This window comes from Flaviflexus massiliensis, from assembly GCF_001375495.1.
In the GTDB taxonomy this organism is placed as follows: domain Bacteria; phylum Actinomycetota; class Actinomycetes; order Actinomycetales; family Actinomycetaceae; genus Flaviflexus; species Flaviflexus massiliensis.
Window position 1 is genome coordinate 57,672 of sequence record NZ_LN831057.1, and the last position, 230,686, is coordinate 288,357.

Below are 230,686 nucleotides of genomic sequence, written 5' to 3' on the forward strand. Positions count from 1 at the left end.
AAAAGATTGGCGACAAGCTCATTCTCGACGATGTCACCATGGCGTTCCTGCCCGGTGCCAAGATCGGTATGGTCGGTCCCAACGGTGCCGGTAAATCAACGATCCTCAAGATCATGGCTGGCCTCGACACACCGTCGAACGGTGAAGCACGCCTGGCCCCCGGATACACGGTCGGTATCCTTCTTCAGGAACCACCCCTGAATGAAGAGAAGACCGTTCTCGGTAATGTTCAGGAAGGCGTTGCCGACATCCTCGGCAAGGTCAACCGCTTCAACGAAATCGGCGAAGAAATGGGCAACCCCGACGCTGACTTCGACGCGCTCATGGAAGAAATGGGCAAGCTCCAGACCGAGATCGATGCCGCAAACGCATGGGATCTCGACTCGCAGCTCCAACAGGCCATGGATGCACTCCGGTGCCCTCCGGCCGATTCCCCGGTCACCCACCTTTCCGGTGGTGAGCGCCGCCGTGTCGCACTGTGCCGCCTGCTTCTCGAGCAGCCCGACCTGCTGCTCCTTGACGAGCCCACGAACCACTTGGATGCCGAGTCGGTTCTGTGGCTCGAGCAGCACCTGTCCAAGTACCCCGGCGCCGTCATTGCCGTGACGCACGATAGGTACTTCCTTGACCACGTGGCCGAATGGATCGCCGAAGTCGACCGCGGTCGCCTCTACCCGTACGAGGGGAACTACTCGACCTACCTGGAGAAGAAGCGTGAACGCCTCGAAATCCAGGGCAAGAAGGACGCCAAGCTTGCGAAGCGCCTGAAGGACGAGCTCGAATGGGTCCGTTCTTCCGCCAAGGGCCGCCAGGCCAAGTCCAAGGCGCGTCTCGATCGCTACGAGGAAATGGCCGCCGAAGCGGAGCAGACGAGGAAGCTGGACTTCGAAGAGATCCAGATCCCGCCCGGCCCCCGCCTCGGCAACGTTGTCATTGAAGCCAAGAACCTCAAGAAGGGCTTCGATGATCGAGTCCTCATCGAGGACCTGTCGTTCTCGCTCCCGCGTAACGGCATCGTCGGCGTCATTGGTCCCAACGGTGTTGGTAAGACCACGCTGTTCAAGACCATCGTTGGTCTCGAGCCGCTTGACGAGGGGGAGCTGAAGGTCGGCGAGACCGTCCAGATCTCCTACGTTGACCAGACCCGTGCCGGCATCGACCCCAACAAGACCCTGTGGGAGGTCGTGTCCGACGGACTCGACTACATCCAGGTCGGCAAGGTCGAAATGCCGTCACGAGCCTACGTGTCCGCCTTTGGTTTCAAGGGTGCGGATCAGCAGAAGCCGGCCGGAGTTCTCTCCGGTGGTGAACGCAACCGCCTCAACCTGGCACTTACGCTCAAGCAGGGCGGCAACCTCCTGCTCCTTGACGAACCGACGAACGACCTCGACGTCGAAACCCTCGGATCACTTGAGAATGCGCTTCTTGAGTTCCCCGGTTGCGCCGTTGTCGTCACGCACGACCGCTGGTTCCTTGACCGCGTCGCGACCCACATCCTCGCCTACGAAGGTACCGCCGAGAACCCCGCCAACTGGTACTGGTTCGAGGGTAACTTCGAATCCTACGAGAAGAACAAGGTGGAACGACTCGGTGCAGAGGCAGCTCGCCCCAGCTCCGTCACCTACCGGAAGCTGACCCGCGACTAAGACAACCGTTGTTTCGTGGCCACATAACGTAACTCGAAACAACATGTTGAGACAGAGAGGGCCGGTCGTCAATATTGACGACCGGCCCTTACTCTGTGTTTCTGTTATTTCTTGAACCGCTTGTGTCTTGAACCCCTGCTAAAGCCATCCACTATTCGATGGATGGTCCCCGGAGGAGGTTACTTGGTGGGCTCGGGTGCGCGGACCATGCCCTCCTGGGCCATCGTGGCAACGAGCTTGCCGTCCTGGAAGAACTTGGCGAGGGAGAGGCCGCGGCCGCCCTGGGCGGAGGGGCTGTGAAGTTCGGCCAGGATCCAATCGGACGGATCCACATCCCGGTGCCACCACGTGGTGTGGTCCAGGGTCGCGAGCGAAATCTTCGGAGTCGACCAGGACAGGTGATGGCTCAGCAAGATGGGTTCCAACATGAACTGGTCAGCACCGTACGCCAGGATCGCACGCTTCTGAGTCTGGGTGGCTGCTTTGGGAAGCGGGGTTCGCATCTTGAACCACACGTAGTTCGTTGAGCGAATCTCCTTGGCAGGGCGAAGATAAACCTGACCGTTAACGTGCCTCATGTCGAGCGAGTTCGTGGACGACATGAAGCGGGCGGCCGGATGATCGACGGAAGAGAATAGGTCAACGGATGACTGGAAGTTCTCTGGTCCTGGGACGTCCGGCATCTCATCAGCATGCTCGACCCCGTCCTGCTTCACCTGGAAGGAATCACGGGCGGAGAAAATGATCTCACCGTCCTGCATGGCGTGCACGAGGCGGGTGGAGAAAGACCTGCCATCGTTAATAATGTCAACCTTGAAATCGATTTCCTTTTTCACATCACCGGGGCGCAGGAATGCTGCGGTTTGGGAATGGACGAGCCGATCTTCTGAATTCTCAAACGTGTCGGCGGCTGCAATGACTGCCTGGGCGAGAACCTGGCCGCCGTAAACCCGTCCTGACAACTGGGCGAGGTTTGAGTGCCCGCGGTACAGGTTATCCCCGAGCCTTTCCAGGCGCAGGGTGTGCAAGAGGGAGGCGAGGGGCTCCGTTGAGCTCGTCGGAATATCGATGGCGTTGTCCATTTTTCTCCTTTTCCTCAGTACACACTAACCGAGAATGCTGAAAGTCAGCACGGGGGACAAGTGGATGGTCACATGGCTATTTGATGACTTGGAAACATCGTGGAAAAGGTTGGAGATAGTGAGCTGAATGTGCTGGATGTTGCATATTTTCTGGCAGAATGGGAAAGAATGCTCACAGCTGTTGCGAAAGGCCATCCATATGAGTGTCTCGCCCTCACGTTCAACCCTGACGGAACTTGCATCCGCCTACGGTGTGTCAACCCAGTTCTGGGGTTATGACGGGCGACAGCGCGACATTGCCGACAAGGTCCTCATCAAGGTCCTGGCCGCAATGGGAGTCGATGCGAGCACCGAGGAAGCCTCCAGCGCAGCGATCGTCGATCGTGAGCTGGACGAGTGGCGCAGAGTTCTCCCACCCTCCGTTGTGCACCGTCAGAACTCCGAGAAGACCATCTACGCACACGTGCCTGCCGGCACCCGCGTTAGCCTCACCGTCATCCTCGAAGAGAGCGGGAAAGAGTGGCCTCTGTCGCAGGTTGAGGACTGGACCGGTGACCGCCAGGTCGATGGTGAACAGATTGGCAGGGCTTCGTTCCTTGCGCCCGGGGATCTTCCCCTCGGCTGGCATACGCTCCGAGCAACCCTGGAAGACGGTTCCATCGCCGAGTGTGCGTTTGCGATGACACCAGACCGGCTGGACGAACCAAAGATTGCGACTTCCCGATCCTGGGGTGTTGCGGCCCAGCTCTATTCGGTTCGCTCCTCGAAATCCTGGGGCATTGGAGACTTCTCCGACCTCGCGGACCTCAACGCTGTGTTTGGTCATGAGGGGGCTGACTTCCTTCAAATCAACCCCGTGCACGCAGCCGAGCCCGTGGGCCACATGTCGCCCTCCCCGTACCTTCCCGTGACCCGGCGCTTCGTGAACCCCATCTATATTCGTCCCGAAGCGATCCAGGAAGCGGCCTACCTGACCGGGCCCCAACGCTCACTCCTGGACTGGGGAGGCGAAGAGAAACGAGCCTCCTCCCTCCGCAACGAATACCTTGACCGCGATGAGGTGTGGGAAACCAAGAGGCAGGCACTCGAAATCATCTTCGGTGTACCCCGGACCTTTGCTCGCCAGGCTGCCTTCGACAAGTACCGGTCGGAAGAGGGGCAGGGGCTCACGGACTTCGCACTGTGGTGTGCCCTGTGCGAAAAGTATCCGAAGGGATTCCCCGAGAACCTCCAAACCGTCCGCTCTGTCTACGTGGCGCGTGAACGCCGCGAGCTAGCCGACCGGATCGAGTTCTGGTCCTGGCTCCAGTGGGTTGCCGACGAACAGCTGCAACGGGCACAGGAGTCCGCGCTCGCGGCGGGAATGAACATCGGCATCTGCGCGGACCTTGCCGTTGGCGTGCACCCGCTCGGTGCCGACGTGTGGTCACTACCGAAGGCATTTGCTCGTGGAGTGACCGTGGGAGCTCCCGCCGACATGTACAACCAGCAGGGCCAGGACTGGTCCCAGCCGCCGTGGCGCCCCAATTATCTGGCCGAGTCCGCATACCAGCCTCTACGTGACATGATTCGGACCGTGCTCCGCCACGCGGGCATGCTCCGCGTCGACCACATTGCTGGCTTCTTTAGGCTCTGGTGGATCCCGAACGGGCATATGGCCTCCGAGGGTACGTACGTGAACTACGATCACGAGGCCATGATCGGCATCATGCTCCTTGAAGCGCACCGTGCCGGTGCGATCCTCGTGGGCGAGGATCTTGGGACCGTGGAACCATGGGTGCGTGACTTCCTTAAGGCCCGCGGCATCTACGGCACATCCGTGTTCTGGTTCGAGAAGGAAGAGGACGGGAAGCCGCTGCGTCCCGAGAACTATCGCCGCGAAGTACTCGCCTCCGTCAACACTCACGACCTGCCCCCTGCAGCCGGTTACATTGCCGGTGAGCACGTGGATCTGCGCGAGCGACTTGGGTTGCTCGAACAGGATGTCGAGACCGTGCGGGCCGAGGCCCGGGAAGAACTCAACCAGACTCTCGAGCGGCTACGGGAATACGACCTGGTGGGGGAGAACCCAACCGAGCGGGAAATTGTTGAGGCTCTCTATGCCTACATCGCCCAAGCCTCCTCCACGTTCGTCTCCGTTTCCCTTGTTGATGCAGTGGGTGAGAGGCGTGCCCAGAATCAGCCGGGTACGGATCAGGAGTATCCGAACTGGCGTGTTCCGCTTGCTGACGGGACCGAAGAGGTCGTTCTAGTGGGCGATATTCCGTCGCACGCTCGTGTCACTTCGCTACTCGATTCGTTTCGACACGCACTGGGTGACGATAACCGGCTACTCTAAGTGCAAGGAGGAATCATGGACAAAGTTGAGTCTCTGGTAGCTGCTCTGGGCGGCAAGGACAATATTTCCTCAGTCGAGGCTTGCATCACCCGCATCCGTGTCGTCGTTAATTCCACCGACCAGGTGTCGGAGCAGGATCTGAAAGACAGCGGCGCATACGACGTAGTCGTTCAGGCCAATAATGTTGTGCAGGTTGTTCTCGGCCCCGAAGCCGAAAATATTGCGGAGCGCATGGTTTGAACCTAAAATCCCCCATCACGGGGACCGTACTCAGCCTTGAGTCGGTCCCCGATCCCGTATTCTCCAGTTACATGCTCGGACCCGGACTTGCGATCTATCCAGAAGTACACGACGGTACCCTGACACTGCATTCACCCTCCCAGGGTAAAATAACGAGCGTCCGCAGGCACGCTGTCATCGTTAAAGGCTGCCTCGTGCACGCCGGTATCGATACCTACAACAGCGAAGCACTGACCGCTCTCGTGTCCGAAGGTGACGTGGCCGAGGTCGGCACCCCGCTTATTTCCGTCGACCTGGAAAAGCTCGGCGAGCTCTCGTCCATGGTCATCGTGACCTTCCCGCAGAAGGGTCTCCACTCGTGGAAGCAGACCGCTAAGCCAGGTACGCAAGTAAGCGTTGGAGAGGTTCTCGGCTCAATCGCCTGATCCTCACGCTCACGCGTACGGCCCCAGTAACGGATTGAGCAAACAACCAGCCAACAGAAATGGGCAAAAGAACTAGGTAACAGTCTTCGCGAAAGAAGCGGTGGAGGTCAGAACCCAAAGGTTCTGACCTCCACTCAATCGTTAGACCCTAGCGGGTCGGCACCAGGTCCGCCAGATATGGCCCTATGCGTGACGGGCCGCGTCGGTTGCCTGGGCCTTGAGTGCTCGCCTCGTGTAGTCGGCGTGTTCGACGATGATGCGGCGCAGGGACGGTGCCGCATCAGGGTTTGCCTCCAGCCAGCTGTTGAGACTTCCTTCAACATCGATGTTGCGACCGATGATGCTGGGGGTGAACATGCGGGTGGCGAGCTGCTGTGCCATCTCGTATGTCTGGGACTCCCACACTCCCGATAGGGATTCGAGGTAACGGGAGAAGAACGGTTCAAGAACCGCGGGATCCCCTGCCTGGAAGCCCAGCAGTGCGCTGCGCTGCTGCAGGTTTGGCAGGCCGCCACTGATCAGGGCAGAAAAGGCGGCCTCTTTTGATTCGAGGGTGGGCAGGGAGGCGCGTGCCCGCCATGCCGACTCCCGTCCGGTCGCCGTATTGTCCCGCTCGAGTTCGGCCTCAATGGAATCGGTGTTGATCCGGCCGGCTGAGGCCAGTCCCTGCAAGACTGTCCACCTGCCATCCGTATCCAGTTCGAAACCATTCGGCAGGTTCTCGCCCGTGAGCCAGGCTTCGAGGCGATCGAGCTGCGCCGGGGTTGTGGCGCGGCGGGCCGCTTCCAAAGCAACCTGGAACTGCACTTCCGAGCCGGGCTCGGCACGGTCGGCGATCGCGAAGAGCTCCTCCGCAACCGAGGCAACGAGCTCGTCACGGTGGTCGGGTGCGGAGTAGATGGTGGCTGCCATGACCGTGTTCATGAGCAGGACGCGAAGCACGGTCGGGTGGGTTTCTGTCTCAATCGCACGCAGGGAAAGGGCCGTGTAGTCCGTTGCGGCAAGTTCGCCGTCGCGGCACATGTCCCACGCAGCATCGAGCACGAGGGTGCGGGAGAGCTGATCCTCAAACGCGTCGATGTGGTTGATTGCGGTCTCGAGTGAACGGTCGTCGAGACGAATCTTTGTGTAGGCCAAGTCTCCGTCGTTCAGCAGAACGAGGTCGGCGATGTTTTCTCCGATGAGCTCCTCAACCGTGGTCGCATCTCCGGTGACGTCGAGTTCAACCCTGCGACGCAGGACGAGGCCACCATCAACCAAATCGTAGAGGCCGACTCCCATGCGGTGGGGGCGGACGTTGGCGGAGTTGCCGAGCTCTTGACGGATAACGAAACCGGTGATCGTGTCATTTTCGACCGTGAGCTCGGGGCGGGCGAGGGTGACACCGGATTCCTCCAGCCACAGCTGTGACCACTCGGACAGGTCGCGTCCCGAGGCTTCCTCGAGTTCGCCGAGGAGGTCGCTGAGCTCCGTATTGCCCCACGAGTGCTTCGTGAAGTAGTTGGACAACCCGGTCATGAACTCCTTGCGACCCACGTATGCCACGAGTTGCTTGAGAACCGAGGCGCCCTTGCCGTAGGTGATGCCATCAAAGTTGGCCCACACCTCTTCCAGGTCCGATACGTCGGTGACGATGGGGTGGGTGGAGGTGAGCTGGTCCGCGTTCATCGCCCACGACTTTTCCGAGGCCAGGAAGGTCTGCCAGGCCCGATCCCAGCGCGTTGCTTCATCGGCAGCGAGGTGAGACATGAACTCGGCAAAGGACTCGTTCAGCCACAGGTCGTTCCACCACCGCATGGTGACAAGGTCACCGAACCACATGTGGGCAAGTTCGTGGAGGATGGTAATGGCGCGGCGCTCGATCATGGCGCCGGTCGCGCGGGACCGGAACACGTACGATTCCGTGATGGTCACGGCACCGGCGTTCTCCATCGCCCCAGCATTGAATTCGGGAACGAAGATCTGGTCGTATTTGCGGAACGGGTAGGCGTGGCCGTACTCGTTCTCAAAGAAACCAAAACCGGCCTTTGTGATGTCGAGAACCTCGTCGGCATCGAGATGCTCGGCAAGGGAAGCACGGCAGTAAACACCGAGGGGGATGGTCCTCCCATCAACGCTCACCAGTTCGGATTCCGCACCCTCGTATGGGCCAGCAACGATCGCGGTCAGGTAGGAGGAGATTTTTTCGGTCGGGGAGAACACCCACAGTGCCGAGTCATCATCGACCTTTTCCGGCGTGGGCGTGGGGGAGTTGGAGAACACCTTCCAGTGCTTCGGGGCCGTCACCTCGAACACGTACTCGGCCTTGATGTCGGGCTGCTCAAAGACAGCGAACACGCGCCTCGCGTCAGCCACCTCGAACTGGGTGTAGAGGTAGGTTTCGTTGTCGACCGGGTCAACGAACTTGTGCATGCCTTCACCGGTGTTCATGAACGAACAGGTCGCATCGACAACAACCTCGTTCTGTTCTTTCAGGCCGGTGAGGTGAATGCGGGAATCGGCGTGAGCGGATACGTCGACGGGTTCACCGTTGAGGAGGATGGAGTTGACCGTGCCGATCAGGTCAAGAAATGTCTCATCTGAGGTGGCAGAAAAGTTGAGGGTGGTGATGGAGGAGAAGGTGGTCTCTCCCCTCAAGTCCAACTGCACCCGGTACGACTGTGCGTCGATGGCGGATGAGCGCGTGGTGGCCTCAGTGCGAGTGAGGTTCTCTCCTGGCATGAATGTCCTTTCAATCATGTGCACGGGTAGTGGCGTGCTCTCGTCTAACAGTACTTGCCCGGCCGGAAATACGCTGAGCGCTGAGCCGGAGTACTTGGTGGAAAACCCGATGTGCGGGACCATAGTGGCATGGCTGACAAAATTGAATTCTGGTTTGATCCCTCCTGCCCCTGGTGCTGGATGACGTCCCGTTGGATTGCTGACGAGATCGTCCCCAACCGCGACGTCGAGGTCACGTGGCACGTCCTGTCCCTCAACTACCTCAACAGGGGTAGGGATTTGGATGCTCGCTACGCGAAGATGATGGACGACGCTCTCCTGGGGGCCCAGGTCTCTGTCGGAGTGGGCGAAGTGTATGGACAGGAAGCCCTCGGTAACTTCTACACCGAGGTTGGTAACCGCTTCCACCCGGGCGGCCGCGTGAACGACAAGGATGCGATCATCGAAGCCCTCGAGGCACTCGAACTCGACACTAACCTCGTCGACCGTGCCGAGGCCGGCGAGTTTAATGAGGCCATGGAAGCGCAGCTCAAGGGAGCAACCGACCTTGTTGGCACCGACGTTGGTGTGCCCACCATTTCAGTCAACGGCCAGGCCTTCTTCGGTCCCGTTGTCACTCCCACGCCCCGCGGTGACGATGCTCTTCGCCTCTTCGATGGTGCGGTGCTGATGGCCAGCGTTCCCGGCTTCTACGAAATCAAGCGCTCCCGCGACAAGGGGCCCTCCTTCGAATGATCAGGAAACTTACCGCCCTCACGCTCGTCGGGCTCGGGGTACTCACTGCCTGCTCTGATTCTGAGGAGACTAGCGATAGCACCTCTCCGGAGAAGCTCGAGACCCGGGATCCCGAAACCGGCAGCAATACCGATAGCGGCAACACTGATGGCACGGATGACACCGGCACCGAGGAAACCATGGTCGTCGAAGGCGACACGGCAACATCCTCCGACGGCCGGTACTCCTTCACCCTTTCCGAAGGGTGGCAGGCATACCCGGCTCCGCTCGGTGACAACGTCAACATCTCTGTTCTCCTCGTAGCCAGCGTCAACAACGCCGAGTTCGTCCCGAACGTCGTGGGCACGTGGCTGGACGACGATGGCACGCTTCCCGAAACCTACGAGGACTGGGCCGGCCAAGCTGAAGAAGTACTCGGAGGCGAAGGTGTTGAGGTAAGCGAACCGGATCCCATCGAGATCGACGGTGAATCCGTTCGTGGCGTCCAGGTCACCCAGACCGTGGATGGTATCGACATCGTCCAGGTTGTCTACCTCCTGATTGCGGAGGATGGAGTCCAGGAGCTGGCATTCGCTACCGCAGCCGAGGACTTCGAGACCAACATTGAGGACGCGAAGGCGATGATGGAATCCATGACCGCCAACAACTAGACCCCAATGCCCCACTGAATGCAGTGGGGCAAGGGTTAGATAGAGGGTTGTGGGACGGTAGCTAAGTACCGTCCCACGGCCCTCTTCTTACTTTTTTCACTCCGTCCTAGGCTCGGTTGCCTGACATGCTCGTATCTTGTCTAAATGATTGGCCGGTGATTATTGACCAATTGGGTCGAGACAAGGCCCCAGGTCTCGAAGGGATCAAGCCTAGTTGGACTGAGTCCTTGATGAGCCCAGGTGAAAAGACTTAGGCCTCAAGGCGCTCAAGCCTTAAAGAACTCAAGCCTCGAAGGGATGAGCTAGAAAGATGTGGAGCGGCCCGATACGGGCCGCTCCTAGCGAGATGATCGGAAAACTACCTGGGGTAGCTGACCATGTCGCCTTAGTCTTGTTTGCTCTCGTTCATTTGGATGAACGGGCGGTGTTTATCTACCAGATGGTGACGCGTTCTTCCTCCGGGAGGTAGAGCTCATCGCCTTCCGCGACGTTGAATGCCTCCTGGAAAGCGGTGAGGTTCTTGGCGGCACCGTTGCATCGGAACTCGGCGGGGGAGTGCGGGTCAACGGACAGCATGACGATCGCAAACTCGTCGCGTGACTTCTCCTTCCAGATCCGAGCCCACGAGTAGAATACACGCTGGGTTGCCGTTACACCGTCAATGCTGGGAGCATCTGCCAGGCTTGCGTAACCCTGCCTCTTGAGTGCGATCTCGTAGGCCTTGAGGGCAATCGTGAGGCCACCGAGGTCACCAATGTTCTCGCCGATCGTGAGTGCACCGTTGACGCGATGTTCGGAGTCCTTGCCGAGCTGGGCGGGGATGTAGGCGTCGTACTGTTTGATGAGGGCGCCGGCACGCTTCTCAAACTCTGCACGGTCCTCGTCGGTCCACCAGTTGTTGAGGCGTCCGGTCTCGTCGTACTTGGAGCCCTGGTCGTCAAAGCCGTGGCCGATCTCGTGGCCAATAACCGCACCGATACCACCGTAGTTCCATGCGTCGTCAGCTTCCGGGTCGAAGAAGGGAGGCTGGAGGATCGCTGCGGGGAACACGATCTCGTTCCATACGGGGTTGTAGTAGGCGTTGACCATCTGGGGAGGCATGAACCATTCGTCGCGGTCCATGGGGGTGCCGAGCTTGGCAATCGAACGGTCCGTTTCGAACGAAGCAGAGTCGCGGACGTTGGCCACCAGGTCGGAGCCGATTGAGAGGGCCGAGTAGTCACGCCACTTGTTCGGGTATCCGATCTTGGGGATGAAGGTGGAGAGCTTCTTCAGTGCCTTCTTCTTCGTGTCCTCACCCATCCAGTTCAGGTTCTGGATCGAGATCCGGTAGGCCTCGAGGAGGTCAGCAACCAGCTGCTCCATCTTCGCCTTGTGGGTGGGTGGGAAGTGGCGTTCCACGTAGATCTTGCCGAGTGCTTCACCGAGAACACCGGACACGAGGGCAACGCCGCGCTTCCAGCGTTCCTTCTGTTCGGTGGTTCCCATGAGCGTGGTTCCGAAGAATTCGAAGCGCTTGTGGGAAATCTGCTCGGTGAGGTACGCACCGCGTGCCACTGCCACCTGGAATGTCAGGTATTCCTTCAGCACGTCGAGGTCGGTTTCTTCCCACAGTTTCGCGGCCCCACGCAGAGCATCCGGGGTCAGAACAATGACCTTGTCCAGGTGCTCGGTAGGAATGCCGACAGCGTCGCGTGCAGCATCCCAATCAAAACCGGGAGCGGAGGCAACAAAGTCGTTCCACGACATCGGGTTGTTGATCTTGTCCGTGTCACGGGTGGTGACAACATCGTCGTGGTGGGAGGCGAGAGCGGTCTCGAACTCAACAATGTGGTTGGCTGCCTCCTCGGGGTTGGCGAGAATCCCGGTCAGCTCAAGATATTCACGTACGAAGGTCTTGAACGCTGCCAGAGTCTCGGCGTGCTGTTCGCTACGGTAGTACGCCTCGTCCGGCAGGCTCAATCCCGACTGTCCCAGGAACAGGACGTAGGAGTCCGGGTCGTTGAGGTCAGCATCCACGTCAAGGTCGAACGGGACCTTCACACCCGTGCGGGTGAGGGTGCCGGCGGCGCTTGCGAGAGCGGCCTTGGTTTGGGCGAGAGAGATCTGCTCCAGATCCTCACGCAACGGATCCACACCCGCCTTATTCAGCACCTCGGTGTTCATGAACGACGAGAAGTAGTCAGCAATCTTCTGAGCATCCCCAGACGGTGAGCCCTCGGTCAGCTCGTCAATAATGTCCTTGACCCTCGCCTCGGACTGTTCATTCAGATCGTAGAACGACCCATCGCGAGGACGGTCTGCTGGGATCTCGTGGCTATCCAGCCAGGCACCATTGACCCAACGAAAGAGATCATCTTGGATTCGTACCGACTGCTTAGCGTTCGCGACAACGTCACGAAGAATAGAATCTGTCATTGCCCCAGTCTAAGCCGAACCACTCCGGCTCCGGCCGGTTACAAGCGCTACGCGAACAGGGACCAGGCAATATGGGCACCTCATGCCCTGATGAACCGAAGAACGCACATTTGAAGCCACAGGTGCAAGGGTCGGTTATCGGTCAGGCCAACGAGTCACGTCGTGATCCCTGGTTGATCGGGGTTGCCAGTAGGATCGGGCCATGGCTCAATACTTGCCGATATTCAACGGCGCAGCCGACGAGACAGAGCAGGCTAGTCTGAGCGAGCAGGACCAGATGGAGTTCCTTGTAGCCTGGGGCAAGTGGGCAGGAGAACATGAATCCAGTCTTCGCGACCCGGGAGCACCACTCTTTCGCAAGAAACGAGTGACGGCAGGAAGTGTTGAAGAGATTGAGGACGGCAGGGTCGCCTACGCGATTGTGGAGACCGATTCCCACGAGAGCGCGGTCAAGATTTTTGCCACCCATCCGCACCTGAGCCTCATGGCGGGCAACTCAATCGATGTTCTCGAGTGCCCCGAGGCCCCTCCGAACACCTAGGCAACTGCGATCACTGGAGCAATTGTGGGATAGAAGGTTTGGGTTACCTGTTGCTGTTCACGGAGATGCCGAGCGAGGCGGCGATGTGCAGGAGCATCGCAAACGGTGTGAGCCAGGGAAGCAGATCGATCAGCCAGGCAGAAACACCAACGAGGACACCGCCGGTCAGGAAGCTGATGAGCGGAGTCCCGTCGTACCCAGTAAAGGTCGCCAGGGTGCGCACAATGTGTCCTGACGTGCCGTCTGCGGTGATGGTCTTTGACCAGCGCTTGCCGCGTGCGAACTCGGCCAGCGCCCCACACAGGAGCCACGTGCCGGCGATGAGGATTGCGTCCTGATATCCGGCGGACTGGTGGGTGATGAGGAGTATGACAAGGCCTGTGGTGATGCCAGCAGCCACTGCAAGACCAACAGCGGGATGCTTCGGGCCCGTCCGCAGGTACAGAATACCGGCCAGCTGAACAACAAACCATCCCACGACCGTCAGTGCGGCAATGAGAAGCGCATGTGTCACGTTGCCGATCAGGATGATGCCGGCGATGAGGGTGATGAGAGCGATCCCGGTGAGAAGCAGGCCGCGGTTGCGGGCCTGGCGGATGCTTGCCCGGTAATCGGGGTTCGAAGAGTAGTCACTGGCGGTCATACGGACCACTGTAAAGCGCGAGTGTGGAGATAGCAGAATGGCGACCCTCTTGGGCCGCCATTCTCACACCGAGGGTGCGTGCGTGTCTCTTTCCGTCTTCTGGGAGGTTAGATCCAGATGGCGGGGTCGATCTGCGGCTCCATGACTGGCACTTCCCGGTTCTTGGCAGGAACTCCGACGGCGGTCACTCCTGCCGGGACGTCCTTCACCACGACCGCGTTTGCGCCGACCTGGGAGTCATCACCGAGAGTGATTGGTCCCAGGACCTTCGCTCCCGCACCGATCGTCACGCGGTTGCCGACCGTAGGATGGCGCTTGCCCTTGTTGAGGGAAACGCCACCCAGAGTCGTACCGTGGTAGATCATGACGTCCTCACCAACTTCGGCGGTTTCGCCGATGACAACTCCCATGCCGTGGTCGATGAACATCCGCCTTCCGAGTTTCGCTCCGGGGTGGATTTCGATGCCGGTGATGGCACGGGCTGCCTGCGAGAGTAGGCGGGCTGGCAACTTCAGTGCCTCGGACTTGTTCCACATGGCGTGCGAAACCCTGTGCGCCCACAGGGCGTGCACCCCGGGATAACCGAGTGCCACCTCAAGGTTGGAGCGTGCCGCAGGATCGTGCTTGCGTGCCGCCTCCAAGTCCTCCTTGAGGATCGTGCGAAGTGAGACACCACGTGGAATTGGCATTACTAGTCAACCAGGCCTTCGAAAAGCGGGGTGGACAGGTAGCGTTCACCGAACGAGGGGATGATAACAACAATGGTCTTCCCAGCGAACTCGTCGCGGGAGGCCACCTCACCGGCTGCCTTGAGAGCCGCACCGGAGGAAATGCCTACGAGTAGGCCTTCCTTCTTCGCGGCCTCGCGTGCCCACGTGAATGCGTCGTCCGACTTGATGTCGATGACCTCGTCGTAGATCTCCGTGTCGAGGATGCCGGGAACAAAGTTGGCTCCCAGGCCCTGGATCTTGTGGGGGCCGGGCTGGCCACCGGCGAGGATCGGGGACTCGGCCGGCTCCACGGCGAAGATCTTGATGTCAGGATTCTTTGAGCGCAGGAAACGTCCTGCACCCGTGATCGTGCCACCGGTACCGATACCGGAAACGAGAGCAGCAACTTCGCCGTCGGTGTCGTTCCAGATCTCCGGGCCGGTCGTGGCCTCGTGGATCGCGGGGTTAGCTTCGTTGGCGAACTGGGAAGCGAGGATCGAGCCGGGGCGTTCCTTGGCGACTTCTTCAGCCTTCGCAACCGCGCCCTTCATGCCATCCGCCGGCTCCGTCAGAATCAGTTCAGCACCGTAGGCGCGAAGGAGCGCGCGGCGTTCCTTGGACATGGAGGAGGGCATGGTGAGGACGACGTTGTAGCCGCGTGCCGCACCAACGAAGGCGAGGGCGATACCGGTGTTACCGGAGGTAGCTTCAACGATCGTGCCACCGGGCTGGAGTGCACCCGACTTTTCGGCAGCATCCACAATCGCGACACCGATACGGTCCTTGACGGAGTTGGCGGGGTTGTAGAACTCAAGCTTCGCAAGAACGGTTGCCTTTGCATCCGGGAACAGCTTGTTGATCCGAACCAGGGGAGTGTTGCCAGCTAGCTGGGTTGCGTCAGCGGCGATACGAGACATAAGAATTCCTTCAAAATTAGGCGTAAACGGGGTTAAAAAAGGTGCTGATGATGGTTTCGTGGAGAGTACCGAGCATGCGCCAAGCGCACCCTTGGGCTCGGTACTCTATCGACAGAACAGACAGCAGCGGAGGAACGGGCACATCATGATCGGGACCGCCTCCTGACAAAAGTAGTTAAAAACTCAAGTGCGTTGCTTGTTCATATAGTTTCATGAGCTACGCCACCGAGCAAGCCGCGTTCACTCACCGAGAGAATTGCTTGACCGTCCCAGCGAAGATTGGTTCCACCTCAACACCGAGCTCCGCGCTTGCGAGCGCAGCAAGCCGATCCTTCTCCTCGGTCGTGACTGTCATCGTCACCACCGAGGACCATTCGGTCCCCACATCCCAGCCCGCACCACGTAGCAGACTCTCGAGCCGGCCCGCCCTATCCATGGGGGAGGTGATGGACCAGCGAGCAACCTCCGTCAGGGTCCACAGCGTTGCCGTATCGATCGTTTGGGACACGGAATCGCCGTAGGCGCGCACGAGCCCGCCAGTGCCCAGCAGTATTCCGCCGAAGTACCGTACGACGACCGCCGATACGTTTGTTAGGCCTCGGCCCCGCAGAACATCGAGCATGGGCATGCCGGCCGTTCCCGATGGCTCCCCATCATCCGAAGAATGCTCACGGTCCTGTTCGCCATCGACCTGAACGATCCACGCCGAACAATGATGCCTCGCGTCGGGGAACTCCTGACGCAGGTCCGCAACCAGCTGCCGCGCCACGTCGGGATCGGAGGCGGGGGCGAGTTCGGTGATGAAGCGGGAGCGCGAAATCACAAGCTCTGTTCGTACGCTGTCTCGAATCGTCTGGACCATACCGCTATTCTAGTGGGTAGCGCATGACCGTCCCGACCGGCTACGTTCCAGAACTGTGACCGATAGCGCGGAATTTAGTGGTTGAGGTAACTAGGGTTTCGATGTGAACCTGCGTTAGGATGGTTTGTCGGACCGTTGTCCCTCCGGGTGATCCCCATCGCGCGAGGAAACTCCCGGTCGGTTCAGCACGAATAGAAGTATTGCCGGTACATCCGGTAAAGAGAGGTAAGCATGGCCAAGAAGTCGAAGATTGCGCGTGACAAGCAGCGCCGCGAAATGGTCGAGCGCTACGCAGAGCGTCGCGCACAGTTGAAGAAGGCTTCGGTGGACGAGAAGCTGACGCAGGAAGAACGCGATGAGGCTATGGCCGCACTGCACCGTCTCCCGCGCAACGCCTCCCCCGTCCGCCTGCGGAACCGTGACGCCATTGATGGTCGTCCCCGCGGTTACCTCGGTGACTTTGGACTCTCCCGTGTCCGCATGCGTCACATGGCGCTGCGCGGTGAGCTCCCCGGCGTCACCAAGTCTTCCTGGTAAACCCATCAGCGGCCTAGCCGCACGAAACAGAAAGGAGCGGCGCTATGGCAGTTCCCAAGCACAAGATGTCGCGTAGTAACACCCGTAATCGCCGGTCCCAGTGGAAGGCCCAGATGACCGAGCTCGTCACGGTCAAGGTCCAGGGTCGCGAGGTTCGTATTCCCCGCCGCCTGGCCAAGGCTTACCAGACTGGTGCAATCGACTAAACGATTAGTAGTGAGAAGCGGTACCGACAGTGTCGGTGCCGCTTCTCTATTCCCTAAATGGCTCCGGGCCGCCACTTCCGCACCGATTCCCGCCGTCCCGGTAGTAGCTGTAGCACATAAATCGATACGACTTGTCGATCAGATGAACCGACCACTTGAGCGGTGATGTTGTCCCGGGTCCAAGTGATGAGCCAGGACAGGAGATCAATATTGGGGTGATCACTGGGTGGGAAAGTGAACCGTGAGGACATTGCCGACCTTCGTGACCTGGTACTTTCAGTTCCACGGAAGAAAGAAGCGGGTGAGCGCTACAACAAAGTGGCCGCAGGCCAGCTGACAATGTCACCAACATTTTCCTGTGTTTAGTATTTGTTTAGCAGGACGCGAAGTAAAGGAGGGACGAGATGGATACTCAACGAGGAGACGAATCACGTCCCGAAACCGTGACCGTAGTTTGGGACCAGCGCGGCTGGCGGTACTTCTATGATGACGACCTTGAACAGTGGAGCCGCGAAGACGATATTGGCTCATGGGACTGGGACGAGCTCCAGGAATTCGCCGGACACACATATGAACATCCGCCACTCAAAGTGGGCGACAGTGTCGACACCGAATCGAAGCTCGAGAGCCTCCCAATAGGTGCCACCATCATGGCCCTCACTAATGCGCCATTGCACAACTGGAAGCGGGAAGAAGATGGATGGGTGTCGAACCAGTGCCAGTACAGCCCTGTCCCCTCATCAGATCTCTACCTGACAGAACTCAACTACGTCGACTGACCACTCTCCCCAGTAGCCGTGGCAATGACTGTCACTACTTCCCGAGTTGAACGGTGCGCAAGACCTTAGGGGCGTACTTTTTTGCCGCACTGAGCCTGTTTTCCAGATAAGTAATGAGTCACCTTTCACCCTGATTGCAACGACCACTTGGTTTCGGAACGGGAACGTGACACAGATATTTAATTAATTTCCTAACACTGCATGTTCACAAGAGCCAGGCTTTGGACGAAAATGGTTTCGTAAACCCATGCGGAACTCGGCACATTGTTGGATGTGCTCGAAAGGACATCATGCTTGGAGTGGTTATGCGCGGCGCGGGAAATCTCGTTGTCGAAGAGCGCGAGAATCCCGTCATTGAACAACCAACCGATGCAGTCATTCGCATCGTCGCTGCCTGCGTGTGTGGCTCCGACCTGTGGCCCTACCGCGGACACGATCATGCTGACGGTCTGCTCATGGGACACGAATACGTGGGCCAGGTGGAAGAGATCGGATCCGCCGTCACAACACTCAAACCTGGCGACTACGTTGTTGGCTCTTTCGTTATCTCGGATGGAACCTGCGAAATCTGTGAGGCCGGCTATCACTCGAAGTGCGTCAACGCCCAATTCGTGAGCGGAAACATTGGTGTCCAGGCCGAAAAGGCCCGCATCCCCTTCGCCGATGGCACACTCGTTGTGCTCCCCGGTGCTCCCGATGAGGACCTCATCCCGTCCCTCCTCGCGGCCTCCGACGTTCTTGGAACTGGCTGGTTCGCTGCGGATGTGGCGGGAAGCGGCCCTGGTAAGACCATCGCCGTGGTGGGCGATGGTGCAGTCGGACTGATGGGAGTTCTCGCCGCGAAGGCGCTTGGTGCGGAGCGCATCATCATCTTCTCCCGCCATGCCGACCGTCAGGAGCTCGCACGGCACTACGGAGCCACCAACATCATCGCCGAACGCGGCGATGAGGCTGCCGCGAAGGTTAAGGAACTGACGGGCGGGCTGGGTGCCCACGGCGTTGTTGAAGCCGTGGGCACCCAGGAGTCGATGATGCAGGCCATTGGGTCGGCACGTCCCGGTGGCACCATCGGCTTTGTTGGAGTGTCCCACGGGGTTAACCTGCCGGGAGGTAAGCTCTTCAGCTCCCTCGTCCACCTTCACGGCGGTCCTGCACCCGTGCGCAAATACCTTCCCGATCTGATAGACCGGATCATGAAGCGAGAGATCAATCCTGGGCTCGTTTTTGATCGGACACTTCCTCTGGCTGAGGCAGGGGAAGCCTACCGGCTCATGAGTGATCGCGAAGCGATCAAGGTGATGTTGCAGCCATGATGAGTGAAGAACTAAGGACTCTCCTGGAAACGGGAGAACCCCTCGATCCCGCGACCGACGCGGGGAAGGAGATGAACAGAAGCTCCTCCCAGGTCCGTGAGATCTGCTCCGTGATCAACCGTGAGTCCTCCGATGCGGATCGTATTCGCGAGCTCTTCAGCGAGCTGACGGGCAGGAGGTCCCGGAATCCTTCCGGCTCTTCCCTCCCTTCACCTCCGACTTTGGGCAGAACATCCAGGTAGGTGAGAACGTCTTCATTAACTTAGGATGCAGGTTCCAGGACCAGGGCGGAATTCGGATCGGGGACGACGCTCTCATCGGCCACAATGTTGTTCTTGCAACTCTTGACCACGATCTCGATCCTGACAGGCGGCCCATCATGCACCCGAAGCCAGTCTTTATAAGCAAGCAGGTGTGGATCGGGGCCGGGGCAATAATCCTCCCGGGTGTCACTGTTGGCGATGGCGCAGTCATTGGTGCAGGATCTATCGGGACGAAGGACGTTGCTGCTCGCGCCGTTGTTGTTGGTAATCCTGCTCGTCCGATTAAAGAAATCCCTGAGGGAGGGATTTCTTGAGGGAAGGGTAGCTCGGCGAAAAGTCTGTCCAAACCCAGAACTGTGCACATAGAACGACAGTTATGCAAGAGTGCGGTGTGAGGCGGCCAGTTCCAGATACTGGGGGACAGCGGTTTACGCAGGAATCTAATACGGCAGTGTCGAGCCATACGTCGGCGAATGTGAAAACCCCGGGCTCGTAATCGAGCCCGGGGTTTGGCGGAGCGGGTGACGAGAATCGAACTCGCACTATCTGCTTGGAAGGCAGAGGCTCTACCATTGAGCTACACCCGCACGGCTAGAAGAATATCAAGATTCTGGTACTAATTTCCAATTGGCTCATTTCCCTGTCTAAGATTGGGTCGTCCAGTGATGGACGGGGTGTGGCGCAGTTGGTAGCGCATCCGCTTTGGGAGCGGAGGGTCGCAGGTTCAAGTCCTGTCACCCCGACAGCAGGCCCTCAGGTCCTAAACCTGGGGGCCATTTCAATTCTCCGACTCTTGCGCCCCAAAAGACTGATATTTCGCCATTTTCTCGATCGAATCAGCTTTTCCTGTTGTCTGTACTGCAGAGTTTTCTGAGCAAAAATGATTCGTTTTTCAACGCGTTGATCAGTGTCGTGTGGTGCGATTTTTCTCGGCCGTGGAGCCTTCCAGTTTGAGAAGTTTGTAGCGGGCGACACCGATGTGAAGCCTGCGTGAGAGCACAGATTAGCGACCCAAACGTTCGTGACACTTCCCACAAAGCGACACCAGCATAGGGTAAACATCATCCGCTGCGGCGATGGCGCTAAGTCGTGTCAGCTGTGATCGAGTTGAGGGCAGCCTCAGAGGGGATGGTCGACCTTGGTGGGTTGAATGTGGGCTTTTGGCGTGTTTTTGGTAGTGGGATAGGCAACCGATGGCGGTAAGAGGTGTGAATCCGGGGCCGTAGTGTCGTAGAATATCCCGGTATGTCTGCACTAGATGCAGGTGAAACGTGAGGTGGCAACAGCCACACCGTCAATGACTGGAGTAACTTTCGTGAAGAGCAACGTTGAACAGCTCGAGCCGACCCGCGTCAAGATCACGCTGGATCTCGAATGGGCTGAGCTGAAGCCGGCCGTGGACACCGCGACCAAGCACATGAGCCAGCAGGTGAACATCCCCGGATTCCGCCGTGGCAAGGTCCCGACACGAGTTCTGGAGAACCACCTGGGGCGTGGCGCCATCATCGAGCACGCCGTCAACGATTCGCTGGACAGCTACTACCAGCAGGCTATTGCCGAGAACGAGCTTTCCCCGATCGGTCAGCCTTCCGTTGACATCACCCAGTGGCCGAACCTCGAAGGTCCCGCTGGTGGCACCCTTACGATCGTTATCGAGGTGGACACGCGCCCCGAGATCAACCTCCCCGAGCTTTCCGGCATCACCCTCACGACCGACAAGCCGGTTGTGACCGATGAGGACATCGAAGAGAGCCTGACGGAAATGAGGGAGCGTTTCGCCACCCTGAAGACCGTTGACCGCCCCGTTGAGCCTAAGGACTTCGTGTCGATCGACATGGAAGCCAAGATCGGTGACGAGGTTGTCGACTCCGTGTCCGGCATCTCCTACCAGCTTGGTTCCGGCCAGCTCCTCGAAGGCATCGACGAGGCCCTCGAAGGCCTCCAGGCCGAGGAGACCACCACCTTCAAGTCCACCCTCGCCGGTGGCGAGCACGAGGGTGAAGAGGCTGACGTGACCGTCACGGTTCAGTCCGTCAAGGAATCCGAGCTCCCCGAAGCTGACGACGACTTTGCTCAGCTCGCTTCCGAGTTCGACACCATCGAAGAGTTCAAGGAAGACCTGCGCACCACGGTCGAGAAGACCAAGCTCACCGAGACCGTGTACGCGGCCCGCGACCTCCTTCTTGAAGAGCTCAACAAGCAGCTTGACGTTCCGGTCCCCGCGGGCGTGATCGATCAGGAGATCAAGCGTCACCTCGAAGCTGAGGGCAAGGAAGAGGGCGACCCCCACGGTGAAGAAATCCGTGAGGACACCGAGAAGGCTTTCCGTGACCAGATGATCCTCGACGCCATTGTTGAGAAGCTTGAGGTCGAGATCGGCCAGGACGAGCTCCTCGAGTTCATGGTTCAGCAGGCACAGATGTACAACATCGAGCCCAACCAGTTCATCCAGGCTGCCGCTCAGACCAACCAGGTCTCCGCATTCGCATCCGAACTCACCCGCAACAAGGCCCTCATCCTCTCCCTCCGTGAAGTCACGGTCGTGGACCAGGATGGCGAGCCGATCGACGTGAAGTCCGTGATTGACGAGAACGAAGGCACCGCCGACGAAGAGGCAGCTGACGCTGCCGACGAAACCGTCACCGAAGAAACCGAAGAAGCAGTGACGGAAGAGGCTGCCGACAAGGCTCCCGAGGCCGAGGAAGAGAAGGTCGAGGAGAAGCCTGCTGCCAAGAAGGCTCCTGCCAAGAAGCCTGCCGCCAAGAAGGCTCCGGCCAAGAAGGCCGAGACCGAGGACGCCAAGGCTGAAGCAGAAGCTGACGCTGAGGAAAAGCCGGCAGCGAAGAAGGCTCCGGCCAAGAAGCCTGCCGCCAAGAAGGCTCCGGCCAAGAAGCCCGCTGCGAAGAAGGCTCCCGCCAAGAAGGCCGAGGCCGAGGGCGACGACAAGTAGTTCGAGTCCTTCGCACTCATTGCGCTGAGGAGGTCCGTGGGAGAGATTCCACGGACCTCCTTTTATATGCGCCATCAGCGAAACAAAGGCTAACGGGGGAAGGGGAGCGATGGAGGGTGCGTTAACCTCAAATGAACACAAAGGACTTTCTATTCAGGAGGCTGTCCATTGAGCACACTTCCCACGATGCAGGGCAACGGCGAGAATCTCGGCCTGAGCGACTCCATCTTTAACCGCCTTCTCAAGGAACGCATTATCTGGCTCGGCTCCGAAGTTCGCGACGACAACGCGAACTCCATCTGTGCGCAGATGCTGTTGCTCGCCGCAGAGGATCCCGAGAAGGACATTTACCTGTACATCAACTCGCCCGGTGGTTCGGTCACGGCCGGCATGGCCATCTACGACACCATGAAGTTTGTGCAGCCCGACGTAGCGACCGTTGCCATGGGTATGGCTGCCTCCATGGGCCAGTTCCTGCTGACCTCCGGCACCCCCGGCAAACGCTACATCACCCCGCACGCACGCGTCCTCATGCACCAGCCCTCGGGTGGTGCCGGTGGTACCGCTTCGGACATCCGCATCAACGCTGACCTCATCATGCAGATGAAGAGGCAGCTGTCGCAGATCACTGCCGACCAGACCGGCAAGTCCCTCGAGCAGATCATGGCTGACTCGGATCGCGACAAGTGGTTCACCGCTCAGGAAGCGAAGGACTACGGCTTTGTTGACCATGTCGTTGAGACGTCCGATCTCGTCTCCGGTGGCGGTGGTACCAAGTGAATCAGGAGTACATGTTGAATAGCTTCAATAGCCCCACGATGATGGCACCGCAGATGCCGCAAGCACGCTACGTGCTCCCCAGCTTTGAGGAGCGCACCCCGTACGGCTACAAGCGTCAGGACCCCTACGCAAAGCTCTTCGAAGACCGCATCATCTTCCTCGGCGTCCAGGTCGACGACACCTCGGCAGATGACATCATGGCTCAGCTCCTCGTCCTGGAATCCCAGGACCCGGATGCCATGATCACGATGTACATCAACTCGCCCGGTGGATCCTTCACGGCTCTCACCGCGATTTACGACACGATGCAGTACATCAAGCCCGAGGTTCAGACTGTGTGCCTCGGTCAGGCAGCATCCGCTGCAGCGGTCCTGCTTGCAGCCGGAGCCCCCGGTAAGCGCCTCGCACTGCCCAACGCCCGCGTCCTCATCCACCAGCCTGCGATGCAGGGGATGCAGGGACAGGCCTCGGACATCGAAATCGTTGCTAACGAGATAGACCGCATGAGGGACTGGCTCGAGCAGACCCTGGCCGACCACTCGGGCAAGACCAAGGAACAGGTGTCGCGCGACATTGACCGCGACAAGATCCTCACCGCTCAGCAGGCCAAGGAATACGGTCTCGTGGACGAGGTTCTCACCTCCCGCAAGCCCAAGCCGATCGAAGCCTAAGAACGCAGGTCGGGATTGATGCGCAAAGCATCAACAAACGCACAGAAACGGGAGTTGAGAAATCAGCTCCCGTTTCCGCGTGGTGCATTCGCACATGACGCCCAATATCGTTAGAGTTAAAGGCAGTTCAGGGAGGTAATCACATGGCTCGAACAGCTGACGCGGCTGATATGCTCAAATGCTCGTTTTGCCAAAAGTCCCAGCGCCAGGTCAAGAAACTGATCACCGGCTCTGGTGCATACATCTGCAACGAGTGCATCGAGCTATGCAATGAGATCATTGCCGAGGAGCTCGGCCAGGAAGAATCTGAATTCTCCCTCGAAGCCCTCCCGAAGCCACAAGAAATCTTTGAATTCCTCAACGAATACGTTGTCGGTCAGGAAGCCGCGAAGCGGACTCTATCGGTCGCCGTTTACAACCACTACAAGCGAATCCGGGCCGGCCAAGACGTACCCAAGAAGGGCGCTGAACCCGTCGAGATCGGCAAGTCCAATATTCTCCTGATCGGCCCCACCGGAACCGGCAAAACCTATCTCGCCCAGTCACTTGCTCGCATGCTTGACGTGCCCTTCGCCATTGCCGATGCCACCTCGCTCACCGAGGCAGGCTACGTGGGTGAGGATGTCGAAAACGTGCTTCTCAAGCTCATCCAGGTAGCTGACGGGGACACGGATCGTGCAGCCCAGGGCATCATCTACATCGACGAGATCGACAAGATTTCACGCAAGTCAGAAAACCCCTCGATCACTCGTGACGTGTCGGGTGAGGGTGTGCAGCAGGCTCTGCTGAAGATCATTGAAGGCACCGTTGCCTCCGTTCCGCCTCAGGGTGGTCGCAAGCATCCTCAACAGGAGTTCGTGCAGATCGACACCACGAACGTTCTCTTCATCGTTGCCGGTGCATTCGCTGGCATGGAAGAAATCGTGTCCTCCCGCTCGGGCCGTCGCTCCATCGGCTTCGGCTCCGAACTCTCCAGCCACGAAGGATCGGCCGAGCTCATCCGCGACGTCGAGCCGGATGATCTGCACAAGTTTGGACTCATTCCCGAGCTGGTTGGCCGCCTTCCCGTTATCGCCACCGTGGATGCTCTGGAGGTCGACGATCTCGTCCGCATCCTCACCGAGCCCCGCAACGCACTCATCAAGCAGTACCAGCGCATGTTTGAACTCGATGATGTGGAACTGGAGTTCACGGACGGCGTCCTGCGCGGTATCGCCCAGCGCGCCCTCGCACGTGGTACGGGTGCCCGCGGCCTGCGTTCCATTCTCGAAAGCGTGCTCGGTGAGCTCATGTTTGAGATCCCCTCGCGCTCCGACATCGAACGCGTCATCATAGATGAGAGCATGCTCGAGGGTGGTGAACCCACTCTCGTCTACAAGCGGTCCAAGAAGTCTGCATAGGAGAGAAGTGGAACAGTCACAAGAGATTCCCGAAGGCCTCGCGCGCGCACGCGCCAGCATCGATAACATCGATGCCGCCCTCATCCACATCCTCGCCGAACGCTTCCGGTGCACGAAAGAAGTGGGCAAGCTCAAAGCCGAACTAGGGCTCCCCGCCTCGGATCCGTCCCGTGAAGAACGCCAGGTCGCACGCCTGCGTGCTCTCGCTGAAGAATCCGGTCTCGATCCCGTGTTTGCGGAGAAGTTCCTCAAGTTCATCGTGACCGAGGTTATCCGCCACCACGAAGCATTCAAGGCGCAAGACAGTGAGAACTAGGTGGGACGGGGCTGAGCTGTGCCCTGTCGGTAAGTTCCCTAGCCTCAACCCTTAGCTACCCGCGCGTGCGGTACAATCTACGAAGCAAGAGCCTCGGTTGATCACAGACAGGATCATCCGAGGCTCTTCACTGCTTGCTTGGTTTCTTCAGGCGGGCTTAATTTCTCTGCTGCAGGGAGGCTCATTTATTCATCCTGAAGAGTTGGCTCTGCCTCACCATTCCGAGATCCTATTCCTGATGCTACTTCGTGGATGAGGATTCAGCCTGTTCGTATACTTCTTCCTTTAAGTAGGTGGGCAGTTCACGCGTGGGCCGCCATGAGAGGGCAGTGGAGGTGCGGGTGATGATCCAGACGATGATCCAGCCACCAGCGAGCAGCAGGTAGAGGGTGTCATCCTCCTGGAAGCCGGATGCGTAGATTCGTCCCAGCAGCACGATCGCTGCGGCGATGATGACGTGGAGGACGAGGGGGAGCAGGCTTGAGAGTTGGATCTTGGCGGTTGAGCGACCAAGGTTCCAGTACGAGAAACTGTTCCTTGCTGCCATCGCCTCACCGCTCTTTTGGCTCGTTACTATCGTCGTCACGATCAGGACAGCCCCCGCCACAAGTATTGCCCCGAGCACGGGAATGAGTGCCTGGGTCATGGTGGCACCGAGACTCGTTTGGGCAATGAGCTGGTAGTACCAGAACATGAGCATGCCGACCGCACCGATAGCGGCGGCGGTAATGCCGAGGCTGAGGCCCTCGGCTACGGCGAGGGCGACGAGACGTGGCCGGGTGCTGAGCTTGCCAGCGGTAGCTAGGCGGCGTGACTGAACGGGGTTGGCGATGATGAGGCCGGCAATGAGCATGATGATCGCGACCAGGACCGCTATGCGGAGCGTGGGGGAGGCGATGATGAGGGAGATGATCGCGGAGAGCCCAAAGACTGTGAGCCCCGGCCATTCCTCCCTCATGGTCCACCGCAGTCGTTCGCTTGTGCTCCAGCCCTGGGAAGCCAGGAGGGCATGGGTGGTGCGACGTTCCTGCCGGGCAAGGAAGCACAGGCCGAGGAGGAAGACGGAGGTGAGGAGGATGCAGACGGTAGCAACGCGATCCACCGTCTGGTTGGTGAGAGAAGCGGTCCAGGAGGCCACCCCGACAGTACCGTAGTCGCGCTGCACCCATCCGAGCACGCCCACGACCTGATCGCCTTGGGGAACATCGGTTCCAAAGGCGTACTGGGGTACCCAGATATTGACTTCCTGGGTGCTGGCGCTGATCACGACGTTCGCATCGAGCCCGTCGATCCTACGGATCTGTTGTGCGGTGTCGTTGATGATGGTGAGGGCTTCGTCATTGCTTAACCCTTCGAGCCCCGCAACCCGCACCCGGACGGTCGAAATAATGTCTTCCCGCGATGTCAGGTGCTTGGCACCCTCGAAAGACACGATTGCTGAGGGTGCCGGGGTTTCAATTCCGAGCCCGTGGCGGGACGTTTCGAAGGGCTCACCCTCGTAGGTGAGAGTGTTGGCACCGTACAGCCCGAGCGGGACGTAGCCGCCCTCGGGTTCAACCGTGCCGGGAGTGAAGGTGGAGACCTCGAAGGGCGCCGCGATGGTGCGGGCTTGGCCACCGACGGTGATCGTGGCGGTCGAGGGATTCCGGTAGGTCATTTCGTCACCCTGGTTATAGCCGCTCGGCATATCAATATCGCCCGGGTAGGAAGCAAAGGCACCGTAGATGCCGAACATGCTGGCGGAAAGTGCTGCCTGTCCGTCCACCGGTGACTCGACCTGGGTGAGGACCGGGGGATAGGCGTTGGTGGCAAGGTAGCTACCGAGTGAGTACTTTTCGACGAGCGGGGTGCCATCATCCGACACCTCACCCGGCCATGCAAGTCCATACGTGCCACCATTAAACGGGCGCATAACGTCGGCATAATCGATCGATGTTTCTCCGCGACCGGTGATCGTGGCGGTCAGGACAGTCGACGAGTAGGCATGGGTGTTACGGACGTAGCCGATCAGGGGATTCTCTCTCCCGTATGCCTGGAAAACGGCGGGACGATGATTGGGCTCCGTGCCAGGTAGGCCCTCCAGCTCCGCCATGACCCTCTCCCCATCGGCCCCAAACGCCTCCGATACCGTGAGTGGATCATTCTCGTCAGTCAGGGCATCGAAGTTTGCGAGAGGTTGGAGGAAGTCCCCAGCTTCGCCCAGGAGTGCCATTTCCCGCTCCGTATTCACGGCAGCGATTGATGTTGGGGCGGTGGGGCCCTGGCTCCACTGGAAAGTGAAACCATCCCCAACAACCTCGAGTTGGACGAAAAGGATGTGACGATCCATGGGCTCAAAGTCATTAATGAGGCCAATGCCCACCTCGTGAGCGTTACCCTCTTCGCCGTTCCAGTTCGTGGCATCAATCCGAAGATTGTTGGTCCGGTCGAAGAGCACCCCGTTCGCGTCGGTGATGCTCCAGTGAATCTCGTAGTCCTGGACCGGTTCCTCAGCGAAGTTGTGTTCCTTTTTGGTGATGTAGGTCCAGGGGACTGTGTTTGCTACTCGGCCAATGTAGGCAACGGGGGCGGCGACCTCAACGGAGTCGATCGCATCGATCTGCTCAAGCTGATCAAAACTAATGACGTTAGTTGTGTGAGAAGAATGGTTATCGTCGATGAGGGAGAAGCCGTTGGCGTCACGGCCGGGGGAGATCCTCTTAAAACCTGCCTCGTTCGTGACGAGAATATCGTAGGAACCGCGCCAATTCTCCTCCAGAATATTGCCCGCCTGGGAGACTCCCAGCCACCCCAGAACGGCTCCAGCGAGCACGAGAAGCCCGACCAGAGTAAAGACGACGACGTGGGTGACGCGGAGTCTGGGCTTGATCGTCACAGTTGGATCACCTGGTCGGCCTCGTCCTTCACCATGTCATCATGCGTTGCGACCAGCACCGCGGCACCCCGGTCAGCTGCCGCGCGGAGCTGGGCAATAACAAGTGCGGATGCTGCCTTGTCGAGTGACGAGGTTGGTTCATCCATCAGCACCATCGACGGATCCTTGGCAAGAGCCTGAGCCACACCGACGCGCTGCCGTTCACCACCGGAAATCCGACCACCACTCATGTTCTCAAAGTCGGACAGACCAGCACCGTCGAGTAATTCGAGGCAGCGTTCGGTCGTGCCACCGCCCACCTTCACGTTCGCAATGACACTGAGATCATCAAAAACGAGGGCGTCCTGCGAAGCGAAACCGATCTCTTCCTTGCGGATCTTCTGTAATTCTTTCTCGGACTTGCCGGCGATATCTAAGTCTCCGCAGTGCACGGTTCCCACATCGGGGATCCGCCTGCCAAAAGCAACCGTGATCGTGGTGGATTTACCACTTCCCGAACGACCCGCGAGGGCTACAAACTCGCCGTCTGCGACGTGGAGGGAAAAGCCGTCAAGAATGTGGATGGGTGATCCTGCTCTGCTGAACGTGACATCTATTCCTTCGAGAGACAGAATCCTGTGCGGTGAAGCCTTTCGCTGGTGTGATGGTCAACGGTTGTCGTGACACCCCGGAGGTCACTATCCACCAGGAACTTACCGAGAGGATGGCCGAGAGACTCATCGTGACCACGATGTCGAGTGTTTTTCGGAGACGATTGCACGCCGTCGCTGGAGTGCCATGCCCGATTCGTCCCCAACAGGCTAGTGTGTCCCTTTTTGAAATTCAACCGACGTTACCCCTCACCACTGGGTAGAACGCTTATCCATGCATTAAAAACTATCGGTGAGCTTTCATGACAAAAAGCACTGAAGTGTCGTTGTGCTAGCGGTGGCTGGATATGGGAGAGGGGAAGGATACTTGAAAGACGATGGGGGCGGCAATGTCATGCACTGCCGCCCCCATCGTTTCACCTTGATCTCTGTGAAGGAAGATTTCCTACTTGTTGTCGTAGATCCAATCGATTTCCTTCGAGAAGTCGGTGAGAACCTTGTGCCGCTTAACCTTGAGTGAAGGGGTCAGGTAGTCGTTGTCGACCGTGAAGTCTGTTGTGAGAACGTTGAACTTCCTGATCGATTCGGCGCGGGAGACGGCGTCGTTGGCACGGGTAACGGCACGGTCGAGGGCTGCGATCACCTGGGGATTGCGGGCGGCCTCATCAATGCTCATCGGCTCCAGCCCCTTGTTTGAGAGCCAGCCGGGAAGCATGTCCGCATCTAGCGTGATGAGTGCACCAATGAAGGGGCGGTTGTCACCAACGACGACGACCTGGGAGACAATGGGGTGACCCCGGAGCCTGTCCTCGAGAATCGCGGGGGCCACGTTCTTGCCGCCGGCAGTCACGATGATTTCCTTCTTGCGTCCCGTGATTGTCACGTAGCCTTCATCATCCATTGAACCGAGGTCACCGGTCCGGAACCAGCCATCTTCCGTGAACGCTGCCTTCGTGGCTTCCTCATTGTTGTAGTAACCGGGGGTCACGTGGTCGCCCTTGACGAGGATCTCACCGTCGTCATCAATCGATACCAGGCAGCCGGGGTAGGCGTGGCCAATGGTGCCAACCTTGAGGTGGCCGGGGCGGTTAACGGTCGTGGGTGCCGAGGTTTCGGTCAGGCCGTAGCCTTCGTAAATGGTGATGCCGGCACCGCGGAAGAAGTGCCCGAGGCGTTCACCGAGGGGACCGCCTCCAGAGATCGAATGCTTGAGCTCGCCACCGAGGAGTTCCTTCAGCGTGGAGTAGACCAGCTTGTCTCCAAGGGAGTGCTGCGCCTTGAGCCACGGGCTGGGACCCTGGGGGGTTTGGAGGGCACGGGAGTAGGCGATAGCGACCTTGGCGAAGCGGCGGAAAATGGGGCCCTTGACCTTGGAGGAGTTGGCCTTCGCATCGGCCGCGTTATACACCTTCTCGAACACGCGGGGGACCGCGAGAACGAAGGTGGGTTTGAACGACTGCATGTCTGCCACGAGGTTCTTGGTATCGGGGGAGTGCCCGATCACTGTCCCGGTCTCGAACGTGAGGATCGAGATGAAGCGAGCAAACACGTGAGCCATTGGCAGGAACAGCAGGGTGCGGGTGTTGTCTCCCGCCACGATCTCCTGCAGGTCCGGGTCTGCAGGACCGTTGTAGACCACGTGGAGGAGGTTCCGGTGCGTTAGCAGGGTTCCCTTGGGGCGCCCGGTCGTACCGGAGGTGTAGATGATCGTTGCGAGATCATCGGCCTTGATACCCCCGATGCGTTCGTCAATGATCCGGTCCGCTTCGGTAATGTCAAGCTCTTCACCCTTGGCAATGATCTTGTCGACCGCGTCCTCGTCAATGACGAAAACCTCGTTCAGACCATCAATGCTGTTGAGGAGCGGGGCGACCGTGTCGCGCAGCGCAGCATTCTCCACGATGATCGCCCGGCATCCCGAGTCCGACAGGATCCACTCGGCCTGGCTTCGCGATGAGGTCTCGTAGATGGGGATGCCGCAGGCACCCGCGTACCAGAGCGCGAAGTCGAACAGGTTCCATTCGTAGCGGGTGGGTGACATAATGGCGACGCGATCACCGGGCTGGATGCCGAGTGCAATGAAGCCGCGTGCGATTGCCCGGACCGTGTCCTCGAACTGGCGGTACGTGACCGGCACCCAGGCTTCACCGAGAGCGGTCTTCGTTTCGACAGCGACCTTATTGGGGTTCTGTTCGGTACGGTCGCGAAGCATCTTCGCGATGTTCTGGTCCTCGCGAACCTTGTGCTTGCCTTCGGTGTAACTCACCTGGCGGTCTTCTGTCGTCATCATGTCCCTTCCCTGACGGTGGCGTTGTTAGTTAGCTCTTGGCCGGTGCCGGATCCAGCTCGTACTCGGCTACGGCAATGCTGTCGCCTTCGCCGATTTCCAGCGGTCCACGTACATGAGCGGCCTGACGCAGGTCTGTGAGGACCGACTCAATCTGCTCATGAGCCGTCTTAGGGGCAATCATAGCTACTGAGGCGTAGCTTGTGCGCTGAGACACTTTATTCTCGCTCTTCACGCGGCGCAGGACCTGAAGTGCCTCTCCGGCGACGGTGAGGAGCTCCTCGCTCTGGTCAGCCGCCGCCTTTGCAAGCGGAGCAGAGGTCGGCCAGGTTGCCTTGTGGACGGAGCCCTTCGCGTACCAGGACCAGACCTCTTCAGCCGAGTAGGGGATAAAGGGGGCGAGGAGGCGCACAAAGGCATCCACGGACAGGGCGAGCGCTACACGTGCGGATTCCGTGTCCGCGAGCGAGAACAGGTCGTCACGGTTGTAGGCGCGGTCCTTGACGAGCTCAAGGTAGTCGTCGCAGAACGACCAGAAGGCCGACTCGGTGACCTCGAGTGCGCGGGTGTGATCGTAGTTGTTGAAAGCCTCGGTGGCCTGGTCAACAACGCGAGCAACCTGGGCCACCATGGCTCGGTCCACGGGGAGGGTGATCTTAGCCGGGTTGAACTCGACCGTATCTCCACCCATCGTGAGGGCGAACTTGGAGGCGTTGAGAAGTTTGATGGCGAGCCTGCGCCCGATCTTCATCTGGTTCTCTTCGAACGCAGCATCCGTACCCAGGCGAGCCGAGGCAGCCCAGTAGCGCACCCCGTCAGCCGAGTGCTTCTCGAGCAGACCCATGGGGGTGACGACGTTGCCCTTGGATTTCGACATCTTCTTGCGGTCCGGGTCGAGGATCCAGCCGGAGATCGCCGTGTTCTTCCACGGGTTCTCACCGAATTCGAGGTGGGCGCGGACCATGGAGGAGAAGAGCCACGTGCGGATAATGTCCTGACCCTGGGGGCGCAGGTCCATCGGGTACGTGGCCTTAAACAGTTCATCATCAGTCAGCCAGCCCGTGGCGATCTGGGGGCTGAGGGACGAGGTTGCCCACGTGTCCATGATGTCGACTTCACCAACGAAGCCGCCCGGCTTACCACGCTGCTCCTCCGTGTATCCCTCGGGAACATCCGAGGACGGGTCGATCGGGAGCACCGACTCGTCGGGGGTGAGGACCTGGAGGAAGTCGGTTTCACCGGTCTCGGTCACCTTGTACCAGACGGGGATGGGCACGCCGAAGAAGCGCTGGCGGGAGATGAGCCAGTCCGTGTTGAGGCCCTTGGTCCAGTTGTCGTACCTGACCCTCATGAAGTCCGGGTAGAAGTTCAGTTCCTTCCCGGCGTCCAGCAAGTTCTCCTGCAGTTCCTTCCCGTTCTTTTCCTGGAAGGGGCGTCCGCCGTTGCGGATGTACCACTGGCGGGAAGTCACGATCTCGAGGGGCTTGTCGCCCTTCTCGAAGAAGTTGGTCATGCGCTGGGTGTTGACGGGCTCGCCGATCATCTCACCGGTTTCAGCGAGCTTTTCGACAACTGCCTTGCGGGAGGAGAAGATCGTCTTCCCCGCCATCTCCTCATACAGGGCAATGCCTTCCTCCGAGGTAATCCACTCGGGGGTGTCAGCGAGGATGCGACCATCCTTGCCGAGGATTGAACGCAGCGGCAGGGAGAGTTCGCGCCACCACTGGACGTCGGTGAGGTCGCCGAAGGTACAGCACATGGCGATACCGGCACCCTTATCCTTCTCGGCAGCCGTGTGAGCGAGAACGGGAATCTCCACCCCGAACACGGGGGAGGTCACGGTCGTGCCGAACAGGTGCTGGTACCTCTCATCATCCGGGTGAGCGATGAGGGCCACGCAGGCGGGCAGGAGCTCGGGGCGGGTCGTCTCAATAACAACGTCGCCACTCTCACCGTGGAAGGTAAGCTTGTGGTAGGCACCGGGATATTCGCGGGCCTCGAGCTCGGCCTGAGCCACAGCGGTCTGGAACGTGACATCCCACAGGCCCGGGGCCTGAGCCTGGTATGCCTCGCCGCGTGCGAGGTTGCGGAGGAATCCGGCCTGGGCGACCTTCTGAGCCTTCGTTCCGATGGTCTGGTAGTTCTGCTTCCAGTCAATCGATAGACCGAGAGTGCGCCACAGGTTCTCAAACTGGCGCTCGTCCTGTTCGGCGAGCTGCCAGCACAGTTCAATAAAGTTGCGGCGTGAGATCGGCACCTGGTCCGCGTATTTGATCGACTTGCCATCCCCTCCATCGTGCGGGGGCACGAAGTCTTCCACGTAGGGGAGCGAGGGGTCGCAACGGACACCGTAGTAGTTTTGAACGCGTCGCTCGGTCGGCAGACCGTTGTCGTCCCAGCCCATGGGGTAGAAGACGTGCTTGCCCGTCATTCGCTGGTAGCGTGCCACCACGTCCGTGTGCGTGTAGGAGAAGACGTGACCGACGTGAAGGGAGCCGGAAACGGTGGGCGGGGGAGTGTCAATGGAGTACGTGTTTTCACGGGAGGTCAGTTCGTAGGCATACGTGCCATCTTCTTCCCATGTCTTCCCCCACTTGGTTTCCAAGCCATCCAGGCTCACCTTGTCGGGAGCGTTCACGGAAGCGACAATTGAAGCGTTCTCAGTCATGGCGCAATTGTTTCATATTTGCCCGCTTGGGAAGATTTTGGACCGCGATCAAATCGGTAATGTTGGTCCCATGGAATCCCCGCACAGTTCACTGCTCATGGTCGCCGTTCCCGGCATACCCCAAGCAACGATGAAAGATGACGTCCCCGCCCTCATCGCCCCGGCACTCAACTCGCTCGTGTGGCCCGATCTGCGCACCGGCATCACCCAGGGTGACATCGTCGTCATCTCCCGCAAGCTCGTCGCCATCTGCCAGGGCAGGCTCACGAAAGAGGGAACGGACGGTACCCTCAGCCAGGGCAACACCCCCGCCGGCATTGCCGTCCTCCCACCAGAAAACCCCAAACAGGCAGCCCGCGAAATCAGGAGGGGATTGGATGCGAGGTTTGGGGGCAGGCCCGGAGTCATCCTCACAGGAACTGCAGATGCAGCCGGTGTTGACAGCACGGTTGGTGACATCAACCTGCGTCAAAACCTCGTGGAAGCCGCCGAAATCCTCATGAACACCTACCCGAACCACCCGGTCGTGGCGGTACGCGGACTCGGCCACCTCCTCACCTACGAGGATCAGGACTAGCTGGCAAGAACAGTCCGAGAATCGCATGCCGATGACGGCCGAGGAAACTGGGAAACGAAGGGGCGCTGAAACAAGCATCCTGGGATGGGTGTGAGGATCAGCGAGAGGCAGGGCCGTGTGGGCTTGGGAAAGGCACCAATTATTCCCCATCGGACTGCGAACTGATCCTCCATCTCTCCATCACCCGCCCGTCTCGATACGTTTCTCGCTCGCGCACTACTTTCACCCTTGTTTTGTTGAGCTTCCATTCTTGTCAGCGAAGCCGCAATTCTTGGTGTTCTCCGTCACTGTTGACGAAACAAAATGCTTAATCAAATGACTCGTTCGGGAGAAAGTGTTGTGTTCTCCCGCGCCCCGAAGGTGGGCGAGGCGCACTTGAAAGTGGCCGATACCAGCAATTTAACGAATAATGTCATGAATTTGGAGGAAAAGCAAGACAGAACGGCCACAATAGTGGATGAATTCCAGACTAATTTCTAGGAATTAGGTCCTTTGGGTGTTGCTTAATTCTGTGTAACGTTAGGCAAGCCTAACCTAAAGGAAGGGCTCGGTCGGGTGGGCTCATGTGTGCACCTGCCGACATTACGCTGAATACTGGAGTATCAATGACAGCACGTCGTATTGGGGCCGGCCTCGCGGTTGCCGCACTGTCAATTGGCTTGAGCGCCTGCAGCTCGGATGATGATAACGAGGCGACACCGTCGGGGGAGGAACAATCCACCTCGAGCGCAAGCGAGGGTTCTGAATCTTCGAACGATGCCTTCCCCGTGACCATCGACCACGCCTTTGGTGAGACCGTGATCGAAGAGGAACCCGAACGGGTTGCCACGATTGCGTGGAACAACCACGAAGTTCCCCTCGCGCTCGGTGCCGTGCCCGTGGGTATGGAAAAGGTGACCTGGGGCGATGATGACAACAACGGCATGCTCCCCTGGGTTGAAGAGGCCTTGGCGGAACTTGGTGGAGAAGAACCGGTCCTGTTCGATGCGACCGACTCGATTCCCTTCGACAGCATCGCAGCCACCGAGCCCGACGTTATTCTCGCGGCCTACTCGGGATTGACGGAAGAGGACTACGAGATGCTGAGCCAGATCGCGCCAACCGTTGCCTACCCCGATCTTGCCTGGGGCACGAGACTTGAGGACACGATCCTGCTCAACGCCACAGCACTCGGCAAGGTTGACGAAGCCAACGCACTCATTGATGAGCTCCACGCGACCATCGAAGAAGCCCTGAACGAGCACGAATCGCTCGAGGGAACCAAGCCCGTCTTTGCCTTTATCGACAACTCCGACATGTCGAAGATTGGCGTCTACACGGAGCTGGATCCGCGCCAGGGCTTCCTCCTCGACAACGGATTCGGAACCGCCAAGATCCTTGAAGAACAGGCCGATGCGGAGACTTTCTACGTTGAGGTCTCTGCCGAAAACCCCGAAGCCTTCGACGATGTCGACATCCTCATCACGTATGGCTCGGATGATGATGCGGAGAACCAGGCGAGCCTGGAGGCCTGGCAGGCCGATCCGCTCCTGTCCCGCATCCCCGCCATCGCTAACGGCAACGTCGTCTTCCTCGGCAACGGCCCGATTGCTGCCGCAGCGAACTCATCCCCGCTGTCAGTTGCCTGGGGTATCGATGAGTACTTCGGTCTCCTCGAGGATGCCCTGAACTAGATCACCGCCAGCAACCCTCATTTCCTTCATGACAACTCTTGACGAGGCTCCCACCGGTGCGAAGCGCCGGTGGGGCCACCCAACGGTCCTCGCCCTCATCGTCGCTCTTCTCATCGTCGCCTGCCTTGCGTCGATCATGTTCGGGGTGCGCAGCATCGGGATTTCTGATGCTGTGGACGCTTTGCTGGGGAAGACTGACACGACGGAACAGGCGGCCGCCTACGCCCGGATCCCGCGCACCGTTCTCGGAATCGTCATTGGTGCAAGCTTGGCAATGTCCGGGGTGGCCATGCAGGCGGTAACACGCAACCCGCTTGCCGATCCTGGTATCTTCGGGATCCTTGCTGGAGCCTCACTTGCCGTCGTTACAGGAATGACCTTCTTCGGTGTGACGAACCCTGTCACGATCATGGTCCTCGCGGTCGTGGGGTCGGCATGCTCGGCAGTTTTTGTCTATGTTGTGGGGTCTTTGGGGCGCGGCGGGGCCACCCCTCTCAAGCTAGCGCTCGCGGGTGCCGCAACATCCGCTGCACTCACTGCCCTCGTCTCGGCCGTGCTCCTACCACGCATCGATGTCATGGATTCTTTCCGGCACTGGCAGATCGGTGGGATCAGCGGAGCGAACTGGGAACGCACGGGACTGGCTGCCCCCTTCCTCATCGCCGGCGCACTCATCTGTCTCTTGTGTGCCAGGGGCATGAACGCTCTGGCGCTGGGTGATGAATTGGCGACGGGACTGGGAGAGAACGTGTTGCGCACCCGGATCGTCTCCTCCCTCGGTGCGGTTATTCTTTGAGGGGTAGCAACCGCGCTCGCTGGCCCCATCGGTTTTGTTGGACTCATTGTTCCCCACCTGTGCCGCCTCATTGTCGGCACTGACCACCGCTGGCTCCTACCCATTTCCGCCCTGGCAGGTGCCGCGCTCCTCCTCATTGCCGACACGGTGGGCCGCGTTCTTGTCGATGGTAGTGAGATTGCCGTTGGCATCATCATGCCGTTCATCGGCGCCCCAATCTTCATCTGGATCGTGCGCAGGCAGAGGGTGCGTGAACTATGAGAGTCAAGAATCTGCGTCGCGACAGTATCGAGAAGCAGGAAGCGACTTTCTCTGAGGATGTACGGAATACGAGCAACGGTTCGTCCGTGCTGACTTCGCCTCAGTCACAGCCTGATGACACCTCAACGAATACGCCTTCCGATTCGGGTAACGCGAGTGATTCAGGGGACTTGACTGACACCTTGCGGAAGGCTCGTCGCTCACGCATTCGCCGCCGCAGCCTGGTCACCGTCGTGCTCGTCTTTCTGGTTGCTGGCATATATCTGGTGAACCTCATGTGGGGCGAGGTTGTCTACTCCCCGGCGGATGTGTCGGCAGTGATCCGTGGGGAGGACGTGCAGGGCGCTAGCTACAGCGTGGGCGTCTTGAGGCTCCCGAGAGCGACGATGGGCCTGCTCGCCGGCATCGCCTTCGGTGCCGCTGGCGTGACGTTCCAGACGATGCTGCGCAATCAGCTCGCATCCCCGGACATTATCGGCATCTCCTCCGGTGCTTCCGCGGCCGGCGTGATCGGGATTGTGATCTTTGGGATGGGGCAGACCCAGGTCTCGATTGTTGCCCTCATTGCTTCTCTCACAGTTGCGCTCCTTATCTACCTGCTTTCCTACCGCGGTGGTTTTGCTGGGACGAGGCTCATTCTCATCGGCATTGGCTTTGCCGCACTCCTGCAATCGGTTGTCACCTATGCGCTCTCGCAGGCGAGCTCGTGGGATTTGCCCACGGCAACGAGATGGCTGACCGGGTCGCTCAACGGGGCCACCTGGGAGCGAACGGGACCGCTTGCTGCCACCGCACTTGCCCTGCTCCCGATCATGCTTCTGTTCGGCCGCAACCTCAACGTTCTTCGCCTTGGCGATGAGACTGCGCGTGGCTTGGGAGTGAGGGTGAACCTGACACGGGTGGTCATGATCGTGTGCGCCGTCATCCTCATCGCCGTCGCCACCTCCGCCTGCGGTCCGATTGCCTTTGTTGCTTTTGTTTCGGGCCCGATTGCCGCCCGCATAGTCGGCCCCGGCGGTTCCCTCACCATCCCGGCCGCCCTCGTAGGTGCCCTTGTCGTGCTCGTGAGCGATCTTGTCAGCCAGTACTTCCTCGGAGTCCGCTATCCCGTGGGTGTTCTGACCGGTGCACTCGGTGCCCCATTTCTCATCTATCTACTTGCTCGCTCCAACCGGGGAGGAAACATATGAGCCTCGCACACACTCTGGAGGCGAAAGATATTTCGCTTGCCTATGGGGACAGGACAGTCATTGAGGGGATGGGGCTGACCATCCCGCAGGGGAAGATCACCTCGATCATCGGACCCAATGGGTGCGGCAAGTCCACGCTCCTGCGTGCCCTCTCGCGGCTCATGAAACCCGCCGCGGGAGAGGTACTCCTTGACGGCACTCCACTGACGTCACGCCATTCGAAGGAGCTCGCCCGGATCCTCGGCCTTCTCCCACAGTCTCCCGTGGCGCCCGAGGGAATAGTCGTGACCGACCTCGTGGGTCGTGGCCGCCACCCCCACCAGAACATGCTCGGCAGGTGGTCGGCACGCGACTACGAGGTCGTGGCGAACGCTCTGCGGTCCACGAAGACGGAGGACTTGGCGGAGCGGCCGGTCGATGAACTGTCGGGCGGTCAACGCCAGCGCGTCTGGATCGCGATGGCACTCGCCCAAGAAACCGACATCCTCATGCTCGACGAACCCACCACGTATCTCGATCTGGCCAATCAGCTCGAGATCCTCGACCTGCTCACCGATCTCAACCGTGCAGAGGGAACGACGATCGTCATGGTCCTGCACGACATTAATCTCGCTGCCAGGTACTCCGACTATCTGGTGGGGATGAAGGGCGGGGCCATCGCCTGCCACGGCACCCCCGATGAGGTTGTCACGCCCGACAACATGCTTGACGTGTTCGGCATCCGCTGCCAGGTACATCCCGATCCCGTTTCCCGCAGCCCTCTTGTTATGCCCATTGGCCGCCACCACTTCGAAAGGTAGGACTCATGGCAACCTATGTTCCCGTTCGCGCCATCGTCGACCAAGTCTTGGACCTGTCCGACAACTTTCGTCGCATTGTTTTCACCGGCCCCGAATTGTCCATTGTGGGACAGTACGAGTGCTTCGATCAGCGCATCAAACTCATTTTCCCAACAGGTAACACCCTGCCCGTCATCGCAGACGGGGATAACTGGTATCGGGACTAGCTCACCATCCCCGAAGGGGAGCGCGGGATCATGCGGACGTATTCGATGCGGCACATAGCTAGGACGGACGGTCAAACCCGCATCTCCGTCGACTTCGTGCTCCACGAGGCTGACGGTGTTAGTGGGCCCGCAGCCAACTGGGCCAAGGGTGCCACTCCAGGTGATGAGATCGTCCTCATCGCACCGAAGAACGGTGCCGCCTCCGGCGGCATCGAATTCAACCACGGCGATGCCGAACGCATCGTCCTCCTCGGTGACGAGACCGCCGCCCCCGCCATCGCCCGCATCCTTGAGGACCTTGCTGGACAGAATTCTGACACTCCCTGCACCGCCTATATCGAGGTGCCGACGGGGGATGATCAGCTCTTGATTGAGGGAGCTCCGCACCACGGCATCACGTGGCTGCCACGCGAGGGCGCACTGCGTGGTTCCATGCTCGCCCCGGCACTCGGCTGGGACGTGTCGGATGAGGCGCGGATTTCCGTTGCGAGCCCCGAGAACGCTGACGATGATCTCGTGTGGGAAACTCCCGCCTACTCGGGATCGGGGGAGCAGGTGAGTACCCAGGCCCCGACCGCCGGCACCTACTACTGGATTGCTGGCGAGAGCGGTGTCGTCAAGCAACTGCGACGCTTCCTCGTCAACGAGATCGGTGTTGATCGGAGCCAGGTTGCGTTCATGGGCTACTGGCGCGAAGGCGTAGCCATGAAGGGCTAGAAGAAGCATCCCGGACATACCAATCCGGGTGAAGCATTCCTTTCTTCCTTTTTCTTCCTTAATTTTCGGTCGATGCCGTCAAATGGTCAGACAAGCCGGTTGACGTGGTGTTACTTGCCTTCCTGAATCGCGTGGTCGCGATCGATGGCGGCGCGTACTCCGCGCACCACGGCAGGGCTGAATCCCGCATCCTCCATCGCAATCAATCCCGCGATCGTGGTTCCACCGGGCGAGCTCACGGTGTCACGCAGATTGTTGGGAGTGAGACCTTCCCCGGCTTTCGCGAGCACCATCTGAGCCGAACCAAGAACGGCTTGAGCCGCAATACGGACAGCCTGGGCCTTGGGAAGGCCCCCGGCAACACCGCCGCGGGCGAGAGCCTCAATGTATTCGAACGTCCATGCCGGACTGCAGCCAGCAAGGGCCGAGAAGACAGAGAAGTCCTTTTCGGCGATGTGGGCGACCTCCCCAACGGAATCGAACATGGCGAACACGGTGTCGAGCTGCGTTTCATCCACGTACTCGTTACCGCAAATCCCGCTCATGCCGGCCCCAATCGTGGAGTTCACGTTGGGCATGACGCGAACGATCGGTTGCCCTTCCGGTACCAGGGCCCCGAGCGTCTCAAGGGAGGTGCCCGCAGCGATAGAAACGACAAGTATTGACGTGTCCTCGAGTGACTCCCGGAGCGGGTTCATGACGGAGGCAATCATGTTGGGCTTGACCGCGATGACGAGGGTTCCGTCGGGACCAATCATGTCCACCAGTTCCTCGTTCGAGTTCGCGAAATCCACGCCCTCCGATTGGGCGAGTTTCTCGGCGTTGCGGGGGTCGCGAGCCGACACGAAGATCTCCGCGGGATCGTATCCCGTGCTGACAAGCCCCGAGACAATTGCTCGTGCCATGTTCCCAGATCCAAGAAAGCCAATCATGTTGCTAGCTTAACGGAGGACTTATGGGCAAACTGAACACATGAGCAAAAAAGTACTTGTTACAGGAGCATCGACAGGCATCGGAGCAGCGACGGTCCGCAGGGCACGCAGTGCTGGCTGGGAAGTGCTGGCCACGGCCCGGCGTGAAGAACGGCTAGTCGCTCTCTCGGAAGAAACCGGATGTGAGTGGGTCACTGCCGACCTCACGAAAGACGAGGATGTTGAAAGGCTTGCGCAGCGAGCCCGTGAATTCGGCATCGACGCACTCGTCAATAACGCGGGCGGCGCACGTGGCGTTGACCGGGTTGAAGACGGCAAGATCGAGGACTGGCAGGCCATGTACGACATGAATGTCCTCGGTACCCTCCGAATCACCCAGGCAGTCCTGCCGATCTTCCGTGAACGAGGCAAGGGTTCCTTCGTGTTCCTCACCTCGACCGCAGCCCACGACACGTACCCGGGTGGTGGCGGGTACACGGCAGCGAAGCATGCCGAGCGTATGCTTCCCAACACGATGAGGCTCGAACTCGTGGGCGAACCCATCCGGATCATCGAGATCGGCCCCGGCATGGTCAAGACCGAAGAGTTCTCCCTCAATCGCCTCGGCTCCGAGGAAGCGGCAGAGAATGTGTATGCCGGAGTGGACGAGCCCCTGGTCGGTGACGATATTGCCGAAGCGATCATGTGGACCCTCGAACTGCCCGATCACGTCAACATTGACTCGATGCTGATCCGTCCCGTCGCGCAGGCATCCAACACCGTCGTCGCCCGCAACAAGTAACAGCACAGAAACTGCAACGACGACGCACGTGACGAAGTAAGCCCTTTGAGATACGGCTTTCGCTTCGTAGCTGATCGATCGGTGGTGCTCCCGGATAACTTTTCCGGGAGCACCATTGCTTTGTCCAATATCGATTGCGTATCGATTGGGGGTGATGATCGTTCGCCGTTAGCGGGCAGGTCTTGCATGAAACGGTCGCGACTGACAGTGTCATGAGGGAGGATTTTATGGACAACTTTATTGCGCAGCTGACGGAACGAAGCGAGCCGATGCCGCTTCCGGAACCAACCGAACTGCAAAAGCTGCGAACCGCATTCTCGCGTTTCCCCACCGGTGTTTGCGTCGTTACCTTCGACGTCGATGGGGTGCGCCGCGGCATCACCGTTAACTCCTACACGTCCGTCTCATTTGAACCGGCGCTCCTGCTCGTCTCGATTCAGCGCCGCTCCTCCTCGCACGATCTGCTTCTCGACCGGCCCTTTGCGGTCAACATCCTGGGGTCCTCACAGGAGGATGTGGCGAAGCACTTTGCTGGTCGCCCGAATGAATCCCCACGGTGGCTTGAGGGCGACATCGCACCGCGACTGGCGGGCTCGCTTGCCTGGTTCGAATGCTTCCCGTGGGCCACCTACGACGGTGGCGACCACACCCTGGTCCTGGGTGAAATCCAGTCCTTTGGATCCCGGCGTGGCGACCCGCTCGGCTTCAACGGATCCAGATTCACCGAGATTTCAGAGACCGTGCTCGGTCGCGAACACCTCATCTAAGAAAGGGGACCAGTGACTGCACGCGACGGCGCCTCCTACGTGGAGAGCCTCAGAGCCATGAACCCGACCGTCTACCTCGACGGCAAGGTCGACTCCGTTGTTGACCACCCAGCATTCGCCGGGATCATTTCCTCCTATGCGGATCTGTATGACATGCAGGTGGGGGAGGACAAGGACCTTGTTACCTTCGACAACAACGGGACCCGCACACCCACCTCCTTCCTCGTCCCACAATCCGCAGATGATCTGGTGAAGCGCAGGATCGCGGCACAAACCTGGGCCGAATACTCGGCAGGCATGCTCGGACGCAGCGGCGACTATGTGAACGCAGGCCTGACGGCGCTCGCGGAAGCCTCCACCTGGTTCGAGGAAGCGGATCCCCAGTTTGGGAAAAACATTCGCGCTTACGTCAAGTGGGTTCGTGACAACGACCTGCTGCTGACCGCGACGGTGGGCTCCCCACAAACAAACCGGGCAGTCTCAGCCGCCGAGCAGGGCGGCGGGGATACGGCTCTGAAGATCGTTGCTCAAAACGATGATGGGATTGTTGTCTCGGGTGCTCGCATGGTGGCGACGAATGCCCCAATCACCCACGAAATCCTTGTCATGCCCCAAACGGTCCTTCGCGGTGGTGTGGATGACATGCCGTACTCTTTTGCCTTCGCGGTACCCTCCGATGTTGAAGGCCTCAAGCTACTCGGTAGGCGCATCCACCACCGGAGCGATAACGAGAAGGAAGAGCCCCTCGCCTCCCGTTTCGAAGAGATCGACACCGTCTGCATCTTCGATCATGTGCTCGTTCCCTGGGACAGGATTTTCCTGCTTGGCCACCCCGCCAAATCAAATTCGATGTTCACCGCCACTGGTGCCACTGCCCTCATGGCACACCAGTCCGTCACCCGCACCACGGTCAAAACAGAGTTCTATGCGGGACTGCTGATTGAGATGGCGAAGGCAATCGGGATTGACTCCTACGGGCACATCCAGGATGACATCGCTCAGGTACTCGGTGCCGTCCAATTTGGAAAGTCGGCACTGCGCGCTTCCGAAGCTGACGGATTCATCAACGAGTTCGGCTTCTACCAGCCCAACATGGCGCCGCTGACCGCAATCCGTAACTGGTATCCCCGCTTCTTCCCTCAGCTTGGTCACATGGTCAAGAAGTTCGGGGCCTCCGGGCTCACCGCGCTTCCGTACGATGGGGATGCGATGGGAGAAATGTCAGGTGATATCGACCGCTACCTGCAGGGACGCACTCTTGACGGGCACGACAGGGTCAACCTGTTCAACCTGGGGTTTGATGCGGCAGTCTCGTCCTTCGCCGGCCGACAAGGACTCTACGAATACTATTTCCACGGAGATCCGCTCCGCATGTCAGCCGCTTACGTTCAAGCCGCCGACACCAGCCACCCCCAGAAACTAGTGCAGGACCTCCTCGCTCACGCCCGCAACCATGAAGGTTCAGAACAAAGCCAATAGGAACCGCGGAGCTGAGTTCGATTTGATCGGCTTCTGAAATACCTACCGATGGATTTTCCTGCCGGGAGGCTGTTCAGACTGCGTGGCCAGGATGACGCTCAGCCGCCGTCGCGCATATGCCGTTCAGGCTGCATCAACAGGAAGTTCGCAACCCGCGGGTAGGACACTGCCGCGGCGTAGGTGGGAGCGCCAGGCCGCCTCGCGGTAGGAGTCAACGACGGACATGGTGGCCGCCCGCCACGACCTGCCCCTGGCCGATGCGAGGGTGCCGGCGGTGAGTGCCGCTGCCAGGTCGGGGCGGGGGGGGGGGGGGGTGAAACGGATAGCAAAAACTGCGGGGGCAGCAGGGGCGGAGGGGGAAGCGGTTTCCCCAACCTTGGCGGTGTCTGGGGCACCGCCCCGCGTCGCGGCCCACCACCGGGGGGCCCCAGGTCGGGGGGGGGGGGGGGGGGCGGGGTGGGAGTGGGCCCCATAACCGCCCCTCCCCCTGTCTTTTACCCCCATTAGGTGTTGAAAAAGAGGCGGGACTGGGGGGCCGCCCGCCACGACCTGCCCCTGGCCGATGCGAGGGTGCCGGCGGTGAGTGCCGCTGCCAGGTCGGGGCGGGTGAGGATCTGGTTGACACGATCAGCAAAGACTGCGGTGTCAGCAGGGTCGACGAGGAAGCCGTTCTCGCCATCCTTGATGATGTCTGGGATCCCGCCCGCGTTCGCGCCCACGACCGGGGTGCCCGAAGCCATTGCCTCGAAAGCGACGTTGCCAAGCGTGTCGGTCAGGGAAGGGAAGACAAATACGTCGGAGGAAGCAAATGCTGAGGCGAGCTCCTCACCGTGGAGGTAGCCGGTGAAGACGGTATTCGTGCCGGTGAATGCCTTCTTTAGTTCGTTCTCGTAGGGTCCCGATCCCACGAGTGCGAGACGGACGCCTGGCAGGCGGTCCATGAGGGGGCGGAGTGAGAGCAGGTTCTTTTCGGCCGAGAGCCTGCCGACGCAGAGCATGAGAGGGGCTTCGGGGTGACCGCCAGTCAGACGCTCCCTCATCTCACCCGAGTATTTGGTGGGCTGATACTTCTCGGTATCGACGGCCTTGGGCCACAGCCCGACGCGTTGGATGCCGAGGGCGCGTGCCTCCTCGACCATGGGCTGGGAGGGGCACAGGTTCACGTCGGCTCGGTTGTGGAGCTGGCGGATCCACGCCTGCGAGGGCTTTCTCAACACTGGCAGGCCAAAGTCCTGCGTGTACTGGGGAAGGGCCGTGTGATAGGAGGCGAGCAGGGGGAGCCGGCGGGTGCGTGCATGAACAATGCCCCAGGCTGCTGCCGCGACGGGATTGACGGCGTGGATGATGTCGGGCCGGAACTTGTTGAGCGAAGCACTCATGCCAAACGTTGGCATGCCCACTCGGACTTCGGGATACCAGGGCTTGAACGGTGCGGATGGGAGCCGGAAAACGGGGATCCCGCCATAGGTGTCGGGGCCGGGGCCGGGGGCAATCACGCACACGTCGTGGCCCAAATTAGTGAGCTCGGTGACCGTGTTCGTGAGCCGGGTGACGATGCCGTCGACTTTGGGGGCGAACACTTCGGTAAACATTGCAATGCGCACAATTCCAAGCTACGGAGCCGAGGTTGCGCCTAGCCCAAGGTTCAAGGTGAGTCCGGTGGCTATCAGGTTAAGAGACGGTAACTTCATTAGGCTGAACTTGGCAACAGATGTGAGATGAAAGTGCCGGAGGTCTTTGCATCCTGGGGTGAGTGCGAACTCGATCCAGGAGTTGCTGTGTTACAGAACTCTTGGGGAACTGGTGTTCGGGGATCTTTTTAGCTGTGGGTGTGGAACTCGTGATGTGAGTGAGAGGCTGGCTCAAGCTGGAATGTCGTGTGCTCAATGCTCACGGGGAAATGCTCCTTCACGCATGCCTGCAGGGAATCGAGGATCTGGGGCGCGTGATTGTCGTGGAAGCACGAATCATCAAGAATGACGTGGGCTGACAGGGTGGGGAAGCCGGTGGAGATCTCGGAGGCGTGCAGATCGTGTACAGAAAGCACGTGGGGGAGCCCGAGGATGTGCTCGCGCACCTCGTCCAAATCCAACCCCTTCGGGGTCGATTCGAGAAGGATGGAGCCGGATTCGCGAAGAATAATGAGGGCACGGGGGAGGATGAGGATGGCGATGAGCATGCCCGCAATCGCATCCGCCTGCACCCATCCCGTTGTCTGGACGACAATCGCGGAAATAATGACGGCTACGGAACCGAGAGCGTCGTTGATGACCTCGAGGAACGCCGCCCTCATGTTCAAATTCGAGCCGCGGCCGCCTGAGAGGGCGGCGAGGGAAATGAGGTTGCCGGCAAGGCCGATGATGCCGAAAATGAGCAGTCCCGTGCCCTCGATCTCAACCGGATTAGCGATGCGCCGGATGCCCTCAATGATCACAAAAACACCGACCGCGAAGAGGATGAGTGCCTGGAATCCGGCTGCGATCACTTCTGCCCGCCTCATGCCCCAGGTGCGCTGATTGTCGGCTGGGCGGAGGGTGAGCTGGGTGGCGATGAGTGCCATGAACAGTCCTGCCGTGTCGGTCAGCATGTGCCCGGCATCCGTCAACAGCGCGAGTGACCCGGTCCAGAATGCGCCAATGATCTCCGCAATGAGAATGGTTGCCGTGATGCCGAATGCAATGAGGAGCCGATTGCGGTTCGTGGACGCAGTGGCGTGGGAATGATCGTGACTCAAGTTCTTAACCTCCACCACGATCTTAGCGTATGTGCGAACTTAAAAAATATGCCCCACCTCACGATGGGAAAATGTTGCGAGCAAACCGATTCGTATCGGTTTCGTGCAACTATTCTCTGATGGTTGAGAACGGTGATGCGAACCAGTAGGTGAGATCTTCTGGTTGGGAGGTCAGGCTGGGATTTCCCGTTGCCACTGGCCGGTTGCCAGGTAGGGCCGATAGCCGAGCTGGTCGTTGATGGCGATCATCCAATCGTTTTCGCCGGCATTCCAGGTTTGGGCCGCCGTGCATTCGGGGAAGTGGCGCTCCAGCAACCTGAGGTTTTCGATTTTGACGAGGATGCCGAGGCGATGCCCGCGGTGCTCCTTGAGAACGAGGGTATCTTCCTGCATGGCCACCACCATGCCCGGGTACACGTCATACCGGGTGTAGCCAACCAGTTCCCCCGACTCCTCGTGGAGGGCCGCAGTGACGAGCTGGGTGATACCCGACTTCTCGAGGTTGGTTTCGCTCTTCCGGATCCGTTCGACATCGATGTTCGCCTCGAGATTGATGAGACCGGCGGTGGGAATGTCGGTGAGGAAGGCGTTGATGAGGGTGGCGTAGCTCTCGACGAGGTTTTCCGGCGTTTTCCCCATCCAGGACACGAGCCGATATCCCGCGGACCTCTGGTAGGCCTCGCGAGCAATCTCCACCAGTTCCGAATCCGGAACGGGCAGTTGCAGCCTCACGCACTGCTCCGAGTGATTGAGAACAAAGCCCTGCTTGGTGAGGAAGTCGGTGATGTGGGTGGGGGAGAGGGTGATGGTGGAGGTTTCGGCCTTGAGTTCCCCGCCGAGCGGATTGTCGGACCAGGCGCTCACCTTCGTTCTGCCCTCGGTTGTCAGGACTTTCTGAGCCGCCTCCCACAGGGGAAGGAGCGCCGCGACGTTGTCGGACGTGGCATTGAAGTCGACGTAGGCGCTGTCGAGGTTTTCTTTCATCGGAATATCGATCGAACAAGATCCGATGACGCGGTTGTTCCAGGCCTGTTCCGGAGTGAGGGAAACGAAGGCGAGACTGTCCCAGCTTTCCCACAGGGCCACACCATCGGCCGATCCAGCAACAAGCGGGAACCCGTATTCGGACGTGACGGACGTCGTGAGCTCGCCCTCGATGGCGAGCAGGTGGACGAAGGCGTAGGCGGCACTCGGCTGGGAATTCGTGGCCGCGAACTGTTCGGCCGTGGTGACGGTGAGGGAGTCGCCGGTGATTTCCTCAACGGTGGCGCGAATGCATTCTTCTCGGCGCCTGGCTGCCTCCGAGGGGACGGGGGAGGCGGGCTTCGATATTTGTACGATCGTGATCACCGTAACAGTGTGCCACAACGGGTGGGCACTTCCCCGGCGGGAAGCCGATTGGTGACGGGTTTCGATGGTGCAGAGTACCTGGTCTTGGGAGGGGCGATGCGTGTAAGCTACTGAGTGCTATGACCCGGCCCGCGAGGGATATCACCGGCGAGCATCCGGAAGAACGGCGCACGCCTACTAGAACCGGACGGTTGGACCCGACATCGTCTCCTCAATGAAGTGGCCGCACAGCGGCAAGCGGGGTGGTACCGCGGGTGAATCCAAACCGGTTCGCTCGTCCCGGCTCACGACGAGTAGGAGATGGCTGTCCATGACTAAGTCCGTACGTTACCCACTGCACCGCGACGGTGAGGTCGTAGCGTCCCCGAATTTCCCCCAGCTGGAAGAAACGATTCTTGACTACTGGAAGCAGGACGGCACCTTCCAGGCTTCTATCGATCAGCGGGATGCGGGTGAGAACGGCTCCAACGAGTTCGTGTTCTACGACGGCCCCCCGTTCGCAAACGGACTGCCCCACTACGGCCACCTCCTGACCGGTTACGTCAAGGACGTTGTTGGTCGCTTCCAAACCCAGATCGGACGCAGGGTCGAGCGCCGCTTCGGATGGGACACGCACGGACTGCCCGCAGAACTGGAAGCGCAGCGTCTCCTCGGTATTGAGACCAAGGAAGAGATCCTGGAGATGGGCATCGACAAGTTCAATGCCGAATGCCGGGCCTCCGTCCTTCGCTACACGAACGAGTGGGAAGACTACGTCACCCGCCAGGCCCGCTGGGTCGACTTCGAAAACGACTACAAGACCCTCGACACTCCCTTCATGGAGTCCGTCATCTGGGCATTCAAGACCCTGTATGACAAGGGACTGGCATACGAGGGCTACCGAGTACTTCCATACTGCTGGAACGACGAAACCCCGCTCTCCAACCACGAGTTGAAGATGGACGACGACGTCTACCAGGACCGCCAAGACCAGACCGTGACCGTCGGCGTGCGTCTCGAAACCGGCGAACTTGCCCTCATCTGGACCACCACCCCCTGGACCCTGCCCTCGAACCTCGCAATCGCTGCGGGCCCCGACATCGACTACGTCGTGGTCCGCCCGGTCGAGGGCGACCTCGCCGGCCAAAAGGTTGTCCTTGCTGATGCGCTCCTTGCCTCCCACGCGAAGGAACTCGGCGAAGAGCCCGAAGTCGTTGAGCGCTTCAAGGGTAGGGACCTGCTTGGCCGCCGCTACACCCCGATCTTCAACTACTTCGCAGACGGCAGCGAGAGCGGCCCCGGCCCGAATGCGTTCCAGATCCTCAACGCCGACTTCGTCACCGTTGAGGACGGCACCGGCCTCGTCCACCTGGCACCCGCCTTCGGTGAAGACGATATGAACGTGTGTAACGATGCCGGTATTAAGCCCGTCGTTCCCGTCAACGACCGCGGCGAATTCACCTCGGTCGTGCCGGACTATGAGGGCATGCAGGTGTTTGACGCCAACATGCCGATCATCCGGGACCTCCGTGACGGCACGGGACCGCTGGACGGACGTGGCGAGGATCGTCCCGTGCTCGTGCGCCACGCCTCCTACGTGCACTCGTATCCGCACTGCTGGCGCTGCCGCAAGCCCCTCATTTACAAGGCCGTCACGAGCTGGTTCATCCGTGTCACCGCGTTCCGTGACCGCATGGTCGAACTCAACCAGGACATTACCTGGGTTCCCGAGCACATCAAGGACGGGATCTTCGGCAACTGGCTCGCAGGGGCCCGCGACTGGTCCATCTCCCGCAACCGCTACTGGGGCAGCCCCATCCCCGTCTGGGTCTCGGACGACCCGACCTACCCCCGTACCGACGTGTACGGCTCACTCGCCGAGCTCGAGGCGGACTTTGGTAGGCTGCCGGTCGGTCCCCATGGGGAACCGAACCTGCACCGCCCCTACATTGATGACCTGACCCGCCCGAACCCGGATGACCCGACCGGCAAGTCCGTCATGCGACGCATCCCCGACATCCTCGATGTTTGGTTCGACTCCGGCTCCATGCCGTTCGCTCAGGTCCACTACCCGTTCGAAAACCAGGACTGGTTCGAAAACCACTACCCGGGCGACTTCATCGTCGAATACATCGGTCAGACCCGCGGCTGGTTCTACACCCTCCACGTGCTCGCCACCGCACTGTTCGACAAGCCCGCCTTCCGCACCTCCGTCAGCCATGGCATCGTCCTCGGCAACGACGGTCAGAAGATGAGCAAGTCGCTGAGGAACTACCCGGACGTGTACGAAATGTTCGACGAGGTCGGATCGGATGCGATGCGGTGGTTCCTCATGGCATCCCCGATCGTGCGCGGCGGCAACCTCATCGTCACCGAAGAGGGACTGCGGTCCACCGTCCGCCAGGTGCTCCTCCCGCTGTGGAACACGTACTACTTCTTCTCCCTCTACGCCGGCACCTGCAACCAGGGCGCCGGATACGAGGCGAAGATCGTGACCGACACGGCCGGCATGGATGTCATGGACCGGTACCTGCTGGCCTCCACGAAGGCGCTCGCGGACTCGGTCCGTGAGGACCTGCAGAACTTCGAGATTGCGTCCGCAACCGAACGGATCCGGCTCTTCCTTGATCTGCTCACCAACTGGTACGTGCGCACCTCCCGCGATCGTTTCTGGAACGAAGACACGGGCGCATTCGACACCCTCTACACGAGCCTCGAAACGCTTTCCAAGGTCATTGCACCGCTCGCACCGCTAGTCTCGGAAGAGATTTGGCGGGGACTTACGGGTGGTCGCTCGGTGCACCTGACCGACTGGCCGGAACTCCCGGACAGCTTTGCCGATGATGAGCTCGTGGAGGTCATGAACGAGGTTCGTCATGTCGTGTCCGCAGCCCACTCACTGCGCAAGGTCGAGAAGATCCGCGTGCGCCAGCCGCTCCGCAGCCTCGAATGCGTGACCGACCTCGACCTCGCACCCTTCACCGACCTCATTGCCTCCGAGGTCAACGTAAAGACCGCTCGCATCACCAAGGCCGCGGATTCCGGTCTCGAAGTGACCGAATCCCTCGCGGTTCAGCCCCGCGAACTCCCCGGCGATCTCCGCAAGCTCACCTCCGCACTGTTCAAGGCAGCAAAGTCTGGTGCCTGGCATCGGGATGGCGAGAACGTCGTCATGGAACTGGACGAACCCGTCACGCTCGCGCCCGGACAGTTCACCCTCACCACGGCAGTCAACGCTGCCGAGGGTGATGTGGCCACGGTCCTCGACTCCGGCTCCTTCGTTGTGCTCGACACCGAACTTGATGCGGAACTGGAGGCGGAAGGCTACGCCCGTGACCTCGTGCGTTCCATCCAGGACACCCGCAAGGCATCCGGCTTGCACGTGGCGGACAGGATCAAGCTGACCCTGACCGTCCCGTCCGAGAACCTCCCAGCCGTTGAGGCTAACCTTGACCTCATCAAGGCCGAGACCCTTGCCGTTGAAACAGAGATCACGGAAGGCGAGCTCGCCATCGTGACGGAGAAGATTGCTTGAGCAACGACAAGTTACCCACCACCCCCGATCCTGAAGACCGGGAAGAACTGAGCCTGACCGACATGCGAGCCATCGAGGCCGAGGAGCAGGCCGAGAAGGAGTACGCGGAAGCGGTCGAACAGATCGCCGCCTCCGGAATCCTTGGCGACTCCGAGCTCATTGCCGAAGTGGTGAACGAACCGGATCCGATCGTGGAACTGGCGGAGGAGAGCGGGATGGAGGAGAGGATGGCGCAGATTGCTGCCGACATCAACTCCCGAGCCCCAGAACACGATGTTCAGCCCTCCACGGCGCGCGTCGTTCACTGCCTCGACATCCTCGGCAACCCGCAGGACTCCTACCGGTCGATCCACATCACCGGAACCAACGGGAAAACCTCCACGTCCCGCATGATCGCCGCCCTCCTGGAAGAAAAGGGCATGAGGGTGGGACGTTACAGTTCCCCCCACATGCACACCATGAGGGAGCGCATCACGATCGATGGGCAAACCATCTCCCGAGCGGGATGGATTGACACGTGGGAACAGATCCAGCCCGCGGTCGAGATGGTCGACATGGCCTCGGTCGCCCAGGGCGGCCCCCGCATGTCCACCTTCGAGATCTACACGGTCATGGCCTACGCCGCCTTCGCGGACGCCCCCGTCGATGTTGCGGTCATCGAGGTGGGCATGGGCGGACTGTGGGATGCCACCAACGTCATCGACGCTGACGTTGCCGTAATCACCACGGTGGACGTGGACCATGCTCGCTACCTCGGAAACACGAGGGAAGAAGTGGCGACCGAAAAGGTCGGGATCATCAAGGATGGCGCCACCGTCATTTCCGCCATTCAGCACCCCGAAGTGCTCCCGATCCTGGCCGAGGCGGTCTCGCGCCACCGCGCTCACCTCGAACTTGAGGCACGCGACCTGCACCTGCTCGACCGCACACCCGGCGTGGGCGGGCAGATGATCTCTGTCCAAACCCCCGCCGCCACCTACCACGAGATCCCTTTCAATCTCCTTGGTCGCCACCAGGCCAGGAACGCAACCCTGGCGATTGGTGCCGTGGAGGCGTTCTTTGGGGGAGGTGCACTGGATGCGACCGTGCTCGAACACGCCCTCATGTCCGTCCAGTCCCCGGGCCGCCTCGAAGTGGTCCGCAACTCGCCCACCGTGGTGGCCGATGGTGGACACAACCCGGCAGGGGTCGAAGCTACTGTTGCTGCCATGAAGGAGACCTTTCACGGCCCCATCGTGGCAGTATTCGCTGCCATGGCGGACAAGGAGGTGGAGCAGATGCTGGGCGTTCTGGAACCCGTTCTCGATGCCATCGTCGTCACCCACCTCGACAATCCTCGCGCACTCCCGATCGAGGACCTGCGTGAAATCGCCGAAGATGTCTTCGGTGAGGAACGAGTGCGAGAAGAATACGATCTGCTCGAGGCCGTGGATGCGGCAGCAACGCTTGCCGAGCAGGTGAACCGGGAGGAGATGACCGCTCCCGCGGTCCTCACCATCGGTTCCATCGAGCTCGCGAGCCGGGTCCGCGAACTCTTCGGTCGAGCAGCGAGGAGCATCTAGTGGCACGATCAAATCCGCAGACCGCCCCCATCCCCAAAGGCTCCGCCCTTGCTCAGTTCACGCTGACGATGCTGATCCTCGAGGTCCTCGTCGTGCTGTTTGCTGGCGTGGCCGCCTTTGGGCTCAAGGTGGCAGGTGCCGGGGTGATCTGGACTGCGACCGGCATCGGCATGCTCATCTGCATCATTGCCGGCTACCTCATGCGGAAGAACCCTCAGGTCGGCCTCATCGCCGGCTCCATCGCCCAAGCCGTTGTCCTCGCCACGGAGATCTGGCTTCCTGAAGGACTGGTCGTTGGCATCACCTTCCTCATCCTGTGGGTCGCCGCCATCTACTGGGGGGCGAAGCTCGATCGGGAGCGTGCCGAACGCAGGTTTGAACAGGCCGAATGGGAACGCAACAACCTCGAAGCCGGAGAGGTATAAACAGTCATCCGGCGCGAGGCTTTCCGAACGAAGCAAAGAGCACGAAAGCCCCATCTCACCAATGTGTGAGGTAGGGCTTTCGGTCCAAGGAAGAGGCTGCGTGCCCGTTAGAATGTTGTCCATGGAACAAACACTCCTCCTTGTGAAGCCCGATGGTGTGCGCCGGAATCTCGTTGGCGAGGTACTGTCTCGAATTGAACGCAAAGGTTACGTGATCGCGAACCTCAAGATGGTGAACGTATCGACAGACCTCCTGGGCGAGCACTATGCAGAACACCGTGACAAGCCATTCTTCGCCTCACTCGTGCGGTACATGAGCACGGGTTCTGTGGTTGCCGCCGTCATCGAAGGCGAGCGCGTGATTGAAGGAGTCCGTTCTCTGTCCGGGTCAACCGAACCCACTCTTGCTGTTCCTGGCACGATCCGAGGCGACCTTGGTCGCGACTGGGGAAGCGGACAGATCGAGAACATCGTTCATTCCTCAGATTCGCCCGAATCCGCAGAGCGCGAGATCGCCCTCTGGTTCCCTGCCGATTAGAAGCTGGTCCACCCTCAATCACCCATCCAGATTCTGCTTCTTACCACCCCTGAGAAGCCGAACTCAAATTGCCCGCCGCACCCCGCAGCGGGCAATCCTTGCGCCGCCGCGTCACAGGTGTGCAAAGGCCAACAAGAGTTACGAGAAAGAGTGGCGCAGTGGTCGCTGAAGCCCGCTCTCCAGCGTATAGTGTGTGGTGGAACACCATGATCTGGCCGAAGGAGTCCCAGTGAAAAAGCTCATCAATGATCCACACAATGTCGTTATCGAATCAGTCCGCGGATTTGCTGGGGCCCACCCCGAGCACGTCCTCTTCCAAGAAGAACCCATGGTGGTTTCGCGCGCCGAAGTGAAGGACGAAGGCAAGGTCGGCCTCGTTTCGGGTGGTGGCTCCGGCCACGAACCCCTGCACGCAGGCTTTGTCGGCTACGGAATGCTGGATGCTGCCGTTCCCGGTGCTGTCTTTACCTCGCCTACCCCGGACCCGATTCTCGATGCTACGAAGATCGCTGACCGCGGTGCCGGGGTTCTCCACATCGTCAAGAACTACACCGGTGACGTCCTCAACTTCGAAACGGCAGCCGAACTTGCTGACGCCGAGGACATCAAGGTTGCCTCGGTCATCGTCAACGACGACGTAGCGGTCGAAGACTCCCTCTACACCGCAGGCCGTCGTGGCGTAGCAGGCACGATGCTCGTGGAGAAGATTGCCGGAGCGGCTGCCGAGCGCGGTGATGATCTTGAGGGCGTGACCGAGGTTGCTCAGCGCGTTATCGACAACGTGCGTTCCATGGGTGTTGCGCTCAGCGCCTGTACGGTACCTCACGCTGGTAAGCCCTCCTTCGAACTCGCAGAAAACGAAGTCGAGATCGGTATCGGCATTCACGGTGAGCCGGGCCGCCACCGGATCCCGATGGCAACGGCCGACGAGATCACCGACCAGCTTCTTGACCCGGTCGTCAAGGACCTGGGTCTTGCAGGTGGCGAGAAGGCTATCGTTCTCGTGAACGGCATGGGAGGCACCCCGCTGTCCGAGCTGTACATCATGTACGCACGCGTCGCGAAGCGGCTCGGTGAGCTGAATGTAGAAATTTCCCGCAGCCTCGTTGGCTCGTACATCACGAGCTTGGAGATGCAGGGAGCGTCTGTCACCCTGCTCAAGGCTGATGACGAAATGATTGAACTGTTCGACGCCCCCGTGAACACGGTGGCATACCGAAAGGGAATGTAAGCATGACACTTGGTAAAGATTGGGCAATCGCCTGGATCGAAGGCTGCGTGAAGACGGTCTCCGAGCACCGCGAAGAACTCATTGAGCTCGACCGCGCTATTGGGGACGGCGACCACGGAGAAAACCTTGATCGCGGCTTCACCGCAGTGAAATCCAAGCTGTCCAGTGCCGACGTGTCCAACTCCGGTGATGTCCTCAAGCTGGTCGCCACCACCCTCATGTCCACCGTCGGTGGCGCCTCCGGCCCGCTCCTTGGTACCGCATTCCTTCGCGCCGCCAAGGAAGTGACAGCAGAGAATCTTGGCCCGCGCGATCTTGTGGCGATGCTGGAAGCTGGCCTCGCCGGCATCCAGGCCCGAGGCAAGGCCGACGAGGGTGAGAAGACGATGGTGGATGCATGGGCTCCGGCCGTTCGTGCCGCCGAGAAGGCAGCAAAGGATGGTCTCGCACCCGAGGCAGTGCTCCGTGCAGCCGCTGATGCTGCGCAGGCAGGTGCGGTTGCCACCGGTCCGCTCAAGGCCACCAAGGGGCGTGCCTCCTACCTGGGTGAGCGCTCTATCGGTCACCGCGACCCGGGTGCGACCTCGAGCGCTTACCTTCTGGAAGAGGCGGCGAAGGCGGCAGAGAAGTGAGCATCTCCGTCGGTCTCGTACTTGTCTCTCACTCCGAGCTCATCGCTCGGGGACTGGGGGAGCTCGCGGGACAGATGGCAGCGGATGTCACGATCGTGCCCGCGGGCGGGCTTGATGATGGTGGGATCGGAACCTCGTACGAGAAGATCGAGTCCGCCATCCAGTCCCTCCGCTCTCAGGGCCTTGCTGCACTGGTGCTGACCGACCTTGGTTCGGCCACCATGACCGTGGAAGCTGTGCTTGAAACATTGGAGGACAAGGAAGTTGTCTTTGCGGACGCTCCCTTCCTCGAAGGTGCGATAGCGGCAGCGGTCTCCGCTCAGCAGGGTTCTGACCTGTGGGAGGCGGCCAGTGCCGCTCTTGGCTCCGCTTCGATCTACATCGACAAGCTCGACACGACCCCGGCTCCCGAATCGGGATCCGAGGACTCGAATGGATTCTTCAAGAGGGAAGCCGTCGTGGCCGACGAGGCGGGCCTCCATGCTCGCCCCGCCGCCCAAGTCGCCGCCATGGCAGGCGAATACGAAGGTGAGATCTTCATTAACGATGCGGAGGCGGACTCGATCATGTCGATCATGGCCCTCGGCATTAAGCAGGGGGAGACCGTCATTGTTTCCACCAAGGATCCCAAGTGCTGGGCAGGTGTCGACAAGATCGCTGACGCGATCACGGCAGGCCTCGACTAGAGGCAGCCGCGCGAACAGCGCAGAATAACCGCAACCAGTAGCTACGACAGAGCAAAATGAACCGTGTGGGGCGAGGAAACTCGCCCCACACCCATGTCTGCAGCCGCTGCACTAGCTAACCATGTCCGTGGAGGGTTATACCCGTCAAGGTGGTGAAAGAGGTGCGAGAAGGTGGCGTGAGAAGAGGGCTCTGCGGATGACCTGCACTGATTCGGGGGGAGAGTGCCCTAAACTAGCTTCGTGCATCTCAAACAGCTGACGCTCCGCGGTTTCAAGTCCTTTGCGACCGCGACAACGCTGACCTTCGAACCCGGTATCAACTGCGTTGTTGGTCCCAACGGTTCTGGTAAGTCCAACGTTGTTGATGCGCTCTCGTGGGTCATGGGTGAGCAGGGCGCGAAAACCCTGCGTGGCGGGTCCATGGCCGATGTCATCTTTGCCGGCACTGCTGACAGGCCGGCACTGGGCCGCGCCGAAGTGTCCCTCACGATCGATAACTCCGACGGTGCGCTCCCCATTTCCTACACGGAAGTGACGATCTCCCGTACCCTTTTCCGGTCCGGCGGATCCGAATACGCGATCAACGGTTCCCCCGTCAGGCTCCTTGATATTCAGGAGCTCCTGTCCGATACAGGCATGGGGAAGGAAATGCATGTCATCGTTGGGCAGGGCAGGCTCGACTCCGTCCTCCAAGCCACCCCCGAAGAACGACGCTCCTTCATTGAAGAAGCCGCCGGGGTCCTCAAGCACCGCCGCAGGAAAGAGAAAGCCCTGCGGAAAATGGAGTCGATGGAGACAAACCTCAACAGGCTTGCCGACCTCACGACCGAGCTGCGCAGGCAGCTTGGTCCCCTTGCACGGCAAGCGCAGGCCGCGCGCAATGCCCAGGTCATCCAAGCCGAACTTAGGGACGCTCAAGCCCGCCTCCTCGCAGACGACATTGCCCAGGTTCAGGCCCGCCTCAGCGCCGCTGAGGAAGATGAAGGGCGGATGCGTGCGCGGCGCGAAGAACTCGCAAGCAAGCGCAGTGAAGTGCGTGAAGAAGTTGCCCACCTTGAAGAAGAACGAGCCAAAGCAAACCCGATTATCGCCGACCTGACTGAATCGTGGCAGCGGCTCTCCACCCAGGCCGAACGCTTCTCCTCCCTCGTGAACCTTGCAGGGGAGCGCGCCCGCTCACTCTCGTCCCACCAGGAAACCCAGCGCAAGGAATCCCCCGAAGAGATCCGGTCGAGGGCCGCAACGGTCCGTGCCGAAGAAACAGAGCTCAAGCACAGGGCTGAAGAAACGGAACGCACCCTAACCGCCGCGATCACGAAGCGCGAGACGGCCGAGAACGAAGAAAAGGAACTCGATCGAGAGATCTCGTCCCTGTCCCGCACCATCGCCGACCGCAGGGAAGACGCGGCACGCCTCAGCGGCAGGATCGTGACCGCCACCAGCCGAGTCCAGTCACTGACGGAAGAGCGGGAACGAGTCGAGTCTGCACGGGATGCTGCAAAGATCCGTGAAGAGGACGCACGCACCAAGGTTGCCTCCGCAGAAGAGTCCATCGTCGCCCACGATGGTGGGAACGATGACCTGTCGAAGGAACACGAAAAGCTGTCCGAGCAGGTCGCAAGCGCAAAGGAAGGCCTGACAGCCGCCCGGAACGAACAGTCGGAAGCACGCGGGCGCCGAGACATCTCCAACACTCGAGCAGAAACCCTTGCGCTCTCACTCGAGCCCGAAGACGGCTCCACCCAAGTACTGGAAAACGTCCACGGAATCACCGGATGGCTCCGCACCCACCTCGAGGTGACCGACGGTTGGGAAGCCGCAGCCGAAGCGGCACTTGGAGACCTCGCAGAGGCACTGACTGCCGCTGATGTCGACTCCGCAATCTCAGCACTCCGCTACGTCCGAGAAGGCGAAGGCGGGCGGGTAGTCCTGGCCGTCGAAGGCAGGGAAACACAGGCTGATCGAGAGCTTCAGGAACAAGCTAAGCGAGCTCTCGAACAGGTAGGCGTCAGCACCGATGATGCGATACTTGCCACCGAAGCCGTTGGTGGCTGGAATGGGCTGGACGAGGTTCTAGCCGGAACAATTCTCGCGACAGACCTGACCTTGGCCGGTCGCCTGGTCACTGCTGGGGCACCACGCGTCGTCACTCGCGAAGGTGATGCGGTTGGTCCTGGAAGCGCTCGCGGTGGCTCGGTATCCGAAGCCTCGATTCTCGCCCGCCAGGCCGCAGCCCGCACCGCACGCAGCGAAGCCGACCAGGCGGCCCTCGACCTGGAAAAGGCCAATGCCGCTGTGGAGAAGGCCCAGGCTACTCTTGACGATATTGAAGGCAGGTACGCGGCGACGAGCTCCGAATTGCACACCCGCGATGCTCAGCTGGCGGCAGCCACCGCCCAACTCGGCGTGCTGCGCCAGTCACTGAGTGCGGCACGGGCCGAGGTGGAGCGTAATACGCAAAGGCTCGAACGCATCGGTGTTGAGCTTGCCCAGCGCCAAGAAGAACTCGCCGGCCTCGAGTCGGATCGAGAAGCCCAGGACGTTGCTCCAGAAGACCTGGAATCAAAGCTTGCCGCCGCGCAGGCACGCAAGACCACCCTGCACGAGACAACAGTGGCTGCCCGCTCGGAAGAAACCGAGGCGAGGCTCGCACTTCGGATCGCCCAAGAACGCTCCACGGTCATTGCCGGCAAGGCAGACTCCCTCGAACGACACGCTCGTACCGAAGAGGCACGCCTCGTGGAAGAGCAACGCAGAAAGGCTCGGAGGGCCCACCACGCGACCATTGCCCGGCAGGTCGCAACCTTGGCCTCCGAGACTCTGACCCGGGTTGAGGCGGCCCGTGATACGGCTGCGCGCTTGCGTAAAGAAGCGGAGCTAGGTCGATCGGATCGGGATGTTGCTCTCGCTCAAGCCCGGCAGCGCCTTGAAGAGGTGCAAGAAAAGCTCGCCGAGGTGGATGATGCGACAAACCGCAGAGACATCGCGAAGGCCGAGCAGCGGATCCTGCTCGAACAGCTCTCCGACAAGGCACGTGTCGAACTGGCCATGGGGGCCGAAGAACTCGTCAACGAGTTTGGTCCGCTTGTGCAGGTGCCGGGCGAGGATGGTCCCACACCCTACGTTCGTGACGAACAGCAGAAACGCTTTGAACAGTCACAGCGAAAGCTTGCACGCCTGGGCAAAATCAATCCGCTCGCGCTTGAGGAGCACGCTGCTCTCGAAGAGCGTCACACCTACCTGTCGAACCAGCTCGATGATCTGAGGAAGTCTAAGGCTGATCTCGTTCAGATCGTCAACGATATTGATGAGAAGGTTCAGTCAGTCCTCAGCACAGCCTACGAGGACGTTCAGAATGCCTTCGTCCAGGTTTTCGATACCCTCTTCCCGGGAGGGGAGGGACGGCTCGTGCTCACGGGCGATGATCCGCTCACCGCGGGCATCGAGATCGAGGCCAGGCCCCCAGGCAAGCGAGTCAAGCGGCTCTCGCTCCTGTCGGGTGGTGAGCGGTCTCTGACGGCGCTCGCGTTCCTCGTCGCCATCTTCAAGGCACGGCCCTCGCCGTTCTACGTTCTTGACGAGGTTGAAGCGGCTCTTGATGATGTGAACCTGGGGCGGATGCTCAACATGTTTCGAGACCTTCAGGACTCCTCCCAGCTCATCGTCATCACCCACCAAAAGCGGACCATGGAAATCGCGGACACGATCTACGGGGTTGCCATGAGGGAAAAGGGCGTCTCGACGGTGATCTCACAGAGGTTGAAGGAGCTCAGCCCAAGCACGTAACGGTTGAGTTATGTCTGAAATGTCGGCGTGACCCACTGCTCGAATTGATTTCCCAATACGCCCGGAAACATCCAGCGAGTGTGAGTTCACAGCTAGCTTAGATTACAATTCGGTCACTTGCCGTGTTCGAGCATGTCTTATTCGTGCAGGTCCAGCCATAATTAGAAGCGTGAGTATTGGAATGTTTCTTGCGCTTGTCGGGTTGGTCCTCCTCGTCATCTCTATTGTCATGTTGGTGCGCCGCGACCCCGATGCTGCGAATACGTGGGACGAAACGGTGGGTCTCGTGAGCGAGTCCTACAGCGCCCTGCGTAAAAGGGAACTCGGAAGTCTTGAAGACCAGATCGATGACGTGTCGCTCGGTGATTTCTTCTCCCACGCTGGGCACGAATCCTCACGCAAGACTTCATGACACGTATCGACGTTCCCTCTCAGCTACTCGACCGCGCACGGCAACTCGCCACTACGCGCACAATTCTTGGTATCGCCGGTGCACCCGGTGCTGGTAAATCCACCCTCGCTCACGCCATTCAGGAATCCTTGGGGGAGTCGTGTGTTGTGGTGGGCATGGATGGTTTCCACTACACAAATGATGAACTCGTCAGGTTGGGAAGGCGTGATCGGAAGGGAGCACCCGACACGTTTGACGCTCACGGATACATTTCACTTCTCCAGCGCATCCGCACCGAACCCAACGACATTTATGCGCCTGCCTACCAGCGTGGCATCGGAAACTCTATCGCCTCCGCCATCCGTATCCCCTCCACCGCCACCCTTGTCATCACCGAAGGCAACTACTTGCTCATGAACGAGGAACCGTGGGCTGGAGTGAAGGAGCTGCTCGATGAGTCCTGGTTTGTGGAAGTGAACGAGAACTTAAGGATTTCCCGTCTTATCGAACGCCACGTTGCCTCGGGCAAGGATCCTGACGCAGCAAAGGCCTGGTCACTTGGACCGGATCAAGCTAATGCGGAAATCATTGCAAAAACCCGTGACCGTGCCGACCGCATCGTCACCCTCGATTAGCAGACCTACACTTTTAGACCCACCCCAACGGCATCGATACTCGTGACGAAGCCAGTTGTACCCTCTCGGTTGATCCGCGGGCGAGCAAGGGACCTGCCGCGAGTCCTTCGGCCAAGTATGTGACATGGAGAGGCTTGTGAGGGACTGGGAATTGCGACAGCCACTCACAAGAACTAAGTACTAGTCTCTCTATTTGTTTTCTGCCGTGACACGGTCACGGGAAGCAATGAACGCATCAACGCAGGCGTCGATGTCGGCCTCACTGTGGGCGGCAGAGAGTTGAACACGAATCCGTGCCTCGCCTCGGGGGACCACGGGGAACGAGAATGCGGTGACGTAGACACCGAGCTTGAGCATGTCGTCAGCAATCTGACCTGCCAGCCTCGCACCGTCTTCGCCGGGGAACATGACGGCGATGATGGCGTGGGAGCCAGGGAGAAGATCGAATCCCGCCTCGGTCATTCGCTCCCTGAAATGCGTGGCGTTCTTTTCAAGTGTCTCGCGCAGATGACGCTTCCTTCAGAGCTTTCTCGAGCCCCACCATGTCCCGATTCGCGTACCGAAAACGTTGGGCTTTTGAGAGGCGGACGCCGTCGATGATGGAGGCGTGGTTGAGGGAATCGGAAATGACTGCGTCCTCGGCAGTGAGTAGCACTTCGAAAAGTGCCCCGTTCGCGTCAAAACAGGAGGGGAAGAGGATCGCTGCCTCCTTACCCACGAAGTCGGCAATCTCCTGTTCGAGGAGTGAGTGTGCCTCGTGAGTACCGCAAATAAAGCGGACGGAGGCGGCCCCGAATCCCATCTCGTCCAAACCTTCGTGTGCGGCGGCAATAATCTCAGGATTGTTGGCAAGACCGAGATAGTTGTTGGCACAGAAGTTAAGGGCAGGGCCCTTCGAGGTGGTGATGTGCGGGGCTTGTGGTGAGGTGAGGAGCCGTTCCCTCTTTGTCAGTCCGGCCTCTTCAATGTCTGCCAGTTCTCCAGCGAGCTGGTCCGTGAACGTCACCATGAGTTACTCCAATCGATCAATACTTTTCCTGCATGGCCAGACCCCGCAGCCTCGAATGCTTCCTGCCACCGCTCGGCAGGGAACCTGTGAGTGATGAGTGTGCGGAGTGCTTCTCGTAGCGGCTCGGAGGAGAGGAGAATGGTGGTGGCCGTGTACCAGGTGTCAAACATTTCCCGTCCGTACACGCCCGTGATGGTGAACATGCGGGTGATCACCCGATTCCAGTCAATCCTGTATGGGTGCGCGGGCAAGCCCAGCATTGCAATCTTCCCGCCGTGCGTCAGATTGTTGATGATCGAGTCCATGGCCCTCGGGCTTCCCGACATTTCAAATGCCACATCGAAGCCCTCCTTCATGCCCAAATCCCGCTGCAGATCGGCAATGTCCGTCGTGGTGGCATTGACCAGGACAACTGCCCCGTAGCCGTCGAAAGCCTTGCGTGCCAGGTCGAGTCGATCGTCGAAGACATCGGTGAGAACGACATGGCGGGCGCCTGCATGACGGGCGATGAGGGCGGACATGATCCCAATCGGGCCGGCCCCTGTGATGAACACATCCTCACCGGTGAGGGGATACTGAAAGGCCGTGTGGACCGCATTCCCAAAAGGATCGAAGATTGCACCCAGTTCGGGATCAATCTCCGGTGGTTGCACCCAGACGTTGTGGGCGGGAACGGTCACGTAGGTCGCGAAGGCACCGTCACGGTCGACTCCGATGGAGGAGGTGCGGATGCACATGTGGTGCCTCCCGCCGCGGCAGTTGCGGCACCTGCCGCAAATGACGTGACCCTCGACTGAAACACGATCGCCTATCCGGAGTACATCGGAACGATCGTCTCGTTCCACGCCGGGGCCAAGGTCGACGATTTCACCGAAGAACTCGTGGCCAATGACCTGACCGGGGGAGACATGGGCGGCCGCGAAATCGTCCCATTCCAGGATGTGGAGGTCGGTTCCGCACAACCCTGCATGAAGGACTTTGATCTTGACTTCGTCATGCCCTGGTGTGGGTTCAGCGACGTCACGTAACTCTAATCCGGGACCCTGTTTGGGCTTGACCAGAGCTTTCATTCCTACCTCCTTGTAGTGTGTAGCACCACACTAGCCCCAAGAGGAGACTGAACGCGTAGGAAACGGACAAACCCGCACGCCGCTCTGATCGCTGATCTGATCGCCGGTCAGACCAGCCTCTGGTAAAACTGGATTCCTCACTTGTTATGAATGTGGATTGCTCCTGGTCAAAGAGCGGCCTGGGTGTACTCGGGGTGGAAGATGGGGGAAACTGGTGTCATGCCAGAAACTCTCTATATTGTTCTAGCCGTCATCGTGGTGCTCGGCGTTGTCATCGGCCTGTATGCAGGATCGAAGAAGCGTAAGGGTGACCAGTACCGTCTCGACGAGACCACAACGCCCGTCATCACCGATGAGGAAGCCAGGGCCGATCAGGCCGTTGCCGAACCGGATGTGGTGTCCGATGAACCGGTGGTGGAAGATGCCCCGGTTCCCACCCTGGAAACCCCGGAATCCGTTCCCTCCCGCATGCAGCGCCTGCGCGCACGCCTTGCACGCTCCGGTTCCATGGGCAAGGCCCTCCTCTCCATCCTCTCCCGCGCAGACCTCTCGGAAGACGACTGGGACGAGATTGAAGAAACCCTCCTCGCAGCCGATGTTGGCCTGGAAGCCAGCGACGATCTCATGGAGAAGCTCCGCACCGAAACCAAGGTGCGTGGCACGACCGATACGAGCGTGGTGCGAGAGATCCTGCGCGAACAGCTCCTTGCCCTCGTTGATCCCTCGCTCGACCGAACCCTGGATACCACCCCAGGTGTTGGAGATGATGGTCAGCACCACCCCGCCACCGTTCTCGTCGTTGGCGTCAACGGGACCGGCAAGACGACGACCATCGGCAAGCTCTCCCGCGTACTCGTTGCCGAAGACAAGACCGTAGTCCTCGGTGCTGCGGACACCTTCCGTGCAGCAGCTGCAGAGCAGCTCGCCACCTGGGGCGAACGCGTCGGAGTTGACGTTGTTCGTTCGGACATTGAGGGAGCAGACCCCGCATCGGTTGCCTTCGAGGCCGTTGCTGAGGGACGTAAGCAGAACGCGGATGTTGTCGTTGTCGATACTGCAGGTCGCCTCCAAAACAAGGCCGGCCTCATGGATGAACTGGGCAAGATTAAGAGGGTCATGGAGAAGCAGGCCCCGGTCCGCGAAGTTCTCCTCGTTATCGATGCCACCACCGGTCAGAACGCCATGTCCCAGGCCAAGGTGTTCTCCGAAGTCGTGGGCATCACCGGCATCGTCCTCACCAAGCTTGACGGCACCGCCAAGGGCGGCATCGTCATCAACGTTCAGCGCACCCTCGGAGTTCCCGTCAAGTTCGTTGGACTTGGCGAAGGTGCAGATGATCTCGCACCGTTTGATCCGGAAGGATTCGTCGACGCCCTCCTCAACTAGCGAGGTAAACGAATTCACTGTCCGTGCAGGACGTGTAGTGAAGTGGCGGCCCTGACTTGGGCCGCCACTTTTCATGTAGTCGGCGTCGAGGGCATCAGGGCATCAAGAGCGTGCACGGAGTATGTGGCGTACTTCGTGTAGCGGGCGCATAGGGTTATTTGGAGTTGATTTTCCTCGTCGCTAGGGCCGATCAGAGCCTGCTGTAAAGGAAGATTGAGAGTCTTTTCTCTGAGGTAAAGAACGAGAACTTACCTATTGATTTTCGATAGATATCTATCGAAAATCAATAGATGAATCTTTTTGATCGTCGCCCTTCGCTTGCCTCAGTAGTCATGACGGAGGGATTCTTGGCGGCTCTGTTTCTGCTTGGAGTTGGAGCGATAGCGCTCCTGCCTAGCGTGTCGGCGGAAGTGGCCATCAGCCTTCCCGAATACGCGGATCTGCGTAACCCGTTACTTGCGGCTGCGATCGCCCTCGTACTTCTCGGTCTGATTGCCCTCGCCATGATCGCGCTGCTCGTTCAACGCATTTACTCCGGCAGTATGCTCATGCGCTCGTCACTGCTGTGGGTGGATGTTCTCGTTGTGACTGCCGTGTGGGCAGTCGCGCTCATCACCTCCGGATCGTTTGTTATCAGCAACGGTCAGGCTGGAAGCCCGTTCCTTTTGGTCGTTCAGGTCATCGGGTGCCTGACTCTCCTTGCTATTGCCAGCATCACCCTCGTTCTCCGCTCCCTGCTCAGTAACGCCATTGACATGCGGACCGAACTGGACGAGGTCGTGTGATGGCAATCAGGGTCACGATTGATCGAATGTTGGCTGAGCGTGGCATGAGCGTCGGGGAGTTCGCCGATGCTGTTGGCATCACCCCAGCCAATGTTGCCGTTCTGAAGAATGGCCGAGCAAAAGCCGTGCGCCTTTCAACCCTCGACGCGATCTGCCGAGTGCTCGACTGCCAGCCCGGTGACATCCTCCTCTACGAAGAATGACAGCGGTATTTTGCGACCAAGATTCGGGACTGGGTTTCAGGACTGGATTTCGGTACTCCAGACGAGGATTTATGGCAGGACGCTAAGCAGTGACATTTTCACAGGCTGTTCGTCATGGAGTGGCGATCGGGTACACATGCCCTAATCTAAAGGTGGTGCCGAAGCGGCCACGAATATTTGCGCCAAGGATGACGTGAAGGAAGGTTCACTATGGATATTGCAGTTGTTGGATCGAACATGGTTGATCTCATTACTTACATTGAGCGGATGCCAAAGATTGGGGAGACCCTCGAAGCGCCCGAGTTTGAGATGGGACCGGGTGGGAAGGGAGCGAACCAGGCCATTGCCGCTTCGCGACTTGGTGCCAAGGTGCGGATGGTGACCCGTGTTGGTAACGACATTTTTGCCGCGAACACGATTAAGAACTTCGAGAACAACGGGATCGACACAGAATGGGTGCTCGAAACCGAAGGCTCATCCGGAGTTGCACCAATCTTCGTTGACCAGGACTCCAACAACTCGATCGTCATCATCAAGGGTGCGAACGCACTGCTCACTCCAGAAGATGTGGCAAATGCGGCTGACGCTATTGCCGAATGTGAGCTCCTCGTGCTTCAACTCGAGGTTCCGCTTGAAACGGTCTATGCCGCGATTGATCTTGCCGTTGACAAGGGTGTGCCGGTTCTTCTTAACCCGGCTCCTGCCGATACTCGCCTCGATCCCGAATATGTCGCTAAGTGCACGTACTTCGTGCCCAATGAGACGGAGCTGTCGCTGCTTGCTGGCAAGGACCTTGTCGAACTCGATGAGATTCGTGAAGCGGGAAAGAAGATCCTTGCGGAATCAAATCTTGAGAACCTGATCGTCACCCTCGGATCCCGTGGCAGCCTGTGGCTGACCGAAACGGACGATGTCCTTGTCGAATCCCTCAAGGTTGACGCTGTTGACTCCACGGGTGCGGGCGATGCCTTCATTGGCTGCTTCGCCACCTGCATCGTCAAGGGTGACGATGTTCCCGCAGCCCTCAAAACTGCATCCCGCTACGCCGCGAACTCCGTCACGAAGCGCGGTACCCAGTACTCGTATGCCACGGCAGAAGAGTTCGAGGCCTGGAAGCCGTAGCAATTGGTAAGTGGCTGGTGAAAGGTAGCCGAGACATTGGTGAGATGGTGGGGTGGAGTGCAGACTCCGCCCCACAGCCACGCTTAACTATGGATCCGTTAGGTGAGGTGGGGCCCGTTTTCCTGACCATATTCAATACCCGGTAGAATGGTCGTTACCGTTCGGGTTGAGGCAGAGCCACGGGTGGATGGGTAGTGGTAGGACACCGGAAACGGCTACCCTTAACGAAGTCAAAGGAATAGGAAGACTGTGTTTGCATCACTTTCTGATCGGATAACCGGTTCTTTTAAGCAGCTGCGCGGCAAGGGCCGCCTCTCCGAGGCGGACGTTGACGGTACCATCCGGGAAATTAGGCGCGCCCTGCTCGAAGCGGACGTTGCCCTGCCGGTGGTCCGACAGTTCACTGCCGCGGTCCGTGAGAAGTCCGTTTCTGCTCTCGCCTCCCAAGCGCTGAACCCCGCCCAGCAGGTCATCAAGATCGTCAACGACGAACTGATCGAGATCCTCGGTGGCGACAGCCGCGAACTCAACTTTGCTTCCACCCCGCCCACGGTGATCATGTTGGCGGGTCTGCAGGGTGCCGGTAAGACCACCCTCGCGGGCAAGCTCGGCAAGTGGCTGAAAGAGAAGGACAATAAAGTTCTCCTCATCGCCTCCGACCTCCAGCGCCCCAACGCCGTCAACCAGCTCCAAATCGTTGGTGAGCGAGCGGGTGTGGACGTGTGGGCCCCCGAACCCGGCAACGGCGTGGGAGACCCCGTTCAGGTGGCACGTGACGGTGTTGCTCACGCACGCGCCAACTACTACAACATTGTCATCGTCGATACGGCAGGTCGCCTCGGAATCGACGAGGAGATGATGGAGCAGGCCCGCAACATCCGTGACGCGGTGAAGCCCGATGAGACTCTGTTCGTCCTGGATGCGATGATAGGTCAGGACGCCGTCCAAACCTCGATCGCCTTCCGTGACGGTGTCGGATTCACCGGTGTCGTCCTGTCGAAGCTCGATGGTGATGCTCGCGGTGGTGCCGCACTCTCTGTTCGTGGCGTGACCGGAGTTCCGGTGCTGTTTGCCTCCACGGGCGAGAAGCTTGACGACTTCGAGCGCTTCCATGCGGACCGCATGGCCTCCCGCATCCTCGACATGGGTGACGTCTTAACCCTCATCGAGCAGGCCCAGAAAGCCTACGACGAGGAAGAGGCCGAAGAGCTCGCGGAGAAGATGGCGGGCGGAACGTTCACGCTCGACGACTTCCTCGCCCAGCTGCAGCAGGTCCGGAAAATGGGCTCGATGAAGAAAATGCTGGGCATGATGCCCGGCATGGGCCAGTTCCGTGACCAGCTCGAAAACTTTGACGAACGCGAAGTGGACCGCGTCGAGGCCATGATCCGTTCCATGACGCCCCAGGAACGGAAGGATCCGAAGATCCTCAACGGTTCACGCCGGCTCCGCATCGCCAAGGGTTCCGGCACGACCGTGCAGGAAGTCAACTCGCTCATGGACCGGTTCGAGAAGGCCAAGATCATGATGCAGCAGATGTCGCGCGGTGGCGGAGCTCCCGGTATGGGTTCACTCCCGGGCATGGGTAAGCGAGCGAAGGCACGCCAGCCAGCCCAGAACAAGCGGGGCAAGTCTGCAAACAAGAAGGGCAGGTCCGGCAACCCCGCGAAGCGCGCCCAGCAGGAACGTGAGGCGGCTCAGCGGAAGGCCAACCAGCCCAAGGGCTCGGCCTTCGGTGTCCAGCAGGGCAAGGGAGATACTCCCGACCTCAATGAGCTCGCGAAGTTCCTCCGATGATTCACCTGACCGGCCCCATTCTGACAGGCACCGAGGTTCACCCGGAGGCCTGGGTTGTTGACGGCACGATCACTTATCAGAAGCCGGATGGACAGCCGTCACGGACAATTTCGGGCACGGTTCTGCCCGGCTTGGTTGACGTGCACTGCCACATCGGTTTGGGTTCAGATGTTTTCGTCGAACGAGAAGACGCGCTGAATCAGGCAAAGGCAGTGCTCGACTCCGGCGTCACGCTGGTCCGTGACCTCGGTACGCCCGGGGACATGACCTGGATCGATTCCGAAGTAAATGTTCCCCGCATCATTCACTGCGGCCGACACATTGCCCGCCCCAAGCGTTACCTGCGCGGTATTGCACGCGAGATCGAACCGAATGAACTACCCGAGGTTGTTGCCGAAGAAGCGCAGCGCTCAAACGGCTGGGTCAAGCTCGTAGGCGACTGGATTGATCGCAGCGGGGGAGCGGACTCCGACCTTACACCGCTGTGGCCGCGCGATGTTCTCATCGACGCGGTTGTTGCCGCGCACGAGAACGGCGCCAAAGTAGCGGTTCACACGTTCGCAACCGAAACGATTGACGATCTGCTTGCCGCAAATGTTGACGACATTGAGCACGGCACGGGCATGACACCCGATCAGATGAAAGAGGTCGCAAAGCGAGGAGTATATGTTACTCCCACCGCCAACCAGGTCGAGACCTTCATCGACATCGCAAACCAGGCCGGCACCAAGTATCCGGTGTACGGGGCGCGAATGAGGGACATGTACGAGAACCGGCGCGAGCACCAGGCGGCGATGGCTGATGCTGGAGTCAGCTTCCTTATGGGCTCCGACGCAGGTAGCACCCTGGGCTTTGGAACACTCCCAAGCGAGCTCCTCACCTGCATTGATGCCGGCATCCCCGCCTCCACCGTGATCGCCGCCGCCTCGTGGGAAGGACGGCAGAAGCTGGGCTTCGATGCGCTGTCCGAGGGCGGAGCCGCCGATCTCGTGGTGTACGACGATGATCCACGTAGCAACCCTCAGGTTCTCCTCAACCCGGTGGCTGTGTTGCTGGACGGTCAGCCGCGTGAGTGATGCCACGGATCGGTCTTGTTATTCCACTTGGGGAAAAGGCCCGAATCTGGCACAATTAAACGCTGTACCCGTCGCGTTTTTGGCCCCTCTCACCGACTCGTGGCGTGTCCCGGAGACCGGGAATCTTGGTCCCCACCTAGAATCCCGCAATCCATAACTCAGAACCAGGAGTGACCACACAAGTGGCAGTTAAGATTCGTTTGAAGCGCATGGGCAAGATCCACGCGCCGTTTTACCGTGTAGTCGTCGTCGATGCTCGCAAGAAGCGCGATGGTCGCGTTATTGAAGAGATCGGCAAGTACGATCCGCTTCAGGAGCCCTCGCTCATCGAGATCGACTCGGAGCGCGCACAGTACTGGCTCTCCGTGGGTGCACAGCCGTCGGACGCAGTCCGTCGTCAGCTCCACATCACCGGTGACTGGGCTAAGTTCCGTGGCAAGGGCAACACCGAAGGTGTTCTCGAAGTCAAGACCGTGACGGAAGAAGAGAAGGCAGAGGCACGCGCCGCCGCCATCGCCGCCGTCCAGAACGACGCCGAGAAGCAGCGTGCAGCCAAGGCTGAGGCCAAGGTCGCAACAGAGGCTGAGGGTGGAGCAGCAGAAGCTGACACCGAAGCAGAAGCTCCAGCAGAGGACGCCTAATGTTGGCGGATGTTCTCGAGCACCTCGTGCGTGGCATCGTTGATAATCCTGACGATGTGCGTGTCGACTCGAAGCGCGGTAGGCGCGGGGAGACCCTCGAGGTCCGAGTCAACCCTGACGACCTGGGGCGTGTGATTGGCCGTTCCGGCCGTACCGCACGCGCACTCCGTTCGGTTATGTCCGCCCTCGTGGCACGCGGCTCTGTCCGCGTTGACGTGGTCGAAACAGACCAGGCGTAGCATGGCGGCCCCCGGCATGCCGGTGGGAAGCTAAACAAACTGTAAGGTGCGGGCACGATTCTATTCGTGCCCGCACCTTCTTGTACCCTGGGAACGTGCAGTTACAAGTAGCGATTATCGGTGCAGCCCACGGTCTCAAGGGAGAAGTGCGGCTAGATGTGCGAACCGACCTCCCAGAAAAACGACTCCGGGTCGGCACCATCCTCGAGACCGAGCCAGCAGAGGCCGGCCCCCTCACGATTAAGCGCCACCGCACATACAAGGACTCGTGGTTTGTTGTATTCGAAGAAATCACGGACCGCACCGCGGCAGAGTCGCTGCGCGGGGTAGCTCTCGTCATCGAAACCGATGAGGAAGAAGACCCCGAGGACGATGCTTGGTACCGGCATGAACTCATCGGCCTCGAGGCCCTCGATCCCGATGGCTACACGCTGGGTGCAGTGACGGGCTTGGAGCACATGCCTGGGCACGATCTTCTCGTTGTCGAAGAACCGGATGGAAAAATCACCCGCGTTCCGTTTGTGGAAGCGATCGTGACCGAAGTTGATCCCGACGATAACTGCGTGGTCATCGACGCCCCTCCGGGACTGTTCTCCGAGGACGAGATGATCATTTCCGATGAGACTTCCGGGGAATCGAAGTAGCATGCGGTTCGATATTTTCTCCGTCTTCCCCTCCTACCTCAACTCTCTCCAGCTCTCCCTTGTCGGTAAGGCATCCGTGGCGGGCGCGATTGACGTCCAGGTGCACGACCTGCGGGACTGGACCACGGACAAGCACCGCACCGTTGATGACACCCCGGTGGGCGGCGGTGCCGGGATGGTCATGCGGGCCGACATCTGGGGCAAAGCCCTCGATACCGCTTTCGTTGAGGACGTCGGGGTGGAAAATCCCCGCCGCATTCTCGCGATTCCCACACCTGCGGGTCATCCTCTCACCCAGGAGATCTGCGTGGACCTGGCAGAGCGTTGCGATCAGATCGTCATTGCCTGCGGCAGGTACGAGGGTATCGACTCCCGTGTTGCCACCCACTACGACAGCCACGACGACATTGAGGTCTTCGAATACAGCCTCGGTGACTATGTGCTGAACGGCGGAGAGGTCGCGGCACTCGCACTCGTGGAGGCCGTGGCACGGCTCGTGCCCGGCGTCATTGGAAACCCCGAATCGCTCGTGGAAGAATCCCACGGCAGTGCCGGGCTACTCGAGTACCCGAACTATACGAGACCGCTCGATTGGCGGGGCGAATCCGTGCCCCCGATTCTCACCTCCGGCGACCACGGGAGGGTGGCCAGGTGGCGCAGGGACGAGGCGCTACGCAAGACTGCGCTGCGCAGGCCCGACATGATTGCTGCCCTCGATGCCTCGACACTCGACCGGCGCGACCGTGCCGTGCTCGGGCAATACGGGTGGTACTGGCCGAAGAACCCCGACGTTGGGGCGCACCCGGTCCGGCCCGTCACGGAACTGTCAGCCACCCCCGAGGTGGCTAGCCACTACAGCGAACTGGCCAGAAGAACGTTCCCGGATGCGTGCCCGCAAGACATGCTTGCCTCCGATATTGATGCGTTCATGGACGCGCACCTTGGCCGGGACATGTTTACCACCTACATGGAGTCAGCCGACTGGCTACTCATTGGGTTGAGGGACACGCGGGGCGCACTCATTGCCTACTCTCTCAGCTCCATCCCCGACGGGGATGGCGTGGCTGGTGAAGAGGACGGCGCGCCCGTTGATACGGTGCTCGCCGCGGGGCCGAGGAAGGGCCCCCTCATTGAACTGTCCAAGTTCTATCTCGACCGGCAGTGGCGCGGTTCGGGCCTGGCAGGGATGCTCATGACCGCCACCCTCGAGGAACTCTCCTCCCGGGTGCGCGAATGGGAACGGCCCTACCTCTGGCTTGGAACCAACACGGGAAACAAGCGCGCCCGGTCCCTCTACACCAAGCTTGGCTTCGAGAAAGTCGGCAACCGCCACTTCACCGTGGGTGAGCAGAATAACGACGACATCGTTATGGCCAGAACGCTAGATGTGACATACTAGAACGCGCTGATCACTCGCTGACACAGTACGCAAGTCCTGCCGCAGGGGGATGCGTATCGGCGAGAAATATTCATCTTCGGCAGCCTAGCTGCCCCGATAATCGCTTGTGACCTGCGCGCACGGGTGGGAATAGAAGAAAAATGCATCATCTCGATATTGTTGACAACAAGTCCCTCAAGACCGACGTCCCCGAATTCCGTGCGGGCGACACCGTTCGCGTTGACGTGAACATCATTGAAGGTAACCGCTCCCGTGTCCAGGCCTTCCAGGGAATCGTCCTGGCTCGCCGCGGTGAAGGCGTTCGCGAGACCTTCGTTGTTCGCAAGGTGTCCTTCGGTGTTGGCGTGGAACGTACCTTCCCGATCCACTCGCCCTCGGTTGAGTCCATCACCGTTGTCTCCCGTGGTCGCGTCCGTCGCGCCAAGCTCTACTACCTGCGTGATCGTCACGGCAAGGCTGCCAAGATCCGCGAGAAGCGCGTCGACGCTAAGTAAGTCCAAAGAGACGGCCCGCCGGGATATTCCGGCGGGCCGTCTCTGCTATGTGCCCTATGATAGGGACGTGTTAAGAAGCAGGAGAGTTCATGGCTGAGGACGAGATCGAGGAGATGCCGCCGAGCTATGTCCCTGGCTCCCAGGGCGGGGAGCAGCAGGCCGATGGTGAGCACGGACAAAAGGTGTCTCGCAAGAAGTCCGGCTGGAAGTCATACCTGCTGGAGATGACCGGCATCATCGCCTTCGCACTTGTCGTCTCCATCCTCATCAAAACCTTCCTCTTCCAAGCTTTCTACATTCCCTCCTCATCGATGATGAATACGCTCGAAATTGGGGACCGGATCATCGTCAACAAGTTGGCACACGATGAGGATGACATCAATCGTGGGGACGTCATCGTCTTCGTTGACCCCGGCGGTTGGCTTGCCAACCAGCTCGAGCAGGACCGCTCGGCCGTCATGGATTTCCTTTACGATGCTGGTGAAACAATTGGACTGCTTCCCAAGAACTCGGGCCAGCATCTCGTTAAGCGCGTTATTGGTGTCGGTGGCGACCAGGTGACCTGCTGTAGCGAAGGCGGGGAAATCATGGTGAATGGCGAACCGATCACTGAACCCTACGTTCGCCCCGGAACGATCCCCTCCGCCATGGAATTCGATGTCATCGTTCCTGAAGGCCACGTGTGGGTCATGGGTGACAACCGCTCCAATTCGGAAGACTCCCGCGCCCACATGGGATCCCCCGGTGGCGGATTCGTCCCGGTCGACAACATTGAGGGCCGCGTCGCCCTCATCATGTACCCGTTCTCCCGCTCCGGAGGGCTCGGCGACAACTCGGGTGTCTTCGAGAATGTCCTGGAGCCGTGATCCTCGCAACCTCCGAACTGGAGCAAATGTTCCTAGCCGAGCTCACGGCAGAACTCGGTAGACCAGCCACGATCGTTGGAATCGACGAGGTTGGACGTGGAGCACTAGCCGGCCCCGTCGCAGTAGGAGCCGTCCTCCTCACGACCGACACCGGGCCGGCACCAGAGGGTCTCGCCGACTCGAAGCTTCTGCGTCCCGCCAAGCGCGAACAGCTCGTGACCGAGATCCATCGTTGGACACCGGGAGTCGTTGGCTACGGCTCCGTCCAAGACATCAACGAGCATGGCATCATGGGCGGCCTGCGGGCTGCGGGGATGGCAGCGCTAGCGCAACTGCCCGTCACCCCCGACCTGGTCCTACTCGATGGGTCGGCAAACTGGCTGGCGGGACCCGACCTGTTTGCGGGCGACCTGCCCCCGGTCAAGACCATCATCAAGGGCGATCAGCAGTGCACGATCATCGCCGCGGCCTCGATTATCGCCAAGGTCGAACGTGACAGGGTCATGAGCGAGTTGGATGGCTCGGACAGCTATAGTTGGAAGTCGAATAAGGGCTATGCTTCGCCAGCCCACGTCGATGCTCTCACCCGCCTGGGTCCTCATCGACATCACCGTACGGCGTGGCATCTTCCAGGAGTAAGACATGAGTGAATTGGAAAGCTTTGAAGGAGACATGGAGCTCGCGCTCTACCGTGAGTATCGGGACGTGCTCGGACTCTTCCGCTTTGTAGTTGAAACGGAACGCCGGTTCTATCTGGCAAACGACGTCGACGTCAAGATTCGCTCCGCAAACAACGGTGAAGTCTTCTTCGACGTCGCACTGACTGACGCCTGGGTATGGGACATCTATCGCACCACTCGTTTTGTGCGTTCCGTCCGCATCGTCACCTTCAAGGACGTCAACGTTGAAGAACTCAACAAGTCCGACATCACGAAGGACCTCGGTCTCGACAAGACGTAACCCCACTCCTGACGATTCCTAACGTGTTTCCTCCGGTCCGTCCCCAAAAGGCGGGCCGGAGTTCTTGTCCGCGGCACGGCCTCCCCGGTCATCCGATATTCCCCGATGTGGGGAGGATGATCGAGGAAAGGTAAACACATGACGTTGACACTGACAGGGAAGAAAGCGGCACTGGGCGTGTGGACCCACCTGATCGAGCCCGGGGACCCACCGCCGGAACGAGTCCGACAAGCCCCCATCAAAGCACTAAAAGAACTCGTGACCGGAACCCTGGTCGATGACAGGGCTGAGCGTTGGCGGACCCGATACGAGGGGCTGAGCCCGGACATCCTATCCGGCACCTTCCCAATCAACGGTCACTTCCTTGTCCCGGGAGATGCTCATTGGCCCCTTGCCATGGGGGACCTGGGTGATGTGAGACCGCTCGGCCTGTGGGTTCTGGGGAACACCGAAGTGCTGACACTCCCCGCAGTCTCGATCGTCGGGGCACGCGCCGCCACAAACTACGGTACTTCGGTCGCAACGGATCTGGGCAGGGACCTGGCATCCACCCACGTTCTTGTGTCGGGCGGAGCCTATGGTATTGATGCTGCCGTGCACCGGGCGGCACTTGCTCACCATGGGCGGACGATTGTGGTGCTGGCCGGGGGAGCGGACCGCGTCTATCCGGCAGCACACCGCGAACTGTTTGATGCCGTGCTCATTTCCGGTGGCGCGATCGTATCGGAACAACCACCCGGAGCGGCCCCTGCTCGCCACAGGTTCCTTTCCCGCAACCGCATCATCGCAGCCCTCGGCCAAACCACCATCGTCATCGAGGCGGGTTACCGTTCCGGTGCCCTCTCGACCGCCCGGTGGGCGGCAGAGATCGGTCGGGACGTGGGTGCCGTGCCAGGCCCCGTCACCTCGGCTCTCAGCCAGGGAACAAACCAGCTCCTGCGTGATTATGGTGTCTGCATCACACGAGCAAACGACATTCGCGAGCTACTAGGTGGGATCGTCCCTGACTCTTTCCCAGTTGTTTCGGAGACGGCCTATGACCGGCTCTCTGAACGAGACAAGAGAGTGTGGAATGCTCTGGCCCCCAGCAGAGTCAGCTCAACTCCCGCCGTGGCACAGGAAGCCGGGCTGTCAGCACGTGAGGCGATGACTGCCCTCGAGTTCCTGAAGACCATGGGGCTTGCCCGCTCGATCGCCGGCCGGTGGATTAGAGTAAAGGCATGAGTTCCCTCGCTCTCATCTCGCTACTTGATGCCTACCGGCGCGAGCTTTCCGTACGCAGGGGGCTCTCCGACCACACCGTGTCCGGATACGTGTCGGATGCTCGCGGGCTCCTCACCTACCTGGGCTCCCTTGTAGGGACCGAGATTACCGAGGAGACCACGGTTGGCGACCTCGGTCTTGAAACACTCGAGCTTGACGATCTCAGATCCTGGCTTGGTAGCCAGCAGCGTACCGGTTCCTCACGCTCGTCACTGGCGCGTCGTTCCGCCGCCATCAAATCCTTTACCGCGTGGCTCGCTCAGTGTGGTGTGACGGAGAAAGACGCGGGACTGAGGCTTGCGAGCCCCGCACCCGACTCTCGTCTCCCACACGTGCTTTCTCAAGACGATGCGGCTCGTCTCCTCAACTATTCGAAAGATGTGGCCGAGAGCGGGGACAAATCGAAAATCAGGAACTGGGCGGCCTGCGAGATGCTTTATTCCTCGGCCCTCCGCATCAGCGAGCTGACGGGACTGAATACAGCAGATATTGATGGGGATACGGTCCGCGTTTTCGGCAAAGGACGGACCGAACGGATTGTTCCCCTCGGCATCCCCGCCCAAGAGGCGCTGGGTAAATACATGGAGGTCCGCCACCTCTTCCTGGTCGACCGGACCGACGCACTGTTTCTGGGGGATCGCGGAGGGCGCCTAGACCCGCGCACACTCCGCGGAATCCTCCACCGACTCAGCTCAGCGGCGGGTGTTGGAGATACTGCTCCGCACGACCTGCGGCACTCGGCGGCCACCCACATGCTCGAAGGTGGTTCCGACCTGAGAACGGTCCAAGAGTTCCTGGGCCACAGTTCACTGGGCACAACCCAGCGGTATACGCACGTCTCCCCGGATCGGCTCCGGAAAGCCTTCGGTCAGGCCCATCCGCGGGCCTAACTGATCGCTTCCTGATAAAGGACTATCGGTTGAGCACTAGCTGATGCGGAGGAGTCCGAGGCTCCGGGCCGCCTTGACGGCGTCCTTCCGGTTCTTGACAGCAAGTTTCCGGTAGATGGACTGCTGATGAGAACGGATCGTCGCTACAGAGAGAACCAGCGTGTCCGCGATTTCCTGAGCGGACATGGTGGATTCCAGGTAACCGAGGACCTCCTGCTCACGTCCCGAAAGTGGTGAGCTGAGGGTGACGGCACCCTCGATCCGAGCATCGTCACGAGCGATCTGGGCCAACACAAAATCACGATGCTTCGTGGGTTGCCCGATATGGGCAACGAGCAGATCTCGCACGTTCTTATCCATGTTGATAAACGGTGCGGCAACACCCTCCGGCTCGGCGAAATCGAGACAGCGTTCGAGAAGCTCGTGCGCGGTGTCCTTTTCACCTCTCTCCCAGGCGACGGTTGCGCGGATGAAGAAATTGCCTGCGGCCGTGTAGCTGACCAGGGTATTTGGTTCGATGTTGCTGAGGATCTTGAGAGCCTCGTCAGGATAACCAAGACGCCGCCACAGGCTTCCCACCATGACGTACGTCGTTATTCATCCCATGCCCGGACTTGATCGTTCCCAGATAGTTGACGGCCGCCGACTTGTCACCTATGGCCCGGTGAATGTGGGCGGCTGAGAGGGCTTTGTATGCGGGCCAGGGAACCCCGTGCGATTCGACATCGGAGACCTTCGTGAGCGCCTTGAAGGACTCGCCCCAAAGTTCGCTGTCATTGATGAAGCTGGCCGCGCATGCCATATAGATTCGGCCGAGGGCGGGGTTGGAGGAGACGGTGCCACCGTAGGAGTGGAGCTCCTGCCCGTACTTGACGGCGAGCTCCATGTCTCCCTGCCAGTAGGCGGCGATCTGGGCTGCCATGGCATCGACTCCGCCATCAAAATGATCGAATAATGTGGATGAAGAGGAGGCTTCGCCACTTGACGGCGGCATCCTGCTCAGCACCTGGCGTGTAGTCGTGAACTGTCCAGCAAACGACAGGGCGAAGGCAAGGTTCGCGGAAGCCCGGTTCGCGAGGGAATAGTCTCCATTGCCCCGGGCTGCACCCGCAACGGCAGACAGGAGCCGGACCGCTCGCTCAGGCTGGTGCCGTAGCCGTATCATCCTCCATCCGACCAGGAATGCTCGGTGAATTCCCTGCCTGTCCAATAGATCAATCTCACGCAAGCTCTCGTTCGCTGTGTTGACGTTGCTGACGAGCTCCTTCGTGTCATCTGAAATAATGAGTTTGACGAGCATCCCGGTCTCTTCCGAACGCTGCCTCCGGTCGTCATCGAGAAGTTCGAGGGCAGCGTCGGCTCTCGTGTGGAGTACCTTTCCGCCTGCATAGTCGCCAGCCATGTCTCGGCAGGCTGCCAGGATGTAAAGAATTGAGGGGGTGGATCTTTGCGGATTGGAGAGCTGGAAGCAGTAGTTCTCGAGCAAACTGCCCTGACCGCTCGTCACAAGTAGAATCCACACGTCCTCGATCGTTTCGAGAATGAAGTCGGGATCGCCCGAGCGGATCGCATGTATGATCGAAGGACCCGGATCAACTTCCCGCATCCACCGCGACGCAGCTTTGTTTGCCTCCTCGAATCGGCCCGGGCTCCGACGCTTGAGAATGGCCTGACAGGCCTCCGCAAAATACGAGTGCCAGCGGTAGTTAATCTCATCACCACTCACGAGGGGCTCGAGGAAGAGGCCCATGCGGCGGCATTCATCTGCAAGAGCCGGGGCATTCTCATTCTGCGTCAGGGTCGTGACCAGGTCTGAATCGAATCGGTTGACAGCGGTAGCAAGGAGAATGAATTCCTTGAGCTCGTCCCGCAATCCGGCTAGTACGTGATCTTCCAAGTACGCCGCGACGGTAATGCGGGCGGCCTCCGAGGTCAGCTCGTGCACGTCGGCATGCTGGTTGGAGGACAGGAGGAACAATTGCACGATAAGCGGCCACCCCCTGGTGTTCTCCCACAGTTCCGCACTGTAGCCTGGCGTGTTTGCAGTGGAGGAGGAAGACTTGTCGATGAGGTTAACGACCTCCTTCGTAAAGGGGAGAATCGCGCTGTCGAGAAACCGTGCCTGAGCTGCTGCCACCTGCTTCGTCATCCATGACGCAACAGAGTGCGTGCCCGAAATGACGATCCGCAACCTTCCACCCGAATGAATGGCGAGGGGGACCGCAACCTGCATCATCGCATCCTTGTTCGAGAAATGCGCATCGTCAATCACGATCGTCAAAGGACTCTCATTGCACAGTGCCTCGAGGATCGCATTCACACCCTCTTCAACGGTGCTATCACCGTTGAAGAGACGAGTCTGAACGTTACGTAGCTCGAGGTTGTCGGGTACGAGGCTGATGAGGGCCGCGAGGATTCCTGACAGTAGTTCACTCGGCTGCTCGTGATCCGCCAGCAGGATAAACCAGGCCGTCGGATCCTTCCGTTCCTGGGCCCACAGGGAGAGCGTGGTTGTCTTGCCGAAACCCGATGGGGGTTTTGAGGATCGTCAGGGGATAACGCGATACAACGTCTTCGATCTGACGGTAGAGAGATGGACGCGAAAGAGCGTCGGGATGCACCTCGGGGACGCGGAGCAGGAACCAGGGTGGGGGCCGCCAGCGCTGAATTGATGGTGCTGTCATAGCGGGGGTAAAACAATGTAAATCATCGACAAATTCATGCGAATCGAATTCTGTTCTATCTGACCAAGAAGAAAAGTTGCGGCTCGTCCGTTCGGATGTGGGCGCTATTTGTTGCGATTCGTGTTATTTGTTATAACTTTGTCCGATTTGAGCTATATATGAGAAGGTCAACCTCTACTTCGCCGCATTGAGGGCTTGAATGATACTTCAACGTCGACTCTATATTAATTGTATACCGATTTGTCACGTATTTGTGGGAAATAAATTCATGTTGACGACGTCGACATGAATTTATTCATTAATTGATGATGAATTTTGAGGAATTTCTTCCGAATTTTATGAATTCGTTATGAACGAGCTCCATCATCGCCATGTATCGATTGGAACCAGCACACCTGCTAGTAACTGACATCACTAGCAGGTATGCTGGGCTTTCGAACATCCTCATCGCGAGCGGAGGGGTGCTATGGGGCGGCAATGGTTCGGTCATGCATTGAGTGGCATATGGCTGGATTTGATAGCGAACCCTCCGTCTTGCGTGTGCTTCTCAAGGGGCGACACTCGGTTAGTGCATTGGGCACCACTCGTGTTTGACCGATTTGTCACAGGTGGCGTTCCCCGGGCTCAGCCCCGGGAATTCAGCATGCCTCTTGACCGCCACGTGGGAGACGAGGTGGGGGTGAGCGCGCACCGATGTTTCGGTGCTCGATACGGCCTCGACCAATCCAAGTAAACCGCAGGGCAACTTGCACATCTCCCGATGTCTTTGATTAGCCCACAACTCAATTCATAGCAGTGCCGCAGTGAAGGCATCCGAACAACACAACACATAAATCCCGAGACATAGAAGGGGAATGATATGTCACAGCTAGCGCAATCTGCGTTGGTGCGGGGCAGTAGAGACCGAAGTCTCTGGCGCCGCATTGTCGCCATATTGGCGGCATTATTCATGGTGGGGATGAGCACGGTTGCTCTACCCACGGTTGCAAACGCAAACCCAAACGTTGATGTCAAGATCGACAGTGTCCAGATTGGCGAGGGTTCCGGTGAAGGCGGCCAGCTCATCCTGGGCGATCAGGTAACGATCTCTGGAACCTGGGATGCATCTGGTGCTGACCCGCAGGCGGGCGAAACCTTCTATATCGGGCTTCCTCCCGAGCTTGGTTTCCTGTCCAACGTTTCGATCAACTTCATGGGTGAAACCCCCGATGGTGAGAGGGTTGCGTGGGCAACGTGCTTGACGGATGCTGACAGCGACATTGTTACCTGTACGCTGACCGATTACGTGACCCAGTTCCCTGAAGAAGTTCACGGTACTTTCGAGTTTGAAGTCAGGGTTGAACTGACCACGACGGAAGAGCAGCTCGTCTTTGACCTTAACGGCACGGATGGCCTTGTTGAGCTTCCGGGCGAGGGCGGCATCGGCGACGGCATCGAGATCTCTGAAGAGTGGACCAAGACCGGTCGGATGAATGAAAACAACTGGTCGATGACATGGCGTATTGAAGTGCCGGGGTCGCGCCTTGTAGAACAGGATGCCGTCACCATCAAGGACACGCTGTCTGACACGCACATCTTGTGCGAACCTGCTGGATTGCAGATCCACAAGGTCCGTGGTGATAATTACGACAACGTGACGAGCATTGGCTCAATCGACAAGACCGATGATGAGCAGGTCTTCAATATTGTTCTTGAGCCGGGCGAAGAAGGCTTCTCCGCCGATCACACGTACCGGATTGAATATCAGACCTGCACGCCCGACGGACGCATTGATGCCGTTGAAACTGAGTACCACAACACCGCTTACATCGAGATCTTTGGTCGCGATGGCGAGCGCGGAGTTGGTATCAACCCCATGATCTGGCACGGTCCGATTAATAAGTCTGGATCGGTCCTCGGTGGTGGCGATCGTAACGGCAAGATTGCGTGGACGGTTACCGTTCCCGGCAACAATCTTGTTGGCAAGGATGGTTTCAACCTGACGGAAACCCTGGGTGATGGACACGTCGTTGGTGCCGATACGATTTCGGGCATCACGATCGTGGAACAGTACGGGCCGAGTAATCAGCGCCGCGTCAACATCACCGATCAGCTTGACGCTAACGTGGTAAGTCAGGACTCCAAGAGCTTCGAGATCGACTACTCGATCAAGTCGAGCTCCGACTTTGAGTTCAAGGAATCTGACTACCGCTACCAGATCAGCTACTACACATACGTGGACCAGACTGAACTGCCCAACGGTGGTACCAAGTACTCCAACACGGTCAATGTTGATGGCGCCGTCAAGACGGGATCGTCAACGGTTCCCGGTCGTTCCGAGGGTAAGAACGGTCGGCTCAACGGCCACACTGTCGTCCTTGACGGAGTTGACCACTACCCGCAGACCACCATGACCTGGCAGGTCCGCATCCCCGGTGAAAAGATCGAGGATGCTGAGGGTTCGATGGTCCTGACCGACACGCTGACCGATGGTCACGAGGTGTGCCTGGCAGGAGACCCGTCGGGTGGTCTCAATGATCGTCTTGGCCTCTCGTTCCTCGCCGAAGACCAGATCAGTGGTGGCGGTCTCGATACCGTTAATCTGTCTGACTCCGTGACCACGACCGAAACCGAGGATGGGCTCAAATTCTCGATCCCGTACCCGACACTTGTGCAGCCAGATGGCACCGAGGCAGAGGGCTTTAGCCGTGAATACCAGTACGTACTGACCTACACAACCTGCACGACGTCCGGTGGTATGGATGCCCCAGGCACGACCTACGGCAACTCGATCAAGGGCGAATCAATCAGTTACTCCCGTGAAATTACCCAGTCGAACCGCGGCAGCGGTACCGGTTCCGGCGTGGCACGCGGTTCCTTCGAGATCTCGAAGCTCATCAACGAATCTGCACCGGGTGCAGAGTATGTTGCGGACGGACAGAACTTCACTGTTCACGTTCAAGAAATCGATCCGGCGGGCAATCTTGCGATTGAGTATGACCTTCAGGTCCCGCTCAACGGCGATCCGGTCGCGGGCCTCAACGCTCGCGGTACGGGATGGACGGCTGTTCTGACCGAGCCGACGTTCCCCAAGGTCAATGGTGTGGTCTTCGGTGACCCTGTCTTCTCCGAAAGCGAAGGCGTTGCAGTATCCGAAGATGGCAAGACCGCCACGGTTTCCCTTGCACCTCGCTCCAATGTTTCCGTTGAGCTCACGAACAACACCCAGCTGGGTTCGATTAGCCTCGAAAAGGCTGTCGACGCTCAGGATGACAGCATCATCCTGCCCGTACGCACCTACAGGGTGACCGCTCACGTCGACACCTCCGCCCTGGGTCACCAGGTTGGTGAATTCAAGGACGTGACAGTTGAGCTCACCCCTGGTGAGCCGGTGGTCATCGACAACCTGCCCATCGGTGCGACCGTCACGTTCTCCGAGTCGGGACTCGAAGACGACGACCACATCACGTGGGGCACCCCGACATTCAGCCCTTCCTCTCTCGTGGTTTCGGCTGACACCGTGAGCACCCCTGCGCAGATCAACGTTCTCAACACGGTGACCCGTACGGTTGGTACCTTCCAGATCGTCAAAACCGTTGATGGTGCGCAGGCAGACAACCCTGCAGTACCGCAGACGATCACGTTTAACGCTGAGTGGGACGAGGAAGGTACTCCCGGCAGTGCAGTTCTCGAGGTCCCGACCGACGGCACCCCCGTTGCTCTCGGCCACGACCTACTCATTGGCACCCGCGTCAAGTTGACCGAGGACATCCCCGCCGATGGTTCCGCCATTACCTGGGGTACCCCGACCTGGACCGCAAGCGGCGTGACTGTAGATGCGACGAACATGACCGTCTCGATCGTCCGCGGTGATGATGTCACCGTTGCGATTGAGAACCACGCCAACACGTCGATAGCTTCCCTTGAGCTGATCAAGGAAGTCACCGGCGAGGCAGCTGGCGAAGTTTCGGCAGCAACCGAATTCCCGGTCACCGCAAGCTGGACCGACGCCAACGGCGAGGAGCAGTCCGTCGATCTCATGATCAACGGTGAGCGCCCGACCCCGCTCGGTGTGGACCTGCCCGCAGGTACCGTTGTCACCCTGACCGAGGGCGACAGCCCCGAGTTCACGACCGTGGACTGGGGCGCTGTCACCATCGCTGGTGACCGCGTCACCGACAACGAAGATGGCTCGGCAGAGGTTGTTATCTCCGACCGGCAGGGCGACGTTTCTCTCGTCACCGTCACGAACGAAACCAACTGGGCTGCCAGCACCTTCACGATTGCGAAGGACCTCGCCGATACCCCGGGTGCACAGTTCGTTCCGGACGGCACCGTCTTCACGGTCCACGTCCAGGAATTCGACGCCGATGGTGTTGCAGCGGATGAGTACGACCTTGAGGTCCCCGTCAACGGTGATCCCGTCGAGTTCTCGAACTTCTTCGGACCCGGCTGGACTGCAGTCCTGACCGAACCGACCTTCCCCGAGGTTGATGGTGTGGTCTTCGGTACCCCGGTCTTCACCGGCGGCGAAGGCGTCACCCTGACCGACGACGGTGCTTCGGCAATCGTGGCCTACAGCCCCGGTGTCAACGCGACCGTTGGCCTCACCAACGAGGCACAGCTCGGTTCGATCAGCATCGTCAAGAACGTCGAAGGTGGAGCAGCCGAGCAGCTGCTCGCTGAGGAAGACGCGCGCACCTACCAGGTGACCGCATCGATCAACACCGATGCGCTCGGCGACAACGTTCCCGCCCAGGAAGATCGCGTGATCGAACTGACCGCAGGCGAACCGGTTGTCATCGACAACCTGCCCATCGGCGCAGTTGCCACGTTCTCCGAAGCTGAGCTCGTTGACGACGATCTCTACACGTGGGGCGAACCCACCTTCTCTCGGGAGTCTGTCACGGTTGAGGCTGGCCACGTTGATGAGCCGGCAACCGTCACCCTGACGAACACCGTGGAACGCACCGTTGGTACCTTCTCGATCTCGAAGCGCGTGACCGGTGAACAGGCCGATAACCCGGCCGTTCCCGAAACTGTCACAATCGAAGCTACCTGGGATGAAGAAGGCACCCCCGGCAGTGAAACCCTGACGGTTCCGACCGACGGCACTGCCGTACCGCTCGGGCACGACCTGCTGATCGGCACCGAGGTCACCTTGACCGAGGTTCCGCTCGAGGACGGTTCGTCGATCGCGTGGGCACAGCCCGCATGGACTGGCGACTCCGTCACGATCGACGGCTCGTCCGCAGTCGTTCAAGTTACTCGCAACGCTGACGCACACGTCACCGTAGAAAACCACGCAGCCACCTCGGTTGCTGGCATCAGCCTCATCAAGGCTGTCTCCGGTGAAGCGGCTGGCGAAGTTGCACCCGAGACGGAATTCCCCGTTACGCTCACCTGGACAGATGTTGATGGTGAAGAGCAGGTACGTGAGCTCGTCATCAACTCCGTCGAGCCCACCGAACTCGGTGAGGACCTGCGTGCAGGCACCGTTGTCACCGTGACTGAGGGTGAACGCCCCGGCTTCGCCACCGTCATCTGGGATGACATCGTCATCGGCGGTAATGGTGTCACCGATTTGGGTGACGGCAGCGCCGAGATCGTGGTCTCCGACCAGCAGGGCGATGTCACTCTTGTGACTGTTACGAACGAGGCAACCTGGGCACCGGGCACATTCTCGCTCGCGAAGAATGTTGAGGGCGTCCCGCTCGACAACCCTGAGGTTCCCGAGACCGTCACCGTCACCGCATCATGGATCGTGGCTGCCGAAGACGACGGGGAAGCGGGTGACGAGGATGCAGAGCCCGGTCTTGTCACCGTGACCAAGGACATCGAGATCCCGACCGATGGCACCCCCGTTGCCTTCGGTGAGGACCTGCCGCACGGCACCGAGGTCACCCTGACCGAGGCACCGCTCGCAGACAACGCTGCGTTCTCGTGGACCACTCCCACGTGGGCTGAGACCGATGGACTCGTTGTGCACGAAGATGGTTCGGCAACCCTGACCATCGCGGCAGCACAGAACCCGACCATCAACCTGACGAACACGGCGGAGGCCATCCTCGGCAACCTGGTGATCGTCAAGGACGTGACGGGTGATGGTGCAGGACTTGTTGACGGTTCGACCGTCTACCCGGTCACCGCAACCTGGACCGACCTCTTCGGTGAGGAACAGGTTGCTGACATCGAACTCGTTGCGGGCGAACCGTACGTGCTCGAGAATCTGCCGTTCGGCACCGAGGTGACGCTCGTCGAGGGTGACTTCGAGGTACCGGGCACGGTCACCTGGGAGGAAGCAACCTGGACCGCAGTGTCCGAGAACGTCTCCGTCTCGGCTGATGGTCGCGAGGCCATCATCACCGTGACTGACGAGGCCGGCGCTAATGCTTCGCTGACACTCGAGAACGAATTCCATGCCGTTCCCGAGAAGCCGGTGGCGAAGCCTACCGACAAGGGCCCGGACACCAACGGCAAGGGTGGACTTCCGTTCACCGGTGCCAGCGTTGGAGAATTCCTCCTCTGGGCGACGATCCTCGTCTCGGCCGGTGCACTCATCGTGTACCTGGTTCGCAGAAGGAACGCACTGAACTAGCAACAAGCTAGTCACTAGAACATCCAGTAACTGAAGGCGGCGCCGGCCGGGAGCAATCCCGATCCCGGCGCCGCTTCACATATCCCGGAACCCTCCCGGCATCTGCTCGCCGGCAAACCCGGATGCTTTCGTTGGGAACACAACTTGAAGAGCAGCACTTCATTCACGTGCACATCAATCACCTGCACTACATTCACATGCACGTCATTCGCCCGCAGGGTAGAGGCGGATCGTGACCTCACCAAGGAGGGAAAGTGGATCGTAGTAGCGGTCACCGCGCTTCGCGCCCCAGTGCAGGCAAGCGCCGATGAGGCAGTGCCCTTCCTCAATGGTCCCGATGACATCGCCCGTCTCGACCATGTCCCCGACACTGACGGAGGGAGTGACCGGCAAGTATGTTGTTCGAAGCCCTGTATCGTGCTCGATCGATACCACATTGTTGTCCACCACCTGCCCCGCAACAGCAACCCTCCCAGGGCCGGCCGCTCTGACTTCTTCACCGGGTCGCGATGCCAGGTCAACGCCCCGGTGCCCCGGTAGCCAGTTGTGTTCAAGATGATCAAAGGCGCGCAGCACCGTGTGGGAGGACGTTGGGTAGTCGAAAGTACCTGACGGACGAACGGACGAGTCGACATCACGACCACTATTTGCTCGGTTGCTCACCTGTTCGGGGTTACTCCCCACAGACTCCCACGTGAGCTCCGGATCCGTGGAGGCGAGCTCGAGGAAGAGATGAGGGACCTCCTCTGCGGTGCCTGAACTGTTTTCTACGGATGGAGTGGCGGAAGTGGCTCCAGTTCCAGAGTCCCGCACGTCGGTGACAATGAGTGGCAGGGGAGTGGCGCTCACGGATGGTATTGATTGTGGCGTGGCGCTTGCGGTGCCCATGATCAAACTTGCCCCCATGACGAGCGTTGTGAGCGCTGCGTAAGTTCGTGTTCCCATGAATGAATCCTCAACCGAATCGCTCACCCACCCTCCGTTCGGAAGGTGGTCCGTGAATGTGGTGAAAGTTTCGCTTTTGTGGACGAGGATCACAGGCTGGGAGCCCAGGGAACATGGTGGGATCACGGGGTTTTCAGTTATGATAGGTAGGCATTCGGTTTATCCGAATGACTTCGCGTGTCCGAACACACCGACGATTCCAGTCCGCAAGGTCCTTCGTCGCCGGGCACTAGGGACGGAACCAACCGGTTCACGTCAACAAACTGGAACCGCGCACAATGCGCAATGAAAGGCTACACATGGCAGTCGTAACCATGCGCCAGCTCCTCGAGAGCGGCGTCCACTTCGGGCACCAGACCCGTCGCTGGAACCCCAAGATGAAGCGCTTTATCCTCACCGAGCGCAACGGTATCTACATCATCGACCTTGAGAAGACGATCGAAGATATCGAACGTACCTACGACTTCGTGAAGGAAACCGTCGCACACGGCGGCACCATCCTCTTCGTGGGTACCAAGAAGCAGGCTCAGGAAGCAATCGTTGAGCAGGCAACCCGCGTTGGCATGCCCTACGTGACCGAGCGTTGGCTAGGCGGTATGCTCACCAACTTCCAGACCGTTCACAAGCGCCTGCAGCGCCTCAAGGAGCTTGAGCTCGTCGACTTCGACGACGTCGCCTCCTCCGGTCTGACCAAGAAGGAACTTCTCATGATGTCGCGTGAGAAGGAAAAGCTTGAGCGTACCCTCGGTGGTATCCGCAACATGAACAAGATTCCTTCCGCGATCTGGATCGTCGACACCAAGAAGGAACACCTCGCCGTGTCCGAGGCCAAGAAGCTCAACATCCCCGTTGTCGCTATTCTTGACACCAACTGTGACCCGGACGAAGTTGATTACCGTATCCCCGGTAACGATGACGCCATCCGTTCCGTATCCCTCCTGACCCGCGTCGTTGCCGACGCCGTCGCAGCTGGCAAGATCCAGCGCGCCGGTGGCGAAGCGACGACCGAAGAAGAGCCCATGCCCGAGTGGGAGCGCGAGATGCTCGCCAAGGCAGACGCTCACGACGCCCAGGTTGCAGCCGATGAGGCAGCAGCCGGTGCAGAAGTAGCTGAAGAGGCCGCTCCTGCTGACGCCGCCGAGGAGACCGTCCAGGCGGAAACCACCACCGAAGCCGATCAGGCCTGAGAGGTAACCATTCATGGCAAACTACACCGCCGCTGATATCAAGGCTCTGCGCGAGAAGACTGGCGCAGGCATGCTCGACGTGAAGAACGCACTTGCCGAAGCTGAGGGCGATTCCGCCCGCGCAGAGGAACTCCTTCGTCTGAAGGGCCTCAAGTCCATCGCCAAGCGCGAGGGCCGCACAGCATCCGCAGGTCTTGTTGTATCCGAAGTTGTTGACACCGACGGTGGCCAGACCGGCTACCTCGTCGAGCTCAACTCCGAGACCGACTTTGTTGCCAAGAACGACACCTTCATCACCTTCGCTAACGAAGTTCTCGCAGCTGTCGTTGCAGCTGATGCGAAGACCGTGGAAGAGGCTCTCGCAGCTCCTGCGGCTGAAGGCACCGTCCAGGATAAGCTCAACACCGTCCAGGCTGCCATCGGCGAGAAGCTCGAGATCGGTCACGTTGCTACCGTCACCGGTGAGCACGTTGCGGCCTACATGCACCGCACCGCCACGGACCTGCCCCCGCAGGTTGGCGTTCTCGTCGCTTCCGATGCGGCTGGCGCAAACGTCGCACACGATGTTGCTGTCCACATCGCAGCTCTCAACCCCACCTACCTCGACCGCGAATCCGTTCCGGCTGAGGTCGTGGAGAACGAACGTCGCGTCGCTGAAGAGGTCACCCGCGCAGAAGGCAAGCCCGAGCAAGCCATCGCCAAGATCGTGGAAGGCCGCCTCGGTGGCTTCTTTAAGCAGATCGTGCTCCTCGAGCAGGCCTACGCGCGTGACCCCAAGCAGTCGGTTTCGCAGATCCTTCAGGCTGAAGGCGCAACCGTGACCGCTTTCGCACGTGTCCGCGTCGGCAACGAGTAAACCCCAGTTGCTTACTCACGCATAAAACGGTAGGGAAGCCCCCGCGCAAGCGGGGGCTTCCTCGCATTCAGAATGCTTTGACCAAGAATCACGGTGAAATAGTGGCTCGTGGATAAGAGCCTATGCAGTCCAGTTTTATCTGAATGGATCTCCCGTTTCGTCAGAAACAATTGCATTATGTCAAACATTTTTGACACCAAATGTTAAGGATGGTTGACTTTAGTCGTGCCTAAGGAACGGGAGAGTGTCATGGCTGATCAGGATTTTGATGTTGCTGATGAACGAGAGCATCAGGTGATGGGAGTTGCGGCGCGATCGGCACTCAATACGAACTTCGTGACAGGAATTGTCCTCTCACTCGTGCTCTTGGCCCTGGGATGGATTGCATTTGCTCTCATCATGTTGGTGGTGGCAATCATCCCTCACCTTTTCTTCGTAGCGAGAGCAGGTCGGGACAAGGTTGACGTCCACGTCATTGCCCACCGCCAGCACAAGGACACGTGGCGGAAACTGTTTCTCGTTTTCTTTGCCTTCATTGTTCTTCTGGCAGGAATTGCTGCCTACTCGGCATCGACTGGTTTGCCTTTGATCCCTGGACTGTTCTCTGCCGAGATAACCCCGGTCATGGAATCGTTCTTGACGGGCTTTGCCGTCGGTGGCCTCATCGGTGGCCTGGGAGGGCTTATCGCTACCGTTCGGGCCACTAGAAAGGCCTCCGTAGAATTGGAAGCTGAATCAGATGGCGACTTCGGTGATGAATTCGAGTAGGTCTTGGTCTTCGTGCAACGCGGCAACGGGAGCATGCCATGAGTGATGCCATGCGGGGGAGGCGCCGGGAGCTGAAGCTCACCCAGGCTGAGCTTGCCAAGGATGTGGGCGTCTCCAGGCAAACAATTATTGCCATCGAGGGTGGCGACTATGCACCGAGCGTGTTCCTTGCTCTCGATATTGGAAAAAGGCTGGGCATGACGGTCGAGGAACTGTTCGGCAAGCACGACTGAAGAAATCCTCGGCAGTGGAATTTTCTCTGATTCTTGTGAATGAGAAAAGGAGTCAGCCCCGAGGATTACTCGGGGCTGACGCTACCATTGAGTGGTCTTGTTACTGGATTCGGTTGACACCGGGGGTGTCGATTCCGTCGCCATCCCAGTCACCGATGATGATCGAGTCGGTTGCCCGACCGTAGGCAATCACGGTGTCTGCTGGTCCGCCCTTGTGGGCGTTGTTGATGTGGAAGACATTCTTGCGGACAAGCGCGATCGTGTCGGTGCCATCCCCATCGAAATCTCCGGAGTAGGCGCGGTCACCAATACGACCGTAGTTGTACGAAGTGTCGGCATTGCCGCCACGGGGCGAGTTCACAACGTGGAAGGTGGAGCCACGGCGGACCGTGATCGTATCCGTGCCATCCCCGTTCCAATCACCCGTCAGTGCCTCGTCCATTTGCCTGCCGTAGTTGAACTGTTCATCGGCATTGCCACCCGTGACAGAGTTCTTTAGGTAGTAGGTGTTGCCGCGGCGCAGGCCAAGAGTGTCGCCACCGTTGCCGTCCCAGTTACCAACGAGAACTTCGTCGGTGGCCTTGCCGTAGTTGAACTGAACAGCGGCAGCCCCGCCGGCGAGGGAGTTGGAGAGGTAGAAGGTGTTACCACGACGGATCGCGAGCGTGTCCTTGCCGTCACCGTCCCAGTCACCTGCGAATACCTGGTCGCCACGCTTACCGTAGGCGAAGGCCACGTCGTGAGTGGTGGTGGACCAGGAGTTGGCGAGATAGAAAACGTTGCCCTTGAGCGGAGCGGGAGTTTCCGGCTCCTCCGGTTCTTCGGGCTCTTCAGCGATCACGGTGGAGGATGACACAGTCCAGTTTTTGACATAGAAGTCGGCAGGATCAATCACTTCGTTGGTGATGGCCCAGTCGATCATGAGATCGCGGATCGCTTTCTGCTCGTTGTAAATGACCGGAGCATCGACCACGTGTGGGTATCCGCTACCGCCGGACTGGCGGTAGTTGTTGAGCACCATAACAATCCGGGTGTCGTCCTCAACCGGGGTGCCATCGGGAAGTGTGAGGTTCTCGATGCGGGAGCCGAGATCCTTGGAAATGTTGATGTGGTAATTGACGCCGGACAGAATGTCGTAGGCATAGTCGGGGATGCCGCGGGGGACGTCGGGGTAGACGGCATTCGTGACCTCGTCCCAGTTGATCTCGGAATCTTCCTCGACCTGGGCGTAGTAGCGTGCACCGTACTCGAGGTAGTCACGCAGCTGCTTCCCGGTCAGTTCGACAGCCATGAGCGTGTTGTCGTAGATGTACAGTGCAGCCATGTCAGCCACCGTCACATCACCCTCGTTGAAGACCGCGGTGCGGGAGAACGGTGCCGCCACCGAGACGACGGGCAGGTCCGTATATTCGGTGCCAGCGAGGGCACGTTCAACCTCTTGGGTTTGGACGTGAGAAATGAAGTCCACGATCGCGGTGTCCTCGTAAACCGAGGTGATGGCCGGCATGGTTTCCGTTGCTTGAGCAACAACCTGCGCTACCCATGCGAGAGTCTCGTCGTACCAGGGCTGGATGACACCGAGGATCTCGTCATCAACCTCGTAGTCGACCGCGTTGAGTGCAACTGCAGTCGGCTTCTCCGTATCGGACCAGACAATCTCAGGATTGCCTTCGCTATCGAGTTGGAGTGGAATGTCGACCTGCGAAAGAAAACGAGCATGATAGCCCGGCTGAGTGAAGAGCACTTCCTCACCATCAGCATTTTCTAAATAAACTTCAACATTATTGAGCTGGTGCGAGTGACCGCCCACGATAATGTCCACACCGGAGGTGTGGTTGGCGATCGAGGTGGCCACGTCTTCTTCAAGATCGCCCGCAGTCCACTCGTAATCGACCCTGTCGAGGCCCGTATGTGCAAGGACGATGACAACATCGGCTCCGGCGGCTTCGACCTCGGGAATGTAGCGCTGGACCGCTTCAACCGGTGCCTGGAACTCGAGCGTGTCCTCAACAAGGAGGCGGTCCCAGATGCGGACACCGGGGGTGACAACACCGATGATGCCGATGTCGACCGTTTGACCGTCGGCCGTGGTCTTTTCCACCATGGTCCACGGCGTCAAGTAAGGGTCGGTCGTGCCCTTGTTCAGCACGTTCGCGCCCAGGATTGGCATCTCCAAATTGTCCTCGTACTGGGCCAGGTCCTCCAGCCCGTAGTTGAACTCGTGACTGCCAACAACCCCAGCATCGTAATCCAGGTGGTTGAAGAGAGCAGCAATCGGGTCGACCGTGCCATCGGCCCGGTTCGAGTGGTAGACGGAAGTGAGTTAGTTACCCTGGTTCGCATCTCCGTTGTCGAGAAGAAGAACCGATTCGGCACCCTTTTCATCCCGCACCTGCGAGATCGCGGTCGACAGGTGGTCCATACCCCGCGTATTAGCCGGGTTCGATGCCCCAAAATCAGCACCCGTGTAATAGTCGTATCCCACGGCAGTGCCGTGAGTATCGGTTGATGCCAGGAGGGTAAGGTTTCCGATCTCCTCGTCAGCCTCGGTCGTGTTCGTGGCCGAGGCGAGCGATGGTGCGAGGGCGACCGCGGCAACGATGCCGCCAGTCCATAATTTCCTAGACAGTCTCATGCGTAAAACTCCTTCGTTGAGACCAACTTATGAAGACAGTCTCACAGATGGTTGAGGTAAATGACAGACAGAAAAGACTTGTCCACAGCGGGTCCTGAGGTTTCTTTTGAAATGCTCACCGGTTAGCCACGGTCTCGTAGACAGTTATTCACCAAGCATTTTTGTGGATAGAACTGGCCCAAGAAGCCTGAATTATCGGGAGCCCTACGAGAGCGAAAATCTCGCATTCTGTCATTGGCCAATGTAGGTAGCAGACACCATTGGTCCGGTGAAGAATGGTCGTGCTATAGATAGGGAATGCGTTCACTAGCCATTCGCTCTGCCACCGTGCTCGATGCGGGAGAACTTGCGCGGGTCCACGGCCAATCCTGGGACGAGACCTATCGCGGACTACTTCCCGATTCACTCATCGATTCGAAGCAGGAACGAATGGTCGCGATCTACGAGAAGATCCTCTCTGAACCGGACAATGCTTCCTACTGGGTCGCAACGTGGGACGGTGAAATCGTTGGCCTAGCAAGTGCGGCAGCGCTCGGGCCGGGCGACGTTCGGCTCCTTGAAATCACTTCTCTCTACGTACTGAAATCCCATCAGCGCCAGGGAATTGGATCCATCCTGCTCAACCATGCGGTTGGCACGGCTCCCTGCCTCCTGTGGGTGCTAGAAGGCAACGAATCCGCGATCTCCTTCTACCAAAGCCAGGGCTTTGAACTGGATGGTGAAACTCAGTCACCTGAGATACTCGGCGGTGCCCGCGAACTACGCATGGTCCGATAACGATGAGCCCATCACGTGGAGGACGGGGAAGAGTGGAAACGGTCTGAGGCTCTCGATGGGGGAGGCGCTACTCCACTGAGATTTTCATTCTCGCGCTGACATGCTGGGAGCCGGCCCCGTTTTGTCGTTCATTTCCAGGTAGTTCAGTACGGTGCTTGTCCTGAATCTGCTGGCGAGAGGTGGGGGGACAAATGTTGCCCCCACACCGCACTCCCCGCACCCGCCCAGCACGTGATGCTGAAACCTACTTGCGAGCGGCAGGGATGTTGGTTTTGCTAGTTCCGCTTGTCCTGCTTTTCGACGGGGCCGAGTACGACATTGGCCCACGAGCCGTGCAGGGATTCCTGATCGGAGGGCTGGAAGAGCCCAGCCAGAACGTCACGGTAGAGGCGGGAGAGCTCATTCGAGTTCGAGTAGGAGGAGCCACCCGAGGACCGGATTGCCTGATCAACGGCGTAGAGCGATGCCTCGGCCGCGGCGTTCTTAGCGGCGGAAAGCTGCGGGTACCAGAGATCCCCACGGTCACGTCCGTCCTGGAGATCACGTGCCAGCAGGGTCACTTCGGCGGTTGCTGAGTTCATGCGCAGTGCCGCGCTCGCGAGCCGCCACTGAATATCAGGATCGTTGGCGTACACGTCCTGGTGGAGGACGGACTTGCGGGTCTTGACCTTGTCGGCCGCGACCTCGATGGCTCGGTTGCCGATACCGAGGTAGGTGGCTGCTAGGAACAGTTCGAAGTGGGCGAAGATGCCGAAAACAACGGGTTCCTTGCTTGGGCCGGGTGCCACTCTCTGGAGAACTTGGGAGGCGGGTGCGTGAGCGCCCTCGAGGCGGGTCGAGTTCGACTGCGTCCCCCTCATCCCTACCGTGTCCCAGTCATCGTTGATCGTAAACCCACCATCTTCCCTCCTGAGTAGAGCAAAGACGGAGTGCGGCCCGTCAGCACCGGAATCATCCCTGCCGAACGTCATGAGCTGCGTCCACACGGGGGAGAGGGAGGTGAAGATCTTGAGGCCGTGGAAGGAGTATCCGCTTTCCCCATCGGGCTTTGCCTCCGTAATGGAACCAAAGAGGACGAGGTCGTTTCCGGGCTCGGAAATACCGAAGGCAAAAACGTCACCGTTGACAGCGCCCTCGAGGATCTGCTTGCCCGACTCAACACCATTCTCGACCAGGTGCCGACCAAGACCCACGATGATCTGATGCATGTTGATCGAGAGTGCGGTCGCGGGAGCTGCCTGTGCGAGCCGAGTCTGTTCCTGGCAGATCTCCTCAATCGACAACCCTGCCCCGCCGTACTCTGTCGGAACGAAAGCTGTTAGATATCCAGCGTCCTTCAGCTCCTTGAGATCCTCGTCAGGAAACACATTGTCCCGATCGACCGCGGCGGCTCGGGAATGGATGCGGGAGAGCAGGTCGTCACTGAGAAACATGGGGAGATATTCCTTTCACTGAATACTCTTTTCAGACTATCGTCACCCCTCACAAAAGTTGAGCCGAACAAGCCTGAGGCGAACACGGGGAAACGAGAAAGGGAAAGGACGGGGAAAGGAAAGGACTGGAAGGGCATGTGGAAGGGGAAAGGGTAGAGGTCAGGGGGGATGGGGAAACACCGTGCGGTGCTTCCCCATCCCCCTTACCAGTCGCACTACGTGCTCATGGCAGTATGCGGTTACTTGTTGATGATCTCCATGGCAGCTCGGGCGATGGCGAGCTCCTCGTTGGTGGGTACCACGAGGACCTGGACGGAGGATTCGTCGGTGGAGATCTGACGGATCTCGTCGCCGCGGATCGCATTCTGTGACTCGTCGAGGGTGAGGCCAAAGCCCTTGAGGCGCTCGACGACCTCTGTGCGGAGCAGATCATCGTTCTCGCCAATGCCTGCGGTGAAGGCAATGACATCAAGCCCGCCCATGACAGCAGCGTAGGAGCCGATGTACTTGACGATTCGGTGCACGTAAATGTCGAGGCCTTCGCGTGCGTGAGCGTCCCCGCCCTCGGCGAGTGCCCAGACGGCCCTCATGTCGTTCTCCCCGGCCAGGCCCTTGAGACCTGACTGCTTGTTGAACAGGTTGTCGATCTCGTCGACATTCATGCCGCCCACGCGCCTGAGGTGGAAGATCGCTGCCGGGTCGATGTCGCCCGTGCGGGTGCCCATGACCAGGCCCTCGAGCGGGGTGAGACCCATGGACGTATCAACGGCCTTGCCGTTGACGACAGCGGAGACTGAGGCGCCATTGCCGAGGTGGAGCACGATCTGCTTGAGATCGGTGCGGCCCACGTATTCGGTGACAGATTCGGACACGAACTGGTGCGAGGTGCCGTGGGCACCGTAGCGCCGGATCCCGTACTTGTCGGCAACTTCCCGGTTGAGTGCGTAGCGGGCTGCTTCCTCCGGCAGGGTCTGGAAGAACGCAGTATCGAAGACGGCGACGTGGGGAACATCAAGCAGGTCCCGAGCCACATCAATGCCGCGCAGATTTGCCGGGTTGTGCAGGGGTGCGAGCGGGGAGAGTTCCTCCACGAGGTCGCGTACTTCCGGTGTGATGAGGACGGGGCTGTCGAAGTGGTTACCGCCCTGGACGACGCGGTGACCAACGGCCTTGATGCCGGCTTCGCTGAGTTTGGGGCCGATGGTATCGAACAGGTTGAGCACGTAGCGCAGTCCTTCACCGTGGTCGGCAAGCGGTTCGTCGAATTCGTGCTTCTCACCCCGGTAGGTGTGCTTGATGTGGCTGGAGCCTTCGCCGATCTGTTCGACAAGGCCAACAGCTAGTGCTTCGCCTGACTCCGGATCAACAAGCTGGTATTTGATGGAGGAGGAACCGGAGTTAATGACGAGGACGGTCATGAAGTACCTTTCGAACTAGTTTTGCGCTTGGACTGCGGTGATGGCGATCGTGTTGACAATGTCGTCCACGAGAGCGCCACGGGAAAGATCGTTAACGGGCTTGTTGAGACCCTGGAGGATCGGGCCGACAGCGACCACACCGGAGGAGCGCTGCACGGCCTTGTAGCCGATGTTGCCGGCATTGAGGGACGGGAAGATGAAAACGTTTGCCTTACCTGCGACCGGTGAGTCCGGCATCTTCTTCCTCGCCACGTGCGGATCGACGGCCGCATCGTACTGGATCGGGCCCTCAATGAGCAGATCCGGGTTCTTTGCCCGCGCCAGGTTCGTGGCCTCAATAACTGCCTCCACGTCAGCACCCGTTCCGGAAGCACCGGTCGAGTAGGAGAGGAGGGCAATGCGAGGGTCAACACCGAACTGAACGGCGGTCTGGGCCGAGGACACGGTGATGTCGGCAAGCTGCTGCGGAGTCGGGTTCGTATTGACTGCGCAGTCGCCGTACACGAGGACACGATCCGACATGAGCATGAGGAACACGGAGGACACGATCGAGGTGTCAGGCTTCGTCTTGATGATCTGGAACGAGGGCACAATCGTTTCAGCCGTCGTGTGTGCCGCACCGGACACCATGCCGTCAGCATCCCCCATGTGCACCATCATCGTCGCGAAGTAGGAGACATCCTTAAGCTTTTCAACGGCCTGCTCCTCGGTCATGCCCTTCTTCGCTCGCAGGCGAGCAAGCTCAGGAGCGTAGCGGGAAATGTAGGACTCGTCATCGGGATCAACGATCTGGGCTCCCGACAGGTCGTAACCCTTCTCCTTCGCGCGATTCAGGACTTCCTCTTCCTTGCCGACAAGCACAATGTCGGACACGTCGTTCGAGAGGATAATGGAGGCTGCCTGAAGCACGCGATCGTCACCCGATTCGGGCAGGACAACGCGTTTGCGATCAATGCGAGCACGCTCCATGAGGTCCGTCTGGAACATGAGGGGCGGGCGGATCGCGGGCTTCTCCTTAAAGACCTCAAGGATCGACTCGTCGATCTTGCCGGAGTAGACCTTGATCTCAGGATGATCGTCGTGAATCTCTGCCTCGAGGCCCTCTTGCGGATTGAGAACAAAAACGGAGGTGATGGGAACGTGGGCAGCAGACATTTCTGCAGCAGCGAGCTCAATGTAGCCAGCGGTACGCTCGACACTGCGACGGCTGCCGTCAACAACCATGCCGATCGTGGTTCCGAGGTTGGCTGCGGTGCGTCCCGAACGGCCAATAAGCCCCGGGTTCACCGGGTCGCCTTCCGTGTGTCCAACAAGGAGGACAGCGTCGTAGTCGGTGGAGAACTTCCGGTAGGCGCGAATGATGGCGTTCATCGCAGACGCCTCATCTTCAAAGTAGTGGTCGCGACGGGTTCCGTATCCCGCACCAAACTCTTGAACGACCGGGTCGAGTTCCGCAGGACCGTTCACGTAGGGACGGAATACGCCCACGCGATCGTACGAGGTCCGCAGAATATCAACAATCTGCCTTGCAATTTCAATACCGCCGGTCACCTGTTCGGTTGATGCCAGGTAGAGCGAATCGGCCACGTGATTTCCTTCCGCAGAGCTTCATCCTGATATCTACATTATCGGTCATGAAACAGTTCCGTGTCTTGGTCGATGGCCAAAGTGACATAGGATCAACACATGTCAGGAAGCGGTCGCGGTAGTGATTGGGTGAGGGAAGCGTTCACCCCAAAAATGATTGTGCTCTTCATTCTGCTGGCCATCGCCGCAGGAGTCTGCATCAGGCTCGGCTACTGGCAGCTCGAGCGAGCAACCGCGCGCGGCGCGGAACGCATCATCTCCGAGCACGAGGAGAGGCTGAACTCACCCGCCGGGCCCCTCGACGAGGTCCTCCGCGTCCAAACAAACATGAGGACCGATGAATATGCCCACCCCGTGTACGTGACCGGAACCTACAGCGATGATCAGCTTAGAGTCATCGATCGCGCAGTCGGTGGCGAAGGGGCCGATCTCATCCTCTCCCACCTCACGATCACGGAGGGGCCGGATGAGGGAGCGAACGTCCCGGTCATTCGCGGCTGGGTGGAACCGGGCTCCCCGCTGCCGGCCGTCCCCGACGGTGAAGTGACCGTCTTCGGCTACCTATCCGGCCCGGAAGACTCCATTGGCGGACTGACGGAAGAGACCGCTCTGTCTATCTCTCCGGCCGAGCTCGTGAACGTGTGGGGCAGTCCTATCCTGTCCGGATACATGGTCGAATTCACCCCCACCGGAGTCGATATGAGCCTCGTCGAAGCTGGTGAGCCCGTCAGCTTCACCGCCGAAAGCGCCTCCCCATCGGGAGTGCAGCATGCTCCGGCACCCAAGCCCGTCGAAGAGGGCGGGTTCAATCTTCAAAATGCTGCCTACGCTGCAGAGTGGGTGATCTTTGCAGGCTTCGCACTCTTCATCTGGTTCAGGATCCTCCGCTCCACAGTCGAATCGAAGCGCGAGGAACGCATGCTCGACGAGTGGGCCGATGAACTAATCGCCGAATCCAACGACAGCAAGTAAGTTCCGCAAGGGCAACAAGGAAAACGCGCAAGGGCAGTAAAGGAAACTCTCGGGCACGCCAACGTCCCGTCGTTGATGTCTCTCTGCGCACTGCGAGCCCGTGCAGGCTTATTGATCTATTACAGGTAAGACAGCGACTTAGTTGACGTGGGGGTTAAGGGAGGCTATTTCTCGCAGTAGCCTCTCAGCACCTGTGTCCTGACCAAGCTCGGCAAGCTTCTTCGCCATGGCCACGCGCCCATCAATTTCAATGATGACAAGCCGATGTATTTCATCGGGGAGAGGGTGCGCCGGGCTACTTCTGACGATCCAATGCCAGCGCTTGCACCGGCCACGTGCTCACCAGCAACCAAGCTGGAGTTCTCTGCAGCAGGAACCGATTCGGCATTACCGATGGCGGAGAGAGCTGAGCGCAGGTCCGCGACAGCATCCTGATTGGATGCCTTCATCGCATCCTTCAGCCCGCCACTCAAGGCACTACGCACCGCCGCGGCATTCGTGAAATCCATGGGCTCCTCCGAAGAACCTGCTGACCGAACCAGACTAGCCGAGGACGAGTTGCAACTGGTGAGTGGGAGATCCTGACGTTCTCTCACCCAGTCTTCAGCAGTCGACGCAGGCGCGGTCGCTTTCTGGGGCGGGAGTGCTGGTCTCTGTGGAGAACGTGGGGATGTGGCTGTTGCGGTTGAGGATGAGAGCGATGACGAGAATGACCGTGCCGGCGAGAGCAAGCAGAACGCCGATTGCTGCCGGTGCACGGTATCCCCAACCTGCCGTGACAACGAGACCACCCAGGTAGGCACCCAGAGCATTGGCTGCGTTAAAGGCGGCGTGGTTCATTGCCGCGCTCATGTTCGGAGCATCCGAAGCTGCCCGGAGCAGGCGTGCCTGTAGGCCGGTGGTAAAGAGGCTCATGGCGATGGCGTTGAGGAACATGAGGGGAAGAACGACGTACCAGATGTGCATGAATGCGGCCATGAGCGACAGGATGATCGCCATGCCCAGCACACCCGCGAGCGCGGACTTGTCGATCGAGCGGTCAATGCAGGGACCCGCCACGAGCGATCCCACGGTCATGCCGCACCCGTAGAGAACGAGAACCCACGGCAGGTACTGTTCCGGGATCATCGCAACCTCGGTCATGGTGGGCGTGATGTAGGTGTAGAACGCGAACGAGCCACCAAAGCCAACGGCACCGGCAAGGAGCGGCACCCACACCTGGGTGCGGGTGATGGACTTCAGTTCAGCGCGAGCGGACGACGATTTTGACGCAGGTACGGGAGGGAGGAAGCGGAGCAAGGCAAGGATGGTGAGGATGCCGATGCCGGCGATGATGACGTATGCCCATCGCCATCCAAAACTCGAACCGATCCAGGTCGCGGCGGGCACGCCGATGATGTTGGCGATCGTGAGTCCAAGCATGGTGCGTGCCATGGCGGTGCCGCGCTTCTCGGGCCTCACAAGGCTGGCTGCGATAATAGCGGCAATGCCGAGTGTGATGCCGTGGGGGAGGCCGGTCAGGAACCTAGCCGCAAGCAGGGAGGGCAGGTCCTGTGCAAAGACGGTCAGGATGTTCCCGACGGAGAAGAGAATTGCTGCCCAGATAAGCAGGTTCTTTCGGTCCATTTTGCTCGTTACTGCGGTCAGCAGGGGAGCTCCAACAACAACACCGATCGCATATGCGCTGACGGCCCAGCCTGCCTGCGGATTGGTCACGCCAAGATCGGTTGCGATCCAGGGGATGAGGCTCATGGAAGCGAACTCGGTCGTTCCCACAGCAAAACCACCGGCTGCGAGTGCCGTGAGAGCCAGGGGGACTGAGCGTGCTGAGGGCATGAGTGGTCCAATCAAAGACGTCGTTGAAGGGGGAGCAACCCGGTCCGGAATGGCCCGCACCAAAACGGTTGCCCTTAAGAGTATGACTTTAGCCCTTTCGTTGGGAAGAACTGCCCGTCAAGTGGTGACACGATTCATCAGACATTGAGCTCTTCGATCATCCGACCATCCTGCTCGGAAAGACTGATCGTTAACCCTTTGCGAACGTATTCTCCAAAATGGTCCGGAAATCAGAAAGTATCGGATATGACTTTCTATGAAGCGTGAATTACGGCTCGCTCGCCATTGCGAGCATCTCAGTCACGAGTGCCTCGGCCACGGGCGCGGGTAGGGCCTCGATGATGGCCATGAGCGGAGCCATCTTTTGTGGAGTCCGCTCATGGCTGCCAGCAAACTTCAAAAGGAATCGGCACGTGGAGGGGCTTGGGCGATTTCCGTTCTTCCAGATCCATCCCGCGATCCGTCCCAATGCCGTGGCCTGGTGTGGTTTCTTGCCTTGCACGTTATGTGCCGCGGAAATTAGCGCGGCGGTGAGCTCGGGGACGAGCTTCTCGGTCACGGGAGTGATGGTGAGGTGGACGCTGCGTGGCAGGATCGTGCCGTCCGCCTGCACATATCCGGGCTGGTGCTGGATCTGGAATCCGGCCTTCGTCACGTCATCCGCCAGTCGGTGCGGATCTACCCACCGGCCCGATGGTACGGAGGTATCGGCGATGAGGGCGAGGGCAGGCCCTGTGGGGTGGCCCCAGACGGTGAGGCCCTCGATGCTGTCCACCGCCTGCCGCAGGGCATTGACCGATCGTTGGCAGGAGGTTGCCCCTTCGGCGTAGCCTTCTTCTCCCAAATAGGACGTCACGGCCCAGGCCGCTGCGAGAGGTGAGGCGGATTTGGACCCGAGGAACGTGGGGTCAACTACGGGGTAGGCGGGCCACGAGGTGGTGGCAAAGAACTGCCGGCGATGCCGCTTTCTGCCGCGGTGTAGAAGAACGGAAACACCCTTGGGTGCGTACCCGTACTTGTGGAAGTCCGCCCCGAGACCGGTGACTCCGGGGACCCGGAAGTCCCACTTCGGTGCGCCTTGCCACCAGGGCAGGATGAGCCCGCCAAAGCAGGCATCCACATGCAGGGAGATTCCCCTCTTCTCGGTGTGGTGAGCAATCTGCTCAATCGGGTCGATTACACCTGTGGGATAGGCGGGGGAGGACATGACCACGAGGGCAACGTCATCCCCCAGTCGCACAATGATGTCCTGCGGGTCCACGGATCCATCGGGGCGCACGGGAACCGGATCCCAGGCCATGTCGTAAATTCTTGCCGCCTTTTGGAAGGCAGCGTGAACCGTTGACGTTGTGACCAGTCGTGGAGTTCTCTCATCGTTCGGGTGCTCTGCACGCCACAGGTCTCGTGCCGTGCCAACGGCAAGGAGGCAGGACTCGGTGCCGCCGGAGGCGATGGATCCCGAGACCTTCTTCGGCGTTCCTCCGGTGATCTGAACAGCGAAGCGCAGGAGGTCGCGTTCCATGGCGGCGATGGAGGTGAAGGTGAGGGGGTCGAGGCCGTTGAGCGGTCTCGCCATCTCCATCGCCCGCCCCGCCAATGCATCAAGTGAATCGCTTCCGTGGTCGTACACATAGGAGAGGACCCGCCCACCATGTGTGGGAGCATCCCCCTGACGTAGCCGCGCGAGCTCCTCGATGATCGCGGCTCCCCAAGCATCAAGCCTTGAGGCACTTGTGGGATGATCGGTGCCTTCGGTGGAATGATCAGTGCCTTCCTTCGGGGCGTTTTTGCTATGCGTCACGATCGATGTCCTCCTGGCGTAGGCGATAGCGGGTGAGGGTCACGAGGCTGATGATCATGAGGATCGCGGGGAGAAGGCTGAAGGTGAGGGCAATCCCGGTGATCGCGGAATCCGGTTGCACAACCGTGTCGAGAGTAGTCGACCCGATGTACCCGGTCAGCGCCATGACAATCGTCAAGACCGTGGTGCCGAGGGCCATTCCCGTTGTTTCGCCTGCCGTCCAGACGCCACCAAAGATGCCCGCTCGATCGACTCCCCGCCTCGAATCGACAGCGATCACGTCGGGCAGCATCGCGATTGGGAGTGTCTGCATCCCCGCATAGGCACTACCCGCCACCGCGACCGGGGCAACGATCCAGTAGCCGGGCCAGAAGACCAGAGAAACCAGGCAGAGGGTCGCGAGGAGAAAGGTGATCGAGGAGAAGGCAAAGGCGCGTTCCTTGCCGATCCGATCAGCAACCTTCTTCCACACGGGAGCAAACAGGAGTGCTGGACCGATGAGGCACACGAACAGGATGGTGACAGCCCCTTCGTCGTGCAGAATCCACCTCGCAACATACTGAGCGCCTGCCAACATCAAACCCGTCGTCAGCGCCTGGATAACAAAGGTGGTGAGCAGGGCACGGAAGGGCTGGCTGTCCTTGAAGGCAAGGTACCCGCCACGGTAGTAGGAGACGATCGGTTCCCTGGGAGCCGGGGAGGTTGGTTGGTCTTTCGGGACGATCGTGACCGCAATCAAGGTTCCTGCGAAGAGGAGGATGGCGGAGACCGCTCCCATCATGAAATAGCCAAGATAGAGGGAGCCGAACATGCCCCGAATCTCGGGACCGCCGCCACCAAACAGTAGGATCGAAAAGGTTAGCACCACCACCCGCCAACTAATGAGCCGGGTCCGCTCCACATACTTCGACGTCAGTTCGGCGGGTAGGGCGATGTAGGGGACCTGGAAGAGCGAAAAGCAGGTGGCTGCAAGTAGGAAGGCAACGAATACCCAGGTGCCCGACCAGAACGGGGACAGTCCCGCCGGGACCGCAAACGTCGCCAGAAAGGACAGCGGTAGCCCGATGACACCGGCGATCATGGGGCCTCTACGCGAACCCTTCTCTTTCAGGACTCGATCCGACAGGCCTCCGATGACAGGGTCGATCACGACATCCCACACCTTGGCCATCGTGATCATGAAACCGGCCGCGAGCGCAACCACCCCGAGAGTGTCCGTTCGGTAATAGACCAGAACGAGACCCGGGAGAGTTGAGAAGCCCCCGGTCGCGAGAGACCCGGCAGCGTATCTGGTAATAACCTTCCGAGAAAGCTGCTCCCTTGCAGTGTTTCTCATCGCCCCATCCTAGACCGCAAACCACCCCTCTGTAGCCGAACACAATGAGAGATCATCTCGATCCAGACGACCCTGGCTACCACACGGTAGTGACCAGGGAAATTACCCGGCAATACGGTTCTGCCCCCGATTATTCGGGGGCAGAATGCGTGAGTTACTCGGTCCTAGCGCTCGCGGTGCCAGGTTTCCCAGAGCTGGGCATAGGGCCCACCCGCTTCGACAAGTTCGTCGTGGGTGCCGAGCTCGCTGATGAGCCCATCCTCGATGACGGCGACCCGGTCAGCGTCGTGTGCGGTGTAGAGGCGGTGGGCGATGGCGATGACGGTGCGTCCCTCGAGAACCGCCGACAGGCTCGCTTCCAGGCTGCGAGCCGACCGCGGATCGATGAGCGAGGTGGCTTCGTCGAGGACGACCGTGTGTGGATTGAGGAGGACGAGGCGGGCGAGAGCTACCTGCTGCGCCTGGGCCGGGGTGAGAGTCTTGGCTCCCGAACCGACCTCGGTTTCGATGCCGTTCTCGAGGCTGTTCACCCAGCTGAGTGCATCAACCGATGCAAGTGCGTCAAAGAGTTCCTGGTCGGTGGCATCCGCTTTCGCGAGCCGTAGATTGTGAGCGAGGGAACCAACGAACACGTGGTGTTCCTGGGTGACGAGAGCAACCTGACTTCGCAGCTCATCTTCCGTCAGGTCTACAAGATTGACGCCGCCAACCGTGACGGAGCCGCCCGTGGGCGGGTGGATGCCGGCGAGCATGCGACCAAAAGTGGATTTGCCGGCACCGGAGGGACCGACGATGGCGAGGCGCTCGCCCGGGACAAGATCGAGATTGATGCCCTTGAGAACGTCCTTCCCCTCCCGGTAGGCGTACCGCACGTCTTTCGCGACCAGCCGGTCACCGACCGGGTGTGCACCGGTGGCGGTGCGGTCGTTGGGGACGAGACGGACGCCAACGATACGGGCGAGCGATACGGATGCAACCTGGAGTTCGTCGAGCCACATGAGGAACTCGGTGAGCGGGTTACGCAACTGTGCCGTGTAGAGCGCAACGGTGGTCACCATGCCGATCGACACGAGATCGAGGTGAATGAGGTGAGCACCCCACACAACGGCGACGGCGGTCGGAAGTGCACACCCAAGTAGCAGGAAGAAAAATAGTTCCATGCGGAGCTTCGCTGCCCGTGCCTCGGAATCCCACGCATCGTGACCGAGTACGGATCGCATGCGGGTCCGGCGTGCCTCACCAAGATCCATCGCATCGATTGTGCCAACAAAGTCAACGGATTCTGCCACGACGGAGTTCATGCCCGCCCAGGCCTGCGCCTGCCACAGGTAGGTGGGGCGGGCCCTGCGCAGGTAGCGCCTGGCGGACAGGAAGATGAACGGGACGCCGACGAGCAGGGAGAGGGCGACGAGTGGGGAGGCCGCCACCGCCATCGCCACTGTCACAAGGATCGTGATCGCGGAGGTGATGATGGCGGGCAGGCCGAAGCGGACCACCCACTGGATGCGATCAACATCGTTCGTGGTGCGGGACAGGAGATCTCCCGTACCGGCTGATTCGACCGTTGACAGGGGTAGGGCCGTGACCGAGCTGAGGAACTCTTCTCGAATCTCCGCAAAAACCTGTTCGCCCAGGATCCTGGTTCGCAGCTGCACTTCTCGGGTGAGGAACGAGTAGAGCAGGTAGGCGGCCACGACCACGATGATTGCGGTGTTGACGTAGGAGTGTGTCGTCCCGCCAACGACCGCATCGACGAGCTTGCCGACGATGAAGGGGACGATGAGGGCACTGACGGAGGCCAGGGCGTGAATGATGACGATCGCGAAGAACCGCCACCGGTGGCGGGTAATGATTTCCTTCGCGTAGGACACCACCTGGTGGTTGTCCGCAATGGGTAATACCTGGTTCATGATTCCTCACCGGTTTGGCGGGTGATAACCCACTCGTAACGCTGTGCTGCCGGATCTCCCGCGCTCGCGCGTGCGAGCAGCTCATCGTGGGAGCCGCGGATGACCTCGCGCCCTTCCTCCACAAGGATGACCTCGTCCACCCGGTTGAGGATCAGTGGGGAACCGGACGTGATGATGGTCGTCAGTCCCTTCCTGCGCTCCGTCAGGCGCTGAGCGATCCTGTCCTCCGTGTGCGAGTCCACGGCCGAGGTTGGTTCCACGAGAATGAGAACCGGGGGAGACTGCAGGATCGCCCGAGCAAGCGCGGACCTTTGGCGTTGCCCACCGGACAGGGAACGAGCCTTCTCGGTCACCTCGCCCGAGAGGGAGCCATCGAGTGAGGAGAGCACATCGTGACTATCTGCCGTCATGAGAGCCGACAGGATCTCGTCATCCCGCTCCTCATTGGGAACATTCTCCGCGAGGGCTTCTGGACCAAAAACTTCCGCACGAGCCTTCGCGAGCGGGCGATCCACGATCGTATACGGCGTTGCTGCGTCAATGACGGAACGGAACTGGCCACCAAACAGCTCCGGGGTGGCCCGTGCAAGAAGAATATTGTGACGGACCTGATTGAGAGGCAGATCCCGCACGTCAGTACCCGAAATCGTGACGTCAGCACGCTCGTCATCGATGCGGGCCAGGCGCTCCGCAAGCTCAGCGGTCTGCTGGGTCGCGGACGAAACGAGGGCGGTGGCAATACCGGGAGTGAAGGCTATGCCGGTTTCTTGATCAACAATCTCGCCGAAGAACGGATTGGCGGCAGGTCCTGAACCGGTCGATACCTCTGCGCCAGCACCCTGCTCTGGATGACGGGGGTCCGATTCGGAGGCGATACGCTCGTCGAGGGTGCCGGAGATCGGCTGGATGAGAAAGATGTTGAACATCTTCCTCGCACCCACGCGGGCACGGCCGAACTGGGTGACGACCATCATGACAATTTGGATGGGACGCACCAGGTAGACCGTGAGACCAAAGAGCGCAGTGAACTGGCCAATGGTCAGATCCCCATCCATCGCCAGCCTTGCGCCCTGCCAGAGGACGAAGGCGGTGAAGATGCCGGGGATGAGGATCTGCAGCCCGTCGATCCACGACTGGAGGCGAGCAACCGCATTGCCTGCCGTCCGCACCTTCTGGGACTGTTCCGCATAGCGTTTGGCGAACTGCTCCTCGCCACCAATGCCGCGCAGCACACGCAGGCCCGCGACCGTGTCCGCGCCGAGGGCCGTCAGTTTGCCCTGCTCGTCACGCTGGATCTGCTGACGGTTCTGCAGGGGCTTAATGAGGAGAGAGGCAGCGAAGGTGATGATGGGGATGCCAATCATGACAACCATGCCCAGCCCCACATGCTGATTCAGCAGCACGATGCCGACCGTGAGGAAGGCGAAGATGCCGCCGATGAGGCGGGGGATGAACTCGACGAGATTGCCCACGTGCTCGGCGTCGCTCATCGCCGTCGCCACCACTTCACCGCTCGACTTGGTGCGGAGCACTGCCGGGCCGGTCCGGGTGACGTGATTGTGGATCTGGGTGATGGATCGCAGAGCGGTCCTCATCCACGCCAGGATCTCAAAACCGTGACCGAGTGCCATGCTTCCCGCCTGGACGATGGCGAGAACTGCGAGCCAAGCCGCGGCAATCCACACCCCGCTCGTCGCACCGTTCTTGATGCCCGAGTCGAGAGCGATGCCGAGAACGACGGGAGTGATGGCACCAACGACTTCTTGGACGGTGCGGCTGATGGTCCCGATCGCCAGCTCCTTTTTTGAGGAGGTGATGAGATCGGACATGATGGCTCGTGGCCGATGAGAAGGTAGGGGCTTATCTACAACCCCTGGAAACGAAAACACCGCGATAGCCTAGCGCGCGCGGGACGGAAGTGCCAATTACTGTTCTTGCCCCCTAGTATTGGGGATAGACAAATGGATTCAACGTAAAGGATGTGACGTGGCCTCGAGCTTGCCCGATCCAACCGCTGAAGATGCGGAGCTCGCGCGCACGGCGCGCGAGAACGCGGCGAAAAAGTCCCAGCTCGCCATGACTTTCTACCGTGTCATGGCCTACATCACCGGCTTCTGGCTGCTTCTTCTCGTGGTTGAGATGATTTTGAAGTATCTGGTCGATGTGAACGGCAATCACGCACCCGTGATCGGTACGTGGGTGGCGATCGTTCACGGCATGATTTACGTTGTGTACGTGCTGTCCGTCTTCAATCTGTGGTCGATTATGAGATGGAACTTTAGCCGTATGATTTATCTCATTATTGCCGGTGTGGTGCCCGTGCTGTCTTTCGTTCTCGAACGCCGGGCAGCATTCTGGTACCGAGAGGACCTCCCGGAGGCCCTCGACGCGGTGGAGAACCGCGCTCTTCGGCGCGCACAGATCCAACGCCTCAAGTCTGAGCGCGAAAGGTAGGACACGATGGAACACGAGACTGTTTACGTTGTTGATAACGGGGCGCAATACGCTCAACTCATAGCCCGGCGCGTGCGCGAAGCAGGTTACTACTCGGAGATCGTGCCACACACGATCGAGACCGACCGGTTGCTGGAGAAGAACCCTGCCGCGATCATCCTTTCCGGTGGGCCCTCCTCGGTGTACGAGGAAGGTGCCCCCAGCCTCGACAAGAACCTGCTCGAAGCAGGCGTACCCGTTCTTGGTATTTGTTACGGCTTCCAGTCCATGGCTGCGGCACTCGGCGGAAAGGTCGACAAGACCGGGGAACGCGAATATGGGCATACGGACGTTGAACTCACGGGTGGCCTCATGGGTGGGGACTCGCAGCAGTCGGTGTGGATGAGCCACGGCGATGCCGTCTCCGTTGCTCCCGAAGGGTTCACCGTCACCGCAACTTCGCAGGGTGCCCCTGTGGCCGCCTTCGAAGATCCGGAACGGAAACTGTACGGCGTGCAGTGGCACCCCGAAGTTCGCCACACCCCCGGCGGCCAGGCACTCCTGGAACGCTTCCTCCGCGAAGGAGCGGGACTGGAAGCAAACTGGTCGACTGGCTCGATCATTGACGAGCAGGTCGCCCGCATCAAAGCCCAGATCGGCTCCGACAAGGTGATTTGTGGGCTCTCGGGCGGCGTTGACTCTGCGGTCGCGGCAGCGCTCGTGCACAAGGCTGTTGGTGACCAGCTCACCTGCGTCTTTGTCGATCACGGACTTCTTCGCCAGGGAGAGCGTGAGCAGGTGGAGCGCGACTTCGTTGAGGCGATCGGCGTCAAGCTCATCACCGTTGACGACTCTGCGACCTTCCTCGACGCCCTCATCGGCGTCACCGATCCGGAAGAGAAGCGCAAGACCATCGGTCGCGAGTTCATTCGCTCCTTCGAGCGGGCCGCCCGCCTCGTTTCGGAAGAAGAAGGCGGCGTGAAATTCCTCGTGCAGGGCACCCTCTACCCGGACGTTGTTGAGTCCGGTGGGGGAGAGGGCGCTGCAAATATCAAGTCCCACCACAACGTGGGTGGCCTTCCCGACGATCTCGAGTTCGAACTGTGTGAGCCCCTGCGCGACCTGTTTAAGGACGAAGTGCGGGCCGTTGGTCGTGAACTCGGCATCCCCGAGGCTATCGTTGGTCGCCAGCCGTTCCCGGGCCCCGGTCTCGGCATCCGCATCATCGGTGAGGTGACGAAGGAGCGTCTCGACATTCTTCGCCGCGCCGACTTTATCGTCCGTGAGGAACTCACCGCGGCGGGTCTCGACAGCGAAATTTGGCAGTGCCCGGTGGTGCTCTTGGCCGATGTGCGCTCGGTTGGTGTGCAGGGCGACGGTCGTACCTACGGCCACCCGATCGTCCTGCGTCCCGTCTCTTCGGAGGATGCGATGACCGCGGACTGGTCCCGCCTACCCTACGACGTCATCGCCAAGATCTCGAACCGCATCACCAACTCGGTCTCAGAGATCAACCGAGTTGTTGTTGATGTCACCTCCAAGCCCCCCGGCACCATCGAGTGGGAGTAAACCCCGCCGACATGACATAACCAGGCGTTTAAGCGTGGAAGGTGTAGGCCAGCAATGCTGGCCTACACCCATGTCTGTGGCAGAGCCGAAGATCAGCGACGAGGATTCGAATGCATAGCGCAGGGAACGACGGTTCGATGGCTGGTTTCTTGACTTCTTTCCCGGGTGGGGACTCGCAGTTAGAGCTCATGGGCACAGGTGGATCTGATGGCGGCGTGATGACTAATCGGTTTCTTGACCGAAAAACAACATTTCTATGGGTTCCCCTCGACACTTGGCTGGTGATTCAGGACACCGCATGAAGTGGTGCGGGGTGAAAACCCGGGACCAATGTCCTCACTTTAGTCAGTGAAGCTGGGACATTTGGGAGATAAGGATACGGATTTGGGACCTTCGTCTGTCATTATTTTTGTGAATATATTCGTGTAAATGTATAAAAGATGGGGTTATTGTCCCAATTTTGTGAATGAATATGAGGCGCGGATCATCTGAAGTGTGACGCTGGACATGTGAGGTAACTTTTTGTTACCGAGAATCCGCCAAATCTTCCACATTTGTGCCCTGCCGCGATATGCATACTTGTTGACCAATTCGTGGCCTCCTAAATTGGAGTCAACAGAGCAAGCAAGGGTTTGCTCGACAAACCGGAGCGACGAGGTTGCCCCGAAGGAGGAAGAAATGTTCACAAAGCTTGGGAAGATCACCGGCATCATCACCCTAATCTTTGGTGTCCTGTTCGTGGGAACCGGTGGCGTTGCCTGGGGACTGGTCACGAGCCAGCTCAAGGCGGAAGACATCACCGTATCTGCCGATGCATCGTTCGCAGCCGGCAAGCAGGTCTCCGGCCCCATCTCCGCCTACGCTCAGGCAGAGGTCATCAACAAGCACGCCCTCGCCATCTCCGGCGGAGAAACCTACGCCACCCTCGGTGCGCTCGCCAACGAAGCTGAAGAAGCAGGCGACACCGCAGCTGCCGAAGAGTACCAGGCACAGCGCACGACGATGATGAACGCTTCGTTCCTCCGCTCCTCGCTGTTCACCTCGGTCCTCGCCTACGGCGTGTCCCTCTTCGCCATCGGTGTTGGTGTCTGGATGCTCCTCATGGGAACCACGATGGTTGTTGGAGCCCGCAAGGAAGATGACGTTGTCGAAGGTGCTCGGGTCACCCGTGAAACGGGGGATGCTCGCTAGTCCACCTGGTGCACCCAGCCGGGAAGCATCACACGACCACTCAAACAGTTAGCCACAGGGAAGGCGCACGGCACAGGCCATGCGCCTTCCTCGTTCTTTATCGAATAACTAGCTTGCTTTGTCGAATGACTAGCCCGGGAAAGGCGTGATGGTCACGGCCTTATCCGAGCCGTCATTGGGTCGTGAGAAGGGTCTGCGAACGGGGTGTGTCATGTGGGTAAACTCTCCGCAAAACGACAGGGCGGAGTTCGAAGTGGTCCGAGTCAGCCGATAGGCTGACAGGCATGGACATTCTGCAAACAGTTCTCGTCATCCTCCACCTCCTGTGCTGGGCACTTGCCTTCGGTTACGCAGTCTCCGGCATCAAGTCCGAAGCCATGCCCAAGGGAGTCCTTCACGGAGTTCTCGGCGCGCTCCTCACCGGACTGCTCCTCGTTGGCGTGGCAGAGATGCGTGACGTCGACGTCAACCACATGAAGATCGGCATCAAACTCCTCGTTGCACTCATTGCGACCGGCATGGCGATCTGGGGTGGCCGCCAGGAGAAGGTGAGCAAGGGCTTCATCGGTGGCATTGCTGGCCTCATCGCCGTTAACGTCATTATCGCAGTCGCCGTCTAGTACGTCGCCCAGTCCCGGCACTGCTGGGACCGCCATGGCACAATCATGAATGATCGGACCGTTATCGATACGCTGACGGTCCGATAATCTTCCCCTCCACGCAGATAAGAAAGCTATGTCTTCGCAACCTCTTTCAGCACTCGACCGGCTCCGACAGAAAGTGGCGGCCCAGGCCGCCGCAGCTAAGCAGGTGAAGCCTGCCGAGAAGAGCCCGCGCGAACCTTCCGCCCCGAGCTTCACCGGAGCGCAGGGGAGTGCGGAGCGGCTGACGGAGGGGCTCAACCCGCAGCAGAGAGACGCCGTCGTGCACGAGGGTAGTCCGCTTCTCGTGATCGCCGGTGCCGGCTCGGGTAAGACCCGCGTGCTCACCCACAGGATCGCCTACCTTGTTGAAACAGGTAGGGCCCGCCCCGGCGAAATCCTCGCCATCACCTTCACGAACAAGGCTGCGAAGGAAATGAGGGAGCGGCTCGAGGGTCTGCTGGGTTCGGTTGCGAACCGGATGTGGATCTCCACCTTCCACTCCGCCTGCGTACGAATCCTGCGCGCCGAACACGAGGCGCTGGGAATGCGCTCAACGTTCACGATCTACGACTCGGCGGACTCACTAAGGCTCATGAACCAGGTATGCCGAGAAGAAGCCATCGATTCACGAGTTGCGACACCGAAGTCTCTGCTGCGCAGAATCTCGGACCTGAAGAACGAACTCATCGACCCCGATGACTTTGCGCAGAAGATCAACGATCCGTCTGATGTGACCGTGGCGGCCGCCTACCGTGCATACCAGGACAGGCTCAAGCAGGCGAACGCTCTCGACTTCGATGACATCATCATGACGACCGTCAATTTGCTGCAGGCCCACCCTCTCATCACCGAGCACTACCAGCGCCGCTTCCGCCACATTCTCGTTGACGAGTACCAGGACACGAACCACGCCCAGTACGTTCTCATCAAGGTGCTGACCGGTACGGGTGAGAACCAGGGTGAGCTCACCGTTGTGGGTGACGCAGACCAGTCCATCTACGCGTTCCGTGGCGCCACGATCCGCAACATCGAGTCGTTCGAGGATGACTACCCCAACGCCACCTCGATCCTGCTCGAGCAAAACTACCGGTCGACGCAAAATATTCTGACCGCCGCCAATGCCGTTATTGCTAACAATCCGAACCGCAGAGCGAAGAGGCTCTGGACCGACCAGGGTGCGGGCGACAAGGTTATTGGCTACGTTGCGGACTCCGAGCACGACGAGGCACGGTTCCTTATCGAAGAACTCGAAGCCCTGCACCCCAAGCGCAAGTGGGCCGATATCGCGATCTTCTACCGCGCCAACGCGCAGTCGCGCGCCATTGAAGAGATGCTCATCCGTGCCGGCATCCCCTACCGCCTCATCGGTGGAACCCGCTTCTACGAGCGCAAGGAAATCAAGGACGCGCTCGCCTACCTCCAGGTCGTCGCCAACCCCGACGACACGGTCGCGCTCCGCCGCATCTTCAACACCCCGCGCCGCGGACTTGGCGCGAAAGCCGAAGAGGCCGTTGCCACCCATGCGCAGCGCTACGGCATGTCCTTCGGTGGCGCACTCGCCGACGTCAAGAACCCCGACAGCCCCCGAGGGGCCGTCGCGGGGCTCGCCACCCGGGCGGAGAACACCATCGTTGACTTCAGGACCATCCTGGAAGAGGCGGGGGAGATGATGGCGAACGGATCCGCCCCTGCCGACATTCTCGACGAACTGATGGCGAAGTCCGGTTACATGGTTGAGCTCCGCAACTCCGAAGACCCCCAGGACGAAGCGAGGGTCGACAACCTGGCGGAACTCCATTCGGTGGCAACCGAGTTCAAGACAACGAACCCGGAGGCAGGACTTGGAGAATTCCTCGAGCACGTCGCACTCGTGTCCGACTCCGATCAGCTTCCCGATGAGGACCAGAGCGACGGTGAAGTGACGCTCATGACCGTCCACACCGCCAAGGGTCTCGAATTCCCCACGGTCTTTGTCACGGGACTCGAAGACGGCACCTTCCCCCACATGAGGTCACTCGCCGATCCCTTTGAACTCTCGGAAGAACGGCGACTCGCCTACGTGGCACTCACGAGGGCGCGCGAAACGCTCTACATCACCCGCGCCGCAGTGCGCAGCCAGTGGGGAGCACCCCAGGAACTCCCGCCCTCCCGATTCCTCGACGAAATCCCCGATGAACTCGTGGACTGGCGCAGGGAATACTCGGCCGGTGACGTTCTTAGGCGGTCCAGCTCATCTCGATACTCCCGCCCAGACTTCACCTCCGGAAGCGGCAGCGGCTCCTACGGCGGCGGCTCCACGACCGGCAAGGTCAAGCCGGGCAGGCTCGACGGTGGCCCCAAGCGCAAGCCCGCCACCAAGCCCCAAGATTCACTCAGCGCGGCAGACATGGAGAAGATCAAGGCCCGCCAGGCCGAACTCGAGGCCGAGCGGAAGGCAGCAGCTGAAGAAGCGAAGGCCGCACGCGCCGAAAAGGCGAAGAAGGAAGAGGAAAGCCTCGGAGAGCTCGCCAACCTCAAGGTCGGTGACACCGTCATCCACGCCAAGTTCGGTGCGGGAACCGTGCAGGACCTCGAGGGCGCGGGAGCAAACCGTGTCGCCAAGGTTCAGTTCGACGGAAAGACAAAGCGCCTCATGCTGGCCATGGCGCCACTGAGCCTGCCCGAATAAAAACCGCTCTCAGAATAATCGAGCACAGCACGTAGCTGGTCCGTCAATTTCAATTATTGACCGACCAGCTACATGCTTTTTCGCTCGGTTATTTACATTGAGTGCGACTCATTCACACCCGTCACATTAGTATCAGCAAACCAGTGAATTTGGCTCAGGAACCGCAGAAATGTGCTGGTAAACGGCGAGTCACCCTCCCGCCCGTTCCCCGCCGCGAACTATGGTGGAGCGAGAGAAGAGGGGGACAGATGACCGCTGAAACACGGGGACGAGCGAGGCGGCCTCGCCGTCACCCCATGGCAGATCCGGGTGGCATGATCGGCGGACTGGATGGCTTGCGTGCGCTCGCGGTCATTGCCGTTGTCATTTACCACATCACTTCGGGAGCCCTGCCCGGTGGCTTCCTCGGCGTCGATATCTTCTTTGTCGTCTCCGGATTCCTCATCACCACGCTGCTGCTGCGCGAGGTGCGAAAAACTAAGCGAATTGATCTGAAGGGCTTCTGGATCAGAAGAGCCCGCAGGCTCCTCCCCGCCCTCCTATTCCTCGTTATCACCGTGGTGCCGGTCGCCGGCATGGTCAACCGCGATCTGCTGGTCGGAATTGGCCGGCAGGTGCTCGGTGCTCTCACATTCTCATCGAACTGGCTGGAGATCGCTCACGGTTCCTCCTACTTCGATCAGACCTCCCCGCTCCTGTTTAAGAACTTCTGGTCGCTTGCGGTGGAGGAACAGTTCTATCTCCTCTGGCCACTGATTTTCCTTGCGGTCATTGTGCTGGTGCGCACATGGCGGGGGAGAGTCGGCTTGGCGATGAGTTTGGCGCTCTTCTCGGCCGTGCTCATGGCAGTGATCGCCGATCCGCTGAACTTGACCCGCGTCTACTACGGCACCGACACTCACCTTTTTGGTTTGGCGCTCGGCATTGCTCTCGCTTTCTCGTGGGCACCACCAACGGGTACGTGGCTTGCCGGAACCTGGAGCAAGTACAGCCAGCTCGCGGGCATCGGTGCCTTCGTCGGGCTCCTCACCCTCATGCTCACCCTGTCCGATCAGTCACTGATCGCCTACCGGGGCGGCATTCTCTTTTCCTCGATCCTCACGGTTGTTCTGATTGCCGCCATGCTCGCCCCCGGGTCCAAGCTGGCAACGATCTCCGATAACCCTGTTGCGACCTGGATCGGTCATCGCTCGTACGGCATCTACCTGTGGCACTGGCCAATCCTCGTTATATTGAGTCTCATCGTTCCCGCAGCCCCCGGCACCGTCACGTTCTGGGTGAGGTCCCTCGTAGCGATTGCCGTCACCCTGCTCATCTGCGAATTCTCGTTCAAATACATTGAAACCCCGATCAGGAAGAACGGGTTTAGGCAGACCTTGCGGAATGCTCGTGACCACGTGCTCGAGCGCAGCCCCGTGGCAGTTGGCTTGGCCGTGGCCGGCGTGGTGATGATGACGGGCACGGGCATTGCCGTCGCCGTTGCCCCCGAGAAGTCGTCCGTTCAACTCGAAATCGAGGAAAACGAGAAACGCTTTGAAGACCAAAACGAGCAAGCCCCGAACCCGGACAAAGACGCACCGGGAGAGAGCGGCGAACAGGATCCCGGTCAGGCAGGTGGTGACACCGGTGAAGCGAAGCCCGATGAGACAGCGGGTGGGGAATCACCCGTACCCGGTGGCGACTGGACAATGCCGACCGGTGAAAACATCACAGCGATCGGTGATTCCCTGATCGTGACGGCCGCCGATGGCCTGGAAGTGACCTTCCCGGGACTGAACTTCATCGCGAAGTCGAATAGGCAGTGGCATGAAGCTCCCGCACTCGTTGAGCAGGGGCTGAACGACGGCATGATCCGCCGCGCGGTCATCCTCGACTACGGTACGAACGCCGGCATCCCCGATCCCCAGGTCGTGCGTGATGTAGTGGAGATGCTGGGGGAGGACCGGATGATCGTGCTCGTGACGATCTATGGCCAGTCCACGTTCATTGATTCCTCGAACGAGATTCTCCGGGAGATCGCTTCCGAGTATCCAAATGTTGCGATTGCGGACTGGCATGCTGCCGTAACCGAGAACCCAGGTATGCTCCAAGCTGACCAAACCCATCCCAATATTGAAGGAATGTACCTGTTTGCGGAAACGGTCCAGGACGCTTTTGAGACACTTGCGTCCGATGGTGGGAATTAAGTCCCGCTCCGGCTGTGACCTTGCTATCCTGATACGGGTGTTTCGAAGTCGAGACACCGAGTCGTTATGGGAAGGATCTCCTCCGTGGACCTCTTCGAGTACCAGGCTCGTGACCTATTCGCTAAGCACGGCGTACCCGTGCTGGCAGGTCTCGTAGCTACCACTCCTCAGGAAGCTCGCCAAGCAGCAGAAAAACTCAACTCCAGTCTCTTTGTCGTCAAAGCCCAGGTCAAGACCGGCGGTCGTGGCAAGGCTGGCGGCGTGAAACTCGCACGTACACCGGAGGAGGTGGAAGAGGCAGCCTCCCAGATTCTGGGAATGGACATTAAGGGCCACATGGTGCACCGCGTCATGATCGCCGAGGGTGCCGATATTGCGGAAGAATACTATTTCTCCGTCCTGTTGGACCGCTCCGAGCGACGCTACCTCGCGATGTGCTCGCGCGAGGGCGGCATGGAGATCGAACAGCTCGCAGTCGAACGCCCCGAAGCTCTCGCCCGTATCCCCGTCGATCCGACCGTGGGCATCACCGAAGAGGTCGCTCGTGACATCGTCACCCAGGCCGGTTTTGATCAGGAGGATGCCGACAAGATCGTCCCCGTCATCATCTCCCTGTGGGATGTGTACGTGAAGGAAGATGCCACCCTCGTCGAGGTGAATCCCCTCATCAAGTCCCCAGACGGCGAGATCATTGCTCTCGACGGCAAGGTCTCCCTCGATGACAATGCTTCCTTCCGTCAGCCCGACCACGAAGCTCTTGTCGACAAGAGCGCCGAGAACCCCCTCGAGGCCAAGGCGAAGGAAAAGGGCCTCAACTACGTGAAGCTCGAAGGTGGCCAGGTCGGCATCATCGGTAACGGTGCTGGTCTCGTCATGTCCACCCTGGACGTCGTTGCCTACGCTGGCGAACAGTACAAGGTTGGTCCCGCCAACTTCCTCGACATCGGTGGCGGTGCGTCCGCCGAGGTCATGGCCAACGGTCTCGACGTCATCCTCGGTGATGACGAGGTGCGTTCCGTATTCGTCAATGTCTTCGGTGGCATCACCGCCTGTGACGAGGTTGCGAACGGTATCGTCCAGGCCCTCGCCATTCTCGGCGATGCTGCGACCAAGCCGATCGTGGTCCGTCTCGATGGCAACAACGTGAAGGAGGGACGCCGCATCCTTGTCGAGGCAGCGCATCCCCTCGTCACGATCATGGACACGATGGATGGCGCGGCCGCGAAGGCCGCCGAGCTTGCGGCGTAAGGAAGAACAACAACATGTCTATTTTTCTTGACAAGAACTCCAAGGTCATCGTTCAGGGCATCACCGGTTCGGAAGGCTCCAAGCACACCCAGCGGATGCTGAATGCTGGCACCCAGATCGTGGGCGGCACCAACCCGAAGAAGGCCGGCCAGTCCCTCGACTTCACCGTCACCCCGGTCGGCCCCGGCAACGCAACCGCCGGCACCGTTTCCGTTCCCGTGTTCGGAACCGTCGCTGACGCGAAGGAACAGACCGGTGCAACCGTGTCCGTCATCTTCGTCCCCCCGGCATTCACCAAGGGTGCTGTCGTCGAGGCGATCGACGCTGGCATGGCACTGGTCGTCATCATCACCGAAGGTGTCCCGGTGGCTGACACGGCAGAGTTCCGCGCCTACGCCGAGCAGAAGGGCGTTCAGCTCATTGGACCCAACTGCCCCGGCATCATCACCCCCGGACAGTCCAACGTGGGGATCACGCCCCCGGACATCACCGGTCCCGGCCGCATCGGTCTCGTCTCCAAGTCCGGTACTCTCACGTACCAGATGATGTACGAGCTGTCCGACATTGGTTTCTCCACCGCCATCGGCATCGGCGGCGACCCGATCGTCGGTACCACCCACATCGATGCCCTCCGTGCCTTCGAAGCCGACCCGGACACCGACCTGATCGTCATGATTGGTGAGATCGGTGGCGACGCCGAAGAGCGAGCAGCTGACTTCATCAAGGCAAACGTTACCAAGCCCGTAGTTGGCTACGTGGCTGGCTTCACCGCACCGGAAGGCAAGACCATGGGTCATGCCGGTGCGATCGTGTCCGGTTCCGCTGGAACTGCACAGGCCAAGAAGGAAGCTCTCGAGGCTGCTGGTGTCAAGGTGGGTAAGACTCCGACCGAGACAGCTAACCTCGCACGCGAGATCCTCACCGCCTAAACAACTCGGGTGATAGCCCGTAAGAGACTCATCGGAAATAAGTCGGAAACAGGACTACCAGTGAGTTGAACAGTTGAGGTGTATAGGTGCTTTGGGGCCGGACCACTGAGTGGTTCCGGCCCCAAAGACTATGTGGCTGAATATTGAGACTTCGCTTGGCCCTGCTAGGCCCCTATGCCTGGTGAAAAGGAAGTGCCTTGGGACAAGGGGCGTTCTCATCAATTGGCGAGAATAGCTTAATTGAGACTAGTCGTAGGTGACGTCCTCGAGTGTGAGGATTTTGACCTCGGGGGGAGTGACATCCGTGTTGGTGACTTCGACGGTGACAACGGCAGAACGATCCCAGCCACTAGAATTTGTGTAGTTTTCTGTCTGCGGATCTTTCCGGGTGAAGCCTTCGGCCTCAAAGTCGAATCCCTCCTCGTAAGGGACTTGCAGATCGACCCATATACAGCTGGTCAAGAAATCCTCGTTATCCAGGCCGCTCTCTTCAACCGAGAAGCAAATATCGATTGTGTCGCTGCCGTCCTCGTAGACCAGGGCCACGTGATCGAGAAGCAACTCGTCCCCGACCTTCGCTTGCGCAAGTTCCTCGGTGTCCGCGCCATCGTAGTCAACTTCGATTGGTCCGGACGAGCAGGTTGCCAATAGCAACATGGCAAGGCCGACCAAGGAGTATCGAACTTGTTTCATGGTTCCGCCCCTCAGTTGATTGTGCCATCCAGTACTTCAACGTTATCCGCTTTTTTGGAATGCAATGTCCTTTGTGCACTCGGAGTCATCTGGTCCTGAGTACTCGAATCACCCTAAGAGAATAAGACACCAACGTCTTCCGCCCTCATCAGTGCCTATGGCGGCATGATGCTCGTGCGGACCAAGCAACTTTTTAGCTTGTAGTTCCATGCTTTGCCTGAATCTCCGTGGCACGGATCGCCCTTATCTGTTCTGAGGTGTGGCCCACCTGTGGCTCGATTGTCACCTTCCGCTGTGTGAAATATGGCTGATCAAGAGGTGAGTTGTTCAAGGAAATGGATGACTCGGCCTGGAAATATGGAACACGATGAAAGCCGATGTTCGAACTCACCCGCTGCGCTTAGTTTTTGCAGGAATTCAACCCATTCTTTACGGATGGGCGGTTCTTGTCGTGCTCGGTATCTTCTCCTACACGATCATGGCAGACTCGCCATCCCTTGGGACGACCACCTGGCAGGACGTTGCCGGCGTGGTGACGGGCTGGTGGCTCACCGCCTTCGGAGGTTCTCTCCATTTCGATGGTGTCGCAATCTCGCTTCCGCCCCTGCTCATCACCCTCGTGACCTTCTTGGGGCTCTACTTCTTCGTGCGGAAGCTACCGGTTACTGACTGGAAAGACACCGCGGTGTTCGTGGTCGCAGCAGGTGCGACGACCGCCCTTCTCGGTCAACTAGCACCGGCGGGATCGAACTGGTGGCTGGCGGTGGTTGGCATGGTGGTGCTGGCTTCCCTCGCCGTTCTTTCCTCGAAGAATAGAACTGACTGGTTTGGTGCCGGCTTCTTCAATACCCCTGCCGGTCGGGCTATCTATGACGGGTTGATTCTTGCCAGGAGAGTGATAGTCGCCGCCCTCGTGCTGGGCACGATCGGCTTTGTGACTGCGGTGGTACTTGGCTGGTCCGATATTCTCTCCATCAACAGCTACTACATTCTGCAATGGCATTCGAATGTCTTTATGTGGCTGTTCCAGATCTGCTACGTCCCGACACTAATTGTCTGGTCGCTTGCGTACATGGTCGGGGCGGGTTTCGCCGTTGGCACCGGGACAAGCTTCTCCGCGCTCGGTGCGGAATCCGCGCCCCTGCCCGCGGTCCCGATCCTTGGTGCCCTTCCCCAACCAGGATCCGGAACGCCCTGGATCATCGCAATTGTTGTGCTGGTCGTCTTCCTTCTTGGCATGAGACAGTCGGCCGCCTTCCCGGACATGAAGGAAGCGCTGATCACGGGAGCCATTCACGTTGGTTTTGTCGCGATCATTGCCTCCATACTCGGTGCACTCGCTCAGGGATCGATCGGTCCTGAGCGACTCGCCATCACCGGTCCCGAAGCTCCTCTCATGGCCGGCCTGGGTGCCCTGGTACTCGGACTCCCGATGTATCTCGGCATGATTGCCAACCACCGAACGGCACGTGCGAAATATGTTGCGTGGTGGAAAAATGTGAGAGAGAAGAGCGCGGCAGCGAAGAACAAGACAGCTGCACCGACGCCCCGTGCTGGTGATGATGCTGGTGGCGATCAGTCACGTAGTGAACACCGCCCCGAAGAAGCGGTTGAGGTGGTGGATGATGGGGGAGCGGGCTCGCCCGCCAATCCCCATTCACCAACGTCGACAACCGCGATCACGGCGCATACTGCGCCCGAGGCGGGAAGGAAGAAGCCATGACTCAACCTGCACGCCTCGCAGTACTGATTTCGGGTGGTGGTTCGAATCTCGCGGCTCTCATGGAGGCCTGCAAGGATCCCGCCTATGGGGCGGAAGTTGTGCTGGTCGTTGCTGACCGTGACGGGTGTGGGGGATCGACTCTGGCGGAGGAACAGGGGATCCCCACCGCCACCCTCAAAGTCCGCGACTACGACAGCCGCGAGGCATGGGATCAGGCGCTAGCTGACACCTTGAAGTCGGCGCAACCCGACCTTGTTGTTTCAGCTGGCTTCCTGAAAATGTTTGGCCCCGCGGTTCTTCGTTCCTTCCCGGGTACGATCATTAACACCCACAATTCTCTCCTCCCTGCCTTCCCGGGGATTCACGGCCCGGCCGATGCTCTCAACCACGGGGTGAAGATCGCGGGAGCCACGCTGTTTGTGGTGGATGAGGGGATGGATACGGGACAAATCCTTGCCCAGTGCACCGTTCCGGTGCTGGATGATGACACGGAAGAAACCCTGTTGGAGCGGATCAAGGTCGCCGAACGAGCACAGCTCGTTGAGACGGTGGGAATCATGGTCCGGCACGGTTGGCGCGTGGAGGGCCGGCGTGCCTTCCTCAACAGAGCACAGTAAAGAGCCTGTGCTGAAGCAGATGAGTGTCACGATGTGGCAGGTAAATTTCCCCAATGGTGAGAGTGACTTGGCTTCGAGACAGGTGTGGGCGGAAGCAGCATTTTTGTCAGCCGTGCATACAGTTTCTTGAACGATTGAACTTTGTGTGATTCGTTATGCCTGGAAGACTCCTGAACCGGAGCATGTCTAGAATGACGGTAGCAAACTGGATGGAGAGCAGATGCGCCACTGGGTGAGAGGAACGACCATGGGGGTTGTTCTTGTGACCGCGGGACTATTCACGGGGGCTACCGCAATAGCAGCACCCCAGGCCGCACCGTATCCTGTCGACCTTGATCCTGTTGCCCCCGTGGTAACGGATGATGCGACTGATAATCCGACTGACACCCCGACGGATGAACCGGTCACGCCTCCCACCGACGAGCCGACCGACCCTCCGACCGAGGAACCGACGGATCCCCCCACGGAAGAACCGACGGATCCTCCGACCGAGGAACCGACCGATCCGCCGACGGAAGAGCCCACGGACCCACCCACCGAGGAGCCGACGGATCCTCCGACCGAGGAACCAACTGAGGAACCCACGGTTCCGCCCTCGAGCAATCCTGATCCGACGTTCCCGGAGAACCCGTTCCCGTCACAGTCACCTGTCAATCAGGCACCCCGGATCAGTTCGATCCCTCCCATCACCGCCGTCAGCCGTGCTGACCTGACCGAGGCTGACCTGCTTCGCGGAATTACGGTCTTGGACGATGTTGATCACTACCTGGTGCCCGAGGTGACGAACTGGGGTGACTGGAACAACCCGGTGGAATGCCCGGGGGGATACCCGTGCGTGTACCGCCTGGTTTTCACCGTGTTCGATTCGCACGGAAACTACGATGACGCAACGCGTGACATCATCATCACCGGTCAGCCCACGAGCACGCTTCGCTCCGTGATTTCCGCAGCCAGCAACAACCTCATCGACCGGGGTGTTTTTGAACCGAATGAAACGCTTTCGGTGGCAGATGAATGGGAGCTGCCCTACACGGGTGTGGACTCGGAACAGCTGCTCGGTATTTCCGGTCTTCTCATCGCGAGTGGAATTGGTGCCATGGCCTGGGGACGGAAGCGCGCAATCCGTTAGACTCGTTCTTGGTCACAACTGGCGAGGAAGATGGAACACCATTGGGGAGTGACCGTGACTGCCGTGTCGCACGCCTGGGCTTAACGGTGGATAGTCAAGAGGAGATTCATGACTCGCGCACTCATTTCCGTATTCGATAAAACCGGTATCGTCGACCTCGCCCGCGCCATCGCAAACGCGGGAATCGACATTATTTCAACGGGAGCAACCGCACGCGTCCTCGCCGAGGCAGGCATCGCTGTCTCCGGTGTGGAGTCCGTGACCGGATTCCCGGAATGCTTCGACGGCAGGGTCAAGACCCTGCACCCCCTCGTGCACGGAGGCATCCTGGCCGACCGTCGCAAGCCCGACCATGTGGCGCAGATGAAGGAGCTGGGCGTTGAGCCCATCGACATCGTCATCGTCAACCTCTACCCCTTCGAGGAAACCCTCGCTTCCGGTGCCAGCCCGGACGAATGCATTGAACAGATCGATATTGGCGGTCCCGCCATGGTCCGTGCCGCCGCCAAGAACCACGCCTCCGTCGCAGTCCTCACGTCACCGTCCCAGTACGGTGACGCCATTGTTGCCCTCGAGCGCGGTGGTTTCACGGAAGAGGAGCGCCGCGTCCTTGCCGCCCGCGCCTACGCTCACACGGCTGCTTACGATGCTGCCGTTGCGAACTGGATGACCGAACTTGCTGATGAGGAACCACAGTACGTTGGTGTCGGCCTGCCCCGCACCGCAACCCTCCGCTACGGCGAGAACCCCCACCAGTCCGCGTGGCTGTCTGCCGATGGGAAGGGTGGCGTCGCAAACGCCGTCCAGCTCGGTGGCAAGGAGATGAGCTACAACAACTACCGTGACACGGATGCTGCGCTCCGCGCCGCCTACGATCACCTCGACCCCACCGTCGCAATCATCAAGCACACCAATCCCTGCGGCATTGCCACCGCCGACACCATCGAACAGGCTCACGCTTCGGCTCATGCCTGCGACCCGGTCTCGGCCTACGGCGGTGTGATCGCCGCTAACCGGAAGGTGACGAGGGCGATGGCAGAGCAGGTGAAGCCGATCTTCACCGAGGTTATTGTCGCACCCGATTACGACGAGGACGCCCTCGAGCTTCTTCAAACCAAGAAGAACCTCCGTATTCTCAAGGTCACCCCTTCTGAAGAACAGCGCGACATTACCCAGATCTCGGGCGGATTCCTTGTGCAGGCACGCGACCAGGTTGATCAGGCCGGTGACGTGTTTGCTGGCTGGGATCACGTGGCCGGTCCCGAAGCCGATGAGCAGACTCGCAATGATCTCGAGTTCGCATGGCGCACGGTCCGCTCTGTCCGCTCCAATGCCGTCCTCCTGGTCAAGGACGGTGCCTCGGTCGGTGTCGGCATGGGTCAGGTCAACCGTGTTGATTCGTGCCGCCTCAGCGTTGAACGAGCCAACACACTTGGTGTGGCGGTTGAATCCGACGTGGACACCGCAGGTGGTGCCCAGGCAGGCACCGCAGCCAGCGAGGAGCGCGCACGCGGCTCCGTGGCAGCATCGGATGCGTTCTTCCCGTTCGCCGATGGCCTTGAGGTCCTCATCGAGGCGGGTGTGAAGGCAGTCGTTCAGCCGGGTGGCTCGATTCGCGATGCCGAGGTCATTGAGGCAGCAAATGCCGCTGGTGTCACCATGTACTTCACCGGTGTTCGCCACTTCGCACACTGACAATTATTGACGTACCGGTAGAGGTGTGAAGGTGGAGGGCTTGGACCGATCTGGTCTGAGCCCTCCACTCGTTCGAGGCAGTCTTCGTTAGAACCAATGTCGTTAGTCGTGACTCGTAAGAGTGCGCTACTCGCAATGCGTGAACACCTCGAAATGCGTTAAAAACCCGCAATGTGCTGACGCGAGCCAAAGCTCGTACGCTCAGGTTTTCTAGCGTTTGCTTCGCAGGATCTTCTTCAGCGGTAGGGAATCGATAGCTTCTTCGTTTGTGAGAGTGGCACCGAGATTGCGGCGCACGGCCACCCCATCGGCGGGTCTGTCAATCGTGAAGCCACCGACGAGGACTCCGTCTTTGATCCAGAGGGTCCGGGACCCGTCGGGAAGAGTGACCGGGGTACCCTCGGTGTCGCCAATGAGGATGAGTTCCTTGCCGGCGATGGTGGAGAAAACATCGATGAGGAGGGGATCGGGCTCAGTATCGGGATCTGTCGTGATCGCCTCCGCCACGCGAGATGCCTGATGCAGGGCAGTATTCCAATGGCCCCAGCGGGGTCCGGGCTCAAGCGTGGCACAGTCACCGAGCGCATAGACGTTCGGAATGGCGGTGCGGCCCCACAGGTCTGTTCGCAGGTCTAAGCCCAACGTATTTTGGATAGCTCCGGTTGCCTCGATGATCGTGCCGGGTTGGTCGGGCATGGTCCTCGTTATGCCTACCCCAAGATCAAGCAGTGCCTGCTCGATGGGCTTGGCGGCAGGCCCGAGGACGGGCAGGATCTGATCGGCAATCTCGACGATCGTGACCTCGTGACCGGCCGCGCGGAAGGAGGAGGCGAGTTCGCAGCCGAGCCAGCTGCCGCCCACGATCGTGACGGACCCGGTGATGGCGCGGAGCCTGTCAGCATCGGCACGAGTGCGGATCGTGAGGGAACCGGGAATGATCTGCCGAGCATCCGCTCCCAGGGCCAGAACGAGAGTGTCGGACTCGTAGGCAGTATCGCCAACGTAAGCGGTTGTTCCCGAAACCTTGGTGACCGTGCCGTGAATGACCTCGTCGACGAGCTTGGAGAGCTGACCGAAGCCCTCTGCAGATAGGGGCCTGCGGTAGTCTCCGAAAAGCTCCTTGGTCAGGGGCGGGCGATCATAGGGCGGGACGCCCTCGCGGTCGATGGCACGTATCTGACCCGTATAGCCACGCTCCCGCAACTCCGCAGCTACCCGAAGCCCAGCCAGTCCGGTTCCGCAAATTGTTAGCAATACAACCTCCAAACGATACAGTTAATCCTATGGGAGAAAAGCGCGTACCATCCTCATCACTCTTTGGGCTGATGAGCGGATGGATCGCAGTCGTGACCGCCACTGCCTTCATCATCGGGCCAGTCTTCTCAATCCTCGCGCTCGCGATCAGCATGATCACGTTAGGGATTGCGCGGGCGGTCCTCCCAACGGGTTACCTCCCAGATATTCGCGGTAGAGTCTGGGACACCCTGACACTGATTGGTGGCGGAACGACACTCCTGTTCTTATCCTCCTGGGGGAATGCCACCATCGTTGCCTAACGGAAGAAGGTAGTTGAATGGATCTCGTAACACGAGCAATCGCCAAGGCGCAAGAATGGTCTGATCGTGCGCAGCAGTATGCAACACCCTATGCATCTGAACTCCTCTCGAAAGTCCTCGACCACCCCGGAGGGCTCGAATATACGGTGAACTTTGTTGATGGCGTGATCCGTCCCGAAGACCCGCACGTCGTAGCCGAGAAGCTCGCCGAGATCTCCTCACAAGACGCCTCCTTCCTCCCCTCATACCTCTCCACCCTTGCCAAGGGCGGCGGGAAGCTAGCCCCGCTTGCACCCAAGGTCGCAACCGAGGCCGCAACCAAACTGTTCGCGGCACTCGTTGGCGACCTCGTCGCAGACGTGACCCCCAAGAAGCTGGGACCAACGATTGAAAAGATGAGAGCCGATGGGTCAAGACTCAACCTCAACCTCCTGGGCGAAGCCGTTTTTGGTACTGCTGAGGCCACCCGCAGGCTCTACGCCACCACGGAACTTATTGAGCGTGACGACGTGGACTACGTGTCACTCAAGGTTTCCTCCGTCATCGGACACCACGCCCCCTACGGCGTGATCGAAGCAATCGACGACGCAGTCAGGAGGCTGCTGCCAGTCTTTAGGAGCGCACGCGAACACGACACCTTCATTAACTTGGACATGGAGGAGTACAAGGATCTCCACCTCACCATCGACGTGTTCAAGAAGATCCTCGACCGCGACGAATTCCTGGACTATCGCGCCGGCATTGTCCTCCAGTCCTACTTGCCCGATGCTCGTGAGGCGCTCGCGGACCTGACCGCATGGGCGAAGGAACGCCGGGCGCGCGGGGGAGCCCCCATCAAGGTCCGTATCGTCAAGGGCGCGAACCTGTCGATGGAGCGGGTCGATGCGACCATGCGGGGCTGGGAGCTCGCCGTCCAACCGAGCAAGGCCGACACGGATGCCAACTACCTCGTCATGCTCCGTGACGCCCTGACAAGAGACAACATTGATGCCGTCCACATTGGTATCGCCGGGCAGAACCTTTTCACCCTCGCCTACGGCGTGCTCCTCGCTCGGGACAACGGGCTGGAACTTGGCACTGAAGTGGATGTGGAGATGCTGGCCGGTATGGCCACGCCCCAGGCACACGCAGTACGCGACGACGTGGGTCCGCTCCTCTACTACGTGCCCGTCGTGCGACCCGAAGAATACGATGTGGCGATCTCCTATCTCGTGCGCAGGCTCGAAGAGAACGCGACACCCGAGAACTTCATGTCAAACGTCTTCAGCCTCGACCAAGCCTCCGTTTTCGAGGTTGAGGCGGAGCGTTTCCGGACCGCGGCGAAGATGATGGAGGAGGGGATCGCCTTCGGGCCGCGGCGCACGCAGGATCGCAATGCCACCCCCGAACCAATCGGCGCGGAGTTCGCGAACACTCCCGACACGGATCCGTCCCTGCCCGCCAATATCATGTGGGCCCGCGACATCGCCTCCCGCATCCCCACCTCGACTGCGGGCAGTGAAACAGCTCGTGAACACACCTTCACAACCAAAGTTGAGCTCGATGAGATCGCTGACGAGGTCAGGACCGCGGCACGGGAGTGGGCGGCGCGTCCTGCCACCGAACGGGCGGAAGTCCTTCTCAAGGTTGCGGATGTTTTTGAAGCCAACCGCGGCCTGCTCATTGAGGCTGCCGGTTCGGAAGCCGGCAAGGCCATTGATCAGGCAGATGTGGAGGTCTCTGAAGCTATCGACTTCACCCGCTACTACGCCTCCCTCGCCCCAGCACTGGATGAGCTGGAGGGTGCGAAATTCAAGGCTGTTGAAGCAACGCTCATTACCCCGCCCTGGAACTTCCCGATCGCTATTCCCGCGGGCGGCGTTCTCGCGGCGCTTGCCACCGGTTCCGGTGTGCTGTTCAAGCCCGCCCGCATCACCCGCCGCATCGGCTCCCTCATCGCTCACCTCATGTGGGAAGCAGGGGTGCCGCGGGATGTACTGCGCCTCGTCAATCTTGACGAGGCGGCACCGGGTGCGGACAAGGGCCTGGGACGGTACCTGGTGGAGAAGGCCGATCAGGTGATTTTGACCGGCTCAATCGATACTGCCCGAATGTTCCGTTCCTGGCGGAGCGACATGCGGATCTTTGCGGAAACGTCTGGCAAGAACGCCATTGTCGTCACCCCTCACGCCGATATTGACCTGGCGGTCCGTGACATCGTTGCCTCCGCCTTTGGGCATGCCGGCCAGAAGTGCTCCGCAGCCTCCCTTGTGATCCTCGTGGGTTCCATGGGTTATTCGGAAAGGTTCCGCAACCAGCTCGTGGACGCGGTGCGTTCCCTGCACATTGCTCACCCGAGCGACCTGAGGACGGAAATGGGGCCGCTGACCGAGACCGCCTCGGGCAAGCTCCTGCGCGGACTAACTCAGCTGGAACCGGGCCAATCCTGGGTGCTGGAACCAAAGCAGCTGGATGAGAAACTTTGGACCCCCGGCATCCGCGCCGGCGTTGCGCCTGGATCAGAGTTCCACTTGACTGAATACTTTGGTCCGATCCTGGGAATCATGAGAGCCGATTCCCTCGAGGAAGCAGTCGAGTGGCAGAATGCTGTGGAGTTTGGTCTCACCGCGGGCCTATATTCCCTCGACTCCGCCGAGATCGCCTACTGGCTCGATCATGTTCATGCTGGCAACGTCTACGTCAACCGCACCATCACCGGTGCGATAGTGCGTCGTCAGCCCTTCGGTGGGTGGAAGCGATCCTCGGTGGGAACCGGTACGAAGGCCGGTGGCCCCAACTACCTGTACTCACTCGGCCACGTCGAACCGGACTTCACACAGAACGCTGCCGGCAACCTGACCGACACGGTCCTGCGTATCGCGTCCCGTGCCGCCAAACTCGTTGACGACACCACGCGCACGCAGGAAATCCTGCTGGGCATGGACAGGGCTCTTGCCTCAGAGTTCAGGGTGGAGCACGATCCGTCAGCACTCGGGGTGGAGATCAACGTCCTCCGTTACGTTGGCTTCCCCCGCGTCATCATCCGCGGCGGTGAGGATGCCCCATTCGGAGATGTCATCGCGAGCGCCGCAGGTGCCGCCACCCTGGGGGCCGGGGTCGAGGTGTCTGTTACTTCATCACTGCCGACTGCAGTGTCTGAGTTCTTTGCTGAGCACGGGATTGTTGTCACGATTGAGACAGAGGAAGCCTGGCACGAGCGAGCAGCCGCACTATCGGATGATGCTGATGGTGTGCGGATCCGGGTGCTGGGTGAAGACTCGAAGGCGCTCGCCGAAGCGATTGGCGGATCCGTCGATGTTGGCATCTACTCCGATCCCATCACTCCCGCGGGCCGCGTCGAACTCCTGCCCTATGTTCAAGAGCAGGCAATTTCGGCAACAAACCACCGGTTCGGTAACCACACAACGCTGCTGGAGGGCGTGCTGATCTAGAAAGATTCGGAAACCGAATCCGGGCTTGGTTATTGACTGTGTCCGGTCAGCGCTCTAAATGCGGTAATGAGATAGCGGAAAAGGGGCTGGTGGACCGAGATGAACTCTCGGCCACCAGCCCCTTCCCGTCCTCACCCTTATGGCCTTAACTTTCACCGCCTCAATCCCTTTTACATGTTCGGGGCTGAGCCGCAGAGAAAGGCCCGGTAATTCGAGTGCTGAAGTGCAGTGTCTGCCGAATATTTGGTTAGGAAATATCGGCTTGTGACGTCACCCTGATCGTGGGCGCGGTGACATCGACGATGATGATGGGCTCGCCGCTCCCGGGGCCGACGTACACGTTCTTCTTTCCGTCCTTGCGTACCCAGGTCATATCCATATTCGGCCCAATATCAACATTGCTGGCATCGGTACGGATCTCAATACCTGGGGAGTTGACGATGATCGTGGCGACACCCGTGGTGGAGACGGGGATCGTGATCGGGGAACTCGGATCGAGCCAGCGCAGGTCCGCCACAACATCCTGCTGCCGTGATCTCACGCCGCTGACGGCGAGCTGTTCCGTGACGGGGGAGAAGCGGAGTGCCTCGGCTTTCTTTGAGCCACGAGGCAGGAGAGCGATGATGACAAGGAGGAGAGCGAGAGCGACGAGGGTGGCGATCAAGACCCCGGTGAGGCTGATGTCAGCGACAAAGTTCCAGCCGAGGGAGACCGCGAGGATCCACAGGGATTGGAGAACAACAAGGATTCCGATGATGATCGTGCCGAGCACGGGCTGCTTCGTCATTTTGACCTCTCAATGGTGAGTGTGGACATGAGGATGTCCGCGTTAATAACAATGTCGGCATCTGCCACCGAGTCGATGTCTCCGATATAGAAGACCTGTTCACCCGACAGGCTGTTGTTGGAGATGTTGCCCGTCCCATTGGGGGGAATGTCAGCCATAGCAAAGTCGGTGATGATCGCGATCTTCTGATCGTCACTAACGGTCAGCGTCAGTTCACCCATGCGCCCCACCACATCAAACGAGCCTTCCTCAAGGTCGGTGATGTCAATATCCATGGTGCCCATGACAAACGAGAAGTCGCCTTCGACCTGGGCCTGGCTTGTTGGGGCCCATGATCCTTCACCCATGAACACGTGGTGTTCGTTGTGCGGGAAGGTCGCCACCAAACCAATCGGGATGGTGAGGACAGCTGACATGATCGCAAGCAACGAGATCCCACCACCCCTGCGGCCCGTGGCTCCGTAAGCGATAACAACGAGGCCAAGGACGAGCGTGACAATGGCAAAACCGGTGAGTAGGAGGTTCGTGTTCGACAGGGAGGTCATGCCGCGGTCAATAAGGAAGGTGAGGCCAGCACCCGCGAGGAGCATAAAAGCTAGAGCGAGGAGCACCGCCCTGCCGCTCGCGGCCGGCCTGTCCTCGGTCCCAATGTCGGAGTACAGGGCACTCCGATCTGGGGCGTGGCCTGTCTGCTGAGCTGTGGGCTGAGCCTGTAGGGGAGAAGATGGCTTCTGGTCTGCTCCGGCAGATTGAGTTCCTGCTGCTCCGCCATCGGCAGCACCGTATCGGTCGGTCGGATCAGGGGCCCCCTGCCAGGCGGAGTTGCTCGGGTTTGCACCGTTTTCTTTCATGCCGAACCAGGAATCTTGGCCCTGCGTGGAGAAGGCGGGGGAACCTGACATTGATTCTGAGTATCCCTGCTCGTGGGTTGTCTGCCAGGTGAAGGGATCGGTATTACCGTGGTTTCTCTGTGGGGAATGCTGCTGGTTTGCTCGCTTGCCGGAATTGGTGAGATAGATGACGAGCCAGACGATGAAACCGATCGTGATGATCGTGGCGACAATCGAACCAATTGAGATGAATGCCCACCCGTGACCGAAGACTCTTCCGCCCGAAAGGGCGAGGAGCATGAGGAGCACGCCGAGGACCAGGCTCGGTGACAGTTTTCCGTAAAAGGGCTCCTGAGCGTGAATACGGCCCTCGTGGTCGGGGAGAAGCATCCAACCCAGGGTGTAGAGGGCGATGCCGATGCCGCCAAAGAAGGCAAGCACGATGAATGCGGCACGAATGAGGAGCGGGTCAACATTCCAGTGCTTGGCAAGTGCCGTGCTGACACCCGCCATCGGAGCATCATCGGGGCGCGTAATCTCGAACCGCCGAATCGAATCAAAAAAACTATCACCAGTCATGCTTCCATTCTGACCAGGACCGGTTCCCACCGATATTGGGGCTTCCCCTGATTCATCCCTGAGATATGCAGGGGAGGGGGCTATCAGGGTCCGGGTCGTGGGAAGATTTAGCCATGGAACGATATCCGTTACGAAGGCCCGAGTCGGGACGGCTCATCTTCGGCACCTGCCAGGCAATAGCCGACCACCTGGCCGTCAACGTGTGGATCGTTCGTGCCATTTTCTGCGTGCTCGCCTTCGTGCAGTTCGCTGGAATCTTTGCGTACCTGTTCCTCGCGTTCACCATCCCGAGCTCGACGGAGGTTCCGGATCGAGTAGAAAAGCGCTTTGTTCCTAGTCTCCGTACCCGGCTTCTGGTTCTTGCCGGGCTGATCCTTGTGGCCGCGATCGTCCTGTGGGCCAGCAACCAGGTTTTCAACATCAACCTGGGACTCATCGTGTCCATCACCCTGATCGTCATCGGTGCGGGACTGGCGTGGACAACGAGTGGCGGGAGCATCAAAGTCCAGCTGATCCGTATCATCTCCGGCATCGTCCTCCTCGTTATTGGGGTCCTCATCTTCGCGGTCCGGGACGAAGACTTCAGCACGATAACCCTGTCCGTCATCATCGGCCTATCCGTGCTCGTCCTTGCCCTCGGTGGGCTCTGGCCCGCGGCAACTCGGATGATGAGAGAGCTTGATCAGGCCAGGCGCGAGACAGCGTCCGAATCAGCACGCGCCGATATTGCTGCTCACCTGCACGACTCCGTCCTCCAAACCCTCACCCTCATCCGCAACTCTTCCCACAACCCCGCTACCGTGACCCGACTTGCCCGTGTCCAGGAACGCCAACTCCGCTCCTGGCTCTACGAGGGAGAAAAAGAATCCTCCACCATCTCCCAGTCCCTGAAAGCCATGGTGGGAGAAGTTGAAGACCTCTACGGAACCGAAGTGGACTACGTGGCGGTGGGCGATGGGGAGGCGGATGAACACAGCGCAGCACTTCTCGCAGCCGGGCGGGAAGCGCTCGTCAATGCCGTCCGACACGGGACTGCCCCCGTCACGTTCTACGCCGAATTCAGCAAGGACAGCACCGATCTGTTCATCAGAGACCACGGAAACGGATTCGATATCGACCAGATCCCAGACGACCGTCAGGGAGTTAAAGGATCAATTCTTGGGCGAACTGAACGCCACGGTGGAACTGCCACAATAAGAAGACGGGACCCCGGAACCGAGGTCCACATCCATTTACCACGAGGTGTCTCATGATTCGCGTTGTCATCGTCGACGATCACCCACTCGCCAGGGCAGGCATGGTGGGGGAGCTAAGCAGAGTCGGAGGCTTCGAGATCGTTGGGGAAGCCCACGATGTTGACTCCGCCATCACCACCATCCGCAACACACTCCCCGACGTTGTCCTTCTCGATGTGCACATGCCGGGAGGAAGCGGAGGGGGAGGAGCCGAAGTTGTACGCGACTGCACTGATCTCTATCCCACCACCAAGTTCCTCGCCATCTCCGTTTCTGATGCGGCAAGGGATGTTGTGGCGGTTGTCAGGGCGGGCGCTCGCGGATACGTCACGAAAGACGTGACGGGAGAAAAGCTGGGGGATGCGATCCGCAGAGTCCACGAGGGTGATGCTGCCTTCTCGGCTCGGCTCGCTGGTTTCGTCCTCGATGCCTTCGGTTCAGGGGCAGGAGATGTTGCGGTTCAGGATGATGAACTTGATCGCCTCACGGGACGCGAACAGGAAGTCATGCGGCTTATTGCCAGGGGGATGGCATACAAGGAAGTCGCAAGCGACCTGTACATCTCCATCAAAACCGTCGAAACCCACGTCTCGGCAGTCCTTCGCAAACTCCAGCTTTCCAATAGGCACGAGCTTGCCAGGTGGGCCGCTGCTCGCAGGATCGTGTGAGAACACGATCGTGACGTTGAAGAGTGTCGCAAAGCTGGTTTTGGAATTTGTGAGATGTGGGTGGGCCTCCTGACCATTGTCAGGAGGCCCACCCACATGCCGGACTGAAGTATCCGAGCGCTCTCAGCTGTTCAGCCTGGTTAGTTTAGTTAGCTTCGGGTGAGACCAGGATTGACAGAGGTTTCGCCTTTCCCCCGAAATAGGGGTCGGACACCATATATGTGACGTCCTTGAGGCCCAGCCACCACTGGTTGCTGGGGAGCCTCGTTTCTGGATCCCAATACTCCTCCATGTGGCTGAGGGGATGGATCGAAATCTCTCCTTCTTCCATGCCAACGAACGTGCAACTGTCCTTACCTGCTGCTAGGTATTTATCGAGTGCTGCCATGGCCCGGTTCACGAGGCGAACCGCAAGCAGCCGGTCGAATGGCGTGGGATTCCCGCCCTGCTGCATGTGGCCAATAATGGATTGGCGAACATCGAACAGGCCGCCGCCTTCTTCTTCAAAGACTCGCGTGAGGAAGTCGGTTGTGTACTGCTCGGAGGCGTACTCGTTGCGGACAACAAGGTAGAGGCTACGACCACGCTCGAAAGCGTTAATCATCTTTTCCGTGTCTTCGGAAAGCTGAGCGAGGGTGATCCCTGTTTCGGCGAGATAGACCTGCTCGGCACCGGAAGCGATCGCGCTCATGAGGGCCAGGTATCCCGAGTTGCGTCCCATCGTTTCCGTAACAAAGCAACGGCGGGACGCGGACGCGGACTGCTTGATCTGATTGAGGGCGGTGACGTTTGTGTTGAGGGCCGTGTCGGTGCCGATCGAGAGTTCGTTGGCCGGCAGGTTGTTGTCGATGGAGGCGGGGACGCAGATGATGGGGATGCGGAAGGCGGAGAAGCGCTGGCGCTCTTCCTTCATCTTGATCGCAGCCTCGTAACCGTTGAGCCCGCCGATCATCATGATTGCGGAAATACCGTGGTCTTCGATGGTGCGACCCATGTCGTAGAACTCGTCGATGGAGGGAATGCGGCGGCGAGTTCCAAGTACGGCTCCGCCCATACCCGACCAGGAATCCACCTCGGACCACGACAGCGGCATGATGTCGCCGTTCACCAGGCCGGGTAGGCCGCCCTTGATGCCCACCATTTCATATCCGCGGTCAATACCCATGCGCACCGCGGCGCGCACCGCGGAGTTCATGCCGGGGGCGAGGCCACCAACGTGAACGACGGCGATCTTGCCCTTCGGAGTGGTGACGGTGCTGGTGGGGATGGCGGAGGCCATGGTGTCGAAAACCTGAAGCATCTCACCGTAGGAACCCCCTCGGGAAGCGACAGCTGCCTCGTAGTTCGCCTCGGATGTGTATTTCTTGACCGCCCGCGTTTGTTCCACTGCTTTCATGAGGGGAAGCTTGACGATTCTGTTGCGGCGGGTGCCGACAATGAATGGATCACCGCCGGTGGTCAGCAGTTCAAGAGCCGCAGTGTAGCCGAGCAGCGTGGGCATCCACCTGTCGTAGGCGGAGGGGGAACCGCCGCGCTGAACGTGGCCAAGCAGCGTGACGCGGGCGCCTTCGCCGAGTCCTTCTTCGATGACGTTCTTGACTCGCTCGGAAGTAATGGGGGCACCGTTTCGGTCGGTGGCTCCCTCGGCGAGAATAATGATGGAGTCGCGGCGTCCCGCCTCCCGGCCCTGCTTAAGTGCTTCGCACATGTCGTGTTCCCAGCCGTCAGCCGGCGGCTGCTCGGGAACAAACACATAGTCACAGCCACCGGCAATTGCGCTCATGAGCGCGAGATAGCCGCAGTGACGGCCCATGACTTCAATGACGAAGGAACGACGGTGCGATTCAGCGGTCGAGGAGATCGCGTCAATGGCATCGATAATGCGGTGGAGAGCCGAGTCTGCTCCGACGGTCATGTCGGTCCCCACCAGGTCGTTGTCGATGGAACCGACGACACCGGCAATGTAGAGGCGCGGGTGAGTATCCGCCAGCTCCTGATCGATCTCTCCCCGGTCAACGAGTTCTTGAGCGAGGGAGGGCCACTCGGTCGCCAACTCATTCGTGCCCGTCAGGGTGCCGTCACCGCCGATCGAGATGAGACGGTCGATGCCTCGGGTGATGAGGTTCTTGACCACGGCCCTCATACCTTCGCGCTCGCGGAACTTATCGGAGCGCGCGGTGCCGATAATGGTGCCACCGCGATGCAGGATGTCGGAAACGTCGGACCAGGTCATCTCCTCAATGAGATCCCCGCCTTCAACAGCGCCCCGCCAGCCTTCTCGGATGGCGTACGGCTTCGCCCCCTCGTGAAGTGCGGTGCGGACAACTGAACGGACAATGGCATTCATGCCCTGGGCATCGCCGCCCGAGGTCAAAACAGCAATCTTCACTCGTTCCATACCTCTATTGTCACCCACGGAAGAGCGAAAGTGGGTCCCTTACTGAAACAAGAAATGGCAATGAATGCATGCTCGGGAGGCGCCGGGGAGCTACGTCGTGGCTATGCCAAGCTGTCCTTGTGCCGTGACCAGGTTGTGCATAAGTAGCGCTGACCTGTTTCTTTGTTGCCGTCTTGTGCACGTCGAATGTGCCGCACATGTCTGACTTGAAACGGGCCGCAACGGTACCTGCGTGGGGGAGTTGCGGGGTCGTGTGAGAGCCTGCCAGCGTTGCGGGAATCTCGCATGCGCGGGGAAGAAATACATGGAAATGCGCCGGTCGTTGGCGGTGGACCAGTCCCCAAAGTCGGGTTGGGAGGCCCGGCAGGGCAGAAAGTAGTCCATAATTTACGCCATGAGCAATGATGACCGTTTCCGCCCCCAGAACGAACACCCCGAATCCCACGGTGGGCAATACCCGCCGGGTCAGGGGAGCCCGCACACGGGAGAAGGTCAGAATCTGCAATGGTCCGGCCAGAGCCCTCACACCGGACAGGGCCCCCAGTGGCAGGGCGATCCTCAACAGGGATACCAAAACCAGCAGGGATACCCGCAGCAGGGAAGCGGTCACAGCCCGCACACCGGTGAGGGACAGAACTATCAGTGGTCGAGCGGATCCGCTGGAACGGGGGAGTACCCCCAGCAGTCCCAGTGGCCGCAGCAGGTTCCACCCCCGGGAGGCCCCGGTGGTCCGAACCAGAACTGGGTCCAGGGTGGCTACCCTGAAAAGAAACGTCGTTCAACAGCGATCATTGCGGTTCTCGTTGTCATTGTTCTCGTGCTTGTTGGGCTCGGCATCTGGTGGTGGACCGGTAGGTCCTCCGAGGCCGAAGCGGCAGATGGTGCCGGCAGCCCCGAAGAAGCAGCAAACCTCCTGGCAGAACGAATCAACGGAGAAGACTTCACCGAGTTCTACGAATCAATGTCTCCGTCTGAGAAGCAGTACGGTTCCGCTCTCGTTTCGCTCTTGCTCAGCTACTCGTGGGAGACCATGAGCGGGGGAACCGGTTCGGATGAGGACATGCAGGAGTTCTTGACCGACTCACTGGACCGCTACACCGAGGTCGTTGACTATTCTCTCGAGATTGGTGACATGACCGAGGTGCCCCTCATGACCGGCATGACCGGAATCAGCATCACCGATGGAAACGTCCAGTTTGAAATCACCGACATGGATGAATTCGGTGCGATCACGGCTGATCTGCTGACCGAGCTATACACGGAAGAGCAGCTGTACGCGATGGCAGGTACTGCGGATGAGGAGGAGCTTGCAGACTTCGTCATTGAGGCAGCAAACGAGGCATACACCGGGCCGGCAAGCTTTGAATTCTCCGAATCGGAGCCACTCGTCCTTGTCATGGTGGAAGAGGAAAAGGGCTGGTACGTATCACCCATCGCCTCGATTGTTTCCTACATGAACACGGACTACTTCGTGGACGAAACTGAGCGTCAGAGCTACATTCAGCGCAATGGCGAATTCAGCCTCACGACACCGACTCCTTCCTCCAGCCCGGAAGAAGCAACCGAACGCTTCATCAAGGCTCTGTCGGATGAGTCCATCACCGATGTGCTCGGCTACCTGCCGCTTGCGGAACAGCGCGGAATCGGTCTTGCCATCTACCTCGCAGACATGCCTGAGATTCAAGAGGTTACCTTCGGTGATCTCATGCGCCTGTCCAACGTGGCAACGACATCCGTGGAAATCTCCGACCACTCGGCCCTCGCGATACTCGATGCGTTCCTCATCGACTTCAATCCGGCTCTGACCGGGACCAGCATGCAGATCAAGCTCGAGGATGAGAAGCTGACAATCGGCACCTGTGAACCCGTTGACGTGTCGATCCTCCTGGATGAGGATGCACCCGTCCTCGCCTTTGCCACCATCCACGATGAATCGGGCTGGAACGTCTCACTTATTGGCACGTTTGTGAACGCCGCTGGAGCGGTCTCAACCGATGCTGAGAACATGGATGACTACGAAGAACTGGCAAATGAATTAGGTCAATGCGGCTTCTAGTTCACCATATGGACTAGTGCGTGGCGGGGTTACCGATAGGGGCCCCGCCACCTCATTTGTTATGTGAGAATTGGGTAAAAGTAATTTCAGCGACAAGGACAATCATGACAGCATCTCCCATTGATCCAACGGTGACATCAGCCTGGAAGAGGCTTGAGAAGATTGCGGACGGCTTCAACCCCAACTTCCACGAGTGGTTTGCGTCCGACCCTGACCGTGTTGAGAAATTCTCTTACGAGGCCGGCACCCTCCATATCGACCTGTCGAAGTCGTACCTCACCGACGAGGTACGTGACGCACTTGTTGCACTCGCGGAAGAAACAGGGGTTCTGGAACGCCGGGATGCGATGCTCCGCGGCGAACGCATCAACGTGACCGAGGACAGAGCAGTTCTCCACACGGCACTGCGCGCACCCCGGGGCGAAACGATCACCGTCGACGGTGAGAATGCCGTCGACCAGGTACACGAGGTTCTTGATCGGGTTTACGAATTTGCCGACAAGGTTCGTAGCGGACAGTGGACAGGTGTGACCGGCAAGCGCATCACCACCGTCGTCAACATCGGTATCGGTGGCTCCGACCTTGGCCCTGTCATGGCGTACGAGGCGCTCAAGCCTTATGTCATGGCCGGCATTGAAGCGGTCTTCATCTCCAACATTGATCCGAGCGATGCGGGAGAGAAGCTCAAGGGACTCGATCCCGAAACAACTCTCTTCATTATTGCCTCAAAGACCTTTACCACCCTCGAAACTTTGACCAACGCGAAGGTCGCCCGCGAATGGTTGCTGACGAACCTGCCCGAGGGCACGAGAGATGGCGCAGTGGCCAAGCACTTTGTTGCTGTCTCGACCGCGCTCGACAAGGTTGCTGACTTCGGCATCGATCCCGACAACGCTTTCGGTTTCTGGAGCTGGGTGGGTGGCCGCTACTCGGTTGACTCGGCCGTGGGCACGAGCCTCGCGGTCACGCTTGGCCCGGACAACTTCCGGGACTTCCTGGCCGGCTTCAGGGCCATGGATGAGCACTTCGCGGGTGAGCCCGTGGAACAGAACGTGCCGATCCTGCTCGGGATGCTCAACGTGTTCTACTCGAACTTCCTTGACGCACCCACCCACGCGGTCTTGCCCTACTCGCAGTACTTGCATCGCTTTGCTGCCTACCTGCAGCAGCTCACCATGGAGTCGAACGGCAAGTCCGTTCGCTGGGACGGCACACCGGTAACGACCACGACAGGCGAGGTGTTCTGGGGTGAACCCGGCACGAACGGTCAGCATGCCTTCTACCAACTCATTCACCAGGGCACCCAGCTGATCCCGGCCGACTTCATTGCGTTCGCGAATCCGACATACCCGTTTGTGACCGACGGACAGGACCAGCACGAACTGTTCCTTGGAAACTTCTTTGCCCAAACCAAGGCGCTCGCCTTCGGTAAGACGGCTGATGAGGTGCGTGCCGAAGGCACGGATGAAGCAATCGTTCCCGCCCGTGTCTTCCCGGGTAACAAGCCCACCGCCTCCATCATGGCTCCCGAGCTTAGCCCCTACGTGCTCGGCCAACTCATCGCGCTCTACGAGCACATCACGTTCGTGCAGGGCATCGTGTGGGGAATCGACTCCTTCGACCAGTGGGGAGTGGAGCTCGGCAAGCAGATGGCAAACGATCTGGGGCCCGCAATCGCAGGCGATGAGGACGCGCTTGCCACTCAGGATCCGTCGACCCGTTCGCTCATTGCCTACTACCACCGCCAGAGGGACGCAAGGCCCGGCATCGGCAAGTAGGACGGCGTAGACTGAGACCTGGGTAACCCGATCGGGCCCGTATCGACATAGGAGTTGTATATGACCACGTCACCCATCACCGTGACAGTAACTGGAGCCGCAGGCAACATCGGATATGCGCTGCTGTTCCGCATTGCATCCGGAGGCCTGCTGGGGCCGGACGTCCCCGTCCGCCTCAACCTGCTGGAGATCCCCGCCGCCGTTAAGGCCGCCGAGGGCACGGCAATGGAGCTCAACGACTCGGCATTCCCCCTGCTCGACTCCGTCAACATCTACGACGATGTCAACCAGGCATTCGAGGGAACCAACGTCGGGCTGCTCGTCGGTGCACGCCCCCGCACAAAGGGCATGGAAAGGGCCGACCTGCTTGCCGCGAACGGCGGCATTTTCGGCCCCCAGGGCAAGGCCATCAACGACCACGCCGCTGATGACGTCAAGGTTCTTGTTGTCGGTAACCCCGCGAACACCAACGCCTACATCGCGGCAGCCTCTGCACCGGATGTGCCTGCGGACCGCTTCAATGCGATGATGCGCCTGGATCACAACCGCGCCATGTCCCAGTTGAAGGAAAAGACCGGCACCGCGATCTCCGACATCAAGAAGGTCGTTGTCTGGGGCAACCACTCCGCCGATCAGCACCCCGATGTTTCGTACGCGACCCTCGATGGCAAGCCCGCACTTGAAGCGGTGGACGCACAGTGGCTTGACAGCTACTTCGTGCCCACCGTTGCCAAGCGTGGTGCGGCAATCATCGAAGCCCGTGGAGCATCGTCGGCAGCATCTGCCGCCTCCGCCGCCATCGACCACGTCTACGACTGGGTGAACGGCACAAAGGAAGGTGACTGGACGACCGCAGGCGTAGCCTCACACGGCGAGTACGGCGTTCCCGAAGGCCTCATCTTCGGATTCCCCACCACGTCAGCGGGCGGTGAATGGCAGATCGTGACCGGACTCGACGTATCCGATGCAACCCGCGCCGGCATTGAACGCAACATCAAGGCCGCGCAGGAAGAGATTGACGCCGTCAAGGAACTCGATATTCTCTAACGTCCGACCAAGCGACTCAGCAAGCAAACGATATCTAGTTGGTTGCTGAGTCAATCGAGAAGGCGATGATGGCCCGCCCCGACCCGGGGCGGGCCACTCCTTTGCCCGCGTTCCGAAGTTCAGACTCTAAGCCCCAGTACTTGAGTGAGAACCACAGGACCATTTGCATCCCCAACGAACCTAAGCTCCTTCCGGAGCGAGGATTTTGCCGCGAGATCCGTAGCGAAGGTCGGTGGCTTGTTGAGAGCAGGGTAGTAGAGACGCTGACAATCATTTATTACAAACGATTATTATTATCGTTACATTGGGGTGGTGTCCTTAACCACCCATGTATCTTCTCGCCCGCGGACCCTTGGCTTCCTTGCCGTCGCAGCGTTGGTTCTGGCCTTTGTTGGCCTCATGGTTGGTCCTCACTCGGTACCGGTGACCGATACGCTCCGAGTGTTCGCGGCCATGTTGGTGGGGGACGGGGATTTTGTTGGATCCGATGCAGTCATTTACGCGGTGCAGGTCCCGAGAGTTCTCGTTGCACTGCTCGTTGGTGCGGGACTTGGGGTGGCGGGTGCTGCGATGCAGGGAGTGTTTCGCGATCCGCTTGCCGAACCGGGAATCACGGGAGTCTCTTCCGGTGCCGCCACCGTCGCCGTGATCCTCATTGTCACCGGGCTGGCAAGCTCTCACTGGCTCGTGCTTCCCGTTGGCGCGTTTCTTGGTGCTCTCGGTGCCCTCCTCATCGTCCATGCCTATGGCGCCCGGGCGGGATCAACATCGTCCCTCTTGCTATCGGCATAGCCTTCAATGCATTCCTTGGCGCAATCATCAGTGCGGTTGTGGCGAATGTGAGCGATGCGGAAGATGCTCGCTCGGCAATGTTCTGGCTCAACCGGAGCCTCGTGGGTCGGACCATGAGCGATGTTGGAATTGCCTTTCTTCCGCTCCTTATAGGAGTTGTGATCGTCCTCTGGTTTGCTCGGGATCTTAACTTGCTGTCTCTGGGGGAAGCGACGGCTGCGACGAGCCGAATAAACGTTGGGAGGGTGAAGCAGGGGATCTTGGCCGGGGCGGCACTAGCAACCGGGGCAGGAGTTGCGATCACCGGGGTGATTTCCTTCGTGGGACTCGTTGTCCCGCATCTCATTCGTTTGATCTGGGGATCGGATCACCGTTTCCTGCTGCCTGCGAGCGCAATCCTTGGCGCTATCTTCCTGCTGCTGGCCGACACGGTGGCACGGCTCCTGTTCTATCCCATCGTCCTTCAAACCGGCACCGTCACGGCCTTCCTGGGTGCCCCGTTCCTCCTCGCTCTCGTGCTCTCGCAGTCCCGGAAAGGCCTTTCATGATGAACAAGACAGGAGCCGTCCTGGCTCAGGGCAGACAGTCCTGCTGGACCGCACGAAAAGGTTTTTGACCAAGCAACGACCATGGGCCAGCCAGGCCAGGAAATCAGCGGACGTCTCGGCAATCACACTGGAGAACGTAAGTGTGTCCTATCGGAACCGAGAAGTGCTCACCGGACTATCGACTGAATTCGAAGAGGGGCTCATTCACGGAATTATCGGGCCAATGGTGCAGGTAAATCCACGCTCGTGAAAGCTACCCCGGGACTCCTCCCGTACCGGGGACTCATCGAAGTGCAGGGCCGAAACCTTGACAGCAATTCGTCCAAAGAGGGTGCCATGTTCATGAGCTATCTCCCTCAAGACATTCCTCCCGTTGACATGATCGGAAGGGACTACGTCACCATGGGACGCTATCCCTGGCGCTCGCGGATGAGTGGGTTGACCGGCGAGGATTCGCGACATGTGGAAGAGGCCCTGGAAATCACAGGTGCGAAGGCCTGGGCTAATCGGCCCGTGCGAACAACCTCCGGTGGGGAACGGCAGCTCACCGCACTGTCCCGCGCGATTGCTCAAGATCCCAAGATTCTCCTCGTAGACGAAGCGAGCTCTGCGTTGGATATGGGGCATGAGATCACCGTGTTTCGCCTCCTTCGCCCCTGGCTGGAAGGAGGCCATGGCCGGACGGTTCTCGTTGTCCTCCACGACCTGTCGCTCGCTGCACGATTCTGTGACCGACTCACCCTGCTGGTCAAAGGCAAGATCGTTGCCCAAGGAACTCCCGAGGATGTGCTCCACCCACAGATCCTTCACGACGCTTACGGGGTCACGGTGGACGTCAGTCGAAACGAAGCGACGGGAACTCTGCACGTCACGGCATTGGACTAGCGATCGAAATACGCGCGGTTCCTGATCCAAACCATTGTCACACCGTGTGGAACTGCGTGGGTGAAATAGTCCGCCTAGCAGTCGCGCAACTGTTCTAAAGGCGCCGTTCTAGTAATCCCACCTCATTATCCGACTACGCAAGTTGAATACAAGACAGAAAGAGAACCAATGAAAACTCGACTATCAGTAGCCACGCTTGTGGCTGTGTTAGGCATCAGCGCACTTGCTGCCTGCGGCAGTGACAATGGGGAAGATTCTTCCGACAGGATAACGGTGACCGGGCATTCCGACACCGCTGCGACACACGAAACCCTTGATGATGGAATCGATGCTGGGAATGGTAGTGAACCGGGATCGAGGTAAGGCTCTGGTAGCTCTGCCTCGGAGGGAGAATGGCCAAGGACGGTAAGTCTTGGTAAAACCGAGGTGACGATCGAGGAGGCACCGCACAGAATCGTTGCCGTGTCCGCAGAAACCGCCGAGATCGCACTGCTCCTGGTCGGGGCTGAGAGGATCGTTGCGGTGCCCGCCAGGGCACAGGGCGATCACTCCACGAGTGACGAACTTGCCTCACAGGTGGGGCAGGTGCTCCCACCCGGAACCGACCCGGATCCTGAGCTGATCCTGTCTATGGAACCGGATCTGGTCCTCAATACTGCACGGCACGGAGGTGAAGAAACAGCTGGGGATCAGCTCGAACAAGCAGGTGTTCCCGTCCTCAACATTGACCCTGATGCCTTCGCGACACCCGAGAAAGTCGCGGAGACTGCTCGGGCCCTCGGTGCGGCACTGGGTGAGGAAGAGCTCGCAGAGCAACTCTCTGCAGAGTTCCGCTCCGACATCGAAGAGCTCGACAGTCAGCGTGAAGACACTGATGCGAGGTTTTTGGTACTCATGGCACGCAGGGACACTGTCATGGCCATGGATGACTCCCTTACGCTCCCCGGCCTCATCACCCGCGCCAACGCCACCAACGCAGGGGAGAGGATCGGACTGACTACTACACGGCCGATCGATGCGGAACAGATCGTCGCCGCCAATCCGGACGTGATCTTCTTAGAAGACTTCCAGGGAATGGGGGAAGAACCGTTCGCGGAGCTTCTCGACAATCCCGCACTCGCCAGCGTTCCAGCGGTTGGGGAAGATCGTATCTTTGTCATTCCGATGAGCGAAGCATCCGGCATCTCCGGACTCAATACCGCAGAGGGCTATCGGAAGATCATTGAGACGCTCGCGGGGTAGGGTGACTACCCGCTAAGCGTAGGTGTGCCCTGGTCGAGTGGGGTTGAATCGGCTTGACCAGGGCACACCTTTACTTGTTCCCGTGACTCGTGGGATTGCTACTTCTTGTTTAGTTGGTCCGCCGCCCGGTCCAGCGCCCGTCTTCCTTCTTCACTCGGATGGGGAAGTTGAATGCGTGGGAAATGTGTTCGGAGGTGATGACGTCATTGATCGGTCCCGATGCCGTGATTGTCCCGTCCTTGACGAGCACCGCATGGGTAGTTGTTGCTGGGATTTCTTCCAGGTGATGTGTGACGAGTAGGGACGTCATGTTGGATTTCGCCAGATGATCCAAGGTGTCGAGAAGCTGCTCGCGAGCCTTGAGGTCAAGGCCGGTGGCCGGTTCGTCAAGAAGCAGGAGTTCTGGTTTCCCGGCGAGTGCACGAGCAATGAGGGTCCGTCCCCGTTCGCCTTGAGACAGGGTGGGCCACACCGCGTCGGCACGATGATTGAGCCCGAGGTCCGCAAGGGTTTCCTGCGACAACGCTAAGTCGTCGGGGGAGGGGCTCCAGTAGAGAGGGAGCTCGAGGGTGCCGGTGATGCCGGTGAGGACAATGTCAGTGGCGGTGGGAGTGCCGCGCACGTTATGGCGGGGGTTGACGTGACCAATTCGGGCACGAAGGTCACGCAGATCAACCCTGCCCACGCGGTTGCCGAGAATGTCGACAGTTCCCGACGTCGGGTGTGCCTGCCCTCCGCACAGGGCGAGAATGGTGGACTTTCCGGCACCGTTCTCGCCCAGCATGACCCACCGTTGACCTTCCTCAACCTCAAAGTTCACCCCATCGAGGATCTGAACCCCGTTACGTCGGAACGTGACACTGTCGAGCTTGAGGATGGTCATGTTGTGTGCCTTTCTCTTCACCGATGATCAGGTGTGAACCAGCCGGTGAAGCTGCGGGTCTGAGGTATTGAGCGTATCTGTGTTTATTAGCCCCTGGTCGGTGGTGGCAGAGAACTTAGGGAAGCCTGTCCACTGACAGCTTGTCGTTGTCTCTTAGTCTCTTAAGGGAAGACAACGGTGCGTTCACCGTTGCGGAGGACCCTGCCTTCAGCATGCCACTGGACGGCACGGGCCAGGACGCGGCGTTCGACGTCCTCGCCGATGGCCTGGAGGTCGGCTGAACTGAGGGCGTGGGTGACGCGTTCGACGTCCTGTTCGATGATCGGCCCCTCATCCAAGTCTTCCGTCACGTAGTGGGCGGTTGCACCGATGAGCTTGACGCCGCGGTCATGCGCCTGCTGGTACGGGCGGGCACCCTTGAAGGAGGGGAGGAACGAGTGGTGAATGTTAATGATCGACCCTGCCATGCGCTGGCACAGTTCGGGGGAAAGTACCTGCATGTACCTCGCCAACACAATGAGTTCCGCACCGGTCTCTTCGACGATGTCGAGGAGTTCAGCTTCGGCCTCAGCCCGGCGTTCCTTCGTGAAGGGAATGTGGGTGTAGGGAACGCCGTAGAAGTCGGCAATGGGACGGAGCTTCTCGTGATTGGAAACAACCCGGGTCACCTCGATCGGTAGCCTGCCTTCACGCTTCAGGTAGAGCAGGTCGCTCAGGCAGTGCGAGGTTGTGGAGCCCATGATGATGGTCTTGATCTTGCGGTCTTTTTCGGTGATCTCAACGCGAGCATCGAACTCGGCTTCCAGCTTCTTAACCGGCTCATTCAAATACTCAACCGGTCCAGGAATCTCGGCTTCTACGCGGAGGAAAAACCGGCCGGTATCGGGATCCCCGTACTGCTGGGATTCGAGGATGTTACCGCCCGCTGCGACGAGAATCCCGGAGATGGAGTGGACGATGCCGGGACGGTCGGGGCAGGAAAGCGAAAGAACAATTGAAGACATGGTGACAGGGTAGTAGTTTTCACGTTTCACTCGGTGGATTTATCGCCCCTTGGACAGGGCGCCCTGATGCGATGGGGATAGTATTGGGGCAATTGCCCCGACAATGGAGAAACTCATGGATCTGCTTAACTCGTCGATCAACGAGGTCGACCCCGAAATCGCTGCGGTCCTGGACAAGGAACTGGGTCGCCAACGTGACACGCTCGAAATGATTGCCTCGGAGAACTTCGTTCCCCGCGCGGTCCTTGAAGCCCAGGGGTCTGTCCTGACCAACAAGTACGCTGAAGGATACCCGGGTCGGCGCTACTACGGTGGTTGCGAGCACGTGGATGTGGCAGAGAACCTCGCGATTGAGCGAGCCAAGCAGGTCTTCGGATGCGAATACGTCAACGTTCAGCCCCACTCCGGTGCCCAGGCCAATGCGGCCGTCTACCACGCGCTTGTCTCGCCCGGCGACACCGTCATGGGTCTTGAACTGAGCCACGGCGGTCACCTCACGCACGGCATGAAGATCAACTTCTCCGGCAAGAACTACCGCATCGTTTCCTACGGTGTTCGCAAAGAAACCGGCCTCATTGACATGGATGAGGTGGAGGAGACCACTCTCAAGGAGAAGCCAAAGCTGATCGTGGCTGGCTGGTCCGCGTACCCCCGCCACCTCGACTTTGAACGCTTCCGCAAGATCGCCGACCAGGTCGGTGCCTACCTGTGGGTGGACATGGCGCACTTCGCCGGTCTCGTTGCCGCAGGGCTACACCCGAACCCGATCCCGTACGCGGACATTGTCACGACCACGATCCACAAGACCATTGGCGGCCCCCGTTCCGGCATGATCCTCGCCCAAACCACCGAGCTTGAGAAGAAGCTGAACTCGGCTGTCTTCCCCGGCCAGCAGGGTGGACCACTCATGCACGTGATCGCTGCCAAGGCGGTGGCGATGAAGGTTGCACAGACCCCCGAATTCAAGGACCGCCAGCAGCGCACCCTCAATGGTGCACGCATCCTCGCCGATCGCCTCCTCGAAGACGACGTGAAGAAGGCCGGAATTAGCCTCGTGTCGGGCGGCACCGACGTGCACCTTGTGCTCGTGGACCTGAGGGACTGCGTGCTCGACGGCCAGCAGGCCGAGGACCTCCTCCACTCGGTCGGCATCACCGTTAACCGCAACTCCATCCCCTTCGACCCGCGCCCGCCCCGCGTTACCTCCGGGCTGCGTATCGGTACCCCCGCGCTCGCAACCCGCGGATTTGGTGAAGCCGAGTTCAAGGAAGTGGCCGACATTATTGCCACTACCCTGGTTGATGGCAATAGCGCTGACCTTGATGGCCTGCGCGCACGGGTCAAGACACTGACGGACGCATTCCCCCTCTACGAAGGACTCAACTGATTTGGTAGCACAGGTACTTGACGGCAAAACGACCGCTGCCGCGATCAAGAATGAACTTGCCGAACGGGTTGCCGCACTGAAAGAGCGCGGCATTGTCCCCGGGCTTGGCACGATCCTTGTCGGTGATGATCCCGGCTCCCAAAAGTACGTGGCGGGTAAGCACCGCGACTGCCAGGAAGTTGGCATCAACTCGATTCGAGTCGACCTGCCGGCAACCGCAACTCAGGTAGAGATCCTGGCTGCGGTTAAGCAGTTGAATGAGGACCCGGCATGCACCGGCTACATCGTCCAACTGCCACTGCCCAAGGGAGTCGACACAAACCTCATTCTTGAATCCGTGGATCCTGACAAGGACGCAGATGGTCTGCACCCCACGAACCTGGGGCGCCTCGCGCTACGCACAGCGGAACCAATCGAATCCCCGCTCCCGTGCACGCCCTCGGCCGTTCTCGAACTGCTCCGCCGATACGATATTGACCTCAACGGTAAGGACGTTGCCGTGATCGGCCGCGGCACCACCGTGGGCCGCTCCATCGGTATGCTACTCACCCGCAAGGACATCAACGCCACCGTCACGCTCATGCATACCGGCACGGTCAACCTGGCTGACAAGGTGAAGGAAGCCGACGTTGTTGTTGCGGCGGCTGGCTCTGCCGGACTCGTGAGGGCCGAATGGCTCAAGCCGGGCGCAATCGTTCTCGACGTTGGCGTGTCACGCGTGGTGAACGAGGATGGCACGTCGAGGATCGCGGGTGATGTTGATCCTGCCGCATCCGAGGTTGCTGCGTGGCTGTCACCCAACCCCGGTGGGGTTGGGCCCATGACCCGAGCCATGCTGCTCGAGAACGTGGTGAAGATGGCGGAGGGAACGGAATGAGAGTCACAACTGTCAACGTCAACGGCATCCGGGCCGCGGTCCGGAAAGGCATGGCCGAATGGGTGACCGAAACCAACCCCGATATTCTCCTTCTCCAGGAAGTCCGCGCTCCTGAGGAACTCGTGGAAGGGCTCCTGCCCGGAGACTGGAATGTGGTTCAGCAGGCCTCCCGAGCCAAGGGACGTAGCGGTGTCGCCATCGCAGTGCGCCCTCACCTCGACGTCACCGCAGCCAGAATTGGTCTCGAGGGTGACAACGACGTGGATTCGGGACGCTGGGTTGAAGCCGACGTCACCGTCGGATCGCAGACCGTCACCTTCATCTCCGCCTATCTCTACTCCGGCACCGCCACGAAGGAAGAGGTCATGGCGGCAAAGTACCGCCACTTGGACATGGCGCAGGACCGGCTTGCGGCAATCGAGGGTGAATTGCTCATGGCGGGGGACTTCAACATTGTGCGGGGCCCGAAGGACATTAAGAACTTCAAGCCCAACCACAACAAGACCTCCGGTGTGCTCGATCGGGAAATGGCGTACCTCGAAAAGTGGTTCTCGACCTACGAAGACGTCCACCGCAACCTGGTTGGCGACATTCAGGGCCCGTACACCTGGTGGTCGCAGCGCGGTAAGGCATTCGATAACGATGCTGGATGGCGCATCGACTACCAGATGGCAACGAAGGCCTTCGCGGACACCGCGGTCAGTGCTGAGGTGTGGCGCGCACCGGACTACGCATCGCGCTGGTCTGATCACGCACCCCTGACCATCAACTACGACATCAGTAATTTCTAACTGATCATCGACGGTAACTTGCCGTCGATATTCAAGTAACCCCGCGGGTCATTGCTCTGGAATGGTCCCGGGGGTTTTCTCTTCTTCCAGGAGCGGGGGAGAACTAGGTTCAACCGTGCCGCCAGCCGAAGGCCAGTGGTCAGTCACCGTATGGTGCCAGGACTACTCGTGGATTAAACGGAACCGATCGTTCTGTACATGGCAGCCCGCTACTGGCCCGCACCCTGATGGTCGGCGATGTGATCAGCGGAAATACCTGGCGGATGATTCTCCTGAACGGAGGTGCTGACTTTGGGTGTTTTCGTTGTCTCGCCTCACATGTGGTGAATTATTCGTTTACGCTGGTTGCGTGGCAGAAGAAATTTACTTTAACGCTCCCTCAACGGTGCCGTCTACGCGGCCCATCACGGTTGAGAAGGAGCCCCTTGTCCATAAGGCGATGAACTTGCGTCTCGTGAGGGCCTTCCAGCGATACGGTGTTGCCAAGGGCGCGCTCCTATCCGGTGGTATTGCCTATTCAGCAATCTTCTCGATTGCCGCCGCCCTCACGATTTCGCTCACGGTGTTCATGGCGGTGCTCGGCCGCAACGATGAGCTGAGAACCACCGTGTTTGACGGGATCAACGAGGCGATACCGGGGATCCTGAAGACCGCCGATAATCCGGATGGCATGATCAGTCCCGAATCGCTCATCATGGACACGGCATTCAATCTCGCCACCTTCATCGCACTCGGCGTGTTGCTCTGGACCGCTCTTTCGGTCATGAATGCGCTCAAGGTTTCCATCCGTGCCATGTTCGGTATTTCGAAGCTACCCGAGAACTTTATTCTTCTTAAGACCCGCGATCTCCTTGCCTTTGCCGGGTTGGCTCTCGGCGTGGTGCTCGGCTCCGTCCTCACCACTGCGGCCGGCACGCTCGGAAACACGATCCTTGAGTTTATTGGAGTTGAGGGAGCGGTCGCCCAGTGGGCGATTAGGATCGCATCTCTCACGGTCGCCTTCCTCGTTGACCTGGTGGTCATTGCTCTGCTGTTCCGCTACACGGCAGGGGCACGTCCGCCGAGGCGCGACCTCCTGCTGGGTTCCGCACTCGGCGCGCTCGGCACCTCCGTTGTTCGCTTCCTTGGAACCTCGGTCCTCGGTTCGGTTGCTGATAATCCGATCCTCGCGCCGTTTGCGGCAATCGCAACGTTGCTCCTGTGGGTCAACTTCGTAACCCGTATCGTTCTCATCGCTGCGGCTTTCACAGCGAACCCGCAGCCGCCCATGAAAATCACCGTTCCCGAATCGATCCACGCAAACGACACCCCGAACTTCGTGACCATGTCGGTTCCGGAGACCACACGGTGGACACACGAGCCGTTCACGGGCGTTGTTGTTCCTGACATGACTCGGGATCCTGAATTCTCCGATCGTCAACGAGCCGATCTTCCCGAATGGAAGGATAAGACGGGGCGTAAGCGTCGCAAGAAGATTGAAAAGCTTGAGCTGAAGCTGGCGCAGGCGAAGATGGACTTCCGATTGGAAAGTGAACGGAACCAGAAGTGACCTTTGTAGCAATCATTCCCGCCGGTGGGGCGGGAACCCGCCTGTGGCCGCTCTCGCGGCGGAGCAAGCCAAAGTTCCTGTTGGATATGACAGGGGCCGGCCGCACCCTCATCCAAGCCACCGCCAACAGGCTGGGCGGCCTCGTTGACGATCTTATTGTCGTGACCGGCTCAGATCACGCCCCGCAGGTTGCCGAACAGCTCGGCCTATCAGATTCTCAGATCGTGATCGAGCCGTCCCCGCGAGGAACAATGCCCGCCATTGGCCTAGTCGCGGCAATCGTGGAGCAGCGTCACGGTAGCGACGCGGTCGTCGGGTCGTTTGCTGCCGATCATCTCATTGCTGACACGAAAGCGTTCCAGGATGCTGTTCGCACGGCGATTGCTTCCGCCGAGGCAGGTGCCGTAGCCACGATCGGTATCACCCCAACCAACCCCGATACTGGATTTGGGTACATCGACGTTGGTGAAGAAACCCAGGTATCCGGTTCCTTCCTGGTTAACCGTTTCCTTGAAAAGCCCAGCCTTGAGAGCGCTACTCGCTACGTTGATTCCGGGACTTTCTTGTGGAATGCGGGCATGTTTGTTGCTCGCGCCGGAGTACTTCTGGATGCGCTCGCCAAGTACAAGCCCGAACTCGCCTCGGGATTGAGAGAGATCGCCAAGGCGTGGGACACGGAGAGCCGTACCCAAGCACTGCTTGGGTGGGATGATCTGGAAGACAGTGTTATCGACCGGGCGATCGCCGAGCCATTGGCTGATGAGGGAGGGGTGACCACCGTTCCCGTCTCCATGGGATGGTCCGACATTGGTGGTTACGCTTCTCTTGCCGAGCATCTCGATGATCCTGCCAAGCAGGTATCGGAGAACGGAACGCAGCAGACCGTTGTTCTCTCTGCATCAGCGGGATCCGTTGTGTACGCGCATGATCGCCCCATCGTCATTCACGGAGTCCCCAATGCCGTCGTCATCGACACCGGCGATGCACTGCTCGTCACGACAAAGCAGGCGGCGGCCGGTCTCGGGGGAGTTGTGAGCTCACTACCGGACGACCTGACCCGTCTGCGATAGTTTCCTTAACCGTTAACTAGTTCCCAACTCAAGTCCGGGCTCACTCTGCTAGTGGGCCCGGACTGTATACTTTCAGGTGACTTGGTAGGTCAATGCAATCGAGTTAAGGAGAGCCTCTTATCCCGGAACGAATGACCTTTTTACTGGCGCTGGGCTCCTGGATGGGGGACAGCATTCCAGTTGTTGCGGCCGGTCGATGGTCGAATTGATAGCAGGTCAGATGGGAGGGTGCCAAGTGCGAGGTGTTCACCCGGGTTCTCTAATTCGTGCTCAAATGGGCTGAATGCTCGATTTGGGCGGCGCGTGGGCGCAGAATGTGCGACTATTTAGTTCGTTATCAAACTTTGATGACACGACTTGACCAATAGGCATATGTAAACGCAAGGTTAACGAGTATGCTATTGGTGAAATCCGTGCCGCTCGGGCACGGGCATATAAGTAGGAGTATCGCGTGAAGAAATCCACGTCATTTATGGCACTGACCGGTGTCGCTGCTCTTGTTCTTGCAGGATGCGCTGACGACGCTGCAGACGAGAAAACTGATTCCGAAACTTCGGTCGAGCAGACCGAATCGGAAGATACCGATAGCGACGACACTGAGTCCGAAGATACCGATACCGAGGGCGAGGATGAGGGCACCGATGAGGGTGACGCAACTCGTGACTACTCGGCAATCGACGCCTCTGATTACACCGGTTGCCTCGTCTCCGACGCCGGCGGTTGGGACGACAAGTCCTTCAACGAATCCGCGTTCAACGGTCTGAACGACGCGGCTGACAGCATGGGTGTCAACACTTCGACTGCGGAGTCCTCTTCGGAGTCCGACTTTGACCCGAACGTTCGCGCCATGGTTGACGAAGGCTGTGACATCGTGATCGGCGTTGGCTTCATGCTCGGTGAGGCCGTTGGCAACGCTGCCGACGCCAACCCGGATGTGGCCTTCGCCCTCGTTGACTCCACCTTCACCGACAACGAAGGCAACCCTGTTGACCGCGACAATGCTCGCGCACTCATCTTCAACACCGCTGAAGCCGCATACCTGGCTGGCTACGTTGCAGCTGGCTCCACCCAGACCGGAATCGTCGCCACCTTCGGTGGACAGCCGATCCCGTCCGTCCAGATCTTCATGGATGGTTTCGTTGATGGCGTTGCCGCCTACAACGAAGCACACGGCGCTAACGTCGAGGTCCTCGGTTGGGATAAGGAATCCCAGTCCGGTTCGTTCGCGAACTCGTTCGATGACCAGGCACAGGGCCAGCAGCTCGCCAACGGCTTCATCAACCAGGGAGCCGACATCATCATGCCCGTCGCGGGCCCAGTTGGTCTCGGTGCCGCAGCAGCAGCACAGTCCGCTGGCGACGTTTACATCATCGGTGTTGACTCCGACTGGTACGAATCCGCACCCGAATTCTCGTCCATCATCCTCACCTCCGTGGTGAAGGACATTGATGTCTCGGTTCTCGATTCGATCGCTGACGTTGCCGAAGGCAAGTTCTCCAACGAACCCTTCGTGGGCACGCTGGAGAATGGCGGCGTTCGCCTTGCACCGTTCCACGATCTTGAAGATCAGGTTCCGGCCGAGGTTGTCTCCGAGGTTGAAACGTTGCGCGAGCAGATCATCTCCGGTGAACTCGTCGTTGAAACCCCGAACGCACCGTAAAGTCGGGATCTCAACCAAGATACTGACACGACGGTAACGGTTTGATGGGCGGGCCTGGGACATGCCACGCATGATTCCAGGCCCGCCTCAACGTCTCCGACCAGCTCTCCGCTATCATGGCTGAACTGGTGGACAACACACAGAAAGGCTACAGCCAAGGTGAAGCTTGAGCTTGTTGGGATAACAAAGAAGTTTGGTCCCCTCATCGCCAACGATCACATCAACATCGAAGTCGAACCGGGCCAAATCCATGCCCTTCTCGGCGAAAACGGTGCTGGTAAATCGACGCTCATGAACGTCCTCTACGGACTGTATGAGCCTGATGAAGGTGAGATCCGCATTAATGGGAAGCCCGTGGCCTTCAACGGTCCCGGTGATGCCGTTGCGGCAGGGATCGGGATGGTGCACCAGCACTTCATGCTCGTCCCCGTCTTCACGGTCGCTGAATCCGTAGCCCTCGGCTACGAACCCACACATCCGCTGTTTGGCATGCTCAACATGTCAGAAGCGAAAAAGATTGTGAAAGAAACATCGAAGCGATTCGGCTTTGACCTCGACCCGAATGCGAAGATTGAGGACCTGCCCGTCGGTTCCCAGCAGCGCGTCGAAATCGTCAAGGCCCTGTCACGCAAGGCCGAGGTTCTCATCCTTGACGAACCAACCGCCGTGCTCACGCCCGCGGAAACCGACGAGCTGATGGCGATCATGAAGGAACTGGCAGCGGCCGGCACCTCCATTGTTTTCATCACCCACAAGCTCCGCGAAGTGCGTGCTGTTGCCGACAAGATCACGGTGATCCGCCGCGGAAAGGTCGTTGGCGAGGCCTCACCCGAAAGCTCGGAAACCGAGCTGGCAAACCTCATGGTAGGGCGCTCCGTCCTGCTCAAGGTGGAGAAGGATCCGCCCAAGCCCGCGCCGACCGCGCTCTCCGTCAAGAACCTGTCCTATATTAACGATGATGGCGTCGTCCTCGTCGACGACGTCGACCTCGATGTTCAAGCCGGAGAAATCCTGGGCATCGCCGGTGTTCAGGGGAACGGACAGGAAGAACTTGCCGAGCTTCTCATCGGACTATTGCAGCCCACCGAGGGAACGATCGACCTCAATGGTGAGACGATTACAAAGCACACGGTGCGACGCAGGGTCGATGATGGTGTGGGATTCATTCCCGAAGACCGCATCGAGGACGGCATGGTCGCGGACTTCTCGGTTGCCGAAAACCTCGTTCTCAACCAATACCGGTCGAAGAAGTTTTCCCGCGGCCTATCGATTTTGCCGAAGAAAATCCAACAAAACGCGGAAAAGCTGCGCGAAGAATTTGATATCCGCCTGACCGACGTGTCATACCCGATGACGACGCTATCAGGCGGTAACCAGCAGAAGGTGATCGTGGCCCGGGAAATGTCCCGCAAGCTGTCGCTTCTGGTCGCCAGCCAGCCCACTCGCGGCGTTGACGTGGGTTCGATCGAATTCATTCACAACCGGATCGTCAAGGAGCGCGACACGGGCACGGGCGTCATCCTTATTTCGTCTGAGCTTGACGAAATCCAGTCTCTGTCCGACCGTATTGCCGTCATGTATCGCGGCAAGATCGTTGGTATCGTCCCCTCCCACACCCCGAACTCTGTTCTGGGTCTGATGATGGCCGGGGTGCCGATGGAAGAAGCAATGGAGCAGGAGGCTTCGTGACCACGACAACCGAACCCAAGCCGGTACCGTTTGGGCTAAGAGTACGAGCCATGTTGCACGTGGCACTTAGATCCGAATGGATCATCTCCATCCTTGCGGTCGTGATCGCGTTCATCGTCGGTGCAGTCTTTATTTGGATCGCTGATGCGTCGATCATCGACACCTACTGGCGCCTCTTTAAGGGCGCAATCTACAATCCCGACCGTGACTCGTTCCTGCAATCGATTCGGTCGCTGACCGAAACGTTCAAGAACGCGGCACCCCTGATTCTCGCGGGCCTCGGCCTCGGCCTCGGTTTTCGGGCCGGCCTGTTCAACATCGGTGGCCAGGGCCAGATCATTCTCGGTGCTATCGGTGCAACCTACGTGGGATTCGCTCTCGACCTGCCCTACTTCGCACACCTTCTCGTCGCCCTCGTCGGTGCCGTACTCGCTGCCGGCATCTGGGGTGGCTTCGTCGGTTTCCTCAAGGCCCGCACCGGAGCGAACGAAGTGATCGTCACGATCATGCTCAACTCGATTGCAGCCTCACTGCTCCTCTACCTGCTCTCTCACGATCTCTTCCAGCAGGTCGGAACATCGGAGCTGAAGTCGAAGCAGATCGCGGCTGAGGCACGACTGCCCCACATTCTTCCCGATCCGTTCAACCTCCACGCCGGCATCCTGGTCGCCATCCTCGCCACGATCTTCGTGTGGTGGCTGCTCGAACGCTCAAAGTTCGGTTTCGAACTGCGTGCAGTTGGTTCCAACCCGAACGCGTCCGAGACTGCGGGCATGTCGACCGGCAAGGTCATCACCCTCACCATGTTCGTTTCCGCAGGGCTGTGCGGTCTTGCTGGCGCAAACCAGGTGCTTGGCACGTTCGGCTCTCTCACGCCTGCGGTTGCGGGCACGATCGGTTTCGACGCGATCACCGTAGCCCTGCTCGGACGAAATAAGCCGGTCGGTATTTTCCTTGCGGGACTTCTCTTCGGTGCGTTCTCCGCGGGTGCCCCGCTCATGCAGGGCGCGGGAGTTCCCGTCGACATGATTCTTATCCTCCAGTCCGTCATTGTTCTCCTCATCGCGGCACCCCCGCTGATTCGGTGGATCTTTAGGCTCCCGAAACCGGATAACAAGACCTACCGCGAGTACATCACCCTGCAGCAGGAGGCAAAATGAGCGCCGCCATTCAACTAGAAGCACCCAAGATGGCTGAAGGCACCCGCATGCCGATCTCGTGGAAGATGTCAATCATCTACGGGCTCGCAACCCTCCTCAGCCTCTACTTTGCTCTCAACTCCGATGGCGTGGCCGAATTCGTGTGGAAGGAGATTCGCCCCTCACGGGATGGCTCCAACCTGCTCCTGTATGCCGACCAGACCGTGTGGGCACTGACCGCGGTCATCGCCATCGCCACCGCCTACTCGGTCTATCGCGCGGTGCGGCGCCAGAAGCAACCCCTGTGGCTTGGGCTCATTATTCTCATGGCCCTCGTCGTTGCCTTCCTCACCTTCCAGGGTGGTGGGTCGGGCCGCTTCATCACCATCGCGTTCCTCTTCTCCGCCACCATTACGGCCGCGCAACCACTCATCTTTGGCTCCATGGCCGGCGTCATCTGCGAACGCGTCGGTGTTGTCAACATCGCGATCGAGGGTCAGCTCCTCGTCGGCGCCTTCACAGGAGTCGTCGTAGCGTCCGCAACCCAGAATCCGTGGCTTGGCCTGCTGGCGGCACCGCTCGCTGGTGCTCTCGTGGGCGTGCTGCTCGCGTTCTTCTCAGTCAAGTACGCGGTCGACCAGATCATCGTCGGTGTTGTTCTCAACGTGCTCTGCCTCGGACTCACCTCGTTCCTGCTCGGCACCGTCGTGCGAGATACCCCGGGCTGGAACTCGATCCAGTTCTCGCTGCCTGTCTGGAGCGTGCCGGTCCTGTCCGACATTCCCTTCATTGGGCCCGTGTTCTTCCAGCAGACCATCATCACCTACCTTCTCTACGCCGCTCTCATCGCGCTCACCATCATGCTGTTCAGGTCCCGGTGGGGTTTGCGCATGAGGGCCGTGGGTGAGCACCCGAAGGCAGCAGACACGGTCGGTATCAAGGTCAATAGGACCCGTTTCCTCAACACGGTTTTAGGATCCTCGCTCGCCGGTCTCGGTGGCGCCTCGTTCACGATCGGTGCGACAACGGTCTTCACGGAAAACATTTCCGCCGGCAACGGCTACATTGCGCTCGCCGCCATGATCCTCGGCAAGTGGCATCCGATCGGTGCGATGGGTGCGGCTCTCATGTTCGGTTTTGCTTCCGCGATTGTCGACTTCCTGCCGCTCGTGGCCACCACCCCGATCGACCCGAACCTGCTCGCCATGATTCCCTACGTTGTCACGATCCTTGCGGTTGCTGGCTTCGTTGGTAAGTCGCGGCCCCCGGCAGCTGAAAACATTCCCTACATCAAGGCATGATCATGACGAACTGGGACGAGCTACGCCAGGTAGCAATCGATGCGATGAAGATGGCCTACGTGCCCTACTCGGGATTCCCGGTGGGTGCGGCAGGCCAGCGGGAAGATGGCCAGATCTTCTCCGGATGCAACGTGGAGAACGCCGGATACGGCGTCACACTATGTGCCGAATGTGGGATGATCTCCGACCTCGTCAAAGCCGGGGGAGGCAAGCTCGCTGCGTTCCTGTGCGTCAACGGGAACGAAGAACTCACCTCACCGTGCGGCCGGTGCCGCCAACTCCTGTGGGAGCACGGCACGGCCACCACCCAAATCATGCTCCCGGAAGGAATCATCTCCCTTCCCGAGCTGCTCCCGTATGGTTTTGGCGTATCCGATCTTGCGCAGGTTGAAAGGAAGTAACCGTGACCGAAAAGTTTGATGCCGTCGACATTATTCGCACCAAACGTGACCGCGAGGTCCTGTCCGAACACCAGATCGCGTGGGTCATTGACGCCTACACTCGCGGAGTAGTTGCCGAGGAGCAGATGTCTGCGCTCGCGATGGCGATCTTCCTCAACGGCATGAATCCGGATGAGATTTCGCAGTGGACTCAGGCGATGATTAACTCCGGTGAAGTCATGGACTTCTCGTCGCTGACGAAACCCACCACGGATAAGCATTCCACCGGGGGAGTGGGCGACAAGATCACCCTGCCGCTCGCACCCCTCGTTGCCTCATACGGGGTGGCCGTGCCGCAGCTTTCTGGCCGCGGACTCGGACACACCGGCGGAACCCTGGACAAGCTGGAAGCGATCCCGGGATGGCGCGCGAACCTGTCGAACGATGAGATTCTCGCTCAGCTGGAATCCGTTGGCGCCGTCATCTGCGCCGCGGGCTCCGGCCTCGCTCCCGCGGACAAGAAGCTGTATGCCCTGCGTGACATTACCTCCACGGTCGAATCCATCCCTCTCATTGCTTCGTCGATCATGTCGAAGAAGATCGCGGAAGGAACCGACTCACTGATCCTTGACGTCAAGGTCGGATCGGGTGCGTTCATGAAGAACCTCGAGCAGGCTCGTCAGCTCGCCACAACGATGGTGGAGATCGGCAAGCAGGCGGGAACCCACACCGTAGCGTTGCTGACGGACATGTCCGTCCCACTCGGACGCAAGATCGGCAACGCACTCGAAGTGGAAGAGTCCGTTGAGGTTCTCGCAGGTGGCGGGCCGGCCGACGTTGTGGAGCTGACCGTGGCTTTGGCCCGGGAAATGCTCCTCGCGGCAGGAGTGGATGTCGATCCTACCGAGAACCTCGAGAACGGCCTGGCGATGGACTCGTGGAAGGCCATGATCCGGGCGCAGGATGGGGATCCGGATGCTCCGCTACCCACAGCCAAGCACACCGAGACGGTCGTGGCTGAGTCCGATGGCGTGATTTCGGGGCTGGATGCTCTCAAGCTCGGCTACGCTTCCTGGAAGCTCGGAGCGGGCCGTGCCCGCAAGGAAGACCCGGTACAGGCCGGTGCCGGTGTCACGATCCACGCCCACCTGGGCGAGCCTGTCAAGGCTGGTCAGGCACTCCTCACCCTTCACACGGATGACGAGCCGCGGGTTGAACGGGCGAAAGAGTCCCTTGAGGGTGCGATCACGATCAGCACCATGGCATCGACCCGCGACTCGGTGCTGTTGGATCGGATCTCCTAGTGCTGGATGGGTTCCATCTCGGTCGGGTGGTGGCGCCCTTGCAGCGCCCCATCCGCACCCGAGTGGGCACCTCCACCCCACCCACATACCCGCCCGTCCCCGTTGTTCTCGGGCAAACCCTCGTCACCCAGGCCGATGCAACCAAATGCGGGGCAGCGGTCTTGCTTATGTTGGAAGCCTCCGGTGATCCAACACTGGCGCGCGAGCTAGAAAACAACCCCGAACTCATCACTACCTACCAGCAGACCATTCATGATCGGGTGAGCAGACGTGCCGTGGGACCGGTGGATTGGCCCCAAAGTTTTGGGAGCCCGCCGTGGACACTCGCGCGCGAGGCACGCTTCCCGGGAGTTACCTACCGGGCTCATGCGCTCGATGACAGGACTGAGCACGGTCGGGACCTACTTCATGCGGTCCTGCACGCGAACCAGTCCGGGATCCCCGTCCCCCTGTACACGGGCGGGAATATTGGGCAGGGGCTCGCGAGAGCATTGCCTCGGCATGTGGTTCTTGCCGTCCCCCACACCCTCGAAACTCGGAGCAGTTCCCTGCGGATCTACGAGCCATCCGCGGGAATGCTGTACGACGTCAGCATCGATGAACTCCTGAAACGGACCACGAAACATAGGGCGTTGGGGAACTGGACGCACGTCGTGTGGGCGATCCTGCCCTATCCGACAAAGTCCGCCTAGCAGCACCGGCCGATCTGGGGCAGGGAAAGACAATCGAAGAAAGAAGGGGAGGACACAACGCTGGTATTGTGCCCTCCACTTCTTTGCCTCCTAAACGAGGTGAATACTCGCGCTAGGGAAGAGTCAGTGCCTGGGACATGTCCTGCTGAAGGCGGGACATGCGAGCCGAGGCCGCGGAACGTGCCTGGGATAGGCTGTCGGTCACGGGTTCGATGACTTCCAGGTAGCACTTGACCTTCGGCTCGGTTCCCGAGGGCCGCACAACGGCACGATCCCCGCGCTCGTTGAGCAGCACGATGGCATCGGTTGGGGGAAGTTCGTCAGAGCCCTCCGTGAGGTCTTCGGTGCTGACAACCGGGAAACCGGCAAGCATGGTGGGCGGGTTTGCTCGCAGGTGTGCCATGGTGGCGGGCATGAGCCCCAGGTCGCTCACCCGGATCGTCACCGGGGCCGTGAGGTAAACACCGTGCTTGATCGCCATCTCATCCAGCCGGTCGGACACGGTCATGCCCTTGGAGCGGAGTGATGAGGCAATGTAGGCGAGCATGAGCCCGGCCGAGATCCCATCCTTGTCCCTTACGCCGTCGGGATCGACGCAGAATCCGATCGCTTCCTCGTAGCCAAAGATCAGGTCGGGGACGCGGGCAATCCACTTAAAACCGGTCAGCGTGGACTCGTGGGTGAGGCCGTGACGTCCCGCGATCTCTTTGAGGAGGCGAGAGGAGACGATCGACGAGGCGAGTGTGCCACCGGTGAGTGCACCGATGCGGGCGATCTGGTCGCCGATGAGGGAACCGATTTCATCCCCGGACAGCTGACGCCATTCGTCTCGTTCGGGGATCGCCGCCGAGCAGCGGTCAGCATCCGGGTCGTTGGCGATGACAAGGTCGGCCTTGAGGGACTTGGCGGTAGCAATCGCCAAATCGAGAGCCCCGGGTTCTTCAGGGTTGGGGAAGGAAACGGTGGGGAAGTCCGGATCGGGTTGGGCCTGTTGATCGACTTCGTACACGTTCGTGAACCCGGCCCGGTGGAGAACTTCCTTCATGGTAGTGCCGCCAACTCCGTGCATGGAGGTGATGACAATCTTCATGTCGGTGCGGTTCTGGTACGGAACAAGCGAAGAAGTTCGTTCCAGGTAGGCTTCCTTCACCTCGGGGCCGATCTCGGTCCACCCGGTCGTGGCGAGCGGGATCTCGTCGGCATGTGGGGTGAGCGCAATCTTCTCGGCGATCATCGAATCGTATGGCGGAATGATCTGCACTCCCTGCCCATCACCCGTGACGGCCCGGCCACCGAGGTAGACCTTGTAGCCATTGTCGCGCGGGGGATTGTGGGAGGCCGTCACCATGACCCCGGCATCCGCATTGAGATGACGCACGGCCCACGCGAGAAGCGGGGTGGGCACGTGGGAGGGGTAGATCATGGCCCGGGCACCCATGGCCGTCGCAACAGCGGCGGTGTCGAGGGCGAAGTCGCGGCTGTTGTGGCGAGCATCATAACCGATGACAAGCAGGGCGTTGCGGCCGACCTGCTCCTGGAGGAAGTCGATGAGGCCAGCTGCTGCTTTGCGGACGACGGCACGGTTCATGCGGTGCGGTCCGCCCGCCATCTCACCCCGCAGGCCCGCAGTTCCGAATTCGAGAAGGCTTCCAAACCGGTCCTCGAGTTCCTTCGTGGCCTCGGCATCCCCGTCTGCTGATCGCTTCTTCAGGTCGGTGAGTTCACGACGGGTCACCGGATCCGGGTCGTGCTCGATCCAGGAATCAATATCAATCATGATTGGCTCATTTCCGTGATGATGCTGGCGAGCAGGCTTGCCAGGCGCGGCCCGGCATCGGCACCAGCCTGGAGAACGTCCTCGTGGGAGAGGGGAGCGGGAGCGAAACCGGCCGCCTGGTTCGTGACGAGCGAGATACCGAGAACTTCGAGCCCCGCCTCACGTGCCGCGATCGTTTCGAGGGCGGTAGACATGCCCACGAGGTCAGCGCCGAGCAGGCGAGCCATCTTTACCTCGGCAGGAGTCTCGTATTGGGGGCCGGGGAACTGGGCGTACACGCCTTCCGGCAGGTTCGGATCCACGCGGCGCGCAACCTCGCGCAGGCGCGGGCTGTAGGCATCGGTGAGGTCCACGAACCTGGCACCCTGGATGGGGGAGGTGGAGGTCAGGTTGATGTGGTCCTTAAGCAGCACAGCGGTTCCGGGCCCCCATTCGGGAACAGTTGATCCGCACCCATTGGTCAAGATGAGGGAGGTGGCCCCGAGCTTTGCCGCGGTGCGCACACCGTGTGCGACAGGGCCGACGCCCTTCCCTTCGTACAGGTGGGTGCGTGCCCCAAGAATGAGGACGTGCCCACCTCCGGCAAGTTCACGAACAGTGAGGCTACCGCCGTGGCCGGCTACGCCCGAAACACTGAAACCGGGCACTTCTTCGGCGGGGAGGCGTACGACGATGTCGCCCAGAAGGTCCTCCGCGCCTTTCCAGCCCGATCCGAGTATGAGAGCAAGTTGAATGGTGTCGATTCCGCTCTGACGCCGAATGTGATCGGCTGCCTCAGCGGCAAGGACATAGGGATCCTGAGTAGTCATGAATCTACGGTACATTCTCCGCACCACATTTCGTTATCCATTCCTAAGAGTGCCCCAAGCGGCAACTTATTTGACACAATGTGACGGTGGATACAACGCAGGAGCAAAGCAGTACTGGCCCGACCGCTTCAGGGGCACCCAAAGGCAAACTACCCGGAGCTTCCCGAGTACGATCCGGCTCACGAGTCGTCATCATCGGCGGTGGACCTGGCGGCTACGAAGCAGCACTGTCAGCCCGCCAGCTCGGAGCGGTTGTCACCCTCATCGAAAACAAGGGAATGGGAGGCAGCGCGGTCCTAACCGACGTGGTCCCCTCCAAGACTCTCATCGCTTCAGCCGAATGGCTCCATTCGGTTGAATCCGCCGATGAACTCGGAATCGTTGCCACGGGAGAACCCTGGACCGTATCCCTTCCCGCCATCAACCGCCGCGTCCTCGACCTTGCCTCTCGGCAGTCGAACGACATTCGCGACCGCGTCATCAGCCAGGGTGCCGAAGTGCTCGCCGGCAAGGGAACCATCCTCACTGCTTTGGGAAGCAACGGTACCCGCATCGTCCGCGCCTACCTGGATGACGGGACTTCGCAGGACATTGAGGCCGAAATTGTTCTTGTCGCCACGGGTGCCACGCCACGGGAGTTGCCGGATGCGAAGCCGGACGGGGAGCGGATCCTCAACTGGACCCAAATGTATTCGATGACCGAACGGCCCGAACACCTTGTCGTCGTTGGTTCCGGTGTGACCGGCGCCGAGTTCGCTGGCGCCTACATGGGGATCGGCGTGAAAGTCACCCTCGTCTCCTCCCGCGACCGAGTGTTGCCGAACGAAGACCCGGATGCCGCGAACGTTATCGAGAACGTCTTTGCGCGCCGGGGGATGACGATTCTGTCCCGCTCCCGTGCCGAATCCGTGACGCGCACAGACGACGGTGTGCTCGTGACCCTGGCGGATGGTCGCACGGTTGAAGCATCCCACTGCCTCATGGCGGTTGGTTCAATCCCCAATACGGAAGGACTTGGCCTTGAAGAAGCCGGAGTCCAGCTCACCGACTCGGGACATATCCTCGTCGACAAGGTGTCGCGTACGACAGCCTTCCGCATCTATGCTGCCGGGGACGTCACGGGCTCCATGCCGCTCGCATCCGTGGCGGCCATGCAGGGCCGCATCGCTATGAACCACGCCCTCGGTGACTACGTGGAGCCCCTCGACATTGCGAAAGTCGCATCCAATATTTTCACCGCTCCCGAGATCGCCCACGTGGGTGCCACCCAGCAACAGTGCGATGAGGGGCTTGATGCTGTCGTAACGCTCGTTCCGCTCATGAGGAACCCGAGGGCGAAGATGCAGGGCATGACGGAGGGCTTCATCAAGTTGATCGCCGAGACCTCGACCCGGGTCATTATTGGTGGCGTCGTGGTTGCCCCGGGAGCATCCGAATACATTCTGCCCATCGCACTCGCCGTCACCGCCCGCATGACAGCCGACGACATGGCATCCGTCTTCACGGTTTATCCATCCCTGTCAGGATCACTGACGGAAGCCGCCCGCCAACTCCGCAATTCGATCGCTGCCACAGATATTCGAGAGCGCCTCAACCCGCACGACAGGACACCGAACAGGTAGGGTCATACGGACGAAAGGAACAAATCGATGAAATCCTACCGACGTGGCCCCGTACTCCTTCGCGGCGATCAAATCCCCAAGTCAACAACAGATGCCAGGCTCCTCGCCCCCGATCAGGATTCCTCCTGGGTCCATTCTGACCCGTGGCGGGTCATGCGCATCCAAGCCGAATTCGTTGAAGGCTTCGGGGCGCTCGCGGACCTCGGGCCCGCGGTCTCCGTTTTCGGTTCCGCCCGCACCTACGAGGATGATCCGGCATACAAGTTGACGGTGGAGATTGGTAAGAAGCTTGTCGAGAACGACTTCGCGGTCATCACCGGTGGCGGCCCCGGCATCATGAAAGCCGCGAATCAGGGTGCGGTTGAGGCAAAGGGTGTTTCAGTTGGTCTCGGTATCGAACTACCCTTCGAGCAGGGCATGAACGATCACGTCGACCTGGGCATCAACTTCCGCTACTTCTTTATTCGCAAGACCATGTTCGTCAAGTACTCCCTCGGGTTCATCGTGCTTCCCGGAGGCTTCGGCACGCTCGACGAACTGTTCGAGGCCCTCACCCTCGTACAAACCCACAAGGTCCGTTCCTTCCCGATCGTTCTCGTGGGCCGCGACTTTTGGCAGGGCCTGGTCGACTGGATTAAGAATACGCAGCTCGTGGCCGGCATGATCTCACCGCAGGAACTGGACCTCATCAGTGTTGTTGACACTGCTGAGGAAGCGATTGAGGCTGTATTGGCCGGAATTAGTGCGGTTGCCGAGGAAGTGAACAGCGAGCTTCAGTGACGTAATTCTCCCCTCTGGTCTTCCAATGACGTAAACTAGAGGGGACCTTTAAGTTGAAGGAGACAAACACATGGCAGCGCAGAAACCCCGCTCGGGTGACGGACCTATCGAAGTGGCAAAAGAAGGCCGCGGGATCGTCATGAGAATCCCAGTTGATGGCGGAGGACGCCTGGTGATCGAAATGAACGCTGAAGAAGCTACAGAACTCGGTGCCGCGCTCAACGCAGTCGTAAGCTAGCTTCTACAACTATTCCCGGACACAACAGGAGTTGCTGTCCGGGAATTCTTTATGCCAAGACCCAGTCGTGGTACGAGGACCCGATCATGGAACCACGAGTTAGTCGTGAAACCTCACGAGGAGACCGATATTCGGTCGAGTCCCTGGCGATGACTCCGCCACAAACCCACGGTGCCCTGCCCCGTGATGGCCGGCATTATGCGTCTTAGACAGGCTTTTGGAACAGGAGGAGGCCGGGACCAATCGGAACGAGAGCCGAGTTCGCTCCCTGCTCAAGAATGTCACGAACAAGGCCGCGTAGCGCCACCGTGTCGGGTTCGCGTCGCGCCGGGTCAGCCACCCGCCCATCAAGAAGAGCCCGCCCAATAACGAGTAGCCCGCCTGGACGAAGGATACGGAGGGCTTCCTGGACATCACCCGGAGCTTCCTCCGGTGAGCCATCGACCAGCACCAAATCGTAAGAGCGGTCGGCAAGGCGCGGAAGAATGTCCGCGGAGCGGCCCTTGATGAGGCGAGTGCGGGAGGCGCGAATCCCGGCCCGGGCAAAGAGCTCACGTGCTGTCCGCTGAGCTTCACTCTCGACGTCGATGGTCGTGAGGGTCAGCTGGTCATTGCCCTTGAGAAGGTAAAGGCCAGAGATCCCGGCACCGGTGCCAATCTCAACGGCGGTTTGAGCGCCAGCAACCGAAACTAACAGGCGCAGGAGAGCGCCGGTTGCGGGGGAGGTAGCGGCAAGCCCAAGATCATCTGCTGTTGCCCGTGCGGACGCCAGCAATCCGTCTTCAACGGTCTGTTCTTCTGCAAACGCCCACGACAGCGTCTTGTCACCTGACATGCTTTCCTCCTCAATACCTGCCGACTATCTTACGTTGCCGCCGGTATCCATGCGCGAATCTTTCCCCCACCCATTCATGACATCCACTACTTCCCGCACCCAGCACCCATGAATAATGAGTTGCGGTCGATCATGTGCCACCAAAATGTGGTCTACGACGCGCTCCATCTAGTCCCTAGGTAACATGTCCGGTTTGACCGGGGTGGGTATGATGGCCGCATGGGAATCAACACGACTGAGTTCATCATCATTGCGCTCATCCTTGTCATCGTTGTTGGCCCTGAAAAGCTCCCAGAATTCGCTGCCCAACTTGGCCGACTCGTCCGTGAAGTCAAAGCCATCGCCACCGGTGCGAAGGCCCGCGTCAAAGAAGAACTCGGACCGGACTTCGAAGAGCTCAAGAACCTTGACCCGAGACAGTACGATCCGCGCCGGATTGTGCAGGATGCACTGAAGGACGAACCACCCTCACGTGTGCCGTCCCGTGCTTCGCGCCCCGTTTCCACGCCCCGTCAGCCGGCTCCGGCAACGTCCCAGCAGGCTACAGGTGTAGCCGCCGGTGCCACCGTTCCGGCCGCCGCAGCCAATACAACGCCTGCACCAGGCACTCCCGGCACGAGCACCGATCAGTCGTCAAACCGCCCGGACACGGCAGAGGCTATCCAGGTCCCGGTTGCTACCTCAGCTGCACCGGTGTACACTCTGCCCTTCGACGACCAGGCAACCTAAACTACCTGCGGACTCTCCCCATCACTGCCTAATTTCCTTACATACCCGCTGCTCGACCAGACCATGAGAGTTGGCGTTGCTACTAGCTCAACAAGGCTGTTGCTGGACATGAGCCGAGTGGTGAATCAAGGCGAGGCTGGAAACCCTGAGCTGGGATGGGTGTCGTACCTATGATGACTGGCGAATAAGCGCCGAAAGAGCTGTTTCTACAAGACAAACGCGGGACAAAAGACTGTGCCTGCCCCGAAGGGCAGGCACAAAGTCTCAGAGCCTTAAAGGACCGACTCTAGTTGTTGATGGGACTCAGGCCTAGCGAGCGACCGGCGAGACCGCGGGCACGGTGCGACAACTTGTTCGCCACGTTCCTGATCGTGGTCGCTGCCGGGGACTCGGAATCAGTTCCGGCCAGGGGCTTGCCAACGTCGCCGCTTTCACGCAGTTCCTGCTCGAGAGGAACCTGGGCGAGGACGGGGATCTCGTAGCCGAGGATCTTCGTCAGCTCGCTGGCAACCTTCTCGCCACCACCGGAGCCGAACAGTTCCATCTTCGTGCCGTCGGGCATCTCAAGGTGGGACATGTTCTCGATGACACCGATGACCTTCTGGTTGGTCTGGGCCGCCATGGCGCCCGCCCTCTCAGCCACCTGGGCCGCTGCCTGCTGCGGGGTGGTAACAACGACAATCTCGGAGTTGGGCAGGAGCTGCGCAACCGAGATGGCGACGTCACCGGTGCCCGGGGGCAGGTCGAGCAGAAGAGCATCGAGGTCGCCCCAGTACACGTCTGCCAGGAACTGCTGAAGTGCACGGTGCATCATCGGGCCACGCCACACGACGGGGGTGTTGCCCTGGGTGAACATGCCGATCGAAATGACCTTGATGTCCTGTGCGACCGGGGGCATGATCATGTCTTCCACGCGCGTGGGAGGCTGAGTGACACCGAGCATGTCGGGGATCGAGTGGCCGTAAATATCAGCGTCGACGATGCCAACACGGAGTCCGGACTTCGCCATGGCGAGCGCGAGGTTTGCGGTCATGGTCGACTTGCCGACACCGCCCTTTCCGGAGGTAATGGCGTACACGCGGGTGAGTGAACCGGGCTGCGAGAAGGGAATAACCGCTTCGGGTACTCCACCACGAAGTTTGGTTTGGAGGGCCTTGCGCTGTTCATCCGACATGACACCGAAGCTGACGGACACGGACTTGGTTCCTTCAACCTTGCCGACGGCCTCTTCGATATCGGACGAGATTGTGTCTCGGAGTGGACAGCCCTGCGTTGTGAGATCAATTCCAACAGCAACACTACCGTCGGCGACCTCCACGCTACGGACCATGTCGAGGTCGGTGATGGGGCGGCGAATTTCAGGATCAAGAACGGTGCTGAGAGCTTCCCGTACTGCGTCCTCACTTGGTACTGTCATGCCTTTTATTCTACTGATCGGCCCGTGAGTATTCTAGGACCCCACCTTTCCGTAGGCATGATCACGTTTCGGACAGCTCTCCGCAGGCCTCGCAAACATAGAATGATTACAGTTTTCTATCAAAACGTTCCCAAGCGCGTGAGCGGTTGGCCGGTTTCGAGGGAGAGAGTAAGTTCAGGGTTGCCATGAAATCTCAATCTCACGATCGCGAAGCAAATTCGCCCCGTGTCACCATGCGCCGGATCGCAGGTCTGGATGGGTTGCGGGTTGTAGCTGCCGGACTGGTACTCGTCTATCACCTGATCCCTGGCTGGGCAGACATTGGCTATGTCGGAGTGGACGTCTTCTTTGTCCTCTCCGGTTTCCTCATCACCAGCCTGCTCATCGTGTCACTCAAACGTCACGGTCGCGTGCAGTTGGGAGACTTCTGGGCCCGCAGGTTCCGTAGGCTATTCCCGGCAGTTTTCGTGGCCACCATCAGTACGGCAGCAATAGCGTTTATCTTCGGGGGAGATGCTCAGGTGGGGCTTGGCCGGCAGGTAGCCGGTTCCCTCACCGCGACCTACAACTGGGTCGAGATTGCCCACGGTGCCTCCTATTTCCAGGAGGCGAGCCCGCTCCTGCTCACCAACATGTGGTCGCTGGCGGTCGAGCAACAGTTCTATCTCGTGTGGCCACTCATCGTGGTCCTAATCGTTGCCTTACCCAATGCGCTCCGGGTGACTGTAGCCCTTTCCATTGCCGGCATCTCCATCGCCCTTCACATTGCTTTCCTCGGCGAGGATGTCACGCGCTCCTACATGGGCACGGACACGCACCTGTGGGGCCTTATGTTTGGTGCAGCCCTCGCCTTCCTCAAACAAAGCACGGTCATCACGAACCGCAACGCTCAGCTTCCAGTCACAGTGGGCTCGGCAGATAGCAGTCAGCAGAAAGCTACAACGACTGAGAACAAAGCTGGATCTGACGTTGATGCAACACCGGCGGTCAGCGCTCTCGCGGATGGTGATGACGTGCCGTCCTCGAGGCTCTCGGCACTGTGGGGGATCGGCGGCTGGATTGGGCTCATCAGCATCGTCATTGGCGGGATTGTTCTTGAGAACACGGAAACGATGTATCCGTGGGGAATGGTCGCGGCGAGCCTGGCCGCTCTGCTTGTTGTCAGGTCCATGCTTCCCGATGTCACCGGTGCCCCCGTGAGTGCCCTGGAGGGATTTCTTAACTCGCCGGTCATGGTGTGGCTTGGTGTCCGTTCCTACGGAATCTATCTCTGGCACTGGCCGCTCTACGTCATCGCCTACTACCAGTATCCGCTCGTAGACCCCCTCCTCATCGCCCCCATCATCGTCGCCCTGTCGATCCTGGCCGCGGATCTCTCATACCGGTTTGTTGAGAACCCGATCCGGGTCATGGGTGTGCGCGGCTGGTTCCGCCACGTGCGGGAACGGATCGCGAACTATGGTGCCCTGCGTGCCATCACCGTCGTGACACTCCCACTCGTCGTGGTTGGTCTCGCGGTCAGCGGTGTAGCCACCGCGCCAGCCACATCAACCGGACAGCAGGCCGTTGAAGCAGGAAACGACCCGCAGGCCCCCAACGGCGCTTCTGCCGTTCCTCCGCCTCCACCAGCACCAGAGGAAGATCCCGGCTCGAGTGACGACGCTCCAGCTCCCAGTGAAGGCCCGCAGCCACCTGAACCATCACCAGCACCGAGTGAAGACAAGGGTGAAACTGACAATCCAGGATCGGCTCACGAACCGGAGGAACCGAATGAGGATCAAGACGAATCCCCGCGGGATCCCAATGCCACTTACCCGACAAGCTGGGACCAGGTGACGATCATCGGTGACTCGGTCACGCTCGCCGCGCAGTATGCTCTGCAGGATGAGATGCCCGGGGTGACGGTTGATGCTGCCGAGTCCCGTAGCGTCCAGGTAGCCTACGATCTCATCGCCCAACATGCCGCCAGTGGACAGCTTGGAGACTATGTTGTTGTCTCCCTGGCAACGAACGGGACCATCAAGGAGTCGCAGGTTGAAGCGCTCCTCGACCTGATCGGACCCGACCGCACCCTCGTCCTCGTCACCGGTTTCGGCCCCGCAAGGGCAACCTGGATTCCAGAAGCCAACGAGACGATCCATGCAATGTCAGCAAAGTATCCGGACCGGATCTGGGTTGCCGACTGGAACCAGTCGATCAAGGACCACACGGACCTGCTGGCCGGCGATGTTACTCACCCGGGCAGGGAGGGCGCGATCCTGTTCGCTGAAACTATCAAAGAGCGCCTGGAGCCCTAAGAGCGAATCGAAATAGTAGTCAAATGCAGAGTATATGAGGGGGCCGGTTCAGATTGAACTGCTCCCTCATTCACTCTCTCACACCTTCTGTTGCAATGCAGTCACCGCGGTGCCGACTCCGTGGAGCTAAGTGAGCGGCTGCTCGAGGCCCTATTGTGCTTGGAAGAGTTAATTCCTTTGACAGCTTGACACTTCGGGCCTACTCCTTGTGTTCCTCACGATCCTGGTCGGTGGGGGACGGGTCGTGGCGCAGGCGTTCGATTTCGGCCTGGAGCTCAGCGATGCGAGCCTCTCGTTCGTTGAGGCGGTCGGAGCGCTCGCGGTCCAGTTCTTCAATCATCGAGCGAAGCTCGGAACGAACAAAGTCACGGGTTGCCATATCACCGAGTGTCATACGCAAGCCCGCAATCTCCCTCGTCAGATACTCGGTATCGGCCAGGTTCCGCTCAGCTCGCTGGCGGTCCTGTTCGTTGGCGACCTTGTCCCGATTATCCTGCCGGTTTTGGGCGAGGAGGATGAGGGGAGCCGAGTAGGAGGCTTGGAGGGAGAGCATGAGGGTCAGGGCCGTAAATCCAAGAGCGGCGCTGTCAAAACGCAGGTGCTCCGGCCCCCACGTGTTCCAGCCCAGCCACAGGGCAACAAACACCGACAGGTAGACCAGGAACTGGGGCGTGCCCGTGAAGCGTGCAATCGCTTCGGAGACCTGCCCGATCCGGTCCGAGTCTCGTCTGTTTCGTAGCTTGCGGATCTTGCGATTGCGAGCGTCCAGGGGTTCGCTAAACCGATCAGCCATTGAATCCTCGTTCCACTCTCATATCGAATTCTTCGTTCTCGGAGGTTCTCCAGTCACCCGGCAACAGGTGGTCGAGCACGTCGTCAATGGAGACGGCACCGAGTAGCAACCGGGACTCGTCCACCACGGGAAGCGCTGTGAGGTTGTAGGTGGCGAGCTGCCTCGCCACCATGCCAATCGAATCGTCGGGGGAGAGCGGATCTAGGTCGGCATCGATGATTTGACCGAGCAAGGTGGAGGGAGGTTCCCGGAGGGCCCGCTGCAGGTGAATGACACCAATGAACCGGCCGGTCGGGGTTTCGGTTGGGGGGCGTGCAACGAAGATCGTGGCTGCAAGTGCCGGCGTTACGTCGACGCGGCGGGCCGCGGCCAGTGCCTGGGCGACGGTTGCATCGGGCGAGAGGATAACGGGCTCGGTGGTCATGAGACCACCCGCGGTTCTCTCGTCGTAGACGAGAAGACGACGCACGTCCTCCGCCTCCTCCGGATCCATGCGCTCCAGGAGGAGTGCGGCGTGGTTGGAGGGGAGGTCGGCGACGAGGTCGGCGGCGTCATCGGGCTGCATGACGTCAAGAACGTCAGCTGCTCGCTCAATGTCGAGATCGGACATGATCTCGACACGCTCGTCGTCGTTGAGCTCGGATAGCACGTCGGCGAGACGCTCGTCGTTCAGGCCGGCGGCGACCGCCATGCGCCTCTCCCCGGGTAGATCGCGGATGACGTTGGCGACGTCGGCTGGTTTGAGGTTGGCGATCCTTGCGAGGAGCGAGGTGGCGGCCTGGCCTTCCTTGCCGGTGGCGAGACCGGTGACGTCCCCGATGGGGAGAATCATGGTCTCACCGCCGTGGGGGCCGTTTCGGTCCGTGCGCACATAGACCTGGGCCAGCCGCCAATCCGCCCTTCTATGTTCCTCAATGGAAAGGTCGATGACCGTGGCTTCACCACTGCCGTCTTTGAGCGTGACCTTGCGATCAAGGATTTCGCTGAGTGCCAGGGTCTCCGTCGAGCGCTGTGCGAAGCGGCGCATATTGACGAGCCCGGTGGTGATGACCTGACCGTTCGCGATCGATGTGACGCGTGACAGGGGTAGGAAGACGCGTTTCTTTCCGGTGACCTCGATGACGAGGCCCACGGCGAGCGGTGCTCCAACGAGCCGGAAGAGTACGACAACGTCGTGCACTTTCCCGACCTTGTCCCCGATGGGGTCAAAGACTTCGGTCCCGGCAAGGCGCCCAACAAAGACGCGGCTTCGTGGCTGCATGTTAGCTCCTGTTCAACACTGTCTTCATCCAGTTCTCCACATCGGTGACGGTACGGGGGATGCTTTCGGAAAGGCGGACCGCGCCCTCATCGGTCACGAGAATATCGTCCTCGATGCGGACGCCGATGCCGCGTAGCCACGCGGGGATTTTCAGATCGTCTTCACGGAAATAGAGTCCGGGTTCGATCGTGAAGACCATGCCCGGCTCGAGGTAAGCATCGAGGTACATTTCCCTGCGGGCCTGCGCGCAGTCGTGAACGTCAAGACCCAGGTGGTGGGAAGTGCCGTGCGGCATCCAGCGACGATGGAACTGACCATCGGGTGCGAGCGATTCTTCCGCCGTGCCAGGCAGGCAACCCCACTCTTCCAGGTAGCGAGCGATGACAACCATCGCGGCCGCGTGAATGTCGCGGAACCTCACGCCCTTCTCGTTCGCCTTTGCAAGCGAGGCTTCGCAGGCCTCGAGAACGGCTTCGTACACCTTTTTCTGTTCGGGGGAGAAGGTGCCGTTCACGGGGAGGGTGCGGGTGATGTCGGCGGTGTACAGGGAATCAACCTCGGCACCAGCATCTACCAGAACCAGGTCACCTTCCTTCACCTGGCCGTCGTTAACGATCCAGTGGAGGGTATTGGCATGGTTGCCTGCAGCGGCAATCGTGTCGTAGCCGAGCCCGTTGCCCTCTTCGCGGGCGCGCGCGGCGAATGCACCTTCAATGACGCGTTCCCCGCGCCAGTGGTTCACTGCCCGGGGGAGGGAGGCGATGATGTCGTCAAAGCCCATTGCAGTCACGTCGATCGCCTTCTGGATCTCTGCGATCTCCCAGTCGTCCTTGATGAGGCGAAGTTCGCTTGCCGCCTCGGTCAGCTTTGCATCAAGCACTTCACCTTGGGTGAGCGATTCGCGCTGACGGAGCTCCTGGATCTGTGCATCGATCTTCGTATCGGCCTGGGTGATGGTCGCAAGCTGCACCTGACCGAGATCCTTCGCCAGAGCATCGGGAAGGTTGTCAATGTGGTCGGTACGGATCCCGGTCATCGTCGACATTTCTTCCAGGCTCGGGCGTGCCCCCACCCAGAACTCGCCGTAGCGGGAATCTGCCCAGAACTCTTCCGCGGTACGCGGGGTGCGGGGATGGAAGTAGAGCACAGCCTCGTGCGTCTCATCCGATTCCTCGGTCACACCATCGAGAGGATGAAGGACAAGAACGGCGTTGGGTTCGAGCTCCCCGCCAAGCCCGGTGAGATGGGCGAAAGCGGAGTGGGCACGGAACCGGTAGTCGGTGTCATTGGACCGGACACGGAGCTCACCGGCGGGAAGAACGAGCCGCTGGCCAAGAAACTGCTTGCCGAGCGCGCGTCTGCGGATCACCGTGAAGTCGGCAACTGTTGAACGGCTGGGGCCGTCAGGGCGCGGCCCCCAATCCTCACCAATGAAGGTGCGAAACTCTTGATTATTGGGACGTTGGGAGCGGTTCGAACCGCGATTCGTGGTCTCGTCAGTCATGTACCCATTGTGTCACCGACTCCGCCCACATTCGATTTCACGGCCCGCAATGCCTTGAGCCCGTACCCTAAGCTATGTGATCGACCTTCATACCCACTCCGCCTATTCCGATGGGACACAGACCCCGCTCGAGCTCATGACAGAAGCCGCCCAAGTCGGCATTACCGTTCTTGGGCTCACCGATCACGACACCATCGCCGGCTACGAGGACGCAAAAGCAGCCGCCGAGGCAACCGGCGTTGGCCTCGTGACCGGCATCGAGATCAGCACCCGTTTCAAGGGCCGCGTCGTCCACCTGCTCGGCTACCTATTCGACCACACTCGCGCCATCGCCGAGCACTGTACGCGAGTACGGAAAGCACGGGTGGAAAGACTGCGGGACATGGTCGATGTCATGGAACGGGACGGCCTCATCACCTGGGAGGAGGTGCAACAAGTAGCGGGAACGGACGCCACTCTCGGCAGGCCCCACATAGCCGATGCGCTTCTTCAGCGCGGCACCATCACCCACCGGGATGAAGCCTTCACCACCTACCTGTCACCCAGTTCCCCCTACTACCGCAGCTACTGGGCACCCACACTTCAAGAATCGATCAAGCTCATCCACGATGCTGGTGGGGTGGCAGTGTGGGCACACCCAAGGGCCGCAGCTAGGGGTGGGATGCACGACTGGCAGGCGATCCGGGAAGGCATCGCTCTCGGCATTGATGGGCTCGAAGTTGATCACCGGGACAATCCGGTCGCAGACCGGGCGAAACTCGCTAGTATGGTGAGCGAACTCGGACTCGTCCGAACAGGCTCGAGCGACTACCATGGCTCGGGCAAACACAACCAGCTCGGGGAACACAACACTTCGCCGCACATGCTGGAACGAATCGCCCACCAGGCGACAATGGAGGTCTACCGTCCGTGAACAACGTCATCGACACAACTGTCTTTGCTTCGACCTTCTTCACGTTGTTCGTCATCATGGACCCGGCAGGAAACGTGCCGATCTTCCTTGGCCTCACATCCAAGATGACCCCGAAAGAACGTGCCCGGGCGGCCTGGCAGGCAAATGCCGTATCGGCGGGAGTTCTCGGTGTCTTCGGGGTCTTCGGAACCTACATCCTCGGCTTCCTCCACATTTCGGTTGAAGCCATGCAAATGTCGGGCGGCCTGCTCCTCCTGCTCGTTGCCCTACAGCTCCTCACCGGTGAAGAAAGTGACCCGGGCAAACCCGCAGGCAAAACCAATATCGCCCTCGTTCCCATTGGCACCCCGCTCCTGGCGGGGCCGGGAACCATCGTCGCGTTCATGTTGTCCGTCGAAGGCGCGGGATCCGCCGCGCCAAAGATCGTTGCCGTCATCGCCGCTTTCATCGCCGTGCACCTCGCCTCCTGGGCAGCCCTGCGGTTCTCCGTCGTCATCCACCGCTTCCTCGGTGAAGGTGGCACCACGCTCCTCACCAAACTGTCAGGTATGCTCCTTGCCGCAATCGCCACCCAGCTCATTATTAATGGCGTTCTCGGCGTCGTCGATACGCTCTAGCGGCACCGGCAGGCGGCGAGAGTACCCACTCGCATAATCCTGCCCACTAGTCCTGACCACGCGAGGAGTCTGTACCTGCCTGGAGCATCGCCAAGTTGTGCAGATATCGTTTAGCACGACAGTTCAATATAATTGGGGGATGGCCGGCCAAGGTCGACCTTCCATCCCCCAATTTACACCGCCACGGTTTGCCTATTCGAAGCTAGCTCATGAGGGCAATTCACTTCAATCCTGCTGGGTTGCCTGCCCCTGCGGGTTGCCGTTCTTGGTGCGACGACGAGCACGGGTGCGGCGGGCCCGCGGCTGATCGGAACCGGATTCGTTTCGGCCATTATTACGACCTTGCGAATTACGGTTACCGCCACCGTTCCGGCTGGCGCCTCGTGAACGACCGGGCGAGTTCCGCTGGCCCCTGCTACTGCGACCCCCGGTCTCGCCCAGGTCCTCAACCTCTTCGGCTTCAAGACCGGCACGGGTGCGCTGCGAACGGGGCAGGCGACCCGTCACTGACGGATCAATGTTGAGATCCGAGTACAGGTGATCAGAGGTGTGGTAGGTCTCGACGGGCTCGGGAGTGCCGAGACCGAGCGCATTGTTGATCACCGACCAGCGGGGAGTGTCCTCCCAGTCAACGAAGGTGATAGCCGTGCCCGACTGGCCCGCACGTCCGGTACGGCCGATACGGTGCAGGTACGTTTTCTCATCTTCGGGGCACTGGTAGTTGATGACGTGGGTGACGTTCTCCACGTCAATGCCGCGCGCAGCAACGTCGGTAGCCACGAGGATATCGATCTTGCCGGTACGGAACGCGCGCAGTGCGCGCTCGCGGGCACCCTGACCGAGATCACCGTGAAGAGCGCCGGTTGCGAAGCCCCGCTCTTCCAGCTCGTCAGCAACCTTCGCGGCCTGGCGCTTGGTGCGGGTAAAGATGATGGCGAGTTCCCGGCCTTCGGCCTGAAGGATGCGGGCGAGGACCTCGATCTTGTTGAGTTGGTGAGCACGGTAAACAACCTGAGTTGTTTCCTTCACCGTCTTCTGGTCGCCGGTCGGGTCCTGGGCGCGGATGTGTGTGGGGCGCGTCATGTATCGGCGTGCCATTGCCACGACGGAACCGGGCATGGTTGCCGAGAACAGCATCGTGTGGCGAGTTGGGGGAGTGGCGGCCAGAATGGTCTCCACATCCTCCAAGAAGCCCAAGTCCAGCATCTCGTCCGCTTCGTCAAGGACGAGGGTCTTGAGGGCCGTGAGGTCGAGAACTTTCTGCTTATACAGGTCAATGAGCCGGCCGGGAGTACCGACAACGATCTCGGCACCCTTCTTCAGGGCCTCAACCTGCGGCTCGTAGGCGCGACCCCCGTACACCTCAACGATCCGGATCTTGCGGTTCGCTGATGCCATCTTGAGATCGCCGGCGACCTGGACGGCAAGTTCACGGGTCGGCGCAATTGCGAGAGCCTGGGGTGCTCCTGGCTTGGTAAGGGCGTCGTAGCCCTCTTCACCCGGTGCAATCACGGCTTCGACCATGGGGATGCCAAAGCCGAGAGTCTTACCGGTTCCAGTCTTGGCCTGACCAATGATGTCCTGCCGGGACAGTGCAATCGGGAGAGTCAGAGCCTGGATCGGGAAGGGATGCGTGATCCCCTTGGCTGCAAGAGCATCAACAATCTCGGGGCTGACACCGAAGTCCGCGAAAGACTTGACTTCAAGGTCAAGCTCTTCCGCGGTCGCATCAATGTCTGCCTTCGGCTCCTTGGCTGAAGGGACGTTGGCATGATCGGTATTAATTTGTCCGCTAGTCGACATAATTTCCTTTACTTCAAGTCAATCGGGGAGGTGCGTAATCGCACTGGCAGCCGATCGTCAAGAAGCAATGCCGGGGTTCGGCAGATAAAAGAATGTCAACGGCACGACCGGTCAACCTTCGTGGCCATCCTAGTGCATAAGGAATGGCAGAACTGAAGATGTGTCAGGCGTGACCGAAACCGACGCGGCGCGGCTCGTCCTCACCGACGGAAACGTAGGCCAGAGTCGAGGCGGGAATGAGAGCCTTGCGGCCCTTGGTGTCCGAGACGATGAAGATGCCGTTGGAGGAGATTGCTTCGGCAACGGCGGCCTCAATCTCTTCTGCGGTCTGGTCGACGTCGAAGGTGAGTTCGCGTGCAATGTTCTGAATTCCGATATGAAGTTCCATGGTGTCCATGGTACGAAACATGATCCCGACTCGATGTGGCGATTCGTCACCAGCCGAAAAGTGAGAAAAATATGCCGACCTGCTCGGGTATGTTCAACGTATGGAAAGTTTGGACTTGGATGCTTCCCAGCTACGTGCGGTCGACGGTGCCTTACAGAGTCGTTCCACCATCGTTTTGGGTGGTGCTGGCACCGGTAAGACAACAACGCTGTTGGAAATTGCCTCCCGAATCATTGACCGTGGCGAGTCGCTCGTCGTGCTCGGGGCAGGGCGCAAGGCTGCGGATCAGCTGCGCACCAATCTGACGCTACGTCACGGAAAACTTCCCGCCAACATCGAGATCCGCACGGCGCAGGCATGGGCGTTCAGCCTCCTGCAGGTGTATGCAGCGGCCCGCGGCCGACACACACCAGAACTCATTACCGGCCCCACTCAGGATTCGATCATTACTGAACTCCTGCGTGAAGCCTCCGAGATGATCGACTGGCCGGCTGAGCTCGACCACGAAATCATGGATCTGCCCGGCTTCCGTGCCGAACTTCGCGACCTCTTTACCCGGTCTGCTGAGCTCGGCATCAGCGGCACCGAGCTGATCGAACTCGGTAGGGAAGAGAACGAACAGATCTGGATCGCTGCCGGTCAGCTCATGGATCAGTACGAGGGTGCGCTTGCGCTTGAGGATGCCACCGTTCAAGGTGGTGTCGGTGCTGACCGATTCGATCATGCACGCCTTGTCCACCAGGCCGCCTGGCTCCTTGCCAACCCCGAAGCCTGGGAACCCGGAGAGGTGCCAACCGTCGACTGGATTCTCATCGATGACTACCAGAACGCAACGCTTGCTACCGCGGCTCTCCTGTCAGCGGCACACCACGTGAAGCCTGGGGACGGGATGGGGGCACGGCTGGTCATGACCGCGGATCCCGATACGGCAGTGGAAGGCTTCAGAGGCGGCATTGCCCACCTGCCAGGTCTCGCACGCGGAACCAAGCCCGGTATCGGGCTCTCCGCAGGAGTTGTCACTCTCGACCATCGCTACCGTGCCGGGGCAGAGCTTGCCGAACTCCACAACCGGATCGTGGACCGTATCGGTGTTGCGGGCTTCGGCACTCACCGCAGGCCCGAACCTGGTAGTTCAGACGACACCCTCACCGTTAGGACTTTCCCCGGAACCGATCAGGAGCAGGCAGGGATCGCGCGCATGATCCGTAGGGCCCACGTAAGGAATAGCGTGCCCTATGACGACATGGCGATCATTACCCGCTCCCGCAACGTCCACACCGAACTCGAACGGGTGCTGCGCGATGCCGGGGTGAGGGTTCGTCCCGCTGCACGCAACGAACCACTTCGATACGTCCCCATTGTCCGCGCCCTCATGAACGTCATGAGGGAGGGGGTTGCGGGTGACCTCACCGAGGCCGAACTCTACTGGCTCCTGTCTTCCCCGCTTATTGGGCTCGATCCGAGCAAGAAGAGACAACTGACCCATCGCGTCTCGGTCTGGGGACACGAGAACGAGACCGGTCAGCCACTGCGAGTGCTGATGGGGGAGACGGAAGCAGACTGGGCCACGCCACTTCGAAAGCTCCACCGTATCCTTGAAGCCACACGGACAGCTGTTGCCGAGGGTAAGAATGCGGAAGAAGTACTCTGGGCCGCATGGCAGGCAGCAGATCTTGCCGAGAACCTGCGCGAGCAGGCCCTCGCTGGCGGCGCTACCAGCGGGGCAGCGAACGCCATGCTTGATGCCGTCATGCACCTTTTCCGCATCGCGCAGCGACTCGTTGACCGGGACGCTCGCACAACAAGTGCGCAGTTCCTTGATGAGCTTGAATCCCAAGAAATTGTCGAAGACTCGATTGCTCGAACCGGTCAGGAGTCCGGTGTCCACCTGCTAACCCCCGCCATGGCCATCGGCCAAGAATTCACCCTCGTGATCGTGGCCGACCTCAACGACGGCACCTGGCCAAACCTGCGGGTAAGAGACGGGCTGTTCGGTGCAGGAAAGCTCGCCGAACTCTATCTGGACAGGCTCACGGATAACGTCACCAGTCTTCGCAGTGTTGTCGACGATGAATTGCGGATGCTCGCATTCGCAGCCAGTCGAGCAACTCATCACCTGGTCCTCACTGCAGTTGACTCGGAGGAGACTTCGAGGTCGCGCTTCATTGATCTCCTCATCGATGAAGACAATGTTGAACACGTTCAGGCCAGCAAGCTGTCGATGTCGATCCCCGGCGTCGTTGGCAGGCTCCGCTCCGCAATGACCGATCCCACTCTGACTATCAGCGAAACGGATCGGGAGTTGGCAGCAGATATGCTTGTATCCCTCCCAAGTTGGACTGCGGAGCACCTACCGGGTGTTGCCCCGCGGGACTGGATTCCTTCGTTACCGCCAAGCGACCCGCGCCCGTGGTCCCGGACGACACGTATTTCACCGTCGGGAATCGCAGATATCTCCAAGTGCACACTCAAATGGTTCGTCCAGCGGATCGGGCTGAGCGATACGGATGACCGTCAAGCACTCGACCGGGGAAATCTCATTCACGATATTGCCGAAGCTCATCCGGACGGGGATGCTGCCGCGATTATGGCGTCCTTTGAGAAGAAATGGCCCGAATACTCGATCGCCTTCACGGAAGGCTACGAGCGAGATTTTGAGAAGAAAGAGATTCTCAAGACGATCAACACCCTCATCTTTTACCTCAACGGCCAAACGCGAGCCCAAGTTGAGCAGAAACTATCGGTGGAAACCCCGCACTTCACCGTGAGTGGGCGTATCGACCGTATTGAGGAAACCACGAACGGGCCGATCATTACCGACTTTAAAACCGGCACTACTGCAGAAACCAAGGCCGAGGCAGAAGAGAATCCGCAACTCCGCACATACCAATGGCTCTACGAGCAAGTGAATGGTTCCCCGAGTGCCGGCGCGCAACTTGTGTATGTGCGATTGCCTCAAGCAAAAGGTAATCCGACCTTGCGTGAGCAGAAGGCGCTCGATGATTCGGGACGAGAGGCCGTGGTCGACATGTTGAACGATGTCGCGTCCCAGCTCGGAGGAATCGATATTGCCGCTCGAAAGGGAACCTGGTGTGACCACTGCCCGGTGAAAAATATGTGCCCCAACTTTGACGAAGGAGCTCTCTTCTCATGAACCTCGAAACTCGTGAAGGTGCGAGCGCATTCCTTCAACAGGTTGACGGATTCCCTCCAACTAGTGATCAGCTTGATGTCATCATGGGCGGTGCCGAACCCTCGCTCGTGATCGCGGGCGCCGGTGCCGGTAAGACCAAGACCATGTCACTGAGGGTTGTTTACCACGTGGCGGCAGGTAATGTGGAACCCGCAGAGGTCCTCGGCCTCACCTTCACCAAGAAGGCCGCGAACGAGCTTTCCTCTCGCATCACCACCATGCTTCGGAAGGCAGCGCGGTTGGGTGGCACCGCAATCAACGAGGAAACGGTGATCCTGTCACGGCCTGTTGTCTCTACCTACAATGCTTTCGCGTCGAGCATAGCGACAGAGCACGGACTCATCGTGGGAGTTGATCCTTCTGCCAGAGTCATTAATGATGCGGAGAAATTCCAGATCATCAATGATCTTGTGCGGGGCTGGGAGGAGGACCTCAGCGAGCACGGGAGTGGCAAAGTCAGCACCCTGACCACTAATGTCATGGACCTTGCGGCAACCATTCTCAACAACGAACTGACAACCGATCAGGTTCGCGAATCGCTGACAGAGTTCCGGGACCACATTGTAGCTGCCGGGGCCGAAGGCTTGGCGAAGAGCAAAAAACTGTCTGAATTCTTGTCCACCTACGAGCATCGCTTCCGACTACTCAACGTCGTTGATGCCTACCTAGCCTACAAGTCTGATCATCAGCTCGTGGAGTTTGCTGACCAGGTTTCGGTTGCCAGCAGAGTCCTCCAGAAGCGCCCTGATATTGTGCAGTCCCTCGAGGACGAGCATCGGCTCGTGCTGCTGGATGAATACCAGGACACGTCGGTTAATCAGTCGAAATTCCTGCGCCAAATCTTTGGTGGGGGACACAATGTCACTGCCGTGGGCGACCCGAATCAGGCGATCTACGGGTGGCGCGGGGCATCGGCTGATGCTCTGGCAGATTACAAGCACTCGTTCTCGGAACCTGAAACCAAGATGCCGCAGTATTCTCTATCCACCGCATTCCGCAATAAGGGCGAGATCCTTGAGGCGGCAAACGCCGTATCCTCTTCGTTGCGGCAACACGCAGAGAAATCAGGGCTCCATGTTGAGCCGCTTGAAGCGTTCACCAAGACCGGTGGCGAGGTAGAACTTGCCTTCGATGTCATGGAAGAAGATTCCTACAAGACTGTTGCCGCAGACATTGCCCGCTACCGTCAAGAACACGCCGCAAACAACAACGGACAGGGCCCGTCCATCGCAGTTCTTTGTCGCGCCCGCGCATCCATGGAGCCCATGGCCAAGGCTTTGGCCGAGCTCAAGATTCCCTACATTGAGCACGGGAATCAAAGCGCAATCTCTCAGCCCGAAGTGGTCACGATTCGAGGACTCCTCCGGACAGTTGCGACACCGGCTCGGGGACAGGCCATGTCCCGGCTGCTCAGCTATCTCAATATTTCCCCTGCCGATATGGAAGCGGTCAATCAGGTTCGAAATGCTCTGGGGCGAAAGAACGACGTGGAACTGAGCTTTGCCGAGGCACTCCCGCATCTGGACCAAGCCGACCTAAGTGACGTCGCGAGAGGGAGACTCAATCGCCTCAACCGCTGGATTCAGACCCTGACGGAGGCACGCTATTCAAGGATCGAGGACCTCGTTTCCCTTGCCATCCGCATCACCGGCATCGAGACCGAAGTCTTCTCGCGTTCGTCATCGGGAGGCATCGGGCAAGCCAGCCTGTCCTCCTTGCAGCGCCTCGCGTCTGGCTACTCCGAGTCGATGGAAGGTGCGACCCTTGAGGCTTTCCTTGATTGGCTCGACCTTGTCGAGGAGAAGGAACACGGCGGATCTGACGAGCTGCCTCTGGCCGACCTGGCAGCTGAAGCTGAGGGAATCACGAAAGACGAACTCGAGAACCCGAACACTGTCACCATCATGACGATTCACGGAGCCAAGGGTCTCGAATGGGACTATGTCGCGATTGTGGACATGAAATACGGTGGCTTCGACCTGCTGACGACGAATCCCAGATCACCCTGGATCAGCAACGTTGCGAAGGTACCCATGTGGCTCCAGGAGGATGCCCATTCTCTGCCCGAATGGCGGTGGAAGGGAGACGACGATGCCAAGTCACTTGAAGCGTCATTTGGCAAGTGGCTGTCGGAGGACTTCGCGGATCACGAAAATAGGGAGCGTCGCCGACTTGCCTACGTGGCGATGACCAGGCCCCGCACCCGGCTACTCATGGCGGGCTACTGGTACAAGAAAGCTCAGAATGCGGAGGAGGCAGAAGAGCAACTGCAGGATCCCAAGAAAACTGTCAAGTATGGTCCTTCGCGCCTCCTGAACGGCATCAACGTGCCTACCAGCGGAGTCTCGATGACGGAACTCCCTGCAATCGATATTCCGGAGGAGGAAGCCGCCGAGCAGAAGAATTACATGGCGGATCAGCAACGCGGTGCTACCCGCGAACTTCTCGAGGCCAAAGAATTTGTTGAGTCACGAGTTCCCCTTTCCGTGGGTGAGATGGAAGAACGCGTCCAGGATGGTTCCGGGTGGATTAGGGATTCGCTCACCGACCTCGTCGCACTCCTTGATGGTGATGACGAGGCGGAGTTTGAACTGGAGCGGATTACCGCAAATGGTGTGGTGACGATGGCTACTGACCAGGTTCAGTTCCGTCTTGACACGGAACGCCCGATCCCGTCGGAGCCGGCACATGCGGCCCGCCTGGGGCAGCAGGTCCACGAGTACATTGCGTCCAGGTTTGGTGCGCCGCGAACAGGTGACCTGCTTGATGTGTCGGGTGATGCCGACCAGGTGCTGGGACTCGATCTTTCGGATCCGCATGTGGCACGCCTCGTTGACGCATTTGAGACCCTGCCTCTTGTAAAATCCGGAACTGCTCCCATCGCCGTCGAAGCACCGGTGGATGTGGTCGTGGCTGGCATTCCCATGCGTGGAACGATCGATGCCGTGTTCCCTGACGGTCAGCATCCTGACACCGGTGAAGAGCGGGTCCGTATCGTTGACTGGAAGACGGGCCGCTACCCGTCAGACCTAGAGAACAAGGAGCTTCAGCTTCACCTCTACCGGCTCGCATGGGCCAAGGTGACCGGAATGGATCCTCGCAATATCTCGGCCACCTTCGCCTATCTGGGCGAGAAGGATGAGAAGAAGCGGATTCACGACATCCCCGCAATGGATGAAGAGACTTTGACCGAGAAGATCACGACCCTCGTCAATGCCGTGAAGGAAGCCCGCTAGCCCCAGTCTTTGTCCTAGTCTCTGCCAGCTGAGACGGACGGGTATGAAGGACGACCCCGTAACTGTTTCCACCCCGACGGATTATCTCCGTACGGGGTGGAAGCAGTTAAGAAGTAAGAGAGCTCTATTTTGCTGAGCGGGTTGTGGTAGCGGTGGGCACTTCCGGCACCTCGGTTTTCCATCGAGGACCGGAGATTTCATGCGGATCGCGCGCGATCGTCTCATCGAGTTCGATGAGCATGGCACGTGCCTCGTTCATGATCTCCGGGGAATCGATGCGGACACCGTGAAGGAGCCAGCGTGCGAGAGCGAACTCGGAGTGGAGGGCAACCCGGTCGAGCAGGTGAGCATCGCCGCCAATACCTCGTGCCATGGCGTAAGCCTCGGTGACCGTGTCGAGCATGTCGTCATCCAAGGAATTTGCGAGCCACACGAAGTCGGAAGCCGGGTCGCCAACGTGGGCTTCACCGAAGGAGGTAATGGCGGAGACTTGACCGTTCGACCAGAGGACATTGTCTTCATCCATGTCCCCGTGGATCGGAACCGTTGCAATGTCCCACAGGCTGTCATCAGCGATCCACGCATCCCACCGGCCGAGGAGACTGGAGGGTGCCATGCGGGTGAGGGCAACATCTTCGAGCTCGGTCGTAAGGCGCTGACGCAGTCCCTTGGCATCGTAGACGGGGACACCACCGCTTGAGAAGACCGAGGGGCTGAGCTCATGGAGTGCACCGAGTGCACGTCCGATGGACTGGGCACCCGCCTTTGTCATGCGTTCCAGCGGCATCGGGTGGCCGAATGGTTCACGGAAGACCATGGCGCGGCCACCGTGATCAACCGAGGTAAAAGCTTTGGGGCGAACCACGTCGAAGGGAAGTTTCCCTTCGTCCACCGCAGTGATGAGACCATCGGCCAGCGCCGCTTCTGCCTCGAGGGAGGCACCTGCGAGCGGGTGGCGGGGGAGCTTGACAACCCAATGGCGTCCCTGCGAGTCGACCGCACCACCCGTGTGATAGTCGGGGGTGGACTCGAAAGGGGGACGGGTCGCAACAATCTCGACGTCCTGGAGTGCAGAAACGGCGACCGCTGCGAGGTAAAGGGAAGTATGTGCCACGCACTCAACTTATTAGATTGGAGCCCTACCTGCCAGGTCACACTCCGGGATGTGGCTACGCTGACAGGCAGGTTTTGCCGTAGCCTGGAAGACGTGGCTACTGATTATTCGTCTGAAATTTCTGATATTCGTTCAACCTTTGAACAGATCCGCCTCGTCACTGACCCCGAGGGTCTTGAGAAGCGGATCGCTGAGTTGACCGAAGAATCGTCCGCGCCCGACCTGTGGGACGACCAGGAGAAGGCTCAGGCAGTCACTTCGAAGCTGTCCCACGCACAGTCGGAACTGAACCGACTGAATGCAATGGGCGCGCGGATTGATGACCTTGAGGTCATGGTGGAGATGGCGGCGGAGGAAGCCCTCGTCGATGAGGCCTCCGGTGCGGAGCTCTACCAAGAAGCAGACAGGGAAATGAAAAAGATCCACAAGGACCTAGACGACCTTGAGATCAAGACACTGCTATCCGGGGAGTACGATTCCCGTGAAGCAGTCATCACCGTTCGAGCCGGTGCCGGCGGAGTCGATGCCGCCGACTTTGCGGAAATGCTCGTCCGCATGTACTCGCGCTGGGCCGAACGCAACGGCTACGCGGTCAAGATGCTGGACACCTCGTACGCGGAAGAGGCCGGCATCAAGTCCGCCACCTTTGAAATCAAGGCCCCGTACGCCTACGGGACACTATCGGTCGAAGCGGGCACGCACCGACTCGTCCGTATCTCACCCTTCGACAACCAGGGAAGGCGCCAAACCTCCTTCGCTGCTGTTGAGGTCATTCCGCTCACCGAGCAGACCGACCATATCGACATTCCCGAGGCCGACATCAAGGTCGACGTGTTCCGTTCCTCCGGCCCCGGCGGGCAGTCAGTCAACACGACTGACTCCGCGGTCCGCATGACCCACTTGCCCACCGGCATCGTCGTTTCCATGCAGAACGAGAAGTCCCAGATACAGAACAGGGCTGCGGCACTGAGGGTCTTGCAGGCCCGTCTTCTCGTGCAGCGCCAGGAAGAAGAGGCCCGCGAGAAGAAGGCACTTGCTGGGGATGTGAAGGCTTCGTGGGGTGACCAGATGCGCTCCTACGTGACCCACCCGTACCAGATGGTGAAGGATCTGCGAACCGGTTTTGAATCGGGCAATCCGGACAATGTGTTCGATGGTGAGATCGACGGATTTATTGATGCGGGGATTCGCTGGCGTGTGGGACAACACGTCAATGATGACAATTAGGTAACGGCGTGCCTCGTGGCGGGGCTGTGACAGTGCGATAGCTTAAACGTGAATTACTGTCCCTCGACCTTGGCCTCGCATGATCACTTTTCAAAATGTCACGAAGATCTATCAGAAGGGGGCCCATCCGGCTCTCGATGATGTGACTCTCGATATCGAACGAGGAGAGTTTGTTTTCCTCGTCGGCCCATCAGGGTCAGGTAAGTCGACCTTCCTTCGGCTCTGCATGCTCGAAGAGCAGGCGACCTCGGGAAAGATTTTCGTTCTCGGCAAGAACCTTGCCGAGCTTTCGTCACGCCGCACCCCGAAGCTCCGCCGCCAGGTCGGTCGAGTTTTCCAGGAGTTCCGCCTGCTCGAAGACAAGAACGTGTTCGACAACGTGGCGTTGGCGATGCAGGTCATTGGTAGGCCCCGCCACCACATTCGTTCCGCAGTGCCAGAGGTGCTCGACATGGTGGGACTTGGCGGCAAGGAAAAGCGGAAGATGACAGAACTGTCCGGTGGTGAGCTCCAGCGTGTGGCGATTGCTCGCGCCATGGTGAACCGCCCCAAGCTACTTCTGGCCGATGAGCCGACCGGTAACCTCGACCGCAACACTGCCAGTGGCATCATGTCCCTTCTCGACCGGATTAACCGCAATGGCACGACGGTGGTGATGGCGACCCACGCCTACGACATCGTGAACGAGATGCGTAAGAGGGTTGTCACCCTCAGTGATGGAGTGGTTGTGTCCGACCAGGAACGCGGCATGTACGGAACGGGAGGCCAGGCATGAGAATTGGCTTCATTCTTTCCCAGACTTTCAAAGGCATCCGTTCCAACCGGGTTGTTGTTATTTCCCTCGCCCTAGTGACGTTTGTTTCGCTCATGTTCCTCGGTGCGGCATCCTTGCTCCAAACCCAGGTGGGGAACATGAAGAACGAGTGGTACGACAAGGTTGAGGTCACCGCGTTCATGTGCCCCACCAACCCGACAACGGCCCAGTGTGCCGGGGGTGAGGCCACTCAGGAACAGATCGATGACGTTGATGCGTTCCTTAAATCGGACTCGATGGCTCCCTACGTTGACGAGATTTACATCGAATCCAAGGCGGATGCTCTCGCGAACTTCAAGGAGCAGATGGAGGGGACGACCTGGGTTGACGCTCTGACCGAGGATGCGATGCAGGTGTCGTTCCGCGTGAAGCTCGTGGACCCGGAAGAATTCCAGATCGTTGCCGACGAGCTCAGTGGCCAGCCCGGCGTGGAATATGTTGTGGACCAGCGTGAGCAGCTCGAATCAATTTTCTCGGTCCTGAACGGCGCCACAGTTATTGCCGGTGGCCTCGCTATCACCATGATCATCACCGCGCTCCTGCTCATTGTTACGATGGTGCGCCTGTCCGCCATGTTCCGTGAAAAGGACACGGGAATCATGCGCATGGTGGGTGCCTCCAACTCGACCATCCAAGCCCCCTTCGTCCTCGAGGGCGTGTTCGCTGCCCTGCTCGGCTCCCTCCTTGCGGTGGGCGCGCTCTTTGGTGGCGTGAAGTACTTCTTTGACTCCCCGGATTCAGAAGCCCAGTTCAGCTTCATCAAGCTCATCAACTCCGGCGATGTCCTCACCCTTGCCCCGTGGCTCGTGGGTGGCGCACTCATCGTCACCGCGCTCGCTTCCTACATTGCTCTCCGCCGCTACACGAAGGTCTGATTTCATGAAATTGCGTCACTCCCTGGCTGGGGCCACCGCCACCGTTCTGCTTGTCCTGTCCGGATCGGCCGCGCTGGCTGAGAGCGATGACGAGAGAGATGAACTCGTTCAGCAGCAGGAAGAGAACGATCGGAAGATCGAAGAGTTGCAGTCCTCCCTCGAGGGCATCGATGTGGATCTGCAGGATGCCTACCTGGCTCTCGAACAGACCCGCAACGAAATCCCGATCGCCCAGCAGCAGCTTGCGACCGCACAGTCGGAACTGTCCGCAGCAGAACGCGAGAGCGAAACGATCGCCGGGCAGCTGGAAGCGGCCCGTGCCGAGCTGACAACGATCGAAGAGCAGCTTGCCGAAGATTCAGAACTTTCCGATCAGACCCAGGCCTCTCTCAACGAGCTTGCGCGCTCCGCATACCGAGGTGACACAAACGGGTCGGCCGTGGACCTGTGGTTTACGTCCAGGTCGTCCGAGGACCTCTTCAGCACCATTGCCGCAACGAACTCGATTGCTCGCACCGAGACGGCACTCATTACCGAAGCCCAGACTCAGGTAGCAGTGAACCAGAACAGGCTTGCACGTCAGCAGGTCGTTGAAACAACGATCGTTGACCTGCAGGTGGAAGCCGACGAACTCGTCATCGAACTCGATGCGAAGCGCGAAGATGCTCAAATCAAGGCCGATGACCTCATTGCTCTCGAAGCGAGCGAAAAGGCATACGCGGATGAACTCGAGGGCAAGCGTGACGAGTTCAATGCGTCCGTTGCGAAGCTTGAGGACGACAACGCCGATATTGCTTCGACAATCGTCGCCATCGATGAGGAAAATGCACGACGCCAGCGTGAAGCAGAAGAAGAGGCACGCCGCAAGGCTGAGGCAGATGAGCGGGAGGAAGCGGCCGCCAAGGCACGCCAAAACGTTGCTCCCGTCCCCACCCAAACTGCTGACTCGGCACCTGCGCAGACTCAGGATCCTGCACCTGAACCAGCACCTGCTCCTGAACCGGCACCCGCGCCCGCTCCGGCGCCTGCCAGCACCACCTTTGTTCCTCCCGTCCCCGCACCGGTCTATGTCACCTCACCGTTCGGTATGAGATGGTACCCGATTACAGGCGGCTACTGGATGCACAATGGTGTCGACCTACGTTCCGTCTGTGGTGAAGGGCAGGTTGCTACAGCCGACGGTATTGTGGCGGAGGTTCGCCCCGCCGCCGGTAACGGTACCCATGGCAACCAGGTCATTGTGAACCACGGGATCATCAATGGCTCGTCCTACGTGTCGGTGTACAACCACCTGAGTGGCTTCGCTGTCTCGCCCGGACAGTCTGTCTCCCAGGGCCAGACCATTGGCTACACGGGACAGACCGGTCAGGTCACAGGTTGCCACGTCCACTTCGAGATCTGGCAGGACGGTTCGGTCATCGATCCCATGACTCAGCCCGGATTCACACGCCGGAACTAGTCCCCAATGTCTGCGTGGTATCTCGTTTTCGTTTCATGCAATGAGTTAGCTGCCCGTCACGAACTAATAGCCGAGTCGGGCAGTCGCATTTTTGCTTGAATGCGTCCGTCCAGTGGAGCCATGGATACAGTCCAGCTTCACGGGACTGGAGCTGTGACTCGTCACTTTGGTATAGTGGCATGTTCGTTCGTGTCTGAGGAGGAATTATGGCAAAAGCAGGCGCCACGTCCCAGGCGCAACGGAAGAAGGAAGCGGCCGACAAGAAGCAGGTCATCGCTCGTAACAAGAAAGCTCGTCACGAGTACTTTATTGACGAGACCTACGAGGCTGGCTTGGTCCTGACAGGCACCGAAGTGAAGTCCTTGCGCATGGGCAGGGCTTCGATCACCGAAGCCTGGATAGAGATGGACCGCTACGGCGAGGCTTGGCTGCAGAACGCCACCATTCCCGTCTACGTAGCCGGTACTTGGACAAACCATGCACCCACCCAGAAGCGCAAGCTTCTTCTCCACAGGGATCAGATCCTGCGCCTCACCCAGAAGTCACGCGAGAAGGGGCACACGATTGTGCCGCTCGAACTGTACTTCATCGGGGGGCGGGCCAAGATCGAGATCGCACTCGCTCGAGGCAAGCAAGAGTGGGATAAGAGAGAAACGCTTCGCCGCAAGCAGGACGATCGTGAAGCACGCCGCGCCATGTCCGACTTCCGCAAGGGACGTAAGGAATAAAGTAGCCGGGAAATCGGTTACAATATATGTCTGCCCCGCAGTGGGTAGTGCTGTTTCAAAACAGAATAGGGGGCGATCGGTTTCGACAACGGTCGAGATTGATGTGAAGCGGGTCGAGGAGGCACAGTCATCTCGTTAACGATTCTGTGCAAACCAATAGGTGCCAACTCTAAGCGCACCGATTTCGCCCTCGCTGCCTAAGCGAGCCTCGAAATCCGTCAACGTGTAGCCTGCTCTTGCTACACGAGCTGACGTCGTTTTAAGAGCCACTGCTTCTTACTCTTGTACGTGGAGTAAGGTGAACACTTAGCGTGCTAGGTCTGTCAACGTTATGTCTATACAAGCGTTGGGGCCAAAAATAACGTTATGTAGACTGCACCCGGAGAAGCCATTGGTCGACATCGTTGGACCCGGGTTCAATTCCCGGCGCCTCCACGAACACGTTCAAACGGAACTAGAGAATCCGTGAGGACACACAGCCCCTCGAACGGCATCAGCCAGTTCGAGGGGTTTCTTGTACCCAAATCTAATGATATTCGCATGTCCTAGCGGTCCGTCGGGAGGTAAAGTACGAGTGGGTGACACTCCTGTGCTGGTCGCATGGTGGATTGCTGTGACGCAGCGCCGGCGGCGGCCCGGTAGCAATGACGTGGTAAAGGAGGGCGCACGTCATAAACACGAAGGTGACGACGAACGACGAATACCTCGACGGTTTCGATCCTGCCTGCAGGGACGAGCTAACGGATACCTGAGTTCGCAACCTCGCTTGTGCCGGACTTTGAGGAATCTATCAGCTACCGTATGCCCACTTTGAAGTACTAGGGACGCGCGTTGGTCTACTTCACGCCTCTAAGAAACACCTGAGCTTCTACCCATTGAGTTGGGCAATTGAGGAATTCCGCGCTCGTCTCTCCGATGACTCGACAACTGAGCACGCCATCCGGTTCACGCCACAGAACCCTCTTCCATAGAATCTGATCAAAAACCTAGTGCTTTACCACGTCAGCCAGATCGATACTGGCCGGCAATAAACCCGCCCAGTCACGGACAGTAGCGGCATGCGTACAGGGCATTACTGAACAATCTTCGTGACTCGTCATTGCACAATATTTCTGACGATGCTTAGCCCTGGATTCGACGGAAGGGTCATGCTCCGTCGAATGGGATTCTGCCGCTCATGGTGCTGAGCTGCTGAGAGCTATCTAAGCTTGCTACCCGCTTGCTTTCTCCGGTGCTCGGTCTAGTGAGCCGCGTTCCCAATGTTCGATGGGGCCGTGCACGGTGTGAAAGATTGGGTGTGGCGTGATGGGTCCGGCCGATAGTGAGGCTATTCTCTCGGTCTCCAGTGGGTTCCGGACCAGGATTTTCTTCAGCAGATGCTGACGTTCAAACTCCAGCTGACCTTCGGTGACGTCGGTGGTGAAGCCGTGATTGATTCGTTCGATTTTTTCTTGATCGAATCTGTAGTTGCGGTTGTGTGCTTCGTCTGCGATCTCTTTGAGGTAAGCGCCGAGCGCCCCTGCCGGATCGTTGTTTTCCCTGAACCTGAACAGCTGGGGATGATTTGTGTATCCCTTTGTGCGGCCCAGGAGCACGGCTTGGGCAAGCAGGCCTTCTCGCCATCCGGCGAGAAGGCCTTGCCTGTCAAGGTAGTGGGGGTGGAGGGACCAGAGTCTCACGCGTTTCCTTGAGTCGATGAGTTGAACGATGTGTGCCCGTGGGCGCTTAGCGCCTTGGGGGAAGGGGAACGAGGAGGGATGTCTTCTCTCGATATTCGCGGTAGGCAGGTTCATCGCCCCACCGTTCCTCGCCCTGTTTCTGCAGGAGCGGGATGCCGGAAACCTTGGTGAGCAGAACGGTTACGAAGAGCGGCGATAGGAGGCCCACAAACTGCCATCCGGAAAGGTTTGGCAGTGCTGTAATGGCAATGCCGAACCACAAAGTGATTTCACCAAAATAGTTGGGGTGCTGGGACCAGGACCAAAGACCGGTCGTGATGAAGCGTCCCTTGTTCTCGGGCTTGCGGCGCCACAGTCTCTTCTGGGTGTCGGCCGTTACTTCCATGATGAAACCGAAGAGCCAAAGGCCAACTCCGACAAGGAAGAGCCAACTGATGGGAGCCTGCTCGGATGAGGTCATCCCTATCCATGCGGCGGAAGCAGTAAAAGTAATCCACAGTCCCTGGATGTTCCAGACGTTGAAGAACCGGACGGGATCTTTCTTTATTTCGTCGAAGCGCGAATCCCTGCCATCTTTTTTGATTCGAAGGAACAGGAACGGGCCAAGTCGTAGCGCCCACACGATGACCATGATGCCAAGGAAAAGGGATCGCGTTCCAAGGTCTGGGACCGAGAAGAGGAGGATCAGGGATACCACCGTGTAGGTGAGGCTACCGATCAGATCAAAGTACTTTTCGGTCTGGTTCTGTTGGGCGTGAATGTAGGCAATCCACTGGATGATGAATGCTCCGCAGACCACGAGAGCGAAGAGCGGAACCCCTCCGATCTTCGCGCTGTTTTGGCTACCTGCGGCGGCGACAAGTCCGCCAAGGAGGAGCGTAATGAATATTGCGGCCAATGCCTTCTTGTTCATAGTGTGTTCCCTTTTCTTTGAGTCGGGAGATGGTGCTAGTGGAATCCGATGCTGTCAGAGAAGCGCGTTTAGACGGACATGCCTCGTTCGTAGAGTTCGTCGATGCTTGCGGAGAGTTTTTGGATGACCCGTGATCGACGTAGCTTCATCGTGGGTGTGACGAAGTCGCTTCCGGGAGCCATGTCCATGAGGAGGATCTTGATCCGCTTCACCCGTTCCGGGGCCGCAACTTGCTGATTCGCGCGACGAATCGCCGTGAGGATGCTGGCTGGGATTGTGCTGTCCAAGAACTGACCGTCGTTCGCGCTCGTGATGCCGTGCTTGGCCGCTTCCTCCTGATCTAGGAAAATAAGAGCGCCAGGGTAGGGGCGAGAGTCACCCACCATGACGGCATGGGCAACCAGCGGGTCCTGCGCCACGTTTGACTCCCACTTTTGTGGGGCAATTGTTTTACCACCGGAGGTCACGATGGTTTCGCTCAGACGACCGGTAATCGTTAGTCTGCCTTCGCTGTCGAGCGTGCCAAGATCGCCTGTACGGATAAAGCCGTCAACCGTCGTGGTGGAGTTATCGATCCCGTCATAACCGGGAGAAATGCCGATGCCATGGGCGAGGACTTCCCCTTCGGGTGAGATCCTGACGGTGTGACCAGGGGTGGGAGGGCCAACCGTCCCCGCATAGTTGTTCCCAGGCCGGTTGCCCGTCAGCGGCGCTGTTGACTCGGTTAAACCATAGCCTTCAATAACTTCGAGGCCCATGCCGCGGAAGAGGAGGTTCAGGTTCGAGTCAAGTGGTGCTGCTCCCGACAACAGGTAGTCGATATGCCCGCCCACCAGGTGACGGACTTTGGCGAAGAACAGACGATCATAAATTGCATGCCGTAACCTCAGCGACCGCGAAGGATTAGCCGTCTCGTGCTGGCGTTCTTCCAGCATGCGGCCCCAGGAAATCGCAGTTTGTTCAGCGTCTCGCCAAACCCATCCGAGGCGTTTTGACTGCGCCTGCTCGGCAATACGATCCCTGATCCGTTCAAGCACCCGGGGGACAACGACAAGGAAAGTTGGGCGAATCGTGGTCAGTGCGCCAACAGCCTGAGCGGGATCGGCCTCGTAGCTGATTCCCATGCCTGCGGTCAGGCAGATGAGTTGCAAACCGCGGGCAAGGACGTGTGCCAGTGGCAGGAAGATTAGTGTCGATCCACGATCATGAACGAGCTCGCCGTAGTCCGCGCCAATGTTGAGAACCTGCCCTATGAGGTTGCGATGAGTGATGATCGCGCCCTTGGGCGTCCCCTCTGTTCCGGACGTGAAGACGAGTGTAGCGGCGTCATCGAGATTGACGCCCACACGACGTTCGTCCAGCTGTTCATCGGTAACGTGTCGACCCGCCGCCTTGAGAGCTAACATGCCGTGCGCATCGAGCGACCATATCTTCTCTCCGATCTGGGAAGCGATGCCCCGCCGTTGTTCTTCCGTGCCGGCGAAGGCGGCGACCGACTTTGAGGATCTCAGGATGTGCTGAACCTGGTCGGGGGAGGACGTGTCAAAGATTGGCACGACGATAGCGCCAGCCCACAGGGAAGCAATGTCAGCGATCGTCCACGAATAGCTCGTGGCGCCCTGAATCGCGATGCGGTCCCCAGCTTGTACGCCCTGTGCGATGAGTCCTTTAGCAACGGCCCGAACGGTGCTCACAAATTCTTCTGTCGTAACGTCGACCAAAGCACCATTCTGTTTAATGCGGAACGCTATGTGGTTCGGTGCGACCCCTCCGCGTTCGGCGATAAGGTCGACAATGCTGCGATATGTACCAAAGTCGGCAAGGGGCGGTGTCGATGCTTCAGTCAAATGCGTGGGTGATGTGCTCATGAGTGTGCCCAGTCTGCGTGCTTCATATCGATCTGTTCGGTCATGTCTTGGAGGAAGCGAATGACGGTGTTCCGTTCCTTCCTGGTGAGCCGGGCAGCGGCGTGGAACCTTCGCGCCTGTATGGCGCCAACGGACTCGTATGCTGCCTTGCGTGTTCCCGGGGTGATCCGGATCGTGATTGCGCGGCGATCCGTTGGGTGAGGGGAGCGGGTAATGTGACTGCCTTTTTCGAGACGGTCCAGGATCTTCGTGGTTGTCGCGGGGGAGACTAGTAAATGACGGGTAATGGTTGATGCCGTGACGTCCTGCCCGAGATTCTCGTTGACGATGAGGAAGTGCAGTGTTCTCATGTCTGTTTCGTTCAGCTCCATGTACAAAGCAGAGGCTTCTGACACCCTGCGTTCAGCGTCCCGCAACTTCCCCAAGCTATTCATGAGAAGGGAGATTTGATCAATATCTTCTTCCTCAAGGCCGGAGAAGTTGATGAGCTCACCAGCCGGGCTGTTGGCCAGGAGACCGAACATTCCGGGTGCTGGTTCTGAATCCGTGTCGTCCATGATTCCCACTTTACTACACTTCGTGTAATGTTCGACAAGTGAAGTAATTTTTCTTCGAGAAGGATGGATGGATCATGACAAAACCAACGTCAAAAAACGATTCCTCGACCACGTGGCCTAAGAAGTGGCGACTATTGCGAGTTTTCCTGCCCGCGATGATCTTGCTGGTGTGGGTTGTTGCAGCGGGTCTTGGAGGGCCGCTCTTCGGTCGAATTTCAGAGGTCTCTTCGAATGATCAAAGTGCCTACCTGCCGGCCGATTCCGAATCGGCAACGGTGAGTACTGCTTCGCAAGAGTTCTACGATTCCGATGACGTTCCCGGTGTGATTGTGATCGTGTCGGAGAACGGTGCTCTTGATGAAGCGGATTTGGCAGAGATTGGTCGAGTCGTCGATTCTTTAGGTCAGCTTGATTCCACGGGCGAAATTTCCCCTCCGATTCCTTCGGAGGATGGTGAGGCGGTCCAAGTATTCGTTCCCATCGATTCATCTGTTGAGCTCTCGGACGGCGTTGACGAGCTGAAGGGTGTTCTCGATAGCGAGCTGCCGGACGGTATGACGTCCTATGTGACTGGCCCGGCCGGGCTCGCAACCGACCTCAGTGCGGCCTTCGCCGGAGTTGACGGTCTCCTTCTTGCGGTCGCATTCGCTGCTGTCCTCGTCATCCTTCTTGTTGTATACCGATCCCTGATTCTTCCCGCCGCTGTTCTCATGACGAGCCTTGTTGCCCTATGCGGTGCGCTTCTCGTGGTGTGGAACCTCGCGAACTGGGGAGCATTCCTCCTCAATGGGCAGGTCCAGGGCATTCTCTTCATCCTTGTCATCGGTGCCTCGACCGACTATTCACTTCTCTATGTTGCCAGGTACCGTGAGGAACTTGCGGTAAATGAAGATCGTTGGGAGGCCACGAAGAAGGCATGGCGGGCAACTATTGAACCGGTTGTTGCGTCCGGCGGCACCGTTATTGCCGGCCTTCTCATGCTCCTCCTATCCGACCTGGAGTCCAATTCTGTTCTTGGCCCCGTTGCCTCGATCGGAATCATTGTTTCGATTCTGTCTGCTCTGACTCTTCTTCCGGCCCTTCTGGGTCTGCTCGGTAGGCATGCGTTCTGGCCTCGCGTTCCCCACTACGACCCGGATTCTGTCGGCGAGGATCACGTCAAGTCGACGGGTGTGTGGGGCCGGACTGTTCGCTGGGTTGAGCGCCGTCCCCGCCCGATCTGGATCGTTACTCTCATTGTGCTCGCCGTTGGCGCCGCCGGCGTCACGCAACTGCGAGCTGATGGCGTTGCCGAAACCGAACTGGTCCTCACGGTCTCGGAGGCGCGCGATGGTCAGGAAGTTTTATCCGAGAAGTTCACGGCTGGCTCCGGTAGCCCCGCCACGATTCTTGTGCCGGAGGGAAACCTAGACGAAGCCGTGCGTGTCCTTGAGGAAACTGAAGGAGTTGATTCCGTCACGATTAGCGCGGCGGATGGTCCCGGTGGACAGGCGCCGATCAACCAGGATGGCATTCAGTCCACGGGAGGGCCGGAGGCTCCGGCGCCGGAGCCGACAGTTGTCGACGGTAACGTTCTGCTCCAAGCAACACTGTCCTATCCGGCCGACGAGCGCGCGGCTCTTGATGCAATTGTCGACATGAGGGAAGGCCTGTCTGAAGCTGCTCCCGGTGCGCTCGTCGGCGGACCGTCCGCGACGAACCTGGATACGATCACAACGTCAATTGAGGACCGACAGCTCATCATCCCGCTTGTCCTCGTTGTCATTCTTGCCATCCTCATGTTGCTTTTGAGAGCAATCGTTGCCCCAATCCTGCTGGTGCTGACAACTCTCCTGTCATTCGGCACGGCTATGGGTGTCTCCGCGATTGTCTTCAACGAGATCCTCGACTTCCCCGGAGCGGACCCGGCTGTTCCCCTCTATGCCTTCGTATTCCTGGTGGCGCTCTCCATCGATTACACGATCTTCCTCATGACACGAGTTCGGGAAGAATCGCTCCGTCATGGAACCCGGAAAGGCATTGTCCGGGGCCTTGCGGTAACGGGTACGGTCATTACCTCTGCCGGTATGGTCCTCGCTGCCACGTTCGCGGCACTCGCCGTTATACCGATCCTATTCATGTTCCAGCTCGCATTCATTGTGGCCTTCGGCGTCCTCCTCGACACCTTCGTCGTGAGAACACTGCTGGTCCCGGCACTGAGCCTGGACATTGGTAAGAAAATCTGGTGGCCTTCCAAGCTCTCCACAGACGATGGACAAGCTGCCGAACTCACGAAGGATGAGCAGGACGATGAACTCCGCACGGATGGTCAGAACGGTCACGTCAGCCGAGTCTGACCCCACGGGTTGTCACTCAACCGGGTAACCGGACCTTAAAGAGCGACAGCTGAGGGGTCCGAGGATTCGGGGGAGCGGGAGGTTGCGATGTCGGTGTTCGGCCGGCAGTACCCTGCGATGGTTCGCAAAGCGACAATGGCACCGGGTGCGAGTCACGGATGTGACCTCGATGCAGCGTTCGGTTTCGTTCTCGACATTCTCCTCGATGGATTCAAGTGGCTTCGTAAAGCCGGTTGGCCATCGGTTTAAGCGGAGTATCTGCAGTGCTCACTGCCCAGACAACTGCATTGATTCCTGTGCACTTGTCTGGGCAGTGGTGATTTCACTTCTGGGCTGCAAGACCTTGAGGCTCCAGCTCGAGTGTCGACCGGCTGAGTGACTACAGTCCGAGGGCCTTCTTCTTGACGGTCTCGTAGTCCTGTTCGTTGATAAGCCCCTGGTCGAGCATCTGCTTTGCTTGCGTGAGTTGCGCCATCGGGTCCGGCTACGCCGCTGGGCAGGTGACCGTGCCGCTGGAGCCAACCGAGAACTCGACAGCGGAGTTTTCTGCGAAATGGACGGGATGATCGGCGAGCGCGAGCTAGCGGTCGCCGTACGGCAGGCCGTCGATCATGTAAACGAGGCGACAATTTTCATAATCGCCACTTTTCCATCTTGAGCGGAAGGCCGTCGTTGAGAACGACATCGGTTTCGTACGGCATTGACAGCGTGACGGTGCCGCTACGGTCCTGGATGGTGATTTCGCCGTACCTGCCAGTGGTTAGCTGGAAGTCTTCAAGTGACCTGCCGCGTTCGGTGTCCCAGTGTTCCCCGACCACGTAGTCCTCGTGGTCAGCGATCCTGAATTCCAGCTTGTCCCTGACCTCCGGGTCGCTTGCAAAGAAGTCATACCCACCAAGCTGGTGCTCGAGTTCGGCCTGTAGGGGGCCGTGAAACTTGCCCTATCGGAGAGTATCGCAGTTTTGTTGCTAACTGACTCCTCCATCATGTCACAGAAAGCCTCGGCATCGTGATCAAAAACCGCTTCGAATGCTGTCATCCATTCCCACGTCTCCTCTGATGCGATTTCGTGCTCTGAGGCCTCATCGCTAGTGTTCTCTTCACCATTATCGGCGCTGCGTCAGCGGCTGAAGCCGTGGACCTCCCGGAGCTATCCGGTGCGGAATAGTCTTCGCTGTCGCTCCCGCATGCGCCAAGGCCTGCCACGAGCAGTGGTACCGATGAAATTGCTAGTTTCTTCCTCATCGGCACATTTTCCTGTCAGTAGAACCGACTTTAAGGATGAAATCGCTCAATAGAATCGTAACATCCGCATGGTTAACGGCACGTTTCCATGATGCTGTGAACACGTGTCCATTCGCCCAGAATTCGACGTGCGCGCGGATCAGTGTCAGGGCCGGGGCCTCGCGTTTCGTGGCCATGGTTATGGACCATGCTCGAATGAGGTGAGTTTCTGCGTTCGAAGGTTGTGTCCGTTGACCCTTAGGCGGGGCAGATTATGGTCTTTACTCTGCAAAGGACCCAGTCAGCTACGGTGGGGTTTGCCGAAGGCGCTGCGTCGTTGTATGCCAAGGTGCTACACCGCATTGTGCGCAATGCGCTACTTAACGCTGCGCCCAATTGGCGTACTTCATGTCAATCTGCTCGGTCATGTCCACCAGGAAACGGATAACGATGTCGCGTTCCTCGCGGTTCAGCCGGGCAGCGGCATGGTATCTGCGGGACTGCATTGCCCCGACAGATTCGTAGGCGGCCTTTCGCGTTTTGCGGGTGATGTGGATTGTGGTTGCGCGCCGGTCTGTGGGATGTGGGGAGCGAGTGATGTGACCGCCCTTTTCGAGCCGGTCGAGCAACTTTGTGGTCGTGGCGGGGGAGACACGGAGGTGGCGAGTAATGCTCGATGCCGTGACGTCTTGTTCGAGGTTCTCGCACACGATGAGGAAATGCAGGGCTCTCATGTCCGTCTCGTTCAGCGCCATGTAAGTGGCCGAGGCTTCCGAAACCCGGCGTTCGGCTTCCCTCAGATTTCCGAGAGAATTCATGAGAGCTGAAATCTGTTCAATGTCGTCTTCTTCCAGGTCGGAGAGGTCGAGAAGCTCCCCTGACGGACTGTTCGCTCGGAGGCCGAACATTCCGGGAGGTTTGGCAGATTGTGGAGAGTTGTCGTTCACAGTTCCCCTATTATTACACCTGGTGTAGTTTTTGTGAGCATACTAAGATTTGGCGTAGAAGGTTCGCTTGACCATGACTGCGACATCGACCAAACACCAATCTTCTGACACCGGAAGAAGAGTCGCCTGCTGAGGGGCTTCCTCCCCGCACTCATGGTACTCGTCTAGATTGGTGCGGCAGGCTTCGGCGGCCCGCCGTTCGGCCGTTTTTCCGAGGCGTCATCGAAAAACCTGAGCGCCCACCTTCCTGCGTCCTCGGAGTCGGCAGTCGCTAGCAGACTGTTCAGTGACTACTATGACTCGGATGATGGCCCGGGTGTGATCCATCGTTTCTGACACTGGGGCTTTTGGCGAGGGGGCGCTTGGTGAGATTACTCGAGTTGTCGAGATGATGAGGAAACTCTATTCTGTCGGAGAAAGCTCTGCGCGCATTCCCTCGAGGAAGGGGGCGCAGATAGTTGTTCCGGTTGATTCATGCGTTGAACTATTGGGTCCGTGGGTGATCGTTAACGGCCGGGATTGGGAAGACCTCCTTAAGCGTGTGGGCTACCACCGCATCATTCCGGAGGTCTTCTCGGCTTACGACGGAATCTTCCGCCAGACTTACATTTCCTGGTATTTCGCCCTCATCAACGAATAGATGCCGTACAGGATAAATCCAATGCCGATAGCGGCAAGGGCAATACCGCCGCCGGGAAGGTCGAGTGCTTCCTTGAAGGCAACATCGAGTCCGCGTGCCTTGTTGACGTCGGCAGTGAAACCTGCCCACATGACCATCGCACCGACACCCATGAGGGCAATGCCTTTTGCGACGTAACCGACGAGGCCCGTCTTGTCGATGAGCTGGCCGATCTGTCGGTCGCCGGAGGGGATCAAGTCCTGGTGGAACTTGCGGGACATGCCCTTGTATACGTGATAGATGCCAACAATGATGATGATGACACCAACGCCAATAACGATTGCCTTGCCGGTTGGGCTACTGAGGAATGGCTCGGTAGCGCTCTCCGCAGAGTCACCCGAGTCCGAAGAGTCGCCCAGAGCAAACTGGATCGAGGTGTAGGCGAGGGCCGCGTACATGACTGCTTTGGAGATGGCCTTGATGATTGCGGAGGCCTTCTTCTTTGACCTGCGTCCGCTTCCGTAGAAAACATCCAGCAGGTGGGTAAGTGCCAGTGCTGCCATGGCAATACCACCGATAAAGAGAAGCGCCGCACCACCGGGAGCATCGGCAAAGGCCCCGATTGCGCCCGACTGGTCAGCGGACTCACCCGAGTTGCCCGTCAGCCCGAGCCGCAGGCAGATCCATCCGATCATTGTGTGGATAAGGCCGGTCATGACGTATCCAATCCGGGCTACGTACTCGAACCACTTGCTGTTCTTTGCTTCGGACGCGGCACCGCGCGCGGCACCGGTAACGTGATTGACAGTCTTCTTTCCCGAAGGCGTATTCATAGTCACAGCGTAGGCGCCAAACGCCTCGATGTAACCTCGCGACCTGCATAAAGATCCACGAGATTTGCTCAAAACAGTCAATTTGGACGTTCCCAGGGTCGCGCGGCCCGCTCGGTGGGTCTCAGTTTCCTAGCGTGGTTTCGGGTTCCCCCTGTTAGTCCTGGGGTTCTTTCTTAATTACTGCGCAAACATTTTCGTGAGGGAAATGTAGTGGTCAGTCCATCCTGGTCATTCTCATTCGCATCCCACACCGCGTTCTGAATGAGGCGCACAAACGTCCATGCCCGCACGCGTTCTTCGTCGAGCCCGGCGACGTCCGAAATGATGTCGGCTCGCATGCGCACGTGGTTGCGCGCATTGCAGGCGTGAGCCGTTTCCTCCGCTCGGTTCCACACCATGGGTGCGACGGCGAAGGCGGGTTCTCCCGGAACCGCTTGAGGATCAATGGTAAGCCAGTTCCCGTGACCTGTCTCCAGAAGAGCAAAAGACATTCGTGTCGTGCAGTCCGGTGTGGATAAATCTCGTTCCATCCTTGAGGTCCGCAACAAGGTCTCTCAGGTGAGAGCTTGCCTGGGTGAGGAGCCTTCTCGGCACCCGAGAATGCTCGCCTGCGAACTCCTCCTCCCATCGCTTTGAGAGCCCCCGCGATGGTCTGGAACTTCGGGGAGGCGGGCCGGTTGAGAGTGTTGATCAGCGTTCCAATGACCTCGCAGGCGTCAAGAATCAATTCCCCGGCAAGGCTCCGCCGATGATCGAGTCTTTCCAGAAGCAACGCATAGTCGCGTGGCTCGGCGGCCTCGAGACGAACCGCTCCCACGCCGTCCCACTCGCGTAGCGCCAGGTGCTCGAAAGCTCCCTCCATGAACGACCAACTTAACTTCAATACCGCAGGCTTTTTGCCTTTCAAAACGTCGATGACAACGGCGGTGTTGCCGGTGCGGATATAGCCGGGATCTGCGTCATCGACTGTCAGCTCCCAGTGGTTGAAAGCCTTCCTGAGGAGCCTCGGTAACGCTTCGAGCCACTCCGCCCCACTCGTCCAGTGACGCGAAAATTCGCGCGTGAGAAGAGGATCAGGGTGCCTGTTAGAAAGTAGCTCCGCAAAAGAGGGTGGGCTCTCGATAGTCATTGACACCACCCTATCCCCGCAGTGAAAAGCTAGGATGCCCGGTCAATCGTGAAGTCATCCCACGGCACGGGAGTTAAGGTGCCGTTCTCCCAGTCACGCCTCAGGATCGCGTACGCAACGGAAGCAACGGGCGTGCCAACGTCAACGGGCCAGCCCTCCCGGTAGTGGGCTTCCTTCACCCAACCCGACTTGAGGAACACCGCCCTCATGGCAACGTTGTCCTCCCGGGTCTGTCCCTCGAAGCGGTTGACGTCCATTGTCCTGAAGACATGATCGGTTGCGGCACGGAGAACGCTGGTTCCGAGCCCGCGGCCACGGAACTTTGAGTCGAGCCGAAGGTCGAAAAGGGGAGTGGGGTCGGTGAGGTCCTCAAGGGTAAGTGTCCCAATTCGACCCAGCTCTGAATGCTCGATCCAGTACGTTGTCGTGTCCTCATTATCGAAAGAACCGTCTTCGATAGAGCTCGAAACCTGGGAGGCCGAGGGCCGTGGGCGCATGTGAAACGGGAACTCGTTCGCTGTCATAAAGCTCATGAGTGTTGCTCGATCCGATCCGGCTGGATCCATGCGGGTCAGTGAGATAGTCATAGTGTTCCTCCGCGTGCTCGCGCACCATCGTAAGGCCTCGGTCGGCCACGTGCTTGTTTAAACTCTTCATTCATGGCACTCAATGAGGTTCTGCCGGGCTGGAATGAGGTTCTGCCGGGCTGATAGAGCCAGCTCGAATATCTGTCACGGCCTTGCCTGTAACTGATCCCTACGTCAGGCCGACGACGCGCGGTGCTTTCTCCAATATTTACGATATGCGACGAAAGTCCGGATCGCTTCGGCTTCCATATATACAACACAAACGTAAGAAATCGGTGACGATCAATGACCTCGAGTTTCTGCGTATCACTTCGCAGCCCGAGCCCGGCAGGTGGTTCGTCATGAGCCTGCCGGGTCTGACAAGTGAGGTGCGCCCATGGCGCCACTCACCACATCTCTGTTGTTTGTCGAATGAGTTCGGTTCCTGGATACAACGACGCAAGCAGTCGTGAGTGCTTCTTGCAACCGCACGCACGGTATGAGTTCGTTATTGACTTCTTGCTGTGAAATAAGAATTGCTAGTTCTCGTTTGCTTCGACGGCCCAAGGGACACCGAAACGGTCGCGAACCTGGCCGTAGTGATCGCCCTAGGGAGCTTCTTCGTACGCCATGGCTTCTTCTCCACCAGCGGCAGACAGCTTCTCTAGACGAGCCCGGCCCCCTCGATACTGTCGGAGTAGACGAGAAATGAGTAGACGTGGGACTTCAGTGGCTGATCGCCACCGTCGCTGCCGCTGATGTTGACGGGACCGGTGAGATCGCCGTGGGCGACCCATTCCGGATCTGGTTCGAATGGGAATTCCGTGTCCGGCATGTCGTCGTACTTGTCGATCTCAAGGTTTCCGCCAAAGACGGAGTGTTAGAACGTGAGAGCCTCTTCGGCGTTCCGGTAAAGGTAATGTAGGCGGAGGTGCGGATTGACGTGGGGTTCTTCCTTCGGTCAGGTAAGTCACACGCTACCGGGGCAGTCACCTGGGTGAAGCTGCTCAGCGCAAGTCCGGCAACGCCTTCCAGGGAGGCCTCAGAAAGCAACCTGGGCACTCATCGACTTGAGGTCGACGTGCCTCGTCGTAGTTCCCTGGGAGGGTAGTCAACGGGATGGGTCCAGACCCGTCGACGTGCCCAGGTCCGCGAGCGTTCTGACTCCCGTGTTTCAACGAGTTTCATGATAGTGTTCAGCATCCGCCACGTCATGATACGGCTCATGACACCAGCCCTCGTGACCACCGTCGCCGTAGCATCCGTGTGCGGCTCGTAGCGCTCACGGAGGTGTTCGCGGGCGCTACGCCTTCCGGGAAGAGTGTGAACAACCAGGTGAACGCGAAGTCCATCGTGCGCGGTGCCCGCCCACATCTGACGACAGGACAAGCGAGCTACCGGGATCGATACCAACAACCGATAGCGCGATATCGGGGTGAAGCGGAACTTTGTCGCCAACGAGGTGTTCCTGCCATGCTGGCATGATGTTATGGCTGTCGGTTACGATGCACCCGACGAGGTTTTCAAGTGCTGTAAAGTAATAGAACCCCGCCCTGTCCTGTCTGAGCTGGATCAACCACGGCCACACTTTCTCCGGGGTGATTGGATCGTGATGGCACGGTCGAACGAGACCGTAGTGCCAGGAAGAATGTCGTCACCGGGCAGGGGCTTGTGGCGTTCGCCAGGGAGCATTCCAATGTCGAGTTCAATCGCCCGGTCAAAAACAACTGTTCCCGCGATGGCAACCCCGAGCAGCGTGGCGCCGGTTTTCCATGAGCGTGACAGGACTCCTCTTCGGCCCACGGTGGCACTTAGCCAGTATCCTCCCAGCACAACGGAGTGAGCGGAAGGTGTGAAGGTCCCAAACTCGGATCAATCAGACCCCGAATCAAGGTCGGATAGGAAGGTAGCGTCGGAGTGTGGCTATTAAAGTTTCAGATCTGCCTCGATCAGACTCTAGCTTGTTCCGGCTCGTACTCCATCTAGCTCCGACTCGATCCCGCTGTGGCTTGTGCTCGTTCAAGCTCCGACTCGATCAGGTTGCTTCGTGCCCAGATTCTCTCTCTCGTTCAGGTGGGTGTACGTTCAGATTCAGGTGATGTGAGGCCTCAGGCTGGCTTAACTATCCCGGTGGTGCCCGAAGCGTCGGCCTGGACGGGAGGTGTGAGGGCTATGAGGGAACTCTCGGACTAATTGGACCGTTGTTGCCGTTGTGGTTCATGGAGAATCTAGGAGGTTCAGTGAAATCATTGGTGAGGATTGTGCACTTCACGAAGGAGCTGCGGGTCCACTTTGCAGTCATTATTCTGGCGTCGGTTTTGACCGCAGTAGCCGCTCTCGTCATCCCGTTCATCATTGCCGGGGCGACCGATGTGGTTGTGGAAGCAATCTCTGGTGATCGGACTGAGAGTTCCGCGATCAGGACCGTGTTGTGGCTTGCCGGTGCGTTCCTCATCATTGAGTTGGCTTCAACCGCTGTGTCGTCGATTGGTGGTTACGTCGGTGACGTCATGAGTGCGCGGATGCGGTCGATCCTGTCGGTCCGGTACTTCGAGAAGCTCCTATCTCTGCCGCAACGCTATTTCGATAATGAGTTGACCGGAACGATCGTGTCTCGGCTTAACCGTTCGATCACCGAGGTCACGAACTTCGCGAAGATGTTTTCGAACAGCTTCTTCACGATGATCATCACGACCGTTGCGGTTCTTGTGATCACCGCCTGGTATGCGTGGCCGCTGGCTCTTCTCCTTGCGATTATTTTCCCGGTCTACATGTGGCTGACGACGTTGACGTCGAAGAAGTGGCAGAAGTACGAGGGTGAGAAGAACGAAGATATCGATGTTGCTGGCGGGCGCTTCAACGAAGTTGTCGGCCAAATCAAGGTTGTTAAGTCTTTCGTTTCCGAGCTCCGCGAGCTGAAGTCCTTTACAAAGCGATACGACCGCACAATCCAAACCACCCGCAAGCAGTCCCTGCACTGGCACGGTATGGATGCTCTGCGGCGGGGGATCATGGCGGTGATCTTCTTTGGAATTTACGCCATCATCTTTACCTACACAGTCCAGGGCCGCTTCTCTGTTGGCGACATGGTCCTTCTCGTTCAGTTGGTTGCCATGGCACGCCAGCCGGTTGGCTCGATGTCGTTCCTGGTGGACTCCGCCCAGCACGCTATCGCAGGCTCGCGCGACTACTTCGAGGTCATGGAAATCGAGGTCGATCGAGCACCCACTCTCGCCGAGCAAAAGAAGCGAGCAGAAACATCCGCTTCCTCGACAGTTGCTGGTCCCGCGGCCAGGTCGGGCTCGGGAAGCGACGGAGTAGCCCTCACGCCCGCTCAGGACGATCTCGCTACCACGCTGGTTCACGACGGTCCGGCCGTTGCGTTTGAAGACGTGACCTTTGGTTACGACGACGACCCGGATGTTCTGAAGGGCGTGTCGTTCTCCGTGAGGACGGGGGAGAAGATCGCCTTCGTTGGTGAATCCGGCGGTGGCAAGACCACGATCATCAGCTTGCTCCTCGGGCTCTATCGTCCCCGCGGAGGCACGATTGCTGTTGCCGGTACCGACGTTCATTCCCTTTCCCTCCTTGAACTTCGCTCTCAGATCGGCGTGGTTTTCCAGGACTCGAGCCTGTTCTCGGGAACGATCCGGGAGAACATTGGCTACGCCAATGAAGCTGCCTCCGAGGCAGAAATCATTGAGGCCGCGAAGAAGGCGAATGCGTGGCGGTTCATTGAGGACTTCCCGAATGGTCTCGACACCGTTATTGGTGAGCGCGGACTGAAGCTCTCAGGCGGCCAAAAGCAACGTATTTCCGTGGCTCGCGCAATCCTCAAGGACCCGTCGATTCTCGTTCTGGATGAAGCGACGTCGGCACTCGATACTCGCTCCGAGCGCCTCGTCCAGGAGGGCCTGGAGACTCTCATGGAAAATAGAACATCACTGATCATCGCCCATAGGCTGTCCACCATCTCGAGCGTTGATCGCATCGTCACCCTCCGTGATGGTGTTGTTGACGAGATCGGTAGCCCTGCTGAGCTTGCCGTCTCCGGTGGTATCTACGCCGAGCTCCTTGCCCTTCAGGAAGAGGGGACGAAGCGCGCCAAGAAGGCCATGCGTTCTTACGGCATCGAACGCTAGCGTGTGCGCAATCGAACGGTAACTCAGGCGAATCAAACGTTCACTTGCACGAACCAAACGGTAGCCTGTGGGATTCGAGCGCTAGCTCGAATGAAACGTTAGCTCGAGTACTTCGAACCGCTGGGATCGTGGGTGCTCGGTAGTCAGATCTTTGGTCTCATTGCCTAGCCGGGCTCCCGCTTCCGTTCCGTTCCTCCTGGGTCGAACTGTCTTTGTTTCTGTCGACCTTGGGCTTTTGCTTTCTGAATTTTGGACTCGGGTTCGTAGACCTGTCTACTTGGGTTTCTCGTCCCTGCGGGCTCGGTATTGAGCCTGTTGGTCCGTTTTGCCATGCCATAATCGACCCATGTCTCGTGGGAAGGAAGAGAAAACTGACCGTCGAGGATTTGTTGCTTCCCTCCGATCGTTTCTGCCTTCTTGGCGGGCCTTGATCGCAATCCTTGTTGGTGTCGGGGTTGGCCTCGGGGCGTTAGCTCTGGCTTCCCAGGAGAGCCGGACAGGTGTCCGGTCCAGCCAGGTGACGATAGACGACCCGAATGGGTTCTTCAACGAGGAAGAGCTCCGCACGGCGATCGATGACGTGACGTGGGGCCGCCCTATCAGAGTCCTCATCGTTGTTGGAACAACGGACGAACTCCAGGTCACCGAGGACTGCCAGGTCGATAACGTTAGCTGCCTACAAGATACCTACCCCGCCTATGTCCCGACCGTTCGCGTCGACGATGATGCCGTTGTCCTCTGGGTGGAGCCCGAGCGAGAAATCGTGAACGTCTCCATGGGAGTCCATCCCAGGTACGAGCCCGAAGACTTCTGGCACCTCCGTTTCGACGTGGCCGATTCGCTGACCTATCGGCTCTCTCAAGGGGAACTGACTCCCGGTACGGTTGCCGATGGTCTGCAGGTCTTTGCGGATCAGGAAGCCGAAGTAACGAGCGGCAGAACCTTCTCCGACTATCTCCTTGCCATCGTGGCAGGTCTAATCGCAGGCCTGCTTGTTGGACTGGTTTTGCATGCTGCGAGACAGCGTACTGACCAGAAAAAGAACGCTACGCATCTGGCCGGACTGTCCGGCCGCGAGCTCACAGAAGTCGTCGAACGGGTCTTCGATACCTACCGGGAGGCAACCGAGTCCCTGGACGGCATGGAGCTCATCGGTGTCGCAACGACCGGTTCCTACGGGAAGACCATGGAGGCGAGGGTGGAGCAGTACCGGCACCGGTACATTGAGCTTGCGCGTGCCGTCTTTGAGTTCCATCACCTCGACTGGGAGGAGCTGATCAAGCCGGTCAACCTCCCATCGCTTGTCCGACTCGATCAGAATGCCACGGTCGTGAGAGAAGCCGAGGCAACTCTTGTAGCCGATGAGAACGTGCTCCGAAGCGAGCGGACAAAGAAAAGACTCCGCCGGGGTAAGAGCGCGGGGGACATGTCTCGTCACCCGTCCGTTGCTACGCTATGAACAGCGATTGACGCAGCCACCGTTTTGGCTCAGGAAACGGGGGATAAGAGGCTCGCGAAGCGACTGCCGGTACTTGCCGGTGAGCTTGAGGTTGCGAGCAAGAATGCCTCGGCCGAGGGACTTGTTGCGCTGGACGCGATTGCCACCGAATTGGCGACCGTGGCCGACCACGTTTATGTAGCCTACGAATCCGAGCATGGGAAAGATTTTGACCGCAGGACGGAGATTGAGGACCCGTTTCGCTACCGGACGCTCGAGATTGCCGCCGCCGGCGGTACCGTGACAAAGCGACGCACCAGCCGCAGAGCCGCGACCAGGAACTCCGAGAAACCGACAAGCCAAAAGGTGAAACAGCAGCTGGCCGAACGTATCGCCGAGGCGAAAGTTGCGCAGGGAGCCAACTCCTTAAAGATCCCGGTATCCCCAATCGTCATCATGATTGCGGCGGCGGTTGCCATTGGTGCGGGCGGTATCTACGTGTGGCTCAATCCGGTTGAGGAGGGTGTGATCTCGGATGCTGACGAGGCTGCTATCACGATCCCCGATGAGCTGGTGTCGAGCGAAACAGAGCGGAACAACGCCGTCAGCATTCCCGAAGGCGATGAGGTCCTCCACCTTCCCGATAGCGTGACGATCATCGACGACGCCAACATCATTGACGATGATGAGGCCCTTACGGATGCTCTGTCGACTATTCCACTGCTGTCTTCCGCCGACTACCTGGTGCTCACAACCCCGGAGGAGCTTCCCCTCGACGAGTACGAATATCCTGATAAGAGGGGGCTCATTGAGATCTTCCCCGAATACTTCGAACCCATTGGCGATGAATACGCAGGCCTGATCGACGAGAATACGGTTGCCATCTGGTACGCGGACTCGGGTGAACAGTCGGGCTTCGACACGTCGTACGAACTCTCCATCGATGTCGATGAGGACTCCGCTGGCAGGGGCAAATTCTATGACGCCATGAACGCTACCTATCCGTCGATCGAGGCACAGGTCTGGGATGGTTTTGCCGGATACTCGAACGGCCTGAGAGGAGTGGGCTTTGAGGAGAGCGTATCAACAATCACCTCCGGTTCCTCCAGCGTGACCGGCGCCCTCGTGACCGCCCTCATCACCTTCACCGCCGTCACCGCTCTCCTCCCCCTTGCCATGAGGCCAATTGTTATCAGCCGCAGGAAGAAGGGCTGGGAGAAGGAAGTCAAGACTTCCCTGACCGCGATGACACTCGCGGAAGAGGCCCTCACCCTCGAGATCTCCATGGTGGCAACCGACCATCCGACCTATGATTCGAGCTCCCGCCTTGCCGCCCGGGAATCGGACTACCTGAACCTCCACCACCTCGATAATGGCATCGGTGAAGAGCTATCCATCGAAACCCGAGTCGCCCTCGTTCGCACGGTACGCGAGCAGGCCGAATCCCTGTGGCGCATCAGGCCCGTGCTGGGGATGGAGGGGACGTGGGCGCAAGCATGGGAAAACGAAGGGGCCGTGCTCTATGCTGCACTTCGAGACAACTCGGAGGAAGCCATCGAGCAGATCTCTGCCCTCGCTCCGAAGCTCTCGGCAGGAACGATCACACCCACCAAGGCCCTCAGCGCTCTGGACGCCATTGCGAGGGAGCGCAGCGAGACAGCTCGCCTGCGCTCCCTGACCCCGTCCGCTACACCAGATCTCACGGAGACAGGGGAGCGGTCTGAGATAGCGGAATCTACCAAGACCAAGGCCCCGCCAAGGACCAGCGTGATGATCGTCTGGCAAAGGCGGAAGCCGATGCTCATGAGGAAATGAACTCGCCGAGAACCGCGGATGCTCGGGCGGTGATGTTGGAGGACGCACGCACACTAGCCCATACCCCCGTGTTCTCACTTACTCGCACGGACGACATCGGGGTCGGTGTCGCCGGAGCACCGAGCGTTGTCGCGGGGGAGTCACTGCAGCAGATCCACCGAGAAAAGGATGCCACCAAGGTTTTCTTCTCCATCGACACCTCGGCAACCCGGTGGCTGCGTGCCGTCTTCACAAACATTTCCGGCTACTTCCAGGGCTACCACGGGAAGTCCGCGAGCGAAGTCATCACATCTATTGCCGCCTGGGTGATAGCAATTGTCCTAATCCTTAGCGGTGTCCAGGTCGTCAACTACATCATCGGGGACGGTCGCACCCGAGTTCCCGTCGAAGTGCGAGGCAGTAGCCCCGCCCTGTCGGTTTCCTACATCGAAGACGGTGAACCGGTCTCCGATGAACTGCGGGACATCCTCGAAACTAGAGCGCTCGGCGTTCCCATCCACCTGCTCATCTACACAACTGACGGGGTGTGCAACTACGACACCATCGACGGCCTTTACACCCGTATGCACCAAGCGCCGAACGTTATCGCCAACAGCTACGACCGCGGTGTCCTCATGAACTCCTCCGTCATGATCTGCCTCGGCTCGGACTCTGGTTACCTTCACGAGGCCACTGACCTCGACAGCGAGGGACTGCCCTCAGCCGTCTACGAGTACGACTTCGAAGAAGGCGACACCCACGAGACCTGGCTACTCGAATGGTTCGAACAAAACGAGGACGCCACCCCCTACTTCAAGGGCTACCGCGTCACGAAAGAATTCGACGAGAGCATCCGCTAACGACATGGGGCTACGGTCACTGGGGAACGAACACTGAGGAACGAACACTGGGGAATAGATCAGTTGGAGCACATCGTTCCGGAAGATAGGTGCCTAGCGCTATCTGCATCTCCTAGCGTGCCAGCGGGGGCACCCTCTCTCGGGTGAGGGCTAGCGGGGAGTGAATGATGCTCCGTAGGAACTTGCGGAAACCACTCGTGGACGAACCCGGGGCGAGATAAAACGGCCACTTTATGTCGACTTGTGGGCGGAACGGGATACCGTAGCTGTAGAACCCTTTGGAGGAATACGGCTGTGACCGAACTGCTTTCGAGCGCACCCCTGCTCACCATCTTCATTGTTGTCGCCCTCGGCGCCGCCCTCGGTGCGGTGCCGTTTGGGCCGCTACGGCTCGGTGCCGCGGGAGCACTTTTCGTTGGCCTCGTCATCGGCTCGCTTGCCCCCGACATCGGCGCCTCTCTCGGCCTCATCCAGTCGCTCGGGCTGGCTCTCTTCGTTTACATGGTTGGGCTATCCGCGGGGCAAACCTTCTTCGCGGACCTCAAACGACAAGCCCCCATCATGGGATGGGCGACGCTGTTCCTTGTTGTTGCTGCGGGCGGTGCCATTGCACTTGGCAAGGTCATGAATCTCAGCCCCGACATCGTTTCCGGTATCTTCACCGGCTCACTCACGTCAACGCCGGCGCTCGCGGCAGCGAATGCCGTCTCGACGTCCGGTGAACCGTCCGTTGGCTACGCCATCGGTTACCCCGTGGGCGTGATCCTCGCGATCCTCGTTGTCGCCTGGATTGTTGGCAGGGACTGGGAAGGCAAGAAGGATACTGATTCGCTGGCCGGCCAGGACATTGAGGCAGTCTCCGTTCACGTGCGCAATCCTATGCCGGTACGCATGGTCAAGGGTTTTTCTGAGCAGGAGCTTCGCATGAGCTACCTGCGACGCGAAGGCCGCACCCGCGTGATCTCGCCCGGTGAAGAACTCATCGAGGGCGACGAAGTCCTCTTCGTCGGATCAGCTCCCGTTGTCCATGCTGCTATCGAACAGGTGGGGGAGCGAATCCCCGAGCATCTTGCCAACGACCGTGCACAGGTCGACTTCCGTCATTTTGTTGTCTCCAACGACAGTCTTGCCGGCCGAACGATTGCCGAGCTCAATCTTGCAGCCCGCTTCGGTGGCGTTGTCACCCGCGTGAACCGCGGCGATCTGGAGATGTTGGCTCGCGACGACCTCATCCTCGAGCTGGGTGACCGCGCCCTCGTCGTCGTACCGAGAGAATCCCTCTCGGAGGTCTCAGAATTCTTTGGTGACTCGGTCCGTAACGTCTCCACCTTCTCCGCGCTGTCCGTCGGCGTTGGCATGGCGCTCGGCCTCCTCCTGGGCATGATCGAGATTTCCCTTCCCGGTAACTCCACGTTCTCCCTCGGAGCGGCTGCCGAGCCACTGATTGTTGGCATGATCCTCGGCGCCCTCCACCGCACCGGACCAATCATTTGGCAGATCCCGCAGGCCGCGAACCTGACCATCCGTCAACTGGGCCTCCTGATCTTCCTCGCAGCCGTCGGCATTGCCGCCGGCCCTGCCTTCATGGACACCGCCTTCACGAGCCAGGGACTCTCAGCAATCGCCATTGCCGCCGTCGTTGTCCTCGTGTCGGCCTTCGGTCTGCTGGGGGCATGCCGTGCGTCGGGCCTGTCGAGTGCTCGCACCGCCGGCGCCATCGCCGGCATGATCGGCCAACCTGCAATCCTTTCCTACGCAACAAGCAGGAAGGACGACGAGAGAATTGAGAGCGGCTACGCCGCGCTTTTTGCCCTCGGCATCCTCGTCAAGATCCTCCTCGTCCACCTAATTTTGTCGATATAGCGAGCTGAAGACGCAAGGGAAGCGAGTGCCGGAGCGTTTTGGCGTAGCGCCGCCGTTTTCGCCATGAGCGAGACGGCGCCCGTGACATGTGAGGCGCATTGAAGACTATGTCGGTCAAAATGCATCAAAAGAGAACATTTTGGGCTTGATCAAAGATGAGAGAAATCTGAAAAATCCATGAATTTCCGCGTTGTTTCGCGCATTCTCGCCAATATTCCGCTACATTCAACCTAGTGACCCAACCGGGTCCAAGAAAACAACAGATGAGAGGTGGGCAATATGTCCCTGAACCGTACAGAGCTCATTGCCAAGATCGCTGAGCGCGCGAACCTAACCAAGACCGATGCCGATGCTGCAATCTCCGCACTCCAGGAGGTTCTCGTTGAGTCCCTCGCTGCTGGCGAAGCAGTCAAGATCACCGGCCTCATGTCCATCGAGCGCACCGAGCGTGCAGCACGCAAGGGCCGCAACCCCCGCACCGGTGAGGAAATTGAGATCCCCGCAGGCTACGGCGTGAAGCTCTCCGCAGGATCCGCCCTGAAGAAGGCTGTCACCAAGTAGTCTTCTCCAAGAACATGAGTGCTGGCCACCGCAGGGTGGCCAGCACTATAATTTTCACCATGAGTCAAGCAATCCCGACCGGCGGCACCGTAACCGAGACCCGCGAAGAACAGCAGATTAAGCCTGGGGACAATGAGCGCTATGCGCACTATGTTCGCAAGAATAAGCTGACTGAATCGAACGTGACCGGCAAGGCCGTCATCGCCCTGTGCGGCAAGGTCTGGATTCCGGTCCGCAACCCGGAAGCTTTCCCCGTGTGCCCGCAATGCAAGGAAATTTATTCGCAAATGCAGGGCGGGGGCTCAGGCAAAGAGTAGAGCCAAAGCTTGCTCGCTCAACAAAAAACCTTGGGCCTAAGCCCGTGCAACAAAAAAACCTTGGGCCTAAGCCCGTGAGTTAGCTATGTGTTTGTGGGGACAACCATCTGGTTGTCCCCACAAACATGTCAGTGACTTATCGATCGCCACAGGCGGTTTATTCTGTCATGTCTAGCCCTCGTAGGGGTTGTCATCGCCTTCGAAAATATCGAGCATCGTCGTGGGGATGGCGGGCTCACCATCGGACAGGCGCCAAGCCTGATACGGGAGAGAGTTGCGCGAGGCGATGTGGTGCTCGGCAGCTTCCTGCACGGTGGAGCGTGGCTGAATCTCACCACCGAGAACGAGTGGCACCTGGAGCGGACAAGCATCCATGTCCGACAGTTTCGCGAGGCCCTGCTCCCAGGAGCCGGCCGACACGACGAGTTCTTCGCGGGCCACGCCATCGAGATCGCTGATGCGGCCGGCAACCTTGAGCCCGCCATGAGAGGCTTTCTGGCTTGACTTCTTCGCCACCTCCTTCATCGTTCCCGACGCGTCCTCGCGTGCCACGAGCTTGTAGACGAGTTCTGCGGTGGGGAAGCCAGAGCCGGTCACAAGCTTGGTTCCCACCCCGTAGGAGTCAACGGGGGCAGCGCCGAGTGCGGCGATTGCGTACTCGTTGAGATCACTGGTCACGGTGATCTTCGTGGAGGTTGCGCCAAGCTGGTCGAGTTGACGGCGGACGGTAATGGCCTGGGCGACGAGGTCACCGGAGTCGAGGCGGACAGCGCCGAGCTCACCACCGGCCTTGCGGGCGGCAGCGACCGCACGCTCAACGCCTCGGGTCACGTCGTAGGTGTCGACGAGAAGAGTGGTGCCGGGACCCATGCTTGAAATCTGCGCCTCGAAGGCTTCTTCTTCCGTGTCGTGCACGAGCGTGAAGGAGTGGGCCGCGGTCCCGATCGTGGGAATCCCGTAGGCCCGCCCAGCCTCAAGAACGGACGTGCCGGTGAATCCGCCCACCGCTGCGGCGCGAGCGGCCGATACGGCGGCGCGTTCGTGGGTGCGCCGGGCTCCCATCTCCAGGCAGGGACGTCCGTGGGCCGCGATCGTCATACGTGAAGCTGCGGCAGCGACTGCAGAGTCGTGGTTGAGGATGGAGAGGATGAGGGTTTCGAGAACTACGGCTTCAGCGAACGTGCCGGTCACGGTCATGATCGGCGAGTGGGGGAAGAAGACTTCCCCTTCGTTGTAACCGTAGATGTCTCCCGTGAACTTGTAGTTGGCGAGCCAGTCAATGGTCTTGGGTGAGACAACATTGTTGTCCGCCAGGAACGATAGTTCGTCGTCGGAGAACGTGAAGCGAGTGATTTCATCAAGAACCCGTCCCGTGCCGGCGACAACGCCGTAGCGCCGACCCGATGGGAGGCGGCGGTTAAACACTTCGAAGACGGACTTCCGGCTCGCTGTCCCGGACTCGAGGGTGGATTCGACCATGGTGAGCTCATACATGTCGGTGAGCAATGCGGTGGACTTGTGCATGAGGATCACTTTAGTCCGCGTCCCACCTCATAGCCCATCGCTTGCACGATTGCGTAGAATGGTTGGCAATGACTCAACCAACCCCTTCTCCGACTCCCACAGAGGAACGCGCACCTGCTTCCTCGTGGCGCACAGTCGTGCACGACGATCCGATCAACCTCATGAGCTATGTCGCCTGGGTGTTCGAATCCTATTTCGGTTTTGATCCCAGGACCGCGAACAGGTTGATGATGCAGGTGCATAGTGAGGGACGTGCCGTCGTTTCCTCAGGATCCCGCGAAGCTATGGAAACGGATGTGCAGGCGATGCACACCTACGGTTTGCATGCCACGATCGAGAAGGACAGCTAATAATGTTGAGTTTCCGCAGGGTCCGGGGTGGCGTCAGCTCGGGAGGGGACCTCTTTGAACTCGAGCTCGTTGCCTCCCTTATGCGCGACATCGTCGCCATCCTCGGAGAGGACGTCGCCGTTGTTGACCTGAGCGATGATCCACTCGATGCACTCGAACGGGAGCTCGCACCCTCGAAGGACCTGTCACACGATCCGGCAATCGTTCGGTTGTTGCCAGACATGAGTGAGGACCCGGAAGAGGCCCGGGAGCTGCGAGAACTCACGGAATCGGGTGTCCGGGCTAACAAAGTATCCAATCTCACGACCGTTTACCGGGCCCTCAACACGTCGACCGGACGCGTTTTTGTGCCCGAAAATGAGATCCCGGCGTGGCTCGCAGCGCTGTCGGATTTGCGTCTGGTTCTTGGCACCCGGCTCGATATTGATAGCTCGGAACGCGCGGATGAAGTGGCAAAGCGGGCGGGAGAGATCGCTGACGGGATGGTGACGGATGAGGGGATGACTGAGGAAGAACAGGTCGACCACCAGCTGACACTTGTCTACGCGATGATCACGTGGTGGCAGGATTCACTACTCGATGCGGTACGAATGCGTGGCCCGCGCGGTTAAAGTCGAGTCCATGAACGACGCGCCTATCGGCATTTTTGACTCCGGAGTCGGAGGGCTGACCGTTGCGCGCTCAATTATCGATCAGCTACCACAAGAATCCATCACCTACGTCGGTGACACGGAACACACACCGTACGGCCCCAGGCCGATTGCCGAAGTGCGGAAGCTGTCACTCAACGTTCTCGACAAACTCGTTGCCTCGGGCGTGAAGATGCTCGTCATGGCCTGCAACTCAGCCTCCGCGGCAGCGTTGCACGATGCTCGCGAACGCTACCAGGTGCAGATGGGCATCCCCGTCATCGAGGTCATCCAGCCCGCGGTCCGCAGAGCCGCCTCCGCCACCCGCAACGGCAAGATCGGTGTCATTGGAACCAATGCGACGATCAACTCCGGTGCATACGCGGATGCGTTCGCTGCCGCTCCCACGCTGGACCTGACCATGGCTGCTGCCCCGAGGTTCGTTGAATTCGTTGAATCGGGCCAAACGAGCGGCCCGGAACTGCTCGAGGTGGCACGAGGCTACCTGGAGCCGATCAAGCAGGCTGGCGTCGATACGCTGGTCCTGGGTTGCACCCACTACCCGCTGTTGACGGGGGTGATCTCCTACGTCATGGGTCACGACGTCACACTTGTTTCTTCGGCTGAGGAAACCGCGAAAGATACCTATCGGGCACTGGTGGCCGGGGGACTGGAGCGGACCGCAACAAGTGCTCCTCAGTACCGGTTCTTGTCGACTGGCGATTCGGGGTCCTTCCAGACCCTGGCGCGCCGCTTCCTCGGTCCCGAAGTGGGGACCGTTGACCGTTTGGAGGTCTCATGAAACTAACCGTTGTTGGCTGCACAGGATCCATGTCCGGACCGAAGGGCGCGGCCTCGTCCTACCTGGTGCAGACGGATACGACGACGATCCTGCTCGACATGGGGCCGGGCTCCATGGGGCAGCTCATGAACTACATCGATCCCGCCGAGCTCGATGCCATCCTGCTTTCCCACCTCCACACGGACCACGTTGCTGACATTATTGGCATGCAGGTGTACCGGAAGTGGTTCCCCACGGGCCCGCTCGGACCCATTGACGTGTACAGTCCCGGAGACGGACTTGAACGTACCCGACAAATCGGTGGCGACGCACCTGAAGAAACCTACGCGGGTGAGTTCACCTTTCACGCCGTCACCGAGGGCGACAAGGTCAAGGTCGGTGACGTTGAGATCGAGTTCTTCCACGCCGAACACCCGGTCCCGGCCCACGCGATGCGGCTGACCGGTCCTGCCGGTCAGGTCCTCACCTATTCGGGCGACACCGACTACTGCGAAGGGCAGGTCGAGGCTGCCCGTGGCGCCGACATGTACCTCTGCGAAGCGGCCTTTGAGGCGGAGAGGGACACAGTTCGCGGAATCCATCTGACCGGTGCTCGCGCCGGCCAGATCGCCACCAAGGCCGGGGTCAAGAACCTGGTCCTCACCCACCTGCAGCCCTGGACCGACCCCGATGTTGTCTGCCAAGAAACACGCCAAACCTACGAAGGCCCGATCGCTGTCGCGACTCCCGGGGTTACCTTCCACGTAGCCAATTCCCCTAAACTGGAGGCATGACAACTCGCAAAGATCTTCGCAGCCTCGACGAACTCCGTAACATCACCATCACCCCCAGATGGCAGGAGGCAGGCGAAGGCAGTTGCCTCATCGAATACGGCAAAACCCGAGTCCTCTGCACCGCATCCTTCACCGAAGGTGTACCCCGCTGGAAGGCCGGATCCGGTGAAGGCTGGGTCACCGCAGAATATGCGATGCTGCCCAGGGCCACGGATTCACGCAACTCACGCGAATCCGTCAAAGGCAAGATCGGGGGACGCACCCACGAGATCTCACGCCTCATCGGACGCTCGCTGCGCGCAGTTGTTGACATGAGCAAGCTGGGGGAGAACTCGATTGTTCTCGATTGCGATGTTCTCCAGGCCGATGGTGGCACCCGCACCGCCTCCATCACCGGCGCTTACGTTGCCCTTGCCCTCGCGGTCGAGTGGGCACTCGAGAATAAGATCCTGACCAAGTCACCTCTAACCGATTCGGTTGCGGCCGTGTCGGTCGGTATTGTTGATGGCATTCCAATGCTCGACCTGCCCTATGAGGAGGATGTGCGGGCGGATACGGACATGAACGTCGTTGTTACCGGCTCCGGCACATTCGTTGAGGTGCAGGGCACGGCAGAAAACGGTGCTTTCAACCGGGATGAACTCAACTCCCTCCTTGATCTTGCACTCAAGGGCTGCGAGGAGCTCGCTGATCTGCAGAAGGAGGCACTTGCATGATTCTCGCCTCCCGTAACCCCCACAAGCTTGAAGAAGTGAAGGCAATCCTGGGTCGAGACGATCTCGTCCTCTCCCCTGCAAACCTCGGTGAGCCGATCGAAAACGATGTCACCTTCGCCGGCAATGCCCTCATCAAAGCCCGCTACGTTGCTGAACGCACCGGCGAAGCCGTGATCGCCGACGATTCGGGTCTCTGTGTCGACGTGCTAGGGGGAGCCCCCGGTGTGTTCTCGGCCCGCTGGTGCGGCCGCCATGGCGCTGATGACGAAAACCTGCACCTTCTGCTCAATCAGATCCAGGACATTGGTGATGAGTTCCGGAAAGCCAAGTTCGTCTGTGCCGCGGTTTACGTCGAGCCGGGAGGTCAGGACATTATCGCGACGGGGGTCATGGCGGGATCACTCCTGCGCGAACCGCGCGGTGACGGCGGTTTTGGTTACGACCCGATCTTTGTTCCAGAAGGCCACGATGTGACGGCAGCCGAACTCAGCCCGGAGGAGAAGAACTCAATCTCCCACCGCGGTCAAGCCTTCCGTGCCCTCGTCAAAGAACTGGAACGCCACGTGTTCTAGTTTTCTATTCTCAATGGGTTGGTGCCTGCCAGATTCTGGCAGGCACCAACCTTTTCCAATCCAATACCGGTAAGGCCGAGACCGGACTTACACGCTTGAATGCGGTTTTTCCGTTACTTGAGCGCTGCTTTTAGGTCATCGATAAGGTCTGTCGGGTCCTCGAGACCGATCGAGAGGCGAAGCAGGCTGTTCGTGAGGCCGTAGGACTCACGGATCTCGACGGGAATATCGGCATGGGTCTGGGTGACGGGATGGGTGATGAGGCTTTCTGCCCCGCCGAGGGACTCCGCATAGGTGAAGACCTGGAGAGCGGAAAGGATGCCCGCAATCTTGGTTTCGTCTTGAACCTTGAGGGAGATCATCGCCCCGCGACCCGGGTAGAAGACTTCGGTTACCTCAGGAATTTCCTTGAGTGCCTCGGCGATGAGCTTGGCTGAGGACTCCTGGCGGTCGAAACGGACCGGGAGAGTCTTGAGGGAGCGGAGGAACAACCACGAATCGAAGGGGGAGAGGGTGGGCCCGGTCGTGTTCGACAGCCATGCGAGCTTCTCACCAACCGCCTCATCATTGGTCACCACGACGCCCGCAAGGACATCATTGTGGCCCGTCAGGTACTTGGTACCCGAGTGTAGCGAGATCGTTGCCCCCTCGTCGAGGGGACGTTGACGCAGCGGGGTGAGGAACGTGTTGTCGACAATGACATGAACCCCGTGGGGTTTTGCCATCTCGCTCACCTTCGCGATGCTGATCTCCTTCATGAGCGGATTCGTCGGTGTTTCGAGGAAGATTCCGGTCACGGAGTCGTTCAGCTGCTCTCCTAGATCATCGTAGGAATCGAAGTAGGAGAAGGTGGCTTGACTGTTCTCTTCGAGCGCATTGAAGTAGCGGTATGAGCCGCCGTACACGTCCCTGGTCACCAGGAAGTGCGAGCCGACGGGGTAGAGTCCGAAAACGAGTTGGATGGCGGACATGCCAGACGAGGTCGCAACCGCATGCGTGCCGTTCTCGAGAACCGCCAATCCCTGTTCGAGCACTGTTCTTGTGGGGTTCTTTGTTCGGGTGTAGTCGAATCCGGTACTTCGTCCCAGCTCGGGGTGCTCATAGGTGGTCGACATGTGGATCGGCATGCTAATAGCACCTGTTGCGGGATCCTGTCGATTACCTAGCTGGGCGAGAATCGTTTCAATACTCAATGGGGCCTCCTAAACACTTAGGTTAACCGTACATTTGATACGAAACCTGCACCGGCGGCCTCGGTCTTCCAGAGTGAGAAACCGGCCCCCCGGCCCCCCGACTCTTAGGGCACTTTGCACCTTTAACGGACCGGCTGTGGCAGGGGCTTGTGAACGCCGGGGGATTGCTGGAGGTAAGCCTGAGTGGACGATTCTGTCCTGTGTCAGGCGCGTGGGTTTAGGCGTGGGTTAGGTTCAGGAAATAGCGGTGCGTTACGTTCAGGTTCTAGCCGTGTTTCTCGCTTGTGCGGGTGATGGCGAGGTGAATGAGCCGCCACCCGAAAAAGAACACGGCAAGGACCGCCGCGGTGACGAAGGGAAAGGCTCCGCTCAGACCGTCACCGAAAGCCCAGCGTAGGGCTAGGCCACCCACCGTGGTAATGACGTACACGATCGCACCTGCGGTGAGCGATGCTGGTGCGCGGCGGACCTGGGGAAGAAGCCAGGCGGCGATGAGGGCGAGGACGAAGGGAAGAACCGTGAGCGGGTACTCGGACCAGGAAGAGTCATGGGAGTTCATTCCCATCGCAACAAAAAGCCCCGTCAGAACAAGATCAAGAAGAAAGAACATTTACAGATTGAGGTAGGCGATGGCTTGGCGGAGGATTCGGGCGTGCGACTGGCTCATTTCGTCCTGCAACTCCGGAGTCTTCAACTCACCAGGAGTGAACCAGTTGACGTCGAGAGTATCGGCCGCAGGATCGCATTCACCGAGAACGGGAACGATGTAGCAGAGCGAGACCGCGTGGTGCCGTTCATCAAACATCTCCGACCCCGGGGTCGGGAAGTATTCGGCAATGGTGAAGGGGATGATGGTTTGAGGGAGCTGGGGGAGAGACATCGGCCCCAAGTCCTTCTCGATGTGACGGGCGATGGCTTCCCGGATCGACTCGTGGAACAGGACCCTGCCCGAGACGAGAGCACGCGAAATCCCATCATCCTGCGCACCGAGCAGCAGGCCGACGGACTCCACTTCACCCCGCTCATCGGTCCGCACGGGGACGACGTCGACGTAAACCATGGGGACCTTTCGTCGGACAAACTCGAGTTCGTCCGGTGATAGCCACGGTCCCATATCTCCAGATGCAATATCGCTCACAGGACGATTCTGCCAGCAAATCGGTCACAGGTATGAGATTGTCAGCGTATGGAGAACATACCCCGCCTCTACCTCATCACCGCCGGCATTGCCGCAGCCTATTTCCTTTCCGGAGTTGTTCTGCTGATCATCGCCAGCTTCGAACCAATGCTTGCGGTCGGTTGCGTCTTCTCCTTCATCGGTGTGCTGGCAGCGTTCTATGGCGCACGTAAGAATCGTCAAGTGTGGTGGGCGAGTGGGATCATGGTGGTCGGTTTTCTCACCCCAACCGTGTGGGGAATGATCCCGATGATCATCTCCCTCGTTCTTGTCGCCGTCATCATGTGGTGGGAGTGGAAGGTCACCAAGGAAACTCGTGACTGATGGGAAAGGCTCTTTGAGCAGCATGCCTGCGATGATCCGTGCAGAAACGAGTGCACGCAGTCAGCTCGCGCGGGTTTCGTTTCAACAGGGTGTCCCGAGTCTTGACGGGTTCCCCGAATTTAATGCTCTGAAGTCGATTGAGAGAAAGGTGTGCCCGGCTCATTGAGCCGGGCACACTGATGCTGTTCTGTCCGCAAGCCAGTTACCTGAAGTACTCGAGCATGGGAGTTGGCTTTGAGTTATTTGGCCGTGACGGAGAGTTCCGTGTTGATGGCATCGACCGAGGCCTTGGCATCGCCCAGAAGCATGTCCGTGTTGTCCTCAAAGAAGAGTGGGTTCTCAACACCTGCATAGCCCGCATTACCCATCGATCGTTTGAAGACGACAACGTTTTTCGCTTCCCAAACCCGCAAGACCGGCATGCCTTCAATCGGCGATCCTGGCTCCTCGGCTGCGGGGTTGACGGTGTCGTTGGCTCCGATGACGAGGACTACATCCACGTCGGAAAATTCGTCGTTGATCTCATCGAGCTCGTGGACGATGTCGTAGGCGACCTTCGCTTCGGCCAGTAGCACATTCATGTGTCCGGGCAGCCGGCCTGCAACGGGATGGATGCCAAAAGTCACGTCAACGCCGGAGTCAATGAGACGCTTGGTGAGGTCCGCAACCGGGTACTGTGCCTGCGCCACCGCCATGCCATACCCCGGGGTGATAACAACCTTCTTCGCTTCGGCCAGTAGCTGTGCCACCTGGGAGGCGGTTGTTTCGGTGTGGGTGCCATAGTCACGTGCCTCACCCGAGGACGTGGTGGCGCCGAAGCCGCCGAGAATGACGGAGATGAAGGAGCGGTTCATGGCCTTGCACATGATGTAGGACAGGAACGCACCCGAGGACCCGACGAGGGCACCGGTGATGATGAGGAGGTCGTTCTCGAGCATGAAACCAGCAGCCGCTGCCGCCCACCCCGAGTACGAGTTGAGCATGGACACTACGACCGGCATGTCACCACCGCCGATGGCGGCCACGAGGTGGAGTCCGAGGAGGAGGGAAATGATGGTCATGAGCAGGAGCGGGATAAGACCGGCTCCGGTCGTGTTCGTATTCATGAACCAGGCCATGAGGCCGACCGAGACGATGATTGCGAGAAGGTTGAGCCAGTTACGTCCTGGAAGGAGGAGTGCCTTGGACTTCATCTTCGCCGACAGTTTGAGGTAGGCGATGATCGAACCGGTGAAGGTCACGGAACCAATGAAGACGCCGAGGAAGATCTCACCCATGAGGAACGTGTGGTAGCTACCCGAACCACCAACCGAGGTCAGGAACGTGTTGTAGCCGACCAGAACGGCGGCCAAACCAACAAACGAGTGAAGGAGAGCAATAAGTTCCGGCATCTCCGTCATCCCCACCTTCTTTGCCAGGCGCAGGCCAATCACGGCACCAATGGCTATCGCCAGCAGGATGAGAATGAGGGTGGCGGCAATCCCGCGTGCGGGATCCGAGTCGAGGGCAAGCCATACGGTTGCAATGAGTGCAATCGCCATGCCGATGACGCCGGAGGTGTTACCCGATTGGGCGGTCTCGTGCTTGGACAGGCCCCGCAGGGCATTGATGAAGAAAAGCGCTGCAACGAGGTAAGCGAGTGCAACAACATTTTGTGCATCCATAACTATGCCCTCCTAAACATGCCGAGCATGCGGTGAGTGACGGCAAAACCGCCGAAAATATTGATTGACGCAATGACGATGGCGATGAAGCTGAAGATCGTCACCCACCAGTTTGAACTGCCAATCAGCAGGATCGCGCCAACGATGATGATGCCGGAAATCGCGTTCGTGACGCTCATGAGCGGCGTATGGAGTGCATGCGTCACGTTCGTGATGACGTAGTAGCCGACGATAATTGCGAGGGCGAGCACAATGTAGTGCCCCGCAATCTCGAGCGGAGTCACAAGCACAAGAGCAGCCCCAATGACCGCCGCAAGGGCGAGCCAAATCATCGACTTTTTCATCCCGCTCGGTTCCGGTGTCGCGGCGGCCGGCTCGGCCTCGACGGGCTTCGGCGCGGGGGTGGCGGACACCTGGATCGGGCGTGGCGGCCAGAGAACCTGACCGGCATCTGCCACCGTCACGGTGCGAATGATGACGTCCTCAAAATCGATCTTGGCCCGACCATCCTTCTCAGGAGTGAGGAGCTTGAGGTAGTTGACGATGTTCTGGGCATACAGCTGAGAGGCCTGGGCAGGAAGCCGGGCCGCAAGATCCTCGATACCGATAATGGTGACGCCATTCTCGGTCACGATCGTCCGGCCGGGCTCGGTCAGCTCGCAGTTACCGCCACCAGCCGCTGCCATGTCAACAATGACGGAGCCGGGCTTCATCTTCGCCACCATCTCACCCGTGATCAGGAGGGGTGAGCGGCGACCGGGAATCGAGGCCGTTGTGATGACAATGTCGGCCTCGGCGGACTGTTCGGCATAGAGCTGCGAGGCAGCGTCGGCCTGGGCCTGCGTCATTTCCTTCGCGTAACCATCTGCGGATTCCTGGGCGGGGGCGGCAATCGGGATGAATTCGGCACCCATCGATTCGACCTGCTCACCGACCTCAGCACGAACATCGGTCGCCTTGACGACTGCACCCATGGAGCCCGCTGTACCGATTGCGGCAAGCCCGGCCACACCGGCACCGATCACGTAGATCGTGGCGGGTGGGACCTTGCCGGCGGCAGTGACCTGGCCCGTGAAAAGGCGGCCGAAGGCATGGGCGGCCTCGATGACTGCCCGGTAGCCAGCAACGTTTGCCTGGCTCGACAGCACGTCCATCGACTGCGCGCGGGAGATACGGGGAATCGCGTCCATGGCCATCCCCGTGACACCCTGCTCGGCAAGTGTTTCCACCAGGTGCGGATTCGCGCCCGGGGAGAGTTTGGAGATGAGGATGGACCCCCTGCGAACCTGATGCAGGTCGGCCGGGGGTCTAATGCTGGTCACAATGTCGGACGCCCACACTTCGTCGCTGGCTACGATCCTGGCACCTGCCCTAACATACTGCTCATCAGGGAACTGGGCTTGACCGCCCGCACCGGATTCGACACCCACGTCGTATCCAAGTTTGATGAGTTGAGACACGGTGTCAGGGGTAGCTGCGACAAGGGCTTGACCAGCTTCGGCTGGAACACCAATTCGCACGATAAATTCCCTTCACGGAATGACGATAACTAGTTATTGATGTCCAGAATATCCGGTTCACATGAGCCCGTCTGGGTATTGTGTCCTATCCACGAATCCGTTTCGGCACCTAGATAATCAAGCACTTCACCGACAAAAGAGATCGTGCCTAGCGCGATCACGTCCTCCTCCAGGTCAGCCATTATGTCTCGGAATTCCGGTAGCCCTTCGGCAAACGGCAGGCCATGACCGGCCTTGACCTCGTAAGCTCCGGGAACCAGTTCCAAACACCCGTTTCGATCCTTTGTCAGCGGCCAGCAACACACCACGGTTGCCTCCGGCATGTCGGCCGCTTGCAGCGCTGCCCGCACCGCATCCGGAGTAATCGCGGCATCGACGAACCAGGTGCCACCACCCTTTCCTGCTACGGGCCGGGAACCCACCCGACAGTCCGTACCTGTCCCGAGGGCAACGTCCTTCCCACGATGGATATCCGTTACATGATCCTTGGGAGATGAGAGGACGTGCTGGGAGGACCGGCCGGGAAGATTGAGAATCCCGACAAGATCCGGCTGAAGCTCATGAGGCTCGGCTAAGGCATTTCCGGCCCCGGAAGAATGGGTGAGACTCTCGGACTGTCCACTTATCTTGCAACAAGTGTCTGAATGAAGACCATGTTTCGTGGATGTGAGTAGCGGCGTCACCGCCTTCGCAAGGCCAGCTCCCAGCCCCACACTTTGACCAATGAGTGGGTTCAGGTGACTGGCAGGGGGTGGCGTGAGCACATGCGCCCCCCACTGTTCTGCACTGGCAGTCATGATGTTGGCAACATCCTCGGATTGAGGGGCGCTCGCGATGATTTCAACCGACGAAGAGCCGGCAGAGATCAGATTGCGGGCAATCTCGGGAACCGTATTCCCGAGTATTCCGCCGTGCTCGAAGAAAATGGGAGTCACCCCAAGGGCAATGTGGGAAAAGAGTGAGACCTCATCGGTTCCACCGCCCATGCCTTCCTCCACAACCAAAACATCGGCACCGATCTGGGATGCCCACCAGGCACCCATGACCGTGTAGGCACCCGCCGGTGACAGGTAGTGATCAGCCGGCAGGTAGGGAAGCAGTTCAGCAAGACGATCTGATATCTGATGGTACGTGTCCTGATCGATCGCTGTGCCGTTCAACCGAATGCGCTCGCGGTTGGTGCGAAACGGTGGAGACATGATGGAGACGGCGTTGAAGCCCTCTAGTGAAATGCCCACCGACAGGGCTGCCAGAGTCGTGCCCTTCCCCTTCGACCCGACCACTGCGATCGAGGGTGGGGGAGTGAAATCGAGAAGCTTGATGAGAGTCTTCGATGAAATGAGTGTGCGAGGCAGATTGTCTCTGGTCGACCACTGGCGAAAGAACGGCTCATCGGCCGCAAGGTGCTGTGCTGTCATGGTGAGAACATCGTAAGCCCGAAGTTCACCCAGACAGGTCAAGAGGACTCGACACTGCCTTGCCGGGACCGATGGCGAGTATCCAGAACACTTAATTTGGGTATTCCCATCATCCGCCGATCGCGGAACTTCTTGGGATCGAATCCGAAGTCAATAGAATCAGAACATGGCACGACTTGAAGTGGGCGACAGGGCCCCAGAATTTACGATCGAAACTCCGAACGGCACCGTCTCGCTCGCAGATCTGCTTGAGAAGGCAGAAAAGGGCGTCATTGTTTACTTCTACCCGAAGGCGATGACGCCGGGATGTACGACGGAAGCGTGCGACTTTAGGGATGCACGGCTGACAGATGCTGGCTACGAAGTCATCGGCATCTCACCTGACTCGATCAACAAGCTCCAGTCCTTCGCCGAGGCTGAGCTGCTCGACTTCCCGCTCGGCTCCGACCCCGACCACGAAGTCCTCGAGGCCTATGGTGCGTGGGGTGAGAAGAAGAACTACGGACGAACCGTTGTTGGTGTTATCCGGTCCACCTTTGTTATCAATCCCGACGGCACCATTGCTGAGGCCATGTACAACGTGAAGGCCACGGGACACGTTGCTCGAGTGACCAAAAACATCCTCGCCTGAACCGTTTTCCCTCTGCCGCTCCGGTAGCCTATTGTGGAAACCGAGCGCGAGTGGCGGAATTGGCAGACGCGCCAGATTTAGGTTCTGGTGTCTTCGGGCGTGTGGGTTCAAGTCCCACCTTGCGCACAATGCCCCTGGAAGTACTTACGAAGTATTCCCAGGGGTTTCAACTTTCCAGAACACGAGTTCCGGCTTATAGGACAAAATGTGTTGGTCGGGTCGTGTTTTAGAAGCTAGGTCCAGGAGTTCGGGTGGGGGCTGGTGTGGTGGAGCTCGTTCCAGACTGCGATGGTGCCCATGACGGGCAGGCCGATGTCACGCTCATGGCTCTCACGGCGAGCCGCTGCCTGATAGAGCTCACTGATCTGGGACTCGGTGGGCATGGTCTGCAAGATCATGGCCGGACTCAACGGCGTCTCGGTATGCATGTAGCACCACCACATAATCGCTTTGATACGCCGCTCGAAACTCATTCCCCGATGATCACGCAGCAAGGCACGCAGCTGGGTGTTGACTCCGCCCTCGATCCGGTTGTTGGTTGCCGGCAGCGGCACTGCCAGGTAGGCCGAAGCAGGATAATTCTTGGGGTCAACAAAAGTGAACAAAGTCGAGGAACGGATTAAGGTATCCAAGCTCGATCGTGCGGTGATCAGTCGCTGATGAGTGAACACTGTCCTGCCAGTAGCCAGGGTCGTTTTCTCAGCCAGGAACTCTTCCCACCGGTTGCGCCACTGCCCGTACGCCACCAGCCACGCGGCTGCCTCAACATTCGTTGATACTTTCATCAGAGCCTTGGCCAGCCCGTAGATCTCTACTCCTGCCTGGGTTCGCGGGCGCGTGGTGGTCTGCCGACGGACCTGGCTGAAGGCGTGGAACAGGCAGCGTTGGACCTTGGTGTGTGGCCATAGCTTCCGTCTGGCTGCAGCAAATCCCTGCCCGCCGTCGGTGACCACCGCGTCGGGGGCGGCGATCTTCGACAGAAGGGCTTCCCATGAGGTGGTGCGCTCGGTACGGGCCAGGTGCCAGCCGAGCACGTGGGTGTTGCTGGTGGCGATCAAGATGACGGCAAGCCTGCCGAGGTGGATCCCGTCAACGTAGACGACCCGGTGGACCTCGTCCACGATCGGGGGTAAAGGCCACAGTGCCCAGAAGCGTTGGGTGCGGCGCCGGTAGGTGCGCCCGGCCCCGGGCAGGTCTCGTTGGCGCTTGCGGGAGAACAAGAAGCTCAGGAACAGGGCGAGGTCTTTCGCGTCCGTATTGATCTGTGCGACCTGGGTTGTCCCGCACGAGGGGCATCGGTAGCGCTGGCGTCCCGTGCCGGTCTTTCCGTACCGGGTCATGGGCCGCTGACAAGGACTACAAGAAGGCGTATTCACGCCTTTAATCAGGCAACTCCAAACCTGCTTTTATGGTGATAACACGCCCATAAGTCGAGGTGAAACCAACACCGAATGTCCTATAACCTGGCTCCAGGAACCCAACTCTGACCCCGACCTTTTAGCTCTATGCCGGGGGAAAGTCGCAGTGAAACCAACACGTAGTGTCCACCTGTGAAGTTGAAACCATCGAACTTCAATCCCGACAAAACGTTGACAGCAAGCCGAAAAACCCGACCCAAACCAACACCAAATGTCCTATAAGCCCGAGTTCCAGGGCGTGCGACAGAGATTCAGACCTCGAGCTTTGAATAGAGCAACGCTAGGTCGGACCGAGTTACGAGTCTCTGAGGGGGTTGCTCGGCCTTGCCAAGAACGAGCAGTGCGGCCGGAGGCTCCTCCTTTTCGCCGGCTGTTCCAGACAAGATTCTGACTGCTTTAACGGTCGAACATGGTTGCCGCACAGTTTTGAGGCGATCCCCTGTCTCTGCAAAATTCAGAACCTCACGGATTGGGGTGGAATCGACAATTCCGCCATCTGTCTCCATGCTGTCCGCAAACCAGCGAGCAATGGCGTTTGTCGTGATTAACGAGAATCCTTCACTCGTCTTCACGGGTGCCTGAGAGAAGTCCTTCTCCTTAACGAGAGTAAGAAACTCGCCGAGGTCATCGTCGGGAGAGAAGATCTGAGGGATATCGAAGTTGCTAGTGGCTTCGAGGACAGAAAGAGGATGTTCGAGATGTCGCTCAATCTTGAGTATGGAATCGACAATATCCTCTCGTGGTTCAGCAATGGGTTGACCATTGAGGTACCGATTGTGAGCAATGGAGTTACGAAGAATTGCGTACGCTCTCAACTCTTTCTTGTGAGCGTGGTGAACGGTCCTCGACTTGTCGAGAAGGTCGCCAAATGCAACGTATTGCTAATCGTCCCATTCGTGTCTCTGTCAACGTTTGAGGATGTTCTCGATGTTCGCAAACGCATCGAGAAATCGCCTCGCATTCGAATCGGAGGAAGCCATGTCCACCACTTTCTATCTAATTTCCATCTAAGTTGGGCCTCTGGGGCTAGGAAAACTATGTACCCGGACATTGTGTACTGCTTGAGACTGATTAACGCAATAACTCAGCACTAGGAGGAAAGCCAGTCGGCCATATCCTCCCAGGTCTGTTTGCCTTTCTTGCGGTGGAAAATGCCGTGGTGACCAAGGCTGGAAATGCCGAGATCGGCAGGGGAGTAGAACTGATTTGTCACGCGCGCATTGGTGAGCATCGTGCCGAGCTTTGTTGCCTGCTCCGGGGTAGCCTACAGATCATCCGTTGCGGCAACGCAGAGAACATCAGCATCAATGCCGGGCATGAGCCTACCTGCGCCCAATGTCGGATCGTCATAGAGGAAGCCCGGGAGTTTGGTCCAGGATGCCCACTCGATGAGCACGCTGGTTGGGAGATCCTCTCCCAGGCCAAGTTTCCGGCTCGGCATATAGCCGAGGCTCGAAGCGATCGCGGGCCCCGCCAAGTTGAGCAGAGCCTTGACTCTGAGCTGCTCGGTAAAGGATGGGATGTCGGGGGTGTAGGCGATGTGCGCTGCGGCAAGAATAAAGCGGTCGACTATTCCTAGTCCGGATCCCATG

At 59.4% G+C, this 230,686-nt stretch carries 198 protein-coding genes, 3 tRNA genes, 1 other RNA gene, 3 pseudogenes and 1 riboswitch (2 of these 206 only partly in view); of the genes and pseudogenes, 130 read left to right on the forward strand and 75 right to left on the reverse strand.

Translation table 11 applies throughout. From position 1 onward, the window contains the following. A protein-coding gene (ettA, locus tag BN1241_RS01860; protein WP_054952031.1) for an energy-dependent translational throttle protein EttA crosses the window boundary here: on the forward strand, positions 1–1,646 show its 3' portion. The gene continues 37 nt to the left of window position 1, outside the view; the window shows 1,646 of its 1,683 coding nt (coding positions 38–1,683); its start codon lies beyond the left edge, outside the window; its stop codon occupies positions 1,644–1,646. A gap of 179 nt (positions 1,647–1,825) precedes the next feature. Here the strand turns inward: ettA and BN1241_RS01865 are convergent, their stop codons facing one another. Further along, entirely contained in the window at positions 1,826–2,728 is a 903-nt protein-coding gene (locus BN1241_RS01865; RefSeq protein ID WP_054952032.1) for an acyl-CoA thioesterase, read from the reverse strand. A 199-nt stretch (positions 2,729–2,927) separates the two neighbouring features. Between BN1241_RS01865 and malQ the strand changes: the two genes are divergently transcribed. Genes malQ through BN1241_RS01880 form a run of 3 tightly spaced genes read left to right on the forward strand, consistent with a single transcriptional unit; the run spans position 2,928 to position 5,731 of the window. After that, a complete protein-coding gene (malQ, locus tag BN1241_RS01870) occupies positions 2,928–5,066 on the forward strand; it encodes a 4-alpha-glucanotransferase (RefSeq protein WP_054952033.1) in 2,139 nt (712 codons plus the stop codon). Between the two features lie 15 nt (positions 5,067–5,081). Continuing rightward, positions 5,082–5,306, forward strand: coding sequence for a PTS sugar transporter subunit IIB (locus BN1241_RS01875; RefSeq protein WP_054952034.1), 225 nt, complete (start codon positions 5,082–5,084; stop codon positions 5,304–5,306). Continuing rightward, a complete protein-coding gene (locus BN1241_RS01880; RefSeq protein WP_077138234.1) occupies positions 5,303–5,731 on the forward strand; it encodes a PTS sugar transporter subunit IIA in 429 nt (142 codons plus the stop codon). The genes BN1241_RS01875 and BN1241_RS01880 overlap by 4 nt, the downstream gene beginning before the upstream one ends. Before the next feature lie 183 nt (positions 5,732–5,914). Here the strand turns inward: BN1241_RS01880 and pepN are convergent, their stop codons facing one another. Then, positions 5,915–8,452: an aminopeptidase N gene (pepN, locus tag BN1241_RS01885; RefSeq protein ID WP_054952036.1), complete on the reverse strand. Its 2,538-nt coding sequence runs from the start codon at positions 8,450–8,452 to the stop codon at positions 5,915–5,917. Between the two features lie 129 nt (positions 8,453–8,581). Between pepN and BN1241_RS01890 the strand changes: the two genes are divergently transcribed. Both BN1241_RS01890 and BN1241_RS01895 read left to right on the forward strand, forming a co-directional pair. After that, the gene (locus BN1241_RS01890; protein ID WP_054952037.1) at positions 8,582–9,187 is read left to right on the forward strand and encodes a mycothiol-dependent nitroreductase Rv2466c family protein; all 606 of its coding nucleotides are present in this window, start codon (positions 8,582–8,584) and stop codon (positions 9,185–9,187) included. Further along, positions 9,184–9,837: a hypothetical protein gene (locus BN1241_RS01895; RefSeq protein ID WP_054952038.1), complete on the forward strand. Its 654-nt coding sequence runs from the start codon at positions 9,184–9,186 to the stop codon at positions 9,835–9,837. Before BN1241_RS01890 ends, BN1241_RS01895 begins: the two co-directional genes overlap by 4 nt. Before the next feature lie 432 nt (positions 9,838–10,269). Here BN1241_RS01895 and BN1241_RS01900 read toward each other — a convergent pair whose 3' ends face one another. Beyond that, positions 10,270–12,255 (reverse strand): M13 family metallopeptidase, encoded by a 1,986-nt coding sequence (locus BN1241_RS01900; RefSeq protein WP_054952039.1) that lies wholly within the window; start codon positions 12,253–12,255, stop codon positions 10,270–10,272. A gap of 202 nt (positions 12,256–12,457) precedes the next feature. Between BN1241_RS01900 and BN1241_RS01905 the strand changes: the two genes are divergently transcribed. Then, positions 12,458–12,796 carry a hypothetical protein gene (locus BN1241_RS01905; RefSeq protein ID WP_054952040.1) on the forward strand — a complete coding sequence of 113 codons (339 nt, stop codon included), beginning with the start codon at positions 12,458–12,460 and terminating at the stop codon, positions 12,794–12,796. A gap of 43 nt (positions 12,797–12,839) precedes the next feature. Here the strand turns inward: BN1241_RS01905 and BN1241_RS01910 are convergent, their stop codons facing one another. The 4 genes from BN1241_RS01910 to BN1241_RS01925 all read right to left on the reverse strand — a co-directional run bounded on the left by BN1241_RS01910 (position 12,840) and on the right by BN1241_RS01925 (position 15,928). After that, entirely contained in the window at positions 12,840–13,439 is a 600-nt protein-coding gene (locus BN1241_RS01910) for a hypothetical protein (RefSeq protein ID WP_054952041.1), read from the reverse strand. Between the two features lie 107 nt (positions 13,440–13,546). Beyond that, entirely contained in the window at positions 13,547–14,128 is a 582-nt protein-coding gene (epsC, locus tag BN1241_RS01915) for a serine O-acetyltransferase EpsC (RefSeq protein ID WP_054952042.1), read from the reverse strand. A gap of 2 nt (positions 14,129–14,130) precedes the next feature. Next, a complete protein-coding gene (gene cysK / locus BN1241_RS01920) occupies positions 14,131–15,066 on the reverse strand; it encodes a cysteine synthase A (RefSeq protein WP_054952043.1) in 936 nt (311 codons plus the stop codon). 244 nt (positions 15,067–15,310) lie between these two features. Then, positions 15,311–15,928, reverse strand: a complete 618-nt coding sequence (locus BN1241_RS01925) for an IMPACT family protein (protein WP_077138235.1) — start codon at positions 15,926–15,928, stop codon at positions 15,311–15,313. 231 nt (positions 15,929–16,159) lie between these two features. On the opposite strand from BN1241_RS01925, the gene rpsN reads away from it, so the two are divergent. From rpsN to BN1241_RS13155, 5 genes are all read left to right on the forward strand, one after another. Then, complete coding sequence (gene rpsN / locus BN1241_RS01930) at positions 16,160–16,465, forward strand: 30S ribosomal protein S14 (RefSeq protein WP_054952044.1); 306 nt, start codon at positions 16,160–16,162, stop codon at positions 16,463–16,465. Positions 16,466–16,509: 44 nt separating this feature from the next. After that, positions 16,510–16,671: a 50S ribosomal protein L32 gene (gene rpmF, locus BN1241_RS01935; protein ID WP_054952045.1), complete on the forward strand. Its 162-nt coding sequence runs from the start codon at positions 16,510–16,512 to the stop codon at positions 16,669–16,671. A 404-nt stretch (positions 16,672–17,075) separates the two neighbouring features. Next, complete coding sequence (locus tag BN1241_RS01940; protein ID WP_054952046.1) at positions 17,076–17,450, forward strand: hypothetical protein; 375 nt, start codon at positions 17,076–17,078, stop codon at positions 17,448–17,450. A 290-nt stretch (positions 17,451–17,740) separates the two neighbouring features. Beyond that, positions 17,741–18,763, forward strand: a complete 1,023-nt coding sequence (locus BN1241_RS01945; RefSeq protein ID WP_054952047.1) for a zinc-dependent alcohol dehydrogenase family protein — start codon at positions 17,741–17,743, stop codon at positions 18,761–18,763. 379 nt (positions 18,764–19,142) lie between these two features. Next, positions 19,143–19,340, forward strand: a complete 198-nt coding sequence (locus BN1241_RS13155; RefSeq protein ID WP_222704375.1) for a DapH/DapD/GlmU-related protein — start codon at positions 19,143–19,145, stop codon at positions 19,338–19,340. A 202-nt stretch (positions 19,341–19,542) separates the two neighbouring features. On the opposite strand, the gene BN1241_RS01955 is transcribed toward BN1241_RS13155, so the two are convergent. After that, positions 19,543–19,613: transfer RNA gene (locus tag BN1241_RS01955), tRNA-Gly, on the reverse strand. Positions 19,614–19,696: 83 nt separating this feature from the next. Here BN1241_RS01955 and BN1241_RS01960 point away from each other — a divergent pair. The 6 genes from BN1241_RS01960 (at position 19,697) to BN1241_RS01985 (ending at position 25,143) form a co-directional block, all read left to right on the forward strand. After that, positions 19,697–19,769, forward strand: a tRNA-Pro gene (locus BN1241_RS01960). Between the two features lie 572 nt (positions 19,770–20,341). Further along, positions 20,342–21,976: a trigger factor gene (gene tig, locus BN1241_RS01965; protein ID WP_054952049.1), complete on the forward strand. Its 1,635-nt coding sequence runs from the start codon at positions 20,342–20,344 to the stop codon at positions 21,974–21,976. A gap of 186 nt (positions 21,977–22,162) precedes the next feature. Further along, positions 22,163–22,756 carry an ATP-dependent Clp protease proteolytic subunit gene (locus BN1241_RS01970; protein ID WP_054952050.1) on the forward strand — a complete coding sequence of 198 codons (594 nt, stop codon included), beginning with the start codon at positions 22,163–22,165 and terminating at the stop codon, positions 22,754–22,756. Between the two features lie 11 nt (positions 22,757–22,767). Beyond that, the gene (locus BN1241_RS01975) at positions 22,768–23,427 is read left to right on the forward strand and encodes an ATP-dependent Clp protease proteolytic subunit (protein ID WP_054952051.1); all 660 of its coding nucleotides are present in this window, start codon (positions 22,768–22,770) and stop codon (positions 23,425–23,427) included. 143 nt (positions 23,428–23,570) lie between these two features. Beyond that, positions 23,571–24,827: an ATP-dependent Clp protease ATP-binding subunit ClpX gene (clpX, locus tag BN1241_RS01980; protein ID WP_054952052.1), complete on the forward strand. Its 1,257-nt coding sequence runs from the start codon at positions 23,571–23,573 to the stop codon at positions 24,825–24,827. A gap of 7 nt (positions 24,828–24,834) precedes the next feature. Continuing rightward, complete coding sequence (locus BN1241_RS01985; RefSeq protein WP_230198239.1) at positions 24,835–25,143, forward strand: chorismate mutase; 309 nt, start codon at positions 24,835–24,837, stop codon at positions 25,141–25,143. Between the two features lie 241 nt (positions 25,144–25,384). Here BN1241_RS01985 and BN1241_RS01990 read toward each other — a convergent pair whose 3' ends face one another. The 4 genes from BN1241_RS01990 to valS all read right to left on the reverse strand — a co-directional run bounded on the left by BN1241_RS01990 (position 25,385) and on the right by valS (position 33,563). Next, positions 25,385–28,018, reverse strand: a complete 2,634-nt coding sequence (locus BN1241_RS01990; protein WP_054952054.1) for an ABC transporter permease family protein — start codon at positions 28,016–28,018, stop codon at positions 25,385–25,387. Continuing rightward, on the reverse strand, positions 28,015–28,632 hold the full coding sequence (locus BN1241_RS01995) for an ABC transporter ATP-binding protein (protein ID WP_054952055.1): 618 nt from the start codon (positions 28,630–28,632) through the stop codon (positions 28,015–28,017). Before BN1241_RS01995 ends, BN1241_RS01990 begins: the two co-directional genes overlap by 4 nt. Before the next feature lie 421 nt (positions 28,633–29,053). Beyond that, positions 29,054–30,898: an AMP-dependent synthetase/ligase gene (locus BN1241_RS02000; protein WP_230198240.1), complete on the reverse strand. Its 1,845-nt coding sequence runs from the start codon at positions 30,896–30,898 to the stop codon at positions 29,054–29,056. A gap of 28 nt (positions 30,899–30,926) precedes the next feature. Beyond that, the gene (gene valS / locus BN1241_RS02005; protein WP_054952056.1) at positions 30,927–33,563 is read right to left on the reverse strand and encodes a valine--tRNA ligase; all 2,637 of its coding nucleotides are present in this window, start codon (positions 33,561–33,563) and stop codon (positions 30,927–30,929) included. Between the two features lie 70 nt (positions 33,564–33,633). On the opposite strand from valS, the gene BN1241_RS02010 reads away from it, so the two are divergent. From BN1241_RS02010 to BN1241_RS13165, 7 genes and pseudogenes are all read left to right on the forward strand, one after another. Next, positions 33,634–34,140, forward strand: coding sequence for a hypothetical protein (locus tag BN1241_RS02010; protein ID WP_147599206.1), 507 nt, complete (start codon positions 33,634–33,636; stop codon positions 34,138–34,140). Between the two features lie 605 nt (positions 34,141–34,745). Beyond that, positions 34,746–35,813 carry an iron-siderophore ABC transporter substrate-binding protein gene (locus BN1241_RS02015; RefSeq protein WP_054952058.1) on the forward strand — a complete coding sequence of 356 codons (1,068 nt, stop codon included), beginning with the start codon at positions 34,746–34,748 and terminating at the stop codon, positions 35,811–35,813. Positions 35,814–35,841: 28 nt separating this feature from the next. Beyond that, positions 35,842–36,870, forward strand: a pseudogene (locus tag BN1241_RS02020) (FecCD family ABC transporter permease). Continuing rightward, a complete protein-coding gene (locus tag BN1241_RS02025; protein ID WP_147599208.1) occupies positions 36,867–38,060 on the forward strand; it encodes a FecCD family ABC transporter permease in 1,194 nt (397 codons plus the stop codon). The pseudogene BN1241_RS02020 and the gene BN1241_RS02025 overlap by 4 nt, the downstream one beginning before the upstream one ends. Then, positions 38,057–38,860, forward strand: coding sequence for an ABC transporter ATP-binding protein (locus BN1241_RS02030; RefSeq protein WP_054952059.1), 804 nt, complete (start codon positions 38,057–38,059; stop codon positions 38,858–38,860). Before BN1241_RS02025 ends, BN1241_RS02030 begins: the two co-directional genes overlap by 4 nt. Before the next feature lie 5 nt (positions 38,861–38,865). After that, positions 38,866–39,243: pseudogene (locus BN1241_RS13160) on the forward strand (siderophore-interacting protein); the annotation flags it as partial. A gap of 63 nt (positions 39,244–39,306) precedes the next feature. Next, positions 39,307–39,783, forward strand: coding sequence for a siderophore-interacting protein (locus BN1241_RS13165; RefSeq protein WP_261795462.1), 477 nt, complete (start codon positions 39,307–39,309; stop codon positions 39,781–39,783). A 110-nt stretch (positions 39,784–39,893) separates the two neighbouring features. On the opposite strand, the gene proC is transcribed toward BN1241_RS13165, so the two are convergent. Then, positions 39,894–40,715: a pyrroline-5-carboxylate reductase gene (gene proC, locus BN1241_RS02040; protein WP_054952060.1), complete on the reverse strand. Its 822-nt coding sequence runs from the start codon at positions 40,713–40,715 to the stop codon at positions 39,894–39,896. 40 nt (positions 40,716–40,755) lie between these two features. Between proC and BN1241_RS02045 the strand changes: the two genes are divergently transcribed. The 3 genes from BN1241_RS02045 to BN1241_RS02055 all read left to right on the forward strand — a co-directional run bounded on the left by BN1241_RS02045 (position 40,756) and on the right by BN1241_RS02055 (position 43,742). Continuing rightward, entirely contained in the window at positions 40,756–41,496 is a 741-nt protein-coding gene (locus BN1241_RS02045) for an SDR family NAD(P)-dependent oxidoreductase (protein WP_054952061.1), read from the forward strand. A gap of 227 nt (positions 41,497–41,723) precedes the next feature. Next, positions 41,724–42,263 (forward strand): flavin reductase family protein, encoded by a 540-nt coding sequence (locus BN1241_RS02050; protein WP_222704379.1) that lies wholly within the window; start codon positions 41,724–41,726, stop codon positions 42,261–42,263. Between the two features lie 12 nt (positions 42,264–42,275). Beyond that, the gene (locus BN1241_RS02055; protein WP_054952062.1) at positions 42,276–43,742 is read left to right on the forward strand and encodes a 4-hydroxyphenylacetate 3-hydroxylase family protein; all 1,467 of its coding nucleotides are present in this window, start codon (positions 42,276–42,278) and stop codon (positions 43,740–43,742) included. Positions 43,743–44,245: 503 nt separating this feature from the next. On the opposite strand, the gene BN1241_RS02065 is transcribed toward BN1241_RS02055, so the two are convergent. The 3 genes from BN1241_RS02065 to BN1241_RS02075 all read right to left on the reverse strand — a co-directional run bounded on the left by BN1241_RS02065 (position 44,246) and on the right by BN1241_RS02075 (position 47,826). Next, positions 44,246–45,346 (reverse strand): glycosyltransferase, encoded by a 1,101-nt coding sequence (locus BN1241_RS02065; RefSeq protein ID WP_147599210.1) that lies wholly within the window; start codon positions 45,344–45,346, stop codon positions 44,246–44,248. Between the two features lie 215 nt (positions 45,347–45,561). Continuing rightward, a complete protein-coding gene (locus BN1241_RS02070; RefSeq protein WP_230198241.1) occupies positions 45,562–46,494 on the reverse strand; it encodes a cation diffusion facilitator family transporter in 933 nt (310 codons plus the stop codon). Positions 46,495–46,647: 153 nt separating this feature from the next. Beyond that, positions 46,648–47,826: a hypothetical protein gene (locus BN1241_RS02075; RefSeq protein ID WP_054952065.1), complete on the reverse strand. Its 1,179-nt coding sequence runs from the start codon at positions 47,824–47,826 to the stop codon at positions 46,648–46,650. A gap of 310 nt (positions 47,827–48,136) precedes the next feature. On the opposite strand from BN1241_RS02075, the gene ileS reads away from it, so the two are divergent. The 10 genes from ileS (at position 48,137) to BN1241_RS02125 (ending at position 61,226) form a co-directional block, all read left to right on the forward strand. Continuing rightward, a complete protein-coding gene (gene ileS, locus BN1241_RS02080) occupies positions 48,137–51,340 on the forward strand; it encodes an isoleucine--tRNA ligase (RefSeq protein ID WP_054952066.1) in 3,204 nt (1,067 codons plus the stop codon). After that, complete coding sequence (locus BN1241_RS02085) at positions 51,337–52,902, forward strand: bifunctional folylpolyglutamate synthase/dihydrofolate synthase (RefSeq protein WP_230198242.1); 1,566 nt, start codon at positions 51,337–51,339, stop codon at positions 52,900–52,902. The genes ileS and BN1241_RS02085 overlap by 4 nt, the downstream gene beginning before the upstream one ends. After that, complete coding sequence (locus tag BN1241_RS02090; RefSeq protein ID WP_054952067.1) at positions 52,902–53,327, forward strand: DUF4233 domain-containing protein; 426 nt, start codon at positions 52,902–52,904, stop codon at positions 53,325–53,327. Before BN1241_RS02085 ends, BN1241_RS02090 begins: the two co-directional genes overlap by 1 nt. 112 nt (positions 53,328–53,439) lie before the next feature. Continuing rightward, positions 53,440–53,865: a nucleoside-diphosphate kinase gene (gene ndk / locus BN1241_RS02095; RefSeq protein WP_054952068.1), complete on the forward strand. Its 426-nt coding sequence runs from the start codon at positions 53,440–53,442 to the stop codon at positions 53,863–53,865. A 229-nt stretch (positions 53,866–54,094) separates the two neighbouring features. Next, positions 54,095–55,096 carry a dihydroxyacetone kinase subunit DhaK gene (dhaK, locus tag BN1241_RS02100; protein ID WP_054952069.1) on the forward strand — a complete coding sequence of 334 codons (1,002 nt, stop codon included), beginning with the start codon at positions 54,095–54,097 and terminating at the stop codon, positions 55,094–55,096. 2 nt (positions 55,097–55,098) lie between these two features. Next, positions 55,099–55,728, forward strand: coding sequence for a dihydroxyacetone kinase subunit DhaL (dhaL, locus tag BN1241_RS02105; protein WP_054952070.1), 630 nt, complete (start codon positions 55,099–55,101; stop codon positions 55,726–55,728). Further along, positions 55,725–56,414 (forward strand): dihydroxyacetone kinase phosphoryl donor subunit DhaM, encoded by a 690-nt coding sequence (gene dhaM / locus BN1241_RS02110; protein WP_054952071.1) that lies wholly within the window; start codon positions 55,725–55,727, stop codon positions 56,412–56,414. Before dhaL ends, dhaM begins: the two co-directional genes overlap by 4 nt. A 240-nt stretch (positions 56,415–56,654) precedes the next feature. Continuing rightward, positions 56,655–60,200 (forward strand): chromosome segregation protein SMC, encoded by a 3,546-nt coding sequence (gene smc / locus BN1241_RS02115; RefSeq protein ID WP_054952072.1) that lies wholly within the window; start codon positions 56,655–56,657, stop codon positions 60,198–60,200. A 169-nt stretch (positions 60,201–60,369) separates the two neighbouring features. Next, positions 60,370–60,612: a hypothetical protein gene (locus BN1241_RS02120; protein ID WP_147599212.1), complete on the forward strand. Its 243-nt coding sequence runs from the start codon at positions 60,370–60,372 to the stop codon at positions 60,610–60,612. Further along, positions 60,609–61,226: a nucleoside/nucleotide kinase family protein gene (locus BN1241_RS02125; RefSeq protein ID WP_054952074.1), complete on the forward strand. Its 618-nt coding sequence runs from the start codon at positions 60,609–60,611 to the stop codon at positions 61,224–61,226. Before BN1241_RS02120 ends, BN1241_RS02125 begins: the two co-directional genes overlap by 4 nt. Before the next feature lie 189 nt (positions 61,227–61,415). Here the strand turns inward: BN1241_RS02125 and BN1241_RS13170 are convergent, their stop codons facing one another. The 3 genes from BN1241_RS13170 to tdh are packed head-to-tail and all read right to left on the reverse strand — an operon-like array spanning position 61,416 to position 63,305. Next, on the reverse strand, positions 61,416–61,688 hold the full coding sequence (locus BN1241_RS13170; RefSeq protein WP_054952075.1) for a PLP-dependent aminotransferase family protein: 273 nt from the start codon (positions 61,686–61,688) through the stop codon (positions 61,416–61,418). Between the two features lie 28 nt (positions 61,689–61,716). Then, complete coding sequence (locus BN1241_RS13175; RefSeq protein WP_054952076.1) at positions 61,717–62,235, reverse strand: aminotransferase class I/II-fold pyridoxal phosphate-dependent enzyme; 519 nt, start codon at positions 62,233–62,235, stop codon at positions 61,717–61,719. Continuing rightward, positions 62,229–63,305 carry an L-threonine 3-dehydrogenase gene (gene tdh, locus BN1241_RS02140; RefSeq protein ID WP_054952077.1) on the reverse strand — a complete coding sequence of 359 codons (1,077 nt, stop codon included), beginning with the start codon at positions 63,303–63,305 and terminating at the stop codon, positions 62,229–62,231. The genes BN1241_RS13175 and tdh overlap by 7 nt, the downstream gene beginning before the upstream one ends. Before the next feature lie 219 nt (positions 63,306–63,524). On the opposite strand from tdh, the gene ftsY reads away from it, so the two are divergent. The 16 genes from ftsY (at position 63,525) to BN1241_RS02220 (ending at position 77,070) form a co-directional block, all read left to right on the forward strand. Further along, on the forward strand, positions 63,525–64,691 hold the full coding sequence (gene ftsY, locus BN1241_RS02145) for a signal recognition particle-docking protein FtsY (RefSeq protein WP_054952400.1): 1,167 nt from the start codon (positions 63,525–63,527) through the stop codon (positions 64,689–64,691). 290 nt (positions 64,692–64,981) lie between these two features. Beyond that, positions 64,982–65,476, forward strand: coding sequence for a DUF2975 domain-containing protein (locus BN1241_RS02150; protein WP_082418163.1), 495 nt, complete (start codon positions 64,982–64,984; stop codon positions 65,474–65,476). Beyond that, positions 65,476–65,679: a helix-turn-helix domain-containing protein gene (locus BN1241_RS02155; protein WP_054952079.1), complete on the forward strand. Its 204-nt coding sequence runs from the start codon at positions 65,476–65,478 to the stop codon at positions 65,677–65,679. Before BN1241_RS02150 ends, BN1241_RS02155 begins: the two co-directional genes overlap by 1 nt. A 210-nt stretch (positions 65,680–65,889) precedes the next feature. Then, the gene (gene rbsK, locus BN1241_RS02160) at positions 65,890–66,801 is read left to right on the forward strand and encodes a ribokinase (protein WP_054952080.1); all 912 of its coding nucleotides are present in this window, start codon (positions 65,890–65,892) and stop codon (positions 66,799–66,801) included. 249 nt (positions 66,802–67,050) lie between these two features. After that, a complete protein-coding gene (gene ffh, locus BN1241_RS02165) occupies positions 67,051–68,598 on the forward strand; it encodes a signal recognition particle protein (protein WP_054952081.1) in 1,548 nt (515 codons plus the stop codon). Beyond that, positions 68,595–69,674 (forward strand): amidohydrolase family protein, encoded by a 1,080-nt coding sequence (locus BN1241_RS02170; RefSeq protein ID WP_054952082.1) that lies wholly within the window; start codon positions 68,595–68,597, stop codon positions 69,672–69,674. The genes ffh and BN1241_RS02170 overlap by 4 nt, the downstream gene beginning before the upstream one ends. Before the next feature lie 182 nt (positions 69,675–69,856). Continuing rightward, the gene (rpsP, locus tag BN1241_RS02175) at positions 69,857–70,315 is read left to right on the forward strand and encodes a 30S ribosomal protein S16 (RefSeq protein ID WP_054952083.1); all 459 of its coding nucleotides are present in this window, start codon (positions 69,857–69,859) and stop codon (positions 70,313–70,315) included. Next, positions 70,315–70,554: an RNA-binding protein gene (locus BN1241_RS02180; RefSeq protein WP_054952084.1), complete on the forward strand. Its 240-nt coding sequence runs from the start codon at positions 70,315–70,317 to the stop codon at positions 70,552–70,554. The genes rpsP and BN1241_RS02180 overlap by 1 nt, the downstream gene beginning before the upstream one ends. Positions 70,555–70,649: 95 nt before the next feature. Further along, entirely contained in the window at positions 70,650–71,198 is a 549-nt protein-coding gene (rimM, locus tag BN1241_RS02185; RefSeq protein ID WP_054952085.1) for a ribosome maturation factor RimM, read from the forward strand. A gap of 1 nt (position 71,199) precedes the next feature. Further along, positions 71,200–72,597 carry a tRNA (guanosine(37)-N1)-methyltransferase TrmD gene (trmD, locus tag BN1241_RS02190; RefSeq protein WP_054952086.1) on the forward strand — a complete coding sequence of 466 codons (1,398 nt, stop codon included), beginning with the start codon at positions 71,200–71,202 and terminating at the stop codon, positions 72,595–72,597. Positions 72,598–72,737: 140 nt separating this feature from the next. Further along, positions 72,738–73,091 carry a 50S ribosomal protein L19 gene (rplS, locus tag BN1241_RS02195; protein ID WP_054952087.1) on the forward strand — a complete coding sequence of 118 codons (354 nt, stop codon included), beginning with the start codon at positions 72,738–72,740 and terminating at the stop codon, positions 73,089–73,091. An 89-nt stretch (positions 73,092–73,180) separates the two neighbouring features. Next, positions 73,181–73,957, forward strand: a complete 777-nt coding sequence (gene lepB / locus BN1241_RS02200) for a signal peptidase I (protein WP_222704380.1) — start codon at positions 73,181–73,183, stop codon at positions 73,955–73,957. Beyond that, positions 73,954–74,607: a ribonuclease HII gene (locus tag BN1241_RS02205; protein WP_315968838.1), complete on the forward strand. Its 654-nt coding sequence runs from the start codon at positions 73,954–73,956 to the stop codon at positions 74,605–74,607. Before lepB ends, BN1241_RS02205 begins: the two co-directional genes overlap by 4 nt. Then, complete coding sequence (locus tag BN1241_RS02210) at positions 74,600–74,917, forward strand: DUF2469 domain-containing protein (protein WP_054952088.1); 318 nt, start codon at positions 74,600–74,602, stop codon at positions 74,915–74,917. Before BN1241_RS02205 ends, BN1241_RS02210 begins: the two co-directional genes overlap by 8 nt. Before the next feature lie 138 nt (positions 74,918–75,055). Beyond that, a complete protein-coding gene (dprA, locus tag BN1241_RS02215) occupies positions 75,056–76,141 on the forward strand; it encodes a DNA-processing protein DprA (protein ID WP_054952089.1) in 1,086 nt (361 codons plus the stop codon). Further along, positions 76,138–77,070 carry a tyrosine-type recombinase/integrase gene (locus BN1241_RS02220; protein WP_054952090.1) on the forward strand — a complete coding sequence of 311 codons (933 nt, stop codon included), beginning with the start codon at positions 76,138–76,140 and terminating at the stop codon, positions 77,068–77,070. The genes dprA and BN1241_RS02220 overlap by 4 nt, the downstream gene beginning before the upstream one ends. Positions 77,071–77,106: 36 nt before the next feature. Here BN1241_RS02220 and BN1241_RS02225 read toward each other — a convergent pair whose 3' ends face one another. The 3 genes from BN1241_RS02225 to BN1241_RS12740 form a co-directional block, all read right to left on the reverse strand. Then, positions 77,107–77,652: a response regulator transcription factor gene (locus tag BN1241_RS02225; protein ID WP_054952091.1), complete on the reverse strand. Its 546-nt coding sequence runs from the start codon at positions 77,650–77,652 to the stop codon at positions 77,107–77,109. After that, a complete protein-coding gene (locus BN1241_RS02230) occupies positions 77,615–79,351 on the reverse strand; it encodes a winged helix-turn-helix domain-containing protein (RefSeq protein WP_147599214.1) in 1,737 nt (578 codons plus the stop codon). Before BN1241_RS02230 ends, BN1241_RS02225 begins: the two co-directional genes overlap by 38 nt. Positions 79,352–79,499: 148 nt before the next feature. After that, entirely contained in the window at positions 79,500–79,754 is a 255-nt protein-coding gene (locus BN1241_RS12740) for a hypothetical protein (RefSeq protein WP_147599216.1), read from the reverse strand. A gap of 958 nt (positions 79,755–80,712) precedes the next feature. Between BN1241_RS12740 and BN1241_RS02235 the strand changes: the two genes are divergently transcribed. Then, positions 80,713–86,331, forward strand: coding sequence for a DUF5979 domain-containing protein (locus BN1241_RS02235; RefSeq protein ID WP_054952093.1), 5,619 nt, complete (start codon positions 80,713–80,715; stop codon positions 86,329–86,331). A 204-nt stretch (positions 86,332–86,535) separates the two neighbouring features. Here the strand turns inward: BN1241_RS02235 and BN1241_RS02240 are convergent, their stop codons facing one another. Beyond that, complete coding sequence (locus BN1241_RS02240) at positions 86,536–87,276, reverse strand: M23 family metallopeptidase (protein ID WP_230198243.1); 741 nt, start codon at positions 87,274–87,276, stop codon at positions 86,536–86,538. A 299-nt stretch (positions 87,277–87,575) separates the two neighbouring features. Between BN1241_RS02240 and rpsB the strand changes: the two genes are divergently transcribed. From rpsB to BN1241_RS02260, 4 genes are all read left to right on the forward strand, one after another. Further along, positions 87,576–88,463: a 30S ribosomal protein S2 gene (gene rpsB / locus BN1241_RS02245; RefSeq protein WP_054952094.1), complete on the forward strand. Its 888-nt coding sequence runs from the start codon at positions 87,576–87,578 to the stop codon at positions 88,461–88,463. Positions 88,464–88,476: 13 nt separating this feature from the next. Then, positions 88,477–89,319, forward strand: a complete 843-nt coding sequence (gene tsf / locus BN1241_RS02250) for a translation elongation factor Ts (protein WP_054952095.1) — start codon at positions 88,477–88,479, stop codon at positions 89,317–89,319. A 249-nt stretch (positions 89,320–89,568) separates the two neighbouring features. After that, positions 89,569–90,087 (forward strand): hypothetical protein, encoded by a 519-nt coding sequence (locus tag BN1241_RS02255; protein WP_054952096.1) that lies wholly within the window; start codon positions 89,569–89,571, stop codon positions 90,085–90,087. Positions 90,088–90,125: 38 nt separating this feature from the next. After that, entirely contained in the window at positions 90,126–90,320 is a 195-nt protein-coding gene (locus BN1241_RS02260) for a helix-turn-helix transcriptional regulator (protein WP_054952097.1), read from the forward strand. 100 nt (positions 90,321–90,420) lie between these two features. Here the strand turns inward: BN1241_RS02260 and BN1241_RS02265 are convergent, their stop codons facing one another. Both BN1241_RS02265 and BN1241_RS02270 read right to left on the reverse strand, forming a co-directional pair. Next, positions 90,421–92,490 carry a bifunctional metallophosphatase/5'-nucleotidase gene (locus BN1241_RS02265; RefSeq protein ID WP_054952098.1) on the reverse strand — a complete coding sequence of 690 codons (2,070 nt, stop codon included), beginning with the start codon at positions 92,488–92,490 and terminating at the stop codon, positions 90,421–90,423. A gap of 153 nt (positions 92,491–92,643) precedes the next feature. Next, entirely contained in the window at positions 92,644–92,955 is a 312-nt protein-coding gene (locus BN1241_RS02270) for a hypothetical protein (protein WP_054952099.1), read from the reverse strand. Between the two features lie 297 nt (positions 92,956–93,252). Between BN1241_RS02270 and BN1241_RS02275 the strand changes: the two genes are divergently transcribed. After that, positions 93,253–93,732: a GNAT family N-acetyltransferase gene (locus BN1241_RS02275; protein ID WP_077138236.1), complete on the forward strand. Its 480-nt coding sequence runs from the start codon at positions 93,253–93,255 to the stop codon at positions 93,730–93,732. Between the two features lie 275 nt (positions 93,733–94,007). Here the strand turns inward: BN1241_RS02275 and BN1241_RS02280 are convergent, their stop codons facing one another. The 3 genes from BN1241_RS02280 to pta form a co-directional block, all read right to left on the reverse strand. Beyond that, positions 94,008–95,165 (reverse strand): acyl-CoA dehydrogenase family protein, encoded by a 1,158-nt coding sequence (locus tag BN1241_RS02280; RefSeq protein WP_054952101.1) that lies wholly within the window; start codon positions 95,163–95,165, stop codon positions 94,008–94,010. Between the two features lie 239 nt (positions 95,166–95,404). Beyond that, entirely contained in the window at positions 95,405–96,583 is a 1,179-nt protein-coding gene (locus BN1241_RS02285) for an acetate/propionate family kinase (protein ID WP_054952102.1), read from the reverse strand. Positions 96,584–96,598: 15 nt separating this feature from the next. Beyond that, positions 96,599–98,170 (reverse strand): phosphate acetyltransferase, encoded by a 1,572-nt coding sequence (gene pta / locus BN1241_RS02290; RefSeq protein ID WP_054952103.1) that lies wholly within the window; start codon positions 98,168–98,170, stop codon positions 96,599–96,601. Positions 98,171–98,269: 99 nt separating this feature from the next. On the opposite strand from pta, the gene BN1241_RS02295 reads away from it, so the two are divergent. Then, entirely contained in the window at positions 98,270–99,142 is an 873-nt protein-coding gene (locus BN1241_RS02295) for an SURF1 family protein (RefSeq protein ID WP_082418164.1), read from the forward strand. 164 nt (positions 99,143–99,306) lie between these two features. On the opposite strand, the gene BN1241_RS02300 is transcribed toward BN1241_RS02295, so the two are convergent. The 6 genes from BN1241_RS02300 to BN1241_RS02325 all read right to left on the reverse strand — a co-directional run bounded on the left by BN1241_RS02300 (position 99,307) and on the right by BN1241_RS02325 (position 107,854). Further along, entirely contained in the window at positions 99,307–99,651 is a 345-nt protein-coding gene (locus BN1241_RS02300) for a hypothetical protein (RefSeq protein WP_054952105.1), read from the reverse strand. A 94-nt stretch (positions 99,652–99,745) separates the two neighbouring features. Further along, a complete protein-coding gene (locus BN1241_RS02305; protein WP_082418165.1) occupies positions 99,746–100,978 on the reverse strand; it encodes an MFS transporter in 1,233 nt (410 codons plus the stop codon). A 268-nt stretch (positions 100,979–101,246) separates the two neighbouring features. Beyond that, positions 101,247–102,779, reverse strand: a complete 1,533-nt coding sequence (locus tag BN1241_RS02310; protein WP_222704381.1) for a pyridoxal phosphate-dependent decarboxylase family protein — start codon at positions 102,777–102,779, stop codon at positions 101,247–101,249. Beyond that, entirely contained in the window at positions 102,769–104,115 is a 1,347-nt protein-coding gene (locus BN1241_RS02315) for an MFS transporter (RefSeq protein ID WP_054952106.1), read from the reverse strand. Before BN1241_RS02315 ends, BN1241_RS02310 begins: the two co-directional genes overlap by 11 nt. 164 nt (positions 104,116–104,279) lie before the next feature. Beyond that, positions 104,280–106,025 carry an ABC transporter ATP-binding protein gene (locus tag BN1241_RS02320; RefSeq protein WP_054952107.1) on the reverse strand — a complete coding sequence of 582 codons (1,746 nt, stop codon included), beginning with the start codon at positions 106,023–106,025 and terminating at the stop codon, positions 104,280–104,282. Beyond that, on the reverse strand, positions 106,022–107,854 hold the full coding sequence (locus tag BN1241_RS02325; protein ID WP_054952108.1) for an ABC transporter transmembrane domain-containing protein: 1,833 nt from the start codon (positions 107,852–107,854) through the stop codon (positions 106,022–106,024). The genes BN1241_RS02320 and BN1241_RS02325 overlap by 4 nt, the downstream gene beginning before the upstream one ends. A gap of 157 nt (positions 107,855–108,011) precedes the next feature. Between BN1241_RS02325 and BN1241_RS02330 the strand changes: the two genes are divergently transcribed. The 8 genes from BN1241_RS02330 (at position 108,012) to sucD (ending at position 118,893) form a co-directional block, all read left to right on the forward strand. Then, positions 108,012–108,479: a DUF3817 domain-containing protein gene (locus BN1241_RS02330; RefSeq protein WP_222704382.1), complete on the forward strand. Its 468-nt coding sequence runs from the start codon at positions 108,012–108,014 to the stop codon at positions 108,477–108,479. 6 nt (positions 108,480–108,485) lie between these two features. Then, positions 108,486–110,027, forward strand: a complete 1,542-nt coding sequence (gene guaA / locus BN1241_RS02335) for a glutamine-hydrolyzing GMP synthase (RefSeq protein ID WP_054952109.1) — start codon at positions 108,486–108,488, stop codon at positions 110,025–110,027. A 678-nt stretch (positions 110,028–110,705) separates the two neighbouring features. Then, positions 110,706–111,218, forward strand: coding sequence for a hypothetical protein (locus BN1241_RS02345; RefSeq protein ID WP_054952111.1), 513 nt, complete (start codon positions 110,706–110,708; stop codon positions 111,216–111,218). A gap of 284 nt (positions 111,219–111,502) precedes the next feature. Then, on the forward strand, positions 111,503–111,838 hold the full coding sequence (locus BN1241_RS02350; protein ID WP_054952112.1) for a hypothetical protein: 336 nt from the start codon (positions 111,503–111,505) through the stop codon (positions 111,836–111,838). 115 nt (positions 111,839–111,953) lie between these two features. After that, positions 111,954–114,530 carry an ATP-dependent helicase gene (locus BN1241_RS02355; protein ID WP_054952113.1) on the forward strand — a complete coding sequence of 859 codons (2,577 nt, stop codon included), beginning with the start codon at positions 111,954–111,956 and terminating at the stop codon, positions 114,528–114,530. A 248-nt stretch (positions 114,531–114,778) separates the two neighbouring features. Beyond that, a complete protein-coding gene (locus BN1241_RS02360; protein WP_077138237.1) occupies positions 114,779–116,716 on the forward strand; it encodes an acyltransferase family protein in 1,938 nt (645 codons plus the stop codon). Between the two features lie 84 nt (positions 116,717–116,800). Beyond that, positions 116,801–117,964 carry an ADP-forming succinate--CoA ligase subunit beta gene (gene sucC, locus BN1241_RS02365; protein WP_054952115.1) on the forward strand — a complete coding sequence of 388 codons (1,164 nt, stop codon included), beginning with the start codon at positions 116,801–116,803 and terminating at the stop codon, positions 117,962–117,964. 14 nt (positions 117,965–117,978) lie between these two features. Next, positions 117,979–118,893, forward strand: coding sequence for a succinate--CoA ligase subunit alpha (gene sucD, locus BN1241_RS02370; protein WP_054952116.1), 915 nt, complete (start codon positions 117,979–117,981; stop codon positions 118,891–118,893). Positions 118,894–119,139: 246 nt separating this feature from the next. On the opposite strand, the gene BN1241_RS02375 is transcribed toward sucD, so the two are convergent. After that, on the reverse strand, positions 119,140–119,586 hold the full coding sequence (locus BN1241_RS02375; RefSeq protein ID WP_054952117.1) for a hypothetical protein: 447 nt from the start codon (positions 119,584–119,586) through the stop codon (positions 119,140–119,142). A gap of 367 nt (positions 119,587–119,953) precedes the next feature. On the opposite strand from BN1241_RS02375, the gene BN1241_RS02380 reads away from it, so the two are divergent. The 4 genes from BN1241_RS02380 (at position 119,954) to purH (ending at position 124,750) form a co-directional block, all read left to right on the forward strand. Next, a complete protein-coding gene (locus tag BN1241_RS02380; protein WP_054952118.1) occupies positions 119,954–121,309 on the forward strand; it encodes a cell division protein PerM in 1,356 nt (451 codons plus the stop codon). Continuing rightward, on the forward strand, positions 121,306–121,926 hold the full coding sequence (gene purN / locus BN1241_RS02385) for a phosphoribosylglycinamide formyltransferase (RefSeq protein ID WP_054952119.1): 621 nt from the start codon (positions 121,306–121,308) through the stop codon (positions 121,924–121,926). Before BN1241_RS02380 ends, purN begins: the two co-directional genes overlap by 4 nt. 247 nt (positions 121,927–122,173) lie before the next feature. Next, a complete protein-coding gene (locus BN1241_RS02390) occupies positions 122,174–123,055 on the forward strand; it encodes an LPXTG cell wall anchor domain-containing protein (RefSeq protein WP_147599218.1) in 882 nt (293 codons plus the stop codon). Positions 123,056–123,059: 4 nt separating this feature from the next. Continuing rightward, positions 123,060–123,142, forward strand: a riboswitch (ZMP/ZTP riboswitch). A gap of 21 nt (positions 123,143–123,163) precedes the next feature. Next, positions 123,164–124,750, forward strand: a complete 1,587-nt coding sequence (gene purH, locus BN1241_RS02395; RefSeq protein ID WP_054952121.1) for a bifunctional phosphoribosylaminoimidazolecarboxamide formyltransferase/IMP cyclohydrolase — start codon at positions 123,164–123,166, stop codon at positions 124,748–124,750. A 210-nt stretch (positions 124,751–124,960) separates the two neighbouring features. On the opposite strand, the gene BN1241_RS02400 is transcribed toward purH, so the two are convergent. Beyond that, positions 124,961–126,004 carry an FAD-dependent oxidoreductase gene (locus BN1241_RS02400; protein ID WP_077138238.1) on the reverse strand — a complete coding sequence of 348 codons (1,044 nt, stop codon included), beginning with the start codon at positions 126,002–126,004 and terminating at the stop codon, positions 124,961–124,963. A gap of 29 nt (positions 126,005–126,033) precedes the next feature. On the opposite strand from BN1241_RS02400, the gene BN1241_RS02405 reads away from it, so the two are divergent. Both BN1241_RS02405 and BN1241_RS02410 read left to right on the forward strand, forming a co-directional pair. Beyond that, positions 126,034–126,306 (forward strand): DUF3017 domain-containing protein, encoded by a 273-nt coding sequence (locus tag BN1241_RS02405; protein WP_054952123.1) that lies wholly within the window; start codon positions 126,034–126,036, stop codon positions 126,304–126,306. Positions 126,307–126,323: 17 nt separating this feature from the next. Next, positions 126,324–129,737, forward strand: a complete 3,414-nt coding sequence (locus BN1241_RS02410) for a proline dehydrogenase family protein (RefSeq protein ID WP_054952124.1) — start codon at positions 126,324–126,326, stop codon at positions 129,735–129,737. Between the two features lie 247 nt (positions 129,738–129,984). Here the strand turns inward: BN1241_RS02410 and BN1241_RS02415 are convergent, their stop codons facing one another. Both BN1241_RS02415 and BN1241_RS02420 read right to left on the reverse strand, forming a co-directional pair. Then, entirely contained in the window at positions 129,985–130,524 is a 540-nt protein-coding gene (locus tag BN1241_RS02415; protein ID WP_054952125.1) for a hypothetical protein, read from the reverse strand. After that, positions 130,521–131,933 carry a PspC domain-containing protein gene (locus tag BN1241_RS02420; RefSeq protein WP_054952126.1) on the reverse strand — a complete coding sequence of 471 codons (1,413 nt, stop codon included), beginning with the start codon at positions 131,931–131,933 and terminating at the stop codon, positions 130,521–130,523. Before BN1241_RS02420 ends, BN1241_RS02415 begins: the two co-directional genes overlap by 4 nt. A 113-nt stretch (positions 131,934–132,046) precedes the next feature. Between BN1241_RS02420 and BN1241_RS02425 the strand changes: the two genes are divergently transcribed. Then, positions 132,047–133,186, forward strand: coding sequence for a PspC domain-containing protein (locus tag BN1241_RS02425; protein WP_054952127.1), 1,140 nt, complete (start codon positions 132,047–132,049; stop codon positions 133,184–133,186). After that, entirely contained in the window at positions 133,183–133,836 is a 654-nt protein-coding gene (locus tag BN1241_RS02430) for a response regulator (protein WP_054952128.1), read from the forward strand. Before BN1241_RS02425 ends, BN1241_RS02430 begins: the two co-directional genes overlap by 4 nt. A gap of 145 nt (positions 133,837–133,981) precedes the next feature. Here the strand turns inward: BN1241_RS02430 and BN1241_RS02435 are convergent, their stop codons facing one another. Then, on the reverse strand, positions 133,982–136,234 hold the full coding sequence (locus BN1241_RS02435) for a 6-phosphofructokinase (protein ID WP_054952129.1): 2,253 nt from the start codon (positions 136,232–136,234) through the stop codon (positions 133,982–133,984). Between the two features lie 394 nt (positions 136,235–136,628). On the opposite strand from BN1241_RS02435, the gene BN1241_RS02440 reads away from it, so the two are divergent. The 7 genes from BN1241_RS02440 (at position 136,629) to BN1241_RS02465 (ending at position 144,582) form a co-directional block, all read left to right on the forward strand. Further along, positions 136,629–138,290, forward strand: coding sequence for a hypothetical protein (locus BN1241_RS02440; RefSeq protein WP_054952130.1), 1,662 nt, complete (start codon positions 136,629–136,631; stop codon positions 138,288–138,290). Between the two features lie 104 nt (positions 138,291–138,394). Next, entirely contained in the window at positions 138,395–140,068 is a 1,674-nt protein-coding gene (gene pgi / locus BN1241_RS02445; protein ID WP_054952131.1) for a glucose-6-phosphate isomerase, read from the forward strand. Positions 140,069–140,128: 60 nt separating this feature from the next. Beyond that, entirely contained in the window at positions 140,129–141,115 is a 987-nt protein-coding gene (locus tag BN1241_RS02450; RefSeq protein ID WP_054952132.1) for a malate dehydrogenase, read from the forward strand. A 312-nt stretch (positions 141,116–141,427) separates the two neighbouring features. After that, positions 141,428–141,907, forward strand: coding sequence for an iron chelate uptake ABC transporter family permease subunit (locus BN1241_RS13395; RefSeq protein ID WP_222704383.1), 480 nt, complete (start codon positions 141,428–141,430; stop codon positions 141,905–141,907). A gap of 38 nt (positions 141,908–141,945) precedes the next feature. After that, positions 141,946–142,455 carry a FecCD family ABC transporter permease gene (locus tag BN1241_RS13400; RefSeq protein ID WP_261795458.1) on the forward strand — a complete coding sequence of 170 codons (510 nt, stop codon included), beginning with the start codon at positions 141,946–141,948 and terminating at the stop codon, positions 142,453–142,455. Between the two features lie 186 nt (positions 142,456–142,641). After that, complete coding sequence (locus tag BN1241_RS02460) at positions 142,642–143,340, forward strand: ABC transporter ATP-binding protein (RefSeq protein ID WP_082418168.1); 699 nt, start codon at positions 142,642–142,644, stop codon at positions 143,338–143,340. Between the two features lie 462 nt (positions 143,341–143,802). Continuing rightward, on the forward strand, positions 143,803–144,582 hold the full coding sequence (locus tag BN1241_RS02465; protein WP_187117589.1) for an ABC transporter substrate-binding protein: 780 nt from the start codon (positions 143,803–143,805) through the stop codon (positions 144,580–144,582). Between the two features lie 109 nt (positions 144,583–144,691). Here BN1241_RS02465 and BN1241_RS02470 read toward each other — a convergent pair whose 3' ends face one another. Continuing rightward, the gene (locus tag BN1241_RS02470; protein ID WP_054952135.1) at positions 144,692–145,465 is read right to left on the reverse strand and encodes an ABC transporter ATP-binding protein; all 774 of its coding nucleotides are present in this window, start codon (positions 145,463–145,465) and stop codon (positions 144,692–144,694) included. Positions 145,466–145,626: 161 nt separating this feature from the next. Next, positions 145,627–146,469: a formyltetrahydrofolate deformylase gene (purU, locus tag BN1241_RS02475; RefSeq protein WP_054952136.1), complete on the reverse strand. Its 843-nt coding sequence runs from the start codon at positions 146,467–146,469 to the stop codon at positions 145,627–145,629. 115 nt (positions 146,470–146,584) lie between these two features. On the opposite strand from purU, the gene glyA reads away from it, so the two are divergent. The 12 genes from glyA (at position 146,585) to BN1241_RS02535 (ending at position 160,308) form a co-directional block, all read left to right on the forward strand. Further along, positions 146,585–147,856 (forward strand): serine hydroxymethyltransferase, encoded by a 1,272-nt coding sequence (glyA, locus tag BN1241_RS02480; RefSeq protein WP_054952137.1) that lies wholly within the window; start codon positions 146,585–146,587, stop codon positions 147,854–147,856. Position 147,857: 1 nt separating this feature from the next. Continuing rightward, positions 147,858–148,733 (forward strand): bifunctional methylenetetrahydrofolate dehydrogenase/methenyltetrahydrofolate cyclohydrolase, encoded by an 876-nt coding sequence (locus BN1241_RS02485; protein ID WP_054952138.1) that lies wholly within the window; start codon positions 147,858–147,860, stop codon positions 148,731–148,733. After that, a complete protein-coding gene (locus BN1241_RS02490) occupies positions 148,730–149,524 on the forward strand; it encodes an exodeoxyribonuclease III (protein ID WP_054952139.1) in 795 nt (264 codons plus the stop codon). The genes BN1241_RS02485 and BN1241_RS02490 overlap by 4 nt, the downstream gene beginning before the upstream one ends. 349 nt (positions 149,525–149,873) lie before the next feature. Beyond that, positions 149,874–151,073: a YihY/virulence factor BrkB family protein gene (locus BN1241_RS02495; RefSeq protein WP_147599221.1), complete on the forward strand. Its 1,200-nt coding sequence runs from the start codon at positions 149,874–149,876 to the stop codon at positions 151,071–151,073. Further along, on the forward strand, positions 151,070–152,143 hold the full coding sequence (locus BN1241_RS02500; protein ID WP_054952141.1) for a mannose-1-phosphate guanylyltransferase: 1,074 nt from the start codon (positions 151,070–151,072) through the stop codon (positions 152,141–152,143). The genes BN1241_RS02495 and BN1241_RS02500 overlap by 4 nt, the downstream gene beginning before the upstream one ends. Positions 152,144–152,594: 451 nt before the next feature. Then, the gene (locus BN1241_RS02505) at positions 152,595–153,803 is read left to right on the forward strand and encodes a BMP family lipoprotein (protein ID WP_054952142.1); all 1,209 of its coding nucleotides are present in this window, start codon (positions 152,595–152,597) and stop codon (positions 153,801–153,803) included. 159 nt (positions 153,804–153,962) lie between these two features. Then, complete coding sequence (locus tag BN1241_RS02510) at positions 153,963–155,492, forward strand: ABC transporter ATP-binding protein (RefSeq protein WP_054952143.1); 1,530 nt, start codon at positions 153,963–153,965, stop codon at positions 155,490–155,492. After that, complete coding sequence (locus BN1241_RS02515) at positions 155,489–156,652, forward strand: ABC transporter permease (protein ID WP_230198244.1); 1,164 nt, start codon at positions 155,489–155,491, stop codon at positions 156,650–156,652. Before BN1241_RS02510 ends, BN1241_RS02515 begins: the two co-directional genes overlap by 4 nt. Then, positions 156,649–157,932: an ABC transporter permease gene (locus tag BN1241_RS02520; protein WP_082418169.1), complete on the forward strand. Its 1,284-nt coding sequence runs from the start codon at positions 156,649–156,651 to the stop codon at positions 157,930–157,932. Before BN1241_RS02515 ends, BN1241_RS02520 begins: the two co-directional genes overlap by 4 nt. Next, the gene (locus BN1241_RS02525; RefSeq protein ID WP_054952145.1) at positions 157,929–158,333 is read left to right on the forward strand and encodes a cytidine deaminase; all 405 of its coding nucleotides are present in this window, start codon (positions 157,929–157,931) and stop codon (positions 158,331–158,333) included. Before BN1241_RS02520 ends, BN1241_RS02525 begins: the two co-directional genes overlap by 4 nt. A 2-nt stretch (positions 158,334–158,335) precedes the next feature. Continuing rightward, positions 158,336–159,616: a thymidine phosphorylase gene (locus BN1241_RS02530; protein ID WP_054952146.1), complete on the forward strand. Its 1,281-nt coding sequence runs from the start codon at positions 158,336–158,338 to the stop codon at positions 159,614–159,616. A gap of 29 nt (positions 159,617–159,645) precedes the next feature. Beyond that, positions 159,646–160,308: a hypothetical protein gene (locus tag BN1241_RS02535; RefSeq protein ID WP_187117590.1), complete on the forward strand. Its 663-nt coding sequence runs from the start codon at positions 159,646–159,648 to the stop codon at positions 160,306–160,308. A 112-nt stretch (positions 160,309–160,420) separates the two neighbouring features. On the opposite strand, the gene BN1241_RS02540 is transcribed toward BN1241_RS02535, so the two are convergent. Both BN1241_RS02540 and BN1241_RS02545 read right to left on the reverse strand, forming a co-directional pair. Then, positions 160,421–162,085 carry a phospho-sugar mutase gene (locus tag BN1241_RS02540; RefSeq protein WP_054952148.1) on the reverse strand — a complete coding sequence of 555 codons (1,665 nt, stop codon included), beginning with the start codon at positions 162,083–162,085 and terminating at the stop codon, positions 160,421–160,423. Next, positions 162,082–162,894 carry a purine-nucleoside phosphorylase gene (locus BN1241_RS02545; protein WP_054952406.1) on the reverse strand — a complete coding sequence of 271 codons (813 nt, stop codon included), beginning with the start codon at positions 162,892–162,894 and terminating at the stop codon, positions 162,082–162,084. The genes BN1241_RS02540 and BN1241_RS02545 overlap by 4 nt, the downstream gene beginning before the upstream one ends. A gap of 86 nt (positions 162,895–162,980) precedes the next feature. Between BN1241_RS02545 and BN1241_RS02550 the strand changes: the two genes are divergently transcribed. The 3 genes from BN1241_RS02550 (at position 162,981) to BN1241_RS12170 (ending at position 165,534) form a co-directional block, all read left to right on the forward strand. Beyond that, positions 162,981–164,516 carry an NAD(P)H-quinone dehydrogenase gene (locus tag BN1241_RS02550; RefSeq protein WP_082418170.1) on the forward strand — a complete coding sequence of 512 codons (1,536 nt, stop codon included), beginning with the start codon at positions 162,981–162,983 and terminating at the stop codon, positions 164,514–164,516. Between the two features lie 27 nt (positions 164,517–164,543). Further along, entirely contained in the window at positions 164,544–165,296 is a 753-nt protein-coding gene (locus BN1241_RS02555) for an LOG family protein (protein WP_054952149.1), read from the forward strand. Between the two features lie 70 nt (positions 165,297–165,366). Beyond that, a complete protein-coding gene (locus BN1241_RS12170; RefSeq protein ID WP_077138240.1) occupies positions 165,367–165,534 on the forward strand; it encodes a DUF3117 domain-containing protein in 168 nt (55 codons plus the stop codon). A gap of 205 nt (positions 165,535–165,739) precedes the next feature. Here the strand turns inward: BN1241_RS12170 and BN1241_RS02560 are convergent, their stop codons facing one another. Beyond that, positions 165,740–166,369, reverse strand: coding sequence for an O-methyltransferase (locus BN1241_RS02560; RefSeq protein WP_054952150.1), 630 nt, complete (start codon positions 166,367–166,369; stop codon positions 165,740–165,742). 219 nt (positions 166,370–166,588) lie between these two features. On the opposite strand from BN1241_RS02560, the gene BN1241_RS02565 reads away from it, so the two are divergent. Then, positions 166,589–167,098, forward strand: a complete 510-nt coding sequence (locus tag BN1241_RS02565; protein WP_054952151.1) for a twin-arginine translocase TatA/TatE family subunit — start codon at positions 166,589–166,591, stop codon at positions 167,096–167,098. 286 nt (positions 167,099–167,384) lie between these two features. Here BN1241_RS02565 and BN1241_RS02570 read toward each other — a convergent pair whose 3' ends face one another. Beyond that, complete coding sequence (locus BN1241_RS02570; RefSeq protein WP_054952152.1) at positions 167,385–168,515, reverse strand: Mrp/NBP35 family ATP-binding protein; 1,131 nt, start codon at positions 168,513–168,515, stop codon at positions 167,385–167,387. 185 nt (positions 168,516–168,700) lie between these two features. Here BN1241_RS02570 and BN1241_RS02575 point away from each other — a divergent pair, with 185 nt between their 5' ends. Beyond that, on the forward strand, positions 168,701–170,812 hold the full coding sequence (locus tag BN1241_RS02575) for an acyltransferase family protein (protein ID WP_054952153.1): 2,112 nt from the start codon (positions 168,701–168,703) through the stop codon (positions 170,810–170,812). A 199-nt stretch (positions 170,813–171,011) separates the two neighbouring features. Here the strand turns inward: BN1241_RS02575 and BN1241_RS02580 are convergent, their stop codons facing one another. The 3 genes from BN1241_RS02580 to BN1241_RS02590 are packed head-to-tail and all read right to left on the reverse strand — an operon-like array spanning position 171,012 to position 174,370. Beyond that, a complete protein-coding gene (locus BN1241_RS02580; protein ID WP_054952154.1) occupies positions 171,012–171,605 on the reverse strand; it encodes a DUF1003 domain-containing protein in 594 nt (197 codons plus the stop codon). Then, a complete protein-coding gene (locus BN1241_RS02585; protein ID WP_054952155.1) occupies positions 171,598–172,866 on the reverse strand; it encodes a magnesium transporter MgtE N-terminal domain-containing protein in 1,269 nt (422 codons plus the stop codon). The genes BN1241_RS02580 and BN1241_RS02585 overlap by 8 nt, the downstream gene beginning before the upstream one ends. Before the next feature lies 1 nt (position 172,867). Continuing rightward, positions 172,868–174,370 carry an aminopeptidase P family protein gene (locus BN1241_RS02590; RefSeq protein ID WP_054952156.1) on the reverse strand — a complete coding sequence of 501 codons (1,503 nt, stop codon included), beginning with the start codon at positions 174,368–174,370 and terminating at the stop codon, positions 172,868–172,870. A 76-nt stretch (positions 174,371–174,446) separates the two neighbouring features. Between BN1241_RS02590 and BN1241_RS02595 the strand changes: the two genes are divergently transcribed. Together BN1241_RS02595 and BN1241_RS02600 are read left to right on the forward strand one after the other, a co-directional pair. Then, positions 174,447–175,283 (forward strand): PHP domain-containing protein, encoded by an 837-nt coding sequence (locus tag BN1241_RS02595; protein ID WP_054952157.1) that lies wholly within the window; start codon positions 174,447–174,449, stop codon positions 175,281–175,283. Continuing rightward, complete coding sequence (locus BN1241_RS02600; RefSeq protein WP_054952158.1) at positions 175,280–175,900, forward strand: MarC family protein; 621 nt, start codon at positions 175,280–175,282, stop codon at positions 175,898–175,900. The genes BN1241_RS02595 and BN1241_RS02600 overlap by 4 nt, the downstream gene beginning before the upstream one ends. 225 nt (positions 175,901–176,125) lie before the next feature. On the opposite strand, the gene BN1241_RS02605 is transcribed toward BN1241_RS02600, so the two are convergent. Together BN1241_RS02605 and BN1241_RS02610 are read right to left on the reverse strand one after the other, a co-directional pair. After that, positions 176,126–177,703: a DEAD/DEAH box helicase gene (locus BN1241_RS02605; RefSeq protein ID WP_054952159.1), complete on the reverse strand. Its 1,578-nt coding sequence runs from the start codon at positions 177,701–177,703 to the stop codon at positions 176,126–176,128. A gap of 163 nt (positions 177,704–177,866) precedes the next feature. Beyond that, a complete protein-coding gene (locus tag BN1241_RS02610) occupies positions 177,867–178,091 on the reverse strand; it encodes a DUF3107 domain-containing protein (protein ID WP_054952408.1) in 225 nt (74 codons plus the stop codon). Positions 178,092–178,191: 100 nt separating this feature from the next. On the opposite strand from BN1241_RS02610, the gene BN1241_RS02615 reads away from it, so the two are divergent. Beyond that, the gene (locus tag BN1241_RS02615) at positions 178,192–181,245 is read left to right on the forward strand and encodes a UrvD/REP family ATP-dependent DNA helicase (protein WP_082418171.1); all 3,054 of its coding nucleotides are present in this window, start codon (positions 178,192–178,194) and stop codon (positions 181,243–181,245) included. Further along, the gene (locus BN1241_RS02620; RefSeq protein WP_054952161.1) at positions 181,242–184,520 is read left to right on the forward strand and encodes an ATP-dependent helicase; all 3,279 of its coding nucleotides are present in this window, start codon (positions 181,242–181,244) and stop codon (positions 184,518–184,520) included. Before BN1241_RS02615 ends, BN1241_RS02620 begins: the two co-directional genes overlap by 4 nt. Positions 184,521–184,644: 124 nt before the next feature. On the opposite strand, the gene BN1241_RS02625 is transcribed toward BN1241_RS02620, so the two are convergent. Next, positions 184,645–185,634, reverse strand: coding sequence for a phosphotransferase (locus BN1241_RS02625; RefSeq protein ID WP_054952162.1), 990 nt, complete (start codon positions 185,632–185,634; stop codon positions 184,645–184,647). Positions 185,635–185,727: 93 nt separating this feature from the next. On the opposite strand from BN1241_RS02625, the gene prfB reads away from it, so the two are divergent. The 6 genes from prfB (at position 185,728) to ssrA (ending at position 191,175) form a co-directional block, all read left to right on the forward strand. Further along, entirely contained in the window at positions 185,728–186,861 is a 1,134-nt protein-coding gene (gene prfB / locus BN1241_RS02630) for a peptide chain release factor 2 (RefSeq protein ID WP_054952163.1), read from the forward strand. A gap of 79 nt (positions 186,862–186,940) precedes the next feature. After that, positions 186,941–187,636: a cell division ATP-binding protein FtsE gene (gene ftsE, locus BN1241_RS02635; protein ID WP_054952164.1), complete on the forward strand. Its 696-nt coding sequence runs from the start codon at positions 186,941–186,943 to the stop codon at positions 187,634–187,636. After that, positions 187,633–188,550, forward strand: a complete 918-nt coding sequence (ftsX, locus tag BN1241_RS02640; protein WP_054952165.1) for a permease-like cell division protein FtsX — start codon at positions 187,633–187,635, stop codon at positions 188,548–188,550. Before ftsE ends, ftsX begins: the two co-directional genes overlap by 4 nt. A 4-nt stretch (positions 188,551–188,554) precedes the next feature. After that, on the forward strand, positions 188,555–190,009 hold the full coding sequence (locus BN1241_RS02645; RefSeq protein WP_054952166.1) for a M23 family metallopeptidase: 1,455 nt from the start codon (positions 188,555–188,557) through the stop codon (positions 190,007–190,009). A gap of 206 nt (positions 190,010–190,215) precedes the next feature. Continuing rightward, complete coding sequence (smpB, locus tag BN1241_RS02650) at positions 190,216–190,737, forward strand: SsrA-binding protein SmpB (RefSeq protein ID WP_054952167.1); 522 nt, start codon at positions 190,216–190,218, stop codon at positions 190,735–190,737. Positions 190,738–190,805: 68 nt separating this feature from the next. Beyond that, positions 190,806–191,175: a transfer-messenger RNA gene (gene ssrA / locus BN1241_RS12175) on the forward strand. Positions 191,176–191,948: 773 nt separating this feature from the next. Here ssrA and BN1241_RS02655 read toward each other — a convergent pair. The 4 genes from BN1241_RS02655 to BN1241_RS02670 form a co-directional block, all read right to left on the reverse strand. After that, on the reverse strand, positions 191,949–192,416 hold the full coding sequence (locus tag BN1241_RS02655; RefSeq protein WP_054952168.1) for a pyrimidine dimer DNA glycosylase/endonuclease V: 468 nt from the start codon (positions 192,414–192,416) through the stop codon (positions 191,949–191,951). 46 nt (positions 192,417–192,462) lie between these two features. Then, positions 192,463–193,329, reverse strand: a complete 867-nt coding sequence (locus BN1241_RS02660) for a DUF1295 domain-containing protein (RefSeq protein ID WP_054952169.1) — start codon at positions 193,327–193,329, stop codon at positions 192,463–192,465. A gap of 68 nt (positions 193,330–193,397) precedes the next feature. Then, positions 193,398–195,197, reverse strand: a complete 1,800-nt coding sequence (locus BN1241_RS02665; protein WP_054952170.1) for an AMP-dependent synthetase/ligase — start codon at positions 195,195–195,197, stop codon at positions 193,398–193,400. Then, the gene (locus BN1241_RS02670; RefSeq protein ID WP_054952171.1) at positions 195,194–195,754 is read right to left on the reverse strand and encodes a MarR family winged helix-turn-helix transcriptional regulator; all 561 of its coding nucleotides are present in this window, start codon (positions 195,752–195,754) and stop codon (positions 195,194–195,196) included. Before BN1241_RS02670 ends, BN1241_RS02665 begins: the two co-directional genes overlap by 4 nt. Positions 195,755–195,828: 74 nt before the next feature. On the opposite strand from BN1241_RS02670, the gene BN1241_RS02675 reads away from it, so the two are divergent. Continuing rightward, entirely contained in the window at positions 195,829–198,090 is a 2,262-nt protein-coding gene (locus BN1241_RS02675; protein WP_082418172.1) for an MMPL family transporter, read from the forward strand. A gap of 379 nt (positions 198,091–198,469) precedes the next feature. Here BN1241_RS02675 and BN1241_RS12745 read toward each other — a convergent pair whose 3' ends face one another. From BN1241_RS12745 to BN1241_RS02685, 3 genes are all read right to left on the reverse strand, one after another. After that, the gene (locus BN1241_RS12745) at positions 198,470–198,565 is read right to left on the reverse strand and encodes an SHOCT domain-containing protein (RefSeq protein ID WP_077138242.1); all 96 of its coding nucleotides are present in this window, start codon (positions 198,563–198,565) and stop codon (positions 198,470–198,472) included. Between the two features lie 157 nt (positions 198,566–198,722). Next, complete coding sequence (locus BN1241_RS02680; RefSeq protein WP_054952172.1) at positions 198,723–198,908, reverse strand: hypothetical protein; 186 nt, start codon at positions 198,906–198,908, stop codon at positions 198,723–198,725. A gap of 786 nt (positions 198,909–199,694) precedes the next feature. Then, positions 199,695–200,222, reverse strand: a complete 528-nt coding sequence (locus tag BN1241_RS02685) for a MarR family winged helix-turn-helix transcriptional regulator (protein ID WP_054952173.1) — start codon at positions 200,220–200,222, stop codon at positions 199,695–199,697. A gap of 538 nt (positions 200,223–200,760) precedes the next feature. Between BN1241_RS02685 and BN1241_RS12935 the strand changes: the two genes are divergently transcribed. Continuing rightward, on the forward strand, positions 200,761–200,901 hold the full coding sequence (locus BN1241_RS12935; RefSeq protein ID WP_187117591.1) for a hypothetical protein: 141 nt from the start codon (positions 200,761–200,763) through the stop codon (positions 200,899–200,901). Here the strand turns inward: BN1241_RS12935 and BN1241_RS02690 are convergent. Continuing rightward, the gene (locus BN1241_RS02690; protein WP_054952174.1) at positions 200,865–201,713 is read right to left on the reverse strand and encodes a DUF1206 domain-containing protein; all 849 of its coding nucleotides are present in this window, start codon (positions 201,711–201,713) and stop codon (positions 200,865–200,867) included. The genes BN1241_RS12935 and BN1241_RS02690 overlap by 37 nt on opposite strands. 173 nt (positions 201,714–201,886) lie before the next feature. After that, positions 201,887–202,204, reverse strand: a complete 318-nt coding sequence (locus tag BN1241_RS12940) for an aminoglycoside phosphotransferase family protein (RefSeq protein WP_054952175.1) — start codon at positions 202,202–202,204, stop codon at positions 201,887–201,889. Positions 202,205–202,287: 83 nt separating this feature from the next. Between BN1241_RS12940 and BN1241_RS13180 the strand changes: the two genes are divergently transcribed. After that, positions 202,288–202,548 (forward strand): hypothetical protein, encoded by a 261-nt coding sequence (locus BN1241_RS13180; protein ID WP_054952176.1) that lies wholly within the window; start codon positions 202,288–202,290, stop codon positions 202,546–202,548. Here the strand turns inward: BN1241_RS13180 and BN1241_RS13555 are convergent. The 4 genes and pseudogenes from BN1241_RS13555 to BN1241_RS02715 all read right to left on the reverse strand — a co-directional run. Then, a pseudogene (locus BN1241_RS13555) lies at positions 202,507–202,842 on the reverse strand (hypothetical protein); the annotation flags it as partial. The gene BN1241_RS13180 and the pseudogene BN1241_RS13555 overlap by 42 nt on opposite strands. A 29-nt stretch (positions 202,843–202,871) precedes the next feature. Continuing rightward, positions 202,872–203,429, reverse strand: coding sequence for a GNAT family N-acetyltransferase (locus BN1241_RS02705; protein ID WP_054952177.1), 558 nt, complete (start codon positions 203,427–203,429; stop codon positions 202,872–202,874). 643 nt (positions 203,430–204,072) lie between these two features. Further along, positions 204,073–204,243 (reverse strand): hypothetical protein, encoded by a 171-nt coding sequence (locus BN1241_RS12755; protein ID WP_154665173.1) that lies wholly within the window; start codon positions 204,241–204,243, stop codon positions 204,073–204,075. Positions 204,244–204,980: 737 nt separating this feature from the next. Then, complete coding sequence (locus tag BN1241_RS02715; protein ID WP_054952179.1) at positions 204,981–205,211, reverse strand: hypothetical protein; 231 nt, start codon at positions 205,209–205,211, stop codon at positions 204,981–204,983. Between the two features lie 437 nt (positions 205,212–205,648). Here BN1241_RS02715 and BN1241_RS02720 point away from each other — a divergent pair, with 437 nt between their 5' ends. The 7 genes from BN1241_RS02720 to BN1241_RS02750 all read left to right on the forward strand — a co-directional run bounded on the left by BN1241_RS02720 (position 205,649) and on the right by BN1241_RS02750 (position 214,383). Further along, a complete protein-coding gene (locus BN1241_RS02720; RefSeq protein ID WP_054952180.1) occupies positions 205,649–207,550 on the forward strand; it encodes an ABC transporter ATP-binding protein in 1,902 nt (633 codons plus the stop codon). Between the two features lie 346 nt (positions 207,551–207,896). Further along, positions 207,897–209,009, forward strand: coding sequence for a hypothetical protein (locus BN1241_RS02725; RefSeq protein ID WP_147599227.1), 1,113 nt, complete (start codon positions 207,897–207,899; stop codon positions 209,007–209,009). A 24-nt stretch (positions 209,010–209,033) separates the two neighbouring features. After that, entirely contained in the window at positions 209,034–210,803 is a 1,770-nt protein-coding gene (locus BN1241_RS02730; protein WP_054952182.1) for a hypothetical protein, read from the forward strand. Next, positions 210,800–211,642: a hypothetical protein gene (locus tag BN1241_RS02735; protein ID WP_054952183.1), complete on the forward strand. Its 843-nt coding sequence runs from the start codon at positions 210,800–210,802 to the stop codon at positions 211,640–211,642. Before BN1241_RS02730 ends, BN1241_RS02735 begins: the two co-directional genes overlap by 4 nt. A 294-nt stretch (positions 211,643–211,936) precedes the next feature. Beyond that, entirely contained in the window at positions 211,937–213,505 is a 1,569-nt protein-coding gene (locus BN1241_RS02740; protein ID WP_054952184.1) for an aspartate:alanine exchanger family transporter, read from the forward strand. A gap of 279 nt (positions 213,506–213,784) precedes the next feature. Then, complete coding sequence (locus tag BN1241_RS02745; RefSeq protein WP_054952185.1) at positions 213,785–214,066, forward strand: HU family DNA-binding protein; 282 nt, start codon at positions 213,785–213,787, stop codon at positions 214,064–214,066. Between the two features lie 59 nt (positions 214,067–214,125). Further along, positions 214,126–214,383: a DUF3039 domain-containing protein gene (locus BN1241_RS02750; protein WP_147599229.1), complete on the forward strand. Its 258-nt coding sequence runs from the start codon at positions 214,126–214,128 to the stop codon at positions 214,381–214,383. Positions 214,384–214,554: 171 nt separating this feature from the next. Here the strand turns inward: BN1241_RS02750 and BN1241_RS02755 are convergent, their stop codons facing one another. After that, entirely contained in the window at positions 214,555–215,907 is a 1,353-nt protein-coding gene (locus BN1241_RS02755; protein ID WP_054952409.1) for a nicotinate phosphoribosyltransferase, read from the reverse strand. Positions 215,908–215,975: 68 nt separating this feature from the next. Between BN1241_RS02755 and clpS the strand changes: the two genes are divergently transcribed. The 6 genes from clpS to rdgB are packed head-to-tail and all read left to right on the forward strand — an operon-like array spanning position 215,976 to position 219,749. Further along, positions 215,976–216,257 (forward strand): ATP-dependent Clp protease adapter ClpS, encoded by a 282-nt coding sequence (clpS, locus tag BN1241_RS02760; protein WP_054952187.1) that lies wholly within the window; start codon positions 215,976–215,978, stop codon positions 216,255–216,257. A 2-nt stretch (positions 216,258–216,259) separates the two neighbouring features. Next, positions 216,260–216,868 carry a DUF2017 family protein gene (locus tag BN1241_RS02765; protein WP_054952188.1) on the forward strand — a complete coding sequence of 203 codons (609 nt, stop codon included), beginning with the start codon at positions 216,260–216,262 and terminating at the stop codon, positions 216,866–216,868. Between the two features lie 10 nt (positions 216,869–216,878). Continuing rightward, positions 216,879–217,688, forward strand: a complete 810-nt coding sequence (gene murI / locus BN1241_RS02770; RefSeq protein WP_054952410.1) for a glutamate racemase — start codon at positions 216,879–216,881, stop codon at positions 217,686–217,688. Then, on the forward strand, positions 217,685–218,461 hold the full coding sequence (locus BN1241_RS02775; RefSeq protein WP_054952189.1) for an MBL fold metallo-hydrolase: 777 nt from the start codon (positions 217,685–217,687) through the stop codon (positions 218,459–218,461). Before murI ends, BN1241_RS02775 begins: the two co-directional genes overlap by 4 nt. Then, a complete protein-coding gene (rph, locus tag BN1241_RS02780; protein ID WP_054952190.1) occupies positions 218,458–219,177 on the forward strand; it encodes a ribonuclease PH in 720 nt (239 codons plus the stop codon). Before BN1241_RS02775 ends, rph begins: the two co-directional genes overlap by 4 nt. Further along, entirely contained in the window at positions 219,174–219,749 is a 576-nt protein-coding gene (gene rdgB, locus BN1241_RS02785; RefSeq protein ID WP_054952191.1) for an RdgB/HAM1 family non-canonical purine NTP pyrophosphatase, read from the forward strand. Before rph ends, rdgB begins: the two co-directional genes overlap by 4 nt. A 113-nt stretch (positions 219,750–219,862) precedes the next feature. On the opposite strand, the gene BN1241_RS02790 is transcribed toward rdgB, so the two are convergent. The 3 genes from BN1241_RS02790 to BN1241_RS02800 all read right to left on the reverse strand — a co-directional run bounded on the left by BN1241_RS02790 (position 219,863) and on the right by BN1241_RS02800 (position 222,080). Continuing rightward, positions 219,863–220,942 (reverse strand): PLP-dependent transferase, encoded by a 1,080-nt coding sequence (locus BN1241_RS02790; RefSeq protein ID WP_054952192.1) that lies wholly within the window; start codon positions 220,940–220,942, stop codon positions 219,863–219,865. A 265-nt stretch (positions 220,943–221,207) separates the two neighbouring features. Next, on the reverse strand, positions 221,208–221,552 hold the full coding sequence (locus BN1241_RS02795; protein ID WP_054952193.1) for a DUF3054 domain-containing protein: 345 nt from the start codon (positions 221,550–221,552) through the stop codon (positions 221,208–221,210). Beyond that, positions 221,553–222,080, reverse strand: a complete 528-nt coding sequence (locus BN1241_RS02800; protein ID WP_230198245.1) for a DUF4916 domain-containing protein — start codon at positions 222,078–222,080, stop codon at positions 221,553–221,555. A 48-nt stretch (positions 222,081–222,128) separates the two neighbouring features. Here BN1241_RS02800 and BN1241_RS02805 point away from each other — a divergent pair, with 48 nt between their 5' ends. Continuing rightward, positions 222,129–222,443 carry a hypothetical protein gene (locus tag BN1241_RS02805; RefSeq protein WP_054952195.1) on the forward strand — a complete coding sequence of 105 codons (315 nt, stop codon included), beginning with the start codon at positions 222,129–222,131 and terminating at the stop codon, positions 222,441–222,443. Between the two features lie 239 nt (positions 222,444–222,682). Here BN1241_RS02805 and pntB read toward each other — a convergent pair whose 3' ends face one another. The 3 genes from pntB to BN1241_RS02820 are packed head-to-tail and all read right to left on the reverse strand — an operon-like array spanning position 222,683 to position 227,045. Further along, complete coding sequence (gene pntB / locus BN1241_RS02810; RefSeq protein ID WP_054952196.1) at positions 222,683–224,107, reverse strand: Re/Si-specific NAD(P)(+) transhydrogenase subunit beta; 1,425 nt, start codon at positions 224,105–224,107, stop codon at positions 222,683–222,685. Positions 224,108–224,109: 2 nt separating this feature from the next. Then, positions 224,110–225,627, reverse strand: coding sequence for a Re/Si-specific NAD(P)(+) transhydrogenase subunit alpha (locus tag BN1241_RS02815; RefSeq protein WP_054952197.1), 1,518 nt, complete (start codon positions 225,625–225,627; stop codon positions 224,110–224,112). 29 nt (positions 225,628–225,656) lie between these two features. Continuing rightward, entirely contained in the window at positions 225,657–227,045 is a 1,389-nt protein-coding gene (locus BN1241_RS02820) for a folylpolyglutamate synthase/dihydrofolate synthase family protein (RefSeq protein ID WP_147599234.1), read from the reverse strand. Positions 227,046–227,211: 166 nt separating this feature from the next. Here BN1241_RS02820 and bcp point away from each other — a divergent pair, with 166 nt between their 5' ends. Together bcp and BN1241_RS02830 are read left to right on the forward strand one after the other, a co-directional pair. Next, a complete protein-coding gene (bcp, locus tag BN1241_RS02825) occupies positions 227,212–227,676 on the forward strand; it encodes a thioredoxin-dependent thiol peroxidase (protein ID WP_054952199.1) in 465 nt (154 codons plus the stop codon). A 44-nt stretch (positions 227,677–227,720) separates the two neighbouring features. Further along, a tRNA-Leu gene (locus BN1241_RS02830) sits at positions 227,721–227,802 on the forward strand. A 107-nt stretch (positions 227,803–227,909) separates the two neighbouring features. Here the strand turns inward: BN1241_RS02830 and BN1241_RS02835 are convergent. From BN1241_RS02835 to BN1241_RS02845, 4 genes are all read right to left on the reverse strand, one after another. Beyond that, positions 227,910–229,052, reverse strand: coding sequence for an IS1249 family transposase (locus tag BN1241_RS02835; protein WP_261795459.1), 1,143 nt, complete (start codon positions 229,050–229,052; stop codon positions 227,910–227,912). 293 nt (positions 229,053–229,345) lie between these two features. After that, entirely contained in the window at positions 229,346–229,909 is a 564-nt protein-coding gene (locus BN1241_RS02840; protein ID WP_054952201.1) for a CBS domain-containing protein, read from the reverse strand. A gap of 275 nt (positions 229,910–230,184) precedes the next feature. Continuing rightward, complete coding sequence (locus BN1241_RS13405; RefSeq protein ID WP_261795460.1) at positions 230,185–230,307, reverse strand: hypothetical protein; 123 nt, start codon at positions 230,305–230,307, stop codon at positions 230,185–230,187. A gap of 51 nt (positions 230,308–230,358) precedes the next feature. Continuing rightward, positions 230,359–230,686, reverse strand: partial view of an alpha/beta hydrolase family protein gene (locus BN1241_RS02845; protein ID WP_054952202.1) — the final stretch only. The gene runs 362 nt beyond the window's last position; the window shows 328 of its 690 coding nt (coding positions 363–690); the start codon falls outside the window, past its right edge; it ends in the stop codon at positions 230,359–230,361.

Excerpts from the sequence above, each read along its gene's own strand:
- BN1241_RS01865 (WP_054952032.1), bottom strand. The coding sequence starts at position 2,728 with ATGGACAACGCCATCGATATTCCGACGAGCTCAACGGAGCCCCTCGCC.
- malQ (WP_054952033.1), top strand. The coding sequence starts at position 2,928 with ATGAGTGTCTCGCCCTCACGTTCAACCCTGACGGAACTTGCATCCGCC.
- BN1241_RS01875 (WP_054952034.1), top strand. The coding sequence starts at position 5,082 with ATGGACAAAGTTGAGTCTCTGGTAGCTGCTCTGGGCGGCAAGGACAAT.
- pepN (WP_054952036.1), bottom strand. The coding sequence starts at position 8,452 with ATGCCAGGAGAGAACCTCACTCGCACTGAGGCCACCACGCGCTCATCC.
- BN1241_RS01890 (WP_054952037.1), top strand. The coding sequence starts at position 8,582 with ATGGCTGACAAAATTGAATTCTGGTTTGATCCCTCCTGCCCCTGGTGC.
- BN1241_RS01895 (WP_054952038.1), top strand. The coding sequence starts at position 9,184 with ATGATCAGGAAACTTACCGCCCTCACGCTCGTCGGGCTCGGGGTACTC.
- BN1241_RS01900 (WP_054952039.1), bottom strand. The coding sequence starts at position 12,255 with ATGACAGATTCTATTCTTCGTGACGTTGTCGCGAACGCTAAGCAGTCG.
- BN1241_RS01905 (WP_054952040.1), top strand. The coding sequence starts at position 12,458 with ATGGCTCAATACTTGCCGATATTCAACGGCGCAGCCGACGAGACAGAG.
- BN1241_RS01910 (WP_054952041.1), bottom strand. The coding sequence starts at position 13,439 with ATGACCGCCAGTGACTACTCTTCGAACCCCGATTACCGGGCAAGCATC.
- epsC (WP_054952042.1), bottom strand. The coding sequence starts at position 14,128 with ATGCCAATTCCACGTGGTGTCTCACTTCGCACGATCCTCAAGGAGGAC.
- cysK (WP_054952043.1), bottom strand. The coding sequence starts at position 15,066 with ATGTCTCGTATCGCCGCTGACGCAACCCAGCTAGCTGGCAACACTCCC.
- BN1241_RS01925 (WP_077138235.1), bottom strand. The coding sequence starts at position 15,928 with ATGGTCCAGACGATTCGAGACAGCGTACGAACAGAGCTTGTGATTTCG.
- rpsN (WP_054952044.1), top strand. The coding sequence starts at position 16,160 with ATGGCCAAGAAGTCGAAGATTGCGCGTGACAAGCAGCGCCGCGAAATG.
- rpmF (WP_054952045.1), top strand. The coding sequence starts at position 16,510 with ATGGCAGTTCCCAAGCACAAGATGTCGCGTAGTAACACCCGTAATCGC.
- BN1241_RS01940 (WP_054952046.1), top strand. The coding sequence starts at position 17,076 with ATGGATACTCAACGAGGAGACGAATCACGTCCCGAAACCGTGACCGTA.
- BN1241_RS01945 (WP_054952047.1), top strand. The coding sequence starts at position 17,741 with ATGCTTGGAGTGGTTATGCGCGGCGCGGGAAATCTCGTTGTCGAAGAG.
- BN1241_RS13155 (WP_222704375.1), top strand. The coding sequence starts at position 19,143 with ATGCACCCGAAGCCAGTCTTTATAAGCAAGCAGGTGTGGATCGGGGCC.
- BN1241_RS01970 (WP_054952050.1), top strand. The coding sequence starts at position 22,163 with ATGCAGGGCAACGGCGAGAATCTCGGCCTGAGCGACTCCATCTTTAAC.
- BN1241_RS01975 (WP_054952051.1), top strand. The coding sequence starts at position 22,768 with ATGTTGAATAGCTTCAATAGCCCCACGATGATGGCACCGCAGATGCCG.
- clpX (WP_054952052.1), top strand. The coding sequence starts at position 23,571 with ATGGCTCGAACAGCTGACGCGGCTGATATGCTCAAATGCTCGTTTTGC.
- BN1241_RS02000 (WP_230198240.1), bottom strand. The coding sequence starts at position 30,898 with ATGATGACGACAGAAGACCGCCAGGTGAGTTACACCGAAGGCAAGCAC.
- valS (WP_054952056.1), bottom strand. The coding sequence starts at position 33,563 with ATGACTGAGAACGCTTCAATTGTCGCTTCCGTGAACGCTCCCGACAAG.
- BN1241_RS02010 (WP_147599206.1), top strand. The coding sequence starts at position 33,634 with ATGGAATCCCCGCACAGTTCACTGCTCATGGTCGCCGTTCCCGGCATA.
- BN1241_RS02015 (WP_054952058.1), top strand. The coding sequence starts at position 34,746 with ATGACAGCACGTCGTATTGGGGCCGGCCTCGCGGTTGCCGCACTGTCA.
- BN1241_RS02025 (WP_147599208.1), top strand. The coding sequence starts at position 36,867 with ATGAGAGTCAAGAATCTGCGTCGCGACAGTATCGAGAAGCAGGAAGCG.
- BN1241_RS02030 (WP_054952059.1), top strand. The coding sequence starts at position 38,057 with ATGAGCCTCGCACACACTCTGGAGGCGAAAGATATTTCGCTTGCCTAT.
- proC (WP_054952060.1), bottom strand. The coding sequence starts at position 40,715 with ATGATTGGCTTTCTTGGATCTGGGAACATGGCACGAGCAATTGTCTCG.
- BN1241_RS02045 (WP_054952061.1), top strand. The coding sequence starts at position 40,756 with ATGAGCAAAAAAGTACTTGTTACAGGAGCATCGACAGGCATCGGAGCA.
- BN1241_RS02050 (WP_222704379.1), top strand. The coding sequence starts at position 41,724 with ATGGACAACTTTATTGCGCAGCTGACGGAACGAAGCGAGCCGATGCCG.
- ileS (WP_054952066.1), top strand. The coding sequence starts at position 48,137 with ATGACTAAGTCCGTACGTTACCCACTGCACCGCGACGGTGAGGTCGTA.
- ndk (WP_054952068.1), top strand. The coding sequence starts at position 53,440 with ATGTTGTCCATGGAACAAACACTCCTCCTTGTGAAGCCCGATGGTGTG.
- dhaL (WP_054952070.1), top strand. The coding sequence starts at position 55,099 with ATGACACTTGGTAAAGATTGGGCAATCGCCTGGATCGAAGGCTGCGTG.
- BN1241_RS02125 (WP_054952074.1), top strand. The coding sequence starts at position 60,609 with ATGACACGTATCGACGTTCCCTCTCAGCTACTCGACCGCGCACGGCAA.
- BN1241_RS13170 (WP_054952075.1), bottom strand. The coding sequence starts at position 61,688 with ATGACCGAGGCGGGATTCGATCTTCTCCCTGGCTCCCACGCCATCATC.
- BN1241_RS13175 (WP_054952076.1), bottom strand. The coding sequence starts at position 62,235 with ATGGTGACGTTCACGGACCAGCTCGCTGGAGAACTGGCAGACATTGAA.
- tdh (WP_054952077.1), bottom strand. The coding sequence starts at position 63,305 with ATGAAAGCTCTGGTCAAGCCCAAACAGGGTCCCGGATTAGAGTTACGT.
- ftsY (WP_054952400.1), top strand. The coding sequence starts at position 63,525 with ATGCCAGAAACTCTCTATATTGTTCTAGCCGTCATCGTGGTGCTCGGC.
- BN1241_RS02150 (WP_082418163.1), top strand. The coding sequence starts at position 64,982 with ATGAATCTTTTTGATCGTCGCCCTTCGCTTGCCTCAGTAGTCATGACG.
- BN1241_RS02155 (WP_054952079.1), top strand. The coding sequence starts at position 65,476 with ATGGCAATCAGGGTCACGATTGATCGAATGTTGGCTGAGCGTGGCATG.
- rbsK (WP_054952080.1), top strand. The coding sequence starts at position 65,890 with ATGGATATTGCAGTTGTTGGATCGAACATGGTTGATCTCATTACTTAC.
- BN1241_RS02170 (WP_054952082.1), top strand. The coding sequence starts at position 68,595 with ATGATTCACCTGACCGGCCCCATTCTGACAGGCACCGAGGTTCACCCG.
- BN1241_RS02180 (WP_054952084.1), top strand. The coding sequence starts at position 70,315 with ATGTTGGCGGATGTTCTCGAGCACCTCGTGCGTGGCATCGTTGATAAT.
- trmD (WP_054952086.1), top strand. The coding sequence starts at position 71,200 with ATGCGGTTCGATATTTTCTCCGTCTTCCCCTCCTACCTCAACTCTCTC.
- rplS (WP_054952087.1), top strand. The coding sequence starts at position 72,738 with ATGCATCATCTCGATATTGTTGACAACAAGTCCCTCAAGACCGACGTC.
- lepB (WP_222704380.1), top strand. The coding sequence starts at position 73,181 with ATGGCTGAGGACGAGATCGAGGAGATGCCGCCGAGCTATGTCCCTGGC.
- BN1241_RS02210 (WP_054952088.1), top strand. The coding sequence starts at position 74,600 with ATGAGTGAATTGGAAAGCTTTGAAGGAGACATGGAGCTCGCGCTCTAC.
- dprA (WP_054952089.1), top strand. The coding sequence starts at position 75,056 with ATGACGTTGACACTGACAGGGAAGAAAGCGGCACTGGGCGTGTGGACC.
- BN1241_RS02220 (WP_054952090.1), top strand. The coding sequence starts at position 76,138 with ATGAGTTCCCTCGCTCTCATCTCGCTACTTGATGCCTACCGGCGCGAG.
- BN1241_RS02225 (WP_054952091.1), bottom strand. The coding sequence starts at position 77,652 with ATGGTGGGAAGCCTGTGGCGGCGTCTTGGTTATCCTGACGAGGCTCTC.
- BN1241_RS12740 (WP_147599216.1), bottom strand. The coding sequence starts at position 79,754 with ATGACAGCACCATCAATTCAGCGCTGGCGGCCCCCACCCTGGTTCCTG.
- BN1241_RS02235 (WP_054952093.1), top strand. The coding sequence starts at position 80,713 with ATGAGCACGGTTGCTCTACCCACGGTTGCAAACGCAAACCCAAACGTT.
- BN1241_RS02240 (WP_230198243.1), bottom strand. The coding sequence starts at position 87,276 with ATGGGAACACGAACTTACGCAGCGCTCACAACGCTCGTCATGGGGGCA.
- rpsB (WP_054952094.1), top strand. The coding sequence starts at position 87,576 with ATGGCAGTCGTAACCATGCGCCAGCTCCTCGAGAGCGGCGTCCACTTC.
- tsf (WP_054952095.1), top strand. The coding sequence starts at position 88,477 with ATGGCAAACTACACCGCCGCTGATATCAAGGCTCTGCGCGAGAAGACT.
- BN1241_RS02255 (WP_054952096.1), top strand. The coding sequence starts at position 89,569 with ATGGCTGATCAGGATTTTGATGTTGCTGATGAACGAGAGCATCAGGTG.
- BN1241_RS02260 (WP_054952097.1), top strand. The coding sequence starts at position 90,126 with ATGAGTGATGCCATGCGGGGGAGGCGCCGGGAGCTGAAGCTCACCCAG.
- BN1241_RS02265 (WP_054952098.1), bottom strand. The coding sequence starts at position 92,490 with ATGCCAATCCTGGGCGCGAACGTGCTGAACAAGGGCACGACCGACCCT.
- BN1241_RS02270 (WP_054952099.1), bottom strand. The coding sequence starts at position 92,955 with ATGAGACTGTCTAGGAAATTATGGACTGGCGGCATCGTTGCCGCGGTC.
- BN1241_RS02275 (WP_077138236.1), top strand. The coding sequence starts at position 93,253 with ATGCGTTCACTAGCCATTCGCTCTGCCACCGTGCTCGATGCGGGAGAA.
- BN1241_RS02280 (WP_054952101.1), bottom strand. The coding sequence starts at position 95,165 with ATGTTTCTCAGTGACGACCTGCTCTCCCGCATCCATTCCCGAGCCGCC.
- BN1241_RS02285 (WP_054952102.1), bottom strand. The coding sequence starts at position 96,583 with ATGACCGTCCTCGTCATTAACTCCGGTTCCTCCTCCATCAAATACCAG.
- BN1241_RS02295 (WP_082418164.1), top strand. The coding sequence starts at position 98,270 with ATGTCAGGAAGCGGTCGCGGTAGTGATTGGGTGAGGGAAGCGTTCACC.
- BN1241_RS02300 (WP_054952105.1), bottom strand. The coding sequence starts at position 99,651 with ATGGATTTCACGAATGCCGCGGCGGTGCGTAGTGCCTTGAGTGGCGGG.
- BN1241_RS02305 (WP_082418165.1), bottom strand. The coding sequence starts at position 100,978 with ATGCCCTCAGCACGCTCAGTCCCCCTGGCTCTCACGGCACTCGCAGCC.
- BN1241_RS02315 (WP_054952106.1), bottom strand. The coding sequence starts at position 104,115 with ATGAGAAACACTGCAAGGGAGCAGCTTTCTCGGAAGGTTATTACCAGA.
- BN1241_RS02320 (WP_054952107.1), bottom strand. The coding sequence starts at position 106,025 with ATGAACCAGGTATTACCCATTGCGGACAACCACCAGGTGGTGTCCTAC.
- BN1241_RS02325 (WP_054952108.1), bottom strand. The coding sequence starts at position 107,854 with ATGTCCGATCTCATCACCTCCTCAAAAAAGGAGCTGGCGATCGGGACC.
- guaA (WP_054952109.1), top strand. The coding sequence starts at position 108,486 with ATGGAACACGAGACTGTTTACGTTGTTGATAACGGGGCGCAATACGCT.
- BN1241_RS02345 (WP_054952111.1), top strand. The coding sequence starts at position 110,706 with ATGTTCACAAAGCTTGGGAAGATCACCGGCATCATCACCCTAATCTTT.
- BN1241_RS02350 (WP_054952112.1), top strand. The coding sequence starts at position 111,503 with ATGGACATTCTGCAAACAGTTCTCGTCATCCTCCACCTCCTGTGCTGG.
- BN1241_RS02355 (WP_054952113.1), top strand. The coding sequence starts at position 111,954 with ATGTCTTCGCAACCTCTTTCAGCACTCGACCGGCTCCGACAGAAAGTG.
- BN1241_RS02360 (WP_077138237.1), top strand. The coding sequence starts at position 114,779 with ATGACCGCTGAAACACGGGGACGAGCGAGGCGGCCTCGCCGTCACCCC.
- sucD (WP_054952116.1), top strand. The coding sequence starts at position 117,979 with ATGTCTATTTTTCTTGACAAGAACTCCAAGGTCATCGTTCAGGGCATC.
- BN1241_RS02375 (WP_054952117.1), bottom strand. The coding sequence starts at position 119,586 with ATGAAACAAGTTCGATACTCCTTGGTCGGCCTTGCCATGTTGCTATTG.
- BN1241_RS02380 (WP_054952118.1), top strand. The coding sequence starts at position 119,954 with ATGAAAGCCGATGTTCGAACTCACCCGCTGCGCTTAGTTTTTGCAGGA.
- purN (WP_054952119.1), top strand. The coding sequence starts at position 121,306 with ATGACTCAACCTGCACGCCTCGCAGTACTGATTTCGGGTGGTGGTTCG.
- BN1241_RS02390 (WP_147599218.1), top strand. The coding sequence starts at position 122,174 with ATGGGGGTTGTTCTTGTGACCGCGGGACTATTCACGGGGGCTACCGCA.
- purH (WP_054952121.1), top strand. The coding sequence starts at position 123,164 with ATGACTCGCGCACTCATTTCCGTATTCGATAAAACCGGTATCGTCGAC.
- BN1241_RS02405 (WP_054952123.1), top strand. The coding sequence starts at position 126,034 with ATGGGAGAAAAGCGCGTACCATCCTCATCACTCTTTGGGCTGATGAGC.
- BN1241_RS02410 (WP_054952124.1), top strand. The coding sequence starts at position 126,324 with ATGGATCTCGTAACACGAGCAATCGCCAAGGCGCAAGAATGGTCTGAT.
- BN1241_RS02415 (WP_054952125.1), bottom strand. The coding sequence starts at position 130,524 with ATGACGAAGCAGCCCGTGCTCGGCACGATCATCATCGGAATCCTTGTT.
- BN1241_RS02420 (WP_054952126.1), bottom strand. The coding sequence starts at position 131,933 with ATGACTGGTGATAGTTTTTTTGATTCGATTCGGCGGTTCGAGATTACG.
- BN1241_RS02425 (WP_054952127.1), top strand. The coding sequence starts at position 132,047 with ATGGAACGATATCCGTTACGAAGGCCCGAGTCGGGACGGCTCATCTTC.
- BN1241_RS02430 (WP_054952128.1), top strand. The coding sequence starts at position 133,183 with ATGATTCGCGTTGTCATCGTCGACGATCACCCACTCGCCAGGGCAGGC.
- BN1241_RS02435 (WP_054952129.1), bottom strand. The coding sequence starts at position 136,234 with ATGGAACGAGTGAAGATTGCTGTTTTGACCTCGGGCGGCGATGCCCAG.
- BN1241_RS02440 (WP_054952130.1), top strand. The coding sequence starts at position 136,629 with ATGAGCAATGATGACCGTTTCCGCCCCCAGAACGAACACCCCGAATCC.
- pgi (WP_054952131.1), top strand. The coding sequence starts at position 138,395 with ATGACAGCATCTCCCATTGATCCAACGGTGACATCAGCCTGGAAGAGG.
- BN1241_RS02450 (WP_054952132.1), top strand. The coding sequence starts at position 140,129 with ATGACCACGTCACCCATCACCGTGACAGTAACTGGAGCCGCAGGCAAC.
- BN1241_RS02470 (WP_054952135.1), bottom strand. The coding sequence starts at position 145,465 with ATGACCATCCTCAAGCTCGACAGTGTCACGTTCCGACGTAACGGGGTT.
- purU (WP_054952136.1), bottom strand. The coding sequence starts at position 146,469 with ATGTCTTCAATTGTTCTTTCGCTTTCCTGCCCCGACCGTCCCGGCATC.
- glyA (WP_054952137.1), top strand. The coding sequence starts at position 146,585 with ATGGATCTGCTTAACTCGTCGATCAACGAGGTCGACCCCGAAATCGCT.
- BN1241_RS02490 (WP_054952139.1), top strand. The coding sequence starts at position 148,730 with ATGAGAGTCACAACTGTCAACGTCAACGGCATCCGGGCCGCGGTCCGG.
- BN1241_RS02520 (WP_082418169.1), top strand. The coding sequence starts at position 156,649 with ATGAGCGCCGCCATTCAACTAGAAGCACCCAAGATGGCTGAAGGCACC.
- BN1241_RS02525 (WP_054952145.1), top strand. The coding sequence starts at position 157,929 with ATGATCATGACGAACTGGGACGAGCTACGCCAGGTAGCAATCGATGCG.
- BN1241_RS02540 (WP_054952148.1), bottom strand. The coding sequence starts at position 162,085 with ATGATTGATATTGATTCCTGGATCGAGCACGACCCGGATCCGGTGACC.
- BN1241_RS02545 (WP_054952406.1), bottom strand. The coding sequence starts at position 162,894 with ATGACTACTCAGGATCCCTATGTCCTTGCCGCTGAGGCAGCCGATCAC.
- BN1241_RS02555 (WP_054952149.1), top strand. The coding sequence starts at position 164,544 with ATGAAATCCTACCGACGTGGCCCCGTACTCCTTCGCGGCGATCAAATC.
- BN1241_RS12170 (WP_077138240.1), top strand. The coding sequence starts at position 165,367 with ATGGCAGCGCAGAAACCCCGCTCGGGTGACGGACCTATCGAAGTGGCA.
- BN1241_RS02560 (WP_054952150.1), bottom strand. The coding sequence starts at position 166,369 with ATGTCAGGTGACAAGACGCTGTCGTGGGCGTTTGCAGAAGAACAGACC.
- BN1241_RS02565 (WP_054952151.1), top strand. The coding sequence starts at position 166,589 with ATGGGAATCAACACGACTGAGTTCATCATCATTGCGCTCATCCTTGTC.
- BN1241_RS02570 (WP_054952152.1), bottom strand. The coding sequence starts at position 168,515 with ATGACAGTACCAAGTGAGGACGCAGTACGGGAAGCTCTCAGCACCGTT.
- BN1241_RS02575 (WP_054952153.1), top strand. The coding sequence starts at position 168,701 with ATGAAATCTCAATCTCACGATCGCGAAGCAAATTCGCCCCGTGTCACC.
- BN1241_RS02580 (WP_054952154.1), bottom strand. The coding sequence starts at position 171,605 with ATGGCTGATCGGTTTAGCGAACCCCTGGACGCTCGCAATCGCAAGATC.
- BN1241_RS02585 (WP_054952155.1), bottom strand. The coding sequence starts at position 172,866 with ATGCAGCCACGAAGCCGCGTCTTTGTTGGGCGCCTTGCCGGGACCGAA.
- BN1241_RS02590 (WP_054952156.1), bottom strand. The coding sequence starts at position 174,370 with ATGACTGACGAGACCACGAATCGCGGTTCGAACCGCTCCCAACGTCCC.
- BN1241_RS02605 (WP_054952159.1), bottom strand. The coding sequence starts at position 177,703 with ATGTCGACTAGCGGACAAATTAATACCGATCATGCCAACGTCCCTTCA.
- BN1241_RS02610 (WP_054952408.1), bottom strand. The coding sequence starts at position 178,091 with ATGGAACTTCATATCGGAATTCAGAACATTGCACGCGAACTCACCTTC.
- BN1241_RS02615 (WP_082418171.1), top strand. The coding sequence starts at position 178,192 with ATGGAAAGTTTGGACTTGGATGCTTCCCAGCTACGTGCGGTCGACGGT.
- BN1241_RS02620 (WP_054952161.1), top strand. The coding sequence starts at position 181,242 with ATGAACCTCGAAACTCGTGAAGGTGCGAGCGCATTCCTTCAACAGGTT.
- ftsE (WP_054952164.1), top strand. The coding sequence starts at position 186,941 with ATGATCACTTTTCAAAATGTCACGAAGATCTATCAGAAGGGGGCCCAT.
- ftsX (WP_054952165.1), top strand. The coding sequence starts at position 187,633 with ATGAGAATTGGCTTCATTCTTTCCCAGACTTTCAAAGGCATCCGTTCC.
- BN1241_RS02645 (WP_054952166.1), top strand. The coding sequence starts at position 188,555 with ATGAAATTGCGTCACTCCCTGGCTGGGGCCACCGCCACCGTTCTGCTT.
- smpB (WP_054952167.1), top strand. The coding sequence starts at position 190,216 with ATGGCAAAAGCAGGCGCCACGTCCCAGGCGCAACGGAAGAAGGAAGCG.
- BN1241_RS02660 (WP_054952169.1), bottom strand. The coding sequence starts at position 193,329 with ATGAACAAGAAGGCATTGGCCGCAATATTCATTACGCTCCTCCTTGGC.
- BN1241_RS02665 (WP_054952170.1), bottom strand. The coding sequence starts at position 195,197 with ATGAGCACATCACCCACGCATTTGACTGAAGCATCGACACCGCCCCTT.
- BN1241_RS02670 (WP_054952171.1), bottom strand. The coding sequence starts at position 195,754 with ATGGACGACACGGATTCAGAACCAGCACCCGGAATGTTCGGTCTCCTG.
- BN1241_RS02675 (WP_082418172.1), top strand. The coding sequence starts at position 195,829 with ATGACAAAACCAACGTCAAAAAACGATTCCTCGACCACGTGGCCTAAG.
- BN1241_RS12745 (WP_077138242.1), bottom strand. The coding sequence starts at position 198,565 with ATGGCGCAACTCACGCAAGCAAAGCAGATGCTCGACCAGGGGCTTATC.
- BN1241_RS02685 (WP_054952173.1), bottom strand. The coding sequence starts at position 200,222 with ATGTTCGGCCTCCGAGCGAACAGTCCGTCAGGGGAGCTTCTCGACCTC.
- BN1241_RS02690 (WP_054952174.1), bottom strand. The coding sequence starts at position 201,713 with ATGAATACGCCTTCGGGAAAGAAGACTGTCAATCACGTTACCGGTGCC.
- BN1241_RS12940 (WP_054952175.1), bottom strand. The coding sequence starts at position 202,204 with ATGTCTTTTGCTCTTCTGGAGACAGGTCACGGGAACTGGCTTACCATT.
- BN1241_RS02705 (WP_054952177.1), bottom strand. The coding sequence starts at position 203,429 with ATGACTATCTCACTGACCCGCATGGATCCAGCCGGATCGGATCGAGCA.
- BN1241_RS12755 (WP_154665173.1), bottom strand. The coding sequence starts at position 204,243 with ATGCCGGACACGGAATTCCCATTCGAACCAGATCCGGAATGGGTCGCC.
- BN1241_RS02725 (WP_147599227.1), top strand. The coding sequence starts at position 207,897 with ATGTCTCGTGGGAAGGAAGAGAAAACTGACCGTCGAGGATTTGTTGCT.
- BN1241_RS02735 (WP_054952183.1), top strand. The coding sequence starts at position 210,800 with ATGAACTCGCCGAGAACCGCGGATGCTCGGGCGGTGATGTTGGAGGAC.
- BN1241_RS02745 (WP_054952185.1), top strand. The coding sequence starts at position 213,785 with ATGTCCCTGAACCGTACAGAGCTCATTGCCAAGATCGCTGAGCGCGCG.
- BN1241_RS02750 (WP_147599229.1), top strand. The coding sequence starts at position 214,126 with ATGAGTCAAGCAATCCCGACCGGCGGCACCGTAACCGAGACCCGCGAA.
- BN1241_RS02755 (WP_054952409.1), bottom strand. The coding sequence starts at position 215,907 with ATGCACAAGTCCACCGCATTGCTCACCGACATGTATGAGCTCACCATG.
- clpS (WP_054952187.1), top strand. The coding sequence starts at position 215,976 with ATGACTCAACCAACCCCTTCTCCGACTCCCACAGAGGAACGCGCACCT.
- BN1241_RS02765 (WP_054952188.1), top strand. The coding sequence starts at position 216,260 with ATGTTGAGTTTCCGCAGGGTCCGGGGTGGCGTCAGCTCGGGAGGGGAC.
- murI (WP_054952410.1), top strand. The coding sequence starts at position 216,879 with ATGAACGACGCGCCTATCGGCATTTTTGACTCCGGAGTCGGAGGGCTG.
- BN1241_RS02775 (WP_054952189.1), top strand. The coding sequence starts at position 217,685 with ATGAAACTAACCGTTGTTGGCTGCACAGGATCCATGTCCGGACCGAAG.
- rph (WP_054952190.1), top strand. The coding sequence starts at position 218,458 with ATGACAACTCGCAAAGATCTTCGCAGCCTCGACGAACTCCGTAACATC.
- rdgB (WP_054952191.1), top strand. The coding sequence starts at position 219,174 with ATGATTCTCGCCTCCCGTAACCCCCACAAGCTTGAAGAAGTGAAGGCA.
- BN1241_RS02795 (WP_054952193.1), bottom strand. The coding sequence starts at position 221,552 with ATGTTCTTTCTTCTTGATCTTGTTCTGACGGGGCTTTTTGTTGCGATG.
- BN1241_RS02805 (WP_054952195.1), top strand. The coding sequence starts at position 222,129 with ATGGAGAACATACCCCGCCTCTACCTCATCACCGCCGGCATTGCCGCA.
- pntB (WP_054952196.1), bottom strand. The coding sequence starts at position 224,107 with ATGGATGCACAAAATGTTGTTGCACTCGCTTACCTCGTTGCAGCGCTT.
- BN1241_RS02820 (WP_147599234.1), bottom strand. The coding sequence starts at position 227,045 with ATGACAGCACAGCACCTTGCGGCCGATGAGCCGTTCTTTCGCCAGTGG.
- bcp (WP_054952199.1), top strand. The coding sequence starts at position 227,212 with ATGGCACGACTTGAAGTGGGCGACAGGGCCCCAGAATTTACGATCGAA.